This window comes from Methanothermobacter thermautotrophicus (assembly GCF_014889545.1).
Lineage (GTDB): Archaea > Methanobacteriota > Methanobacteria > Methanobacteriales > Methanothermobacteraceae > Methanothermobacter > Methanothermobacter thermautotrophicus_A.
In genome coordinates, this window is the sequence record NZ_QKOF01000003.1 from 1 (window position 1) to 230,686 (window position 230,686).

Here is a 230,686-nt window from a genome sequence, read left to right on the forward strand (position 1 = left end):
AGAGGCAGGGGACCCCAGGAAGGGACTTAACAGGCCTCAAATTCGCAAAAAGGTCCAGCTCACGCCTTAAAGTTATTATGGCGCTCTTCTGTCCTGGTACAGTTGTCACAGCACCGAATAGGGTTGCATCAGCCTTCCTTACGAGCTTCAGGGTTTCCTCTGGGAGCGTGTCACCGCAGCGCCTGAAGCACTCATTACCGGCCTCTGCATGTGTGAATTCAAATTCCATGTCAAGGGCGTCAAGGATGTGGAGGGCTGCCTCCATTACCTCCACGCCGATCCCATCACCTGGTATAACCGTTATCCTGTACATGTAAACGCCTCTTAAATTGGTCTCCTGAATGATGTTTATGAGATAATATTTTAAGGATCTGATGATAGAAATAGTTTAGAGTTTGGGGGGGGGGGTTTTTGATGTGGTTCTGTTGTGATGATGGAAATAGGCTGGAGGCCGGGATTTATGCTGCTTCATCTTAACCTTCTCAGTATCTTTGATTCCCTGAGGAATGATCAGAGCGCCCTCAGGCACTACAAGAAGAAACTCCATGAATACCAGGAGCACGAGGCAGAGGTCCTCATAGATATCGGTGTCATCTACCTTGACCGTGGAGAAATTGAAAGGGCTGTTAAGAACTTTGAGGAGGCCCTTGAGACCTACAGGAAACTTAAATTCCCTGAGGGAGTTGCCTATACCTCAGAACTTTTAGGTGATTCCTTAATGGCTCTGAGGGAATTTGATAATGCAATGGAACACTATTCAGAGGCCCTCTCCATATACTCTGACCTGAACCCACCCCTTGCAGAGGAACTCAGGGAGAAGATCTATGAGGCTGGTAAGATAAGGGAGACGCTTGTTCCTCAGGACCCCCCTGAACCGGAATCAGTTGAGGAAACATCAGAGAACCATGGACTGGACTCAGAGACTCTAGCGCTCTTCAGGTTTTCAGACAGATTACTGGAGTTCATTGAAGGCTTTGAAGATTATGCAGTCTGCTGGGAGAATCGTGACATTGAAGCCCTGGAGGAAAGCCTTAAATCAGCGACTGTTATACGTGACAGGCCCACGGAGGGCCTCATTAACCTCCTCATCGGAAGGTATCATCTGGAGGAGGGTGAGATCTACGATGCACTAAAGTTCATTAAGAGAGCCACAAGGATCTTCAGGGACGCCGGGGACTCCAGGGGTGCTGCAGTGGCCCTGGTGATGATGGGGGTTATCCTGTTCATCATGGATGAGCGGGAAAACCTTTACACTGTATTCAAGGAGGCCCTTGAGATATTCAGGGCCCTTGAAATGGGGGAAGCTGAATCGGTGACCATGAAGATAATAAACACCCTCAGCAGGATGTAATTCTGAGCGTCTCCTGAGCGTTTCTTTATATTCAGTGGTTTTTTCCCTGTTAAAGTGCTATGCAATATCCTTGGCGTTATGTCCTCAGATCCGCGATAACCATATCTACCTTTCTGAACATAATATATAGAGGTGATATTATGCAGAGAAGAGAAAACATTGAGAGGCTCATTGAGCAGTTAAGGGAAGGCGATGAACTTATGAGGGTTCAGATCGTTGAGCTTCTATCTGAGATGGGGGAAGCCGCTGTTGAACAGCTCATTGAGGCCCTTGATGACAGTGACAAGTCTGTTAGGAGGGGTGCTGCAGCGGCCCTGGGTAACATTGGAGACCCCAGAGCAGTCAAACCCCTCATAAGGGCAATGGCCGATGAGAACAAGTGGGTCAGGAGGGATGTTTCAACCGCCCTATCAAAGATGGGCGAGGAGGCCTTTGAGCCCCTCCTTGAGAGTCTCTCAAATGATGACTGGAGGATAAGGGGCGCCGCCGCATGGATCATAGGGAACTTCCAGGATGAAAGGGCGGTTGAACCCCTAATAAAGCTCCTCGAGGATGACAGTGGATTTGTACGTAGTGGAGCTGCCCGTTCACTGGAGCAGATCGGCGGTGAAAGGGTCAGGGCTGCAATGGAGAAACTTGCAGAGACAGGGACAGGGTTTGCAAGGAAGGTGGCCATTAACTACCTTGAAACCCACTAGGAGGAACCCCCTTGAAGGTAAGTATAATTGGGTCAACGGGACGTGTTGGAAGGGCAACAGCCCTCTGTCTTGCAGAGGAGGAGGCTGTGAAGACCCTGCACCTCATATCAAGGAAGGAGAGTGTTGAACAGAACGTCGGTGAGGTCCTTGATATGAGTGATGCCCTGGCAGCCAAGGGCGTTTCAGTCAGGCTGGAGAACTCAGCAGATATTGAAAACGTCCACGGGTCAAAGATAGTCGTGATCACTGCGGGTGTTCCCAGGACAGCGGATATGGACAGGGACGACCTTGCCTTTGAGAACGGTAGGATAGTTGCAGAGTATGCAAGGCAGATCGCAAGATTCGCCCCGGATTCAATTATACTTGTTGTAACAAACCCTGTGGATGTGATGACATATGTTGCCCTCAGGTATTCAGGGTTTCACCCAAGCAGGGTCTTCGGCCTCGGAAACCATCTTGACTCCCTGAGGCTGAAGAACTACATGGCAAGGCATTTCAATGTCCACGTGAGTGAGGTCCACACAAGGGTTATAGGTCAGCACGGTCCCTACATGGTCCCACTCATAAGTTCAACCTCCATAGGGGGCATACCCATAGAGCACTATGCCCGTAGGGACTACTTCTCAGGTTACAAGAAGTTTGACCTCAAGAAGACCATAGACAAGGTCATCAATGCAGGGAGCAACATCATAAGCAGGAAGGGGGCCACCGAGTATGGACCTGCCTTTGCAATATCCAATATAGTCACCACAATCCTGAATGATGAACGCAGAATACTAACGGTTTCAACCCTTATGGAGGGCGAAATCGATGGTATAAGGGATGTTTGCCTCGGCGTGCCTGTTAAACTGGGTAAAAACGGTATTGAGGGTGTTGTACCTGTCCTTATGGATCGTGATGAGCGGGAGGCCTTCAGGGAAGCTGCTAACCATGTTAGAAACTCCACCAGGAGGGTTATGGAGTTCCTTGAAGGGGAACTTCCACTATAGCTCACCAGTGCTTATGGGGGCATGGCTATCAGGGCCGGGGATTTCATGCGCCTCCAGTTCATCATGTACTTCCTTCATCTTTCAGCACCCTCATGGAAACCTTTATATACTTGTTCAATTAGAAGTTAATTCAAGACATTATTTCTGAACATTGTACACCTGATTTTCTGCAGGGTTCAGGGTTCAGAAGCAACCGGCAGACATCTTCCGGTATGTTTATATGGTTCCAGCATGAAAAAGTTAACCGAAAAATTCTCAAAGGAGACAGCATGATAAGGATAGGTATTCTTGATCTTCAGGGAGATGTATCTGAACACCTCGACATGACCAGAAGGACAGTTGAAAAGATGGGCATAGATGCAGAGGTTGTGAGGGTCAGGACAGCAGATGAAGCCTCCTCAGTGGATGCAATAATAATATCCGGCGGTGAGAGCACGGTAATCGGCAGACTGATGGAGGAGACAGGGATAAAGGACGTCATAGTCCAAGAAAGGAAACCCGTGATGGGTACATGTGCCGGAATGGTGCTCCTTGCAGATGAAACAGATTACCAACAGCCCCTTCTGGGACTCATTGACATGAAGGTTAAGAGAAACGCCTTTGGAAGACAGAGAGACTCCTTTGAAGATGAAATCGATATACTTGGAAGGAAATTTCATGGAATATTCATAAGGGCGCCAGCCGTCCTTGAAGTGGGAGAGGGAGTTGAGGTTCTCTCAGAGCTTGATGACATGATAATCGCAGTAAAGGACGGCTGCAACCTCGCACTGGCCTTCCACCCTGAACTCGGAGAGGACACATGGCTCCATGAATACTTTATAAAGGAGGTATTGAATTGTGTGGAATAGCGGGAGTGGTCTACAAGGATGGTAAACTGCACTCAGCAGGGGCAGACATGACAAGGATGCTCCATGCACTGCAGCACAGGGGACCCGACTCAGCGGGATTCGCCATATATGGAGGTCTTGGTCTTGATGAAAACGAGTACCTCCTTAACATAGAGGTTAAGGATAAACCAGGACTTCTTGACATGGTTAAGGAAAAAGTTGAACTGGTAAGCCCCATAGGGTCAGATGAGGTCATACCCTCAGTTGAGAACCACATAATCTACCGGTGCAGGATAACCCTGGAATCATTCTCACAGCTCAAACCACTCATAATGGATATAGACAGCCTGGAGGACGTTATAGTACTGAACGGTAGTCACTCATTTGAGATGATAAAGGATGTGGGTTCGGTTCTTGAGATAGCGGACCGCTACGACACCTGGTCAAAGAAGGGCACCCACGCCATAGGCCACACAAGGTTCTCAACAGAGAGCATAGTGGACAGGTACCATGCCCACCCCTTCCAGAGCTACATCATCCCTGACATAACAGTCGTACACAACGGCCAGATAACAAACTACTGGAAGATAAGGGATCCACTGGAGCGCAAGGGCCACATATTCGAGACAAACAACGACACAGAGTGCATAGTCCACTACGTCGCAGATAAACTGGCCTCAGGATACAGCCTCGAGGAGGCCCTCGAGCAGTCTGTAAGGGACATGGACGGTCCCTTCTCATACATAGTGGGAACACCCCAGGGTGTGGGGATAGCCAAGGATCAGCTCGGACTGAGGCCCGGGGTGATGGCAGAAAACGATGAGGTCTTCGCAGTCGCATCAGAGGAGGTCTCCCTCAGGGAGGTCATGGACACAAGCGAGGTTGAACAGATATCCCCCGGAGAGGTAAGGGTCTACGAGATATGAGGGTGATACCATGAGGGAAGCAATAATTGATGCAGGATCAAAAACCCCGAGGGAGGTTAACAGGGCAATAAAATCCCTCGCAGCCGACAACGACAGGATAATCGTTAAAAACCCCAACGCAATGCACTACATAGGCGCAGGCCTTACCGGGGACGTTGAACTCATAATCGACGGGTCAGCAGGATACTTCGCAGCCACCATGATCCACGGCCCCAGGGTAAGGATAAATGGTAACACAGGCTGGTTCCCTGCAGACAACATGACAGAGGGCGAAGTGGTAGTGGAGGGCTCAGCAGGTGACGGTGTGGGCCAGGGAATCTACGGGGGAACCGTTGTTGTTAAAAAAAGCGCCGGTTCAAGGACAGGCGAGATAATGAAAAATGGGACCATAATCATAGGTGGAAATTCAGGTTTCATGACAGGCCTCTTCATGATGGGTGGCCGCATAATAGTACTCGGAGACCTTGCAGAGGATGCAGGTGAGTCCATCATAAGGGGAACCATCTATGTAAGGGGCGAAATAAAGAGCCTCGGAAAGAACGCCAAGGTTGAGGATATAAACCCGGAGGATGAGGAGGAACTGAGGGAAACACTCACCAGTTACGGATTTAACCTTGAGGATGAAGACTACAAGGCCTTCAGGAAGATCGTCCCAAGGAGTAAAAGACCATTTTATGGTGAAGAATCGGAGGAAGGATAATGACCAGAACCTACGCAATGGTTGGAACACCCTGCCAGATAACAGCAGCCACACTCATGGACAGATACACAGGGGACTTTCCGGTTGAACTCAAACTCGGACTCTTCTGCATGGAAAACTTCTCCTACACATACCTCAAAAAACTCGCCGAGGAGGAGGGTATTGACCTTGCAGATGTATCAGAGTTCAGGATAGAAAAGGGCCGGCTCTGGTTCCACCTTAACGATGGAAGCAAAATTTCAGTCCCCCTTGAAAGGGCGAGATCCGCCATGAGGAAGAACTGCACAGTGTGCATGGACTTCACATCAGAACAGTCCGACATATCCATAGGGTCAGTGGGATCACCTGAGGGATGGTCAACCATAATAATAAGGACAGAGAAGGGACATGAACTCATTGAAAAGGCCAGAAAGGCAGGATACATTGAAACAAAACCCTTAACAGAACGGGGAATCAGGATACTTGAGAAACTTGCATCAGGTAAGAAGGAAGAGAACCTCCAGGAGATAAAAAGAAGGGAATCCGTTGCAAGGCCGGTCCTCTACTGGAGGGTGATGCCGGATGAGGAATACCTGGAGGAGGTAACTGACTACCAGTTCGATGATCTGAGATCTGATGTTATAGATGTCGGTGCCTGCGTCCTCTGCGGTGCCTGCGTGGCCTCATGCCCGGAGAACATAGTCAGTATAAAGGACAGAAAACCAGAGGTTCATGGTGAGTGCCCGGAGGGCTGCAATGCCTGCTATGTGGCATGCCCCAGAACCTACGTACCCGACAGCATAATAGGCCATGACTCAGCATCCACACCCCTTGGTGAATACATTGAGTTCCTCTCTGCGAGGGCCCCAATGTTCAGGGGCCAGGATGGGGGTGTTGTAACAGCCCTCCTCACCTACGCCCTCAGGGAGGGAATCATTGAAGGGGCCCTGGTTGTTGACAGGGACCACGAAAAGCCATGGAAACCTTTACCTGTACTGGCAGAGGAGCCCCAGGACATTGTGAAGGCCGCGGGAACCAAATACTCAGCATGTCCATTACTGAAAATTTTAAAGGAATAAGAGGGGTTAAAAATGCCTTTTAAGGTCGAAAGAAAGGAAGAGGTATGTAAGAGGAACTTTGATCGTCCCGGCTGCTGCTGGTACATGTGCGATAACAGGGACGAGTCACTCTGCGCAAACTGCTACTCATGCTACAACAACTGTCCGCATGACGTATACGAGATAATAAACGGGGAACCCGTACCAATAAGGCATGAAAACTGCGTCGGGTGCCGCATATGTGAGGAGATGTGCCCCAACAATGCAATAGAGGTTAACGCTGTTCCAGAAGATCGCAGGAACGTGTGGTCATTTGCTGATCTGCTTGAAATAGAGAGAAAATCAAGGGAGGGCAGCTACAAGGTCAGGGGCTGCGGTGCAGTCAGAAGGATACCCACCTTCGATGACCTTGTCATCATCCCGGCCCAGGTATCCAGGCCACCCATAGACAAGTACAGGGAGCCCTGCAACACCAGGGTCGTGATAGGTGACAGGTACGCCGAGAACCCCCTTGAACTTGACACACCCATCATGATAGCCGCCATGTCCTTCGGCGCCCTCAGTAAGGAGGCCAAGATAGCCCTAGCCATGGGCGCCACCCTCGCAGGAACAGCCACCAACACGGGTGAAGGTGGAATGCTCCCTGAGGAGCGCAGATACGCCTCCAAGCTCATCGCACAGTACGCATCAGGCCGCTTCGGCGTATCAGCAGAGTACCTCAACAACTCAGAGGCCATCGAGATAAAGATAGGCCAGGGTGCCAAGTCAGGTATGGGTGGACATCTGCTGGCAGAGAAGGTCACAGCAGAGGTCTCAAGGATAAGGATGATACCTGAGGGCACCGATGCACTGAGCCCTGCCAGGCACATGGACATAGTGGGTCCCGAGGATCTGAGCATGAAGATATCACAGCTGCGTGAGATAACAGACTGGAAGGTCCCCATAATGGTCAAGTTCACCTCTGGAAGGGTTGCAGATGATGTGAAGATAGCTGCAAAGGCAGGCGCAGACGCCGTAGTTGTGGATGGTATGCAGGGCGGTACAGGGGCCGGCCCCGATGTTGTAACCGAGCACTCAGGTATACCCACAATCGCAGCCATAGTGGAGGCAGATGAGGCACTCAAGGAGGTCAACCTCCGTGATGAGGTGAGCCTCATCGCTGCTGGTGGTATAAGGAGCGGGGCCGATGTTGCAAAGGCCATAGCCCTCGGTGCAGATGCAGTGTATATAGGTACAGCAGCCCTTGTGTCAATCGGCTGCCGTGTCTGCCAGATGTGCTACACAGGCACCTGCAGGAAGGGCATCGCAACCCAGGACCCACGCCTCAGGAAGCGCCTCGACTATGTGGAGGCAGGTAAGAACGTTGCAAGGTACATAGAGGCGATGACAGAGGAGGTCTGCATGCTCACACAGCAGGCAGGTAACACAGATGTGAGCAAACTTGAAAAGGATGACCTCAGGGCCCTTACAGTTGAAGCATCTGCACTCACAGGGGTTAAACTGGCGGGTATGGAGTCACCAGCCAGGTTCTAATCCCCTAAAACCTTTTTTGATTCTTTTATTTCAGGATAAAGCAGATTCGGACAATTTTATTTTCTGTTTTTAAATTTTTTCATTTCATTCGCTCTGAAAATTATTTAAATGACCCACCCTATAGTAATAACCAGTTTTTTCTGGAGGGAAAAAATTTGAATGAGTACAATGACAGGTCACTTCGGTTGTATGTTCTTATAGCGGCAACACTTTCATCATTCCTCACACCCTTCATGGGTTCATCAATCAATGTGGCGCTTCCTGTGATAGCGCTGCAGTTTAAAATCGATGCAATACTCCAGACATGGATACCCACGGCATTCCTCCTGGCAGCAGCCATATTCGCGGTCCCCTTCGGGAGGCTCTCTGAGATATACGGGATGAAGAGGGTCTTCGTCTATGGTAACATCATCTTCACAGTCTCAGCGATTTTATCAGCATTCTCACCCTCAGCCATGGCACTAATCGTGTTCCGGGCAATACAGGGGGTTGGTTCTGCCATGATATTCGTAACAGGCCTTGCCATACTCACAAGGGTATTCCCCCCATATGAGCGGGGTAAGGCCATAGGTATAAACACGGCAGCAGTCTACATTGGCCTCTCAATGGGGCCGGTCCTCGGAGGATTCCTCACAAGGTTCCTGGGATGGCAGAGCATATTCCTCTTCACAGTACCTGTAACACTCATCGTCCTGGCGGTGAGTCTACTTAAAATTGATGGTGAATGGGCTGATGCCGCAAATGAAACCTTTGATATTCCAGGCTCCATATCCTACTGCATATTCCTCTTTTTGCTCATGTATGGATTCTCAGCCCTCCCGGATATCCTGGGGGCCATCATGATACTCCTGAGCATAGGGGCCTTCGCTGTTTTCCTCAAAATGGAGCTCTCATCACCCAGCCCGGTTTTCAATGTGAGGCTTTTCAGGAACCTCAGGTTCAGCTTCTCAAGCCTGGCAGCCCTCATAAATTACAGTGCAACCTTTGCAGTATCCCTCCTCCTGAGCTACCATCTCCAGTATATCAAGGGCCTTGATCCAGGATCAAGCGGCCTCATACTGGTGACACAGCCCATCGTCATGGCCCTGGTGGCGCCAGTGGCGGGCAGGGCCTCTGACAGGTTCAACCCCCAGACACTCGCAGGCATCGGCATGGCCATAACAGCACTGGCGCTCCTCAGCCTCAGCATCCTTGATAGAACCACGCCGGTTCCAATGATAATAGTCTCTCTCCTTGTCCTTGGTCTGGGCTTCGGGTTTTTCTCGTCACCCAACACCAATGCAATAATGGGCTCCGTTGAGAGGAAGGACTATGGTATTGCATCGGCCACCGTCAGTTCCATGAGGCTCATAGGCCAGGCCTTCAGTATAGGTATAGTGACACTTATCTTCGCATTCCTCATAGGAAGGGTCCCAATCTCCCCTGCAAATTATGACCTCCTCATGGAGAGCACAAGGATATGTTTCCTCATATTCGGTGTGCTGTGCTTTGCGGGGGTCTTCGCTGCAACTGCCCACAGAAACGATGGTTAATGGATTCTTTCATCATACCAACTAGAGGGGAATCCCTTCTATTTGATGGATCTGTGAATGGTCGGAAGTTTCTGAGATTGTTTTAATTAAATCTCTCTTTTCAGAACTTTCAGAACTGATTTATCTCTTCCTTCGATTCTTATCCTTTTTCATAGCAGTTTTATTGGACAATCCTGTAGAGAAAGCTTCCTTTCTTGTGACGATCTCTGGTTTAGCACAGAATTACATATCTGGTTGTATCAACATATCACATAGTGGGAGCATAATCCATGCTAATGACGGTGTTAGAGATGAAGAGGATAAAGGTGCTCAGGAATGGCCCCTACCTTGTTGAGGGCTCAGTACCCCTCTATGAAGAGGTTATCGTAACCGACGAGGAGGGCCACACGAGGGAATTCGTTGAGAGGAGACAGTTCCCACTTAGGGAGAGGTATGTGCTCTGCCGCTGCGGAGCATCAGGGGATAAGCCCTACTGTGACGGTACACACAGCAGCATAGGGTTTGAGGGGACCGAGACAGCATCACTGAAACCCTACATTGAGAGGGCGAGGGTCTTCAGGGCAGGTGACCTTGAACTCACTGACGTACCCGAGTTATGCGACCATTCAAGGTTCTGCCTCAGGGCCGGAGGTATAAGGGAACTCCTGAGGAGGGGTGACAGGGAGAGCATACAGACAGCCATAGAGGAGGCCATGATCTGCCCATCCGGCAGGCTGGTCCTATGGGACAGAAAAACAGGTAAACCCTATGAGAGGGACTATGAGAAATCCATAGTGGTCATCCACGATAAACAGAAGAAGTGTGAGGGCCCACTCTGGGTTAGGGGAGGTATACCCATAGAATCTGCTGATGGAAGAGAGTATGAGGTTAGAAACAGGGTTACCCTCTGCCGCTGCGGTTTATCTGATAACAAACCCTTCTGTGATGGAAGTCACTGGATGACTGCAGAGGAGAAACTCGAATTTAAAAGAAAGTGGGGGATTGAATAGTTACTCCACTCCTTTTTTTCTCTTCATCCACAGGGCCCCCATCACAATGCCCATGGTAACCCCTATGAGGGCGCCCGATGAGAAGGGTGTCAGGAAGTCTGTGCCCTCCTCCTCAGGGTTAACGGAGTTCAGCTCAAGGAGCTTATCCCTTATTGATGCCTCCTCAGGGCTGCAGTACATCACCCTGTATCCGATCTCTGGGTGGGCCTTAAGGAAGGCGCTCACGGTGTCCTGGTAGGCAACTGCAAGTATCTTCTTGTTGGGGTTTCCAAGGGCATGCTCCAGTTCGTGTTCAACATCAGCTGGGCTCTGGAAACGGTATACCGTGACGTTGACCCCCAGATCATCTGCAACAGATCTTGCGAGTTTGCCCGTTGAATTATCAGCTATTACAATGAAGGACTCAGGGGTTATCTCCATCCCGTGGGCAGCCACTCCGCCCATTAGGAGAAATACTATTAGAAATGCGAACTCAGGTCTCATCTAAACCCTCTCCATACTGATTAACTCTGGCTTCATCCTCTCAAGGAAGGATACGATGAATATATTGGCAGCACCCTCTATGACCCCCACGAAGATGTAGAAGGGTATCAGTGTCGCCATAAGCATCTCAGGACCCGCAACACCCGCTGCAAGGAGTATCATGATGTGGAACACCGTGGCGACCATTATACCCATGAAGGTGGCGGTGAAGACCGCCAGGCTCCGATCAAGTTCCCTCACCACACTGTAGACGGCGTAGGTACCGACACCGAGGCCTATACCCATTGTGAGTATATTGGCACCCATACTTGTCAGGCCACCCATACCCAGTATGAAGAACTGGATTACCAGGCAGAGTGTTGCAACGATGACTGCTGTGAGGGGCCCCAGCAGTATGGCTGCGAGGGGTATGAGGAAGAAGTGCACCGGCACACCGAAGGGTGACGGTACAGATATTGAGGATACAGCCGCTGCAGCCGCAGCAAAAAGGCCTGTCCCAACGATTCGCCTTTCCTTCTGGGGTCTTTTTGAGAATATGTAGAAGAATATTCCAATGTTTATGAGGGCCACAGCCCAGTAGACTGCGCACTGCCATAATGGTATGATTCCGTCAGGTATATGCACTTATACAGCCTCCATGGTTAATTAGGATAAATCACTGCCTTGGAAATCTTAACGCGGTCAAACCGAAAACCAGGGATAGCCCAGCCAGTGCAGGGATGAACCCGTACCCTGAGTTTCCGTGTTTCTCCTTCACGCTCATGTTCCCTGCGGGGGTACTTTCATTTCCGCCCTGTCCCTGAATATCGGTTTTATTCTGTGCTGAAACGTCAGCTGCTTTTCCCTGAGCTGAACCTGTTTCCCCACCTCCACTGTGGGATTTACTGGCCTTTGTCCCTGAACTGGTGCTGCTCCTGTCGGAAGTCTTTTTGGCGGGAGCAGGGGATGTGGTTGTTGATGAATCAGAGTCGCTGTCACCTGCATCTGAGGGTTCCTCCAGGTAGTAACCGTGACCCGGGTGGGCGCATGCATGGGGGGATAAACTGATCACCAGTGACACCGCAGCCAGCAGTATAAGGATCCTTTTCATGATGTTCACCGCTAAATGATTGGCCATCTTCAATATATAAAATCTTTTATTACCTATCACCATATACGCGTGATAAAAGTAATACTATATGATTTTCAGGGGACAATGGTGGCTGCTGCGGTGTGTAAGCTTCGGTTTTAAGGTGTCCTTAAGGGGATCAGCCGCGGCGCGTGAATTCCCTTAGTCAGAAAAAGAGTTATTGTTCTAAATCAAAAAGGGGTTATTTAGATGATTCCAGCACATCCAGAAGGGCGTGTGAGATGTCCCGGAAACTGTAACCATCACCAGCAAGGCTCTCGAGGATTTCAGAGTCACTGTAACTCTTGGATTCAAGGTTCCTCCTGAGGATCTCCCTGAGGTCCATCTCATAGCCCCTCCTTATCTCCTCGGGGGAGGGCATGTTACTCTGCTTTATCCTCTTACCTGTGAATGACTGGATCCTCCTCAGGCGGTGAACCTCCCTTCCAACGACAAGGGTGAAGGACTTCCCGCTTGAACCGGCTCGCCCTGTACGGCCTATACGGTGAATGTAGTACTCGTTCTCAAAGGGCAGGTCATAGTTCACAACGGCCTCAACATCGGGTACATGAATACCACGGGCAGCCACATCAGTTGCAACAAGTAGACTGAAATCGCCCCTCCTGAATCTCTCCATGACACGCTCACGCTTTGACTGTGAAAGATCACCATGGATTTCATCTGCAGAGTAACCCATACGGTTCAGCTGCCTTCTCAACCTCTGGACCCGCCTCTTGGTGTTACAGAATATGAGGCCCATCCTGATATTGTTTGATGAGAGTATCCAGTCGAGGAGCTCAACCTTATCCTCCTCCCTGGTTTTGAAGTAGAACTCATCTATCTTGGGGCTGTGCTTCTTCTCCACACGCATAACCTGGGGGTTCCTCATGTACTTCCTGGCAATCCTGAGTATAGGCTTTGAAACCGTTGCAGAGAAGAGCATGGTCTGCCTTCTCTCGGGCACATGGGCCAGTATACGCTCTATGTCATCTATGAATCCCATGTTCAGCATTTCATCGGCCTCATCAAGGACAACGGTTGATACGCCTCCAAGATCAACTGTCCCCCTCTCAATGTGGTCTATCAGTCTACCTGGGGTTGCAACTATTACATGAACCCCCCTCCTCAGCTGCGCTATCTGATTACTGATACTCTGACCACCATAGACTGCGAGGACCTTCACCTTCATGTATTTACCTATCCTCTTGATCTCCTCTGAGACCTGGAGACAGAGCTCGCGTGTCGGACAGATGATGAGGGCCTGGGGCACCCTTTCGGATTCAAGGTTCTCAAGTACGGGTATGGCGAATGCAGCTGTTTTTCCGGTCCCTGTCTGGGCCTCACCAACAACGTCCATGCCATCGAGTGTAACAGGTAGTGTAAGTGCCTGGATTGGAGTTGTACTCTCAAATCCCATATCATCAAGGGCCCTGTTTATATCCCCTGAGATATCAAACTCACTAAATTCTAATCCTTTCATTTTATCTTCCTTATATTCTTAAAAGTCGATTATCAATTATCAGCTGCCATATGGCAGACCATATCAAACCGGAAGTTCAGGATTCTGCCAGGCACAGATAATTAAAAATCAGTACACAACTACTCTATTGTACCCCGGAGTATTTAAACTGATTGGTTTTTCCGGCCCTGAAGAGTTATGTGGTGCATACTTGGGGTCCTGTATTTTTTCCTGTTGAATGGTCTGGTTCGGGGCTCCTCCTTTTCAGATTACCCGCGGTATCCTGTCATCCAGGAGGGGCCTGATCACCCGGAGGGGTGTTACTATCATGTTTATCCTCTCATCGTGCTCCTCAACCGGTACCCTGCTTATTATCTGGAGTTCATCAACGGTTGTTGCAATGGGTGTATCCTCATCTATTGCCCCCTGCCCCCTGAGTTCAGAGATCTCCCTGTCACCGTAGCCTCCACCCTTACCGAGACGGTTGCCCTGGAGGTCAACAGCCACAGACCCCTCCACAACAAGGTCAACCATGGGGAAATCCCTGATGGATGAACCGTACCTGTAGGCGCCAGCTATTGTTGATGCAGCCTCGGCATCCAGTCCACCCTCTATGAGAAGGTAGCCATCCTTTATCCGGGGGGTGGGCATTATGAGGTCCTTCCCGGCCTCAAGTACAAGTCTTCGAACAGGTCTCTGGGCCGAGTCAGGTGAGCAGAACACGACACCAGCCCTTTCCCATTCAATTGTCCTTGAAAGCCTCTCTGCAGCATCAAACGAGCCCTTAAAGTCTGGTATACGTCCATGGGGATTTCTGCTGATACCCTTATACTTCAGGAGATCCCAGACCTGTTTTCTTATCCTATTCTTGCCCTCCATCATCAACCTTCCCGGCCCTGATGACAGCTGTTCTGGCAATGGTGTCAAGGATCCTTAAATGCCCCAGCAGATAACCCAGCAGGACGTCCACTGCCAGGGGAAGCCAGAGCACCTTTGACATGTTCCTCAAAACAACCTGCCAGGGCTGCAGATCACCCTCCTCTGAGACAACCATAAGGCCCTGCAACCTCTTACCCGGAGTGCCTCCATGGTATTCCAGGTAGCTGAAGTACAGGAGTGTTATTACAGCAAGGAGGGGCAGCCAGTAGCTGTAGATGCTGAAGAGGTTAAGGAGGATGACTGCAGGGTAGAGAAGTACCGTGAGGATGTACATTACCGCGGTGACAATCAGGAAGTCCACAATGAATGCATATAACCTCTCCCTCAATAGTTCAACCATTATTACCCCTCCTTCAGGGCCATCAGCAGACCCTCGGGACAGGATCAGCCACTGGGGCCTCAAGTATCCTTCTTCCACCGAGGCTGGTCTCAAGGATCACATGCTTATCCTCTGTTACTTCACCTATTATCTGGGCCCCCTCACCGTAGGGAGCGCTCCTGACAGCCGCCAGGACTTCCTCAGCGTATTCAGGATCCACGCCGATGATAACCTTGCCCTCATTTGCAACCTCGTAGGGGTCTATTCCAAGCATCTCAGAGACGGCCTTAACCTCCTCCCGCACGGGTATGCTGTCCTCATCCAGGACCATCCCAACACCCGATTTATCTGCCATCTCATTGAGGGCATTGGCTATACCACCCCTTGTGGGGTCCTTCATTGCCTTAACACCCCCAACATTCAGGGCGGCCTCCACGATGCCCCAGACAGGAGCCACGTCTGATTCGAGGTCTGTTTCGAATCCGAAGCCCTCACGGAACGCCATGAGAGCCATCCCATGGTCCCCAACACTGCCACTCAATATGATCTTATCACCGGGGCTCAGTCCTGAGTCCCTGACTGTTTCACCACGCCCGGCGACACCTATACCTGTGGTTGTTATGACCATCCTGTCAAGTTTGCCCTGTTCCATGACCTTGGTGTCACCTGTGACAATGGAAACCCCGGTCTCCCTTGAAACGGAGTCCATGGACTTTATGATCCTCTCAAGATCCTCCCCGGGGAATCCCTCACTTATTATCATGGCATTTGCAATTGCAAGGGGCCTTGCCCCCATGACCGATATATCGTTGACTGTACCTGCAACGGCTATCCTGCCTATGTCCCCTCCCGGAAAGAACAGGGGGTCAATGGTATGACCATCTGTACTTATAACGATCTCATAATCCCCCAGGGGTATGCTCGCACCGTCGTCGAGGTCCTCGAGGCCAACTCCACCGTTAACCCTTGTGTTCTGGATGTTTGAGAGTATTATATCTGAGATAAGATCCTGCATCACTTCTCCGCCTGCACCATGGGACATGCCGATTTTCATAGATTCACCTTGCATAATCTCTTGCTATAGGGTATCTTGCTGATGGTATAAAACCTTTCACGGACCTCTGTTAAGTACATTATTTGTGGCGGATGGAAAAATTACTGGCTGTGGCTGCAATATGGTTAAAATTGGATGGGATGGATAAGGTCATGATCCCTTAAGGCATGAGGGCATGCTTATCTTCCATCATGATCACCTCAAGCACAATCTTTTTAAATGGTGCTCCCCATACTATAGATAAATTTATCTGTACTGAGTCACTAAGTTTCTTAAACTCAGTTTTACTGATTCTTGTATGAATGATTGAGGTGAAATAATGGCAATCTGGCAAGGTAAATCAATGAAAAAACCCAGTGGCGGAAGAGCCAAGATGAACCGTGGTAAAAGGAAGTATGAACTTGGAAGGGAGCCTGCTGAGACAAAGATCGGTGACAGGCGTGTAAGGATGATAAGGACACGCGGAGGCAACACCAAGGTCAGGCTCGCTTCAGATACAAGGATAAACGTGGTTGACCCTGAAACCGGTAAGGTTGAAATTGCAGAGATAAGGAACGTCGTTGAGAACACAGCAAACCCCCACTTCGTAAGGAGGAATATCATAACCAGGGGTGCTGTTGTTGAGACAAACCTTGGAAACGTCAGGGTCACATCAAGGCCAGGTCAGGACGGTGTCATAAACGGAGTCCTGATCAGGGAATAAGAAAGATTAAACCCCCGCGGTGTCCCCATTGTCTAAGGCGGAGGATGAGATACTCTCCCAGGTGAAAAGGTTCCTGAAACACATAAACACTAACCTCCCTGAGGGCATGGAACTGGAATTTGAGGGCTTCTACCGCAGGGGCTTCTTCGTAACAAAAAAGAGGTACGCCCTCATAGAGGATGACACAATAGTTGCAAAGGGTCTTGAACTTGTAAGGCGTGACTGGGCACCCATAGCTAAAAAAACCCAGCGAAAGGTCCTGATGGCCATCCTCAGTGATGGATCCCCTGAGAAGGCCAGGGAGATAATAAGGGAAGTCGTGGGGCGTATAAGACGGGGTGAAGTGGAACTCGATGACCTGGTGATACACACCCAGATCACAAGGGACCTCTCTGAGTACAAACAGATAGGTCCCCATGTCATCGCTGCAAAGAGATCCCTGGAGAAGGGAAGGCGTGTTGAGAGGGGCTCCATAGTGAGGTACATCATCGTGAAGGGAAGGGGCCCCATAAGTCAGAGGGCCTTCCCGGTTGAGGACGCAGGGGACATGGAATACGACCCCGACTATTACATTGAAAACCAGGTGATGGCTGCGGTATCACGCATAATGTCATCCCTGGGTTACTCCACAGAGGATATTAACTCGTTATCCTCTGGTGAAAGGCAGAGCAGCCTGGACGCATTCTTCTAATCCTCTGAAATAATTTATCTGATCTGCTGGAGTTTTTTATACTATTTTTCATTTCTCTTTTTCATTTAAAAAGACCACCCCCCTTTTTACTGATTCACGCACCCAGCATTAAACCAACAATGTTATAATTGATTAGTTATAGAGTTTTATCACAGAGAAGTAGGTGGGACGATGCTGAAGGCGGTTTTCTTTGATATCGATGATACACTGTATGACACCTCAGGATTTGCTAAACTTGCAAGAAAGGCTGCCCTTAACGTCATGATAGATGCGGGTCTACCACTAACACAGGAGGAGGCCTACAAGCTTCTCAGGGAGATAATCTCTGAGAAGGGATCAAACTATGACAGGCATTTCAATGTCCTGACAAAGACGGTCTTCGGTGAGGAGAAACCATTGCTCATTGCCCTTGGAATGATAACATACCACAACGTCAAGTTCGCCCTACTGAGACCCTTCCCCAACACCACATCCACCCTAATCGACCTCAAAAGTAAGGGGTACAGGTTAGGTGTTATCTCAAACGGTATAACGATAAAGCAGTGGGAGAAGCTCATAAGACTCGGCATCCACCACTTCTTCGATGAGGTCGTCACTTCAGACGAAGTGGGCTTCGAAAAACCCAACATAAGGATCTTTGAGGAAGCCCTCAGGAGGATGGGATGCAAACCCGAGAGGTCAGTGATGGTTGGTAACAAGTTCAATGAGGACATACTGGGAGCCGCAAATGCGGGTATGGCAGCCATACTGGTCAACTCAGAGTTAACGGACGCAGAAAGGGACTACGTTGAGAAGAAGGGCCTTGATGTTACGGTCATAGATGATATCAGTCAGCTTAAGGAGATCCTTTAGTTTCTTTTCATATATGGGGGATTTCAGTGGGCTCTCCCCGTTCCCATGAAATCTCTCATCCGCGGGGGATGAACATGATGGACATTGATAAGGGGGATGAATCATGAACTGCGAAGGATACTACCACGATGAGAACATGGTTGAAATCTTTGAGGAACTGAAACAGCCAAAAACCCTTGAAGAGCTGGGTTTATCCTATTTCTTTGTAAGGGACCTTATACTTAAGATAATGTTAACCTACGGGACCGTTAAAACCCAGAGAATTACGGATATAACTGGCATACACCTTGATATACTTGAAGAGATCCTGGGTCAGATGGAGAAGGACGGATTCTGCGCCCAGGTTGGGGGCAGTTTTCTCTTCTCCAGTGTCGAATACACCCTCACAAAGAGGGGTGTTGAGAAGGCCCGCCTTGTAATGGAGGAAAACCCCTACATGGGGATAGCCCCTGTACCATATGAGAGATACTTTGAGCTAATGGATAAACAGCTCAGTAACCGTTTCCCCATAAGAATACCTGATGAGGTCATTGAAGGAACCTTCAGGGATGTGGTGGGACTATCCTATGCAAAGGAGTGCCTTGTGGATTCCTGCACAGTGGGTAAGGGACTCTTTGTCTATGGGGCTCCGGGTACAGGGAAGACATTCATAATAAGCAAGGCCTCAGACCTCCTGCCCCCCATAGTGATCCCCCGCTTCATAGAGTTCAGCGGGAGGGTTATACAGATCTATGCCCCTGACTTCCACAGGCCATGCCCTGAAGAACCCGAGGACCCCAGATGGATAAAGATACACGCACCCTTCGTTTTCACTGGCTCTGAATTAAGTTTAAATGAACTGGAGACAACCTACAACATGAGCAAGGGGGTATATGAGACTTCACCCATCATAAAGGCCAATGGGGGAGTCCTTCTCATCGATGACCTTGGAAGGCAGCGGGATGACCATGAGGTGATCCTCAACCGCCTCATAGTCCCCCTGGAGAACAGGAAGGATGTGATCTATATAAGGGGCGTCCCGGTTATATTCCACACCCACTTCATACCTGCCTTCTCAACAAACCTGGATGTCAGCATAATGGACGAGGCCCACCTCAGAAGGGCCCCCCTCCACATATTCCTCAGACACCCTCCAGTTGAAAACGTTGCAGAGGTTTTCAGGCGCAATCTTGATGAAATAGGGGAGGAATACGATGATGAGGTTGTTGAAAGGATTAAGATGGTCTACACCCCTGTTGCCGATGGAGGGGAGGGTCTACAGCCCAGCTATGCCCATGCAAGGGACCTTGCCCAGATAGCACAGGCAGTCAGAATCAACATGGGAAAGGAGAAGGTGGACCTTGAGGTGATTGAGAGGGCCCTTGATAAGCACGTTCTGATAGCCCTCCAGAGGATGGATATTGATATAAGCCAGGTGCATCACAGCATAAGGACATTTCGTATCATTACAGGCGACCCTGATAGCGCCGAGAGGGTCTTACGACTCTACGGAGCTCTTACAGTTGCAAGGGAGGACGGGGCCGTCCTTGCAGATTTTGAGGACTCGATAAGTCCTTCACAGCTCCTTGAACACCTTCAGAGTCAGGGAGTGGCCACAAGGCGGGTAGATGTCATCTCTGAGACCAAGAGGGAAATTAAGAAGGCTATACTTGAATACGGTGACGGTTGACCGGTTGTGTTTTTGATGGATGCACTGCTTGTGAACGTGGCGGTTACGGTACTGGTATCCCTGGGTGCATGGTCCTTCCTTGAATTCATCCCCAATCTGCTTCCAGGGGAGGTGGGAAGGCTGGCTGCACGCCTCAGACCACTCCCCTCAGGCGTGATGGAGGTGACCCACCACATCAACCTTCTGAGAACAGGAAGACCATGGCAGCGCTTCATGGCCCGTGAGGTCATAGGTGAACTCTTCAAAATCAGGATACGTGAACTTGAGGCTCTGAAGTATGAGGAGTGGAGGAGTGAACTTGAATCCCAGAAGGAGCTAATGGAAAGGCGCGAGCTAAGCGACGATGAGATCCTCCACATCGAGGCAGGGAAGGAGATGCTTGGAAATTCAGAAGTTGAAGTGCAGAGGCCAGAGGGGGCTGTTTATCCCACACCCTGCGAGGAGGAGTTCATAAGGATCAGAAATCATAAAAAGGAATTCCTGGATGATCTGAGGGTCAGATACTCTGATTTCAGGATATGGGCCCCCAGGAACAGGGATATCCTGAGGTACATACAGGAGAAGGTTTTCAGGAGGGAGGAATTTGACCTTGAGAGCCTGAGGGACCACAGCAGGGAATGGGCCCTCGTGAACATCTGGGGCATGGAACCTCCCCGGAGTTACCCTGAGGAGGAACTCCTTGAGGACTTGCTGCTCTACCTGGAGCTGAGGGGTGATGATTCAACTGCAATCAAACTGGCCCGTGCCCTTGTCGCTAACAATGACTCCCTGATGTACCTTGATGAGGTTATAGGTACCGTTTCAGCATGGAAGACCAGAGGGAACTGATACTCTTCAGGATGGTAATTTTTTGCTGTTCCCCCATTACCTGAATGTTCCCATGCATATTATATTTCTATTTCCAGTCCGATCGGGCAGTGGTCTGAGCCCATGACATCTGAGAGTATCCAGGACCTTTTAACATTCCCTGCGAACTCCTGGTTTACAAAGAAGTAGTCGAGTCTCCATCCAACGTTCCTCTCACGGGCCCTTGTCCTGTAGCTCCACCATGTGTACTGTCCCGGTTCACTGTTGAACATCCTGAAGGTGTCCACGTAACCGTTTTCAATGAACTTATCGATCCAGGCCCTTTCAATGGGGAGGAAACCTGATACATTACTGTTCTCCTTTGGCCTTGCAAGGTCTATCTCCCTGTGGGCTGTGTTGAAGTCGCCACATATAACCACGTTCCTTCCCGAGTCCCTCTCCCGGTTGACGTCCTCAAGGAATGCGTCATAGAATTCCAGTTTATACTTCAGTCTTTCATCTGACATCTTTCCATTGGGGAAGTATATGTTGTAGAGGAGGAAGTCGTCAAAGTCGGCGATCTGTATCCTGCCCTCTGTGTCGAACCTCTTTATACCGAAGCCCTCCCTCACTGAAGAGGGAGGTATCCTTGTGTACATGGCAACCCCGCTGTAACCCTTCCTCTCGGCAGGGGTGAAGAAGCTCATGTAGCCCTCAACGTGCCTGAGCTTCCTGGGGAGCTGTTCAGGCTTTGCCTTGATCTCCTGGAGGCATAGGATGTCTGGATTCTCATTCATGAACCATTCAAGGAACCCCTTCCTGTGGACTGCCCTGAGGCCGTTTACGTTCCAGGATATTATTTTCAGCACTGTCATTATACCACCTAATTATTTCTGTCAAGCAGATTAAATATTGGCACATGGCCTCTGTATTTGCTTATTCTTTCTGCTACCACACCCATATGCTTTATTCTGATATCCAGACAGGTTTTTAGGGGCTCTGTTCATGAATTCTGCATATGCAGGCTAAAATATGAGTGGCAGTATCCTTGCAAAGATCCCGCCCAGGAATATCGCTGTTCCAAGGTTTGCAAGGGTTATGATGGATGTTGATCTCCAGCCGAATTCCCTGGCAAGTATTGCGATTGTTGAGAGGCATGGGAAGTAGAGCATGCCGACCAGGGTCAGGACGAGGATCTGGGGTGCAGTGAGGGCGGCCCCTATGTTTGTCCCAACCAGTGACACCAGCCCAAGGAGTATGAACTCCTTCCTGACGGCCCCCAGTATCAGGAGTATGCCTGCAAATACCGGCAGTTTAAGCCATCCGACTGTGAGTGGTGCCATGAAGGCGCTGATGGGATTGAGCCATCCAAGGGCGTATAGTAACTGTATCATGGAGCTTCCAATGATGTATATGGGGAATACAAGGTAGATCAGGGATTTTGTCCTTATCCAGGTCTGCCTTGCTATTACACGGAATGAGGGCATTTTAAGGGAGTGCATTTCCATTATAAGCCCGGTCGTTTCCCCTGGAAGTGCCTTGAGGGCCACCTTACCCATTATGAATATTATAAGCAGGTCCAGGGCGTAGAGGCCTATGGCCCACCATACATTCACGAAGAGGGCTACGAGTCCAAGGATGAGGATGGTCCTTGCAGCGCACGGTGCGAAGGATATTGCGAAGGCTGCAAGGAGTCTCTCCCTGTGGGTCTCGAGTATCCTTGTGCTGTCAATTGCAGGGACGCTGCACCCGTACCCCAGTATGAGGGGTATGAGGGCCTTCCCATGGAGCCCTATCTTCCTCATGAAGGCGTCCATCATGAATGCCACCCTGGTGAGAAGACCCGAGTTTTCAATGTAGGATAGCATCAGGTAGAAGGGTATGACGAAGGGTATCACCAGGGTCAGACCAGCCACGATACCACCGAAGGCCCCGTTCCATATTATCGATTCAATGGAACCTGAAAACTGGGGGTCAACGGGTTGGAAGAACCCGAAGATGCCTGTGAGTGTATCTGAGAGGAACTCCCCGACAACGAAGGTCCAGAGAAGGAGTCCCCCGACAACCATAACAGATGAGATGTAGCCGTAGACGGGGTGCGTAAGGAAGCTGTCAAGGCGCTCTGATAGTGATGGCTTGATATCCGCCTGCCTCTGTGCACCTGCAGCTATCATGCTGGAGATGGCGTAACGTTCTGAAGTTATAACTGAAAATGCTGGTTCGCCGTGTATGTCCTCTATTTCAGCTGCCAGTTCTGATGCAAGCTTTTTAACGTCCTCGGGCATCATTGCTGTTATCTGGGGGTCGTTTTCCAGCAGCTTTATTGCAACCCATCGCCTTGAATATCCCTCCGGGATTTCAGGGAGGGTATCCATTAGCTTCCTTATACGGGTCTCGATCTCCTCTCCGTATTCGATTATCCTGGGCTTTATTCTTTTATCAGCCACTTCAACCGTCTTACGGAGTAGCTCCTGGAGTCCCCTCCCCTTAACTGCAACTGTGGTTACCACCGGCACGCCGAGAACCTTCTCCAGCTTCTCCTCATCTATTGTTATCCCCTTCTGTCTGGCCATGTCCACCTGGTTGATGCAGATTACCATGGGAACCTCCATTTCCATGAGCTGGAGTGTGAAGAAGAGGTTCCTCTCGAGGACAGATGCGTCAAGCACATTTATGACAACGTCAGGCCCTTCCTTGATTATGAAGTCCCTTGATACTATCTCCTCCATGGAGTACGTTGAAAATGAGTATATGCCTGGCAGATCGATTATGTGGATGTCCCTTCCCTGGAATTTCAGGTAGCCCTCTGCCCTTTCAACGGTTTTCCCGGGCCAGTTGCCGACTATCTGGTTTGAGCCTGTCAGCTGGTTAAAAATAACACTTTTCCCCACATTGGCGTTTCCTGCAAGTGCAACGGTTATCTCAGATTTTTTCATTGCCAAGACCTTCTAACTGTTCTATGAATGCACATCTGAGGCTCAGTCTTCTGTTTCTATGAAGACGTTATCTGCTATATTCCTTCCCAGGGCCACCCTGGATCCCCTGATCTCCACCTCCACGGGTCCCTTGAGGGGCGCCCTTTTTATCAGGGTGAGGGGGGCTCCAATGGTTATCCCCATGTCCATTAGCCGCCTCACAACCCTGTAGTCACCCCTTATGAAGGATACCTTTCCACTCTGGTTTTCATCCATCTCTGTGAGGGATTTCAGGTTTTCGTCACGGCAGCCTATTTCCTCGATATCAGCTTCCTTCATCTCAATGCATTCTTCGCATGTCTGGAATTTGAATTCGCATGCAGGGATGGGCTTTTCATCCGGGCACTCTCCTGGCATGTTAAGAAGATGGCACAGGGCCCTTTCAGCATCATCTGAGAGTGAATGTTCCATCTCACAGGCCTGTCTGTGTATCCTCTCCCTTTTTATTCCCAGAACGTCATGGAGGAATCTTTCAAGGAGCCTGTGCTTTCTTGTTATTTTACGGGCGATCCGGTATCCCCTATCGGTGAGGACGGCTCCCCTGTATGGTGAATATTTAACATATCCATTTGAGTCAAGTTTTTTAAGCATCTGTGTTACACTTGCAGGGGCGATTCTCATTTCACGGGATATATCTGTCGTGGTAACGGGCTTCCTTGAGTCTGAGAGCCTGTAGATGGTTTCAAGGTATTCCTCTATATTTTCACTGAGATGCTTCATTAGGTTCACCTAAAGCCTTGCTGTTAGTTTAGTTGAACCTAATTCAATATAAGGTTTTCTAAAACAGGCGAAAAAAATTAGTGAATGGTTTCCCCTAAGGAATTTGAGTGGAAACCATTCATGTTCAGATGGGTAGGATGTCCCTTCCATGGGTCTCGTTTATAACCTCTGCAAGGCCCACGTACATTGCGGCTGCACCGGTGAATATGCCCTCATAACCTGCCACAACTGTTATAAGTGTTGAACCGGTAATTTCACCAGCAGTGAGCAGGAAGAAGAGCACAGCAAGGCTTATGAATATTACCTGGATGCCCCTTTTGAGTTTGAGGGTTGCTATGAACATCACCAGGGTGAATAACCCCCACATGAAAAGGTATGATGCCATTGCAACCGGGTCGGCGCTGGCTGCTGCAGTCCCTGATGTTTCAAGGAACTTGAGGTTAGGGATCACCAGGAGGAGCACCAGTGACCACCAGAACAGACCATATGATCCAAATGCAACCGTACCGAATGTGTTACCCTTTCTGTATTCCATCACACTTGCAAGTATCTGGGCTATACCCCCATAGGCGAACCCCATTGCAAGTATCATGCTGTTTATGGGAAAAAGACCTGCGTTGTGCAGGTTCAGCAGTACGGTGGTTATACCAAACCCCAGAAGTCCAAGGGGGGCCGGGTTGGCGGTTTTATCTGATATAACCACTTCTGTTTCACGCATATTCTCACCTCATCTATCAATATTATGAATGGGCATGAGATGGTTCATTCATCTATTCCTCGAGGGTTGAGGTATCGCCGAGGTCCTCTCCTTCCTCCCTGGCCCTCAGTATCCTCCTCATTATCTTACCGGACCTTGTTTTTGGGAGCCTGTCAACCTGGACCATCTCTCCTATAACCGCAACGGGTCCGAGTTCATGGCGAAGGTGTCTTTTCAGTTCCTCGATGAGGGCGGCGTTCAGTTTATGCCCCTTCTTGAGTATGAGGAACGCCTTTATGACCTCCCCCTTGATTGGGTCGGCCTTGCCTATAACCGCGGCCTCTGCAACTGCAGGGTGTGCCACAAAGACAGATTCAACCTCCGCAGTACCTACCCTGTGCCCTGCTATATTCAGGACGTCATCTGATCTTCCCTGGATCCAGAAGTATCCATCCTCATCCTTCCTTGCCATGTCACCTGCGGTGTACACTCCACCAGGGATCTGATTCCAGTAAACATCGATGTACCTCTCCTCGTCGTTGAAGAGGGTTCTGAACATGGCGGGCCATGGCTTTCTGATCACGAGGAAACCGCCCTTACCCAGGGGTACCGGTTCGCCCTTCTCGTCAACCACGTCGGCCTCTATGCCTGGCAGGGGCTTTGTAACTGAACCCGGTTTAAGGGGTGTCACAGGCAGGGGCGCTATCAGGTGCATCCCTGTCTCGGTCTGCCACCAGGTGTCAATTATCGGGCACTTCTCCCTTCCGATATGCTTGTGGTACCACATCCATGCCTCGGGGTTTATGGGTTCACCGACCGTGCCGAGTATCTTTAGGGACTCAAGGTTGTAGCGTTTCGGGTGCTTGTCACCGAACCTCATGAGGTGCCTTATTGCTGTTGGCGCCGTGTAGAACTTGGTGACACCGTATTTCTCAACTATGCTCCACCATACGCCGGGGTCGGGATAATCAGGCGCTCCCTCATAGATGAGTGTTGTGGTTCCAAGTAGCAGCGGGCCATAGACAACATAGCTGTGACCGGTTATCCATCCGATGTCTGCTGTACACCACCAGAGGTCCCCGTTGTGGATGTCAAAGGTCATCTCCAGGGTTGATGCGACCCCCACCATGTATCCGCCTGTTGTGTGCAGAACACCCTTTGGTTTCCCGGTACTTCCTGAGGTGTAGAGTATGAATAGTGGATCCTCTGCATCCATCTCCTCTGCATCGCAACGGTCCCCTTCACCCTCTATGAGCTTATCAAAGAGTATTTCACGGCCACTTATATCGGACATTTCAATGTCAATGTCTGTGTGCTTCACAACCACAGTTGTTTCTATGGTTGGACACTGGAGTATGGCCTCGTCCACTATGGGTTTTAGTTCTATAACTCCACCCCTTCTGTAGGTCCCGTCGGCTGTTATTATGATCTTTGCCATGGCATCGTTGAGGCGTTCCACCAGGGCCCCCACGCTGAGACCGGAATATATGACGCTGTGGACGGCGCCTATCTTTGCGCAGGCAAGCATTGAGATTACAAGTTCAGGACACATTGGAAGATACAGTGCAACTGCATCGCCCTTCCTGATTCCGAGACTTTTGAGGGCATTTGCGGTCCTGTTAACCTCACGGTACAGTTCATAGTAGGTTAACTTTCTTTCATCTCCCCTCTCGTTCACATAGAGGATGGCGACCTGGTTTCTCTTGTCTGTGTTAAGCCACCTGTCAACGGCGTTGTATGTCATGTTGATCTTACCGTTGACGAACCACTTGTAGAATGGTTTGTTGCTATCATCGAGGACCTTGTCCCATTTCCTGAACCATTCGAATCTTTCAGCCTTCTCGGCCCAGTATTTCTCATGGTCCTTTCCCTTTTCGAGCTCGGCCTCCCAGTTTTTTATGTGGGCCTCCTCCACAACTGTGTAGTGGGGTTTGAAGACCCTGTTTTCTTCCAGGAGAACTGAGGTATCCTTTGACATTTTTCATACCGCCATCTTTTTCTTGGTTGATAGTAGTAAGTTTCTCTCAACTTATATATTTTACTATTATTAATCATGATAGATAATATTTATAATGTGAATTTTATTAATAACTTCGAAAAAAAAGAAGCGGGTTACATCATGGGGGGCATTCCACCCATTCCACCCATTCCACCCATTCCACCCATTCCACCCATTCCACCCATTCCTTCCATATCATCCTCGTCCTTTGATGAGACATCAAAGCCCCTGGCGGCTATCATGTCATCGATACGGAGGATCATCTCAGCTGCCTCAGCTGCAGACTGGATGGCCTGCTTCTTGACCCTCTGGGGCTCTATCACTCCGGCCTCCTTCATGTCGATGATTTCGCCATCGAAGACATCGATTCCCATGTATGGTGACTCCTCATGAGCTGCCCTGAGGTCAACGAGGACGTCGATGCTGTCAAGACCTGCGTTCTCTGCAAGGGTCTTTGGCACGATTTCAAGGGCGTCTGCAAAGGCTGATACTGCCAGCTGTTCCCTGCCGCTTATGGTGTCAGCATACTCACGCAGTTTCCTGGCGATTTCAACCTCAGGCGCTCCTCCGCCTGCAACAACCTCCCTGTCCTCAATTGTGGATGCAACGACTCCTATTGCATCCTCAAGGGCACGCTCCATTTCCTCTGCAACATGCTTGGTGCTTCCCCTCAGTATTATGGAGATGGCCTTGGGGTCCTTACATTCTTCAATGAACGTGAGGACTTCATCAAAGATCTTCTTCTCGTAGATAACGCCGGCCTCTCCCAGGTCTTCTGCTGTGAGGTCATCGATGTTGGTGACGAGCCTTGCGCCTGTGGCCTTCTCAATACGCTTGATGTCTGACTTCTTGACCCTCTTGAGGGCCATTATTCCTTCACGTGAGAGGTAGTGGAGTGCAAGGTCATCGATACCCTTCTGACAGAACACGACGTTGGCGCCTGAGCTCTTTATCTTCTCAACCATGTCTCGGATCATCTGCTCCTCCTGTTCTATGAAGGCCTGCATCTGTGATGGGTCTGTTAGCCTTATCTTGGCATCGGTTTCAAGGTCCTTAACCTCTATCGGGTACTTGAGCAGGGCTATCCTGGCGTTTTCAACTCTCTTTGGCATTGATGTGTCTGCCCTTGACTTGTCAATCACTATACCGTTCACGATTCTTGACTCGTTCACTGATGCTCCCTGTATCCTCTGTATGTTAATGTTGTCCTTGTCGATTTCACCGTCCTCTTCGACCTGCATTACTGCGTCAACAACGAGTTCAGCAAGTTTTTCCTTGGCCCTCTCTGAACCCTTTCCTGTCATGGCTGTTATTGCAACCTTCATGAGGGTGTCCCTGTCGCTTGCTTCCATTGATATTTCTTCAAGTATCTCCTGGGCCTTCAGGGCCGCATTCCTGTAACCAAGTGCTATGATTGTTGGGTGCACACCCATTTCAATTAATTTTTCAGCTTCCTTGAGCAGTTCACCCGCTATTATTACTGCAGTGGTTGTGCCGTCCCCCACCTCGTCTTCCTGGGTCTTTGCGACCTCAACCAGCATCTTTGCTGCGGGGTGTGAGATGTCCATTTCCCTGAGGATCGTAACTCCATCATTCGTAATCACGATGTCTCCGAGGGAGTCCACCAGCATCTTGTCCATACCCTTGGGTCCAAGGGTTGTCCTCACGGTTTCCGCGAGTATTTTACCTGCAAGGATGTTGATTCTCTGGGCTTCTCTTCCAACGTAACGGCTTGTATTCTGTGGTAATATGAATATGGGCTGCTGTCCCTGTGCCATTAAATCACCTCTTAAATAAATAGCATGCAATTATCCATGGGTTTAAGGTTCTATAAATAATTTGTGTAGAAGATGCTGGAAGATCAGGGCTTGAGTTAAATTTTTTTGGAAGATAGAATTCTGGGAGGTTTCAGCAGCGGTCCAGGAGATGGAAGATATCCCTACTTCATAAGATAATTAAGAGTGAAGAAGGGATTTGATTAACGGTTGGGGAATATCTTCGGCAGGAAGGTCTGGCAGAAGTCAGGTGTCAGCTTTGAGGTTTCATGCTCAAGTTTTTCAACTATCTCCTCTTCAAGTTCAGGTGTCCTTGATGTCTCAACAGTGAAGGCCTCGTTGTCGATCCAGAGTCTGAGTGACTCCTGGCCCATGGTCATACGGAATTCAACGGTGTTACCCCTCTCAATATCACCTATTATGTCCTCCATGATCTCATCTGAGAGTTTCAGGAGCTTCCTGCCCTCAGGTTCATATGTTCTCTTTGATGTCCTGATACTGGTTATGCGCACCGGTGCGCACCCCTCCTCCCTTATTGTCTTTCGGACGGTCCAGAAGAGGCTCACAACAATTTTCTTCTCAGGGTCATGGCTGCCCTTAAATTTGATTGATTTCATTAAATCACCGCATCCTTCATCGTCAGTCATTTCTTTGAATGCTACATTTTCCTTATCCTCTCACCGATGGTCTTACCGATGCTGTAGCATTCATCCAGGTCTTCCCCGGTGGGGACATAGTTGACCTCAAAGGTTTCAGCAACCTCAAATCCTGCACCTGAGAGCTCCTCCTTCAGGGTTCTCACTGCACCTCCACCCCACCCCTTTGATCCGAATACAACCGCAAGCCTTTTAAAGCCTGTACGATCAAATGTCAGTCCCCTGAGATAGTATATCAGATCGCCAAGGCTTGGAAATGGTCCGTTGAACATTGTGGGGCTTCCGATGAAAACTGCCTTGCTCTCAAGGATGTTCTTCACAATCTCGCTCCTCTCATCCTCATGAAGGAAGTGCATTGACACGTCCACGTCCGCCGCCATCAGACCCTCTGCCATGGCATGTGCCATCATGGCTGTGGAGTGGTGCATGGTGTCATAGATTATGGTGGCCTTATCCCTGCACTTACCTGTTGCCCAGTCAGTGTATGCCCCTATTACCTTCATGGGGTCAGTCCATATCTGGCCGTGGGAGGGTGCTATCATCCCTATCTTCTCAAGGAGGCCCAGTTCCTTGACCTCATCCAACTTCCTGAGTACCAGGGGGGAGAGTGGTGTTAAAAGGTTTGCGTAGAATTTCAGGGCAGCATCCATCAGTACAGCGTCAGGAACGTCCCTATCAAAGCGTTTGCTGATGCAGAGGTGCTGTCCAAAGGCATCATTTGAGAATAGAATGCCGTCCTCCTCCAGGAGGGTGAACATGCTGTCTGGCCAGTGTAGCATGGGTGCCTCAAGGAATGTGAGGGTTTTTCCCCCGAGATCGGTGCTGTCCCCTGTTTTAACGGTCTGAAATGGGGTATCCTCTGGTATGGGGTAGTGCTGTCTGAGGCCCTCAGCCGCCTTTGCAGTGCAGATTATCTCTGAGCCGTACCTCTTCAGGACCTCCATGATGGAACCGCTGTGATCCCTTTCAATGTGGTTCTGGATTATGAGGTCAATCCTTTCATCCCTTCCTTCCCTTTCAAAGGCGTCACTTATTCTTCCGAACATCTGTGAAGAGGTTCCAGGGTAGGTGTTGTCGACCAGCGCCACCATCTCATCCCCAAATATGAGGTAGGTATTGTAGGTTGTGCCCTCCAGGGTGTAGCCATGGTAGCTCCTTATGTCCCAGTCCATCACACCAACCCAGTAGACACCATCCGCAATTTTCACCGCATCAGCCTTCATATTAAACACCATCTGTTTATATGTTGAAACTCATTATTAAATTATGCAAGTTTTTTATGGGGAGTGGACTCATGGCTGATCTTGATTTGAATTTTTTTTGTGATGATAAAGGAGGTTCTCAAAGATTAGGCCTTATCATTTGTCCTTTCTTCCAGCTTCTGCCTTAACTTCATGAATTTTGATCGGACCGTTTCATAGCCCTTACTGTAGAATGGACAGCTCTCTATGCAGTAGGTGCATCCCTCACTGCATCCAAGGCATCTATCCTCAAGGAGCAGAACTGTGGATCCACAGCAGGTATCTACCTCCACCAGGGCATCCTCAGGACAGGCCTTTATGCATTTACCGCACCTTGAACAGTACTCAGGGATCCATGAATGCTCACTGGCCTTCTGAGGAAGGTTGGATATGCTCGTGAGCACTGCGGATACCTTCTGGGCCGGGCCATTTTCTGGACCTATGAGAAGGCCGTTAGTCCCCTTAAAACCAATACCTGCATTCTGGGCCAGGGATGTGAGATCCAGGAGTCCACTCATGGGGTGGATGGCCACGGCACCGTATCCATTCTCTCTGAGGTAATCTGAAAGCCTGAAGGTTAAATCGGCAAGTTCATCGTAGAGTCTGTCATTCAGGGACTGGGCCTCCTCACCGGGAGGGGTGCCTATCAGTTCATCATCCATCTTCAATGTGAATACCACAGCATTTCTGTACTTAAAATCATCTGCAAGGATAACCGCAGGGGTTATGGGCGCATAACCTATGTTGACTATACCGAGTGAACGTGCGTAATCCTCAAGTCTGCTCAGGAATTCTCTGCTGGCTGCGGTGGATGGTGTTTCAGGTTCAGGAACCTCTGACTGGTCAGGGTACTCAAGAAATCCACAGCTGCAGCCGCATCCACTGATGGTCTTCTGTGCATCTCCACAGCAGTTATTTTCATCCATTTAATCACCTCAGTTTACATGTGAATGGATGTTCATATTTATATTTACGGATATAATGGCCATGTGTCTTCAGTTATCAGGTATGGATGTTTGCCCGGTTCACTCCTCTATCTCGTACTCAAATTCCCAGAAGGGGGTGCCCCTCGATTCATCACCCTCAAGGTGCTCCATCTCATGGGCAACGCCATAGGCACCTGATCCTGTGAACTTGAGGGGTTTTTCCAGCCTTTTAAGCCGGATCTTAAGGTCAAGGGGGTCAAGGACGGCCCTCAAAATGTAGTCACCATCCACAACAACACGGTAGGGTCTCATCACAAGCTCCCTCTCGTTCCTGGAACCGCACTTCTCAAAGCGGTAAACTGTTCCCTCCTCACTGATGATCCGGGGATTCAGAAAAAGGTACACTATCTCAAGGGTCCGGCCGACCATCTCATCCTCATCAAAGCGGGTGACCTTCTCCTTTATGGCCATGAACCTGCCGGAGTTCTTCCTCAGACTCCAGTCCCCACCGAATCTTATGGAGAAAAGAAGGGGTAGGAAGGCATCAGGGGGGATCTGGAGTTTCTCAATAACCCTCTTCTCAGTGAGGGTGAACCTGAGGAGTTTCTTCAGATCAGCATCGTCCAATAACATCCCCCTCTGGTCTGCAGTGATACATGGGAATTCATGGAGTCTTTTTAAGGTTGAAGTCGGCTATCGCCCTTTCCACGACGGAGATTATTGCCTCATCAAGTTCATCCTGGGTACCATCTTTAACAACGGGGATGTTGTCACAGTAGATGACCTCGAGTCCGGCCTCAAGGGCGTCCCTGGTTGCAACGTCAACTGCAGCTGCCTTGAGTTCAGTCAGCATCACATCAGCGTCACCTATGTACCTCTCTATGTCCCTCTGAAGGAGGGGCCTGTTTGATAGGTGCGGTGTGGTGCCCACAACCCTGCAGCTGTACTCTGATTCAAGGTATTCAACCAGGAGGTCCTTCACTGAGTCAGGGGCTGTTGTTGCAAAGAGCACATTCTTACCCCCAATTTCGCCAAGGGGCTTTGGCCTGAAGACCGTTGTTATGACCTCAGCTTCGGGGTTTATGGATTCAATGAACTCGACTATCTCCCTGACCTTTTCCTCCCCTGCCATGGGCTCCTCGCACATGGTGACTATAACAAGATCCGCAAGCTTAATCCTGAAGGGCCCGAAGAAGTTCTTTATGTTTATGAGGGGCTGGTTCGCGCCCACAAGGACTATGTGGCGGTTTGATTTCACGGGTGGGATGGCTGCACCGCTTCCTTCAAGGATAACAAAGTCTGCATCCAGTCTGTTGGCGGTTTCGGCGCCACGCTTCATGTTGGTTATGAAAACATCCCCCACCATACCGCCCCCGCATCGTCTGCAGCCAACAGTGAGTATCCTGCTCATGAGGGCATCCTCCCAGTGGTCAGAGGCTGCATGCACACCCCTATCTGACTGCTCCATAAGGAACTCGGGGGTTATCTCGATCCGGTCGCCATGGACTATTTCAGGTTCCTCAGGGCCCCCACGGCCCATAGCAACGACACATGGGTTGTACTGGCGCTCATGGATCAGACGGGCGGCATAGGCGGATACTGCAGTTTTACCTATCCTCTTACCTGTGCCAAGTATCTTGAGTGAGGGCTTCTCAAGTATCTCATACTCTGTCAGGGGCTGGAATTCGAAGTCAGGGCCCCGGTAGACTGCACCCTCACCAAGGACGACTGAGGCTATCCTGAACCTCTTGGAGTAGTCAAGGACTGGCTCATCACTGAGGTCCATGACGGTGTCTGCCCCATACTTTCTTATGAGTTCTCCTATGAGTTTGTAGGGAATCCTGTGGGGGTCATCACCGAAGTGGACCGGCCTTCCCATCATTTCAGTGTATTCCTCAGGTGAGGATGTCCTGAGCTTCTCTGTCCCACCAATGAAGATCAGGGCCTTCACATCAATGTGCTCCATTGAGTCAAGGGTTTCAACAGCTGCCCTTGTCACAGGCAGGTAGTGCTCTCCATCAACAAGACAGATCATGGTTTCTGTGGCCTTCATAAATAAACACCTGCTAGTATCTCTGTTATTAGGTATGGGTTTAGGTGGTATTAAAATAGGAGGCTGGTATCGTAGGAATATTGTAGATTTGAGTAATATTTAGCTGGCTGGCACCACTCCTGGCTACCAGAGGAAAATGGGTTTTTAGTGAGAGTAGAAACCTGTTTACTTGGCCTCGAGTTTGGCCTCCATCTTGACTACTTCTTTCCTTGATCTCCTTGCAAGCTCTGAGAGGCCATTCACAACATTTGGTGGAAGATTGTTACCTTCCTTCTTGGCGAGGATCTCGGAGATGGCGCTTGAGAGCACAAAAATAGCGTACTTATGTTCGGCCTTGGTACGGTGAATGTGGTGGGGGCTGATGTTCAGAGAGAAGTACTCCTCGCATTCATCCTTTATATCATATCCATTCTCAAGGTACTTCAAGACATATACCAGAAATTGGTGCAGTTGTATCATTTCATCCTTATACATGGTTACCAGCCTCAGTCTCCTTATAAGTGTGTATTAAACTTATTATTTAAAAATTTTGGTCTAATGGATGCCCCCTTATCAAAATTAAAGAACGAACATAGATTAATATAAAAATTGCAAATAGTAGTCTTTTCCATGAGATAAATTCCACCCATCAACTAAGGTTTAAGTCAAAGCATATAAATAAATGTTTATATTACTGAAATTATTCAAATTATTAAGTGGATGGGGTGCTTCCCTAAATTCTTAAAAGGGAATGGCTCCATAAAACTAACCATTCACCCTAACTTTTTCACTGGAGGATGCTGATGAAGATAACAGAATTTGATCACAGACGGATTTCTGAACTTGTTGAAAGAGCAAGGCTTGACGTTGATGAGGTCATCGGACCAGTGGCAGACATCATATCCATGGTGAGGGAGGGTGGTGACGGCGCCCTCCGGGAACTCACCCAGAAATTCGATGGCGTGACCGTTGATAACTTCAGGGTCAGCCAGGAGGAGATAGATGAGGCCCACGAAAACCTCGACCAGGGGGTTAAGGAGGCCCTCATGGAGGCAGCCATGAACATTGAGGAATTCCACAGAATGCAGATGCCCTCCGATTGGATGTCCGAGGTTAGACCGGGGGTCATGGCTGGCCAGGTGGTGCGCCCCCTTGAGAGTGTGGGCTGCTACATCCCGGGTGGAAGGGCTGTGTACCCCTCAACGATACTCATGACCGTGATACCTGCAAGGATAGCAGGTGTTGAGAGGATAGTATGCTGCACCCCGCCGGCAGGGGACGGTTCGGTACCCGATGCGGTTCTCGTGGCAGCCGACATGGCGGGGGCCCATGAGATCCACCGTGTTGGGGGAGCACAGGCTGTTGCAGCAATGGCCTACGGCACAGAAACCATCAGATCGGTCGATAAAATCGTGGGACCAGGTAACATCTTTGTAACCGCTGCAAAGAAACTGGTCTACGGTGAGGTGGACATAGACTTCCCTGCAGGACCATCAGAGGTCCTCATAATCGCAGATGAAACTGCCATCCCCGAGTACATCGCCCTCGAAATACTTGCACAGGCAGAACACGACCCCCAGGCAGCAAGCGTCCTTGTAACAGACTCCAGGGACCTTGCCCTTGAGGTGAAGGGGATGGTCCATGAAAACATTAAATACATGGAAAGGGCCAATATCATAAGGGAGTCCCTTGAAAGGTACGGGATGATAGTTTTAACAGCCGATATCGATGAGGCTGTGGAGTTCAGCAATGCATACGCCCCCGAACACCTTGTTATAATGACGGATTCTCCAGAAGAAACACTGGAGGGTATCCGTAACGCCGGATCCATATTCCTGGGTGACCTGTCCCCTGTGGCTGCAGGGGACTACGGGTCAGGCACCAACCACGTGCTTCCAACCTCAGGTTGTGCAAGGATGTACTCGGGTCTCTCCACAGAATCCTTCATCAAAAAGCCAACCGTACAGAGGATAACCCGGGAGGGCCTCCAAAACCTCAAGGGAAGCGTCCTGAAACTTGCAGAATACGAGGGCCTCCAGGCCCATGCCGAATCCTTCAGGAGGAGGCTCAGGGACTGATTACTGAGTTGATCTAAAACTCTGATAATGCACAGATTCATCAGAGACCCTAAACTCACTTTAAACTGTTAGAGGTGATTGATTGTTACTTGGAGATCTTAGAAGGACTCACTACTCAAAGGACATAGAACCGGAGATGGATGGAGAGGAAGTCACGGTTATGGGATGGGTCCATGAGATAAGGGACCTTGGAGGAATAATATTCGTACTCCTCAGGGACCGGGACGGACTCATACAGATAACCGCACCCAGTAAAAAGATTGAAAAGGACCTCTTCAAATCCATAAGGAAGCTCAAAAAGGAGTCAGTGGTTGCCTTCGGGGGGAGGGTGCAGGAGTCAGACAAAGCCCCGGGTGGATTTGAAATAATACCCTCCTTCCTCAAGGTGCTTAACACATCAAAGCAGCCACTCCCACTGGACCCCACAGAGAAGGTTAAGGCCGAGATAGACACAAGACTCGATGCAAGGTTCCTTGACCTCAGAAAACCATCCGTAAGTGCCATATTCAAGATAAAAAGCAGAATGCTGCATTCAGTCAGAGTATTCCTTGAAGAACAGGGATTCCTCGAGATAAACACCCCAAAACTAGTTGCATCTGCAACAGAGGGTGGCACAGAGCTTTTCCCCATAACCTACTTTGAGAGGGAGGCCTTCCTCGGACAGAGCCCACAGCTATACAAGCAGATCATGATGTCAACCGGCCTGGACCGTGTCTACGAGATCGCCCCCATATTCAGGGCAGAGGAACACGACACCCTCAGGCACCTCAACGAGGTCATATCAATAGACATCGAGGCATCCTTCGCAGACCACGAGGACGTAATGAAGATACTCGAAAACCTTGTTGTGAGGGTCATTGAGGATGTGAATGAGCACTGCTCTGACGCCCTGGAAACCCTTGGAAGGACACTGGAGGTGCCTGAAACACCATTCGAGCGCCTTGAGTATGACGAGGCCGTTGAACTGGTTAACTCAAAGGGGGTCCCAATGAAACACGGAGAAGACCTTCCCAGAGCTGCTGAGAAGGCCCTTGGTGAGATCATGGATGGCTACTACTTCATAACGTCCTGGCCAACCGCCATAAAACCATTCTATGTCATGCCAGATGAGGATGACCCTGAGAGGAGCCACGCCTTTGATCTCATGTACAGGGACCTTGAGATATCCTCAGGGGCCATGAGGGTACACCAGCACGACCTCCTTGTTGAGAAGATAAAGAGACAGGGCCTGAACCCTGATTCATTTGAGAGTTACCTTGCAGCCTTTGAGTACGGCATGCCACCCCACGCAGGATGGGGCCTCGGGGCTGAGAGGTTCAACATGACCCTCACTGGAGTTAAAAACATAAGGGAGACGGTCCTCTTCCCGAGGGACAGGAGGAGGCTCACGCCGTAGGTGATAACTTGATGGGAGCATCCACAGGTCAGGGCTATGAGATAGCAAGGAAGAGCAGGGAGATAGTGAGGGAACTCATCTCCAGGGACATATCATCTCTGTCTCCAGGCGAGGCAGCCATAGTTGAGAGGATAGTCCACTCCACAGCCGACCCGGAATATGCCCGGCTAACAGAGTTCAGCAAGGACTTTGTTGATGAGGCACTGAAATCCCTCAGGAATTCAGGGGGGGTACTCACAGACATTGAAATGGTCCGAGCAGGCATATCACAGCCCTCCCAGTGCTACATAAGGGAACCTGCTGTGAGGGAGCTTGCAGCCGAGAGGGACATCACAAGGGCCGCGGCATCAATGGAGTACGCCGCAAGCCATGGATTCAGGGGGATTGTGGTCATAGGCAACGCACCGACAGCCCTCATGAGGGTGATTGAACTCACACTTGAAGGCCTGATGGATGCCGAGGCAGTCATAGGTGTGCCGGTGGGCTTTGTAGGTGCTGCCGAGTCCAAGGAGGCCCTCAGGGGCACAGATATACCCCACATGATAACCAGGGGCCCCAAGGGTGGTACGCCCGTGGCAGTTGCTGCTGCGAATGCACTTATTGCATTATCCAGTGATAAAGAGGTTTAGAGGTTTTGAAATGAAATCGGAGGAACTCTTCAGAAGGGCCAGTAAAGTCCTCCCAGGTGGTGTGAGTTCACCTGTGAGGAGGTTCGACCCCCACCCCTTCTTTGCAGCGGGGGCCAGTGGATGCATGCTTGAGAGCGTGGATGGTGAAAGGTACATCGATTACTGTCTGGCCTACGGCCCCCTGATACTGGGACATGCCCACCCACGTGTAGTTGAGGCAGTTAATGACCAGATAAAGAGGGGGACGACCTATGGTGTGCCCACAGAGGGGGAGATAGAACTTGCAGAGGCCATCATCGAGAGGGTGCCATGCGCCGAGATGGTAAGATTCACAAATTCAGGGACTGAGGCAACCATGGCGGCTGTGAGGCTCGCCAGGGCCTTCACAGGAAGGGACAGGATAATTAAATTTGAGGGATCCTATCACGGTGCCCATGACTACGTACTTGTGAGGCCAGGTTCAGGGGCAGCCACGGCACCTGATTCACCGGGAATACCCGTGGATACTGTCAGAAACACCCTGACAGTACCATTCAACAATGAGGAGGCCATTGTTGAACTGATAGAGGCAGTGGATGATATAGCATGCATACTTGTGGAACCTGTCATGGGAAACATAGGGTGCATAGAACCTGAAAATGGCTATCTGCAGTTCCTGAGGGACATAACACGTGAAAATGATATCCTCCTCATCTTTGATGAGGTGATAACGGGCTTCAGGCTTGCACCAGGGGGCGCCCAGGAGTACTACAGGGTGGAACCTGACCTTGTAACCCTTGGAAAGATAGTTGGAGGTGGCTTCCCGATGGGGGCCCTTGCAGGCAGGAGGGAGATAATGGAGAATATTTCACCTGCAGGTAACGTCTACCAGGCAGGTACCTTCAACGGGAACCCTGTATCTGTAACTGCAGGCCTTCAGACCCTCAGAATCCTTGATGAGGGGATGTACTCTGACCTTGAGAGGAAGGGGTCGATGCTGAGGGCTGGTCTTCGTGACCTCCTCTCTGACATGGACCTCGAGTACCAGGTCGCAGGTCCCGCGTCAATGTTCCAGATCTACTTCACCGGGGAGGAGGTCAGGGACTATCAGGACGCGAAAAAATCTGATACAGGGCTTTTCATGGAGTACTTCTGTGGCCTCCTTGAGAGGGGAGTCTTCATACCACCCTCACAGTTTGAGTGCTGCTTCATATCGGCTGCCCATGAGTCAGAGCACATAGAGACTACCATTGAGGCTGCAGAGGATGTCCTCAGCGGCCTTAAAAATTAATTATTATTTTTTGGCTGAAATTTACAGAATGGCGAATTAGCAGCATGTCATGTGGGTTTCCACGCAGGGAAGAACACCTGTTTTTCAGGTTAGCTTCATGGCTATGAAGAAGTAGAGGAAGCATATAACGATGAATATCAGGAGTGCGGTGACGGCGGTCCTGAGGGATCTGCTGTTAAGTAGGTTTCCCTCACCCTCAGCCAGGAACTCCCTCTGCTCACGCACCTGTGATATGAAACTCTCTGCCTCCCTGCTTCCACCACTCACCAGCCTGCTGTCGATGATCTCCTCATCAAGGAGCTCGTTAACGATCTCCTTCTGCTCCTTAACATCATCGATTATTTTCTTCTCAGCAACGAATTCCATCAGGGACCATTTCCCTGTCTTTATCTCCCTGAGGGTTTTCTCCTCATTTTCTATGCTTTTTGAAAGATCCTCAAGGAGTTTAATCCTTTTACTTTCATCATGGGGTTCACCTTCAGTCTCCTCTGGTTCCCCATCCAGCTCCTCCTCATAGAAATCCTCGAGTGTGTCATAGTATTCAAGTGAACCCCCACATTCACATGATGAAAAATCAGATGGGCTCTCATCCTCCTGAAGATGGTAGTAGCCCCCGCATTCTGTACATATAATGTAGCCCCTTGTTTTTGAGACGCCTTCATCGGACAACTGGATCCCCCAGAACTACTATTTACATTATGGTAATTAAGTTTTGTGCATCATTCAATGAAATTCATTAGAATACTAAGAAAATTTAATAAAAAAGAAGGTGGATCAGCTCACCCTTTCAAGGCCAGTTGATATGAGGAACTGCACAACGGCACCCTCAGGCACAACGACGATGTTGCCCTGCTGGTACTGCTGTAAACCGGCCTTCACCATTGCAAGGTACTTTGAGCGGTCCTTTGTTGCATTGAACATGGCCTTCATGAGGGACTGGACCGCCACGCCCCTGGTTGCGCCCTGCTGCTGTTCCTCCCTGAGGAACTGTATGCTGTTTCCTGAAACATAACCCTTGCCCTCGACGTAGACGGGTCCTATGGACTGCAGTATGCCGTCAACGGCCTGGGGGGTTACTATGACCACTATATCCGTTTTTATACCTGTATTGTATTCCACTATCTCCTGCGCCAGTCTGGCACCCCTTTCGGTGTCATTCTCCCAGAGGGCATCATGCAGGAACCACCTGCTGACGCCCTGTGCCCTCAGTGATGCAGGGGGCTGTGCTGTGGGGTGGGCCATGTTGTGGGGGTACACGGCTGTCACATTGGTGATTTTACCCTCATTCATGGTTATTATGAAGGCCATGTCAACGGCCCCTATACCTGGCCGTGGCTCGCTGGGATCGGCACAGAGCAGAAGTACGTGTTTCTCTCCAACAAAGACGTTCTGTGAGTTTGTCATGTAGTTCTCATAGGTCACAATGGAAAGTCCAAGGATTACAATGAAAAGGCCGATAATTATCTTATTCTTGGTATCCATAATTCTACCTTCCTTTCAGTGATTTTTAATGTGTCAGCGGGAGCACTCATTAAAAAATTGCGCTTTGATATTATTTTTCTGTTAACCTAAATCTTATGCAGAAGATATTTATATAGTTATTTGCTGTCATCCATTAAAAACTGAATATTTAATACTCATGACCCATATATTAATCTTGCTATTATGTGGATGGTGGAGCCATGAGGATAGTGGCTGGTGTGGGTGAGAACAGGAACATGGAGAGAGCTGCATCCCTGGTGGACTTTGAGGTTGAACTCGTCCACTCAGAGGAGGAATTCATAGAGGAACTCAGAAGGGGTGGTGATGCCTACGTGAGAGGGTCGCTCCCAGCCGCCAGCATAATGGCTGAACTCAGAGGAGGAGGACCCCTGAACAGGGCGTCATGGATAGAGGTGGGTGACACTGGATTCCTCCTCTCCCCGGTGGGTATAGATGAGGGGAGGACGGTTGATGATAGATTCAAAATTGCGGTCTCAGCCTCTGAGTTTCTCCAGAGAACCGGCAAGGAGCCCAAAGTGGGCGTGATATCAGGGGGGAGGAGGGGGGACCTTGGAAGGTCACCCGAAGTTGACAGGTCAATCCATGAGGGTGAACTCCTCACATCAATGATAAAGGATAAATATAGGGTGAGGCACTACCATATACTGATAGAGGAAGCCGTGGCTGATGGCTGTAACGTCATCATAGCACCAGATGGTATAACAGGCAACCTCATATTCAGATCACTGGTTCTGGTTGGCACTGCCAGGAGCTATGGAGCGGTTGCCCTTGGATTTAATGGAATTTTTGTTGACACATCAAGGTCACAGACAGTTGAAGGCTATCTGAGGGCACTTGAATTCGCCCACTGGCTTGCCATGGGATGGAATGAAAATTGTGAAAGCTGAACTTATAACTGACTGGATGGACAGAAATTATTATGGGTAGATTGGAGATGTCACCTTTAAAGCCCCTTTACAAGCTGTATGAATGGTACCTATCCCGCAACCTCAGAAGGGACAGGATGCCAAGGCATGTAGCCATCATAATGGATGGTAACAGGAGATACTCAAGGCTGCAGGGTAGTATGAACCCCATAGAAGGCCATAAGAAGGGCATAGAAACCCTTGAGAAGGTCCTTGACTGGTGCGTGGACCTCGGGATAGAGATAGTGACCGCATACGCCTTCTCAACAGAGAACTTCAAGAGACCAGAAAACGAGGTTAAGGGCCTAATGAAGCTCTTCAAGGAGAACTTCGAGGCCATAGCAAGCAATGAGAAGATACATAAGAACAGGGTGAGGGTCAGGGCAGTTGGAAAACTTGAACTCCTCCCTGAGGATGTCAGAAGGGCCATAGAGGTCGCTGAGAGGTCAACAGAGCATTATTCCGACCGCCTTGTGAACATAGCAATAGGATATGATGGAAGAAAGGAGATAGTTGACGCCACAAGAAAGATTGCAGAGGACGTTAAGGCGGGTTTGATAGATCCAGAGGACATAGACGAGGACATGATAAACAGGAACCTCTACACCGCGGGCCTTGAGGATCCCCACCTGATAATAAGGACCAGTGGTGAGGAAAGGCTCAGCGGGTTCCTTCTCTGGCAGTCATCCTACTCGGAGCTCTACTTCTGCGACAGCCTCTGGCCTGAACTGAGGAAGGTTGACTTTTTAAGGGCCATAAGGTCATATCAGCAGCGGGAGAGAAGATTCGGCGTCTAGCACAGCCCATTGGTTCATGGGAGGTGTGTAGACGTTCTCTGTATTAATCACTGATTATGGGAGGTATCATCATTATAGACATTCACTGTCACCTTGACTTCAAGGACTTCAACAGGAACCGTGAAGAGGTAATCGAAAGGGCCAGGAGCAAATTGAGGGCTGTTATAGATTCAGGGGTTGGTATTGGAGGTAACAGGAGGGCCCTTGAACTGGCATCCCTCAACCCGGGTTTCATATATCCTACCATGGGTTTCCACCCGGTTGATGCATCAAAGGCGAGACCAGACATCATAGGGGAGGTTGTATCGCAGATAGAATCAAACATTGACGCTATAGTGGCCGTTGGGGAGACAGGCATGGACTTCCACCACACACACGATGAGGAGGGCAGAAGGAGGCAGGAGGAGACCTTCAGGGTATTTGTGGAACTCGCAGCTGAACATGAAATGCCCCTTGTGGTCCATGCAAGGGACGCTGAGGAGAGGGCCCTTGAAACTGTCCTTGAATACAGAATACCCGAGGTAATCTTTCACTGCTACGGTGGAAGCATTGAAACGGCCCGCCGGATACTGGATGAGGGGTATCACATATCCATCTCGACGCTTGTGGCATTCTCAGAGCACCACATGGAACTTGTAAGGGAAATTCCTGTTGAGGGCATGTTAACGGAGACAGACAGCCCCTACCTTTCACCCTTCAGGGGGAAACGTAACGAGCCCGTCTTCGTGGAGGAGGCTATCAGGGTGATAGCCATGATCAAGGACATGGACATTGAGGATGTTGACAGGATCACAACAGCAAATGCAGAAAGAGTGTTTGGTTTATAGTGATCCCAGGAGGCCCAGTATTATTCTCCTTTTCAGAATCAATTCCCTGACAGTTTCTTCTCAATGAAGCAGTGGTGTCAGTAGCTTTTCTGGCAATGGATTTCGTGTTCAACAGGGTCATTTCTTCTCCATGAAAACCTCCTTAGCTGCAAGCACACCATTTATGGCTGCAGGGAAACCCGCGTATACGGCCATCTGTATCATGACCTCTATGATCTCCTCCTCACTGCACCCTGCGTTGAGGGCTCCCCTCACATGGCTCTTCAGCTGATCCTCAGCCCCCAGAACTGTGAGGGCTGCAAGGGTTAGAAGCTCCCTTGTTTTAAGGTCAAGCACACCACGGGAGTAGATATCACCGTATGCAAATTCAGCAACAAAGCGTGCAAGGTCCGGTGCAACATCCTCAAGTTCCTCCCTGAGGGCGCTGTAGGATTCCCTGTTTATCCTGTTGAGTATCTCCATTCCCCTTCTGTACCTCACCATGGTTCAACCTCCTCATGATTTATCATTTTTTGACCTGAAATTCCACATTAATTTATAGGATGACGTCTATAAATAGGTCCGAGGAGGAAGACCATGAGACCATACGTTATACTCAACGCAGCAATGACCCTGGATGGTAAGATTGCAACTGCAACAGGGAGCTCTGAGATATCCGGCGACGAGGACCTCCAGAGGGTCCATGAACTCAGAAGGGAATGTGACGCCATAATGGTGGGTATAAACACGGTACTGGCAGATGACCCCCGCCTCACGGTCCACAGGGTCGATGCCGCACCCGGCGATAACCCGGTCAGGGTCGTGGTTGACAGCAGGGCCAGGACCCCCCCACACTTCAGGGTACTCAATGATGAGGCCCCAACGGTTATAGGTGTCTCAGAGAGGGCCCCGGCTGAAAGGGTTGCTGAGCTCAGAAAAAGGGCTGAAGTGGTGGTTGCAGGGACCAGTAGGGTTGACCTCCAGCTCTTACTTGAACGGCTGCACGGTATGGGGATAGAGAAACTTATGCTGGAGGGCGGATCAACACTCAACTACTCAATGCTGAAGGAAGGCCTCGTGGATGAGGTCCGGGTCTGCATAGCTCCCATGATCGTCGGGGGCAGGGATGCAAGGACCCTCGTGGATGGTGAGGGTATAGATGAGATGGCCGACGCCATAAGACTTGAACTTAAACGGTCCTACACCCTGGGTGAGGACCTCATAGTGGAATACACTGTAAAAGGTTAGACGTGGTTTTCATGCTCGAGGACATATATGAGAGGATATTGAGGATCAGGGAAGATGGCTGCAGGGAATGCCTGAAGGTTGTCTGCAGGATGGATGATTTCCAGTTCAACCAGCTCATGTCAAGGCTTGAGCTTCAGATCGAGATAACATCAAGGTACAGTCCACCGGTGAGGCCCGCCCTGGACCCAATGATATCAACGGAGCTCGGTGTCTACCGTGGCGACGATGAGAACATAGGCAGACTCCTGGGATACCCTGAATGCTGCATCAGGAGTTTCTCCCAGAATACAAGGTACGCAATCGACGAGGACCATCTCTCAGAGGTCAGTGAACTTGAAGTCCCTGAGGGTAAATGTGCCATCATAATGCCCTCTGGTTTCATACCATGCAGCCTCAGGTGCAGGGAGGCCTGGGAGAGGAAACTCATAGGCTTTGCAGACAGGGATGAATTCAGGAGGATACTTGAACTTGAGGATGAACTCAGGATGAGACTCCCCCACTTTCACCTGGCCTATGATGAGTACTTTGAGAAGATAGTCCTCGAGTGAAAAATCATTTTAGGGGTGATCATGGACCAGATCATCCTAAAACAGCTCCTTTTTTCTGGTGAAAACTGAACCTCACTGAATGAGTATTACATTTCACCTTCATTTTTTAAGATAATTCATACTTTAAATATTTTAATTAAGATTTAAGTATCGTGGAGTCCAATTCTATTACGATATAACACATTAAAATTATGATAAAGTTAAGGAGGTGAAAATATGAAGAAATTTCTATTCATTGCATTGATTCTGCTACTGATTTCAGTCCCATCGGTATCTGCAGCAGACAACAACACAACGTCTAACAATGACTCAAAGATGCTGAAGGATACAGAGATGGTTGTTCTACTGACAGGCTGCGTTGTGGGGACTGTTGACCCCATAATGAATGAAGCCTACCAGAGGGACCTCCTGCCCGCTGGCTACAACTTCACACTGAAGATCTACACCATGGACACCTTCAACCTCAACTCCACGGCATCCAGCAGGTTTAAAGACGACCTTAAGACTGCCGACATATTCTTCATCTTCACAAGGCCAGGTTACCCCACGACCGGTATGAGTTACGGCACAGAATTCGATGCCCCTGTCGACCTCCAGGCCCTCGCATCCAGCCTTAAACCAGGGGCCAGGATATTCGTCCTCGGCCCTGTGAAACCCAATGTGACCGGTGTGAACGTGACAAACCTCCCAGCCTACGGGCCGGTGGCTGCACCTGCACTCTCACGTGAGAACATAAAGAGGACGCTCCTTGAGGTCCTGAGGCTCAGCGGGGCCGTGAACCTCACAGCCAATGATACAAGACTTGTACCTGGACTGCAGGACTTCCTGTACCATCCACTGTCACCACAGGTATACACAGACAGGGAAGCCTACAGGGACTGGTACAGGAACACAACCCTGTACAGGCCAGGGGCCCCATGGGTGGGCGTGGCAATACTTAACCGCTACTACCTGGCCGGGAACATGGACGTCTATGAGACCCTGATCCAGAAACTTGAATCCAGGGGACTCAACGTGATACCCTACTTCTACTGTTCAGACCCGATAGGGGCATCAAGGCGCTTCTTCATGGTCAACAACAGTTCAATCATAGATGCGCTTGTTGCATGTGTCCAGTTCGGGTACTGGCCAGACAACCAGACCATAACCTTCTTCACAGACCTCAACGTACCGGTGCAGGGACCACTCCCGGTCTTCCTTCAGACATCCCTCGACGACTACCTGAACAGCACACGACAGCAGGGCCTGAGGGGCCTCGAATACTACTGGCTTGCAATGTTCGAGATGCAGGGACGGATAGAGCCCATACTGATAGGGGGAAACAGGATATCAGGCTCCGATCCGCTCACAGGCGTGACACTGAAGGAGTACGTGGCCTACGAGCCAGGCATAAACCAGCTTGTGGACCGCACACTCGCCTGGGTGAGCCTCAGGAAGAAGGCAAACACTGACAAGAAGATAGCAGTGGTCTACTTTGACAGCACACACGATGAGGGGATGCCAGCAACCAACGGCCTCAACCTCTACAGAAGCCTCAGCAACATACTCCTCGCCATGAGGACGGCAGGTTACAGCACAGGCAAGGGGAATCTGACACAGGAATCCATCTATGAACTCATAAACAGGGCCGGAAGGAACCCCCGGAACATGACGCAGGCTGAACTCAGGAGACTCGTTGATGCAGGCTGCATCACCATCCCGGTCTCAGAGTACCTCCGGTGGTATTCTAAACTGCCAGCATCACTCAGAGGGAAGGTGGAAGCACTCTGGGGACCCGCACCCGGGAACATCATGGTATACAATAACAGCATGGTCATCCCCGGGATAATGATGGGCAACATACTCCTGGCGCCCCAGCCGGTCTGGAGGTGGAACGGCACACTCAACAACGGTACACTGCCACCGACACACCAGTTCATAGCCTTCTACCTCTACCTCCAGAACGGATTCAGGGCTGATGCAGTGGTCCACATAGGACAGCACGGTACACTGGAACTCCTCCCGGGGCACGTGAACGCCATGACAGAGGATGACTGGCCAAACACCCTGATCGGTTCGATTCCAAACATACACCTGCTCAAGATGGAGGATCCCCTGGAGGCGGTCATAAACCCCACAAAGAGGAGGGCATACGCCGTCACAATCTCCTACCTCATCCCACCGGTCATGAGGACAGAACTCTACGGTGTCTACCAGGAACTCTCAGATCTCCTGGGATCCTACAGCACAGCAGAGGCATCAGGTGATAGTGAGAGGATGACCACACTCCAGTCCCTCATAAGGGATGGTGTGAGGAGGGCAGGACTTGAATCAAGGCTCGGTGTGAACAGCTCAACATCCTTCAGTGTCCTGAGAGACAGGCTCCACGAGTACCTCGAGGAACTCTCAGGGATACTGACACCCTACGGCCTCCACACCTTTGGAGAACTGCCGGACAGTGAAACCCTTGAGAAATTCATAGACGCAATAATATCCTTCGACCCGGCGAACAGGACAGCCAGGAGGGATGAGATAAGGAACCTCCTGATTATGAGCGCCAGCAATGAAATGAACTCACTCCTCATGGCACTTAACGGTGAATTCATACAGCCAGTCCCGGCAAGAAGCCCGGTAATCAACCTGCAGACCCTTCCAACGGGCCGCAACATGTACACCTTCGACCCATCATCAATCCCTGACCCGGCGGCAGTGGTCATGGGATCCAGGGCTGCCGAGGAGATGCTCAGGCGCTACAGGGATTCCAGCGGCGGAAGGTACCCTGAGACGGTGGCCGTTGATATAGCTGACGTTATATCGACGGGTGGCCAGAGCATAGCAGCGATATTCTACTTCCTTGGGGTTAAACCGGTCTATGAGAGCGGAGCCCTCATAGGCACACAGATAATACCCCTCAGTGAACTTGGAAGGCCAAGGATAGACGTTGTGATAAGCGACTTCCACAACTTCCGCGGCGCAATCCCCGGGACCATGGACGTCATCGACAATACAATAAAGAGGATCGCCAACCTCAACGAGTCATCTGAGATGAACTATGTCAGGAAGCACTACCTCGCACTTAAGGCAGGCATCTTCGCCGAACTTGTTGCATCAGGAATGAACACTTCTGCTGCAGATGCCCGGGCAGATAGACTTGCAAGGACAAGGATCTTCGGACTTCCACCCGGTGCGGACCCCCATGGAGCAGGTGTCGACAGGATACTCTGGTCAAGGGACGACTGGACCCCAGAGCAGCTTGCTGAGACATACCTCAGCTACTATTCCTATGCCTATGGAAGGGATTTAAACGGAGTCCAGAGCCCGAAACTCCTGGAGTCACTCCTGCGGACAGTTGACACCACCATGGTCATAATGCCCTACAGGGCACCCGGTGAGGGCACCTGCCTCTACAGGGTATCAGTCACAGTGAACTTCATGGTGAACTACCTCACAGGGAGGAACATAAACAGCTACATCGCAAGGACAGCCTACGGTACACCCCTTATAAGGACACTGCAGGAGTCAACCTATGATGACCTTGCAGTTACACTACTCAACCCGACATGGGTACAGGGCAAACTCCGTGAGGGACCATCCGGAAGTGTGTCAGTAGCACTGCAGGTGAGGGATCTGTTCACGAGTGACGCCCTGGTGGATGTCGCATCCCCTGACGTCTGGAGGAGGATCGCCGAGACCTTCCTCTTTGACAGCTCCGTCAGGTCACAGTTTGATCCATCAGCCCTCCAGATGATTGCAGGATATGTGAGGCAGGCCCATTCAAGGGGTCTTGTGTACCTTTCACAGGAGGAGCTTGCAGCCATCTCAGGGATGCTCGGCGAGATATCCGGCTCTGATGGAAATGACCAGGGAACCACCACAACACCAGGTGGTGGCACAGCAGACGGTTCAGTGACATCAGGTGGAAGAACAGGTAGTGGGTCTCCAGGGCTCTCTGCAGGTGTATCAGGCGCCCCATCCATGGTTTCAGAGTCCACAGAAACAGCATCAGCTTCTCCAGGCAAGGGGCAGGTGAAGGCGGGGCACTCCTATGAGATATCAACACCCGGAGCTGCCGAAGCATCAAACAGTCCCCTATACGCCATTGTGGGTATACTTGGAATATTCTGTCTCCTGGGACTGGGTTACTACTTCGGTCCCATGAGAAAATAAATTTATTTTTTTCCTTTTTATTTTTCACTGGGAACCAATTACACGAGATGTAGTTATTTGATTGGCACCTGGATAATTATGTGATGATTGATGTTCCTATGCACCGAAATAATGATTAAGGCAACTCAGGAGAATCTCCTGAAGAGATGTGGTCTGAGTCCTGCCTCCATCAGCACCCTTCTGTCATCCCCTGTTAAATCTGATTCACTGGTCGGTGGTACCGGTTTACCCCTCCTTGCAAGGATCACGCCACCACGCCTCTGGGCACCCATGAATTTTCCTGCATCACCATCCACGATGAGATAACCACCCCTCATGTCTATACCCGAGAAGTCGTCACAGTCCCCATGGATGATGACTGTACCTCCACTTAGGAGCGCCCCGGTATTCTTTCCTGCGTCACCCATGACACGGACGGTCCCCCTTCTCATGAGTATCCCGGTGGAGAGGTCAACGTCGCCTCTGTGTATTATCTCCGCATCAACATCCAGGCGGGCTCCGAGGGTGTCACGGACATGACCATCATCTATGACCATCCTCCCATGTTCAAGGGTCACATTTATGGGTTCAGCCCCCGGACCATTTCTGATGATGTCAGTGACTGACATGAACTTTTTGTAGCCCCTCCTGTCGGATCTGACCTCAACGATGTTCCCTATGGGGTCCCTTACCCTGCCCTTCACGTATATGATGCCTGAGACCATGCTTATGCCCATGCGGGTGTCAACATCCCCCTCAACGGTAACGACCCCTGCGTCCATCACACCTCCGCTGCCCCCGAAGTAGGCGAGGTCTGCACCCATGCTGGAGGCCAGTCTGTGCCCGGCATCACCCCTCACAATGACCTCGCCACCAGCCTTGAGGTGTTCAACAACCTCCCTGAAGGTGTGGCTGGCCCCGGGAATCCTCTCATCGGGGTCCAGCTTTTCACCCAGGTGCTGCCAGTAGAAGTTGTAGGTGAAATCTGCTATGCAGTCAACAGGACCGTCGGGTTCAACCTCAATAACATCCCTCTCGTCCCTCCTTCTGCCAAGAAATCCAAACATTGATGCACCTCCATTATCAGATTTCCACCCCAACCGATAAATACCCCTCCCATGAATACATGGGTTCAGGGCTGTGACTGATGTCTCCCATGAATGGTCTCTGGATTTTCAGGAGATGGTATGTTGGCTGAAAGGAGTGAATTGCTAAGGTTCCTCTCGGATATAGGCGTTGATACGAGGTTTGTGAGTGTAATGCCAGACGAGGTCCTCATAAACAACCTGAGGTTCTCCAGGTTCTCCAGGAGGAGGGAGAATCTATTCAGGGAGAGGTTCCCTGACGTGGATGTTGTGAGGTCCAAGGTATTCCAGAGGATATGCTCAAGGGCCTCCAGGGTGCTCTCCTCCAACCTCAGACCACGCTCAGAGGTGATGATCGATGCAGATGGTGAGATGGCCACAGTACTCCACATCATACTTGAGCCCTACACCAGGAAGTACGGTATAGGAATCGGTGAAGGTGATGTCAGGGTGCTCCCGGGGACCCTTGACCACTCCATAGCAGCCGCACTTGAGGATATGCTCTCAGGTGAAAGGATAGGGTATCACATGAGATCAACACCCATAAGGATATACCCCCTGTCAGGGGTCCCTGCAGAGTGGATTGAGGCCTGGCGCGGGACCAGAATCGAGGTAACAGAGGATCCACTGGTTAAGGAGTTCCTTGAATTCTTTGATGGGAACATCCCCCAGTTCAGGGATAGGATGAAGAGGTCCCTTGAGTATCTGGGGGAGCTGGATGACTCCTGTGACATTTCCATGGATGCTGAGGGTTGATTTGTGCTGCCCTCAGCAGCAGCCTGCAATTAAAAAAATGTTGGTCCAGGATACCTTTTGAAGCCCTTTCTGGAACTATGAGAACTGGAAGAGTGATGTCTGTTTTTCTTTAGGCTTCTTATCATCTGAACTACCGGATGATTCATTCTCAGAGGACCCATCATCCTTTTTAGAGGATTTACCGGGATTCTTAGAAGTTTTGAGGGATTTATTATCTTTCTTCTGACTGTAAAGGGGCCCAACCTTACTTTCAGCTTTCCTGGGGGCCTTCTTCCTTTTAGGGGCCTTTATCTTCCTCTTCCTGAACAGTTTGATCTCCTCATCGGTGAGCTCCAGGAATTCACTGATATCATAGGCCATCTCATCATTCTCAAAGAGGATCTCCATGTAGGGGAACATTGATATGGCCACCCTGGGTGAGATGTGCATCTTCCCGGCCATCTTGGAGGCGACACTGTCCCTGAGGCTCCTCTGTTTGCGTGTCTTCCCAAGTATCCTGAAGGATGATGAACCGGTGTAGCGGACGAACTTCCTGTAGGTCTTCTCCTTGGCAAGGGCGACGCCCGGCCCCATGAGTTCAGAGGCGTATCGCCAGTAGGTGTAGTTCCGGGTTCTCACGGCCCTCCCGAAGAATATGTCTGCACGTGAGAGCATATCATAGGCCCTGCTGATCTCCTCTGGCTTCTCATATTCCCTGGGAACATTCTCTGCTATGAATTCAAGCACAAGGGTGGGATCATCATCCACCCTCATGGCCTCCCTGACCTTTGAAACGTCACGGCTCTTGAGGACGGCCCTGACGGCATCGAAAAGGTTTGAGGTGGCATCCTTCTCCCCCATATTCAGGAGCTCCTCACCGATGCGCTCCTCACCCTCTGCCATGGCCTCAAGGTCGTTGATGGCTGAACGCAGGTCACCACGCGACCTTTTTGCCAGTTCCTTGAGCACATCATCCGGGCACTCGATACCCTCAGCACGGCATATCCTCCTGAGGGCGGCTGCTATGGATGATGTGTGGACCTTTCTGAGGTTTAAGACCCTGCATCTGGGCTTTATGCTCTGCAGCCTCTTGCTGTAGGGGTCGTTTGCTGTGAGGACCATGGGGTGTCTGCTCTCCTTTATGATCCTGTTTATTGCCTGGACACCACCACGGTCCTCATTTCCATGGATCCCATCAACCTCATCAAGTATGATCAGCTTGAGGTCATGGTTGAAGAGTGAACGGGTCGCCGAAGCCTCACCTGCGGTCCTCATCAGGGCTTCCTGGGAGCGCCTGTCGCTTGCGTTGAGTTCAAGGGTATCAGAGAACTCCCTGCCTATGATGTGGGCGAGTGTCGTCTTACCTGTCCCGGGGGGGCCAAGGAGAAGGAGTGGCTTCTGGGGCTTCCCTGCCTTCCACCCTTTGATCCACTCCCTTATCTCGGCTATGACCTTCTGGTTCCCGACCACCTCATCGAAGCTCACTGGCCGGTATTTCTCTGTCCATGACATTTAATGTACCTCTTTAGGTGTGTTCCAGGAACCTTGCAAGGAGGGCCTCGAGCTGTATCCTGGGATTGGCGCCCTCCCTTATCCTGAAGTCGTATTCGCCGATGGCGTCTATCAGGCCTATGTACCTCTCACCATCCACCTCTCCCTCCATCGCGAGCCTTGAGAGCTCCTGGTAGATCTGGGTGACCATGTCCTCTCCACTTATACCCTGGAGGACCATGATCTCCCGGAGCATGTCCCTGGCCTCCATGAACTTACCATCAAGGATGGTCTTTATCATCTTCCTCACATCCTTGGGCCGGGCCCTTGAAACGACATCGTAGATACTTGACTCTGTTATATTCTCACCAAGGGATGCAGCTGACTGGAGGAGGTTTATGGCCTTTCTGAGATCCCCCTCAGCGAAGTAGACGATGGTATCAAGGGCCTGGGGCTCGTATTCAAGGTTCTCCTGCTCTGCGATGTACTCCAGGCGTTTGATTATCTGGTGACCCTTCAGGGGGAGGAACCTGAATATGGCGCACCTTGACTGGATGGGGTCTATTATCTTTGAGGAGTAGTTACAGGAGAGTATGAAGGAGGATGTCTTTGTGTACATTTCCATCTCCCTCCTGAGGGCGTGCTGTGCGTCCTTTGTCATGTTGTCAACTTCGTCGAGGAATATTATCCTGAAGGGGGCGCCCACCGGTTTTAGGCGGCAGAAGTTCTTTATGCTGGTCCTTACGGTGTCTATACCCCTGGCGTCTGAGGCGTTGAGTTCAAGGAAGTTCTGCCTCCAGTACTCACCGAGTATCTCCCTTGCAAGGGACAGGGCCGTTGTTGTTTTACCGACACCTGCTGGACCCGTGAACATGAGGTTCGGCATGCTCTTCTCTTCAACGTAACGTTTGAGACGTGGTATTATGTGTTCCTGGCCTACTATATCATCAAGTTTCTGTGGTCTGTATTTCTCTACCCAAGGTCCGTTCATAATGATCACCGATAAGGTTTAATGGAGTTTTCACTGTCCATGGACCGCGGATCCATCAACTGTGTTTTTCATGGACTGGATCGTTATAGGTTTGTCATCCATCAATATAGTCAATTATCCTGGGACCCCTGATTCGTGTTAAGGGCCCTGCTCAGGGCGTCCTCCATGACATCCAGGGGCGGATCCCTTCCTGTCCAGATCCTGAAGGCCTCAACGCCCTGGTAGAGGAGCATACGGATCCCTGATACGGGAATGGCCGATGCCCTCTCAGCCTCCCGCAGGAGGACCGTCCTCAGGGGGTTGTATACGAGGTCATGGACCACAAGGCCCTCATGCATGAGTTCAGCCTCCACCAGTGGCCGGTCATCTGTGTTGGGATACATGCCCACCGGTGTGGTGTCTATGAGGATATCGGCTGATTTAACGGAGCCGGGGATGAGTTCATAGCCCCCGTATGATGCCTCAAAGCCCAGTTTATCTGCCATGTCCTCTGCGAGGTGCCGGGCCTTCTCAGGGGTCCTGTTCAGTATGGTTATATCCGAGGCTCCCCTCTCTGCAAGCTGGAATGCGCAGGCCCTTGCAGCGCCACCAGCCCCGAGTATGAGGACGGATGAGCCCTCAACGGATGTCACCTCCTCAAGGGCCTTCAAGCACCCGGAAGCATCGGTGTTGTATCCCCTGATGGTTCCGTCATCAAATTTCAGGGTGTTAACAGCACCTATCAGGGCTGCTGTTCCATGGATATCATCAATGTACTCCAGGATGGCCTCCTTGTGGGGTATTGTCACGTTCACTCCCTGCACTCCCATGGCCCTAAGGCCCTCAACCGCTGCCTTGATGTCAGGGGACCTGACAGGGAATGGTACATATACCCAGTCCATCCCGAGGCTTCTGAAGGCAGAGTTGTGCATTATGGGTGAGAGGCTGTGCCCCAGGGGGTGGCCTATGATTCCGGTTACACGGGTTTTTCCAGTTATCAGTTTATCACCCCAGATTATAGGTAATATTATCTAAAGCAGGTGTTGTGTTGCCCAGTAAACTGATTTTTTTACATTTAGCACATGAGCGGCATTTCGGTGAAGGATCTGGTTTTCCTCCTTCCACTTACAATATTTATTTACCATCAGCGATAAATATTCCTTCTGAAGTTACAATAAATCCGGGGAGAGTGTGACATGCTTGCAAAGCAGAGATTTGTACTTGATACAACGGCCTTTACAGATAACCAGCTGCGGGAACTGCTGGGTGACGGCGACCTCAACATTTCGGTTGACAGGATGCTTGACCTCATAGCGAGAAGCAGGATAAAACTCAACATAAGCTGTCACATGCCCCCCATCACCTACAAGGAATTCACAGATTACATGACACGCTACGACTGCCCGGAGGAGACCCTTATAAAGGCCGAGACATGGATAGTTAAGAAGACACCCAACCGCTACGACACCCAGATACCCTCCCAGATATTCTATGAATACGTCCATGATATAAGGGAGAGGATGAACAAGGGCCTCAGAATCTCAGAGACACTGCTCTGGGAGGCAGGCATACAATCCATCATAATGGCCTCCCGTGACGTCAAGAAGACAGAGATAGAGAGCGAGGTGCTTGGGAAGGCCATAAAGGACCTCAGGAAGAAGTACAGGTCAGCCCTCCGGAAGGGGACCCTCGATAGCGCCCCTGACCTTGATGTGCTCCTCCTTGCCAAGGAACTGGGGGCAGGGGTCGTGGCGGCCGATGATGGTATAAGGATCTGGGCTGAGCGACTGGGTCTGAGGTTCCTCAATGCCACATCCTTCCCCAAGATGCTCAAGGAATACCTTAAATATTATGAATGATGAATCTCTCATCATTCCCTTTATCATTTTTACTGGAGGAATTGCTGTCATGGACATATCAAGACCGAGAGGAACAAGGGACTTCCTTTTCGCTGAAATGAGGAACAGGAAAGAGGTTGAAGGCGTACTCAGAAGGACATTCGAGACCTATGGCTACCATGAGATCAAGACACCAATATTTGAGGAACTCAAACTCTTCACAGTCAAATCCGGTGAGGAGGTGGTGAACCAGATCTACCACTTCACCGATAAGGGCGGCCGGGAACTGGCCCTGAGACCTGAACTCACAGCACCCGTGGCAAGGCTCTACATGAATGAGATGCAGAAAAAACCAAAGCCGATAAAGATGTACTACTTCGGGAGCTGCTTCAGATATGAGAGGCCGCAGGCTGGCCGCTTCAGACAGTTCTGGCAGTTCGGATGCGAACTCATAGGTGGAAGCTCTCCCCTTGCAGAGGCTGAGGTCATATCCCTGGCATCCCGGTCCCTCCATGAACTCGGCCTTGACGGATTCGAGGTCCACATAGGGCACCTGGGAATACTCAGGGGGATCCTGGGCAGGGAGGAAATTTCCCCTGGACTGCAGGACAGGATAATGGGTGTCATAGACAAGGGTGACGTGGAAGAACTTGAAGCACTCCTCGGGGAGGTTGAGGTATCTGGAGAAAGCCGGGAACTCCTCATGAAGCTCATAGGTACACAGGGGGGCCCTGAGGTTCTGGACGAGGTTGAAGAATACCTGGGGGGCTACAGTGAATCCCTGGAGGCCCTTGAAGAGTTCAGGAAACTCGTTGAGACCCTCCACTACTTTGGTGTTGAGGACTACCATGTGAACCTGGGGATAGCAAGGGGCCTAGACTACTACACAGGGATAGTATTCGAGATCTACGTGCCGGAACTCGGGGCCCAGAAACAGATATGTGGCGGAGGAACCTACAACCTGGTTGAAACATTCGGTGGGGAGCGGGTCGAATCAACGGGATTCGCCTTCGGCTTTGACAGGCTCATGAACGCCCTGGGAATGGATGAGGAGAACATGAGGATGGTTGATGTCTTCGTGATACCCATACAGGACTCCACTGTCCCTGAGGCCATAAGGATCACCCAGGAGCTCAGGGCTGCAGGGGTATCCGCTGATCTCGAACTCGCGGGCAGGAAGCTCAGGAAGGCCCTCTCACACGCTGACAACCTTGGAGCCAGGTTCGCAGTTCTGACAGGTGAGAGGGAACTCCAGGAGGGTAAGGTGACGGTAAAGGATATGGAGAGGAACTCCCAGGAGACCCTGCCAAGGGATGAGATGGTTGATAAAATCAAAGGGAGATGTTAACATTTTACTTAATTTCAGACATAACATTAATGGTGAAGACCTCATAATTGCAGTTGCACAGGACCACGAGACCGGTGAGGTCCTCATGGTGGCCTACATGAATCGTGAGGCCCTCAGGAGGACCCTTGAAACAGGCACTGCCCACTACTGGAGCACATCCAGGGGCAAGCTGTGGCTGAAGGGTGAAAGCTCAGGCCATGTTCAGCGCGTGAAGGACGTTCTTGTGGACTGTGACGGTGATGCGGTTGTGCTGAAGGTTGAACAGGAGGGTGGGGCCTGCCATACAGGTTACAGGTCCTGCTTCTACCGCAGGATTGATGGAGATGAACTCAGAGTCAGGGAGGACGCCGTGAAGGTCTTTGACCCTGAAGAGATATATGGAGATGGTTAGATGAAGATTGTTCCAGATACAAGTGTTATTGTTGACGGCAGGATCACCGGGATAGTCCAGGAGGACGAGTTCAGGGGCAGTGAGGTGATCGTGCCCGAGGCAGTTGTATCTGAACTCGAATACCAGGCCAACCGTGGAAGGGAGACAGGTTTCAATGGCCTGGAGGAACTGAAGAACCTACAGAAACTCCACAAGGAGAACATAATATCCATGATATTCGTGGGCCGCCGCCCCACAGTGGATGAGATATCCCTCTCAAGGGGTGGTGAGATAGATGCCATGATAAGGTCCACGGCAAGGGAATATGATGCGCTTCTCATAACAAGTGACCGGGTCCAGGCCGAGGTGGGGAAGGCCCAGGGCCTGGACGTCTTCTACATCAAACCGGAGGTTCTGGGGTACGAGGAGCTGGAGATAAGCAGGTACTTCGATGAACACACCATGTCGGTACACCTCAAGGAGAATGTCGTCCCGATGGCCAAGAAGGGCCGGCCAGGTGAAATCCAGCTGGTCGAGATCGATAAAAGACCACTTAAACATTCAGATATAAGCAGGATGGCCCGTGAGATCGTGGAGAGGGCCAAGAGTGATTTCAAGAGCTTCATAGAGATCGAGATGGAGGGCGCCACGGTCGTACAGTTCCGTGAGTACAGGATATCCATTGCAAGACCACCATTCTCAGAGGCCTTTGAGATAACCGCGGTCAGGCCTGTGGCCAGGGTTTCACTGGAGGATTACAGGCTATCAGACAGGCTCGTGGAGAGGCTCAGGGACACAGCCAAGGGCGTGCTCATTGCAGGCGCCCCTGGCGCGGGTAAGAGTACCTTTGCCCAGGCGGTTGCAGAGTTCTACAGCAGGGAGATGAAGGCTGTTGTGAAGACCATGGAGTCACCCAGGGACCTCCAGGTCGGTGATGAGATAACACAGTACGCACCCATTGAGAGGGACATGCAGAAGACAGCAGACATACTCCTCCTTGTGAGGCCCGACTACACCATCTATGATGAACTCAGGAAGACCCGTGACTTCAGGATATTCGCTGATATGAGGCTTGCAGGTGTGGGTATGGTGGGTGTGGTTCACGCCACGAGGCCCATAGACGCAATACAGAGGATCCTTGGAAGGGTCGAGCTGGGTGTCATACCCTCAGTTGTTGATACAACCATATTCATCGAGGACGGGGAGGTTAAGGCCGTCTACGATGTCTCCCTCACCGTGAAGGTGCCCACCGGTATGCAGGAGGCTGACCTTGCAAGGCCGGTCATCGAGATCAGGGACCTTGAGTCAGGGGAACTCATGCATGAGATATACACCTACGGCGAGCAGACGATAGTCATGGACGTCTCAAAGGCCTCCCCTGAAAGGCGCAAACCATCAGCCCACAGGATAGCTGAGAGGGAAATCGAGAGGGAGTTCCGCAGGAGGATCCCCGGTGCAAGGGTTAGGGTTGAACTTGAATCCGATGAACGTGCAAGGGTATGGATAGATGAGAAGTACATACCCCAGGTTATAGGTAAGAAGGGCAAGACCATCGAGGAGATCGAGAACAGCATAGGTATAAGTATCGGCGTGGAACCACTGGAGGAGAGGGAAATCGAGGAGACCGTCAAGGTCCCTGTTGAACTTGCAGGAAATTACGTGGTCCTGAACTTTGGCAGGGACGCTGTTGGAGTATCCTTTGATATACTCGTGGATAACGAGTATCTGTTCACAGCCACCGTAGGGAAGAAGGGGACCATAAAACTCAGAAGGGACATAGAGCTGGCTGAGATCATAATGGAGGCCGTGAAGAAGGGCATACCTGTAAGGGCCAGGGTCAGGCCAGAGGCTTAAAGGGTGGTGTGATGAGGATAGGTGTCTCAACCCTTGCACTCACACCGTCCCCACTGGGGGAGATGCTGGAGTACATCGAGGCCCTGGGGGCTGACTGCTGTGAAATCATATACGAGCACCCCCTCTCTGAGGTGGAGGTCACAGACTCCTACAGCCTTGAATTCACGGTTCACGCCCCAATCTCGGATATCAACATAGCATCCCTCAATGACACCGTAAGGGAGGCCTCAATCAGGGAGGTTGAATCCGCAGTGGACCTTGCAGCTGAACTTGACTCTGAGGTGGTGGTGGTCCACCCGGGCACCGTCCCCTTCCTGGGGAGGCCCTACAGGGACCTTATAGCTGAGAGGAACCTGGAGTCCCTTGCAGCAATATCAGAATACGCATCTGATAGGGGTGTCGGTGTATACCCTGAGAACATGCCCCGCCTGGAGGGGCCGCTGCTCAGGGAACTTGAGGAGCTCTGGGTGGTTGCAGAGGAGCTCGGAATCATGGTAACCCTCGACGCGGCCCACGCAGCCACCATGGGTTACTCCACGGAGGAGATGGTGTCACCCCATGTGGGACATGTCCACCTGTCTGACAACAACGGTGAGGTTGACAGCCACGACGCCCTGGGCGAGGGATCACTGGACATCAAGGCACTCCTGGATGGACTGAAGGGCGCAGGCTACAGTGGAGTCCTCACAGTTGAGGTCAAGACACCTGAAGAGGTTAAACGGAGTGTTGAGTTCCTGAGGGATATTATCCTTTGAGTGTATTGTTCAGTTCTCTGGGAGAATCAGAGTTCACTGGATATTTTGTGGATTAAGGTGATTGTTATGAAGATAGCAGTTATTGGCGGAACAGGAGACCAGGGCCTTGGACTGGCCCTGAGATTTGCATTAGCAGGCGAAGAAGTAATTATAGGTTCAAGGGACGCTGAAAAGGCATCCAAAGCAGCCTCTAAGGTCCTTGAGATCGCTGGAAGGGATGAACTTAGTGTTGAGGGTGCCACCAACCCTGATGCGGCAGCCTCTGCAGATGTGGTGGTGCTCACGGTTCCACTCCAGGCCCAGATGGTTACACTGTCCTCAATAAGGGATCAGGTGAGGGACAAGGTCCTCATAGACGCCACAGTACCCATAGACAGCTGCATAGGAGGCTCAGCAGTCAGGTACATTGACCTCTGGGAGGGTTCAGCGGCTGAGAGGGCTGCAAGGTTCCTCGGTGATCAGGGCACAAGGGTCGCAGCCGCCTTCAACAACATAAGTGCCTCAGCCCTCCTTGAAGTATCTGAGCCAGTGGACTGTGACTGCCTGGTGGCATCAGACCACAGGGATGCCCTTGAAGTTGCAGCTGAACTTGCAGAGAAGATAGAGGGTGTCAGGGCCATTGAATGCGGCGGCCTTGAGAATGCGAGGATCATTGAGAAGATAACCCCACTCCTCATAAACCTCAACATAAAGAACAGGGTGAGGAATGCGGGTATAAGAATCACAAACCTTCCAGATAGGGACTAGGCACAGGTGGCATCAAGATACTCTGCCCAATCCCTCCTGGATTCACAGATCAAATAACGTTCAAGTTGATTGAAATGGAGATACTAAGGAATACTGTTCAGAAGATAGCTAAACACGCCATTGAGGCGATAGACAAGGTTGATGAAGCTGAACTTGAGAGGATGATCTCAAAGATAATGGAGGCAAGATCAGTTTTCATCGTTGGAACAGGCAGATCCGAGCTGATAGGGAAGGCCTTTGCAATGAGGCTCATGCACCTCGGATTCACGGTCCACGTGGTGGGTGACGTTACAACACCTGCCATAAGGGACGAGGACTGCCTGATAGCCATCTCAGGGTCCGGTGAAACCAAGACAGTCACACTGGCGGCTGAGACATCAAGGTCTGTGGGTGCAACGGTGGTGGCTGTGACTGCAACACCTGAGTCAACCCTCACAGGTTACAGTGACGTGGTCATATGCATCCCCAGCAAGACAAAGGAGCCCTGGAAGTACTACACCTCGGGTGTTCTCAGGGGAGAATATGACGACCTCACACCCATGGGCACACTCTTTGAGGACAGCACCCACCTCTTCCTGGACGGCCTCATAGCCGAGTTCATGTCAATCCTTGGAAAGAGGGAGAAGGACCTCAAGGAGAGGCACGCCATAATAGAGTAGTCACTTCAGGGAGGTCTGAGAGTGGAGGGACAGCTCGGGGACGAAGTGGTCACCATAAAGGCCAGCTCCATAGCAAGGAGGCTTCATGGGAAGAGCCACTACGGTAAGATGTATGAGGACAGACTTCAGCTTTCACTCATCGAGGCCGCCTACCTAATGGAGAGGGGTAAACTAAAGCTCATGAAGGACGAAGATGAGGTGTCCCTTGAGGAGTTCATATCCCTCCTCGGTGAACGGGGACTCTACAGCAAGTACCTTGTCTACAGGGACCTCAGGAACAGGGGATACATAGTTAAAACAGGATTCAAGTATGGTGCAGAGTTCAGACTCTATGAGAGGGGAGGGGCTCCGGGCAGGACCCACTCAGCCTACCTTGTGAGGGTGATATCAGAGAATGATACCATCCACGCCCTGGACTTCTCGAGCTATGTGAGGGTGGCCCATGGGGTTAACAAGAAGCTTCTCATGGCCTTCCTCGACGATGAGGAGGACATAACCTACTACCTTGTTGACTGGATAAGACCATGAAGTGCCGCTAATCAGGCTTTAGCAGGAAACCATGAAATAACGGTGCTGCAGGTGATATGATTGATAGACCCTTGGGGATCAGCAAACCTTGAATACCAGGATCTTATTGAGAACTTCGGCGTCAGACCCTTCAGTGAGGTCCTTGACCAGCTACCCGAACCATGCTGGCTCATGAGGAGGGGCATAATCTTCGGGCACAGGGACTACGATAGGATAGTCAGTGCCATGAGGAAGGGCCAGGACTTTGCGGTTGTAACAGGGATGATGCCAAGCGGAAGGATGCACATAGGCCACAAGATGATCGTGGATCAGCTCAGATGGTACGACAGGATGGGGGCCGAGATATTCATACCCATAGCAGACATGGAGGCCTACTCAGCCAGGGGGGTGGACTTTGAGGACTCAAGGAGGATAGCAGTGGAGGAGTACATTGCAGGGTACATGGCCCTTGGACTTGACCTTGAGAAGGATAACATACACGTCTACCTCCAGTCAGAGAACCTACTGGTGGAGGACCTTGCCTACGTCCTCGCAGGGAAGGTCAACTTCAATGAGCTCAGGGCCATCTATGGCTTCAGCGGATCCACCAGCATGGCCCACATGTACGCCCCCATCATACAGGTTTCAGACATCCTGCACCCGCAGCTGGAGGAACTGGGGGGCCCCAGACCCGTCCTTGTCCCTGTTGGCCCGGACCAGGACCCCCATATAAGGCTGACCAGGGATATAGCAGCCAGGTTCAGGGAGAAGTATGGATTCATCCTCCCATCATCGACATACCACAGGTTCATGGGGGGACTGACCGGGGGTAAGATGTCAAGCAGCAGGCCAAAATCCGCCATATTCCTGAGCGACACACCTGAGGAGGCCGAGGAGAAGATAAGGAACGCCAAGACAGGGGGGAGGGAGACCCTGAAGGAGCAGAGGGAACTCGGTGGGGTCCCTGAGGAGTGCATAATATATGAGACCCTCCTCTACCACATGTCAGGTTCAGACTCCAGACTCCAGGAGATCTATGAGTCATGCAGAAACGGTACACTTATGTGTGGTGAGTGCAAAAATAATACTGCAGAGTTTATCAGGAAGTTCTTTGAGGAACTTTCAGTGAAAAGGGAGAAGGCCCTTCCTGCTGCCAGAAGGATTCTTGAGGGATGAAAATGGGAGATCTGATGGGGGCTCGAAGATGAGAGGGAAGGAGAAATATGAGGGCACCCTGAGTTACCTTATGAGGAACAATGAGACCTTTCTAATGGCATCAACCTTCCTCTTCCTCATATCCCTCTTTGGAGGGTATCTGTTCTCGGGATCCATTGGGGACCTTATAAGGCCTCTCATGGATGAGTTTAGGAGGAGCGTGGCCGAGGGTGAGATTAAGCTTTCAACGGCATCCATATTCATCCACAACCTCCAGGCTGCTCTTCTGATATATGGTGGAGGTTTGCTTCTAGGTGTTTTCACGGCCCTCTTCCTTATTGTGAACGGCCTGTTCATAGGATTCTTTGCATCCCAGGTGCCACTGGGGGATTTCATCTTCCTTACACTGCCCCACGGGATATTTGAGATCCCTGGTCTCATAATCGCAGGGGCCGCCGGTTTCAGGCTTGCAAGTTTTGTCTACCACCTCTTCAGTGACATGCTGACAGAGACATGGTACGGTTCCTTCACTGAGAGGCTGACCCACTTCCTTGGCAGAAACCAGGATGAGCTTGTGGAGTCACTGCTTCTCTTTGGGGTGGGGATAATCTTCCTAGTTGTTGCAGCATTTGTGGAGGCGAACCTCACACTGGGGATATACAGCTACATAAAGGGTTCCATATAATGGTCTTTATAACAGTAATGACAGACAAATGAGGTGGACGCCGGATCCATTGCTGATCCTGAGATTTACTGAATGTGAGAGAATTATTCCTATTAATAGAGTGGATGGTGAATCTGTGATAAGGTGCATATCATGCGGTAGAGAGTACCCTCTGGATGAGATCATATACACCTGCAGGGAGTGCGGGTCAGTACTTGAAGTTGAATGTGACGTTGAGGTCTCAAGGGATGTCTTCAGGGGCAGAAGGCAGAACATGTGGAGGTACAGGGAGTTCATGCCTGTGGACCCCTCCAGGATAGTCAGCCTTGATGAGGGGGGAACACCCTTTGTCAGGTGTGACACCATAGGATCTGAACTCGGTGTTGAGCTCTACGTGAAGGTTGAGGGATCCAATCCCACAGGGAGCTTCAAGGACAGGGGGATGAGTGTGGGGATCACAAAGGCCCTTGAACTTGGAGTGGATACCGTGGGCTGCGCCTCAACCGGTAACACCTCAGCCTCACTTGCAGCCTACGCTGCCAGGGCAGGAATGGGCTGCGTGGTTCTCCTCCCATCAGGTAAGGTTGCCCTGGGTAAACTTGCCCAGGCAATGTTCCACGGGGCCAGGGTCCTCTCGGTGAAGGGGAACTTTGACGAGGCCCTTGAGGCTGTTACAGAACTTGCGCTGATGGGTGAACTGTACCTCCTCAACTCCGTGAACCCCTTCAGGCTTGAGGGTCAGAAATCAATAGGCTTTGAGATAGTGGACGACCTCGGCTGGGAGTCTCCGGACCGCATCATACTGCCTGTGGGGAATGCCGGTAACATTTCAGCCATATGGAAGGGTATCTCAGAGTTCCACAGGGCAGGGTTCATAGATGAGAGGCCAATGATGACCGGTATACAGGCTGAGGGGGCTTCTCCGGTGGTCGACGCCTTCAGGAAGGGTAAGATGGAGATTGAACCGGTCAGGGACCCTGAAACGGTTGCAACGGCCATAAGGATAGGGGCCCCTGTTAGCTACCTCAAGGCCCTCCGGGCCATCTATGAATCCGATGGTTATGCTGAATCTGTGACCGATGAGGAGATACTCTCGGCCCAGAAACTCCTTGCAAGGAGGGAGGGTATAGGTGTTGAGCCGGCATCAGCGGCATCCATTGCAGGGCTCATAAAACTCGTTGATGAGGGTGTTGTTGACAGGGGTGAACGTGTGGTCTGTGTTGTAACTGGCCATGTACTCAAGGATCCTGACACTGCCATAAAGGCATCAACGGAACCAGTTGAGGTAGAACCTGATATAAATCAGTTAAAATCCATTATAAGGGGTATGGGCTCATCCTAGCCCCCCTATTTTTTGAAAACAGTTTTCTCTTTTTTAAGCTTTTCTATTTTTCATTGGGCAACATTGGGTTAATCTCTAACCCTCCAAGCACTTGTGGATATAGTGCTGGGTTGAAGGTGCCCCATGCACCAACCAATGGCTCAGAAAAACCTTAAAATTAGCGATATATTTATATAGGATTATATGGATAGATAATATCACATAAAATGAGGTGGTTAATTATGGAATTGCCAATAGCTCCAATTGGAAGAATAATAAAGAATGCCGGTGCAGAGAGGGTAAGTGATGATGCAAGGGAGGCCCTTGCAAAGGTCCTTGAAGCAAAGGGTGAAGAAATAGCTGAAAACGCCGTTAAACTTGCAAAACACGCTGGAAGGAAGACGGTTAAAGCTTCAGACATTGAACTGGCAGTTAAAAGGATGTAACGCTCATTTGCATCCCCCATTCCTTCCCTTTTTAATTGGCGGCAAAACTTTATATGTGATGAGGCTTTAATTTCTATTAATCCTTGTTTTCCTGGGTGTCTCACGGGATGATCCGGGATAATTCAGAATACGATTTCTCATGAAAATCTGTATCCAGCAAGTTTTATATACCGAGAACATATAAAGGTACTCACCCACTTCATGTTAATCCATAACTTGGATTATTGATCCAGATTGGTGTAATTACCGATGGATGGTAGAAAAACCAGATGAAAAAGGAGGTAAACAGCATGGCAAAAGCAATATACGTGAAATTTGATGTACCAAAGGAGCTGGCTGACAAGGCCGCAGAGGCACTTGAAATAGCCAGGGAGACAGGTAAAGTATCCAAGGGTACAAATGAGGTCACCAAGGCTGTCGAGAGGGGAGTTGCCCAGCTCGTATTAATAGCTGAGGACGTTGAACCTGCAGAGATCGTTGCCCACCTTCCACTCCTCGCCGAGGAAAAGGAGATACCCTACATATACATCCCAACAAAGGATGAACTGGGTGCAGCCGCAGGTCTGAACGTTGGAACAGCATCATCAGCCATCATTGAGGCAGGCGACGCCGAGGACCTCATAAAGGAAATAATCGAAAAGGTCGAAGAACTCAAAAAATAGATGAAAGGCATTAAAAGCCTTTCAATTTCAATTTAATAAGGTGATTTAATGGATGACGCAACTCCAGCAGAGGTTATTGAGGTTCTCAAGAGAACCGGGATGACTGGAGAGGTAATGCAGGTTAAATGCAGGATCCTTGACGGAAGAGATAAGGGAAGGATACTGACAAGGAACGTTATGGGTCCCATAAGGGAAGGCGACATCCTGATGCTCCTCGACACCATCCGAGAGGCAAAGGAAATAAGGACCCCATAATCAGGCAGGTGTTTACCAATGAGAGTCTGTTCATTCTGCCATGAAGAAATAGAGCCGGGTACTGGCAAGATGTACGTTAAAAGGGACGGTACAATCTATTTCTTCTGCAGCAGCAAATGCGAGAAAAACATGATAAAACTGGGAAGGGTTCCAAGAAAAGTTAAATGGGTTAAAAAATGATGGAAAAAAGCTTTGTAATGTTAAAACCTGACGCAGTAAAAAGGCGCCTCGCAGGAAGGATAATATCCAGATTCGAGGATAAGGGACTCAAGATAGTTGCCTTCAAGATGCTGCAGATCCCTGAGGACCTTGCAATGGAGCACTACCAGGAACACAGGGAAAAGCCCTTCTTCAGGGACCTGGTGGACTACATAACATCAGCACCAGTCATTGCAATGGTCATCGAGGGCAGGGACTGCATCTCACTCATAAGGAAGATGGTTGGAGCAACCAACCCTGCAGAGGCAGACCTCGGGACAATCAGGGGAGACTTCGCCCTTGAAACAGGTAGAAACATAATACACGCTTCAGATTCTCCAGAATCAGCCGAAAGGGAGATTAAACTTTTCTTTGATGAATCGGAAATTTGCAGTTACGAGATGCCTGATAGAGAAATGATATACGAGGAATAAACGCGGAGATTCCAATGAAGATCAGATCACCCATCGTCTCAGTACTCGGACACGTGGATCACGGGAAAACCACACTCCTTGACCATATAAGAGGCAGTGCAGTTGCCTCAAGGGAGGCTGGTGGTATAACCCAGCACATAGGGGCCACAGAGATACCCATGGATGTCATTGAGGGGATCTGCGGAGACTTCCTCAAAAAATTCTCGATCAGGGAAACACTACCAGGACTCTTCTTCATAGACACACCAGGACATGAGGCATTCACAACCCTCAGAAAACGTGGAGGAGCCCTGGCGGATCTTGCAATACTCATAGTCGATATAAATGAGGGATTCAAACCCCAGACACAGGAGGCCCTCAACATCCTCAGGATGTACAGGACACCCTTCGTGGTGGCTGCAAACAAGATAGACAGGATCCATGGATGGAGGGCCCACGAGGGACGCCCCTTCATGGAGACCTTCAGCAAACAGGACATCCAGGTCCAGCAGAAACTTGACACAAAGGTCTATGAACTTGTGGGTAAACTCCATGAGGAGGGCTTTGAATCAGAGAGATTCGACAGGGTCACAGACTTCGCCTCACAGGTCAGCATAATACCAGTAAGTGCCATAACAGGCGAGGGCATACCTGAACTCCTCACCATGCTCATGGGACTTGCACAGCAGTACCTCAGGGAGCAGCTCAAAATCGAGGAGGATTCCCCTGCCAGGGGCACCATCCTGGAGGTGAAGGAGGAGACAGGCCTCGGCATGACCATAGACGCCGTAATATATGATGGGATACTCAGAAAGAACGACACCATAGCCATGATGACGTCAAAGGATGTCATATCCACAAGGATAAGGTCACTCCTCAAACCAGGGCCCCTTGAGGAGATGAGGGAATCCAGGAAGAAATTCCAGAAGGTCGATGAGGTCGTTGCAGCAGCAGGTATAAAGATAGTGGCACCTGGCATCGATGACGTCATGGCAGGCTCACCCCTAAGGGTTGTAACCGACCCTGAGAAGGTGAGGGAGGAGATACTCAGCGAAATCGAGGACATCAAGATAGACACCGATGAGGCAGGCGTCGTGGTGAAGGCAGACACCCTGGGGTCACTTGAGGCTGTGGTCAAGATCCTCAGGGACATGGATGTCCCCATAAAGGTGGCAGACATAGGGGACGTCTCAAGGAGGGACGTGGTGAATGCAGGCATAGCCCTCCAGGAGGACAGGGCCTACGGGGCCATAATAGCCTTCAATGTTAAGGTGATACCCTCAGCAGCCCAGGAACTCAAAAACTCAGACATAAGGCTCTTCCAGGGCAACGTCATCTACAGGCTCATGGAGGAATATGAGGAATGGGTCAGGGGCATTGAGGAGGAGAAGAAAAAGAAATGGATGGAAGCCATCATAAAACCTGCAAGCATAAGGCTCATACCCAAGCTGGTCTTCAGGCAGAGCAAGCCAGCCATTGGAGGAGTTGAGGTCCTTACAGGCGTCATAAGGCAGGGCTACCCCCTCATGAACGAGGATGGAGAGACAGTGGGTACCGTGGAGAGCATGCAGGACAAGGGTGAAAACCTCAAATCAGCCTCACGCGGCCAGAAGGTTGCAATGGCTATAAAGGATGCTGTTTACGGTAAGACGATCCATGAGGGAGATACACTCTACGTTGACATACCCGAAAACCACTACCACATCCTTAAAGAACAGCTCTCAGGGGATCTGACAGAAGAGGAAATTGATCTCCTGGATAAGATAGCTGAAATCAAGAGGAAGAAGAATCCTGACTGGGGAATGAAGGCACCATTTTAAAATATAAGGAGGAGATATATTGGCATTTAAGGTTGTGATTTCAGACAAGGAGAAGAGTGTCCAGATGGAGGTCGACCCATCAGAGTCCAGGGGCCTCATTGGCCTCACCATAGGCGACGAATTCGATGGATCAATAATAGGCCTCAAGGGATACAAACTGAAGATCACAGGTGGAAGCGATAAGAACGGTTTCCCGATGAAGAAGACAGTGCCCGGTGCAAGGAGGATAAGGAGCCTTGTATCAGGCGGTGTGGGCTATAAACCCAGACGCGACGGCGAGAGAAGAAGAAAAACCTTCAGGGGAAACACGATATCCGATGACATAGTCCAGATAAACACCGTTGTCATTGAGAAGGGTGAGAAACCACTCGAAGAACTTCTTGGCGCCGATGAGGAATAATAAAAGAGTTTATAGGTGTAATCTGTGAAAAATCAATCCGAAATAAACATTGGTCTTGTGGGGCACGTGGACCATGGTAAAACAACCCTTACAAAGGCACTTTCAGGTGTCTGGACCGACACACACAGCGAGGAAACCAAGAGGGGCATCTCCATACGTCTGGGTTATGCTGATATAACCTTCAGGAAGTGCCCGCAGTGCGAAGCCCCCATGTGCTATACAACGGCGGAGATATGTGAGAGGTGCGGCACAGAGACAGAGCTCCTCAGGAAGGTTTCCTTCGTGGATGCCCCGGGCCATGAAACCCTGATGGCTACCATGCTCTCTGGAGCAGCCCTGATGGACGGCGCCATACTCGTGATAGCTGCAAACGAACCATGCCCCCAGCCCCAGACAAAGGAGCACCTCATGGCCCTCGATGTTATAGGGGTGAAGGACGTCATCGTCGTCCAGAACAAGATAGACATAGTTTCAAAGGAGAGGGCACTTGAGAGCTACAGAGAGATCAAGGAGTTCGTGAAGGGTACCTGCGCTGAGGATGCACCTATAATACCGGTATCTGCTCAACAGGGCGCCAACATTGATATTCTCATCGAAACCATTGAGGAGAGAATCAAAACTCCTGAGAGGGATGTTGATAAACCTGCCAGGATGTACGTTGCCAGGTCCTTTGATATAAACAAACCTGGCGCAGACCCTGAACACCTTGCAGGAGGAGTTATAGGGGGCTCACTGGTCCAGGGCAGGCTCAGGGTTGGAGACGAGATAGAGATAAGACCCGGCATACAGGTCAAGAAGGACGGTAAGCAGTCCTGGATGAGTCTGCACTCCACCGTCACAGGCCTCGTTGCCGGTGGAGAGGAGATGGAAGAGGTTGGACCCGGCGGACTCGTGGGTGTCGGGACACTCCTGGATCCAGCCCTCACCAAGGCGGACTCACTCTCAGGGTCAGTTGCCGGGGAGCCAGGCACACTGCCACCTGTAAGGCACTCATTCACAATGGAGACACACCTCCTTGAGAGGGTTGTCGGTACCAAGGAGGAGACCAAGGTGGAACCCATAAAGACAGGGGAACCCCTCATGATAAACGTGGGTACCACAACCACCGTGGGTGTTGTCAAATCTGCCAGGGCAGATGATGCTGACGTGGTCCTCAAACTCCCTGCATGCGCAGAGGAGGGTCAGAGGATAGCCCTCTCCAGGCGTGTTGGTGCAAGATGGAGGCTGATAGGATATGGTATCATCAAATAGGGTGGTCATAGACACCAATTTTTTATGATACCCTACCAGTTCAGAGTCGACATCGTATCCGAGCTCCGGAGACTCTTCCCAAAACAGGACATTCTTGTCCCATCCTTCGTCATGGGGGAACTTGAAGGTATAAAGAGGCATTCAGGCGGCGATGCGAGGATAGCCGCGTCCATTGGGATGGCACTCGCAAATAAACCCCCCTTCAGGGTTGTTGAGGAGGAACTCCTTGAAGGCGAAACTGTTGACGATGCGCTTCTCCGGATCTCAGATGTCCTCTGCACCAGCGACCGGGAACTCAGAAGAAGGGCAAGGTCGAGGGGGATACCCGTTGTTTATCTGAGGCAGAAAAGATATCTTGAAGTGGATGGGCATATATTGGAGTAGGAGGTTTACTACTATGAATCTTTGGAAAGATATTGAACCGGGACCATCAGTACCCGAGGTTGTCTATGCAGTTGTTGAAATACCAAAGGGTTCAAGGAACAAATATGAATACCACAAGGATCTTCAGGCATTTGCCCTTGACAGGGTACTATACTCAACAGTATTCTACCCTGCAGAGTACGGTATAATACCACGGACGCTCTACGATGATGGTGACCCCATGGACATCCTTGTACTCATGGATGAACCAACATTCCCGGGGTGCATAATAGAGTCAAGGCCCATCGGTCTTTTAAGGATGATCGATGGGGGCGACCAGGACGATAAGATCCTGGCAGTGCCTGTGGCTGACCCACACTTCACCGATGTAAAGGACATCTCAGACATACCGGAGCATAACCTCAAGGAGATAGCAAACTTCTTTGAGACCTACAAGAAACTCGAAGGTAAAAAAACAGAGATAATCGGATGGGAGGGCGCTGAAAAGGCATTTGAAGCAGTCAACCACTCCATAGAACTCTACAGTGAAAAATACATGGAGTAATTCTTTAATGGGGGATCCCATTGTATTATGTAACACAGATTGTTGATACAGTCAGAATACCTCCAGACCGCTTTGAGGAGCCACTGGAGGAGGTCGCCATAGAGGTTCTAAACGAGACCTACGTTGGGAGGATGGACAGGAACCTCGGGCAGCTGATAACCGTCAAAGAGATAGAAGAGATAGGTATAGGGAAGGTTATAATGGGTGACGGTGCTGCCTACCATGAGGTGACCTTCACAGCCCTCTTCTTCAAACCTGAACTCCACGAAATCGTTGAGGGTGAAGTGATAGAGATAGCAGAGTTCGGAGCCTTCGTGCGCATAGGCCCTGTGGACGGTCTGGTGCACGTTTCACAGGTAACCGATGACTACATAACCTACGACCCCAAGAAGGGCTCCCTCACAGGTAAGGAGTCAGGAAGACGCCTCGACGAGGGCGACCTTGTAAGGGCGAGGATAGTGGCCCTCAGCCTCAAGGGCCGAAGGGAGGGCGTAAAGGTGGGCCTCACCATGAGGCAGCCTGGCCTTGGAAAATTTGAATGGATTGAAGAAGAGAAGAGGAAGAGTAAAAAATGACTGAGAAGGCATGCACAAGGTGTAAGAGAATCACCAGTGACGAAAGATGCCCGGTCTGCAATGTCCCGGCATCCACCAACTGGAGCGGACTCCTCATAATAATCGATCCAGACAAATCAGATATAGCCAGGGAGCTCAACATAACCCTGCCTGGTGAATATGCGCTGAGGGTCAGATAGTGTACATACTGCCAGAGGAACTTAGGGCGGAGCTCAAGAGGCCACTTGGAGAGCTCCACAGATCATTCAGTGACGTTGATGTTGGGGACTCATTCCTCATAACCGTTGGTGACGTCACAACACGCAATGCACTGGAGCATGGCCTTAAACCCGATGTCAGCATAATAGATAACAGGATCCAGAGAAGGGACTCTGAACATGAATTCAGGGATACAGCAACCATTCTCAGATCCAGGAACCCGCCGGGTACAGTGACAGAGAGCCTCTGGAAATCCATCGAAGAGGCCATAGAGGGCGCCACAGGAAGAGGAGAGCGCTTCATGATAGTTGTTGACGGCGAGGAGGACCTTGCCGTTTTACCATCAATAATTCTCGCCCCACCCGACACAGTGATCCTCTACGGACAACCAGATGAGGGCGTTGTGCTGGTGAGGGCCGGTGAAACATCCAGTAAGGCTGAAGAACTCATGAAAAAATTTGAGGAGGCATAAAATGGAAATTAACATAATCGAGGAAAAGGAAAACCCACTCTTAAACAGGAAGGAGATAAGGTTTGAATGCTTATACGAGGGTGAATCAACCCCAAAGGTCCTTGAAGTTAAGAACAAACTCGTTGCAATGCTTGACGCTGATAAGGACCTTCTCGTGGTTGACAAGATCGACCAGGGTTTCGGTGAACCGAGGGCAGCAGGATATGCCAAGATCTATGAGTCAGCTGAGAAACTCGCCGAGATAGAACCTGAACACGTAATAAAGAAGAACACTGAGGCATCAGAGGAAGAGGAGGAGGAATAGATGAAAAAATTTGAGCTCTACGAGGTCAAGGACGGTAAACTCGTTAGGAAGAACCCCTTCTGCGTAAGGTGCTCAAACGGTGTCTTCATGGCAGACCATGGGGACAGGTACGCCTGCGGTAAATGCGGATACACCGAATGGAAAAACAGGGAATAGGTGGAAACTTGAACCTGAGGGCTGGGAGATTGAATAGGGGCATGGAGGATGAGGCCGCCGAGTTCACCTCGTCCCTGACATTTGACCACCACATATTTGAGGCCGACATCGAGTGTAACATGGCCCATACACGCATGCTGGCCCATGAGGGTATAATCCCTGAGGAAGTGGCCGCTAAAATCATAGAAGCCCTTGAGAACCTCAGGGAGGAGGGTATCGAGGCCCTCGACATGGACCCGTCCGTCGAGGACATACACATGGCCCTCGAGAACTACGTCACGGCCAGGATCGGTGAAGAGGCAGGATTCATGCACACAGGCAAATCCCGTAACGATCAGGTCGCAACCGATCTCAGACTGGCCCTCAGGGATAGGATAAGGACCATAAGCCTTGAACTCCTTGATTTTATTGACAGGATCTCAGACCTTGCCCTTGATCACACCGAGACAGTCATGGTGGGCTACACCCACCTTCAGCATGCCCAGCCAACAACCCTCGGCCACCACCTCATGGCCTACGCCAGCTCCCTCAGGAGGGACTACGAGAGGCTCCAGGACACACTTAAGAGGGTTGACCAGAACCCCCTGGGATCCGCTGCCATGACAACAACCAGCTTCCCCATAAACAGGGAACTCACAACTAGGCTCCTTGGGTTCTCAGATTACATGAAAAACTCCATGGACGCCGTCAGTGCAAGGGACTTTATAGCAGAGACGGTATTCGACCTCTCAATGCTGGCAGTGAACCTCAGCAGGATCGCAGAGGAGATGATACTCTGGAGCACCTACGAGTTTGGAATCTTGGAGATACCCGATGAGTTTTCATCAACATCATCCATCATGCCCCAGAAGAAGAACCCTGATGTTGCTGAGATAGCCCGTGCAAAGACCTCCACCGTCCAGGGAGAACTTGTAGCCATCCTTGGAATCATGAAGGCACTCCCCTACACCTACAACAGGGACCTCCAGGAGATAACACCCCACCTCTGGAGGGCCGTAGACACGACACACTCAATGATCAGGGTTGTAAGGGGGATGCTACTGGACATCAGGGTTAACAGGGAGCGGGCCCTTGAACTTGCGGGTGCCAACTTCGCAACAGCCACAGACCTTGCAGACATCATAGTGCGTGAGCGGGGCCTACCCTTCAGGGTGGCCCACAGGATAGTGGGAAGGCTCGTTACGAGGGCCATTGAGGACGGTCTTGAACCAGGTGATGTGGATTCCGCTTACCTCGATGAGGTCAGCATGGAAGTCACAGGGAGAAAACTTGAACTTAACCCCGAACTTGTTGAGAGGGCCCTGGACCCCCTTGAGAACGTCAGGATGAGGAGGATACCCGGTGGACCCGCCCCGGAGATGGTTAAGGTGGCGGTTGAGGAGATGAAGTCCTTCGTTGAATCTGAGAGGGCGGAGGATTGATATTCTATCGAGATTTTCCAGAAATGGTTTCCTTTAATTCCTATGGGACCTTCCCGGCGATTTAAGCTAGATGATTTTTATTTATCTGAAGCATTTTTACTGAGGATCTTAGCAGGTTCAGCCTATTTTTTTCATTTATCTGACCATTTTCCAGAAATTTTTATATATCCTTTTTGACAGATAATTATTACATGGAATCTGAAAACGAAAACAGGATAGTGGGACTCCTTGCAGTGCTGATAGGTATACTGATGATAATCTACCCCCAGCTGGTTGGCTACCTCGTGGGAATATTCCTCATAATCTACGGGGTACTTAAGATATTCGGCTGAGGGTGATTGGATTCAGGGAGTTCAGATGCTCCAGATGAGGTCAAGGGCCTCGCCGGGTTCAAGGACACCTGCCCTCGTCTCCCGGAGGACCCTCTGGATGGAGTAGCGCCTGAGGTGTGGATGCCTCCGGTGCACCTCCCCCACCAGGGGACAGCCGAACCTCATGGAGGACCTCACACCATGGGCCGATGCCACTGATCTAACCTCCTGCTTCGAAGCCGCGAAGAGGGCAGGCATGTTCACCCTGAGGATGCCATCGTCCACATTGACCGACTGATAGCCAGTGGAGAGAAGGTCACCGAATATTACGGTGTCAATTCCCATATCCTTTATTTTATCCATAACTGCATTCTCAATCAGTCCTGAACAGCGCCCACATGGGTGGAATCTCCCATCAAGGGCTCCGATCTGGATATCACCCAGCTCTGCCTCTATGTACTCATGCCTCACTCCGAGGAGACCTGAGAGTTCCTCCACGGATCTCCTTAGGTGACCTGGAAGTATGATTGTGCCGGGGTCAACTGTGAGGGCAACTGCTTTCAATCCAAGTTTAACCGCGGCTATGAGTGAGAATGAACTGTCCACCCCACCCGATAGTGCCACAGCCACCTCGGGACCATCAGAGTATGGTTTAACAAGGTCAAGTATTAATTCGAGATCTGATGGATACTCCAGGCGCATTTTAAGGGGTTCCTCAAGTATTTTCAGGGCCCTGAATGATCCTTCAAGTTCACTGATCCTCTCAAGGGCAAGGCCAACCCTGTGCCTCCTTATGATGATGTCGGTCTCTGCTTCAACATGGACCCTCCCGACACCCAGCTTTTCCCGCAGCTTACCGACCACCCAGCCACCCTTACCTATTATAGCTGACTTATCGGAGCGATCGGGTGCAACGATTAGGAGACTGTCTTTTTTCTCATTGAAGATAACATCAACTATCCGTATATCCGAATCTCCATGACCTATGCCCTTCCGGATATCCCTTATCATCTCTGCAAGTTCATCTGCATCCATGAGAATACTTCCCGCCTTAACATGTATCTGTTGGAGGATTTCAGTTCAACACAAAATATATTATGGGCGCCGCCGATATTAATATATAAGATGATTGTGAGTGGTTTGAAAAAAATGCTGTTACGGGATCTGCAGCAGGTGATGGCCAAAACCTTCTGAGGGATGGCAGCGGATCTGCTTAAAAATCTCACCGGGGGATGAATAGTAAGATGCCAAACATAAAAAGTCTTCTTTTTGGTGACCAGGAAGATGAATGGGGTTATAAAAGGGAAAGTGAGAACATAATTGTGGGTTATGGCTATAAGAAGTTCAGCAAACCCCCTGTTATAGGTAAGAACCCCCTGCTCCGCTCAAACACCGTCATATACAATGATGTCACCATCGGTGATAACCTCAGAACAGGGCACAATGTCCTCATAAGGGAGAAGACAACCATAGGCGATGATGTCCTCATAGGTACCAACACCGTCATCGAGGGCCACTCCAGGATAGGGAGCAATGTTAGCATACAGTCTAATGTTTACCTGCCCAAGAACAGCTACATAGAGGACAACGTGTTCATAGGTCCCTGCGCATGCTTCACCAATGACCGCTACCCCATAAGGGTCAAGTACAAGCTGAGGGGACCAATAATAAGGCAGGGAGCATCCATAGGTGCCAACTCAACCTTCCTTTCAAGGATTGAGGTTGGTGAGGGTGCCATGGTGGCTGCTGGCGCGGTTGTAACAAGGAACGTCCCGCCATGGTCCCTTGCAATAGGGGCACCGGCACGTATAAAGGCCCTCCCAGCGAAGCTGAGGGTTCCCAATAACATCTGAAGTTCCATTAAACTGGCACCCCTGAAGTTACAATTAAAGGAACCTTTTACCTTGGATTCTATTTTAAATAAAGGTTTTTAATCAGTATTCAGAGCCTGGACTCTCTACTAAGTTATTCGGTAATCTCCAGGGCGGTTCACTGAGGATCCACTCAACCACGCCGGTAGAGTCCTACGAGTTCGGCCTCACTGAGGACGTGGCCCTCCATGGCATCAAGGACATCCTCCTTACTGGCTCCGGGTTCCAGGTCAAGGACGGTGTCAAGGGCATACAGCCTGAAGAAGTACCTGTGAACACCTGAAGGAGGGCACGGTCCCCTGTATCCAATGGTCCCTGAATCATTGTATCCCTGGACTGAACCATCAGGTAGCCTCCCAGCATCAGGGACGTTCTCCTCCAGGCCACTGGAGTCAGGGGGGATGTTGAATATGACCCAGTGGGTCCAGACCCTGGAGGGCGCGTCCGGGTCTTCACATATCAGTGCAAGGGACTTCGCCTCCCCTGGAACCCCATCCCAGGATAGGGGCGGGGAAATGTTTTCGCCATCACAGGTGTACCTTGAGGGTATCCTTCCACGGTCATTGAATGCACGGGTCTTGAGGTTCATATCATCACCGTACAGTTATATGTTGAAGGGTGTTAATTATTATTATGGATTACAAGGTCAACTCGGCGGATGATAATAACATATTCATAGAGACAGAACCGTACCGGTGCCTGCTTGGAGCCATCAGCTCCATGAAGGATGTTAGGGGCGAGATACTGCATGTCGTCGGGGCGCCGGGGACAGGAAAATCAGCCAACATATACAGGGCCATCAGTGAGGCTGACCTGCACGTATATGAGGTTCCATGCAACCTTGAATCCGCGGACCTGAGTGCAGATGACGTTCTCCATCAGTTGGCGGATGGTATGAAGGAGGAGCTGGATGCGGATACAGTTACCGATATCTACCGTAGGTTCACAGAATTTGATGCTGTGCTCTTCGCCGACAGGTTCCATGACAGCCATGAATTCTCCAGTTTCACGGGTTTCAGCCAGTGGACTGCCAGGGGCAGCCTGGAGCCACTCAGGTTTTACTTTAAATGTATCGTGGAGTACCTGAGAAACAGGAGGATCCTCTCGGAGGTTAACATCATCTTTCAGACAGCATGGAGGTTCTACTTTCGCGGTAAAAAGTACGACCTCTTCACGGATATCCCGGTTATTTCATCTCTGCTTTTCCATACCCTTTCAATCCCCTTCAGGGCGATTAAAATAGATTATACGAGGGAGGAAACCTTAAATATTATAAGGGCCCACCTTGATGCTGATGAATCTGAGGTACAGAGACTGATTGACATCTACGGCTGCAGACCAAGGATTATACTGGAGAAGATGGGATCATGCTGAGGGCACTGCTTCGTTCAACAAGGATGAGCTGGGGCGCCAAGAACATCCACATGTACCTCCTTGCCCTCACCTATGCATCGGCTACGGATCCCCTGAGGTTCCTCACGGGTCTGATTCTCGTAACCCTCCTTTGGGGAGCCCTCTACTCACTGAATGACCTCACCGACATTGATGATGATAGAAAGGACAGGATGAAAAGGAAGAGGCCATTCATAGAGAACCATGTGGATCCCCGCGGTGTACTTTTCTTTGTGGGCCTCCTCCTGGTGGCGTCTCTTGCCGGTGCCTACCTCCTGGACCGCTTATTCTGTCTGATCCTCTTCCTGATGGTCCTGAACCAGTTCCTCTACACACTGCCACCTGTAAGGCTTAAAGACACTGTCCTTGCACCCCTTGCAAGTACTGCCACTAACACTGTCCTGAGGCTTGCATCTGCGGCTGTACTACTGGGGGGTATCCTGGTGGTGCCTGCACCGGTATATGTGCTCATGTACCTGGCGGGCATGGGGACATACCTCATGTACAAGGAGATGCGTGGCTTAACAACTGTGGTATCAGTAACATTCTGCATTTTACTCGCCATATCCTACCTCTCGGGGTACATCAGCATGCTGCAGATCATCCTGGTCATAGTACCACCCTTCATTGCAGCGGTACCCCTCTACCTTTCAAACTTCATGGAGAGGGAGCGCATGGTTGAGGTGGCCGATGTGATCTACCACAGGGTTCTTGTGGCCATCTACATCGTCTGCATCCTGGTACTCCTGTTCATGAGGTGATGAAGGCCTCATTCAGAATTTTAAGTAGCCGTTGACGGATTTTTCAGCGGTGTACTTGTTCAGAAGGCCTCAATTCTTCTGGAGGGAAATTTAGGCAGAAACCTTAGTTTATAATCATCTCATTGTATTTTGATTCCATAGTACTACAGGTTAAAACTTAGTTTATAATCATCCGGAGAGGGGTATATGCAATAGTCTGTCTTTGTGGAAGAAGATCCCGGGGGCCTTTTAGGGTTAGGCAAGCATACACCGGTCTAAAATTTAGTCGGCCCCCGGTACATTAAAGGTCTGGAGGGACCCTCCAACGGCCAAATCACCTACTGGAGCCCTGGGCTCAGGCACCCTTTCTTATTGTCTGAAAGATGGCGAATATGACCAGCAGGTAGGCTATGCTACGGATTATTATGAGTGCCACTGCATTGCTTGGGTATCCTGCCAGCTGGGCAAGGTGTGATACTCCAAAGAGTCCGAAGGCTATCCCGATGTAAACCAGAAGAGGACTTTCAAGCTTCCTGAACCCAAGGTATCCCATTACCAGGATTATCATGCAGAATATGAAATTAATGGTGAGCACGGGCTCCATGATAATTGACATTCCAGATCACCCCCCTATAAATAAGTGTTGATCCTTTATCTCTTCTCTTATTTAATTATTGCAGTTTTATTAATATTGATCATGCATTCTGGATGAAACATTACATTTATATACTGTGTGCTACACAGTACTGTGCACAGCACATATATGTGCCGTATCATGTGAGGGATCATCCAATGAGCAGTGTCTGTGAAAGATTTGAAAGGGAGCTGAGGCGCGGTGCAATACAGCTTGCAGTGATCTGTCTCCTTGAAAACGAGAGATACGGGTATGAAATTGTCAAAGAACTCAAAGAATCAGGATTTCGCGTCGAGGAAGGGACCCTCTACCCCCTCCTGAGAAGACTTGAAGGGGAGGGAATCCTCACAAGCAGATGGAATACAGATGATAAAAGACCAAGAAAATACTACAAAGTGACAGATTATGGTAAGAAAGTCAGAGAGAAGTGGCTTGAACTCTTCAGATCAATAAACAGGTCCCTTGAAGACCTCACGGAGGTTGATCAATGAATAAACTTGATGAATTCATAGCAGATGTAACCAGAAGGATGCCCCCCGAGGAGAGGGAGGAAGTTGCACGTGAACTGGAAACCCATATACTTGACAGCGCAGAGGCAATAGCAGCCAGCAGAAAAACCAGTGTGAATGATGAGGTGATCAGGGAGGCCATCTCACGTATGGGATCCCCGGAGAAACTCGCCAGAATGTACCCCCCTACCAGGAAATGGAAACTTGAGGGAATCGTCGAGGGTGGAATCTGTGCAAGGTGCGGGACCTGTGCAGTGATATGCCCCAACAACATCCTGAGATTCAATGGCAGGCCAGAACTAAAAGATGAATGCCTGAGAAATGGTCACGGGATGTGCTTCGAGGTATGCCCCAGGGTCTCATCAGGCAAATACCAGATAGGGATACGGGAAAACTTCAGGGAGGATATCCTCCATGGCAGGGGCGCTGCCAGGGGACAGGATGGTGGAGTGGTAACCTCCTTCCTCAGGTACCTCCTGGAGAATGACAGGATAGACGGAGCCATAGTCGTGGGCCATGAAAAATGGAAACCGGTGTCCATGGTCGTCCAGAGCGCAGATGACCTCGAAGGAACAAGCGGTTCAAAGTACAGCATATCAACCCTTGAAGCACTTAAAACAGCTTCAGAACTGGGCATTGAGAGGGTGGCGATTGTTGCGCTGCCATGCCAGATAAATGGACTGCGCAAGCTCCAGTACTTCCCCTACCTTGCAAAGCATGACCCTGAACTTGGAAGGGCCGGTAAACCCGTGAAACTCCCTGAGATAAGGTACCTCATAGGCCTCTTCTGCACAGAGAAATTCGAGTACACTGACCTTCGGGATGCACTCATGGATGAGGGCATCGATATCAGCGACGTCAAAAAGTTCGACATCAGGAGGGGTGAAATGGTTGTCCATGTAGATGGAGGCCAACATACCATCGAACTCAGCAGGATAGGGCTCTGTGAGGGCTGCAGGCTCTGCAGGGACTTCGACGCTGAACTTGCAGACGTCTCCATAGGCTCCGCCGGAAGCCCCGATGGATACTCAACGGTCATAATAAGGACAGATAGGGGTGCTGAGATCAGGGAGGCCCTGGATCTTGTGGAGGGGGCCGACCAGGAGGCCATAGAGAGGCTCAGGAAGCTGAAGCTCAGAAGATTCAGAAGGGAACTCGAGAAGAGAAGAGAAAGGGGTGACTACATATCATTCTACTGGACCTCAGATTACCCGGGTGTCTCAGAGAGGGCTGATGGAACCTACTTCATAAGGATAAGGGCACACCCCGCCGGATGGTACAGGCCCGACGAGATCAGGGACATCATCAGTGTGGCAGAGAAATACGGTGCAGAGATCAAGATCACCAACAGGGGCTCCTATGAACTTCACAGGATAGTTGGCTTTGATGTTGAGGACGCAGTCAGTGAACTGAACTCCGCCGGTCTCCTCACGGGTTCAGAGGGCCCCCTTGTAAGGGCGACCCTCGCATGTCCAGGTAAGGAGAACTGTGGAAGCGGGATCATAGACACCGGGGAGATCTGCACCGCAATCGAGGAGAGGTTCAGGGAGAGACCCGCCCCCTACAAATTCAAGATAGCTGTAAGCGGATGCCCGAACAAGTGCATGAGGCCCCAGATACATGACATTGGAGTGGTGGGTGTTGAATTCCCCCAGACCTCCGAGGATCTCTGCAATGGCTGCGGAAGATGTGAGGAGGTCTGCAAGGTTGAGGCAGTCAGTGTGAGGGGTGAGACGTCCTACACCAGCTATGAACTCTGTGTGGGCTGCGGGAAGTGCATAAAATCATGCCCCCACAGTGCAAGGGAGGTTAAGGATGAGGGCTACGTGGTCTACATCGGAGGTAAAGCAGGGAGAGAACTCAGGGAGGGTCTCAGCATGCGCATGGATGATTCAGATGAAATACTCAACTGCATAGACGCCGTCCTGGATGTATATGGGAGACGGGCGGATAAGCCCCAGAGGGAGAGGCTTGCAGCCACCATGAAACGTCTGGGGGAGAATGAATTCATGTCAGAGGTCATGGAGGTACTTAAAAAGAAAAAGGGTGAGGGTTCAGGTTATCCTGACACCACTGAGTAATGACTCAAGGGTTGCAGTATCAGATAATGGAGCCTCATACATGAAGGCGTAGCCACTGGTCCTGCTGAGTTTAATGTAGATGAATGTTGTCCGTGTTGTTGCATCCGTGGCTGTTACCACTGCGGCGTTGCGGCCGGCGACACTGCGTATCTCCGCGGATGTAACACCCTCATTCTTGGCCATCTGATTCTTCACGGTCTCAGCGTCCTTCAGGTAGTAACCGGATCGTGCAGTGACCTTTGCAACAGCAAAACCATGAGTACTGTTACCCACGTATACTATAACATCCTTTGAGATCCCAGGCTCCTTTGTAAAGGCGCTCTGGGCATTCTCTGATTTAAATGTCTCCCATGATGCAGGGTATGTGAAGTTCAGTGTCCCGTCAGAGAAGCTCTTGGACTGGGGCTCCTCACTCACACAACCAGATACAAGGACCGTTGCGGCCACAAGAACCAGAAATAGAATCTTCCTCATAATCAACCTCCATAATATTAATTGTCGTGGACGGGATTTATAAGTTTCGCAGGGGAGTATAAACATATAAATACTCCTCCGGTGAAAGATTAGGAACTATATCCGTGTTAACCCCAAAGTATAAGAAAGGCCATGATAAAAGATTCATGATCTGAGAATTGATTTTTAAGGTTGATGACCATGAAGGTGAAGGAATGGTGTATGTTCTGTGGGGAATGTGCAGGTGTATGCCCACGGAACCTCATAGAGGTTAGGGAGACATCCCTCAAATTCAGAGAGGATCAGTGCAGGGAATGCAACATATGCATACAGGTATGCCCGGTCAGGGCCCTTGAGAGGTGATTATCATGACAATGGAAGTGGATGTGCTTGTAATCGGAGCCGGGCCAGCAGGTTCAACAACAGCTAAACATGCGGCCCTCGGCGGGGCCGATGTGCTCCTGATAGATAAGAAATCAGAGATAGGAGCCCCCAAGAGGTGTGCTGAGGGCGTATCCATAGGGGGCCTCGAGTCCCTGGGTATAGAGCCAAACCCGCGCTGGATCACAAAGAAACTCGACGGTGTCCGGCTGGTATCACCTAACGGCACAGACGTGTGGTTAACATCAGATAAGGTGGAGCTCCCTGAGGCCGGCTACATCCTTGAGAGGAAGGTCTTCGACAAGTACATGGCCATGGACGCTGCAAGGGCAGGGTCAAGGATAATGGTGAAGACCATTGCAACCGGCATGGAGAGGACAGATGAGGGCTACCTTGTAAGTGCCGAGTGCATGGGGAGGGAATTTAAGATAAAGGCCAGGATAGTCATCGCCGCAGACGGTCCGGAGTCAAGGGTTGCAAGGTGGGCCGGACTCAACACCGCCACGAGGCCAAAGGATATGGAGTCAGCGGCCCAGTTCGAGATGGTCGGTGTTGAGATGGAGGACAACAACTGTATAGAGTTCTACTTTGGAAGTGTTGCCCCTGGCGGCTACGCCTGGATATTCCCTAAGGGCGACGACATAGCCAATGTTGGTCTCGGGGTCCTTTCAACAGAGACCGATAAGAGCGCCTATGAGCACCTCCTTGAATTTGTTGAGTCATGCCCCGCCACCAGGAATGCCCAGCCAGTTGAACTCAACATTGGAGGAGACCCCGTCGGTGGCATGCCAAAGAAGCTTGTGACCGACAGCCTCATGGTTGTGGGTGACGCCGCTGGTCAGGTCAACCCCCTCACCGGTGGAGGTATAATAAGCGGAATGAAGGGTGGAATGCTGGCAGGAAGGGTTGCTGCTGCAGCCATCTCTGAGGGTGACGTGACTGCCAAGCGCCTCTCTGAGTATGAGAAGCTCTGCCGTGAGGAGCTCGGTGATGAGATAGAGAGGTACCTCAAGGTCAAGGACTACATGCTTACACTCAGCGACGGTGAACTCGACTCCATTGCAGAGGCCTTCCAGGACGTTGAATTTGAGAAGGTGAGCACCACCGAGCTTGTGAAGAAACTCATAAAGGTTTCACCCAAGGCACTCCTGAAACTGGGAAAGCTCTTCTAATTTTCCTATTTTTTTCTGATTTGATGACAACATGTCTGTTTAGCTGGCAATCTGCCTTGGATGTTATCGTGCCCCTTTCTCCGGGAAGAATCCGGTGCGGGTGGCTCGGAGAATCTGATGTTCATGATCCTCCTCTATCATTAAAAGATCTTTTCATGTCTAGGTCCCAAGGTGGGAAGAGTAAAAGGAAAGTGAGTGGGGGTCATTGCATGGTTACTAACTGTGCGTCAGTAATCAGATGACAGACTCAGACTTCATTTCTTATTTCTCCAAAGTTCTGGAGGATTTCAATTTCTTCCCTGGTTATCCTGGGAGTTCCCTTTATTATCACGGGGATCTCGCTGAGGGGTTTTGCCCTTGTCACATCGTTTTTGAGTCTCTGGTACACCGCGTTTAGGGCCCACCCATAGTCTATATCCCCGGAATCAGTGACCCAGAGGACGTCTATGTCAGCATTTCTCGCCCTCTTAGATTCCTCGTCCCACATGCTGATGAATAACCTGTCTTCCTGTCTGTAAGGATAGTTCTTATCTCCCACTATACCTATAACCTCTTTTATCCCCTTTTCCAGGAATTTTGAGTGGCCGCAGACACGGCAAACTACAAAATGGCCCTCAGGTGTGTGGATCTTTTTGGGTTTGAAGAAGTCCCTCCAGCATATAAGTGTCTCATAGTTTTCCTTCAGGTCTCTCTGGGCAATCTTTATTTTTTTAAGGGCACTTCGCGCGGATTTTCTGACCCCCTCGTCAGGGTCACTGAGGGCCTTTAGCAGGGAATAGATGGTTGCCGCGTCACCTGTTTCTCCAAGGTAATATGCTGCCCTTGCCCGTACCCAGGGATCAGATGAGTCTTTGAGATAGCCGGTAATTTTTTTCAGGGCATCCTCATATTTTTCCAGGTTTTCAGGGTCAAGATCATCCTTAAGACCATCAAGCGCCCTCATCTCGCTGCTGACGGGGGCCATCCTTTTAGTGGAGGCATTGGACGTGGCATGGATCTTCTGATTGGATGGATTATGGGAATCACTTTTAGAAGGATTTTTTTGATCAGATGAGCTTGAACGACCCCCCAGCCACAATAAAAGGACAAGAATTATTATAAGGGCTAAATAACCACCCACACCTATCCATGATATTATTAAATATGAGACCATGAGGATTATGATTAAAAATACACAGCCAAGACATGCATCACTTCCTTCCATGAAAATTCCTCTTAACCATTGAGTATATACCTGGGCGGTAGATGATTCAATTCATTTTTTAATTATATGAGTTGTCTAAATAAGCTTAACTAATTTCATCTTATAAATAAAATTAAAAGTAATTAAGTCATAATAAACATAAAATGTTTACATTAAATTGATGGTGATACCATGAGTGGCGTTAAAGTTTCACCCCTTGAGTTTGTAATGGAGATGGAGGCCCGGCAGAAACTGTTATCCAGCATATACAATTCGATGACCCGTATCGAGGGACTGAAAAAGAAATTACTTGAAATTATGAGTGAAATCCCTGAGGGACCATGGAGGAGATCCCCCAAAATCGCTGAAATTAATTCATGGGTTAGAGAACCATTGAATGTACATGCTTCCAGTGCAATGAATAGCAGAGAGCTCCGGAAAATTGAGAATTCCCTCAGAAATGCTGAGAAGATGGCTGAAGACATGCTTAAAACCGTGGTGGATTTAAAGTTTAAGGTCATAAATGAAAATAGGCTCATGGCCCGGCTTAAGAGTATCGATGCGGAATTTAAGGGTGCTGGGGATCTTCTTGGGAAGTGGAAATCTTCTGATTCAGATAAGTTTATGGAGAAGATGGGGGATGTTCTGGATGCTGTGAAGAGGGGTGATTTCACTGTGGCCGAGAACAGGGTCGCGAGTCTTGAAAATGAATTAAAGGGCCTCATCCAGGAGGCTGAGTCAATGTCAAAGGAAGCTGAGCTCATGGCTGAGCTTGAGAGGATCGATGCGGAATTTAAGGGTGCTGGGGATCTTCTTGGGAAGTGGAAATCTTCTGATTCAGATAAGTTTATGGAGAAGATGGGGGATGTTCTGGATGCTGTGAAGAGGGGTGATCTCGGTGTGGCCGAGAACAGGGTTGCGGGCCTTGAAGATGAATTAAAGGGTCTCATAGAAGAGGCTGAAAAACTCGAATCAAGCGACAGGATGCGTCGACATGTTTTATCTTCCGTTAAAGAGGTCGCTAAAAGGATGGGATGGAAGGAAGTCTCTGAAGCATACCTCGAGGATGATAAGGACCCTGCCAGCCCCCTGATATATGAACTGAAATCATATTCCGCCGGTAAAATGCGCTTTTCACTTACAATGGATAAAATAGAGGTTGACTCACCATTCTCAGGGGAGGACGGGGCCTGCTATGAACAGTTCGACAGCTTCTCAGAGAAGCTCGCAGAATACGGTATCAAAACAAAATTCGAAGGGGAAGGTAGAGTACACAGGAAACCCATCCTGAAAGAGAAAAAGGCAAGGAATCTTCCAAAAAACCAGGTGCGAAGAATCTGAGACATGGAGATGTTCATTCATGGCGGTATGGCAGGATAACCTCAGAAGACTGCTGAATCAGAAGGAGGTACTCATAATCCATGGAAACATAAGGGACACGGCCTATCTGACCGAGGAGGGGAACCTCGTTAGAGGCCTAACAGACCTTATCAACAGGACCGGCAGGGAACTTGGATACGATAAGACGGTGAGCTGGGGTTCATTCTTTGACCATGAAGGGAGGGGCCATTCCCCCATGTGGTCACTTGAAAAGATCACACCACTCAACGGGGGTGAACCCGAAATACGTGAAACCGAAAGCCAGGACAGGGTCAGCGACGTACTCCACAGATGGCTGGAGGAAGAAATAACCTCCATTGATGAAAAGAAGATATTTATTATAAACTACATCGACAAGATCACAGCCTACGCTCCAGATGGGATGTACTCTGAACCCACAGCAGAACTTGTGACACTCATCCAGAAGATAATAGAGAACATATCTGAAAACAACCGCCTCATAATGATCGCCCTCAGGGACACAATGATCCCGGTTGAGTACTATACCAACTCACCGCGGGTGGCAGTGATGGAGATACCCCTCCCTGACAGGGCAGAGAGGCACCTTTACTATTCCACGACCCTCTCATCAACTAACATCTCCTCTGATCAGATAGACCTCCTCTCAAACATCACGGAGGGCCTCTACATGAAGGACCTCGAAAACATCCTCAGCGACGTCCTTGCAGAACTTGATGAAAACCAGGAACCCTCATCTTCAATGCTGAGGAAGATAGTTAACAGGTACCGTATAGGGACTGAAGAGGATCCATGGAGCGGGATACCCCTCACAGGACCACCAAAGGGACTCCTGGATTCAGCAGAAAACTGGTTTCTGGAGAGGGTAGTAGGACAGGATCATGCAGTCAGGGAGATAGTGAATGCAATAAAAAAGGCGCGTTCGGGTGTCGTGGGCCTCGCATCAGGGGGACAGTCAAAACCAAAGGCAACCTTCTTCTTCGCAGGGCCCACAGGTGTCGGTAAAACATTCCTGGCTAAAAAACTGGCGGAATACCTGTTTGATACAGAGGAAGCCTTTATAAGATTTGATATGAGTGAATTCAAAGAAGAACACACAGTATCAAAGCTCATAGGTTCTCCTCCAGGCTATGTGGGATACGATCAGGGGGGCCAGCTCACCAACGCCATAAAGAACAGGCCATTCTCGGTCATCCTCTTTGATGAGATCGAAAAGGCCCACCCCAAGATAATGGACATATTCCTGCAGATCCTGGATGATGGACGCCTCACAGACAGCAGGGGCCAGACCGTCTTCTTCACAGAGAGCGTGATAATATTCACATCCAACATAGGAACCAGGACCGTGGACAGCATGGGAAACCCCACATCTGAACAGAGGGAACTTGATGAAATAATAAATGACAGTGGACTCTCTGAGTCTGAAAGAGAGAGAAGGGTGAGGGAACACTTCACAGGGAAGGTTAGAGAATTCTTCATGTATGAGATATCAAGAAGAGAACTCCTGAACAGGATAGGTTCCCATATAATTGCCTTCAATTACCTTAACAAGGCAGATTCCCAGGTGAACATAATTGAAAACAAACTCAAAGACATTTCAGAGAACTTCCGGGACAAATTCGCTGGCAGGGGCTACAGACTCCATTTCTCCCCCGAATTAACAGATTATTTCCTTGAAGGGTATGGTGATTCAATATCCGAGTTCGGGGGTAGAGGCCTTGTAAATGCCCTTGAAGATGAGATAGGGAACATAGTGGCTGATCAGCTGCTCATGGCAGAGGAGATGGGGATGTCGGATATAAATTTCGAGGTATACCTTGATGGGGATGTAATCAGATGTCGGAGATCATGAACCTCTACTGTGAAGTGAAATTCACAACGCCAGTTATTCTTGTTCTTGAGCCATCATCGGCTCTCTGGGCTGATATACTGAGAGTTGCAACGGAAATCATTGACTCCTTCCCTGGAAGAGTTAAGAGGGTGTACTTCCTTGGCCAGAAGGAACATGAACCCGTCAGGACCTCGGGGGATCTTAAGAGGGATGGTCCCCGCTGGCTCAGGAGGGGCATTGACAGGCCCATCCTAATAAACCCGATCCTGGAGGAACTCAAGGAGGAAAAATTTACAGGTATCATAGTAATCGTTTCATCGAGGCTTCCACTTGATATTGAGGACTGGGAGGGTACAGATGTTCCAGGGAGGATGATATTTGTTAACATGGGTGATGGGGAGATTGAGGGCCCCTGCAGGGTTATCGGCAGATCAAACATCAACCTCGAGATAGCTCCCCTCATGAACATTGAGCCCGGGGAGGTTTTTGTTTCCGGTGATGGCTTTGTCCCTGTGAATTACAGTGTTGAACCATGCAGATCATCAGAGACGGTATTCAGGGATGGAGAATTTATCCTAAATATTGAACCATCCTCCGAACGTTTAAAGATCCACCTCGCAGCGATATGTGGGGACAGATTTCCAGAACTCATTATAAGGCGCCATAATGGGACAGAGAAGGTGAGTTTCAGGGAGGAAAAGCCATGGTTTAATCAGGAATGGAACAGGATCCCTGATGATCTGCGGGAAATCATTAAATCAGCTGCAGAGACAGGGAAGTTCAGGTGCCCCTGCTGCGGTGAAAAACATGACGCTGATACTCTGATATGCCCCTCCGGGGACCTTATTTTAAGGGGGCTCCCAGCAGGCAGATGCATCCTCTTCAGGGGAGAGGAATACATTTCACTCACCCATGTCCATGCCTATCCCCTGGAAGATGGGAAGATAATAACATCGGAGGGTAAGATTTACCGTCTGAAGGATGATGGTTGGGAGTACCTGAAGGATGTAGAGCCATATGAGAGGGTCGCTGATGATCTATTCGGATTATTCTATAAAATTTGATAGAACAGGATTCCCATTGATCCAGCTGGATGGCTGGAGTCATTTTATAGGCCTGTTCCCCGTCAGCAAGTACCAGTTTGAACGCTTCCTGGTGGATGATGAGGCTTCTGGATACACCGATGAATGGTACAGGGGTATCCTGGAATTGAATCCGAGGAGGAGCTGGAGAAAAACAGGTGATAGAATATGGGAGCTCTTCATCACCGGCCTGGATAGGGATGTAATTGATGATTTCCTCGGCTACCTTGGACCCGACTACAGGCTACCATCACTTGATGAATGGAAGGCTCTCCTCGAAGTTTCTGAATACATAGCTGAAATATCACCCGCCCTTAAAATGATCTGCAATGGGAGATCCCCAGAGCCGGTTCTGCACTGGCTGGAAGCCGGTCTCTGTCCCCTTATGAGGGAGGGAATCTTTGAGAGGATCCATGGAATCGGGAATAAGGTTGCTGGAAAACCCTTTCATGGCTTCTACCAAACACCTGGGCCCCGGAAGAACTCAAGGAGGTTAAAATGGACATGGTCAGGGGGATGATCGGCTTCAGGGTTGTAAGGGAATGATGGGGGTGTATTATGGGGAAATTGAGGATTGGCAGGTTTCTTATATCTTCAAACGTTAATGGTCCCGGGAGAAGGTTCGTCATATGGTTTCAGGGTTGCCCCATCCGCTGCAGAGGCTGCATAAACCCTGAATTTCATGATGAAGATGGCGGATATACCGTGGAAACTGACCACCTGGTTGACATTATCAGGGATCTGGGGGATGAAATAGAGGGGGTAACCTTCACCGGCGGCGAACCCCTTATCCAGGCAGTGGAGCTTGTGAAGCTTGCAGCGTCTGTCAGGTCAATGGGTCTTACAGTGGTATGCTTCACAGGATATGAGATGGATGAAATCCTTAAAGGGAACATAGAGGGCGGGCTCGAGCTCCTTGAATTTTTAGATGTGCTCATAGATGGCCCCTACGTTGAGGAGAAGAGTGCGCCGTTGCTCTGGCGTGGAAGCACGAATCAGAGGGTTCATTTTCTTACAGAACGCTATGCTGAATTTAAGGAAAGGGTTCATGAAGGTTCTAAGATGGAAGCCGAGATTAAAATAAGTGGAGACTGTGTTTGCATGACAGGAACTTTTGATGTTGAATTCTGGGAGGAACTCAGAAGGAGGTTAAATGATGGAGGTTAGATGCCCCTACTGTCTCTCTGAGACCAGGGCCGAACTTAAACCAGGGACAGGTTACTGCTGTCCAGAGTGTCAGGAGGCACTCCCCCGGGATTACGTTGACCGCTCAAACTCAAGGGCCAGGATAGGCCTTGTTGGTTTTACAGGTCACGGGAAGACGGTTTATCTCACAAGCCTCTTTTACACCCTGAGGGTCCTCTCAAACAGGGACATATGGAGGAACTTTTCCTGGCGAACCTGCGATGACCACACCCATAAAATAAAATACTCGGATGTCAGGAAATTTGAGAACTCAAAGCTTCCACAGAGCACACCTGAAAATTTCCCCAGACCCGCCCTAATACATCTACAGAATGTGCCATCAATGGGGGATATCTTCCTAACATTCTATGATACGGCTGGAAGGGTTTATGAGAGCACAGAAAAGATAACCGATATGGGGAGATTCGTTGCACATGCAGACACAGTGTTTTTCCTCATAAGCCTCAGTGAGAGCGGCCTCGGTAACTGTGACATGGCTGATGTCAGTTTTGAAATGGAGCGGCTCCTTGATATATACATAAGGGGGGTTTATGAGAAGATGCATGTTGACCTTTCAGATAACCAGGAAATGGTGGTGCTCCTGACAAAGGCCGATGAGATTGACATCCTGCCTGAGGACCTCCATAATCTTTTAAACAGATCTTCATGCAACTGGTGGATAAGTGATGGCTCCGGTGGAATGGAGAGTAAACTCAGAGACCTTGATAACTATTCTGACAGGATAAGAAAATGGCTGAGAAGTGAGGGCTGTGGAGGATTTGTTAATCTCGCTGAAAACAATTTTAAGGGTGTTAAGTATACGCTGATCTCATCAACAGGGGCCAGTCCCATGGGGGATACCCTGGTCACGAAACTTGAACCCGAGCACCCAAAGGGGGTCATCAACCCCCTGGTCTTTGCAATGAGGAGCGCATCCTCCCGTCATGGTAAATCAAAACTGGGGAGTTTCTTCGGGAGGTAGGTGTTCATGGAGATATACCGGTTTGTATACACCAAGGTGCCCCCTGAGGAGTCTCCATGGGGAATAAGGGATTTTCACACAGTCTTCTATCCGGTGGATCTTATTTCAAGGGAGGACCTTCATGAAATTGAGAGAATGATACACAAGCCACAGATAGATGGCTTTAAAGATAAATTGACGGTCTTTTACATGAAGATGGATGGCAGGGATTATCTTGCAATCCTTTACCTCACTGATCTTCCTGAGGAGAGGGATGTTTTTGGGAGGGGAGGTCTCTTCCTGTGCCATGGCTTTTTATTCCCGCCCGAACTTTGGATGATGGCTCAAACACCCCTCGAACTCTTTGATATGGTGAAGGACAAGGTATTTGAGGGGATCGAAGACCTTCTAAACTCAGATGCTGTTAATAAAAGTACCGGTAACATTGAGGCCATAGAGGTTTCCAGTTATCCACCATCAGGGGATAGAAGGCCTCCATTATCGGATGATTTTAAATTAAAGATGGCCCTATACCTCTTTAAGATGGCTTCAGGGATCCATGAATCCCCACCTCTGATTTTAGATGGCAACCCCTCAGATGTATCAGATCTTATAAATGAGGTTCTCTTCTACATCCCGGATGAACTTAAGGTCAACCTTGGATGGGATTCAGCCTTTGATGGGGGTAGCATCTACCACCATCCCCTTAAAATACTCGGATTCAGTGAGGAAAGGCCATATGGGAAAAATCCAGTTTTAGTTAATCTGGATAATCGTACGGTGGATTGTCCGGGCGAATCATCCGGGCTTTTATATCCCCATTCAAGCTATGAGAGATGGCTGGAGAACTGTGATGAAACAGTTTCAAAGGAGGATATCAATGCAGCCTACAGGCTTTCACTCTTACTTGATTCCATGGAACCACCCTCCTCAGTTGAAGAGGTAATGCCCCAGCTGGAAAACTTTGGTTACATCAACAGGGACCCCATTGAGGGGCAGTTCAGGAGAAAATTCCATGAAGTCTTTGGCATGACCCTCACTGATCCTGATTTACCTCCGGGGACCATGCTGAAGTTCCTCATTGAGGGCCCATCATGTGATTCCATGGCGGGTTTCATTGAGTCACTGGTTCTTGATGGTTATCTCACTGAGGAGGACATAGAACTTCCCTTGGAGGTCACAGAGAGGAGCAGGATTTTGAGGATCATTCAGAGGTTATGGGATGGCGCTGATATCTCTGACGAACTCATGGAACTTGATTCTGAAGAAAGCCGCCAGCTCTTCCCATATCTAATTGGAACCGGTCTTTTGATGAAGAATGAACCACTTAAAGATTTATTGAGGGATGATGAGGATTTTAAAGCTTTATCAGATGAAATGGAGGATCTTTCTGATATTTTAAATAGCTCTGGATTCTCTGTATCTGGAAGTGACTCCGCAGATGATCCTGAAGATGGATCTGAGATCAATCTGAGTAAATTGAAGATGATAATATCGGAATTAAAGCTGATAATATCCGGGCTCAGGAGGCAATGAGTGTCTTCATACTCTGAATGGACAATATAAGAAAAATAAAAAAAAGGGATATCAGCTCACCATCCATTTCAAGTGCAGACCTTTCCTGATGGAGTTAAAAGGTTACCACGGGCTGTGATGCCAAAGAATACCACATCCTCAGGCCCGTAGCCCCCCTTGAAGGCCCAGTCTGTTGTTTCAAAGTAGGCCCTTTCACCTGATCCCAGGGTGTCTATGCGGGATGATCCTCTGAATACTGGAGCCCTTCCCATGCCTATGAGATCTCCATCCCTGTTAAATCCCTTTACCCAGACATAATCGATCTGCATGGCTGAACTGTATCTGTTCTGGATCTCCCCCCTCACAATATGGTCTCCGCTGTAATCTGAGAGGACCGTGTAGTTGAGGACCTCTGCCTGGGATTTACCCATTAGGATATCATTGAAATCTGACATCCCATTGATATCACCATACGCAAAACTGAGTAATCCCCCTATTAGTAATGGTATTATGATCAGGGTTGCCCTTGTGAGGGTGCTCCGTCTACTCCACCATCCACGTAATCTGCCAGTTTTCCCATCATCATCTGAAGACATTATATCACCTTATTAAGTCATTCAAACCTTAAGAAGTCATCTACTGAAGGCGTGCTCGTGTTTGAAGTCCAAACGTAAAATTTTGGGGAGGTTTCTCAAAAATATGTCCTTCGAATCCCTTCTTCTCACCGGGCTGGAGTTTAGAACCCGCAAAAACCCACCCACACAAACGATCTTCACTTGAGTCAAAACCCGCTATCCAAATGGAATCAACATACACAGGTTCTTCGTAGTTGTTCTGAATCTCACCGTTTATACGGTAAAAACCGTCAGGATCAGGACTTATGGTGTAGTTTACAATACTTAGCTGAAATTCTTCATTGTCAAGTTCTATGGCAGTCCACCCCATGGCTGTAACCCATAGAGTATGTGGAGTATGCCCAGAGTATTATGCCGAGGATTATGATGCCTTTTCTGGTGTAACTGCTCCGTCTACTCCACCATCCACGTAATCTGCCAGTTTTTCCATCATCATCTGAAGACATTATATCACCTTATTAGTTAACAGTTTTGTTGATAACGTACAATTGAATGGTTGCACAATTAAATGTTTCTATTTAAAATTTGGATGTTAATTTAATTAATTCATAATTGATGATTAAATATGATTAAATCGGACTAATCAAAAAAAATGTTTTAACTTATAAATTTAACAAAAATAAATGACATTTCATGGATTCTTAATAGCTATTTTTCCGGCCGTCCATCTGCAGTAACTTTCTGGCTGCAGTCACATCGCAATTAAATGACCATAACATCAGTGTTTTTTCACTGCTGAACATGGTTCTTATGTAACCGGAACCTTCGAGTTACATAAGAATCCGGTCTTCGCTGGGGATTAAAATTTCCGCCCCACAGACCTTAAAATGGTTATTATCCTGGCAGTTCCCCCAGATATTCCATTTAAAGATTTTTTCAAAAAATATTTATTATATAGTGCTTATAGATCAGAAAGGTGATTTAAATGGGCTCTGCAGCTTTATTAAGACCCGAATCCCTCGATGAAAAGATAACACTTTCAATGAGCATTTCTGTACTCATAATATCCATCATGGCACTGATTCTATGGTTAACCGGGGCGCTCCAGACACCCCAGGTTGGACCCTTCCTTGATAAGGACCCGACCATATTTATGAGTTTCATTCTCCTGGCCACCGCAACCCTATCCCTGAAGGTTTCCAGGAAAGTAACATCCGTCGTTCTATCACTGATGGTCATGGCCCTCCAGTTTTCTGGAGGTAGCCAACCCCTCCACCCTGGGGCATGGACAGTAACATCCCTTATAATCATATCATACTCCGCTGCAATAATCCTTTTTTCCATTGAACGGTACTCAGTTGCCCAGATAATCAGTTACACTGCAGGTACAGCGGCATATGCACTTTTCCTATCAGACATAACCGGGATTATGGAAACAGAGCCACATTTCAGGGCATGCATAACCTCCGCTGCCATGATGGTGTTCCTGGCCATAGGCCTCCTCAGCACCCACCCCTCAAGGGGTGTTGTGGAGCCACTCTATTCAGGGAGGATCGGGGGCTACACCGGGCGGATGCTGATACCCATCGTGATAGGTTCCCTGACCATCACATCATTCATAGTAATCAGCGGCAGCAGCCACATCCCCTTCTCCGTCGATGTCTTCCTGGCCACCCTGAACCTGGCACTTTTAATTGTAATAATAACATTCACAGCCTACAAACTCAACCAGGTGGATTATGAGAGAATAAAAAATCAGAGGAAAAGCCAGAGGATGTGGAGGTTCTTCAGGAACGTTGTGGACAACCTTGAGGAGGCGGTGGCGGTCCTGGACTCTAACGGGGACATCATCCACAGCAACACCGCCATGAAGAACCTGGAACTGGACCTCAGGAGACTGTGGAAAGAAAATCTGGACGGTAAGGATCTTCCACAGCCCATAGGAACCTTAAGATCCGCAGGCAGGTACTTCACGGGATGGGCCATACCCCTGGATGATGGCGGGATCATATCCCTGATGGATATAAGCGGACTTGTGGAGGTACAGGAGGATCTGCGGTCATCCCTCAGGGAAAAGGAGGCGCTGCTGAGGGAAATCCAGCACAGGGTCAGGAACAACCTTCAGATAATCACAGGCCTCATAAACATCCAGCTTCAGGATGCAGATGGTCCAGCGAAGGAGGCGCTCCTGGCTGTCCAGACCAGGGTGAGGGCCATGACCATAATACAGGAGTCACTCTACAGCACTGATGATTACAGCAGTGTACACATCGAATCATGTATTTCCAGGATGATAGAGCACCTCAAATCCCTGCTGGGTGCACACGGTGTGGGATTCCATATCAGAGCGGACCTCAAACTCAACCTTGAAACAGCGATGCCACTATGCCTCATGGTAAATGAGCTTGTGACAAATGCCATAAAACATGCATTCCCTGAGGGGAAGGGAAAGGTCCACATTGAGATAGAGGAGGGGGAATCAGGGTACCGCATGCGCTTTGCAGATGATGGAATCGGTTTCAGTGGTGATGGGTATGGTACGGGCCTGAAACTTGTAAGGATCCTTGTGGAGCAGCTTGAGGGGGATCTGAAGATCCTTGTAAATGAGGAGAAAGGGGGGACGGAGATACTGGTACCCTTCAGGGAACTCCACTACAGGGAGAGGACCTAGCAGTTAAACCGTGGAGAGGTACAGTGGCTGGCATCTGACATGTAGCTGTCACTGTATCTGAGCAGGGAAAACATTGATATGAATGAACTCCATAGGGATGACCTCTGAGGAGAGAATATCCCGGCTTCAGGATGGATGAGGAAACATGGTTGAGGCATGCAAATCTATGGAGTGCATGGACAATGCTCATGGCGCTACCCCTTAATTGTTGCAGCATTCTGCAGTAGGGATGTATCATCCGGTACTCTCGGTCCTCTGGACATATCTGAATCCCAGGATATTTTAAAAACCGGAATCTATGGACAGCTGGGCATCCAGGTCGGTTCTCGATGAGAGGGTCTGGAATCCATGTACCTGAACACCACAGGAGGGTTCCGGCATACTGAACCTCATAGCAGCCATCGGGAGGGTCCCAATTGTTTGGGGTGTCTACCGCCTGGAGGTGTGGCCACTCTTACCTGTATTTGCAATGGTCTACCCTGGCAAGCTGTGGTACCCAGACAGATTGGTCTGGTTGTACCAGGAAATGAAGGAAAACCCTGAATACAGGGACTGGCTCTACTGGCCGGTAAAGATTTGCCTTTTCTCCACCTTCTGTTATTCATGAATACTGAAAGGCCCATTTAATGGTTACGAATCTAGGGTCAGAACAATAACTGGACTTAGAGAACTGGAGTTTAAAAATTTAGATTAGATAGTTTCAGGAGGTCTTCCCCGATACCTCCTGGCGTCTTCTCGGATTTTTTGCTGATCCTCTTCACTCCATAGATATATCCGTACATAATCAGTTCCCATGAAAATAATATGCCCGCACTCATACTCCCTGTATTCTTTTTCGTACATTATTCCATCCTTCTCGTACCATGGAACATCATAACTGCACGAGAATGGAGCCCCACAGTAGGGACACCTTGATTTATCCACCCAGTTCTCTGGCATGGGCATGACTCTATCCATGCTTCTGTTACTGGAGGAGGCCGGGTTCTTCATTGTGTTACCATCATAACTGAAGGAATTATTCTGTGAATCCACCTCAACGTTGAGCATTATACCTGCCATAAATGAAACCGCCCCAAAGAGAACAAGACAAACTACAATCAATAGTTTTGTTAGTTTATCCATTGATATTCCTCCTGAATCAAAATATTGAAGCACCTCTGAGATAATATAAAAAACTTTAATATTAAAAAACTTTAATATATTGTAATTAGTCCATAATTACAATACGATATCGAAGGCGCTGAATGAGGATTATACATACATAAACCCGGTATCCCATCATCAGGACCGTGAATGGATCAGGGGACATCCTGGTGAAGACAAGGAATCTGCTGGTATGAATGCGTGGATAAATTGCTCAAACAGCACTGCTCCATGAACAGTTTATGTTATACGGGGTGATTTCTTTGTATAGGGGAGCAAAGGTTCTTCTTGTGTTATGTTTCATCATGGTGTGGGCACTGGCCTTTACGGCGGGGATACTCTTCGAAGATGTTCAACAAAAAGAGGATTCATCCACATCAGCCAGTAGCAGTACACTTAATAAGAAACCTGCCGCAAATTATTCTGTGGGTACGGTGGAAACAGACTCAGCCCGTCCACCGGGGGCTGCACCAGGCCATCGCATAAGAGGCCCGGTCTACTACTTATATGATGATGAAATCACCCATAGATGGGTGGCCTGGTACTATGATGAGGATGCAGGACAGTACTTTTCAGAATATGACGCCTGGGACCCCAATGCAAAGTGCTACCATGATTGATTAACCAGAGGATCCGCTGCAGAGGCCTGAGGTGAATTTTAGTTACAAGGATAATCCTGGAGAAAAACCTTCATCTGGATATAAAAATGGTTTATATGCAGACCACATGTTCGTAATAGTTCTCTATTACGAAGGTCACCCCATCGGGACACCGGTTCCATGATTTGACTGAACCTTCATATTGGTACATAGGGATCCAGATACTCTACGCCGAAGACGGGTCAGCCAATGCAGGGACCCGGGGGTGACCTGAGCAGCGGGTGGAGGGGATAATAAGGGAAACTCCCGGGGATGATCCTGGTTCAGGGTGAATTCATCAAATCTGAGCTTTAAGTCGAGTTCAGAGAAGTTAAGTAGAGGAATTTCCAGTATAGAATTAATTAATCATATTACAATCTCTGCACGCCATCATTTAAAAAGTTTTATTTTTGCCCATCGGAAACTGTTTACACTCACAGCCCAACAATGTGCAGAGATCATGGAGAAAAAATTATGAAAGGGCATCTATTTGCCATCACTGCCCTTGCAGTGGTCCTTATTCTCTCAGGGGCTGCCTCTGCAGCTGACATCTATGTCAACTCCACAGGTGGATCTGATGATAATGACGGGCTCTCATGGGCGGCTGCTAAGGCAACCATAAGGAACGCGACCCTGTCCGCCAGTTCAGGTGACAGCATATTCCTTGCAGACGGGGAATACACCGGCGACGATAACAGGGACATCACCATTGACCGTAACCTTTCCATAACCGGACAGTCAACCAATGGTACAGTGATAGACTGTGGGTTCCTCGGGAGGGCCTTCTACGTTGGAGATGTCAGTTTCACCCTCAGGAACATCACGGTTAAGCATGGGACTTGAAACTGGGGTGGTGTTATCCAAAACACCGGTAACCTGACTGTTGACGGATGCAGATTCATTGATAATAGGGGGCGCTATGGTGCTGTGATAACAAACTATGGCTCCTCAATGACATACCCCACTGTAACCATAAATAACAGTCACTTCGAGAACAACACAGCGAACGGAGGTACAAGTGGTGGTGCACTATACAATGATTTCTACGCCACCATGATTGTGGACTCCTGCACCTTCATCAACAACACGGCATTCAATATGGGTGGTGCAGTATACAGTTACTATGAGGGCAACCTCACGGTCATTAACAGCACCTTCCTGGGGAACAGCGCAGAAAACATTGGAGGGGCCATCCACAGTGAACATGGAAGTGCAGATATAATAAACTGCACATTTGCAGAGAATACTGCCTACAATGGAGGTGCAATTTTTAACTGGGCATCACTTCCGGGTTCAGGGATGAAGGTCATCTCTTCAACCTTCACATCAAACAGAGCAGGAAATTCAGGAGGGGCAATCTATAGCGCAGGTGATCTATCTGTTACAGATTCCACCTTCCATGATAGCAGTGCAGTTATATTCGGCGGTGCACTCTATCTATCAAAATACAGTGATGGTGACAGAGTAGAAATTGAGGCATCATCCTTCACATCAAGCAGTTCAAGGTACGGTGGAGCCATATACGCCCTCTCAACATCAGGTAACATGCCTGTTTCAGTTAACAGATGCAACCTGCAGGCTAACTCCGCATGGTACGGTGGAGGGGCAACCTTTTCAGGGGTTAACGCCACCGTCACCGGCTGCAACTTCACAGAGAACCTTGCATCAGAGCACGCCGGCGGTATAAGGAACGATTATGGTGAACTTAAAGTCAGGAACAGCACCTTCACAGGTAACAGGGCCCACTATGGTGCCGGCGGTATTGGGAGCCTCCAAGCATCACTGGCAGATATCAGTGGGTGCACCTTCACAGGTAACGTTGCAGAGACCTGGCATCTGGGATCAGCGGTCCTCAGCTACTTAACAGAAACCCGAATCAACTTCTGCAGGATAATCGACAACCCTGATGCTGACGTCTACTGTGAAGACGGTCAGACAGTCGATGCAAGGTACAACTGGTGGGGCTCCAATTCACCGGACTTCACAGAACTCACTGCAGGTGATGTTACATCCACACCATGGATCATCCTCACAGTCACCGCAGACCCATCCAGTGTCAGGACAGGGGGCACCTCACTCATCAGGGCCGACCTCCTGCATGACAGTGAGGGCGTTTTACACAGCACACCCGTACCCTGCACTGGTCCCGTGGACTTCCATTCCAGCGCTGGAAGCATAGATGATGCATCAATGGTCCTGGGATCCGCCACATCAACACTCAGGAACCTCAACACAGCAGGCACGGTGAGGGTATTCGCGGCTCTCGATAACCAGGTGGTCAGCACCACAGTCAATGTCACGGCGGCATCATCAGGCATAACACTCAAACAGCTTGCTGCAGCTGCAGCGTGGGTCAGGAACTACCATGCACGCCACAGGACCCTCCCATCAGGGGTCAGGGTGGGGGCAGTGAATTATTCCATGGCCCAGTTCCTGGACCTCCTTGTCCGTGGAACAGTACAGATCAGCAGCGGCAACCTGAACCCCCTCAAACCACGTGCCGTGGGTTACGGTGGCAGCACAGGCATCCACAGTAATGGCAGACTCTACAGGTCAGCCTATGTGAACCTTGCAGTGACCCTCAGGAACTTCATAAACACCAGTGGCAGGGCACCAAGGTACGCCTTAACCGGTTATGGTAGGGTAAGCTTTGTGAAGCTCGTATACTGTTACAGCAACATCATAGGGTTCTATGGAAGCAACGGCAGTCTACCACGCTATGTGTTAATATAAAATCCAATTAATTTTTTATTTTTTTCTGAAACCTTATCCTCTGAGTCCTGAGGGGAGGATAAAGGATTCCCATCATAAACTAGATATATCAATGGATACAGAACTATAATGGGGATCCATATGAGACACGCTTTAATTTTGATAGCCATAATATGTTCCACTGTGGCTCTCTCAGGGTGTACAGAAACAAGCAACACCCTATCTGAGAGTGCAGGTGTGCCGGTGGCCGAGGTGCCTGAAATAGCCCACAGGGTTTCAAGTGCCAGCGGGACCATAGATTCAATAGAATATAAGGGACTCAACCTTTCAATGAACCAGTGCCTCTACATATTCGGCAGGGCCATAGTCATGCTTGCGAGTAACGAAAAGGGTAACATACCTGTAAGGGAGTATGGCAACCCTGAGAGTCCTGATGGCAGGTTAAGCTCCGCAAAATTAACAAGGGCAGAGTACGTTGACATTGCTAACAGGACCTGCACCTGGATGGATAAGAATGGAAGGGTTCCGAATCATGTTGGAATAAGGCAGGAGGGGGCCAGGGACCTCTCACCTGATACAGTGCTCAGGTTATTTGTGAAGGTCCTTACAGAGTACAGGTCCACGGGTAAACTCCCTGAGACGGTTACGGTTCCATAGAAAAAAGGTTATAGGGGTAAACATTCTGAAAAGGAGAATCAGGTGCCGGGGTCTTGGAGGCTCTAGCCTCCGGCGGACCCCATCAGATTCTGGAAGAACTGGATTATACTGTTTATGAAATCCTGGATTGCTTCAAGTAACCCTCCCCGGGGTTCCGCAGTGGTCCCGTTACCCGTATATGTGAGGGGTTTACCTGCGGGTTTTTCAGTCTCCCCCTTTATATTTGCACTTATTATTTTCCCCTTCTCTGCATCAACATAGATGGTTCCAACCATGTTCCCTGAGCTGTCACGGACCCTCACAACCCAGGCATCTGCTATGTACCTGTATTTTCCGGTCCCCTCAAATGCATCCTCCTTATATTCGTTGAAGGGAATCCATTTAACCTCACCGGTTTTATTGACCCTCACCTTCGCCTTCCAGTCACTGTAGGCCGGGGTCATGGCCGTGTAGGGCAGGCCCCTTGAGTCCAGGTAGTCCTGTGCCAGTGCCGTTGCCTGCTCCCTCTCAATGAGGGGTCCGGAGTCGGCGTAGGCAGTACCAAGTAAAAATAGAACAGTTAATACTGATAGAAGTTTAGCAGCCTTCTTAAGGTACATCAAACACCCCCTTGGGTTAACCTATGTCGCGGGAACTATATAAATCCTCGTTTTTTTCCGTTAGAGTCGGTGAAAACTGCTTCTGTGTGTAATCCATGTCTCGTTCATGACCGCCTGCCTTGATAGAAAAATCATCTAATAGAGTAGAAAAAGGTCCTTTACCCTGTTGACAAGGAATATAGCTTCAACACTGCACTCCACCATGTCAGCCATGACATCCATGTGCCCCTTAAGTCCTTCCACCCCACCGGACTCCTCCACGAGGTTGCTGTAGGTGTCACGGTCTGAGAGGTAGCCGGGCATCTCAGTGATGGTGCTGTGGACACCCCCACTGGAGGGGTCCCTCATGGAGACCAGGAAGGTTGAGGGGACGCCTGCAACCGAGAATGGGAGGTAGACGTGACTTATTGGCTGCTCACCGGATGGTGTTGAGGCCGCCATGAAGTCAACCACACAAGCCCTGATGCCATGCAGCCGGGCGTTGAGGGCGATGAGGTCCACAAGGGGGCCGCTGTTATCTGAGTAGTAGTCCCTTCTGACGACGCAGGGGGTCCCTGTGCCCATGGCCTCCAGGCTGATAACTGCAATGATCCTGTCCACATCATCCTGCCTGTTAAGGATGTAATGCCTTGCACCCACCAGGTAGGGGAGATAGACGATCTGGTGGTAGGCATCAGGGGAGAGGGAGGTCCTTTTCGGGGTTACAAGGGGGAAGGTGAAGCCATCCTCCCCGGCACCGAAGGCTATGAGTTTAATGGTGTAGGGCGGCCTCCGGTCATGGTACCTCTCCGCGATTTCAAGGAGCAGTGCAAGTCCGGTCGCATCATCGCTGGCCCCTGCTGAGTAGTTCCCGCTCACAGGATCCATTGGAGTGTCCAGATCGGCGCAGATTATGATCTCATCCTCTGAATCACCCTCAATGGTGGCGATAACGTTGCATGACCTCCTCACCCCGGGTGAGGTTAATGAGTAGTACCCGAATTCCTCCACCTCCGTATCTATACCCAGGGTCCGGAAGCGGGAGGCGAGGTACTCTGCAGCCATCATCTCCCTTGCGGAACCGGCGGGTCTTGGACCTATATCCTCTGAGAGGTGCCTTATATCTCCCACCATATCCGCCGGGTGAACCGGCTGGATCCCGGAGAGAAGGATGATCATGATGATGAGGGGCTTCAACTCCATAGAACCACACTGATACTATGTTGTGGGGGGTAGTTAAAGTATGCCATCACCGGCCGCCAGGCCTTCAGTCGGATGGAAATTGTAGTTGGTTGAGGGGCTCCATGGGAATTTCAAGGTGATGATCCTTCTAATGACACCAGGGGGTATTATAATTTCCTGGGCGGTTATTCCTGACGCCCTGCGGAACCTTTCGATGTGTTTCCTTGTGGGTTGCCTTAACGAACCTTGTCCGTAGGGCAACCCCTGAGGAATCTTTCGATGTGTTTCCTTACAGTTTCATCCATGCCATGATTTCTGTATTTTATTTTTTAGTACCACTATGCTCTCCAGAAGGAACTTTCCTTGAGTGCCAGGATCAGCCCCTCTGATGATTGAGGGAATACCGGATGGTAAATGATAATAATGAATACATTCAAGATATCTACCGGTGTTTCATGTGCTGGGATCCCTCTATGAGGAAGCGGCCCTCAGGGGTGGGATGCTGAAATCTTCAGCAGAATCCAGGCTCCAGGAACTTCCCGATGTCAGTGAATACTGGATCAGGCATGAGTCCATGGATGACTCACTCTCAACTGCAGCAGCCGATGGTGGCTCGGGTTTTAAGGAATTTTCAGGCCTCATACTCACAGCCATCAACACCGCCGTGCTCTCAGACTCCGATGAGGTGGTTGAGGGGAGCTTCCTGGACATTCTTGGATGGCAGGCAGGTATAAGGGAGCGTGTGAGGAACCTCACAGCCATATGCGAATTCAAGAACAGCATAATCGCCATGGATGAGCTGCAGCCTGACCTCCTCATCATGGACGGCTCCCTCATAGGGACCATCCTGAGGCCCGTCAGGTATGATGGAGTCCTGGGTGATGATGTTAAGGGGTGGATAAGGCGTAACTGCCTGAGGGAGGTGGCAGCATCAATGGATGGGGTCTATGTACATTCAAGGTCCATGGAGGACACCATCAGGGACGCCCTAAGGTCTGAAAGACCCGTGGTTTACCTTGAGGGCATTGAGAGGATGGTGTCAATATGGAAGCTACTCAAGAAGACCAGGGACATGGTGGCGGTGTCTGAGAGGTCAACCATGTCAGACATATTCGGGGATATGTCTGATCTCTCTGTATTCAATACACTCACAGCTGGACCAGGCCACTCCGTCCCGGTTCACAGGGAACTATCAGGTCTCAAGGGTAAGTTCCCGGTCCTTGACGCCTTCTTCAGCGGCCTTGAATTCACGGTGTTCTACGCCAGGCTCGAGGAGAACGGCAGGGTCCTTAAATTTGAGGTACCGCGACGCCTGGGCACCGGTGAAATTGGTGAATACCTTGAGGGTCTCAGGGCATCATCGGCAGAGGGATACCCACACATCCTCAGGAGGGTGAAGGAGGATGTAAGGATAACAGCCACGGAGATGGATATCATCGCCGGGATGGTCCTTGAGGGGCTAATCTAAATTACTGGAGGTTCTGTCTTGGGATTCGTGGGAAGGTGCTATGGTGAGACATCACCCTGGAGGGTGAGCTTCGTCTCAAGGGAGATGCCAGGGGTTGGCGAGTACGTTGTGATGGAGTATGATGGGCGACGAGTACTGGGGATGATTGAGTCACTCCTGAGGGGCGTCCCGGGCGTCACAGAGGACCTCAATGACCCTGAGACGGTTGAGAGGATAATCAGGGTCACAGGGGGGAGGCAGTATGTCAGGGGCACTGTCAGGGTACTGGGTGATGTTGAAACCCTGGAGATACCCAGGGTGCCCCCGGGTCCAGGGACGGAGGTGAGGTCAGCCGACCCGGAGACCCTCGGGAGGATATTCGGGCGCGGAAACCTGACCCTCGGGAGGTTACTTACGGCCAGCGCACCCTTCACAGTTGACATCAACCGTATGGTCACAAGGCACCTGGCGGTCCTGGCAGTCACAGGGGCGGGTAAATCCAACACCGTGGCGGTCATAGTGGACGGACTCCTCAGGGCAGGCGGGACCGTCATAATCTTTGACATGCACTCAGAGTACGTCAACGCCAGGTTCACAGGTGGAAGGGTTAACAGAATAGGGGCATCCATAAACCCGGCCCACCTCTCACTCAGAGAGATTAAGAGGCTCAGCAACGTCAGGGATAACGCCTACGTCCAGGAGAGGTACCTTTCAAGGGCTCACAGGATGGTAAGGTCCGGGATGGAGGCCGGCAGCTCATCACCAGCTGAATTCTTCAGGAGGATGGATGAGAAACTGGATGAGCTTCTCTCAGAGAACAGCAGCGACAGGAGGAGCATAATCGATGTCCAGAACAAGCTGGAGCACATGCGTGAATCCTATGAGGAGATAATAGACATGGAGTCTGAGGGGATAATTGAGAGGCTCAGATTAAACCATGCCAATGTGATCGACCTCGGCTCAGTGGATGAGACAGGTTCAGATGTCATTGTGAGCCATGTGCTCCAGGAGGTCCTCCAGAGCAGGAAGGAGTATCTCAGGAATGGCACCGGCCTTGAGGCGCCGGTATTCATTGTCCTTGAGGAGGCCCACATACTCGCACCCTCTGACCGGCCAACCGAGTCAAGGTACTGGATAGGCAGGGTCGCCAGGGAGGGGAGGAAGTTCGGGGTCGGGTTATGCCTGGTGAGCCAGAGCCCCAAGTCCCTTGACCATGAGGCCCTCTCCCAGGCCAACAACATGATCATCATGCGCCTCATCGAACCCAACGACCAGCTGCACGTTCAGAGGGCCAGTGAGGCCCTCAGTGATGATCTGTTATCTCATCTTCCCTCACTGAACATCGGGGAGGCGGTTGTGGTCGGCCTCATGGCACCCTTACCGGCCATTGTGAGGATAGATGAATTTGAGGGTAAGCTCTCGGGCGGTGACCTTGACGTTGCAGGGATATGGAGTGGTATGCGGGTAAGGGATGAGTAGTTTGCTGCTGCATTCTTATTTGTAGTAGTATGGTGGTCCGTCCTCTGCAGGTTGAGGGGGTGAGTAGTTTGCTGCCGCATCCCCTCCAGAGTAAAGGATAAGTATCTTGATGTGTAAACTATCCTACAGTGGTATTCATGACAGAGTCAGATTTTAAGGATTTCTATGATGTGCTTGTTGAAAACCTTGAGTCATATAACGGGGAGTACGCATCCTTCATAGATTACGGGCCGAAGCTCTTCAAGTTGCTCACGGATTTTCTGGGCTATGAGCACCTTAAAAGCCAGCTCAAACTTAAGATTAGCGCCGCGATAGCCTACTACGTTGTCCCCATGGACATCATACCGGAGACAGTCTACGGTGCATATGGCTACATCGACGATATATTCATAACAGCATACGTTATAAGGATCCTGGCGGACGTTTACGGCTACGATTTACTCTCAGAGTACTGGCATGATAAGGATGACCTTGAGGAGGTCGTAGAGCTCTGCTATGAGAGGTCAAAGGATGTCCTGAGGGATAAAACCAGTGATGTTTTGAATTACGTTGGGTTGCTCTGATCAGCTATTCTCAGGGACCCTGTTCTCCCATTTCATATCTTCAAGGGCTCCGAGGACGCTTCCAAGGGATTGCCTCTCTACGCTGATTTCAATCAGAAGTTCGAAGCACTCCTCATCCCTGAGGATCATGCACTTCTTCATTGAGGGTATGAGGTCCCTCAGTTCATTCATGGTCTCAATCACAACGTTACCGCTCACAATACAGCTCATCATGAGGTTGAGGTTTTCACCGTCAGGGTTTATGTAGAGTATCTCCTTTCTCTGAACGCCGTTATCTCCAGACTCTTCTTTTAATGCTTCATTTCCTGCTTCTCTTAGAATTTCTGTTTCGAGGGTCTCTGTTGTGGGTTGTTCTGTTCCTGTGGTCTCCTGTGCTGTTATGGTTTCCTCCTCTGCTTCAATGTATCTGAGGTAGAGCTCCTCAACCTCGGGGTTGCCTTTGAGGATGAATCCATCAGGGGTTTCATCAAGGAGGTCGTGGTCCTGGAGGGTCCAGATATTGGCGCGGAGGAGATGAGGGTCATCAAAGGATTCCAGGAGGTCCTCCTCCTGGAAGGGTCCCTTCCCTGCGACTTTCCCGATGTCTTTGAATATCTCCCATGCGACTATTTTGTCATAGCATTCCCTGCACTCCTCCCGCTTCCCATCAGAGTTACTGTAGAACTCTGACTTCTTCATTGTCCTGCCACAGACCGGGCATGTCCTCATCATCTCAGACTCTGCTGGAAGTTCTCCCTCACCGTAGGTGTCATGGAAGGCCCTCAGTTCCTCGTCGGGTTTCAGCCTGTAGGTTTCAAGGGCAGGGTCCTTCTCAATGAGGTCAAAGTCCTGCAGAATCCAGATGTCAGCCATAACCCCGAACCTTTCATCCTCATTATCTATTATATCATCGACGGTGAATTCCACTCCCGGTTCAGCCAGCCTCCTTATCCTTAGGAGGGCGTCTGCGGCGCAGCACCTCCTTGAGCATTCCCGGCACCTGGGGGTTTCTCCATCCTTCAGCTGGAACTCTGCGACAGTTAGGGTCTCCCCACATATCGAGCATTCCAGCTCACCACGCTCAGGATCCTCCTCCACCTCCGGGGCCTCTGGCTCTGACCTGAACCTTTTTAGCTCAACATTCTCTATGATGAACCTCTGGAGCCTCTCATCCGGTCCCAGCTGGCACCTTCCTGATTCATGGTCATAGTCCAGGAGGTTGAACTCACTGAGTATCCAGGTCATGGCAATGAATCTCGTCCTGCTGGGATCATCCATGCCGGATGTGTATTCCTTCAGGTTGAACTCATCGCCGGGTTTAAAGATTCCCAGGATCTCCTCCAGGGACTCAAGGGCATAGAGGGTCCTTGAGCATTCCCTGCAGATCCCCTGGCACCTTTCGGTTTCTGTCTCAAGTTCCGCCATGCACCCATGGCATAGTTCAGAGTCGCTGCCAGGGTTCTGATCATCTTCCAGTTTAACGGGTTCACCCCCGATTTCAGGTTTATCCACTCCCAGGTAAGTGTAATAGTGTTCAGGAGTGTCTGCTTCTTCATTCGAATCTTTCCTGTCCCCGGTTTTTTCACCGGCTCTGTTTTCAGGCAGATCCCATGATTCCAGGGCGCCTTTTTCATCATCTTCAGCTGAAGGCGGCCCTTCTGTTCCAGGTTTCCTGAGGAGAGATTTAACCGCTGAGCTGAAACCCATGTTGAGTTCCATGAACTCTTCACATTTCCCGGCAAGGACGTATCTTCTGCCTTTGAGCCCCTTAAAGTCATGCCTTTTTATGAACCCCGACCTGAGGAGTTTCCAGAATAGTCCAGTTTCCAGGCCCTTTTCATTGAACTCCTTCAGGCTGAAGGGTTCCCCATCCTTCAGTGATTCTATGGCCCTTAAAATCAGGTATTTATCGTAGCATTCACTGCAGACACATATATCATCCACACTGCAGTTTTCACATGATGAATCAGAGGATTCACCGCCACATGAGAGACATATCAGTTCATGGGATTCTCTACGGCAGAGGACACAGTTATTCATACGGCATACTCCCCTCAATACAGTACAATTTAATGTTTTTCCATGTACTTAAATCATCCACATTTATAGGGCTATAAAAAAATTTATCTATAAATCCTCAGAGATCTTTAAATGTGTTTAATACCGAGGGGGTTTTCACATAAAACAGAAAAGACTGGTTCCCACCGGGAAGCCCGGATTCTGGCTTCACAGGGTGGATGATGATGTTCTTCAGGCCATATCAGAGAACCTTGTGATCGGGTCAGCTAAGAAGAGGGGGAAGCTCATAAACGAGATACGTGCCGGTGACAGGATATTCATTTTCAGGGCAATACCACTGAATGGCAGGAGGACACTCTCATTTGTCGCCTACACCATGGTGGATGAGGTCTACAGTTCCCCTGAGACCCTCTATGATTACTATGAGTCCCCAAGGAAGCTGAAACTCAGGGGGATAAAGTTCTTCAACCCACCATTACCACTCATAAAAATCAGGGACAAACTTGTTTCTGTTGAACCTAAAAAATGGTCATCCACACTCAAATCAGAGTACAGAAGAATAGATGAGCGTGACTTCAGGATCATACGCTCCCGGGCGAACTTCATAGACAGATTCCCTGCCTACCTTGAGGAGGTCTCCTTCAGCATGGACGAATTCCTCATCAACTCCATCATGGGCCTCCACAGCATACTCAGGAGGGCCGATGGCAGGAAGCAGATGGAGATAAGGTCCTTCATAAAACTCCTGGACGAATTCATCAGAACATACGGCATCAGTAAGTCCTATGAGGAGCTGGAGGAATTCTACTCCATAAACGCGTGGAGGACCGGAATCAAACACTACCCTTCAAGGGACCCCGAGAGGATAGTGACACTCTACAACAGCAGAGGGAATGGGAGAGACTTTGGACTGATATCCCTGGAATAGGAGGCTTAGTATGGATGCAGAGAGGATTATAAACGCCCTTAAAAATGGTAACGTCCCCCCGGATGGTGTGGGTGAGATATGCGTTGGTCGTGAGAGGGAGATTGAGGAGTTCGACAGCATACTGGAGAAGGTGAAGGATGGAGCTGCCATAACAAGGTTCCTCAATGGAGAGTTCGGGTCGGGGAAGTCATTCTTCCTGAAGTTACTCGAGGAGAGGGCTCTCTCAGATAACTTCGTCGTGGCGAAGGTAACCCTCAGCCGTGACGTCCCCTTCAACAAGTTTGAGGTGGTATACAGGAATATCGTGGCTTCACTCCGCTGCAAGACCGGTGTATCCCTTGAGCATATAATCGAAAAATGGATCACACAGCTCAGGATGATGTCCCTCAGGGAGACCACGGACCCCTACCAGCAGGAGAGGATTGTGATTGAGAACATCAGCAGTGACCTGAATGAGGTCCGGAAACATTCAACCACCTTCGCAGCTGCAATAGAGAACTACTACAAACTATCAGCTCGGGGTGACCAGGAGACAGCAAAGTACGCCATGGGCTGGCTCAGCGGAGAGAAGAACATACCCTTCACCATAAAGAGGCAGTTCGGGGTCAAGGGGGACATTGACAGGGAGAACGCCTTCAAGTACCTTGAGGCCCTATCATCCTTCCTCAGGGCACTGAAGTATTCGGGGCTGATAATACTCATCGACGAGGCAGAACACATAATGACCCTCCACACCAAGAAGCTGAGGGATATGGCCTACGATTACATGAGGTACATATACGATGAGTGCAGCATCGGAAGATTCCAGAACACCCTCTTCATATTCGCAGGCACACCCGAGTTCTTCGAGGACCCGAAGCTTGGAGTGCCATCCTACACAGCCCTCAATGAGAGGATAGAGGACGCCATCAAAACAGAGTTCAGGGACCTCAGAAAACCCATCATCAAACTTGACGGTTTCAGGAGGGAGAACCTCCAGGAGCTCTCCGAGAGGCTAATTTCAATGCACGAGGAGGTCTATGGATGGGAGGCCACACCTGTGAGGGAATCCCTCGACGGTATAATCTCAAGGCATGAGGCCAACGCCGAGCTGACAGGTTACATCTCCCCCAGGAACTTTGTCAAGTCCTTCATAAGTGTCCTGGATATTGTACACCAGAACCCTGAACTCAGGAGCGAGGCCGAAATCCTGGATCTCTTCGAGGAGAAGGAGATAGAGTTTGAGGAGGACGAGGACTGGGTCTAGATAGCAGGGGAGCGTTACCATGTCTGCAGAATCCCTGAACCCCCGCCTCAGACACTTCCTCGCAAACAGGCTCGGGTGGAGTGAACTGAGGGATGTGCAGAAATCTGCAATGGATAGGATAGGTGGGGGGGAGGACACCCTCATAGTGGCACCCACAGCTTCTGGTAAGACAGAGGCTGCCATTATTCCTGTATTCAACGCCATAATCAATGAGGGCCTTCCACCGGTGAGCATGCTCTATGTATCACCCCTCAAGGCCCTCATAAATGACATGCACAGCCGCCTTGAAGTGTGGGGCAACCACTTCAACCTGGAGGTCATGAAGTGGCACGGTGACGTGCCGGCGAACAGGAAGAGGAGTTTCACTGAGAATCCATCAGACATACTCCTCATAACACCCGAGTCCCTCGAGGTCATGATGATCAACAGGAGCCGGGCCGAGAAGGAGAGGATCTTCGGGAACCTCCGCTACATAATCGTTGATGAGATACACTACTTCATAGAGGCTGACAGGGGTGTTCAGCTGAACTCCCTCCTGGCAAGGATCGGGAGGTACACCAGGGTGAGGCCCCAGAGGATAGGTCTCTCCGCGACCGTAGGAAACCCCGAAGACGTTCTGAGGTGGATGAGCCCATCCGGAGCCGTCTTGAGGGATGATGCCGGCAGGAAGCTCCAGTACAGGATATTTGAGCTAAGTGACCATAAACTGATTGAGGTGCTGAGGAAGTTCACAGGTGGGAAGGTCCTCATATTTGTACCGTCACGCAGGGACGCCGAGAAGTACTACAACCTCATAAGGAAGTGTCTTGACGCAGACGTATTCATCCACCACTCATCCATCAGCAGGGACTCAAGGGAGGAGGCCGAGGAGAGGTTCAGGTCAGTATCAGCTGCCTTCATGGTTAGCACAAGCACCCTCGAACTTGGTATAGACGTGGGGGACATCGACGTGGTGATCCACATAAGGAGCCCCGCCAGTGTGAACAGCTTCCTCCAGAGGACCGGAAGGAGCGGTAGAAGGAGGGGCCTTCAGAGGACCATAATATTCCAGGAGAATGAGGCCCTGAAGGCCCTCTCGGTGGTCTCCCTGGCCCTCTCAGGGAGACTTGAAGACCTCAGGATACCTGTGAGGCCCCTTGACATATACTTCCACCAGATCCTCAGCTCGGTATTTGAACTTGATAGGCCCACTCCAGGGGAGGTATACAGGGGGCTTGGCAGGGCACACGTATTCTCTGATCTGGATGAGGACGACTTCAGGCATCTCATTGAATTCATGGTGGAGAACGACTTCCTCAGGGTCCACGGCCCCTACATCCACCATGGATTCAACTTCGAGAAGACCTTCGGTAAGATGAACTTCCTGGAGTTCTACACGGTCTTCCCACCCAACTACGAGTTCACAGTTAAACACCGCACAAAGGTCATAGGATCCCTTGACTCCTTCTTTGTCATAACCTACCTCAAGGTGGGAATGGGATTCATACTGGCGGGTGAGAAGTGGGGGGTGAAGGATATAGACCATGAAAGGTTCATCGTGAGGGTCAAACCCTGCGCAAGGGAGGCCGACATACCTGACTGGAGCAGTGGAGGCGCACCCACCACATTTGAGGTCGCAAGGCACGCCTACGATATAATCCTCGGGGACTTTGACAGGGGGCTCCTCGACTGGCTGGATGATGGATCAAGGGCCATGGTCCAGTCGTGCATGGAGATGGCCTCAGCTGAGGGTCTGGACCATGGCATGATCCCGGTGCGTATCGGGGAAAGGATAGAAATCAACACCTTCGCCGGGGAGAGGGTTAACGGCCTCATCTCCGATGTATTCAGCCTTGAGCACAGGGTCCATGGGATAAGGAACAGTGCCTTCACTTCATCCTTCAAGGCCAGACTTGATTACCATGACATTGAATCCACCCTCCGGGATATACCCGCCATCATCTCAGAGGAGGACTTCCCCCTCAGGTTACATGAAAGCCTGGACAGGTTTGTTAAGAACAAGTTCATAGAGCACCTCCCAGTGGACATGGCTGCACATATAAGGTACAGTCTCCTCTACAGGCCCGACGAGCTTCTCAGGCTCCTCAGGGATAATCGTCCTGTGGAGGCCAATGGTTTTAAACTCTAGGTCATGGTTTGAGTCGCACCCACCAGACATGAGGTTGCATCTGCAACAGTTGCAATGACAACATTTATACTGTTTTTCACCCAATGATCACCATGGACACAGATATACCACTCAAGGGACTCCTCTCAATAATCCTCAGGAGCCACAGGGTCTTCATAGGGAGGGAGCTGGGCCACCTGAACCTCACAGACGCCCAGGTGGCATGCCTACTCAGGGTACACAGGGAACCCGGGATAAAACAGGACGAACTGGCATCCTTCTTCCACGTGGACAAGGGCACCATAGCAAGGACCCTGAGGCGTCTCGAAGAGGGAGGATTCATTGAAAGAGAACAGGACCCGGAAAACAGGCGCAGGTACATCCTGGAGGTAACCAGGAGGGGCGAGGAAATCATCCCCCTCATACTGAAGGTTGAGGAGCGCTGGGAGGACCTCCTCTTCAGAGACTTCACAGAGGATGAGAGGAAACTCTTCAGGAAGATGTGCCGGAGACTGGCAGAGGAGGCAGTCAGGATGAGGGGTGAGTGGAGGTGAGCGAGGGAATCGAAATCATAAGGGGAGACCCCAGGAGGGCCCTCATCAAACTATCAGGGCCACTCATAGTTGCAATGCTCCTCACATCCATCTACAACCTCGTGGACGCGGTATGGGTGGCAGGCCTTGGAGGCGAGGCCCTCGCAGCCATAGGATTCGTTACACCCATCTACATGATCCTCGTGGGCCTCTCCAACGGCCTAGGCGCCGGGGCAGCATCATCGGTCTCAAGGTGCCTGGGTGCCGGTGATGAGGAGGGAATGAACAACAGCGCATCCCACACAATCATCATCACACTGGCGGTCTCAATAATCCTGACGGTGATAATCGAGATCCTCCTGAGGGACACCCTCATTGCACTGGGCGCCGCCGGGGCCCTCAAACCGGCGATGGAGTACGGTAGTGTGGTCTTTGCAGGTACCCTCTTCACCCTGTTCCCTGGGGCGGCCTACGGTATACTGAGGTCAGAGGGTGATGCCAGGAGGCCCATGTATGCCATGGGCCTATCCGCTGTCCTCAACATGGTCCTGGACCCAATCCTCATCTACACGGCGGGCTGGGGGATCGCAGGGGCGGCCTGGGCCACCGTGATATCACAGCTCCTTGTATCAGTCCTCATATTATTCTGGTTCCTCTCAGGGAGGACCTTCACCTCCATAGGCTTGAGCCACTTCAGGGCCGACCGGGGGGTCGCCTGGTCCATACTCTCAGTCACCATACCCGGAAGTGCAGAGTTCCTTGTCATGTCCCTGGTGACAGCCCTCCTCAACTGGATACTCACATCTGTCGCCGGGACCTCGGCGGTGGCTGTCTACTCCGCAGGGTGGAGGATAGTCATGCTCGCCATAGTACCCATTATATCAGTGGCAACAGCCCTTGTGAGTGTATCTGGCGTGGCATACGGGTCAAGGAACTTCAGGAACCTTGAGGTGGCCCACGGTTACTCAATAAGGCTTGGACTCCTGATAGCAGGGGCCACAGCGGCCCTCACATTCGTCCTGGCCCCATGGATTGCCTGGATATTCTCCTACTCCCAGGCATCCTCCCATCTGGCACCAAGGATCACCGACTTCCTGAGGGTCCTCTGCCTCTTCTACATCTTCTTGCCGCCGGGTATAATGTCAGGGTCAATCTTCCAGGGTTCAGGACGTGGCATGACCTCCCTGATGCTCTCGGTGATAAGGCAGGTCCTCCTGGTGGCTGTATTCGCCTACATCCTCGCTGTGATAATGGGTCTCGGAGAGGTGGGTGTCTGGTGGGGTGTCGTCGCCGGTGACATCGGGGGCAGCCTCGTGGCCTACACATGGGCCAGGCTCTTCATAGGTAGGCTCAGGCGGTATGGGGACTGATACCTCATGGGCCCAGCCGGAGGGTTCCCCTTCTGTTCAGGCTGCGGCACTGATCCTCCCTACATTCTGTATTCTTCACGTCTCCCGGGGGCACTGAATAACTGTTCTGAGTAGATTAATCTGAATCATTCAGTGAGGAGACTGGGGAGGTCCAGACTTTTAGAGATCTCAGTCATATGATAGAATTGGAGAATTTATGAGTCGATCCTTAGCTCAGGAGTACCTGACGCGAAAATCAGGGATATCCATGAAAGATAGGAATCCAGAAGATCAGCTGTTGTTGAAAGATCCGTTAAGAATCCTAGAGTGATGCCCACGTTGCATAATCCCATTAAATGGCCCGTTGGTTCACTCTATTTTATCTGAGGCTTATCTGCCTGTGAATTCTTCGAGTCTGTCTTCAAGCACAGTAAGCCATGAGATACTGAATGTATTTTAAGATGCGGGCTGGTAAGCTCTCCCGGTCACTTGAATACTATGCTTTAAACTTTATCAAATCATTCTCAGTATAGATCTCGGGCGCTGGCGGTTAGTACACTGGCAATAATCTCTTTATCATACATATCCAAATTTAAATACCTTTCACTCTGGGTAATCATATGCATGGTGGCTGGAGTTGCCCTTGGACACTTCATACCGGCCTTCCCCCAGTTCCTCAACAGGTTACAGTATGCCAGCGTCTCATTACCTGTAGCGGTCCTCATATGGCTCATGATATACCCCATGATGCTAAAAATAGACTTCTCAAGTATCCTGAGGGCCACCAGGAACCTGAAGGGCCTTACAGTCACCTGTGGCACCAACTGGCTCATAAAACCCTTCACCATGTACCTGATAGCATCCTTATTCTTCCTGGGTGTATTCAAACAGTTCATACCCCCGGACCCTGGAAGGGAGTATCTTGCAGGGGCGGTGCCACTGGACGCGGCTCCATGCACAGCCATGGTATTCGTGTGGAGCAGCCTCACAAGGGGTGACCCCGCCTACACCCTCGTCCAGGTGGCTGTAAACGACATCATACTCCTCTTTGCCTACGCACCGATAGTGGCCTTCCTCCTGGGGATAGGTAACATATCCGTGCCCTAAGATACAGTCTGTGGTCCTCTTCATTGTCATACCACTCACAGCGGGTTACCTGACAAGGAGGAGGCTCCTCAGGACGAGGGGGAGGAGTATTTCAGGGGCTTCCTCAGGAAGTTCGAGAACATAACGGTTATAGGACTGCTCCTGACCCTCATAATAATATTCTCATTCCAGGGCGCTGTTATAATCGATAACCCCCTCCACATAGGCTGTGCCCAATCATCATACAGACGTTCCTCATCTCACCCTGGCATACCTCTGGGCGAGGGCATGGAGGCTGAGGCACGATGTCGCCGCACCCGCAGCCATGATCGGGGCCAGCAACTTCTTTGAACTGGCAGTGGCAGTAGCCATATCACTATTCGGCCTGGAATCAGGGGCGGCCCTTGCAACGGTTGTGGGCGTCCTTGTGGAGGTCCCTGTGATGCTAACCCTTGTGAGGATAGCCAACGCCACACGGGGATACTTCCCTGAATGATATTAATTTTTTAGGGGAAGCCTGCATGTTCTCTGGTGGGTGGATACCCATCATATTCAGGTTCTTTCTTTTTAGATTCTCTCTGGTCGAAGCCCCCTCCATGTGATTTCACCTCACCGCAATCCTTCTGCAGTGGCTGTCACCGGTTGCCCTCCAGAGGCTCCTTGCAGGCTGGAGCCTGTGGTATGATACACTGGCAGGCCAGGCCGGCCTGTAGGAGCCCCCATCCACGGCATAGTAGGTCCACCGTCCACTGTCGAACCTGCGGTGCATCGCCCTGAAGGTTGAAACACCATCCCTGAAGAGGAGGAGGGCCCATGGATTACCGGTGCAGGTGTAGGCCCTCTGGAAGCCGAGGGTGCAGATGAGGTGGGCGTTGAGTATGTAGTGCTGCCTCATGAAGTTGTAGTGCAGGTAGAAGTTTCCGTACTTCGTTGATTTAACAAGGCCCGCTGGTGCCCTGAAACTGTTTATGAGTGCATCTGAGATTTCAAGGTATTCACGGTTACCTGTGAGCCTGTATGCCCGGGCGTAGTGGCCTGCCAGGTTTCCCTGGGCGAAGCTGTCAAGCCACCCTGTCCCTGATCCACAGTAGTCAAAGTACATGGGGAAGACAGCGTACCTCATATCCCTACAGGTCCTGAAGCTCACCATGAGCTTCTGCTCATCCAGGATCTCCAGGAACATGCTCTCATTGACTGCACCTGCAAGGTTCGATGTGAGGACCGGTAGATGTTCCACCCCCTGTACTTGTAGTAACTGAAGGGGAGGCTGCTCCTGTACTCTGAGGGGAAGTTCCTGTAATATGATGACCTGTTCCCGAATACGATGGCGACGTAACTCTTTGATGGCGACAGGCTCCGTGAATAGTAGGCGTTGTTGGCCTGTATCGTCTTTATCTCGATGATCTTCTCATAGCTGGTGAGGGGTCTCCTGGATTTGATCCTCTGGAATACACCCACAGCGTAGCCGGCATCGACGCAGGAAACATGGTAGCGCCTGTCACCGGTACGCTTGTAGCTTGCATAGAGGCTGCTGCGGATCTCACGGTTCTTACTGAGGGCCTCTGAGAGGAGTTCGCTGTAATTATAGAGGTAGTATGACATGTTGAGGTGGTTTTCAATGGGCACCGATGCATTCTGGCTGCTGTTCTCCAGTAGCTGGGTGCTGTTTACTCCTGCTGGGTCATCCGCATATGCCGGTGATGTGAGGATAACTGCAAGTATCAGCAGCAAGTGGATTCCTTTTCATATCTCACACTATGTTCGGTCGTCCTAATATTATTCATAGATTCTGTACTACACATGATTTGCATGTGTCATGGGAGATCAATGGAATTTTAAGATTTGGGGTTTATTACATAGGTCTGATGTTCTTATGTAACGGATACTTATTTAAGGGACTCAATAGAAGATAAGATTAGGATACACGGTTTTAACGTTTATAACGTTCTCTGTGAGGTGTTTTCCATTAAGGATGTCACATTCCTGATTCCAGCTTATAATGAGGAAAAATCAATAGGCCCCCTTATTGACAGGATAAGGATGCTTTATCCTGATTCAGAGATCATTGTTGTTGATAATAATTCCACTGATCGTACTGCTGAGATTGCGGCTTCCCGTGGAGTTAGGGTAGTCTTTGAGGGAAGGCAGGGAAAGGCAAATGCCATGCTCACAGGCTTCCGCAGTACTGAAACAGAATATGCTATCATGATGGATGCAGATCTGACCTATCTACCTGATGATTCAGAGACCCTCATCAATGTCCTCAGGGAGAGCTCTGCAGATGCTGTCCTCGGCTCCAGGTTGAGGGGTGAGAAGGAGGACGGCGCCATATCCCTCCTGAATACGATCGGAAATCATATACTGAGCTTAACAGCATCCATCCTCTATCAACCCGTAAGCGATGTGTGCAGTGGACACTGGGCCTTCAGCAGACGGGCCATGGATCATATCCTTGAATCGGGTCTGAGGTATTCCGGGTTTGAACTCGAGGCTGAGATGTTCTCGAAGCTGGCAAGGTCGGGCCTTAAGATAGTTGAGGTTCCCATAACCTACAGGAAGAGGTCTGATGAACCCAAACTCTCCTCCCTCACTGATGGCTTCAAAATATTCCGGACACTTGTAATTGAAAGGTTACGTTAATGAGGGACTTATAAAAAGGTTATGTGGAGGGGATTGTAGGAATGAATGTTCTGATTTTATCTCATCATTTTTATCCTTTCATAGGAGGGCTGGAAGAAGTTGCATTCCAGCAAGCAAGGCATCTTGCTATGAATGGTCATGATGTGAATGTCATAACGAGTAACATAAGTAATGAACTGGAGGAGTTGCCAAAGGAAGAAGAGATTGATGGTGTGAAAATTTACAGGATATCAGCCATGAATTTTCTCTACAAAAATTTTGACATCCCACAACCAGTTTTTAATATATTTGAACTTAGAAATAAATTGAATAATTTGATTAAAACTGCAGACGTAGTTCACATCCATGATAGACATTACATGACGTCATTCATGGGATCTTTAATGGCTAAAAAGCACAAAAAGCCAGTTGTTCTTACATTGCATACTCCTCGGGTTAAATATGGTAATAAATTATACAATTTTCTTTTCCAATTAAATGAAATGATTTCATCTTACTCAATCAAAAAGGCCGACGCAATTTTATCACTAGGTAGTGAGGTGCATGATTATATACTTGAACGATTTGGGCGTGAATCAGAGATAGTATGGAACGGCGTTGATATAGATACATTTTCACCCGTCAGTGAATATGAAAAAATCAAATTAAGGGCTGACATGAAACTCCCTGAGGAAAAGTTTATAGCACTATTTGTGGGGAGATTGACATTCAAAAAAGGTGCTGATCTCCTTGTAGAAGTGGCTAAAAATTTGAGGGATCATGAGGATGTAGAGATAATAGTTGTAGGGGACGGGCCGAGAAGAAAACTAATCGAAAAAAATATTAAAAACAATGACATTAATAATATAAAATTAATTGGTAATGTGGTTGATAAAAGGATTTTGAGTAAATTCTATCGGTCTGCGGATATCTTATTGTTTACATCAAGGGGTGGCGAAGCGGCGGCGCCTCTCGTCCTTTTGGAGGCAATGGCCTCAAGCCTCCCTATTGTTGCACTTAGAACGGGACCATACGCTGATCTAATTTCAAAGGGTAAAGGGTATGCTGTATCCACAATTAATGAAATGTCAGATAAAATTATTTATTTATCTGGTGAAGCTGATTTGATGAATGAACTTTCTCTGAAGTGCAGAAAATATGCTGAAAAGTATAGCTGGTCCAAAAATGTGGATGAACTACTTGAAATTTATTCAAATCTCACAAAATAAAGGAGAATTAAAATGAATATAATGATTGTCACACCCTATTTTTATCCGAGGAGGGGTGGCGCTGAAAATTATGCTTACAATATTGCAAAAATATTGAGTGAAAGAGGTCATGATATAACAATTTTTACATCGGGTGAGGTTAACTCTGAAGAAAACATTGCAGGTTTGGATATTATAAGACTTAAACCCAATTTTAGGATATCTAACACTCCAGTAAGATACAACATTATATCAAAAATTTCCAGGATAATCAGGGAAAGGAACATTGATATTGTGAATGCCCATACTCCTGTACCTTTCTACGCAGACATGGCTGCACTGGCATCTAAAATGAGTCACAGGCCATTTGTATTAACATATCATAATGATCCCCTGAAATTTTCATCCTATTTAAAATTATTATCTGTGATTTACAGCAAGACACTTCTTCGGTTGACTCTCAAACTTTCCAGTAGGATCATAACACCATCCCCCTATGTTTACAACGAATCATCATTCACAGAGGATTATCATGAAAAGATGACATGGATACCCCCCGCTGTAGATATTGAAACTTACTCTCCTCGCGATGAGGATTCTATCCTGAAAAAAATACTCTTTGTAGGTGCAATGAATAGGGGACATGACCATAAAGGAGTTGACGTTCTTCTAAGGGCATTTAAGCAAGTTTCTGAAACTTATAAAGACGTGCGTCTTGTACTTGTAGGTACGGGGGACATGGTCACCCACTACCAGGGAATGGCCAGGGAACTTGAAATATCAGAAATTGTTACATTCAAAGGATCTGTGGATGAAAAAACACTCATAGATATCTATAGGGACTCATATGCCCTTGTACTTCCAACCAAAACCATTGCAGAAGGTTTTGGGATGGTCCTAATTGAGGCCAATGCATGTGGCAAACCAGTTATAGGTTCAAGGATTGGCGGAATAAAGTATGTTATAAAGGATGGTGAAACCGGGCTTCTCGTGCCACCAGGAGATCCCGGTGCACTTGCAGATGCGATCATGAAGTTATTAGAGGATGAGGAGCTCGCCAAGAAAATGGGCTCAAAAGGCAGGAAAATGGTGGAAAAAAATTATACATGGGATAAGGCTGCCAAGATGACGGAAAGGATCTATAGAGAGGTTGTTTTCGATGGATGAAATAGAGAAAGAGAAGAGATGGTGGGAAGAGCATATAGATGATGAAAGTGAATTGAAAAAGCCATGTAGAAGTTATTATGAGTATTCGAGGTGGAGGAAAACATTTGGACTTATAATAGATCATTATGACTTCGATGAAAAGAGAGTATTCGTTGGTGGTTGTGGAAGCGGAATTTTCGAAAAACAGGTCAACAGAGTTTCCAAGCCTAAAATGATGGTAGGATTAGATTTGTCTGATAAGATGATAAAACTTGCAAGGATACGTAATAAGAATCTTGAGAATGTAAGATTTATTCAAGGCAACTTAGAAGGGACGAGACTGCCTTCCAATTATTTTGACGTGGCGGTTATCATCGACGCCCTTCATCATGTCCCAATCCCACAAAGGCATTGAAGGAAATGAAACGCGTTTCAAGAGATCTTATTTTATCAGAACCTAACGCATTAAATCCTATAAGGAGAATAAATGAGCTCAAATTCAAAAATGAAGATGTGAAAGAATCAAGTTTCATTAAATGGGAATTAAAGAAAATACTCCAAGAATTGGATTATAAAAAAAATAACTTGTTACAATTACAATTTTATCCCAAAATTCATCCCAGAAAAAAGTATAAAATTTTTTGAAAGGATAGAAAATAAACTAGAGAAATTCCCTCTACTTAAAGAATTTAGTGGAGCAATCCTCATCATAGCAAAAGGGGAATAACATGAAAATATGTTTTATTTCAAATTTATACCCTCCAGGAGTACTGGGCGGCGCTGAAATCGTGGTAGAAAAAATCGTCAGGGAACTTATTAAGAGAGGACACAAGATTATCATAATAACCACTAACGCTAACAAAGTTAAAGAGAAAACTAAAAACATTCAAACGTATAGATTATCATTAAATATTTACCCAATCCTAGATTTCCATAAACAAAAAATTATGAGGAGAATATCATGGCACATCATAGATCTCTTCAACATAAACGCCTACAAAGAAATTAAAAAAATCCTAAAAAAAGAAAACCCAGACATTATCCATATCCATAATTATAAAGGTTTGTCACCTCTCGCCTTCAAGGCAGCTAAAGACCTTAAAATACCATTAGTGTTCACGGCCCATGACTATTCAAGCATTTGTATAAGGGCAAATCTACTCAATGGAAAAGGAGAAATATGCGAAAATCCGCGAATACCATGCAAAATATACAACAAAATACAAAAATTCCTAATCCAAGATAAACCTGATATTGTAACTGCACCATCAGGATTCGTCATGAAACAGCTGGAGAATGCAGGACTTTTCAGTGATGCTAAAAAAATTGTTCTTCACAATCCCGTGGAGACCGAGACCCAGCCAGTTGAGAAGTCCTATGATACCCTGGACATCCTCTTTGTGGGTTCACTATCAAGGCACAAGGGACCTGATATACTCATAAGGGCCTTCAGGGAACTTGAAAACGATAATCTCAAACTTCACATCCTCGGTAAGGGCCCTGATGAGGACGAACTCAGGAAACTCGCTGAGGGTGATGATAGGATAATATTCCATGGGTTTTTAAGTGGTGATGAACTTATGGACATGTATCAAAGGGCTAACATGACTGTTCTTCCTTCCATATGGTATGATAATTCACCCATGGTCATATATGAGAGTTTAATGAATTCAACACCAGTCATTGCAAGCAGGATCGGGGGTATACCTGAACTTGTAAGGGATGGATACAATGGCTTCCTCTTTGAACCTGGGAGTGTGGTGGAACTTAGCAGAATCCTTAAAAAGATTTCAGAGGATCCCTCCATTCTTAAAGGACTTGAAAGGAATGCATATGAATCTTCACAGAAGTACAGTATCGAGGATCACGTGAAGAGACTAGAGGAGATCTACAGGGGATTACTATGAGGAAAGATATAATCTATATACTGCTTCTACTGTTAATCACGGACTTATCCATAATTTTAGATATTCCTATTTTAAGGCAGTCATTACCCTTCATATTCTTCACACTTATTCCTGGATACCTTCTTATTGGTATTTTAAGGCTAAGGCTTGAGTTCATTGAGGGTTCTGTTATTGCAGCATCTCTCAGCATATTCCTCTTAATGATAACGGGACTCATCATAAACAGCTTCTATCCCCTCATAAGGAGACCACTTTCACTCCTGCCCATATCTTTAGCCCTCAATATTCTCCTCCTAGTGCTGATGATAATCTATTATTTCAGGGGGGAGGAACCAATACAGTTTAAAACTCAGGGCAATCTATTTCCTGCGCTCTCATCCCTCTTTTTCCCTATCCTAACGGTTACTGGATCCTATCTAATGAATAAATACTCTGTTAACATATTACTCTTACTTGTTCTCCTGTCCATACCAGTCTACATAACCCTTTTAGAAGTTTTCAAGAAAAGGATTGGGCCCGCCACATATCCAGTCGCTTTATTCAGCATCTCTCTCTCCCTGCTCCTGATGAATGGTCTGCCATCAAATTATCTAATTGGGAGGGATATACATGGCGAGTTCGTCCTGTTTAAAATGGCCCTTATGAACCGTCACTGGGACATGCATCTCGGATTATATGATGCATACAATGCCTGTCTCTCCGTCACAGTTCTCCCAGTAGTCTATAAGGTCCTCCTTAAAGTTCCTGCTGTCTACATCTTCAAGTTTTACTATGGTTTCATAGGGACCCTCATGGCACTGGCAGTCTATCTGATATCAGAGAGGATACTCAAAAGGAGTGATTACGGATTCTATGCTGCCCTTCTATTCATCTTCCAGTTTTCATTCATTTATATACTCGGATGGTGCAGGCAGCTCATAGCCCTTGTTTTTTTCGCAGCAGCCATCATGGTCCTCACAGGGGACATGAGGCGGACCCATAAGAAACTACTTTTCGTTATTTTTATGGTTGGAACGATTCTCTCACATTACACAACAGCCTATGTTTTCTTTTTCCTTGCAGCCATAACACCACTCCTCGTCAGGGTAATGAAGAGATTTAAAGTTCCGGATAATTCCCGTGAATTCTTTGCAGCATCCCTTGCAGTGCTTTTCTTCGTTATTCTATTTGCATGGTATGCGCAGGCCACAGGTGCACCATTCAAATCAGCGGTCTCCTTCTTCACAGAGACCATAAGGAGTATGTCCGACTTTTTCGCAGCAGATATGCGGAATAACTCTGAACTTGCAGTTGTTGGAATAGGGATTTCCAGTCTCCCTAACCTTCTGAGCACAGTTGTCCATGACATCATCTTTGCCACAATTGGAGTCGGTGCACTTGCAGTTATACTTAAACCTGAATACCGTAAGGGACGGGAATACCTTGCCGCTGTCATTATCTGCATGGTTATTCTTGTATCATTCATTGCTCTCCCCTTTTTATCCCGGGGTTATGGGGGGACACGCCTCTTCACACAGTTACTTGTAATACTTGCGCCACTTTTCATTATTGGTGTTGATGCGTTGACGGGTTTTATAAGAAAAGAGAGATGGAGGATTCCCTCAGTCATTGTCCTGCTCATCCTTCTATTCTCATGCACAAACTACCTCAACTATCATTTCTATGGTATACCCTACTCCTACTCCTATGATGGTTCCGGTGAAAGACACTATGAGACATTCATATATGACAGTGAAGTCGCCGCTTCGAGGTGGCTTAATTACCATTACAATGAAGGTTCAGTTATTCATGGTGATGCCCTGACATTTTCGAGGATAATCTATGGTTTCAATGGCATTCCTAAGATAAATCCGCAATTCTTTAACGGGACGAATAATACTGAAAGTGGAGATTACATATATCTACGATACGTTAATTTACATGAAGGTCTTGTATTCTTGGATACTCCCTCAAAGCCTCCTGTATTTAATAATGGAAGCCTAAAAATAGATAATACGAAATCAATCAAACTTTATGGTGATTTGATTGATAAGAGGGATCTTATATATGATAATGGAGGTGCTAGATTTTTATGGACAATTTGAACTAGCAGGAAACCTTGTGATATGTTCATCCTAAACCGGACACTAATAAGGTTACTAAAATCTTTGTTCTGACAATAATAACATAGAAAATCTTCATATACTTCAAAACATTCTTATAATCTTGAAAGAGGGAATACTAAGCCAAGAGGTGACATCTAACGCATATGAAAACCTGATGATTAAAGCCACAAATAAACCTCAAAGCAGGTGTAGCAGGTCAGATAAATCTTTGAATATCGACCACCAACTTTTCGGCGGTTCTCATCTTTTGATAGTGGTGATAAATTTGGCAGTATTCATGTTTCCTTTAACAGCCCACGATGGACGTTTCCAATGTCATTAAAGGTTTATGGTGAGGAATCAATAATAGGCTTTGATGGGTCTAATCAGACGTTCATGGTGCAGGGAAAATGCGTTGATGGTTACCTGCCAAGGCAGCCATTGACCAAATTCAGAATCTTCAGGGACTCGGTTTCCATGGCATCCCATATTATCGGTTCAACATTGGGAAATTTCATAGATTTTGTAGGTGGCAGGAGAAAGAGGGCTCATGAACTCCTATTCAGGTCATTCATTGATCAGATTTTATATACTAAAGCAATGCCATATACAGTTGAAGAGGCCTACAGATCAACAAAGGTATTCCATGAAATAGTTAATGGCCTTAATTAATTCAATCTGTAAATCTTTTTCCCAACCTATTTTTCTTTTCATCTTCAATAGCTCTTAAAACTGTTTTAAATGTCTTTAATGTTCCAAAGAAAAAAAGATCATGAAAAAATATTAAAAGAAGAAACAGGACCCGGTTTAAATTATAGACGTATCTTCTAGTTACGAGGTATTTCTTTTCAAAATAAGATCTGTTGCGGATTCCATAGTAAACTCTGAATGTATTTGAAGGTGAAAATTTTGACAGCATGGTTCCATTTTTTCGGGGAATATCCCATGAAGTTTCAAGGTCCTTTATAATACTATCAGTGAGGAGAACTATTCTGCCTTTTCTGCATATAATCCTGTATGTCCACTCATGATCATCTGAATATAAATAAAGTTCTTCCATGGGATAACCAATCACATCCAGAAGTTTCTTATTAAAGAAAAGACCACCATATGGGGCCATGGGCACGGTAACTTCAGGGGGTAACCTTGGACGAGTGGCTTCATTTTCCCTTATTTTCCTTAAAATTACTGTTCTAACATAAAGGGGAATTTGGGATACGTGAAAACCAGAAAAACTGTTCTTTTTACCAGGAACTCCTTCTTGATTGTTTGATTTTATTGTCTTTAAATCAAATTTATCTTTTCTATAAGAAAGTAAAGCTAACCTCTCCTCTTTCCCTTCAAGGTCTTGGCTTTCCCAGAATTTTTTCAGGGTTTCCAGTGATCCGGGACAGGGCATATTGTCATCATCAAGTAGCCATATGAATTCACATTCAGGGTCATCGCGGGCCCTTTTAAGACCCCTCTTGAAGCCCCCAGCCGATCCGAGATTCTCAGATAAGTACAGCACATCAATTCTGTCTTTATTAAGTTTATGGTACTCTTTAAGTTTCTCTCTGCTCTCAGGTTCAGAGTTATTATCAACCACGATTACCTTATTTACTCCTTCATTGAGGGCTGCATCAATTACCTGTCTGAGTAGATGGAATCTGTTTCCGTAGGTCACCGTAACCGCCAAGATGTTATTCATATGATCACCCGTAGAGTATCCTGCGGGGTTTCTCATTATCAAATCTACCCCTGAGGCCATCAAGGTATGCATTTATGAGGAATTTCAAGCGCTTGTACTTGTTATCGGATAATAACAGTATCCCCCCTACCATCAACACAAAATTTCTAAATAGGGATACGTAGAACTTCACTTTTCTTTTAGAGTAGATAGTTCCAAGATATGTTAAATTTCTAATCCCATAATAGTTGAGCCATAGGTTTTCAAAGGGCACAATGTGACGGGTTTTACCCTGGAATTTCTTTTTTATTAATTTTTTTGAGGCCTCTTTATGCAGAATTATACTATCTGTAACTAGAATTATTTTTCCTTCATTCCTCAGTCTCATGCAATATTCAATGTCATCATGATGAATGAAAAATTCCTTTTTGGGAAATCCTATCCTCTCTATTTTTTTTCTGTTAATCAATATTCCCACGAAGGATGCGGTATCTATTTCCACAGAACTTTTTTTAGAATATAAATCTTCTTTTATGGGCTCCTGTATTAATGGGAAAATGTTTTCAAGGTTTGCATGCCCTCTGTGATTCAGGAGGATATTGTTACTCTTATCGAGAACAGTGGAGCAGACAGCTGAAACATGATCGAGTGCTTGATGAAGAAGTTTCTTTAGAGTATCTGGGAGTGGTTCGGCATCATCATCCATGAGCCATATCCAGTCGTATCTATCATGGAAGGCTCTTTTCACACCCTCATGAAAACCGCCCGCCCCTCCAACGTTTTCCTTCATGCGCACATAAACCACTTTTATTAACCTACCATCATGAAGGTTTTCTATTTTTGTCATCTCACTTTCTTGGGTTTTTATGTAACCTTGCTCTTGCAGCAGCTGTGGTGTTCCATCAGTCGACGCATTATCAATAATATAAATAGCGTCGAGAGGCCTTGTCTGCCTCCTTAAAGCCTCCAAACATTCAATTAACAACTTTTTGCGGTTGTAGGTCACGACCACTGCACAGACCCTCAATCTATCATCTCCTCACGCTTGAGTCCTTGTATGTTACGACAGACCCTCAATCTATCATCTCCTCAAAGACCCTGAGGGCCCTCAGCACTATATCATCCATGTCATAGTAGCGGTACTCTGCAAGCCTCCCCACCAGTATCAGGTCCTCAAATTCTCTGGCGAGTTCAAGGTACCCTTCATACTTCGCCCGGGTCTCATCTGTGAATACCGGGTAGAAGGGCTCGTTTTCCCCCTCCACGTGTCTGCAGGGGTACTCCCTCAGCAGCGTCGTCCTCCTGGAATCTGCCGGGTGGAGGTGTTTGAACTCTGTGATCCTTGTGAAGTCATAGTCGTTGGGGTAGTTCACAGTAGCGGCCTCCTGGAACCACTCCATGTCAAGGGACTCGAACCTGAGGTCCAGTGACCTGTAGGGTAGCTCACCGTACCTGTAGCCGAAGAGCTCATCTATCTTACCCGTGAATATGAGCTTACCCCTGAACTCAGAGCCCATGAAGTGGATCCTCCCATCCCTCAACTCGAGGACCTCGTCGTGGCTTGTGTTGAGCATCAGCTTTATGCAGGGGTGGTCCAGCATCCTCCCTATCATGGCTGTGTAGCCATCCACTGGCAAGGCCTGGTACCTGTCATTGAAGTAGCGGTCATCCCTTGACAGTACAATGGGGACCCTGGCTGTGACCCCCGGGTCTATATCCCCTGGTTCCAGGCCCCACTGCTTCATGGTGTAGTTGAGGAAGACCTTCCTGTAGACGTAGTCTGCCAGGAACTCTATGTCAGGGTCGCCGCATCCCATGAGCTCCATTATCGGGACCCTTGAACCGAAGCCGTACTCCTCAATCATCTTCTCCTCAAGCCTCTCCGCCAGTGATGGGGGGAAGAGCATCCTCAGCGAGTCCAGGTTGAATGGTAGGGGGACCCTGGTCCCGTCTATGGAGCCAAGGACGCGGTGCTGGTACTCCCTCCACCCGGTGAAAGCTGAGAGGTACTCGAAGACCTCCTCACTGTCTGTGTGGAGGATGTGGGGTCCGTACCTGTGTACCAGTATCCCGTTATCATCCCTTTCATCGTAGCAGTTACCACCTATATGGTTCCTCCTCTCAACCACCAGCACCTTCTCTCCCAGCTGGCTGGCTATCCTCTCGGCCATCACCGACCCTGCAAGTCCTGCGCCAACAATTATGTACCTGAACATTACAATGCACCTAAATTTTCAGATAATTCATCCTTATGGATTCTTTCTCAAGGAGCCACTTCAATTTTTTTATCTCATCATCCCGGGGGGCTGAGAACTCAGGCATCTGGAGGTTCAGACTCCGGTACTTCTCAAGTCCAAGCCTGTGTATACCCAGGACCTCAATGTAATCCACCCCAGATTCCTTGAGGAATCTGATGAGGGCCCTTATGTTCTCCCTGTTGAAGGTGTAGGGCTTCACCGCAGGGAACCTTATCAGGACCCTCTCATCTGAGAGCCCCTCAAGGTTCCTCCTGAAGACCTCAAGGTCGCCGCCTGTAACCTCCCGGCACCTGGCCTCATCCAGTATCTTCACGTCAACGATGAAGAGGTCCACCTCACCCCTTAACCTCCCAACTGATTCCATGGGGGCGAAGAGTGATGTCTCAACTGCTGTGTGGACGTCACCTGTTCTGGAGGTAACTTTCAGTATCGCCTCGGCCTGGAGGAGGGGTTCTCCCCCGGAGAAGGTGACACCACCGCCACTGGAGATGTAGTAGTCAAGGTCACGAAGGATGACCTCTGCAACATCATCTGCTCCCTTGACCTCACCGTAGACACCCATCGCAGCTGAAGGGCAGCTCCCGGCGCACTCAAGGTGTTCAGGGAACCTGAATATGTCCCCTGGTTTATCAAGGAAGCTGCATCTCCTCACACATTCCAGGCAGCCGATGCATTTTTCTGCCTTGAAGTAGACCTCCGGTTCCCCCCTTATATTTTCGGGGTTGCAGCACCAGGGGCACCTGAGGGTGCACCCCTTGAGGAACACCGTGGTCCTTATACCGGGCCCATCATGGACGCTGAACCTCTGTATGCCTGTTATCAGGAGTTCATCCACTGTAACCACCATGCCCTGAGTATTCGAGGGCCCTCCTCACCAGGAGGTCCCTGTACTCCTCTGGAAGGTCCCTGAAGTAGGCGCTGAATCCCCAGACCCTCACTATGAGGTCAGGGTATAATTCAGGGTTGTCCCTTGCCCTGAGTAGTATCTCAGGGTCCACCACGTTCACCTGAAGCTGCATTACACCCCTACGGAGGCCCGTCCTTATGAGTTCAATGAATTCATCCCCTGCACGGTCCAGGAATGGTCTGTCAACCATTATATCAACAACACCACCATTGAAGGCCTTCCTGTAGTCCAGGGCCGCTGCAAAGTTGAGGACCTCTGTATAGGACATCCCTTCGGTGAACCTGATGGGGGAGATGTGGACACCGAGGGGGTCACCGGAGCGTCTGCCATCAAAGGATGCCCCTGTGGATTCCCCCACCGTTATGTAGCCGGGTGAACTTAAACCGAACTTGTATCTTCCCTCGAGCTTCTCATCCAGCATCTGGATGATGGTATTTGTCAGTTCCACCACATCATCCTCATCCATGCCATACATGGGGCCCATCACCTCAAGGCTCACCCTCAGTGGTTCTGCGGACCTGAAATCCTCCCTGAGCACATCTTCAACCTCACCGATATCCATGATTTTCTCATCATAGCATAGCCTCCTTATGTTGAGGAGGGAGTTTACCAGGTTCCCCATCCCCACTGTCAGCACTCCATTGATGGAGTAGGCCGCACCCCCCAGGGCAATGTCCCTTGAGTTACTGATACAGTCCGGGAAGAGGAGTGAGAGGAGGGGTGATGGTTCATCCCTGACAGACTCCACATTATCTATAACTTCATCGATGTACCTGTGCAGTTCCTGGCGGTACCCTTCAAGGAGTTCATCGAATTCCCCCCTGAATCCATGGAGGGCCTTCTCAAGGGGCTCCAGCAGGTTCAGGTTTGCCAGGTTGTTCTGGTCAGAGGACCTCCCGGGGATTAGGGGCTCCCAGCAGGCAGATGTCCCGTAGTTGAGGGCGTCGGATCTGCTGTAGTACCGGCTAAGGGCATCCACCATAACATCGTCATTGGAGAAGAGGGGATAACCGAGGCCCTCCCTGAGGCACCGGTAGCTGAGCTCCCAGATTTCATCGGGTGTTTTGCTGTTAACCCTGAGGACAACCTTGGGGTCAGGCAGTCTGAGCTCCCCCATGACCTCCAGGAATATCCCTGTGAGATCGTTGCAGTCACCTCCAAGGACGATGACCTGCCCTGTGTCACCTGGGAGGACGTTGCTCTTGAATTCATAGTAGGATGAGATGCTCAGTATGAAGTCCCTTATGAGTTCACGGGACTCCTCAGGATCCTCATGGTAGTCTTCTAGGATACTGTCAAGCCTTCCAAGGCCAATCAGGGGGTGACCATACATCCAGAGAAGGGAATTCATGAACAGTATGGACTGGAGGGCCTCCTCGAGGGTCTCTGCTGGCCTGAGGGGAACCCTTCCGAGTTTCTCTGCGATTTCAGGTGAATGTTCACGGCACCTATCCAGGTACAGCCTGACTGCCCTGAGGGATCTTCTCAGGACCCCGGTGTAATCGCCATCATGTGCCCGGTCTATCATATCCCCGATACCCTCAAGGCCCCTCTCAAGCAGGAACCCGTAGTCTGGTGTGAGGTTCCCGAGGCGCCTGTAACCTGGTGTCTCCATGACATGGATGCGGGTGTCTATGCTGTAGAAGAACCTTTCACCGGGATTGAAGTGTATGCGGGAGTTCCTGCAGACCTTCTCAAGCTGATGGACCCTCCTTTCCAGTATGTCCTTCCTGTGGGAGCCGATGATCCTGGTTTTAAGGGAGGGCCCCAGGCCCTGCTTCAGGTATAACGTGTAATAGGCCCTTAAATATGGAAAGAGTGGTGTTCTCCTGGCGATATTCAGCATGGTCTTCTTCATAATACTCCCATCCTTCTGAGTAGGATATACTCTATGATACCAATAATTATTTCGGTGGTGACAACTGCAACCGCGGCACCCATTGATCCCAGTAGCATGACAAGGCCAAGGAGTAGGCCGATATGCACCACACCTGCAAATATGACGATCCTCGTGAACTTCTCCTTGTAGCCGAAGGACACCAGTCCCTGGACACCCAGGATGTTGTTGACACCAACAGCAAAGACTATGAATACCAGTACCTGGAGGAGGGGGATGCTCTCAGAGTAGGCTGGACCAGCAAGTATCCCCACGATGACCGGTGCAAGCAGGGCGAGTGCAACAGAGAGGATAAAGGTCAGGGCCCCCATGAATACCAGCATCTTCCTGAGCTCATACCTGGCCCTTTCACGGTCATCCCTCTGGATCCTTGAGAAGTAGGGGTAGATGGCCTGACTTATGGGTGATACGAGTCCCTGGAGCGCCCTGGTTATATCCTCTGCCACGGCATAGTATCCGAGGGTCGCGCTGCTCACAAGGAGTCCCAGTATGAAACGGTTGGATGTGGTGTAGAGGCTTATGGCCAGGGTTGAGATGAAGAGGTGCCAGCCCTCAAGGAGCTGCTCCCTTATATCAGCCAGGGATGGAACCATGAAGTTCACACCGAATTCCCTGAGGACTATCCTCTGACTGTATAAACCCACCACTATGAATCCTGCTGAGTTTATGAGGGGCACGTAGAGGTAATCCCCGGGTCCCCGCACAATGATGAAGATGAGGGCTGTGTAGATGAGGGAGCTCACTATCCTCAGGATGCTTATGTACCTCATCCTCTCAACGCCCTGGAAGAACCAGGCCGGGAAGAGGAGGTTCCCAACCACGAGGCCGTAGGTGAAGATGTAGAGGAGGTAATCTGATCTGAACCTGTCGATGAGGAGGATCAGGGTGAGCATCGCCGTGAATGTCACCGTGAGGAGGAGGGTCTTGGTTGCCATCACCGAGCTGTAGATCCTGGAAACCCTTTCAGGGTCATCGCGGTGTATTGAGATCTCCCTGGTGGCTGAGAAGTTGAAGCCATAGTCCGTTAATAACTGGAAGTAGGCTATAAAGGCAACCGCGAAGGCGACCTTACCGAAGTTTGAGGGGCCCAGGACCCTGGTGAGGTAGGGGAAGGTTACGAGGGGGAGGAGGTACTGGACCAGCTGTATACCTGTGAGTGAGATGATGTTATCGAGGACCCTCCTGTGGTCCCTGTTTGAAAGAAGTGATGTTATCCTCATATGATCCTCCAGTACAGTTAAAGTGTCGTTATGCCGTTATCAGCAGTGCCCGGCAACCTAGAACTCTCCTGGCTCCAGGGTCCTCCCCTTTTTGAGGGTGTAACCCTCCCACAGTGCCCTTAGGAGGTACCTGAAACTGGATGGTTTACGTTTGAGGCATATATAGGCTGAGAAGCAGAAGGTTCGCAGTGGCCTCAGATACCCTACTGCCGGGTTCTCTCCGTACTTCATGTCAAGGTATACCAGGTTCCGCAGATAATAGAAGTCCTTCCAGCTGAATCCACCATCTCCAGCCACCTTTTTGATGAGGCGGGTCCCCTGATATCATATAGATGGGTCCATAGGTCTGCAGTCTTATGGCGTAGTCTGTATCATCTGCGATTATGAAGAGGTCCCTGTCAGGGTATCCTATCCTTTCAATGGCATCACCCCTTATGAGGGGCCCCTCGAAGGATATGGCTGCCACCCGGAAGTATTCCTCATTAAGGTCATCCTCAGTTATAACATTATATGTGAAGTGTTTGAGCGGGTTCCTGAAGTCAAAGGTTTTTGTTTCGAGGTTAAAGAGTGAGCCCCTGAAGAACCTGACGGGCGCAACTGCTGATACGTCTTCAGGGATTTTTTCAGCGGCTCTGAGAAGCTTCTCAAGGGTGTCATCCAGTGGCTCAACGTCGTCGTCCATGACCCATATCCAGTCATAGCCCTCAGTGTGTGCCCTCCTGATTCCTTCATGGAATCCCCCGGCTCCCCCTGTATTCTCTTTCATGCGGACGTAAACAGTTTTAACAGGGTTTCCTCCATGATCCTCTATGGTTTTTATGGAGCCATCAGGGTCGTCTATGTATCCCTTCTCCTGCAGTGAACCTGGTGTGCCATCCGTTGAGGCATTATCTACTATGTAGATGGCGTCAAGGGGTCTTTTCTGCTTTAGGAGGGCCTCCAGGCAATCCATGAGTAACTCCTTACGGTTGAATGTGACGACAACTGCACATACCTTCATCTTAATCTCCTTTCAATCCTACATTATCCCAGTTCATCAGGGGCTGTCTTAAGATAGGTCCCTATCTTTAATTAAAGTATCCCACCATCACATGCATACGAAAAATTTAAATAATATTACTTATTACTTTATTACATGGACTTAATAAAAATCGTCTCCTGTCTTGAGGAGGGCAACATCATACACTGCGGCGGGAACATCAGGGACACCTACCATGAACTCAGTGAAAGGGCACTGGAACTCAACCTCAAACCCGCCCTGGTCTACCTGGTATCACCCATGCCCCTCAAGGCAGGTCTCCTGGAGATAATAAGGGCCCATGAACCAGGTGCACAGGAAAAGCTGACCATCACAGAGATAATGACAGCCATAGCATCCCTTGAAAGGGAGACCTGGGTCTTCATGGACCACTTCGAGGACCTCACAGGGAAGGCAGCAGGCAAGTACCTCTGGCTCCACACCCACGGCAGGGTGAACTACATGGCCGGCCTCACAGGGACCTTCAGGGGGGAGGTCCAGCCCTTCTACTCAACCTTCAGGAAACTCAACCCCTCAGGCTGCCTAGACGGGGACTCAGTAGACGTCACGGTCACGGTGATGGCCATCATATCAGTCTTTGCCTCACTCTGCTACCTGAGGGTGGGCCTGGAGTACGGCCTCCTGGCAACCAGCACCATATGGTTCGCCCTCATAGTCTTCAGGACAATCAACTACATCGTAAGGTGAAACAGGTGAAGTTAAGGACTCATATAACAGCTGCAGTGGTTCTGTTCCTCCTGATAAACATCCTCTACCCTGTAACCTCAATCATCAGAGGGGCCCTCCTCGCCGGAGTTGCAGGCACACTCCCGGACCTCCTGGATTACCTCACAGGGAGGCACAGGGGCATCGGACACACACTCCTTATTTTACCACCCCTTCTACTCTATGCACTGAAGAGTCCAGATAACGGGATCCCGCTCCTTGCTGGAATCACATCCCACCTGATCATGGACCTCTTCACAGTCCACGGATGCCCCCTGCTTTACCCCCTCAAGGACACACCCTACCACTGCCTCCAGAGGAAGAAGAGGATAAGGACCGGGACAGCCGGCGAGTGGGCCCTCCTATCATTCCTCATAGCCGCCATGGTGGTGGCATCCCTGGTATCGGTGGGCGCCCTTGACGATGCAATCCATCCACAGCCACGTAACAGCAGCAGGGAGGAACAGTGCAGGACCATGACAGTGGAGATCAGGGTTGATGCAGACAGGGACGTCAACGTGACATCCTACCACACCAATGGATCAGAGAGCATCCTCGTGGACTTCAGGGATGACTGATGGACCAGCGGGGCCATTCATGATGTGTAAAAATTAATTGTTCCCTGGTAGTGGGTTCTCATTATTTGATATTACGAATTCATGACATGTAAAATTAATTGTTCCCTTCAGGAACCATGAACCCCTTTCTGGAAGAAAAGTAAGGAGGACTCTGGATTCCCGGCGTTCTCAATACACTGCACAGGAAGTATATGAATGACGTCACACCCATCAGTGGGATGGGTTATCATCGGTGTGCATGGTCCCCATATGTGGACTCCACAGATTCCCCCCCAGAAGGCGGAGCCCTGAGTTAAAAGGGCCCTCAGGGCATGCAGAGTTCACAGGTGCGGCTTCCTGCCTGCCGGAAGTAGCTGTATCCCCCAGGGGTTCACATGTAAAAGTCCTTCTTAACCCTGGGGTTGTCACCTGTGTTTTCACATGTTGAAGTCCTTCTTAACCCTTCTGGCCTCCCATGGCTTCCCCTGGGGGTGGTATATGTAGTCTGCACTCAGAACTATACGTCCATTCTCTGGCCTCAGGGTGAAGTTCCCTCCGAAGAAGGTCATAGCACCGTTTATCCTGAAGTCCCCCCTGAAGTTCCTGCCGTCATTGCTGAAGTTCCCGCCACCATCCCAGGCGGCGCAGGTCATCCTGTAGTGGCCCCTCAGTGGGGTCCTGAACATTGCAGACTTCAGGTCACCCCTCAGCAGCGAGTAGATGGTGTCCCAGGTGACGTCGATGTGGTCTATGTGTCCGGTGCCCCTAAGGCCGCTCTCATTGTAACATATGCGTGTACCGTTGACCTCATGGGTGTCGAAGTTCTCTGCCCCCGGGAGGACTATGCTGAATCTGAAGTCCCTCCCCCTCCCCTCTATGGTGTAGTAACCACCCAGGGACCCCTCACCCGCCTTACTGGCGGGTACCGAGGTGTAGGACGTGTAACTGTAGGGTATCTGTGAGAATATGGCCTCATCAAACACCTCCACTGCAAGCACACAGGATGTCAGGGCCACAAGGAGGGCCGCTGTGATGATGATGGTGACCTTTTTTTTATCCATAATGTTTCTCCCCTTTATCTTTAACTCACATCTATGACCTTCATCCTCTTAAAGGGTGTCCCGTCACCCCAGACCCCCATGTCCAGGAGTTCATCCCACGGGACATCCGTGAGGGTCCTGTTCTCCTCTGCCAGCTTCATGAGGATGTCCAGGGTCTTCCAGTAGCCGCTGTAGTCGAGGTTGTCCACCAGGACCCCGAATTCCTCTGAGATCGCCAGGGGTGAGAGGTGATCAGCCCTCAGGGTCCTGTCTGACTGCACAAGAAGGAACATCTTCCTCTCAGGGGGTATCTGGGGTGTCCTCCTCATTATCAGGTAGGAGTCGGCGGTGCCGGTGATGGTGTCTGAGTCCCCCGCCATCACCACCAGGAGCACATCCTGGGGGATCCCTGAGAGGTTTTCGAGTTTACTGCCATTGCCTGAGACACCCGGCTGGACTGCGAGGACGGCCTCAGGGTCAGGGATATCCTCCCTGGCAGCCAGGTTAACGGCTATCAGTCCACCTGCAGAGTGCCCTGCAAGGTAGAGTTCACCGTTCCATTCACCATCAACCCTCTGGAGGGCCTCCCTGACCGCGGCTGCAGCATTCCCTGTGAAGTTCTCTGATGAGGTGTCATGGAGGTTCTGGTAGCGGGGGTAGACCACAATGTTACCCTCACCCACAAGGTGCCCTATCCATGCCATGTAGAATATGGGTTCGGTGGCGGCCCATCCATGGATGAGGACAACCACCGGGTACCTCCCCTGGGCTGCCGGCCTGAATATCCAGTACTTACCGCTACCCTCCCCGTGGCTCTCACTGATCACAGGTGCGGGCCCCTCCACGGTCCGGGGGAACACGTCATGGTCCGATGCGTGGCTCCCGGATGGGAGGACCAGGACAAGGATTATGAACATTAAAACTTTCTTCATTTTAGAGGTCCCCCTCTTTTGTAATTATATGATCCCCATTTAATTAAATGGTTTTTAACGGTCCACCAGTACATGGGCTCTCGTCTCATGGAGGCCGTGAGGAAGCCCATGTCATCTGCCCTGGAGGTTATCATGTCCTTGTTTATGGTCCCAGGGTGTACCGGTCTGCTATCATGATTCTTCTTAATATACATCAGATCCATGTAGCGGCCTCTTTCCTCATGGCATGGTCAGAGGACCATCCGGCCATCCAGACAGACCATGGCGCCACAGGATGGACATACCAGGTAGTAGAAGCGCATCCTCCTGCTCCCATGAACCTCAGAGGTCACGTTGGCCCTGCAGACAGGGCATAGAAAGCGTCTCATCCATTCCCCCCAAACCTGACATGTCAGTGGAAATACATACACTAATTAAAAAATTTATTAAATATAATCCTTTCCACTGGAAACCTGGATTGATATATTACGGAACCTGAATGTGCTCATCCCGGGTTGGGAGTCCAAAGAATTTATCAGTAATACCAAACATAGAATTAATGGTGTTCCTGATGGAGGTGTCCCGTTCCGATATCCTTGCAAGAAAACTTTCTGTCCTAACTTCAGTGGCTGCAATGTCACTCTCAGTTCTGGTGCTCCTTGGGTGGGCCACGGGTAACCCCTACCTCAGGGGTGAGGTCTTCGGGTCCCCACCATCACAGCCAGTAACCGCCGCGGTCTTCATACTCATAGCAGCATCCATAATAGCCCTTTCAAGGGGCTACAGAACCCCCGCCATCCTGACAGGAACCTTCATCCTCACACTCTACATCCTCACCATCACAGCCTACCTCACCGGAGGCGTCCTCCCTGAATACGGTTCAAGGTTCATAACCTCAGTCCTCTTCATCATCTACTCCCTGGTGCTCATAATGTTCGCCCTGTCAAGGTACACTCTACCCCAGGTCATAACCTTCCCCGCCGGTATAATATCCTACTGTGTAATTGCAGGTTACATGGCCGGCCTGGGGGTCTATGGAGAGTACTTCCTCATGGCCCTCTACACAGCCATAATCCACCTACTCATCTGCACATCCCTCCTGAGCCTCTACCCTGAGAGGGGTGTCCTTGCACCAATAAATGCCTCCTTCACCGGTGGATACGTTGTGAGGCTACTGCTCCCTGTCATGGTCACAGGCATAACCATCCTCGGGATAACCACCCTAAGGATCAGGTCATTCCTGTTCCCGGGCTTCGGGGAGGTCTTCCTCATGGGCATGATGGTCTCCCTGACGATAATAGCCCTGGTGATGACTGCCGATGAACTTAGAACCCTCGACAGGAAGGGGGAGGCCTACAGAAGGGAACTGGCGGATTCAAGGCGCTTCTTCAGTGAGGTGGTCGAGAACCTGGCCGAAGCTGTGGCGGTCCTTGATGGGGACGGCGAGGTGGTCTACCGGAACGCGGCGATGAAGGAACTGGGTATCACCGAGTTCCCTGACCATGAAGGGGATGCGCCGGTCCCCATTGGCAGGATGAAGGTCCATGAAAGATATTACACAGGGTGGATGGTCCCGGGGCCAGGGGGCGGGGCCATCGTCTCACTGACAGATATAACGGACCTCATTGAGGCCAAGAGGTCCCTTGAGGACGCCCTCGGTGAGAGGGATGCCCTCCTCAGTGAGGTCCACCACAGGGTCAAGAACAACCTCCAGATCATAGTGAGTCTCCTCAACATCCAGGCGATGGGTGCAGGTGAGGAGACCAGGAGGGTCCTCATGGATGCCCAGGCCCGTGTCAGGGCCATGGCCATAATCCATGAGACCATCTATGACAGCGGTGACTTCTCAGGTGTTCTCATGTCCTCCTTCATAACCAGGCTCATAGAGCGCCTCATAACCGTTTTCTCTGCCCATGGGGTGCGCTTCAATGTGGACGCCGATGTCCGCCTGAACCTTGAAACAGCCATACCACTGGGCCTCTTCATCAATGAGGCCGTCACCAACTCCATAAGGCACGCCTTCCCTGGGGGTGAGGGCACGGTTGAGGTGACCATCACCTCAAATGACATCCTTCACCTCACGGTGGCGGATGATGGGAGGGGTATCGGGGAAGCGCCGGAGGGTACCGTGGGACTATCACTCATGGGTGCCCTTGCAGATCAGCTTGATGGGGAGATGGAGATAAGCTCGGATCACGGTACAGTGGTCTCCCTCAGGTTCAGGGAGCTGGAATACACGCGCAGATTTTAGGGGGCCTTTCATGGACCCTGTGTGTATTTAACTGTTTCCTCCGGGTTTCTCATATGGCGGGTCCCTGAACTTCACTGCAGCTGGATACGTCTGGAGTCAGGCCCTTCATTCAGGGCGGCGGCCCATCCAACCCCTTATGTAACCATTAAAATCTGCAGGTTACATAAGATGGCTGCCGTGTCCCCATGTCATCTCAGAAAAAAATAAAAAATGGGTTTTTAGAATGGTAAACTCGCGTAGTAGCCCTTTATACTGGCGCTCTTCCAGTTCCTTATGACTCCAAGGGAGTTCATGCTGCTTGATGCGTCGGCGTTCACCCACTTCCCGTTCACATACAGCTGGGCCCAGACGTGACCGTAGACGTTACCTGAGAGGAAGGTGCAGCTCGCATGGACGTACCTGGCCTGTATACCGGCAGCCCTTGAGAGGGCCACCAGGAGGTGTGTCATGTCAACACAGTTACCTGTCCTGTTTTTGAGTGTGCCCACTGCGCCGTACTTCGTGTTGTAGTAGAAGCTGTAGTCTATGTTGTCACGCACCCAGTTGAAGATTGCTGTGGCCTTTGAGAGTGCCGATGTCATTCCCCGTGTTATCGTGGATGCCAGTGACCTTATCTCCGGTGCAGTGACCTGACAGTTGGCTGATGATGCAAGGTACTTGCCGTAGAATATGGAGCTGTCAATTGTAACGTAATCTGGAAGCCTTCCAGTGGAGTTTTGGAAGGCAACAGCCTTTGCTAGCATGTAAACCAGGGCGTTGAAGCTCAGACTCCCTGCGCCCGATGATACACCTGAAGGTGCTCTGCCATTCTCTGACATGTAACCGAGGACCTGAGATGCTATTTTCAGGTACTCTGACTTCTGAATCTTTCCGGCAGCCAGCAGCGTCGTGTTTGATCCCTCACTGAATGATCTGAACTCAGGGTCGGCCCCTGTGAGGTGCTCTGCCAGCAGATAGAGGAACTCTGCATTATTTATAGTGTTCCCGTTGATGTTCACATAGGATGGGAGCCTGTAGTTTGACTCCACGAAGGCCTTAACCCTGCTGGCTGCATCCATGATCATCGATGCGGTGATTGAATTGTCAGCAGAAGGCTTTGTTGTTGCAGCTGGCAGTCCACCTAAAAATTCCCTGTCAATCAGGCCGTACCTGAATAGGGCGTATCCGTCGGCCCCTCCACGGAGGGCCGCATTTATATCAGCTCTGAGTTCATCTGCAGGGATTGGTGTAACATCGGCATCAGACCTGTAGGTCTGAAGGCCGGTCCAGACCTCTGCCCCGGGACTCCTGGACTTGATGTAGGCTGTCACGTTCTCTATCCATGAAGTGCCTGCACGGTAGTTCCCCTTGTATGCCATTGGGACCAGCACATCAAGGTACTCTGCAAGCTGTGTGTAGTCCTGTCCATAGTAGTAGGCGTTTGAGGCCTTCTCCGGCATAAGGGCAGCTGAAAGGAGAAGCCCCGGGTTAACAGATTTAACGGCTTCACTGATCCTCTTCACTATCCCGGTTATGGTTGCTGTTGAGTTTGGTACCTGGTATGCGTTTCCAGTGTACCTGATATAGTCGAGGTGGACTCCTCCAACACCTGGAGTGCTGGCGTATGATAGCACCCTACGGGTGAGGTTGTCAATGAACTGCTCTGCATAGCTTGTGTTGTAGCCGTATCTTGTCTCTGTACTGGTAACAGTCTTCGTAACCGTCCGGTACTTTATGGTGTAACGCGTCTCCTTAACGTACCTGTAGGTGGTCTTCCTGACGTAGCGGTACTTCCAGGTGTACCTCCACTTCCCATTGTACCTGTACCATGACTTGTAGCGCTGCTTCACATAGGTTGTGTAGGCCTTCTTCACCGTTACAGTGTAGTAGTATTTGTAGGGCTCCTGGACTGTAACCTTGCTGGTCGTTGTAACATTGTAGGCGTACCTGCCGGTTGGGTCAACCCATTTGCCGTTAGCATCCTTGAGGCAGATGACCCAGGCACTCACCCTTATACCCTGGGCTGAAGCGTTACCAAGGAATGAGGTGAGGTTTGCGCTGAATCTCGCGTCATTGAATGCAAGCTGCTCAAGGAAGACATCCCTTATGCCCTTCTCCCTGAGTTCGGTGAGGTTGACCTTCCCCATATCATAGGCCTTCACCCATATGGCCCCATGGGCAGGTTCACCTGCCGCCCCTGTTTCATCGCTGCTAACTGTCTGGTTTTCTGGGTTACTGTTCTTTTCTGTCTGGTTCTCTTCAGAAACGTGATCCTGTGTCTGGTTGTCTGTCAGGGCAACTTCACTGAGGGCCCCTTCATCTGATGCAGAGGCACCTGCAATGTTAGAGCCCAGAAGTGATAGCACCATGATAAGGGCTACTGTTATCTTCAGTTTTCCCGAAATTTTACCGCCTCCAGTGGGGCTAAAAACCCCGTGTACACACTTAAAAAGCGCATTATATATAAATATTGTGGTCCAGAATCCTCAAAAAAACCATATTAGAACCTTTTAAATCAAAATAGGGAGCATGATGGCTTTTTTAAATACCATTGGGGGTTTTTGTCCTCCACTGAACCCTTTTCCCGGTAGGGCAGAGATAAAGGCCCCGATCCACTTTTAAGGCTTCAAGGAGGAGGGATTTTCAGACCGATCCAGCAATGACATCCCTGAGATTAGCCCCAGAACATCCACAGGACTCTCCCCATGGCTCCTGTCATTGATTCCAATCAAAGCCATCATCCCGACTGGCTGATCACTCCTCAAGCTCACAGACACCACTGTAACAGCTGAATATCTCTCCCGAAATCCTCCTGGTTGCCTCGCGCTTCTCTGAGACCACCACATCAGCCCCGGCCGTGTACAGCCTCTCAGTGTTCTCAAAGCCCCTTATCCTTGCTATTATCTTCATCCCCTCATTCAGTGCACGTGCCTCATGTATGGCGTGGACCGTGGACCGGTAATCTGCAATGGCAACCACCATCACCGCCGCCTCAGGGACATTGAAGTGCCTCAGCACCGCCAGGTGTGTTCCGTCCCCATAATATACGTTGAGTCCCTCATCACGGGCCCTCCTCACCGCCTCAGGGTTAACATCCAGGCCGATGTAGGGTATACCATGTTCCTCACAGGTATACGCGAGCCTCCTCCCTGTTATACCCATACCTATGATTATCAGGTGGTCCCTGAGGTCCACTGAGGGCCTCCTGTAGGCCCTCCCATTCTTTATCCTGGGGTGGAGTTCCGCATGGACTATCCTCTCCGAGATCCTGGGTGAGAGTGAGATGAGGAAGGGGGTGATGGCCATGGTTATCAGTGAAACCGATAGGAAGGCCTGGAATGTTAACCTGTCCATGAGGCCGTAACGCAGCCCGGTCTCAGAGAGTATGAAGGAGAACTCACCGATCTGTGCAAGTACAAGGCCCAGGAGGACCACAACCCTTGCAGAGTAGCCGAGGATGAATCCGACGAGGCTGTTCAGGGCCACCTTTATCAGGAGAACCCCGATAACCGCAAGGACTATTATGTAGATGTGACCAAGGAAGAACCTCAGATCCAGCAGCATACCGAGTGAGACGAAGAAGAAGCTCAGGAAGACCTCCTGGAAGGGGAGTATTGTCCCCTGGGCCCTGTGGGCGTATTCCGTGTTCGCAACGATGAGGCCCGCCAGGAAGGCCCCCAGGGCGGGTGACAGGCCCACCTCCCCTGTGAGCCAGGTGACAGAGGCGCATACAAGTATGACAGTGAGGAGGAATATCTCACGGCTCCCGGTGGCCGCGACCACATCGAAGAGCCTGGGAACAAGCCACCTGGCAGATACCAGGGTCCCCAGCAGCACAGCACCGGCGGTCAGGAGGGTTACCGGTGCCGATGTGGTTGCAGCCAGCCCTGCAAGGAAGGGCACCGTGAGGATCATTGGCACCGCTGCAACGTCCTGGAATATGAGGATGGCCAGGGAGGCCTGTCCATGGGGCGCCTCGGTCTCATGGAAGTCCTGGAGGACCTTAAGGACCACGGCTGTACTGCTGAGTGATATCAGGAAACCCAGGAAGACAGCCTTACCCGGGCTCAGACCCAGTACAAGGGTCAGGATGCTCACCACAGAGACCGTAAGACCTATCTGGAGTGTCCCGCCGATGAAGGCGGTCCTCCTGAACTCCCCAAACCTCTCAGGGGACATCTCAAGTCCAATTGTGAAGAGAAGCAGTATAACCCCCAGTTCAGCGAGGCTCTCAATGCTTCCCGCTGACACTGCACCCAGGACAGATGGACCGGCTATCACCCCGGCACAAAGAAGCCCAGAATGGCAGGGATCCTGGCCCGGTTGAGCAGAAGGAGGACCATGAGTGCCAGGCTGAATATTATGACTATCTCCCTGATGAGTGGAACGTCCATGTTAACACCATTTAACTGTCTCTGACCGGTGTCTAATTAGCTTTTTTATCGGGTGTTCATGATCCCCGGTGATGCTTTTGTATCTGCTGTTCTCTCATCAGAGCGAAGCATAAAAAAATAAAGTGAGGGTTATTCACCCTCTAAAACGGTAAACTCGCGTATATGCCCTTTATCACTGCGCTGGAAGTGTTCCAGTTGTTCACAACTCCAAGGCTGTTCCTTGAGCTTGTTGCATCTGCAGCGTACCATGTATCGCCAACGAGGAGCTGGGCCCAGACATGTCCATAGACGTTACCTGATGTGAAGTTACATGTCCCGTGGACATACCTGGCAGGTATCCCGGCAGCCCTTGCCAGGGCAACCAGGAGGTGCGTGTGATCCACGCAGTTACCTGTCCTGTTTTTGAGTGTGCCCACTGCGCCGTACTTCGTGTTGTAGTAGAAGCTGTAGTTTATGTTGTCACGCACCCAGCCGAATATGGCCTCCGCCCTTGAAAAGGTGGAGGTCAGCCCCCCTGTTATCTCAGATGCAAGGGATCTGATCTCAGGACTGTCCACTGGACAGTTGGCTGATGAGGCGAGGTACCTTGCGGTGCTCTCACCACTGTAGGGGTCATTCTCTGGCCTGTTCTTCAGGGAGGACGCCAGCCTCGTTACGGGCACGGTCTTCGGAAGTCTTCCGTTCTTGCTGTAGAAGCTCAGGATCCTTGAAATGGAGTATACAAGGCTCTCATACGAGATTCTACCTTTACTTGATCCTGCATAATTTGGGGCCCTATGGTTCTTCTCCATGAACCCCTGGACTGTGGATGCCACCTTCAGGTACTCTGACCTTGTGAGGGTACCGCTGGCATCGCCTGCAGGGTTTGCTGCCTCACCGGCAGTTACCGGTGCTATCGGGGTGTTCTTTCCCAGATTTATCTGGTTGAGGCATTTAACCATTAGATGCAGGAACTGGGCTATACCAATCCTCTGGTTTGCCACCTGCACATACCCGGGTAGGCTCTGATTCCTGTCAATGTAGCTCTTAAGTGAATTCGCCGCTGCAAGTATCTGTTCCCTTGTGAACCCTGAATTGCCACTGGCAGCGTCGCTGCTGCCGGAATTGTTACCGGTGGGGGTGGAAGATTCTACAGAATTCAGTGCGTCGAGTTTGATGTGGTTTGGAAGGCGCTGATTTGCCACTTTAAAATTAATTGCCCTTGCAAATAGCCACACAAGTGATTCGAATCCGATCTTCTGGTCCCTGAAGCCTATGTACTCGGGGGCCCCTGATGAGAGGACCCTCCCTGCAACTTCAAGGTAATCCTTCAGGTAAATTGAGCCTTTGAGCATGGTCCCTGATGTTTTAGCCGGCACCTGAACCTGATTCACTGTGGGTGTCCTGTTGAGGACGTAGTATGCTTCAAGCTGCAGGAACTGTGCCATGTTCACCTTAACGCTTCCAACCTCAACTGTCAGGGGAAGACGTTTATTCCTTGCCAGGAAGGTGTTGACACGGACTGCGGCGTCCTCAACATCGGCCCGTGAAACTGATGGGCCCGCTGCAGAGTCCAGAGTTCTGTTAGCCTCTGCACTCGCATTAACCACTGCAACTGTGGAGTCTGACTCCATCACTGTACTGCAGGTTTTAACTGTCATGTTATCAGGAAGCAGTGCTTCTTCACCTTGTGTGTTCTGGGCATAGATCTCTCCGGTATTAAGTAACACCATGCATGCAAAGAGCAGCACGCATAGCAGTTGCATACCACGGGATATACTATCGCCTCCAGAATGCAGGATGGAATCCTGCAACTAATATTTCTGGTCCTGACTTTATTTATAAATTGTGATCGGTGATCGTAGAGTTTCTGAATTCAGGGATTTATGTGTTAAAAGGTACAAATGCGCTGTTTGAGATTATCTTGGAAAAAAGCAGCCGTTAATGGTCCTGTATTTCTGAGCTGGGGGTCTGGGTTATTATGGGTTTTAGAATCTCTTCCTGTACTGTATCTCCGAGAACCTCACCCTGAACTCTGTGCCCCCATTTGATGTGTACTCAAGTTCACCGTTCAGCTGATCAGTCAGGTTCCTTACAAGGAGCATCCCCAGACTCCTGAGGCTGTCCAGGTTGAAGTCATCGGGGAGGCCCACACCATCATCTGCAACGGTGAGCAGGAATCCATCGCCATCACGCCTCAGTGAGACACGCACCTCGCCACCACCATCAGGGAATGCATACTTGAAGGCGTTTGTCACAAGTTCATTCACGATGAGTCCCAGGGGCATTATGGTGTCAACGTTGAGCCTGATATCATCCATCTCAAACTTGAGGTCAACGTGCTGATCCGGCCTCATGTAGGAGAACATTATGCTCCTTGCGAGGCCCTCCAGGTAGCCCCTCACATCAATATCAGCCAGGTTACCTGAACGGTAGAGCTTCTCATGTATCATTGACATGCTCATGATGCGTCCCTGGCTGTCCCTCAGCACAGCGGTGACCCCGGGATCATCTATGTAGCTGCTCTGAAGGTTCAGGAGACTTGAAATCACCTGGAGATTGTTCTTGACCCGGTGGTGTATCTCCCTCAGCAGCAGCTCCTTCTCCTCAAGGGATTCCAGCAGCCTATCCTCATAGAAGATCCTCTTCAGTGTCGATGCAGCCTCACCACCCACCGTTTCAAGGAGTCTCAGCTCATATTCATCCAGGTCATGCCCGTTCCTGAAGGCCATGAGACCCAGGTTCCTATTGTCATGTTTAAGTGCCACCGCTATAAGGTCATCCCTCACCAGCACGGCATCATCCATTTCTTCAAGGATCTCCTCAGGGTTATCAACCCTGAAACCATCATCCATGGGCCTCAGGACACCATCACTAACGAGGTAGACAGCACCCTCGGAGAGGCCCAGATGTTCATTAAGAAGGGCCATGACATTCCTGAAGAGCTCCTCAGGGCTGTTACTGTGGTTTATCCTGACTATAGCTTCATTGAGGGTTCTGAACTCGTGCAGGCGCATCCTGGTAAGTTCCTCGGATTTTTCGCTCTCCTCTATCCTGTCTCTAAGCCTCAGAGTGTGGCGGAGGTCCTGGGCAACCAGGGAATAGCCCACAGCATCAGAACCCTCCCTTATGAGTGAGATGAAGAGCTTCACAGGGATCCGCTCACCATCGGCCCTGACATATTCCAGGGACACCGGGCTGTGATGGTAGTCCCCGGGTGAGGATGAGGCCCTCTCCATGATATCCTCAAATTCCCTCCTCATTTTCTGGTGATGTTCCGGTGCAACGATCTCCCTCCAGTCCCCCGGGGAGTCCAGGCCAAGCTCTTTTTTGGCCCGATGGTTGAGGCGGATAATCTCTCCAGTAGCATCCAGGAGTATGACGAGGTCCGTGACCTTATCCAGTATGCTCTCCCCGGCAAGGGATGGGCTCATGGCCGGTGGGTGGTATTTGATTATTGCATGGGCGATACCAGCTATTCCAACCATCCCCACGATCTGTCCCAGGGTGTTTATGCTGTGGATGCTTGATGATATGAAGGTGGTCAGGATCAGACCCGCGATGAGGCTGAAGGATGATACAATGAATATCAGGGTGGACATCTTCCTCTCACGGTAGGACGTCGCCACCCTGGCATGGTTCCATATCAGTGAGACGGCAGCGGCAAAGTAACCCACCATGTAGGCCTCAAATAATCCGCGGCCACCACCGGCCCAGGACATGAGTTCATGGATGTCCCCTGGTCTGATGAGGGACCCCACAAGGAGCATGTAGATGAAGATGAATGATGGTACTATGGGTATAACAGTGAACTTACCGGGACTCTTATCTGCAGAGAGCACCACGGCAAAGTTCAGGAACAGGGCTGGCAGAAGAATCCATGCAAGGTTTGAGAGTATGTAGAATATTAGTGCATACCTGTTTGTGGTGGTGTAGAGTAGCGAGGATGCCATTGCCCAGATCGTCATTGTAATGGCTATGAGGAGGAAGCTCCACTCCAGATTACCCCTCCTCACCCTTAGGGGGATATTCCAGCTCCCATATAGAAGAGCGATGCCAGTACAGACAGGACTATGTAGATGTTCATCCTCCCACATCTCTAAAACTATACATAAAATGAGGTGGTATACTGGTTATATCAGGGTTACCCTTAAATAGCTTTACGGTTGATACCCTTGAACTAACTGCTGGATGACATCTGCTATGCAGTAATTTTATGACATTGCGCCGTGGATACCATCGGCGGCTGCTATCTTCACGGCACGGAGGACCAGGATGGATGTGCTTGTAATAGGATACTATGGCTGGAATAATACAGGGGATGATGCGATGCTGTACTCGCTCCTTGATGGCCTCAGGGAGGAATTCAGGGACTCCAGATTCAATGTGACAGCGGCATCAGAACCATTCCTCCCAGAGGGTGTTGATGTGGAAACCGTCCAGCCTGGCATCTCACCCCAACTTTTCCTGGCGTTTCTGAGGTCATCCATGGTTATACTGGGGGGAGGGACCCACTTTTTTGATTATGGGAGAAGCTACCCAAGACTGATGAGGCTGGCCCAGATATTTCTCATGACGCTCTTTGCAAGATTAACACGAAAAAGGGTATACTTCATGGGGATTGGTATTGAGAGACCATCCCACTGGTGGAGCAGGTTCCTAATCAAGAACACCTGCAGAATGGCCCACCGGATAATCGTAAGGGACTCAGATTCCATGAGGGTGCTCTCTGAGATGGGAGTGGATGGGCGGGCTGAACTCTCTCAGGATCTATCATTCTTCCTTAAATATGAGAAACATGAAAAAAGGAGGGGATTGCTTGGCATCTCAGCCATGCCCTACTTCAGAATATACGAGGGAGATGAGGGAAAGGATGAACTTCTCGTGAAGGGATTTGCCGATGCAATACGCAGGTGGCTCTCCCTGGATGAGGAGAACAGCGCCAAACTCTTTATATTCAATGGTATGCCGCCCCATGATGATAGGAGTATATCATTAAGGATAGCTGAGGATGTGGGGGATGACAGGGTTGAAGTGGAGGAATACAGCCCTGATCCACGCCAGACCCTCGGTGCTGTGGCATCATGTGAGGCATTCGTGGCAATGAAGTTCCATGCAGCCCTCTTCGCCTATCTTAATGATCTGCCTACAGTCATAGTTGAATATGCAGCTAAGAACAGAGCCCTCGTGGAGGATGCAGGATTCAGGGGGAAGTCCCTCATTGACCTGGACGGCGTTTGCAACGGAGAACTCGCTGGCATGGTCGAGGACCTTTACAGGGACCCTGAGAGTTACATGGCAGAGAAGAAAGCGTCAGAGATCAGGAGGAGTTTTCCTTCATTGGAGGATGATGGTGAAGACTGTTGAGTTATATGAGGTGCTTCAATGAGGGTCATCAATGTTCTTATGCAGAATTATATAGGCGGACCACAGGTCAGGGTAGTCTCGGTGGCTGAGAAACTCCTTGAGAGGGGAATAGAGACGGTTGTATGCGCACCGTCATCCTCTGAAAGCCCTCTGGAGGAATACGCCATGGGGCACGGCCTTGAGTTTGAGGGTTTCTTCATGCCGGGACTCAGGGAGTTAAGGGGATTGGGGGATCTAATCAGGAACCTTATATGGATTTTAAGCATCCCGGTAACGGTCCTTCAGATGATCATGATAATAAGGAGAACCGGTGCAGATGTGGTCCATGTAAACGGCGTCCTGAATTTCCAGGCTGCTGTGGCAGGATTTATCTGCAGAAGAAGGGTTGTGTGGCACCTTATGAGTTCACTCTACCCACCGCTGGTCATAAGGGTCATGATGCCCCTTGTAAGGTTCATTGCTGATGACATTGTTGTAATTGCAGAGGGACTTGCCAGATACTACTTCCCGGAGGGTGACGGTTATACGATCATATATGAACCCGTGGATCTTGAAAGGTTCAGACCATCCCTCTACACGGATAGACGTGATAGTATCAGAGAATCCCTGGGTTTATCACCCTCAGAAACCATTGCTGTCTGCATTGCCAACATAAACCCGGTCAAGGGTTATGAGCACCTCCTGCGAGCTGTCCCCTCTGTTTTAGGGTCTGTTAAGGATTTCAAATTGCTCGTAGTGGGTGATATCCCTGAAAGCCAGCGAGGCTATTACAGTCGACTCAGGGAACTGGTTGATGAACTTGGAATCGGGGGCGCAGTTACCTTCCTGGGGCGGAGGGAAGATATACCTGAGATACTGGCAGCCTCAGACATCTTCGTCCTGCCTTCAACTGCTGAGGGGACACCCATATCTATACTGGAGGCCATGGCCATGGGTAAACCCATAATAGCGACAGATGTGGGTGCGGTGGCGGAACAGGTCACTGAGGGTAGGAACGGATTCCTCGTGCCCCCTGTTTCTCCGGATGAACTTGCTGATAGGATAATCAGGGTCTCCCTTGACAGGGACCTCCTGGAATCCATGGGGAAGGCGTCCCTGGAGCTGGTGAAAAGGTTTTCACTTGAGCACTGCGTGGAGGAGCACCTCCGCATCTACAGATCATAAAAATCAAATTCCATTAATCTGGGAACTAACAGGCTATTACTGAGCCAAAATTTGTTTTTATCTAATAAACATGTTCCCGAATCTTTTCCATGATCACCTCTTCAATAGTTCATTTGCCACGACCCCGGTTCAGGGGTCTCCTTTTATGATCCGGTGCATCCAAAGGTAAGATTGTAGTCGAATGTAAAGGTTCAGGGGTCTCCTTTTATGATCCGGTGCATCTTTATCGGATCATCATAAGTTCATGTCTGTAAACTTTATTAACCCGCTTTCACTTATCTCTCATCATCTGGGTCCGGCCAATCAATGATATCAATGAGTTGACTTCAGAACCGGGAAAAAGCTGCTGAATTCGTGATAAAATGAAAATTTTAAGTGTTATCATCGGAACACCTACTGAAGATTCCGCTTTATGGTTCAGAATAAAAAAGCAGGCAGAAATTCTGTCTTCACTGGGGCATGAAGTTGAACTACGTTTTTATGGTTTTTATAGCAGACATAAGCTTTCCTTTGAACCACCCTTCATGTACTCGCTGATGAGGGTCTCTCCCCTGAACGTTCATCTCAAGCATTTTATTAATACTTCGAGGGATGAATATGATTTATTGTTCTGTAACCTGGCACCGGCAGCATTCGTATCATCATTATCCAGGATAAGGGGGATTCCTATTATACTGGACAACCATGGGGATCTAACAAGTGAAAGGGAGTTATATGAGGGGGGTTTGCTGAAAAAGATTTACTACAATATAATTTCTTCCTTAACCCTTAAAGCATCCAGCAGGGTGATCTGTGTCTCCAGGTCGATGATGAAGGATTTGAGGGAGAGGGGGGTCCCGGAAAAAAAGTTGTACTGTGTAACCAATGCCACGGATCTGGATCTCTTCAGGCCCCTCAATGAAGATGAAGCAAATAGGATGAAAAAAGATCTGGGATTAGAGGACAGATTAACCTTCGGATACATAGGCGCTGATAGTAAATGGCAGGGTGTTGATAAACTCATTGAAACAGGCGAGGCTGTTGATTACAGGGACATCTTCTTCCTATACGTGGGATTTTCAGAAAACATGGAAAGGTCCCATAATGCATTGTATATACCCAAGGTCCCCTTTGACAGGGTTAAATATTATTATGGTGCCTGTGATGTCCTGGTCCTCCCCAGACCATCACATAAATCCGCTGAAGTCGCTGCACCCACCAAATTCGCTGAATACGCAGCCATGGGCAAACCCATACTGACAACAGATGTGGGGGATGCAGCTGCCCTGGTCAGAAAATATAAATGCGGAATCGTCATCGATGACAACAGCCCTGAAAACCTCTTAAAGGGGATAAAAGAATTCAGGTCCCTCCCTGAGGATGAACTCCTGAGGATGGGTAAAAACGCCAGGAAAATGGCTGAAAAGGAATTCAGCATGGAAAAGATGAGAGAGGACATGAAAAGGGTAATGGAATCCTTAAAGTTCTAATATGGGGTGTTTTTCTTGATTTCAAACAGTAAAAGAAGGAACAGGATAATCATAACGGTTTTATCTGCATTTACATTACTGATTGCCCTGAAATTATTCCAGATACAGTCAGATATAGGGATCTACTACTGGGACATCTTCCTCTATGTTAACAATGCCATGAAGATGGCCCATCTCGGACCAGGGGACGCCCTGTACCTTCCGCCATTCTTCCCGGCGGTACTGGCCCTCCTCTTCAGGCTGGGCTTCACAGGCGAAACAGCGGTATTTGCAGCGGCTGCAGCCTTCTATGTTGCAGGTGTCCTTGGAATGTACCTGCTCCTCCGCCTCAGATTCAGTGAAATGGAGAGCCTTGCAGGTTCCATATCCTTCGCCTCCTTTACTCTGATCCTTTCATGGGCAGCCACAGGGGCACTGGATGTGCCGGCCATCTCCCTCTCTATATGGGCGGTTTACCTTGCACTCCTTGCAAGGAGGCATGACAGCAGATTCTACTACCTCGCATTTCCGGTTGCAATGGCAGCATTCCTTACCAGGTACACCTCAGGCCTCATGCTGCTTCCACTCGCAGTCATAATACTAACCGACCCATCACTCAGGTCAAAGCTACCAGACATAGGCAGGGGAATTGGGCTGGGGGTCCTCCTTTATCTTCCCTTCGGTTACTTCTTCTACAGGAACATCGGAACACCTCTGCCCATCACAAAACAGGTTTCATCCACGGTGACAGGTTCAGCCACATCAATAAACCCTGGCTACAGCACCGACAGCCTTTACTACCTCAAGCACCTCCCGGAGTACATCTCGGCCATGCCATCCCACGATTACCTCAGGGTGCTGAACCCATCACTTTCAGGACCCACCCCCGTAGCCTTCATTGTATTGGCCCTGATAGCAGCAGGTTTAATGGCAATCATATGGAGGAACAGGGACCTGATATCAACCGATAACATCAGGGGGAAGATAATATTCCTTATACTATCCCTGGCACTCATATTCACCTTTGGGAGAACATCATTTGCACTGAGCGAGGCCCTCCTACTCCTCTGGGCGCTTTCAATCCTCTGGATAAGGGGGGAGTCTGATAACATTGAGATGAACCTTGCCGTGGCGGTCTGGTTCCTGGCCTACCTCTACATGCACAGCTTCCACCCTGTAAAGGTTGACAGGTACCTCATAACAGGACTTCCACCCCTTGCCTACGCCATATCCCTTTCAGTGAACCAGTTGTCTGCTTCGATTAGATTCAGGAGGGCTTCAGCTGTTCTCTCCCTTGCAGTCACCATCCTGATGGTCTTCTCGGCAGTCAGCTACACCGCAGGGATGCCCCACGAGTACGGCATAGTTAAGGGCGAGAAGGAGGCAGCTGCCTGGCTCATGAACCATGATCCCTCCTACAGGGAAAGGGTCATAGCATCCGACAGGGGCCCCGCCTTCACATGGTACCTGGGAGAATATGTCTTTACCAGAAGGATCCAGCCCCAGCGAAGGGAGCTGAGCCTCAGGTACTTCTATGAACTGAACCCGGACTACTATATATTCTGGACAGGTAAAACCGAGTTACCGGAAGGTTACAGGGTCATATATTCCAGGGACGGGGTTTCCATCGCCAGGAAAATTCGGTAGTGGTGGATTCATTCTTCCACCCTTATGCTGCATTCATATGATTCTTTGCTGCCGGTTCCCTTGGATGTAAACCCGCTGCAGTGCAGAACCCATCGAAACTATTTAATATGGTATGAATTCAAAATTACCTTGAGTTAAGATATAAAAGCCTCTGAATTCCAGATTGTTTGAAGGAAACCTTTATTCATTCCTACCATGAAAATGTTATTATAGGAAACCTTATTCTGACTGGAAATCATCCATAAATAGGGAGTGATGCTAATATGGAAACTCAGAGAATACTCGTAACCGGCGGCGCCGGATTCATAGGCACAAACCTTGTCAATGAACTCAGGAACAGGGGCCATGAGGTCCTCGCGGTTGACCTCATGCACACAGAACGCGAGGACTACATGAGGGCCGATGTCAGGGAGTACAGGCAGGTTGAGAGGATCTTTGAGGAAGACAAATTCGACTACGTATACCACCTCGCCGCAGAGTACGGGAGATGGAACGGTGAGGACTACTATGAGAACCTCTGGAAGACCAACGTGATAGGTACAAAGCACATGCTGAGGATGCAGGAGAAGCTTGGCTTCAGGATGATATTCTTCTCCTCAGCTGAGGTCTACGGGGACTACAGTGGAGTGATGAGTGAGGACGTCATGGTCAAAAACCCCATAAGCGACACCTACCAGATGAACGACTACGCCATAACCAAGTGGGCCGGTGAACTCATGTGCATGAACTCGGCGGAGATGTTCGGCACAGAGACAGTCCGTGTGAGGCCAGTGAACTGCTACGGCCCCCACGAGAAGTACTCACCCTACAAGGGCTTCATACCCATATTCATCTACCATGCACTCCACAGGAAGCCCTACACAGTCTATAAGGGCCATAAGAGGATAATAGACTATGTGGAGGACTCTGTGAGGACCTTCGCCAATATCGTCGATAACTTCATCCCCGGGGAGGTCTACAATGTCGGCGGACGGACCGAGTGGGAGCATGACATCAAGGAGTACTCCGACATGGTCCTTGAGGCCGTGGGGATAGATGATTCAATAGTCACCTACAGAGAGTCCGAGCCCTTCACCACAAAGGTGAAGACCATGGACTTCTCAAAGGCCATAAGGGACCTCAAACACGACCCCCAGGTGCCCCCAGAGGAGGGTATCAGGCGTACAGTGGAATGGATGAAGTGGTACTACAGGATAGAGGACTGAAAATGAGGACAGTCGCAGTCATCCCTGCCTTCAACGAGGAGGTCGCCATAGGCTCAGTTGTGCTGCTCACAGGGGAACACGTCGATGAGGTTATAGTGGTCGATGACGGCTCAACTGACAGGACAGCCCACGTGGCTGAGATGGCAGGCGCAAGGGTCATAAGACACCACAGGAACCTTGGAAAGGGTGCAGCCCTCAAAACAGGATTTGAGGCCGCAGATGCAGATGTAATAGTCACCCTTGACGCTGATGCACAGCACAACCCTGCAGAGATACCAAAACTCGTGGAGCCCATACTGAGGGGGGAGGCCGACGTTGTGAACGGGAGCCGCTACCTCCATGGGAGGGACGAGAACACCCCCACCTACCGCAGGGTGGGCCAGAAGATACTTGACAGGGCCACCAACATATCAACGGGCCTGGAGATAACCGACACCCAGAGCGGCTTCAGGGCCTTCTCATCAAGGAGCATACCCCACTTCAGGTTCAGGGACCCGGGATTCGTGGTTGAAAGCGAGATGCTTGCAGACGCCGCCGAGGCCGGCCTCAGGATAGTGGAGGTGGAGGTCGGAGTGAGATACGATGTTGATGGGTCCACAAGGAACCCCATAACACATGGTGTATCGGTGCTCCTCAAGATCATAGGGGACCTTGAACTCAAGCGCCCCCTCTACTACTTCACACTCCCTGGCCTCATAATAGGGGTCACAGGGGCCATCCTCAGTTTAATGTTCATAAGGGACTACATAACAGGTTTAAGTGTGAACATGGGCCCCACCCTGGTGGCGGTGATGCTCACACTCTTCGGGACATTCTTCATATTTACGGGGATCATCCTCGACTCCATGAGGAGGATGATCATCCACTATGGAAGGTGACTGCAGACTCTAAAATGGAAGGTGATTATTATGGGTGAATTCAGGGCATATGATGGTAAATGTGTTCTTGTAACAGGTGGAGCTGGATGTGTTGGAAGCAATCTCACAGGGAGGCTTGCAGAGGCAGGGGCCCACGTCATAATACTGGATAACCTCTCATCAAGTTATGAATGGAACATCCCGGAATATGAGAACATAGAATTCGTTAAGGGCGACATACTCGACGATGAGGTCCTTAAACGTGTATTCAAGGAGAGGCCCGAGTACGTCTTCCACCTCGCAGCCCACTTCGCAAACCAGAACAGTGTTGACAACCCTGAGAAGGACCTCCTGGTTAACGGGCTGGGCATACTGAAGGTCCTTGAATATGCGCAGCTTGTGGGTGTTGAGCGCTTCGTCTACTCCTCATCAGGGTGCGGTGTCTACGGCCTGGACTCAAGGATACCCTTTGAGGAACATGACATCTCAATATCACTGCACACCCCCTACCAGGTCACCAAGCTCCTGGGCGAACTCTACACCAACTACTTCCACAACCTCTACGAGATGCCCATCGTCAATGCAAGGTTCTTCAACGTCTTCGGGCCAGGTGAGGTCCCAGGGAAGTACCGTAACGTCATCCCAAACTTCTTCTACTGGGCCATGAACCAGCAGCCATTACCAATAACAGGGGACGGCTCAGAGACAAGGGACTGGACCTTCGTGGAGGACATAGTCAGGGGGCTCATGGCCATGGGTGTCAGGAAGGAGGCCATAGGCGAGGCCATAAACCTTGGCTCAGGGACCGAACACCAGGTCATCGAGATGGCGAGCATCATAAACGAGCTCACAGGAAACCCTGCAGGTGTGGTATACAGGCCAAGGAGGGACTGGGACGCCAAGACAAGGCTCCTGTCATCAATAGATAAGGCCAGAAGACTCCTTGACTACGAGCCACAGGTATCCTTCAGGGAGGGACTTGAGAGGACCCACAGGTGGTTCACCGATAACTGGGAACTCATAAGGAAGAGCGCAGAGTTCTAATCAAAAACTTTCCTTTTCTGATCGCATATGAGGATACTCGTTGTACAGGAATCGGACTGGATAGAGAGGAATCCCCACCAGCAGCACCACCTCTTTGACAGGTTATCTGCCAGGGGCCATGAGGTGAGGGTCATAGACTACCCCATAGACTGGCGGAAGGATGAAGGTGGGGGCATCATGAACCCCCGCCGGGTCTACAGGGGGGTCCACAAGGTCAGGGAGGATGCCAGTGTGGATGTGATAAGACCAGCCCACCTCAGGGTCCCGGTACTTGACTACCTCTCGATACCCTTCACCCATGGGAGGGAGATAAGGAGGCAGATAAGGGAGTTCAAACCGGACCTTGTGGTCGGATTCGGCCTCATAAACTCCTTCATAGCATCAGTCGAGGCGGGCAGACAGGGAATACCCTTCATATATTACCTCATCGACGTACTCTACACCCTGATACCGGAGAGGGCCTTCCAGGGGCTCGGGAAACTATTGATGAGGAAGACCATCGAAAGGTCTGACCTCGTCCTCACCATCAACCGGAAGTTGGACCAGCTGGCAGCTGAACTTGGAGCTGCAAGGACGGAGGTCATAGACGCCGGCATAGACCTTTCAGAGTTCGACCCCCACCTTGACGGTTCACGCATAAGGGAGAGGTACGGTGTTGGGGATGAAGACATCCTCCTCTTCTTCATGGGATTCCTCTACAACTTCTCTGGTCTAAGGGAACTTGCAGCGGCAATGGCAGAGAAGCGTGAGGAGTACCCACAGGTGAAGCTTATGGTGGTTGGGGATGGAGACGCATACGATGACCTTAAAAGGATAGGGGATGATAACCCGGGGAGCCTCATACTGACAGGCAGACAGCCCTACAGTGAGATACCCGAGTTTGTAGCGGCATCTGACATCTGCATACTCCCCGCCCACATAGACGAGGAGATAATGCAGGACATAGTCCCCATAAAGCTCTACGAGTACCTTGCAATGGCAAAGCCCGTAATAGCCACAAGGCTGCCAGGAATATACATGGAGTTCGGTGAGGGCAACGGCATCCACTACATAGAGAGGCCAGAGGAGACCCTTGACGTTGCAGTGGAACTTGCAGGTAGACTCCGAGAGGAGGGACAGAGGGGTAGGCGCTTCGTCGAGTCAAATGACTGGGAGACCATCACCGACAGGTTCGAGGAGACCCTCAGGGAACTTGTGGAGCAGGATGAGTGAGCATGTGCTTGCTGGAGGGTGTTTGGGTTGAGGTTAGTGACAGTCATACAAAGGAGGTGAAATGATGAGAAACTTACGTGAAATGTTTGGGTTGAGGTTAGTGACAGTCATACCAGCATTCAATGAGGAGAGAACCGTTGAGTCAGTTGTGAGGGGCGCCCTTGAACATGGCGACGTGATCCTTGTGGATGATGGCAGCACAGACAGGACCGCAGCCCTCGGGGAGGCCGCAGGTGCAAGGGTCATAAGGCATCAGAGGAACATGGGGAAGGGCGCAGCCCTCAAGACGGGTATAAGGGAGGCCCTTGAGGGAGACTATGACGTCATCGTATTCATGGACGCCGATGGCCAGCACGACCCCTCCATGATACCTGAACTCGCATCTGCAGTTAACGGTGGCGACTTCATCATAGGGTCAAGGTTCATAAGGAATAACCATGACAGCATGCCCATCCACAGGCAGCTATCAAACAGGATAACCACATGGATACTGAGGCTGGCCACAGGGTACCGGATAACCGACAGCCAGAGCGGATTCAGGGCCATATCAGCCAGGTACGCCCACCTGATACTTGAAATACCCTACGATGACTACGTCTATGAATCAGAGGCCATATGTGAGACTTCAAGGCACAGGCTCAGGATAGCGGAGGTCCCCATCACCTGCACCTATGGTGATGAGAAGTCCTACATCGGGGCGGGGGATGTCCTCCGGTACATAAGGTTCATAGTGAGACTCTTCATCAGAAGAATATCCAGGGTTAACGGCTGATGTGATATTCAGGTCCTGGCAGGGGCTTTTTTGTGTCAGGGACCCCTGATCAGCGGCTGCTTCAGCCCACTCTGTTTCAAAGGGGATGGATTTAATGAAAAGGTTTTACTTCTTTGCACTGAGCATTCTTCTCATAGTGGCCCTAATAGTGTGGATGGGCCCCTACAGGATCATCAGGGCAGTCTACATGGCAGACTGGATGATAATAGCCATAGCACTGCTCATCCACATGGGGGTTCTGGCTGTGAGGGGCCTCAGGTGGGGCTTCATCATAGGCCAGCCATGGAGGATGCGGGTCAACTTCATGGTGAAGACCATCGGCCTCTTTGCAGGTAACCTCAGCCCGATGCGAAGTGCCGGGGAGGTTATGAATGCACTGGCAGGTAAAAAGCTGAACGGTGTTGAACTCTCAGAGGGCCTCTCAGCAGGTTTAACCGAGAGGTTCTTTGACCTGGGGATAGGGGGTGTCTTGCTCCTCCTGGCTGCTGTGATGGTCCCCAGGATAAGGATAATCGCACTCGTGGGGGCCATTCTATCCGTCCTCATGACCTACCTCATCTACCTTGTTAACTGGAGGGAGGAGAAGGGTTTGAGGATCTACCAGAGGATACACAGGGTCATTGAGAAACTCCCCATCTCAGAGGGGACACTTGAGAACATCTATGAGCGGTTAACCTCAGGGATAAGGGGCATGATAGGTTACACCAGGTCATACTCAAATTTCACCTCCATGGGGGTCATATTCCTCCTCTCACTCCTCTCATGGCTCATGGAGTGCCTCAGGCTCTACCTGGTCTTCATGGCCTTCGGGTTGGAGATCGCCTTCTCCGCGGTTATAATAATATTCCTCCTGGCGAACCTTGTGGGTATACTCTCTGCCCTCCCTGGGGGTATGGGATCAATGGAGGTCTCCATGGCGGGGCTCTTTGTGATATTCGGTGTCCCTGGCTTCCTGGCCGGGAGCATCGCCCTGGTGGACCGTATAATATCCTTCTGGACCGTCACAGCACTGGGGGCCATCTTCTCCTCATGCTATGCAGCTGAGATATTTGATGAGGTCAGGTCATATATTCTGGATGTGAGGTCCTGATTGGTGGTGTGGGGGTATTGTGGATCTGACTACTGTTTTTCTGATTTTCCTGACGTTTCTGCACCCAAATCTAGTCCCTTATGATTGACCTCAGTATATCCCTGTCCACAGGGTCCAGGGCACCAGTCAGGAGTATCCCGACGATGTAGGCGCCTAGGGCAAGGGGGACCCTGACGATTATACCCGCAGGTATTAGAAGGAGGATGATTGAAGCTGCTGCAGGGAGGAGGATCCTCCAGGCGACATGAAGGTCCCTCCATGCCGGACCAAAACCCAGATCACGCACCGCCCGCAGGAAGAGGACAGTCATGAGGGCCTCGGTCATTACTGTGGCAGCGCTGGCACCCATGAAGTCAAATCTCGGGATGAGTATAAGGTTCAGGGCCACATTGAAGAGGGCTGCAAGCCCCGTGATCCGGGTTACAGTGGTCTGCCTGTTGACTGACCCCAGGAGGCTGGAGCTCACACCATTCACAAACATGAAGGCGGTTGCTGTTATGAGCACCCTGAGGGCCGGGACCGATTCGAGGTACTCCGCCGAGAAGATGAGCTCTATAAGGGGCCCTGCAAGGGTGAATACCATGAAGATCAGGGGGACGGCTATGATTATGAGGTACTTCAGGGACCTCATGTAGGTGAACCGCAGAGAATCCTCACTTTCAACATGGAACCTGGACATCACAGGGAATACCGCGGCGAGGTAGACGCTGTATAGTGATGTGATGACTGTGAGGAGCCTGTAGGGTGCATTGTAGAGGCCCACAGAGACATCACCCTTCATGAGTGAGAGCATCACAGAGTCTATCCAGAAGTATATCAGGGTGAAGACACTTGTCAAGCCAAAGGGGAGGGCCTCCCTGATCATGTCACGGCTGAAACTTAGACCCGGGGTGAAGAAACGATGGGTGAATATTGCAGCGGAGTATACAAGTGAGAGGATAGCTGCAATTAGATATGCAATTGCAACATCCACGACACTCCCCCTCATCCAGATAACTGCGAGGACACCCAAGAGGATGAAGAGGCTGTTGAGGATGTTCCATATGGTCTGGTACTCCATCCTCTGGAAGCCCTGGAATATGCTGTTGAAGAATGAGCCGAAGGAGCCAACAAGCATGTAGCCGGCTATGAAGATGATGACCGCAGCAGCAGTCCCGCTGTACAGTCCTGTGAGGGGGAGGAGGAGTATCAGCACGAATACTATGCATGCAAGGATGATACGGTTACCGAGACCCGCCGCCACGAGCCCCCCGGCCCCTGAGGGGTTCCTTGCAATCTCCCTGGTGATATAGGTCCCTATACCCAGATCTGCGAGTATGCTGAATATGCCGGTAAGGGCAAGTGCAGTTGATAGTATACCGAAACCAGCTGTTCCCAGGTACCTTGCAAGGTAGATGTTCCATACGAAGGCAGCCACGTTGGTGAAGATGGTGGCCACAAGGAGGAAGAGGGTGTTCCTTGCGAGGGCTCTCGCTTGACTCATCCTGATCACTGATTTTCAGGTTATCTTATCTGTGCTTTCAGTTCTCCTCGTCTTTATCAATATATATGATCTAAAGCCTTTTTCTGAACCACTCGACGGTCCTCATGAGCCCCTCCTCAAGCCCGACCTCTGGACTGAAGCCGGCCGCGGCGAGACGGGAAGTGTCTGCAAGGGAGTGGCGCACGTCTCCGGGCCTTTCATCAAGGTACTCTGGTTCTGCATTCGATCCCAGGATCCCTGAGATTATATCGAAGAGCCTGTTAACTGTAACGGAGGTCCCTCCGGCCACATTGTAGACCCCGGATCCAGGGGACTCGGCGAGGAATATGTTGGCCCTTACAACGTCCCCGACATATATGAAGTCCCTGCTCTGCTCCCCGTCCCCGTAGATCTGGGGTGACCTGCCACTGAGGAGGGCGTCGATGAACCTGGGGATAACCGCAGCATACTGTGAATCTGGCCTCTGCCGGGGCCCGTAGACGTTGAAGTACCTAAGAGAGACGGTTTCAAGGCCGTACTCCTCGAAAACCTGGCAGTAGTACTCCCCGGCCACCTTGGAGACCGCGTAGGGTGATAGGGGCATTGGCCTGGCGTCCTCCCTCAGGGGCATCTCCGGGTTGTTCCCGTAAACCGCTGAGGTTGATGCGTTCACAACCTTCCTGACACCAGCCCTGCAGGAGGCCATGAGCACCCTGAGGGTCCCTGTGGCATTGACACGGTGGCACCTGAGGGGGTCCCTCACACTCTCAGGGACGCTGGCCAGGGCCGCCTGGTGGAAGACGTAGTCCTTGCCCTCAAATAGCGACTCAAGGTCCAGGTCATTTATGCTCCCCTCAACTATCTCCAGGTTCTCATGCCGCGGGTCCCTGAGGTTATCAGGGCTCCCGGTTGAGAGGTTATCGATGACGGTGACACGGTTTCCCATCTCAAGGAGTTCATCTGTGAGGTGTGAACCTATAAATCCAAGTCCTCCGGTTACAGCTACATCCATATCTCTCATATTAATCCCTGTCCAGTCCTATGAAGTTTGATATCAGCATATTCTCAGATTACTTGATTCTGTGATTAGCATAATCATCTGACGTTTATGAAGAGGTGGAGGGACCTGTAGGGCTTCTTTGTATCAGGTAACCTGTATAGAAGGAATTCTAGTTTCTGGTCCTCTCCAGCCTCTGTCACTGTGAAATTAACCCTCTTCTCCCACTTCTCACCGTTACCCAGTTTTATGGTTTCATTCCTTAAAACATCTCCGCCCATCCTGACAACCATCCGGTAGGTTTCGTTACGGTACTCCCTGTTAACCACACCGACAATGACCTCAACCTCCTCACCGGCAGTAACGTTCTCAGGGTAACCGTAGGCCTTACCACCAGGTCCCAGGATGTAGAACTCTGTGAACCGCTCAGAGGGCGCCGGGTTTAGGGTTATGTAGACCGTCACTGCAACGAGGGTCACCAGTATAACCGAGAGGATCAGGGATAGCTTACCATCCCTTGAGAGTCTGCGGGGTGATGGGATGCGCCTCGGGTCAACTGAGTATGCAAGTCCACCGGCCCTGTAACGCCTGATAAAGGCCACCGGTGTCAGTACCAGGCTGATGGTCCCTATGATCCCTGCAGGGAGGGGCTTGAATGTGACATGCCCCCCCATGAGGAGCGCTATCACCGATGATATGATTATGCTGGTTGAGAATCCCAGGAAGAGTCTCTCAGGGATGCTGATCTGGTCCCTGAGGGGTGCTATGGCTGAGGTTAAAATGTAGCCTGGTATGAGGAGCACCTGGAGGTAGAAAAGGGCCTCCCCGACTCTGTAGGGAAGGCTTATTGATGTGAGGGTGAGGATGCTGATGAGCATCATAACCAGGAGGTCACTGAAACCTGCAAGGTTCCTGCCTGCTTCTCCCTTATGGGGGTCATCATGGGACGCCCTCCCCGCCTCTTCATCGAGCTTTCTCCTTTTAACCATCCTGAGGGCCTTCTTCTTTATCCGTGAAGGGTCAACTGCCCTGAGATCCTTTTCAGGTAGCTCAGGGACCTCCACTACAACCTCATCTTCGATGAGCCCGTACCTCTCCAGGATGTCCTTCTCTGACATCTGCTGCGACTCTATCTCACCTATCCTCTGCCTGGTCCTCCTGATGTAGGCAACAAGGGCTGATAGTATACCTGCTGCACCAAGGACCACCAACCCGTACCTGCCTGCGGTGCCAGCTAGCAGCGTGAGTAGAAGGACGAATGGTATGGTTAATGCGGCCCTCCTGAGCCTTCCATAGTCCCGGAGTCTCAGTAGAAGGGCAGCTGCGAGGCCATAGGATGAGGCGGCTATAAGTATTATGATAAGGACAAACCTGACCTGGTTCAGGTGGATTAGTGCTATAAGGAGTGTTGTGGCACCACAAAGGATGGCTGAAAGCAGGATGTCCCTTAATGGTGCATGTTCTCTCCCACGGGTTTCCTCTAAACCGCCTTTTCTTTCAGAGGAGTCATCCTGGCTTTCCACGGGCTGGTCTCTTTTTGCGAGTTCTCTGGCTGTTTTTATCTGGGTGCTTTCCGGTGGATGATCCCTTCCCTCAGGTTCACTGGCGTTCATCCTGGCACTTCCAAGATCAGCATCATTTACGGGGCGTTTCAGGAGCAGGATGATTGGTATGAGTATGGCGGGGAGGGCGTAGAGGGCCCTCAAATTACGCAGGGGCGTGTAGTTCAGAAGGAATGCGTTGAGGGTCAGTATTAGAAGCCCTGGTATGGGGGTGATTATGGTGTCAGCAAAACCGGTCAGTCTGAGGAAACTGTAACCTGTGACCAGCAGGCAAAGTATGAGTCCCGCCACCCGCAGGTAAAAGTGGGGCGCTGTTATCAGAAGAGCTGAGAGTATACCCGTTACGAGGAGTAAGATTTTTGCTTTTAACTTCACATGAGATTCTCCTGTCACTGCATTGATCAACTAGATTATTATCAATTCTGGATTGATAAATATTTACTATAACCAGTTCCCTCTGACTGGAAGATTAAAAATAGAAATGGCGGTTGCCGGATCCTACATGAGCCTGATACTTCAGAAAATCAGGTGCCGGGTGACCTTATGGCTATATGGTAGATCCTCACCCTGTATTCACCGGGTTCTGTGAATGGTGGCACTGTTAGTCTGATATCAACCGGTACCACAGCATCGATGTCCCTTTTAGCTGTCCAGTTCCTTCTTACCGGGGTGTAGGTTGTTGTTAGTGGTGTTTCGGGGAGTCCGATGCCGTAGTTGGCGTATTTGAGGTTCTGTATGGGTATGGTTTCAGGGCCCTGGAGGTCTCCTTCGGCCCGTATGTAGAGGTCGATGGGTACGTTGGAGAGGTCCTTTATCTGGAGTCCCTGGGGTCCTCCTGGCCAGTAGTATTCCTTTCCTGGTTCCACTGTGGCTGTTAGTGTGAAGGAGTCCCCGACCTCCCTTCCCTGCCAGAGGACCACTATCTCAACACTCTCGGGTACCGTGACGGTAACCTCCTGCACTGCTGTGGCACCTGCTGCAGGGTCTAAAATCAGAATGAAGATGAGTGCAGGAATCAGGATTTTTATAGGGATGCCCATAACTATCCACCCCCTCTGGGTCTCTGGGCTCTTCTATGGCTTCACATACACTTACAGATTTTCGTGAAATTAGTCACTAAAACGGCTATGTAAATTATGAATATTTATTACTGGATCTTTGTGGAGAATCCTGAGGATCTTACTAAAAAAGCCTTAAATTGTATTAAGCGGACCCCTTTAGGTTTAACTCACTTTTTTACAAAGATTTATATATGTGGGATTAGTATTCTTTTATCATGATTATTCATGTTACATATCTTTCAGGTTACCTGGCAGCCATTATTTCATCGATAATCGTTTCAGTGATACTGGGACTTCCCCTGACGCCTGAAAGGCCGGTCAGGCACTCATGGACACCGTCGGCCATCTTCCCGACACCCGTAATTGCACTGGGACTCACAGCCATATCCCTGAAGCTGGGTGTCACCGGCATCTATGGGGCTGACCTCGGAGCCGTGGCAGGGGTCCTATCAGCAATAATGACTGCATACTTCCTTGAGGATATATTCCCCAGACCGGAGGACTCATGATGAATGAACTGCTTGGAGTTGCAGCCGCAGCAGCCATATCATGGCTGAACTTCGTTGTGATAGACACATTGATGGGTCTCCCTGAGAAACCAGGTGTACGGGGGGCCGACTACATTGGAAGGGACATAGAGAAGAGGGGAGGCGACCTTGCAGGTGGCTTCTTCCAGGGAAACATTGTATGCTCACCGGACGCATCAGCCGGCACCCTCCTCGGGGCCATCGGATGCTACCTCATGGGCGTGCCTGAGGGAGGCCTCCTTGCTGCCCTACTGGTGTTCATAGGGAACCGTCTATGCGCCGACCCCGGGTATGCCGGGACACTGGGGGCCCTCTCAATAACAGTCATAATAGGGCTGGCCTCCCTCGCAGGGATGGGGCCCGGCCTCTTCGTCGTCGGGATGGTCATTGCAATAACCACCATACAGGGTGTGAGTCACTCAAGATCATCAAGGCTCCTTGGGGCCATAGCCAGGAGGATGAACAGGTATACTGACCTCCAGTAGAAGGTGTTAATCATGTTGATCCAGATAACAGGGATAATAGTGGTGCTCATGGCCTTGAGGGCTCTCCTGGCCCAGGACCGGGCTGAGAGGCTCCTGTACCTCAATGCCATGAGCTTCGGAATATCTGCGATGATAGCCCTCTACGTTGGAACCGCCTTTGGCGCTGTCCTTGCAGCGGTCTACTTCGTTGCATCAACCATAACATCCAATGCAATCGCCCACACCCTTGACCGTGTTGAGAGGAAATAGTTATCGAGGATTAGGAATATAGATGATGACTGGTGAATGTTTATGAATCCGCTGGACCTCCTTAACATTACAAACGTTGGTGTCTTTGTCATATTCACGGGAGCCGCAGGCGTCATACTCCTCTCAAAGCCCCTTGATAAGATAATAATGTTTTCACTCCTCCAGGGGGGCTTTGTGATGGTCCTTGCAGCTGCAAGGTACCTTGACGTTGCCATGGCAGCGGCCCTCTTTGACCCGATATCAACCATAATACTGCTGATGGCCGTTATGAGGATAAATGACATAAGGACTTCGAGGGGTGAGGAAGTTGCCTGAGGCTTCCATGTTCTTATTCAGGATGATTTGCAGGGGTGAGGAACTTGCTTGAGACCCAGATATGGTTCTATGCAGGGGCGGCCCTTGTGATAATCGGTTCAATTGCAACCGTGGCGGGTCCTGGTGTGAGGGACCCCATTGTGAGGATCCTCAACACAGAGATACCTGCTGTCGGTGTTTCACTCATATTCCTCACCTACAACCACACCCTCGCCCTCCTGACCTTCATCGCGGCAACAACCATAATGACACTGGTACTCCTCAGGGCGGTTATAAGGCTTGAGGAGATGGGGGTGGAGGCATGAGCCTTGGAAGGATCCTCAATGAACTTGCAAACCCCAGGAGGATACCCAGACTCTTCGCCTTCTCCCTTGGCCTGATACTGCTCGTCGGGTTCCTTGTGCCCATGGCCCTGAACCCTGACCAGCTCTACCCGAGGCCAGTGCCCCAGGAGCAGATAAACAGCAATGACCCCCTGGCACCCTATGACCGTGGGGGAGTACCCCTGGAGAAGCCAGGTAATGTGAAGTCCCAGTACCCCCAGTTCGAGGTTAACCTGGGTAAGATAACAGCCTACCTCTCACCCCTGGCCATAACTGTTAAGGAACTCACTGTGTACTTCGGTACATCCATATACTCATCCCCCGGCGGACTGATAGATGAGATACTCTACTACACCAGGGGCCTTGACACGGTCCTGGAGTCAAGCATCCTCATGATGGCCTTCACCATAGCCTCATGGGTAGCCCTTAACTTCACAATGAGGAGGCGCAGATCATGATCTCAGAGAAGCAGATGGAGGCAGATTTATGATGGTCCCGGAATTCACCCTTTCACTGTTCCAGCCCGCCATCTACACGGGCCTCATAGCAGGATTCATAGGGCTTCTCGGAATATCATTCCAGAAGAATGACCTTAGCGCACTTATAATCACGGATATAGTTGGAATAGCAATGCTCGTAATCGTTGCAGCCGTTGGAACCGACCTTGCAGAGGCCCTCATACTTCCTGGTCTCGTGGTTGAGCTGGCTGAGATAATGGCCATATCAGAGATACTCATATCAAGGGAGATGAGGATACTTGGTGAGGTGCCAGTGGTTGAACACAGACCCATGGAACTTGAGGTCTTCAGGACCGCGCCGAACTTCCTGGCCCTAATCCTGATAGCCTACGGCGTGTTCCTGACGGGATTCACAGGGGGTGCCGTTGCCGGGGCGGGCATACTCTTCTATGTCGCTACCAGGAGGGCCAGGGGTCTTCCAGCAGTGGAGTGGGACGGTATCGCAGGTATATCCGGTGTAACATGGTGCCTCTGGCTTGCAGGGTTCCTGATATTCTTCATAGCCCCACAGCTCTGGCTCCCGGCGCTATTCATGTCAGGATGCGGCATACTCATAAAGGTCGCCAGCAAGATGGGCCTCATCGGGGTCCTTGCAAGGGAGGAGATCAGGGAAGCAGGGGGTGATGAGTGATGGATATAGCGTCCCTGGGAGGTGAACTCCTCGGCCAGATACCCTTCGGTGATATCGTATTATACCTTACACCCTTCAACCTCTTCATGTTCGCAGCGGTACTCATATTCACCTTCCTCATAGCCATAAGCAGGACCGAGACCCAGGTTGAAACTGAATTCGGGACACTAGGTAACAGGCGCGTGGAGGTTGATACAGCTGAGTTCAGGGTCAGGCGGTTCCTTGCAGTTGTCTGTGGACTTGCAACTGCCGGTGCCATGGTGACGGGTGACCTCTTCAACTTCACCCTCTTCGTGGCGCTCATAGGTATCGTTAACATAGGTATAGTCTCGGCTGTGAGGCAGGTGGAGGTCCTTGACGCCGCCTTCCAGTATGGACTGATAGCCATGATGGCATCACTCCCACTCTTCGGCGGCGCTGCCCTGGTGCTGGGATCGTCAGGTACCCTGAGCCTCCTTGAACTCTCAGGGATGGCCGGGAACCCCATGATAGTCTTCGCATCCATCCTCCTCCTCATGGGGGTTGTCGGGGAGACGGGTGTCGCACCCTTCTATGCAACCAAGGCCGAGATGTTCCGTACACCCGGTTCACCCTTCATACTCATAATACACCTCAGCTCCCTCCTGGTGATCGTGAGGGCCATAGAGGTCCTGCTGATAGTTTCACTGTAGGTGAGATACATGAACAGGCTCAGAATGGGAAGTTTAACTGCACTCATAATTTCAGCTACAGGGATAATCTACGCCCTGATATTCAACCCACCATCATGGGTTGTATACGGTGTGGCCATATTCCTGATACCCGTCTTCATACTCTCCATAGGTATACTCTCCATGGCCAGGCCAGAGGAGGATGAGGCAGAGGACAGGGTCGATGAACCCTTCATAGGGTACTGAGTTCATGATAATCATTACGTTGTTAATGGTGATGAGATGAATCTGATGGGAAACATCATAGTGAATGTTCTTATAGCATTTCTCATAGGAAGCCTCCTTCTGGGCTTCCAGAGGAAGGTCATGGCAAGGATACAGAGAAGGCCGGGGCCCCCTGTGATACAGCACCTCCTCCACACCCTGAAGTTCTACATAAAGGAGTCCTCCTTCCCGAGGACGGCTGCCATGCCATTCTATGTTGCGATAGCAGCGACGCTATGCGGTATATGGATAAGTGCAGTTATAATCGGACCCGTGCTTGAGGGATCCCTCCTCCTCTTCTTTGGGATCTATGCCCTGCACAAGATAGTTGAACACAATGCAGGGTCATCATCAGGGTCACCCTACGGTAAGCTCAGCTGTGTCCGTGCGGTGTTTTCAGCTGCAGCAGAAATGCCGCTCTTCGCTGTCCTCGCGATCATATACCTCCAGACCAGGACCATGATAATATCTGATATCATAGGTTACCAGAGTATCCACGGGCCCCTGCTGCTGAAGCTGCCCCTGGCAGCCATGATGTTCTTTGTCCTGATCCTATCAAAGGCACCCTACTCACCGTTCTCCATCACCAAGGGGAAGGACATAATATCAGGTTATGAGACAGAGCACTTCGGGGTTCTGAGGGGGTACCTGATGATCTCGGAGTCAATAGCATGGTACATGCTGCTCTGGATATTCCTCACAGTCTTCATCGGTGGTCTGAGCCTGCCGCTCTACATACTCGGGATGGTGATAATCACAACCATAACGGCCTTCATAAATGCCACAACACCCATGCTGAACCCGAACCACTCGGTGGCCATACAGGTCATCCTGGCCTTCGTGGGTATCGCCGGTTCAATCGTCCTCATGCTTCTAATGTAGGAGAAATGATAGGAATGAAGATGGAAGGGATTTAATCAGAAGAGAGGGGATTTAATGGAAAGGGATCTTACCTTACTCACGGCACTGGTTGCAGGGGGCGTTATAATTGTGAGCCTCCTTGCAGCCATCATGCAGAGAATGTCCTTGGCTGTTATAACCATCCTTGGTGTTCTGTTCACGGTCCTGCTGCTAATGGCTGGCCGTGAAGGGTTCTCCAGGTTCTCAGAGGACCTCGAGAGGGCAGCATTCTTTGTGGTACTTGCAATGTTTATGGTATCATTCATAATACTTTACAGACCATTATAAGTGGAGTTCACTGGTGATAATCTTGTATGAAATATACCTCATATACACGGTTTCCTTTATCGCGGGTTCATTGATGGGTTTGCTCCTAAGTTACAGGAAGTACAGGGAGCCCTTCGTTGATAAGAAAATCGATCCCCTGGCCCTCGTGGTTGCAGTGGCAGGGTGGACTGTCCTTGTGAATGCAGGGCATCTGGCCCTCACTGATATAATGAGGACCGCGGGGCTCTTCATGGTGGCCCTGGTTGCAGGGATGAGGCCAGGATACGGCAGGTACGAGACCCTCACCGGGGCCCTCCTGGCCCTCCTGATCTGGCTGATTTCAGGGACTCTGGGGTGGTAAGCAATGGATGAAGGAGAACTCATGAGGCTGATGAAGAGGAGGATACTTGAGAGTTACCGCTGGCAGGAGGACGTTATAAAGCCACTATCCAGGGAACTTGAAATTGACGTTGAGGAATTCCAGGACATACTCATGGAGAAACTCGACATGTCGAGTCTGGAGGCCCTGCACCCCAGGTTCGAGTCGGCAAGGCCGAGGTGCATCAGGGATAGGCTCCACAGTGACCTCCAGCTCTGCTGGCTCGTGGATGTCATGGAGATAATAAGCGTGGATGATGCCGAGGCCCTCAAGGATGAGATCACAGAGATGGTCCTGGGAGGGAGGGAGTACTCCGAGGCCCTCACAGAGGGCAGGAGGAGGATCCATGAGATACTGAGATCATGATGAACTTCAATCAATAAAGAGCAAATGCTGAGGTAAAGAAATGTTGGATGTCCTTAAAAGTATTCTGAGGAAAACTTCAATCCATGTATGCCTTGTAAATACAGGGGGGTGCAACGGCTGCGATATAGAGGTCCTTGCACTCCTCTCACCAAGATATGACCTTGAACAGTACGGTATATACGTCCACCAGAACCCCAGGGAGGCCGATGTCATACTTGTAACCGGCGCGGTTACAGAGCAGTGGAGGGATAAACTCCAGAGGATATACCGCAAGGCCCCGGAGCCGAAGATAGTCGTGGCCCTGGGTAACTGCCCAATATCCGGTGACGTGTTCAACCAGGAGGGTGGAAGCGTCTATGCACCGGTCTCCGACTTCATACCGGTGGATGCAGAGGTTCCAGGCTGTCCACCCAGGCCATCAGAGATACTCGAGGCGATACTTTCGGTGGCGCCCGGGGCCATAGCAGAGAGGGGGAAGAAGAGATGATACTGCCACTTGGACCCATGCACCCTGGATACAAGGAGCCCATAAGGCTCAAGGTTAAGACCCGGGGTGAAAGGGTTCTGAAAGCTGAGATAGAATACGGATACGTTCACAGGGGAATAGAGAGGGTTATGAGGAACAAGACCTGGCAGAAGGCCATCTACCTCTCTGAACGCGTCTGCGGGATATGTTCATATATACACACACAGACCTTTGCAGAGGCCTTCGAGGCCATATCAGAGGCCGAGGCACCGCCAAGGGCACAGTTTCTCCGTGCATTAACGAATGAGCTTGACAGGATACAGAGCCACCTAATAGCGAATTCAACCTACTTCAAGGCCCTGGACCATGAGACCATGTTCATGTACATGCTGGCCCTCAGGGAGCCTGTGATGGATGCCATCGAGCTCCTGACAGGTAACAGGGTTAACATGGGCTGGAACGTGGTTGGCGGTGTCAGGATGGACGCATCAGAGAGCCACCTCTCAAGGATAAGGAGGATCATAGTGGACCTTGAAAGGGAATTCGACCGCTACGTTGAAATGTTCGAGCATGGACCACTCATGGGCCTCAGGTCCAGGGAGGTGGGTTACATGAGCCAGGAGGAGGCAGAGAAGGCCAGGGCCGTTGGACCCACAGGGAGGGCCTCAGGTATAAGGTACGACTTCAGGGAGGACCACCCCACCTACAGGGACCACCTGGACTTCAGGACAGTCTGGAGGGATGAGGGTGACAACTTTGCAAGGATCATGAACAGGTTCGATGAGATAAGGGTCTCAATCGACCTCATAAAGCAGGTCATAGATAACATGCCAGATGGACCCGTCAGGAGGAAGGTCGATGTTAAGGCGGGTTACGGTGAGTGGAGGAACGAGGCACCCAGGGGGGAGGTGGCCTACATGATCGAGACCAACGGTAACCTCATAAAGAACATATCCATAAGGACCCCGAGCATAATGAACATTGACGCATGTGCAAAGTACATGCTGAGGGACGTTGCAACCGTCGCAGACGCCGTTGCAACCTATGCAAGCGCTGATCCATGCATAGCATGCGCAGAGAGGGTCATGGTTCTTGATGAAGAGAGTGGGGAGAGGGAGATACTCCTCTAATGAATGTGTGATGTTGATGTCCTATGTCCTCTGTAATATGGTACCTCTACGAGTTTGCCCGTAAGTCATGGGCAGAGAAATTCGCCAATGCACACACAGAACACGAGATCCTTGAAAAACCAGAGAGATTCAGGGATTTCCCCAAGGTTAGGAAGGAGTACTGCATAGGCTGCGGGGCCTGCACAACGGCCTGTCCCGCCCCTGGCGCAATAAGGCTGGTCCGTGACACAGACACGGCTGAGACGGAGGGTCAGACCTACCCTGTCATAGTCAGGGGTGCGTGCATCAGGTGCGGATTCTGCGCCGAGGTCTGCCCAACCGACCCCAAGACCATCGAATGCGGAGAGAACCACCTCATAAGGGAAGAGTTCACCATAGTGCCCTCAGAGAAGATCTATATCATAGACGACTACCTCTGCATACGATGCAAGAAGTGCATGAAGGCCTGCCCGGTGGATGCAATAACCGAGAAGGACGGCAGGGTCGAGGTTGACCAGAGCAGGTGCATAGCCTGCGGTGAATGCCTCGAGAAGTGCCCTGTCAAGGGCGCCCTCAAGGTGATACACGTCGCCTACGTCGAGGAACAGAAGATGGTCATAAACATGGCTGTCAATGAACTGGAGTCAGCCATCGAGGAGAGGAGTGAGGATATAAAGAAACTCGAAGCAGGTGAAGTCTACAGGATGAACTACCCCCTCAAACCCCTCCTCGAGAGGGCCCTTGATGTCCTCCCAGATGAGGAGATAGTAAGGGACCTCCTGGAGAAGATAACAGACCGCCTCAAGATGCGCATCATAACATGGAGCCCCGAAAAATGTGTACAGTGCCGTCTGTGTGTGGATGAATGTCCATCAGGTGCCATAACCTACTCAGAGGATGAGGGAATCGTGAGGGACCCTGATAAGTGTCTCAGGTGCAGCACATGCTACCAGACATGCCCCTTCGGCGTTGCAGGCTACTATGTTGCAAGGTTCCTCATAGATGAATCCAATGGAGAAGAGATAGTGAGGATCACCATAAAACCGGCGGCTCTTCCTGTAAAGTGATGAGGAGATGATAACATTCCAGCTGCAGCAAAACCCGTGAAGCCCCTGAGGGAAGTTGACGTTGACTATGAGATTGACAGTGAGAAGTGCAGGAAATGCCCTGATAAGCCATGCCTCACCTCATGCCCGGTCGACGCGATACACCAGGACCCCGCCACAGGGGAGGTTGAGATAGACGATAAATGCTTCGGATGCGTCCTCTGCAGGGAGGCCTGTCCCTACGATGCCATAAAGATAAGGACAACCATGGCAGAGCCCATCAGGGAGAACGTGCCCGTTATAAACCCCAGGATCTGCAGGGGCTGCGGCGGCTGTGTATCCGCCTGCAGGACAGGGGCCATACATCTGGTATCATCTGGTGAAACAGGTGTCCACAGTGAGATAGACGAGGATAAATGTGTCCGATGCGGTTACTGTGCAAGGGCATGCCCCACAGAGGCCATAAAGTACGGGGAGATCCTCCCAAGGTCAGTGGTGGGGGGTAAGGCCGTGGTGATTAACCAGAGGGACTGCATAGGCTGCATGACCTGCACCAGGGTCTGCCCCTCAAGGGGGGCCATAAAGGTCGGTAAGATCAACAGGTTACCCTACATAGACCCCTCCTACTGTGCAAGGTGTGAGGAATGCATGGACGTATGCCCCTCAGCAGCAATCAGGTACTCCTCAAGGAAGAGGGCCTACGAAAACTTCTCAAAACTCAACAACATGGAGATAGCAGGGGAGATACTTGAGAGGGAATCAGAGAAACTCGTGAAAAACCTTGGAAGGATGGACTCTGTTCTTAGGGCAGTCAGGAGAGGACTATCAGATGACAGCCCGGAATACAGTGTGGATGTCACCGATGAAATAAGGGACGGTATAGAGGAACTCGTCGACTCCAACCTCCATATATATGAACTCAACCACATAATAGACTTCACCAAACCCTCAAGGCGAATAAGGGTCCTTGAGGAGAGGTGCATAGGATGCGGCCTCTGCGTTGACGAGTGCCCGGTGGGTGTTATAGAACCCACAGCCCCGGCCCCGGTAAAGATACTTGATGGATGCGTATTCTGCGGAAGATGCAGGGGTGTATGCCCCGTAGATGCCATTGAGATCACAGAGGAGGGATTCAGGGCCAGAGACGGCAGGATATACCTTGAGAGGAGGATCCTGACAGGTCCAAGGAGGGGCTCAGTTGAGGTTGATCACATGGTCTGCCAGAGGTGCGGTGTATGCGTTAACCACTGCCCTGTGGATGCCATGAATCTCAATGATGAGGTTGAGGTTGACGCTGATAAATGCATACTCTGCGGTGAATGCCAGGACATATGTCCTGTCACTGCGGTGAGGCTGAACCTGGAGGATGATAACCTTGAATAGGGTTTTCGTAACAGACTGCGAGGGACCGGTATCACTCAATGATAACGCCTTTGAAGCAGCAGCCCACTTCATCCCCGACGGTGACAGGTTCTTCAGGAAGGTGAGCCAGTTTGATGACATACTGGCAGATGAGATCAGGAGGCCCGGCTACAATGCAGGGGACACCCTCAAACTGATAGTACCCTTCCTCATAGCCCACGGAGTCACCGATGAGAAGCTGAGGGAGTTCTCAGAGAGGACCCTCAGACTGGTCCCAGGGGCTGATGAAACCCTGAGACTTGCAGGGAGGCTCATGCCATCCTACATAGTGAGCACCAGCTACAGGCACTACATCGAGGCCCTCTGCAGGCACCTGGACTTTCCCCTGGAGAACACCAGGCACACAACCCTCACCCTTGACGTGGAAATCCCCGATGATGAGAGGGAGATGCTCAGGAGGCTCACCGGGGAGGTAATCGAGGGGGACTTCGAGGACCTGGATGAGATATTCTTCCACATGATACCCGGTATGGAGGCGGGTAAGATACTCCATGGGGTGAAGACCGTTGGAGGGGACGGTAAGAGGGTTGCCCTCATGGAGATCCTCTCTGAACTTGAACTTCCCCCGGAATCCGCCATGTACGTGGGTGACAGCATAACAGACGTTGAACCCCTCAGGGAACTCAATGGGAGGGGCCTCGCCGTGTCCTTCAACGGTAATCGCTACGCCCTCAGGGAGGCAGAGGTGGCGGTCATCTCCACTGACTCAAGGGCGCTGACACCACTGATAGACCTCCACTCAAGGTTCGGGAGGAATTACATAGTGGAATTCGTCAGGGCCTACTCTGAAAACCCTGAAAGGGCCCTTGAATCATTCAGGATAGACTTCAGGGTGGCGGATGAGTTCAGGAGGGTTTTCAGGGGGGACTACCCCATCATAACTCTCATCGATGAGGAGGCCGACCTCCTGGATGCAAGCATGGAGGTCAGGAAGAAGATCCGGGGGGAGGATGTCGGATCCCTCGGCTGAAGCCCTGGATGTGTACATTCAGCATGGTTGTGATGCTCAATGGAAATCAACGGAACAGTGATTGAGGATACATTCTCTGAGGCCTTCACAGGAAGGTGTGTGAGGGCCACCATAACGGCCCGTGACATGGAGACTGTAAGGAGGGCGGCCCTCGATGCCACCGCAACCCCCGGCGCAGTCATAGGCAGGGTTGAAGGTGGAGTTGAATCATTCCTGGAGGGAGGAGACACCCCGGACGGCAGACCCGGGGCCACGGTCCAGTTCTACTATGCCCTGGATGACATGGAGAAGTTCCAGGTGGAACTCTCCTACCGGATAAGGCAGGACATACTGGTGAAGCCCTTCACAGCCCTCTACAGCTCCACCCCCGACCCGGATGGATACCTGGATATGATGAAGCATGTGGGACACTGCGGTGATGGCTATGAGTGGGTGGAGGAGTTCAATGGCCGTGAAATGATCAACGTACCAATAGCCGTCCCTGACTTCAAAATAGAATCAAGGATGGGCTACAGGGAGGCAATCATGGGGGCCAACTTCTGGTACATGTGCAGGGACCCCGACACGGTACTGGAGGCAGGCAGGGCCGCCATAAGGGCCATAGATGAGGTTGAGGGTGTTGTGACTCCCTTCGACATATGCTCAGCGGCATCAAAGCCAGAGACAAATTACCCCTGGATAGGCCCCACCACCAACCACCCCTACTGCCCCAGCCTGAAGGAGGTGCTCGGTGACGAGTCCAGGGTCCCGGAGGGCGTCGGGTACATACCCGAGATAGTCATAAACGGCCTGACACTCGAGGCCCTCGAGGAGGCCATGAGGGTTGGGATAGAGGCTGTATGCAGGTACGATGGGGTCATCATGGTATCTGCAGGTAACTATGGCGGTAAACTGGGGGACCACAGGATAGAACTCCACGGTGTTCTTGGATGAGGTTCGATGCAGTGGGTCTTGGAGCCCTAAACATGGACCAGCTCCACATGGTTGAGAGGATAGCAGGCCCCGATGAGGAGACCTTCGTGAGGGGAATCATTGAATCCTGTGGGGGCTCAGCAGCCAACACCATGATAGGCCTCTCAAGGCTCGGCCTGAGGACAGCCCATCTAGGTAAGGTCGCCGATGACAGGGAGGGAGGACTCCTGAGGGGTAACCTCTTGTCAGAGGGGGTCACGGATTTCACCGTCGTAGCGGATACAGGTAGAAGCGGCCGTGTGATGGGCTTCGTTGACCCTGAAGGTAACAGGGCCCTCTACGTTGATCCTGGGGTCAACGATACCCTCAGGGTGGATGAGGTGGATGAGGAGGCCCTTAACACAGAACTGCTGCACCTTACATCCTTCGCAGGTGATGGCATAAACGTCCAGGTGGACGTGATTGAGGCACTGGACGAATCCGTGACCGTCAGCCTGGACCCTGGGCACCTATATGCCTCTAGGGGAGTTTCTGAGCTTTCAGATATCCTTGAGCGCACTGACATCCTCCTCACAAACCAGGGGGAACTTGAGATGATGACAGGGACAGGTGACCCTGAGGAGGCAGCATCACTCCTGGGGATAGGGGTGGTTGTTGTTAAGATGGGCGCCCGCGGCGTAATGGCCTGGGATGGTGAACATGTGATGGTGGATCCGGTGAGGACTGAATGTATTGATACTACCGGGGCAGGGGACGCCTTCAATGCCGGTTTCCTCTACGCATGGCTGGCTGGCTTCAGTCTCGAGGTTTCATGCCGCTTTGGAAACTATATAGCCTCGCGGTGCATCGAGGGGTACGGTGCCACAGGATCCCTCCCCGGGACTGAGGCCCTTGATGTCCTCAGGAGGTATGCTGAGGGTTGATGTTTGATGGAGTGTGTTGGGTCTGAGTTGATGTTTAGGGTCTAATAATCTGAAAGAAATTTAAGTAATAGGTTTAAAAGGTAATAGAGGGGACGTGTTAACTCTTGAAGCTTAAAAGGATGCAGGGGTTGTATCATGGATATAATCTTTAAGAAGAAACTGGAGGACCTCCAGAGGGATGTTGCATTAAAGTCGATGGACCTTGAGGAGAGCCCTGGGGACGTTGAGGTGGAACTTGAAAGCTGCAGGGTTCTGGACAAATTCATAGACATAACACCGAAGTGTGTCAGGTGCAATCTCTGTTTTGAGGAGTGCCCTGTGGATGCCATATCAGGATCATCCTCATCAAAACCTGCAAGGATACTTGAAAACTGTGTCAAGTGTGAGATATGCGCCCAGACCTGCCCTGTCAGGTGCATAAACGTTGTTGAGAGCACCGCCACCATCGGTGATGAGGAAGTGACCTACAACCTGGAATACGTCAGGATCCCCCACCGTCTACTCCGGATGAAGAACATAGAGGTCACAGATAGATGCACCGCATGCGGGACCTGCACAAGGTTCTGTCCCACAGGCGCAATTCAGTTAGATCAGGAAATTGCGGTGGTCGATGAATCTATCTGCATTGGCTGTGGGGCCTGCGTCAACGTCTGCCCCTCAGATGCGGTGGAACTTGAAAGGGAACTGGGCCCAGTGATTGAGACTCGCAGGCTCCTGGTTGATCAGGATGCATGTGTCGAGTGCCTCGTCTGTGAGGAGAACTGTCCCACCGGGGCCATAAGGATTGAGGATGGAGAGGTTGTGGTTGATAGTGATAAATGCATTCTATGTGAGGTTTGTTCCACAAGGTGTCCTGTGGCAGCACTGAAACTGGAGAGGTTGGCAGATGAAAGTTAAGGAGATTATGGATAAGGAGTTTATAGTGGTCTCCCCTGAGGATGAGGTTGTTGAGGTATCATTGAAGATGGAGGAGACCCGGAAGTTCACAACACCTGTCGTTGATGGGGATGGGAAGCTCGTTGGATGGGTTACAAGCTTTGATGTGATGAGGGGACTCAGGGATGGAGTTGAACTTGTCTCTGACATCATGCAGCCACCGGAAAGGATAGTCCATGTAAACGAGAACGACCCGGCAAGGCTCGCAGTCCTCAAAACAGCCCACCACAAACTCGTGAGCATCCCGGTCCTGGATGATGATGGAAGGGTTGTGGGGGTTGTCAGGTCCTTCGACATCGTTGAGACCCTATCCCAGCTCTATGAGATCAAGGTGTACAAGATATTCGAGGCCATGAACGAGGAGCTCAAGGGTGTGAGCTGGGATGAACTCATGGAAGCTGCAGCCATAATAACAAGGAGGCGCACAGGTAAGAGGATAAAACCGAAGGAGTATGAGGAAAGGATCCGGAATTCAACCTTCGGAGAGGCTATATGGGCAACAGGGGGTCTTGAAAAATTCTTTGTGGGTCTGATAGCCATAGGGGAACTTGTCATTGCAAGAAAGATTGCAAGGGCAAGGAAATAATCACCCACCCCCCATATCCTTTTTGGAGATCATGTTTCTCTTATGATGACCTGCAGTGGTCATGTTCTGTCTTTCTGTTTTAAGTGCCTCCACCATCGTTTTTGGGTTTCCCTTTATCCTGCCTCTGAGGGATTCCTGTCCCTCTTTATTTTTTTTGATACTCATATTGATCCATGAACCTGCTAATCGCGTCTTCAGGATCATATGGTGGTGCTGAGTTCTATTTAATCCCTGATCTGGTGGTTGGATAGACCTTTGAAGCCTTCTTAAACACTATGATACATGTAAAGCTTATTACTCTCCTTCACCATATTACTCTTGAGGAGCTACTCTCCTGCAGGGTTTTTAGATTCTGATAATCAAAGGTTTCTGGTTCGGGGCAATGGAGATTAAAGTGTTCGAAAAACTCGTGGAATTCTTTGAAGGGAAGGATGAGGTGGATTTAGCCTATCTTTTCGGCTCCACTTCCAGGGGGGATAAGGGGAAACTGGGCGATTTTGACCTGGGAGTTCTACTACGGGAAACCCTGGAAGAACATGGGATGTTACAGTTTCAATTGAAATTGCTTGATGATCTTGTATCCCTGCTTAAAGCAGATAAGGTTGATCTGATTATCATGAATGATGCACCACTCTCCTTAAATTATAATATCATAAAGGAGGGAATACTCCTGAAGGATGATGAGGAAAAAAGGATAAGGTTTGAGAAAAACATCATGTCAGAGTATCTGGATAGGAAGTACTATATGGACAGGCATGCGAGAATAGCCATCAATGGGATAGCCCGCCAGGGATTAATATGAAAAATGAGATCTCATCAAAATTAGAAAGATTGGGAGAATACCTGAAAATATTGAGGGGTTATCAATCCCATACCCTGGAAGATTTGAAAAATGATGTCACGTTAAGGGGAGCTGTTGAAAGATACCTGGAGGTTTCCATAGAATCCTGCCTTGATATTGGAGAAATGATCATATCACAGGAAAGAGCCAGAAAACCAGAAACCTACAGAGAGGTAATAGAGATACTCGGGGAAATAGGAGTTTTACCAGAGGATTTTGTGGATAAATTCGCCCCAGCTGCAGGTTTCAGAAACATACTGGTTCATATGTACGCAGAAATAGATATTGAAAAGGTCTATGGATACCTGCAAAACAACCTGGATGATATAAACAATTTTGCAAGGTTCATCGCAGAATACCTTAAAAAATCATGAAACAGGGCATGACTGCTTTTCCTTTTCTCCATATTTCCCCTTATAATGATGATTCCATGATGGGGCTTAGCCATCTGAATGCCCTACTTTTATTATCTCGTTCTCACCCTCCTTTGGCCAGAAACTGGCACCTTTTATCTTGAGGTCCATGATTCACCAGTTCTTGATCACTGAAAAGACCGGTCTGTGGGTTCAGAGTCTCACCTGTCATGCCTAAGCTAATATTAAGGAACATTTATATAATATGAACACACATGAATGTGTATTCATATGTTCAGGTGAATTTTATGGGATGTGAATGCAGCTCATCTTCATCAGATGGTAATGAAACACTGATTATGGCAGCATCCATAGCACTCCTTGCAGCAGGGATACTCCTTGAAATCCAGGGGAGCATGATATCAATTCTCTTCCTTTTTGCCGCGATTGTAGCCGCAGGATACAGGATATTCCCGGCTGCAGTCAGGTCAGTACTCAGGGGACACTTCACGGTGCACGTGGTCATACTCATCGCAGTAATCGGGGCCATTGCCCTGGGTGACTACACTGAAGCAGCCCTGGTAACAGTCCTGTATCAGATTGCAGAGTACCTCGAGGAGTACGCCCACAGAAGATCACATAGATCCGTGGAGTCCCTCATAAAACTCAGGCCCAGAACCGCGAGGGTCCTTAATGGAGGCGAGAGGATCATGGGGGTGGAGGAGGTTGAGGAGGGAAGCACCATAGGTGTAAAGCCAGGGGAGACGATACCCCTCGATGGAAACGTCACCAGGGGAACCTCACAGGTTGACCAGTCCACCATAACAGGCGAATCCCTCCCGGTTACCGTTGGTGAGGGCGATGAGGTATTTGCAGGTACACAGAACCTTGACGGGTACCTTGAGGTCAGGGTTACAAGGACCGCGGGGGCAACCGTCCTTGAAGGGGTTATTGAAACCGTCAGAAGAGCCTCCCTCAGGAGATCCAGGAGGGAGAGGTTCATTGAACGCTTCGCCTCAATCTACACACCCACGGTAACCGGTCTTGCAGCCCTCACAGCAATCATACCGGTACTGGCGGGAGGCGACCCGATCACCTGGATATACAGGGCCCTGGTTCTCCTGGTTATCTCATGCCCCTGCGCCCTCCTCATATCAACACCGGTCGCAATGGTCTCAGGGATGACCGCCGCAGCACGCAGGGGAATCCTTGTCAAGGGTTCAGAATTCCTTGAGAAGATGGCCTCGGCAGGATGCATCATATTCGATAAAACAGGGACCCTCACCGAGGGAAAACCTGAGGTGATCGCTGTCGAGCCAGAGGAGAGGAGGGATGAGATACTCAGGATAGCAGCGTCCCTTGAGATGAAATCAGGGCACCCCATTGCAGAGGCCATAGTGGAATCCTACGGTGGCAGGACCCTTGATGTGACAGACTTCAGGTCAATACCAGGGAGGGGGGTGTCAGGTTACATAGATGGAGTGAGGTACACCCTGGGAAGTCCTGAACTTGCAGGTGGAGAGGCCACTGGAGGTACAGAGGTCCACCTCGCAGGACCCGACGGTATTATCGGCATAATAAGACTAAGGGACAGTATCAGGGGGTCCGCAGGGAGGATCACAGAAAGGCTCAGGGAGCGGGGTATCGGGACCATGATGCTCACAGGTGACAGTGAGGACACTGCAGCAGCAGTTGCAGCGGAGATTGGCGCTGACGAATACCGTGGGGGCCTGCTCCCGGAGGATAAGATGAGGATAATACGTGGACTGAACTCCCGGGGGATCACAGTGATGGTGGGGGATGGTGTTAACGACGCTCCGGCACTGGCAGCGGCGGATGTTGGTATAGCAATGGGTGTCAGGGGATCTGATGTGGCCCTTGAAACCGCAGATATAACCCTGGTGGAGGACGACCTTGAGAGGATAGACGAACTCATTGACATCAGCAGGAGAACCATGGATATCATCAGGGTTAACACAGGGTTAACCGTTGCAGTGAAGCTTTCCCTGGCTGTTCTCTCTGTCATTGGCCTTGTACCCCTCTGGGTTGCCGTTGCAGTTGGTGATATGGGCCTTTCACTCTTTGTCATAACAGGCAGTCTTCTTATTGCAAGGGTCTAGCATCCTCTCAGGCAGAACCCTAACTTAAATTTTGAGTCTCAAAAAATAAAAGGGTGGTGCTGGACCACCATTAAAAGGGAAGGCTGGCGTATATTCCCCTGATATTTGCTGTTGCAGTGTTCCAGCTGTTCACAGCACCGAGGCTGTTTTTTGAGCTGGTGGCATCTGCAGCGTACCATGTGTCACCCACCAGCACCTGCGCCCATACATGGCCGTAGGTGTTACCTGAGGTGAAGGTGCAGGTCCCATGCACGTACCTGGCTGCTATACCTGAAGCCCTGAAGAGGGCGACCAGGAGGTGCGAGTGATCCACACAGTTACCTGTCCTGTATCTGAGTGTACCCACTGCTCCATACCTTGTGTTGTAGTAGAAGCTGTAGCTTATCCTGTCACGCACCCAGTTGAATATCGCTGTCGCCTTATCCCATGCACCGGTTAATCCTGCTGTCAGGTTTGCTGCCAGTGATTTAATTGCCTGATCATTAACCTGACAGTTCGCGGTTGCAGCAAGGTACCGGGAGGTGCTCTCACCGGTGTAGGGATCGTTCTCTGCCCTGTTCCTGAGTGATGCAGGGGGTGCTGTTGATGTGCTGATTTTCTTCACTGTGACGTAGTTTGGGAGTCTGCCACTGCTGCCCTGGAAGGTGAGGATACTTGCAACCGCGTAGACAAGGTTGTCATAGGATATCTTTCCTATGGCCGAACTCACGTAATTGGGTGCTCTCCTGTTGCTGTCTATGAATTTAAGTACACTGGATGCCACTTTGAGATAAGCTGACTTTGATAGTTTTCCTGTGGCTGAACCTGAGGGGTTCGGTGCGTTGCCAACTGTGCGCAGCGTCAGTGAGATCCTGGACCCTGCAAGCTTCAGAAGGTCCTTCAGCATGAGGTCAAGGAACCTGGCAGTATCCAGTTTCTGACCTCCCACCGAAACAGTCGCCGGCAGTTTACCGTGGGTTTCAATGTACTTCACCAGGTCCGCTGCAGCTTCCCTGATGGTCACAGAAGTTATGCCTGCACTGTCACCTGCAGCCCTCACTGTGCCGGTGGAGTTCTCCAGGTTCACAGTCACTGAACCGGGTGAACTGCTGCTGCCATTAACATTCAGCGGACCTCCCGATTCTGTGACCGTGGTTTCATCTGCATCTGGAGTACAGGGGGATTCATTCTTCCCAGGATCACCGGCTGTGCTCTGCTCCCCTGTATCTAAAGATCCTGTTTCACTTTCATTCATGAGTTCACATTGACTGTGCTCTGAACACTGTTCCTCCACGGTGTATCCAGCCACGGATGCTGTGTTATCAGCTGCCACTGCATAACCTGCTGTATTCATGAGGAGCATGCATGCAAGGAGCATGCACACATATCTCATGCCAACCGAAATTTTACCGCCTCCAATCCACAGTGCCCGGTAGGGTCACTGTGACATTAAAAACTTGAATCTCAAATCATATATAAATATTGCGGTTTATCAGCTGAAAAAAAGACATATATGAGCTTTTTAAATCAAAATAGGCCACCAAAGAGCTTTTTATTTTTGAGATAAATGAATATGCTTTCTCAATGCCCATCATGGACTAATAGGCAACCTAAAATCTCATATCCAATCTCTGGGCACATATAAAATTTTTAATGCCAATCTGATTTCAACTGGATCTCATTTTAAATATAAAAGCCTCTTTCAGGGGATTTAAGGATGGATTAGTGTGGGGCCACATCAGCACACAGTTACATGGATAATTCAGAGTACCCATTAAGGGATCAGAGCCCCATGAACCCAGATTTAAGGGTTCTTAGAAGACTTTCAGATCTTCAGAATCCAGAGGAGCCTCATCACAAAATCAATGGTTGAAAGCCAGTTTTCGATAAGATTCCATGCTCCCGCCCTTTACCACTGGCAACAGAGATCTGTGGGTTAAATCATCTGTATTCTCTCACTTTCCATCCATGGGTTCATCCATGAATATTTCGGGTTAAATTTATTACCCCTTCCCGGTAATAGATAAATGGTGATATGATATGATGACACCCGAGATGATGGATGCAATTGAAAAGGACCTGGTTTTTGTTGCAACCGCAGATGAGGAAGGAACCCCCAACGTTGTTCCAATAGGCTTCGCAAGGCCCCTGGATGAGAAGACAATCCTCATCGCAGATAATTACATGAAAAAAACCATAAGGAACCTCCACGAAAACCCCAGGATAGCACTGATACCAGAGAATGCAAGAGAATGCCCCTACCAGTTCAAAGGAACAGTAGAAATATTTAAATCCGGAAAATACTTTGACATGGTCGTTGAGTGGGCACAGAACGTCATGACAGAACTTGAACCAAAATCAGCCATACTCATGACCGTCGAGGAGATATATTCAGTGAAACCAGGACCGGAGGCCGGTGAAAGGGTGGCTTGAGCTCACAGAAGTGACCGTGATGTGCGCCATAGCAGGGTTCAGGGGTTATGACGCCCCGGTGAAGGTACAGGAGATGTTAGGCGTCCTCAAACACCGGGGCCCCGACGCCACCGGGGTCTACCATGACAGCCAGATAAGGGTGAGGACAGCGAAGGGGGAGTGCATAGGGGATGCGCCGCCATCAGATGATATTGCAGTGGGCCACAACCTCCTCTCAATCGTGGGGGGCCCCCAGCCAGTATCAGGAGAGGGCGTCCTGGTATTCAACGGTGAGATATACAATCAGGAGGAACTGGACTGGACTGGCAGCGACTCTGAACTCATCCTGGACCTCATAGAGGGCCACGGAGGGGACCTGGAGGATGCGCTGCGCTTCACGGTTAACCAGATAGACGGGGACTACGCCTTCGCCTACACAGACGGCGAGAACCTTGCAGTCGTCAGGGACCCTGTTGGTGTCAAACCCCTCTACCATTCAGGGGAGGCCTTCGCATCCGAAAGGAAGGCCCTCTGGAGGCTGGGTCTGAGGGACGTGGAGACCCTTCCACCGGGCCATGCCCTGATAAACGGTGAAAGGGTGAAGCTGAGGGGACTCCCCAGGGAGGAACCCTCGGATGCAGAACCAGCGGAGCTGAGGGATGACCTCAAATCATCCCTGAAGGAATCAGTGGAGAGGAGAGTTAGAGGTCTGGATGGGGCTGCCCTGGTATTCTCGGGTGGCGTTGACAGCACACTCCTGGCGGTCCTCCTTGATGAACACATCGATGTGAGGCTCTACACCGTGGGGCTCCCGGGTTCCAGCGACCCTAAATTCGCATCCAGGGCTGCAGAGGACCTTGGAATGGAACTTGAGGTCCTGGAGGTTACAGAGGATACCATCAGGGAGGCCCTCCCCCATGTGCTGGGGGCGATAGAGGAGTACAATCTGATGAAGATCGGCGTTGCAATGCCCCTCTACCTGGCATCAAAAGCGGCCTCTGCAGATGGATACAGGGTCATGTTCTCTGGTCAGGGCGCAGACGAACTCTTCGCAGGATACCACAGGTACAGGCACCTCCTGGCCGAGGGGAAACTCGGGGAAGCCCTCCGGCATGACCTTGAAAACATCTACCATGTTAACCTTGAAAGGGATGACGCGGCTACAATGGCAAACTCTGTGGAGCTGAGGGTCCCCTTCCTTGACCTCAGGGTGATAGGGGTGGCCATGAGTATACCGGCACACCTCAAGATACATGGCCCGGAGGATGAACTGAGAAAACGCATACTCAGGGAGGCGGCCCTTGAGATGGGGGTCCCTGAGTACATTGCCATGAGGCCCAAGAAGGCGGCGCAGTACGGCTCAGGGATAGATAAGGTCCTGCGGAGGAAGATCCTCCCCGAATTTGACCATGAGGCCTTCATGAGGAGGCTAATGGAACCATCTGGATCATCCAGCAGCAATTGATTTATATTTAATCAGGTGTCATACAGCATTAATCGGCGGGGTCGCCAGATTTAAGCCGATAATCTGCAGTGGCCGGGACATATCATCTTTTTTCTTTTCCTGCGCTGGTTTAGTATGCGGTTGAGTTTCTGTGGCTAAGCCTTATATCATGGCAGGACCATACACTCTATGTGTTTCACATTTATCCATCAATGAGAGGAGTCTGATATGAAGATAGAGAAAGAGGCTGAGAAGATCCTTGAGGAATTTTCAAGGGCCCTTGAGGAGGTCCCTGAACTCGAGGAGACATACTACATAGTTGATAACCTTAACAGGACCAGGGAGGATGAGGAAGAAAAGACGGATCCCGGGAAGATCCTCAGAAACGCCCCGGTCGATGATGACGGTAACATAGTCGTTGAGAGGGGTGAATGGACCCAGTAGGTGTTGCAGATGCGGTTAAACCTGGTTATTGAACTCAGAGACGCCCCCGGGCAGCTGGTATCGGTACTTGAACCCCTGGGAAGTACAGGTGTGAATATAGTGACGGTTATACATGAGAGGGACCGTGAATACGGTCCAATGGTACCCGTGCAGCTCACGGTGGAGGGTGACAGGGAAACACTTGACGCAGCCATTGGCAGGCTCCGGGAGCAGGGTGTTAACATAATCGAGATGGACGGCGCCCCCCTCAGGGAGAAGTTCACCACAATACTCATAGGTGACATTGGAGAGGGAGACCTCCAGGAGACTGTTGAGGCTGTGAACAGCGTCCAGGGCGCCAGGGTATCTGACCTCTCACTAAGGATGTCAGAGGGCAGATCAGCAGCCAGGATAACCGTTGAAGCAGAGCACGGTAGCAGGGAGGAGGTCCTGAAGAGGATCCAGGAAGCCGCAGTGGATAGGAACCTCCTGCTCGTAGGTGAGGTCTAGGTGATGGTCATGAGGATATGTCTAATTGGCCTGGGAGCTGTTGGTCAGGGATTCCTCAGGGCCGTGCAGATGAAGGAAGGGTATCTGAGGGAGAGGTATGGCCTCGATATAAGGTTCACAGGAGTTGCGGATTCATCTGGAGCCCTCCACGACCCGGATGGCCTTGACATTGAAGGTATACTTGGACACAAGAAGGTGGCGGGGCTGGGGTCACACCCCTCAGGGTATGAGGGGATGACCGGAGAGGAGCTCCTTGATGAGGCTGAATATGACTGCCTGGTGGAGGCGACACCAACAAACATAGAGGACGGTGAACCCGGCAGGACACTTGTACTTAAGGCCATGGGCGACGGTAAGCACGTTGTAACATCAAACAAGGGGCACCTGGCCCTATTCTACTCTGAAATCATGGAGGCGGCTTCTGAGGCGGGTGTTGAGTTCATGTTCGAGGCCTCTGTGGGTGGTGCCATGCCCATAATAAACCTTGCAAGGGACACCCTCTCCTCATGCACCATAGAATCCGTGATAGGTATACTGAACGGCACAACCAACTTCATACTCTCAAGGATGGCCTCTGAGGGATCATCCTACCGGCAGGCCCTAATTGAGGCCCAGGAACTTGGTATTGCGGAGACAAACCCTGCACAGGACGTTGAGGGCACTGATGCAGCCTGCAAGGCTGTAATAATCGCCAATTCAATCCTCAAAAGGCCATGCACCCTCAGGGATGTCAGGGTTGAGGGGATCACCGGGATAACCCAGGGAGCCATTGAACTGGCAGCCCAGGAGGGCTACCTCATAAAACTCATTGCAGAGATTTCAGGGGACAGGCTTGAGGTTGGACCCAGGCTCGTCAGGATTGGGTCACCCTACGCCGTGGATGGGACCCTGAACATGGCGACCCTCAGGACCGACCTTGCAGGTGAGGTGACGGCTGTTGGACGGGGTGCAGGATCCCTTGAGACTGCCTCAGCAATGCTCACTGATACGATAACCATATGGAGGAGGTCCCACGGCCAGTAACTCCTGATGCGGGCTCTCATCAGTCAGGAAATCTAATCCCTTTTAGTGATAACCATGAAGTATGTTATTCTTGTTGGAGACGGGATGGCGGATTACCCCCTCGATGAACTGGACGGCAGAACACCCCTGCAGGTGGCAGATAAGCCCAACATGGACCACCTTGCTGGGATTGGTGCATGTGGCCTCCTCAGGACAGTCCCCGAGGGGATGGAGGCTGGTTCCGATGTCGCAAACCTCAGCATAATGGGCTACGACCCCCGCAGGTACTACACAGGGAGGGGCCCCCTTGAGGCTGCAAGTATAGGGGTTGAGCTGGGCGATGAGGATGTGGCATTCAGATGCAACCTCATAAACGCCGATGAAAGGATAGTGGACTTCAATGCCGGGCACATAGAGACTGCCGAGGCAGCTAGGCTCATAGAAGCCCTCAACAATGAACTTGAAACCAGGGGGAGGTTCTATGCAGGTGTGAGCTACAGGAACCTCTTCGTTATAGAGGGGAGGGGCTACACCTCGGTGAGGGTTGAGCCACCCCACGACATCGTCGGGGAGTCTGTGGCCGCACACCTCCCTGCCGGATCAGAGGAGGCAGACCATATAAGGGAGCTGATGCTGGCATCATCAGACGTACTCAGATCCCATGAGGTTAACCTCAAAAGGGAATCCATGGGCAGAAGACCGGCCACCATGATCTGGCTCTGGGGACAGGGTTTGAAGCCATCAATGGAGCCCCTCGGTGAAAGGTACGGTCTGAGGGGTGCCACAATAACCGCTGTGGACCTGATAAAGGGTCTGGGCGTATATGCGGGCCTTGAAAACATCCATGTCCCGGGGGCTACGGGTTACCTGGACACAGATTACAGGGCCAAGGGTAGATACGCTGCAGGGGCCCTTGAGGAATACGACTTCCTCTACGTCCATGTTGAGGCACCGGATGAGGCAGGGCATGCCGGTGATGCTGAGGAGAAGATAAGGGCCATAGAGAATATAGACCGCCTGGTCCTCGGCAGGATACTTGATGCCCTCTCAGACCATGAGCACAGGATAGCCGTCCTCCCGGATCACCCCACACCCGTTGAGATCAGGACACATGTACCCGACCCGGTACCCTGCATCCTTGCAGGTGACGGCGTGGATGTCGATGGGGTGAGATCATACGATGAATTCACCGTCCGGGAGGGATCACTGGGGACATGGGAGGCCCACAGGCTCATTGAAACCATGGTGGATCCGGCGGCCCGGTTAAGGCAATGAGTTTTTAACATCCTACTCACATATATTGACCCATCAAACTAATCTGAGGAGTTGGTTCATCTGGCCAAGTACATCGTTGTAACGGGAGGAGTTGTAAGCTCTATTGGAAAGGGAATAACAGCAGCATCAATAGGCAGGATACTCAGATCATATGGATTATCTGTGACAGCCATAAAGATAGACCCCTACCTTAACTGGGACTCAGGGACCCTCAACCCCTACCAGCACGGTGAGGTATTTGTAACCGATGATGGGATGGAAACAGACCTTGACCTGGGCCACTATGAAAGGTTCCTGGACTCTGATCTTCCTGGTGAGGCCAACATAACAACCGGGAAGGTCTACATGTCCGTCATAGAGAAGGAGAGGTCAGGAGAATACCTGGGCTCATGTGTACAGATAATACCCCACATAACCGATGAGATAAAATCAATGATAAGGAGGATCGCTGATAGAAGCAGAGCCGACGTGGTCCTGGTGGAGGTTGGGGGGACCGTTGGTGACATAGAGGGCCAGCCCTTCCTGGAGGCCCTCAGGCAGCTGAGGAACGAGGAGGGGCATGAGAATGTCATGTTCGTCCATGTGACCTACGTCCCATATCTGAGGGCTGCCGGCGAATTTAAGACCAAGCCGACACAGCACAGTACAAAGGAGCTCAGGAGTACAGGTATAAACCCTGATATGATCATCTGCCGGAGCGAGATGCCCATAGACTCCTCACTCAAAAAGAAGATAGCACACTTCTGTGACGTTGAGGAGGAGGCCGTTGTCAACGCCCCCGATGCATCATCAATCTATGAGGTTCCACTGGTCCTCGACAGTGAGAATGTCGGGGAGTACATAGTGCGCAGGATAGAGCTTGATGTGGATGGCGGGGCAGACCTCAGTGAATGGGCAGGGATAGTTGAGTCCCTCATGGTGGAGGAGCCTGTGGTTACCGTTGGAATAGTCGGCAAGTACGTGGAGCTTGAGGATTCATACATAAGTATAAGGGAGGCCCTCAAACATGCAGCGGCACACCTACGGGTAAGGGTTGATATTGAGTGGATAAGTGCCGATGATGCAGTAAATGAGGAGGACCTTTCTCGTCTTGACTCCATACTCATCCCCGGTGGATTTGGTGAGAGGGGAATTGCAGGAAAACTTGAGGCCGTCAGGTTCGCCCTTGAGAACAGGGTGCCGGTCTTCGGCATATGCCTGGGCATGCAGTGCATGGTCATAGAGTTCGCAAGGATGAAGGGCATGGAGGGGGCCAACAGCACAGAGTTCGACCCGGAAACCCCATACCCCGTCATAGACATGATGGAGGAGCAGAAGAGGATAAAGAACATGGGGGGCACCATGCGCCTCGGCTCCTACCAGTGCAGGATAATGAAGGGTACACTGGCACATGAGGCCTACGGCACCGAACTCGTAAGTGAGAGGCACAGGCACAGGTTCGAACTCAACAACGAGTTCAGGGGGGAACTCGAGGAGAAGGGCCTTATCATATCAGGGACATCCCCGGACAACTTCCTCGTGGAGATGGTTGAGATCGAGGACCACCCATGGTTCCTGGGATGCCAGTTCCACCCAGAGTTCAGGTCAAGGCCAAACAGGGCCCATCCACTCTTTGTATCATTCCTCAGGGCAGCCCTTGAGGGGAGCCGTTAATATCCACTGAACATTTTTTATTGAAATAGTTGCGCGGGAATATTAAAGCCGCCAAAACTTTTTTTTCAGGCACATTGAAGTTCTCTACTTCTCCCTGACCCTCCTTGGCTCCCATACAGTTACATCACCACTCCTCATGACAGCCCTGAAAACACCACCACCGTCACCCAGGAGCACCAGCCTGGTGAACATGGAATCCTCATACCTGCGCTCCAGGACAACGGTGCGGTTCCTGTCATAGAGTACGAATGCCACCAGGTCCCCATCAGGGTCGCCATTCACCCTCCTGATACCACCATCCACGAGGTAAAGGCCCGAAACCTTCAGGCCATTGAAGGTCACCCTCTCCCCATCCCAGAACAGCCCATCACTGCTTCTAAGGGGCCATCCCTGGATTATACCACCTGTGGAGTACACTGGTTCCCTGGTTTTTCCTGTGAAGTTCCAGTTACCATAATAGAATATCCAGTACCCCTTATCGATGAGGCGATCATAGGTTACGAGGACGTAGCCGGAGCTCCTGCTAAGGGTTGAGGCGACTCTGCTGGCAGCACTCCAATCAAGGCCCCTGCCCTTGAGGTAAGCTTCCCTTGAAGGACCATCAACAGCCATTGCGTCTCTCAGCATGACTGCAGAGCCAGCTGGATCCCCAGTGGCGTTCAGTATCTCAAGGTAGGCTTCATCACCTGATGATGCCATCATGGAGAGTATCTCATCTGCCAGATAGGGATCCGTGGTTGCAAGGGCCCTGTCCTGCCAGTACTCCCTGTAGACCCCGGGCACACGGGGGTCAAGGGGGTACCCTGGCCCTCTCCTCGCCAGAGTTTCAATGTAGGCCAGCCTGCCATCGAAGTTCACTGGTCTGTGGGCCATGAATGCAAAGAAGTGTCCGTGGACCCAGTTACAGATCACCACAGTATCAGGGGGGGTCTCATCCCTTATGTAGGCTGCAGCATCAAGCAGGCCGTCATCCACCCTGGGGTGGAGGGCGCTGTACTGACCCAGACAGATAATGAGGGAGGGAAGTACAACCATGATGGCGACGGCAAACTGGAGGCTCCTCCGGAATTCAGGTGCTGGGGAGGAAACCCTCAGATCTGCCAGGAAGAGGGCTGATGTTATGAGTAGAGGTGCGGTGAGTAACTCAGAGAACCTTATACCCCACAGGAGGGACATGGCGCCTGTGATGGTCCAGAGGATGGTGGCAGGGAGGACAATGCTTTCCCTCCAGTCACGGAGGAGGGGCCTGAAACCCGCCAGGCCCGCCAGGAGGAGTCCTGGTCCAAGGGCCATCACCACATCCTCAAAACCTGGCCTCTGTAGCTCTGTTATGGTAACATAGGGGTTAGGGAAGGGATGTGCCGTTGCCATGGGTATCTTCATCAAGCCCAATGGTATGGATGGGATGGCCAGGGGATCCAGGAGCACAATGAGAAGGGTGGATGTGAGGAGGAATATGATGGGCTCCCTTCTATGGTAGATTATTGCGTGGAGTATCACAGCAAGTATCATGAGTGAGTAGATGATCTGCCATCCATTCCAGGCAGTGGAGAATACCGCCATTAGGGCACCTGAGAGTACGGCCATCCTCCAGTCCCCATCCCTGAGGGAGAGGTGGAGTGTTAACAGGACTGCAAGGGGGAGGAGGAGGTTGAACATGTCGGTGTCATAGAAACCAGGGACGGTCCTCATGAAGTAGAAGGGTGCTGCAGTGGCAAGGAGGCCTGCTGTGGTGGCTGATACGTCATCACAGTCAAGGGACCTTGCAACTGCAAAGACAGCGACCCCTGTGAGGGGTGCAATGATGGCTGGAAGCCAGAATGCGGTGTCGGTGAGCCCTGGAAGTAACCAGGTAAATAGCAGGTAAAGGGTGACGGTGAGGTAGGGGAGCAAAGGGGGGTAATCGAGGGGGACCCCGGGAGGGTAATAGGAGTACCTGTCCCACCCACCCTCTGAGAGTTCACCCTCATTTAAGAGGTTGCTGGCGAGCCTGAGGTTGTAGTAGGAGTCCATATCATACATGAGGGGCTGGGAGTGGGCCTCGCTGTATACACCCGCTGCATGCACGGTACCGGCCCTAAGGGCGAAACCTGAAGCGAATATCAGGAGCATCAGTAAAACAGCCTTCCTGTCTGCTCCACCAAACCATTCCCTGATACTGAAGGACAAGATTAATCACATCCCCAACTTTAGACCTTTAATGATAAATCTCTGATCTGGAGTTAATATGCTTATCAGTGCTGCAAAGTTTCAGTGACCATATTCGATGTCCCTTCACTCTGCACAGCTCTGCAGTGTTCAAGTCATGTCGTGCTGCAGGCAGATCAACCACAAAAACTTAAATAGACGGCACGTAGAATTATTAATAAATCATGATTTTCTGTAATATCCATCTCTAAGCTTCAAGGAGTGATATTAATGGTTATAGAGTTAATCTCGGTATTCATAGCACTTCTGGCATGTTTATATGCCTCCTACAGCGATATAAAGAGGGGTATCATACCCAATCGCCTGACCTTTCCTGTTATTGGTCTCGGTCTTCTCCTGAATGGTATCAGGGCCTTCATGGAATCGGATCCCTGGATATTCATCTACACAGCCATCTTCACCGCAGGTATATTTGCACTGGGATACATCCTCTGGAGGATGGGGGCCTGGGCCGGTGGTGATGTGAAGCTCTTCACGGCAGTCACAGCCCTCATACCCTTCCAGCCGTCACTGGTAAGTTACAGCTTCCTTGGAGTGGCCCTCCCTGTAACAGCATCATATCCATTCCCCCTCACGGTCATAATAAACAGTATACTGGCGCTCCTCCCCTTCCTGCTGGTCTACGTGTTCTTCATAATCTACACATCCAGGAGGGATCTCATGGATGAGTTCATGGAGCCACTCCGCCAGTACAGAACCAGCATGGTCCTGGCCCTCGTTATAACATCAGCAGTGACCCTGACATTCATCATAACAGACTTCCTCCCATTCCAGATCATAGTACTGTCCCTGATACTGGTCTACCTCCTCACAATGGTCATCTCACGCCTCCCATCAAGGGTTAAGGCTGTTATGGTGTCGGCGATACTCGTCTACTCACTCTACAGGAACTTTGAGTTAACAGTTAGTGGAGTTGTAATCCTCTGGGTCTCCATAACGGTTATACAGCTCATAAGGAAGCTTCTAACATCCATCACGAGGGAGGCCCTCCAGGATACAGTGAGTGCTGATGAGCTGAAGGAGGGCATGATACTGGCAAGCACCCTCTACAGGAGGGGTGATGAATATTACTTTGATGACACCTCACTCCTGGACAGGTTCAGGACAGTTGCAAGGACCGGCGATGTATCCGCCCTGACCTACAGGGGTGAACCCGTGGTCTCTGCCATGGCAGCTGGCCTGAGGGGTGAGGAGATTGAAACCCTCAGGGAACTGGTGGCACAGGGAAAGATAAGGGATGAGTTCAGGATAAGGCGTGGCATGCCCTTTGCCCCAGCAATCCTCATAGGCCTTATGGTTTCACTCCTCATAGGGGATCTTGCGGTGATACTCTTCAGGTTATTTGACATGATATTCTAGGTGGCTATTGTACTGGGGGGACTCCATGAGGTGTTCACCAAGGTTAACCGGGTACTCCCCGTAAGGAGCCCCACCCGGCTCTTCGCCAAATATATAAGTGTAGGCCTACAGAATTTATATAGAGATGTTGAAAGGTGATCTGCATGGATAGCAGGGGACAGGTATCCCTTGAGTACCTTCTGCTCATACTGGTTGTCCTCATCGTCCTTGGAGGAGTAACTATACCCCTCATAGGGAGTTCAATCGAGGCAAGCACGGATGTTTCAAGGGCATCGGATGCCAAGGTGGCTGTTCAGACCATTGCAAATGCAGCTGACATAGTATACGCCAACGGCCCCGGAGCAAAGAGGACGGTGAGCTTCTATATACCTGTTAACGGGGTCATTATCACTGGCAATAACAGCGTGATCTTCACAGTTACCTACAGTAACGGCACACAGTCAAATATAAACGCATCGACACAGTACAACCTCACTTCACAGTCCGTGAATGTGCAGAGGGGATGGTACACGGCTGTGGTATACTGGCCACTGAATTCAACCACCGTTATTGTGACGAACATAACAAGGAAGTAGGTGATGTGATGGGCTTCTTCTCAAGACTCGGCAGTGCAGTGATAGCTCTATTCAACCTCATGGGAACCGCCATATTTGAAATTGTAAGGCTCCCTGGCAGGATGAGGAGGGCGGCCTCAGGGCTCCGCGAGGGAATCTCCGGGGTTGAGGTGGATGAGATACGGGAGAAACTTCATGATAGAACAAGGAAGATAGGGGAGCACATACCCTCACAGCACGATAATGAGGTCCGTGAGATCCTTGAGGAGGCGCAGAGCCATGACATCAGGATACCTGAGGATGACGCGCCCATAATTATCAGGACACAGCGATTTGACCCGGCAGAGAAGGAGAGCGCTGTCCTTAAACTGCAGATCGCAGCCTCTCTATTCATAGTCATATCCATAGTCTATGTCTTCAACTTCATATCGATTCTGGTGTTCCTCCCGGCAGCCGTTCTCCTGATAGCCCTACTCCTCTACATACTCTACAGGCAGATAAGGGTCATGTACCCCGGGGACTTCGAGGCCTACAGGGACTTCTTCCTCATGTACGTGGCTGTTGGAGTGGTTATAATCCTTGTATCAGGCAACTCGGCCCTTACAATGGCATTCCCATTCGTATTCTTCCCTGCCCTCACAACACTCCTCTTCGCCGTGATTGCAGTTGCAGCGGTCTTCCTTATATTCAGGGTCAGATATGTGCGTGACTACACCTTCGGTGAGGTTATAGATGTGGGTGAGAACACATCCTATGTACGTGTCGACTATGATATAAGGAGCAACGTCAAGCCAGATGTCTACATAGTTGAGAATAATGGCTTCAAGGTTGAGGTCCATGACACCGTGAAGCTTGCAGTTGAGGGTTCGATAATGAGCATGAGGGGTAACAGGCCCGTTAGGATAATAGGGATTGAGTGAGTTAAACCCCTGATAGGTTCATTATTTTTTTTTTTTGGATAATAGGGGTTGAGTGAGTTAAGTCCCGCCCATCATTATTCATTTCTGAATCCAGAACTATATCTGGACTGTGTATGTCCTGTCGCCGAGCCTCACCGTGGTGCTGTTAACCGGCCTCACACCGTTGACGGTAAGGAGAGACTCTACTGTCCTGTTTATGACAAGGGCACGGTACTCTGCCGGTATCTGTCCATCAAAGGAGATCCTTATCAACCGGCTGTTCCCGCCGGTGATGTTTATGCCTGTAACCCTCATTGGCTTCACTGATACATTGGTATAGGCTATCTCGGATATGGCCCCGGTTGCCCCCTCCCTGGCAGCGGCTGCTATGCTGTTCTCCTGTGACTGGGGACCGGCGATGGATGAGAAAGCCAGTACGATTATCAGTATGAATGAAACGATCAAAAGAAACTCCGCTGAGATCTGTCCCCTTGAGTCCATGATACCTCCTCCAGTTGATATATGGACAAAGAAATATATAATAGTAGTTACTGGGATAGATATATCCATAAAAGGAAGGGGATAACCTTGAGGGATTTACTGTCTGATAGGAGGGGCTTTGCATTCTCGCTTGATGTGCTACTTGCACTCATACCATTAACCATACTGCTCGGTATGCTGGCAGCTGACATGGATAATATCATGTATCTCACCCAGAGCACCATATATCAGAGTTCCCTTGACCGTCAGGCGTCTGATATCGCCGATGCCCTGGTTGAATCATCAGGGACTCCCCCTGACTGGGAACAGAAGGGGAACCCCCAGAGCATAGGGCTTGCAAGGTATGACCCTGTCAAAAAAATTCCCCAGAAGAACTACCTCTCCCCCTCCAAGATTGCAGGTATGAACACCACCAATATGGGGGAGCTCGTGGGTCCGGAGTATGGATACTACATCAACATAAGCACCACCGAGGGCCTCACAGTGAGGACCCTGGGGACACTCAACACCAGCGCCCCTGACATTGCAAGGGTTGAACGCTACGTCCTCACAACGAAGGTGGAGCGTGTTGGTTCAATAGAGGGCCTAATAAGGGATGCCGGGCAGCCAAGGACCTACACTACCAACTTCCCCACCAATGATGCCTATCTGAGGATATATGACTACTGGGTCCTCGTTATAAACAGGGGATACGATTCCGCCTTCGTGGATGTTAACAACAACCGTGTCGTGCCACCAAATGAGATAAACCAGCACTTAACCGAGATAAAGGAGCAGATAAACGAGACCTACCTCTACAATGACACTCAGTTCAGGGACAACATACTGAGTGTAAGGACCCAGAGTAACCCCGGGGCATCGATGGACGTTTACATCCTCGCGGCGCCAAAGGGGACACCTCCAGGGCAGATAACACTTGACAATGTGAGGGTAAGGCCTGCCAGGTTCGTCCTGTATCTCTGGTTAAAGTGATTGAGGAGATGTGATGATATGATCCGTGGTTTCAATGATGATGAGGGTGGATTCATATTCACAACGGATGCCGTCCTGGCCCTCATAGTCGTCTTCATATTCACAGCATCCATTGTAACCTACTTCGCCCTGCCCAGTTACATGGGGGCAGACCACCAGCACCTTGAGGCCCTAGCAGCGGATGCACTTGATGTTATGAGACAGGACGGAACCCTCTACTCTGCAGCCGCAATGTACTCCCGCAACAACACCGCAGGGGCAGAGAACCTTATAAGGTCCGAGCTCCAGTCCATGCTACCACCGGGGGTTGGCTATGAGTTGAAGATGGGACCGTACCCCACCCTGAGGAATGATAGCGGGATACTCATCTCAAGGGACACTGCATCAAGGGCCATCGTTATCTCGGGACCCGAGGAGGGCTGGCTTGGACGTGCATGGTACAAGATGGAGGAGGTCACCCTGGAGGACCAGCAGATAAACTCAACGACGACGGTCTGGAATTTCCACAACTGGTTGAGCAACTTCTGGAACAGCCTCTATTATAATCCATACTGGGGTTACAAGACATCCCCCAGGAACATCAGCTTCTCTGTTCCATCAACCAGTATCAACTGGGGAAGGTTCCTCCTTGGCTCATGTAACCGGCAGAACAGGTCATCATACGGGGCAAATGTTGTTATAAACAATGTGCCCCATGTTGTGGGGAACGACAGCTTCACCTTCCTCAACCTCCGCCCCGGGACAACCAGGGAGCTCATGTACAACTATCAGGGTAACATCACCTCCCTAACCGGTGGAAGCAACAACTTCTATGTACAGTTCACAAACATGACCACAACAGGGAGCACTGACTATGACCTTCCATGGTTCTCGATAATAGCCAACTACACAACCACCATAAAGGTGCCGAAGGGAATCCTAACCCGCACATTTCAGTTCAATGACGCGGCGGGGCTGGCGGTTCCAAGTCTGACAAGACTGGATAGAAATGGGACCATGGGTTACGGACGTATATATGACCTTAACACGGGCACAGTCACCAACCTCAACACCCGGAGGGTCATAGCATGGAACAGCATGGTCGGACAGAACCATGTCTACTCAGATGGTCTCCCATTTGTAATCGATAATGTTAACGGAGAGCCTTCAGATGGGTGTGCAGTGAGCGTCACCCAGGACATACCGATACCAGCCGGTTCAAGGATACTCGACGCCTACACCGTCGTGAACCCCTATGGTGGTGTTGACGATGCCCTTGTGGAGGTATGGAACGGGACCGCATGGAAGGTGGCCTTCTGTTCATTTGATTACGGGGGCGTGGATTACAGTGCAGTCAGTGATGGGTACGGTAACGTCCCCGGGATAGTATACATCAGGGACTACCTCCGGGCGGGCCAGACAAACAGGGTCCGCGTCACAATATGGGACAACGTTCCAGGGCAGGACTACGACCTCGTGGGCCTTGTTGACTCCTACTCCACCGTGTCGTACACGTCACTCCCGATCCAGTGGAACAACTACGCCTTCAACAGTTACCAGAACTCCACCAACGTCTCTGCACCTGTGAGGCAGTTCTCCATTGGCCCCGATGCCAAGAAGGTCCTCCTCTTCGTGGGGGCGGGCCTCGATACAAAGTCAGTTAAGGTTGAGGTTAAAAACTCCACCAGCGCATGGACCCAGCTCTACAGTGGCCCTGTTCCATTCTCACTGGATATAGGTGCCATTGATGTGGCTGGTAGCAGGATATTCACAACGGGTGGAACCCCCGGCAACTACAGCACAAGGCCAGGGTCATATGATATCCGTGTAACCATAAACTCTGGTCAGGGATGGGAGTCAGGCGACTCCAATGCTGAGATATATTCAGGTACACGGGTGGCCGTGATCTACCCCAAATTCCTGGCCAACATGTGGGCCACAGAATACGCCAATGATGCATACACGGCCCAGGCCCTTGCAAGGCAGGAGCTCATAGCCATGCTCCAGGCTTCAGGTTACACCATTGACCCGTCACTTATAAGGACTGAGGCCCTCTACACTGGGGATATACCGAACTCCCTGCCGGTTAGATTAACACTATGGAGGGATTGAGTATGGGGATAATCTGTGATGAGGATGGATACGCATTCACACCCCTCGCAGTGCTCCTATTCATACCGGTCATAATAATAGCCATATCCTACGGGGACATCGTCAACGAGGCCAACATGCTGGCAGCGCTCTCAACGGGTGGCGATGTGACCATAACGGTTGTGGGTTCAATATATTCGACCGTGGAGAAGGCCGCTGCTGACGCTGGACGTAACGCGGCCTACAATGCATCCAGGAATGTCATAGACAATGCAGAGTTCTTCCCCCAGGGAACGAGCAAGGCGAATATAACTGAAAACATTGTGAACGCCATAAATGACAACGTGATAAACACCTCCCTGGAACTTGAAAGGCAGACCGGCCGCCAGATCTACATCAAAGGTGTTCCCATAACCAATTACACAAACGCCACATTCACGACCTCCGACGTCACCCTCACACAGGATGACCCCTTCGGGTTCAAGGTTGAGATACGGGGGGGCATACCCCTTAGGATAGTCCAGAAGGACCAGGTCTACGAGTTCACACTCCCCCCGGTCTCATCATATGTGAGCCTTGAGGGTATAGAGGACCCCTACATCTGGATAAACACGAAGTTCCGTGTAAGTAACGTCATATACAAGTACCCCTACTATGCCAGTAACGGCAGCTACGCTGACTACCGCTTGAATGAGAGTGTTGATAGCGAGGGACACCTCCAGAACCTCTGGTACTGCCTCAACGGGACAGATAACCCCAGCAACATAACCCCAAGGCCCTACTACTTCATAGACCCCAACGGGCTCTCATTCTTTGACAGGCTTGAGAACCGTTCAAGCTCCGCTGATCCGGCATACACGAGGATGAGCACCTTCATAATAGGGGACCCCCTCCTGGAGGACCACAACGGTAACCAGTACATATCGAAGGTGGACAGGGAGTACTTCCTTGGAATCCCGGGTACAACCATAAAGGTCAGGAATAACATAATGTACGACCCGCTGGGGGCACCCTTCTGTCTCTCAACTACCTACAAGAACCTCCTCGGCCTTGCTGCGAACAACTACCCTTAGTCCCTGGACTGTGATGAAAAAAGGTGATCCAATGGATGATGGTGGAGTTTTAAGTATAGACTTCCTCTTCGCGACACTGATAGCCCTTATCATAATTGCAGGGATGGTCAGCATTGTGGAAAGTGAACTTTCAAGGACACAGGCCGGTGAACTCGGCGAGGCAAGGATGATGGGTGAACGTGTTGCAGGTGCAGTCAATGCGGCATACACGAATGGCCCTGGCTTCGCCGTTAACGTAACATTACCCTCTGATTTTCCCCACACAGTTGAGGTGAGGAACGGGCAGGTCACGGTGTTCTACAAAGACCAGAGGATCAAACTGAGCATCATACCCAAGGTAAACGTCACAACCACCAACATGACCCCTGGAAAATACACCATAAAGAACCAGGACGGCGCCATAACCATAACAAGGATAACATAGGGATTCATTCACTAACAGGAGGATTAACCTTGTTTGATGATCTCAGATGGGAGTATAAAGCACTTATACTGATTGGTATATTCACCCTCTCGGTGATCATATACTCATACAGTTCCTTCAATTCCGGTGAGAGGGAGCGGATCTCAGATTCCACCCCGGTTGAGCCGCAGCCCCAGCCGGTGCCCATCAACATCCCCAACATGACCTCAGATAACACCACAAACACTACCAAGAATGTGACAGCTGAGGAGGCAAGGCAGATAGCCGCTGAACCCGGCTACACCGCAGGCCAGCCCTCCAGGGGTTCAATAAATATAAACGGCACTGATATTCCAGTATGGGTCGTACCGCTTCAGAGGGGTGGGAAGACCGTTAAGGAGGTCTATGTGAGCATTGAGGGTGGACGGATAGCTGGGGAGAGGGAATTCCAGTGAGTTGAACACAGCCATCACAAGATATTTAAGTTTCCATGAGATACTATTGATACAGATTAAAAAAGCCTCCTAGAAGGATCTGCGGTGAATACAATGGACGTTCTAAGTGTAACTGTAATGCTGGCCCTCTTTATCCTCCTACTTGCATTCATATTCTCTGCCGGCCTCATGACACCCATAATCGGGAAGAAGAACCTGCTATTCGTGGTCTTCATAGGCTTCGTTGCAGGGACAGTCGGGGGGGCCTTCCTGGTATCCCCTGTCTATGATGATATCCCTGAAATAGCAAGGGGGATATACATCTCCACTGAGGGTGGCACAGAGACAGTAACAGCTGATGTTTCAGCAGCCACCGATATCGTGAAGCTCACAGAGGAACTCAGGGCCCAGGAGGGCGTTGTGGATGTACACTCAGAGGGGATAGTGATAAAGACTGACAGGTTCTCAGAGGACCGTAAGAGGATAATAGAGGATAAGATCTCGGTAATAGACTCCAACATAACATCATGGAAGGTCTACACAAATGGAACCATAATTTTACAGGTTAAAAGGGGATACAACCCTGTAAAGGCCCTTGAAAACCTTGCAGAGTGGCTCATGTACACCGGTGGCATAAATACAAGGTACAGCGCCGTCCACCTTGTTGTGGAGGTTAATCCCAGGAATGTTGATTCAGTGGTATCCTACCTCCAGGCAAGGGACATAATTGTAACCGGGGTGAAGGGTCCGGCCGAGGAAAGGGTTGCTGCCCTGAAGAGTTCACTCCCGGCTAAATCCAGCATAGTACTCTTCTGCGGCGTCCTGGGGATGCTAACGGGACTTGCAGGTGTTTTCATCGACTCCATCCTGGGTTTTGTGAGGGGCATATACGAGAGATACAGGGGTGTCTGATGAAGTCTGCAGTTCTGTATTCAGGTGGTAAGGACAGTACGATGGCCCTCTATCATGCACTCCAGGAATCAGAGGTGGAGTGCCTGGTCTCTGTGATCTCGGATAACCCAGAATCCCACATGTACCATGTGCCCAACATACACCTGACAGCCCTCCTTGCAGAGGCCCTGGGGATACCTCTGATGGAATCAAGGACCGCCGGGGTCGAGGAGGAGGAGGTTGAGGACCTGGCCGCAGCACTTAAGATTCTTGCTGAGAGGGGTGTGGAGGCTGTCTACTCCGGAGCCCTGTACTCAGAGTATCAGAGGTCAAGGATAGACTCCATCTGCAGGAGGCTGGGTTTAAGGTCAGTGGCACCCCTCTGGCACAGGGACCCCCTGGATTACATGGAGGAGATAGTTGACCTTGGATTCAGGGTCATGGTGACTGCTGTTGCAGCCGAGGGCCTTGACGAGTCATGGCTTGGAAGGATAGTTGACAGGGCTATGATAGATGAACTGGCAGATCTGAGTGAGAGGTATGGTATAAACCCTGCATTTGAGGGTGGCGAGGCAGAATCACTGGTCCTTGACGGTCCAATATTTAAGAAAAGACTTGAAATAATTGAATACGAAAAGAAGTGGTTCTTTGATAACGGCTTCCTTGACATAAAGAGGGCTGTGCTGGTTGATAAGGATTGATTGTCCGACCTGATGGATTCAATGCGGGTCAATCAGCACCCTCTTCGGGGACTGAGACATCAGGTGCGAGCCAGTCTATCAGGCCCATTATATCATCTGATTCAAGCTCCACCAGTATGTCCCCAAGTGCGGAGATGGACTCCTCAAGGACGTTCACCCGGTTCATGAGGGCGGCCTGCTTGTTGATGTAGAACCATGTTGAACTGGCCCTGACGTGTTTTTTGAGTATCTTCCTTGCTGTGAGCCTTATCCTCCTCTTCTCAAGGGCCTCCTGGAGGTTCCTGAGGCTCCCTGCATCACCTGTTCCCCTCACGGTGTCGCCTTCAACCTCAATTTCAAGTTCAGGGAAGACGTTCTGAACAGCCTCCCTCACCTTCTCTGGATCCTCTGTCGCCCTGACCGGGGCTTCAACTTTAACTTTATCCATCATTTATCCTCCTCTGCTCATCCTTCTCTGCAAGTTTCCTGAGTATCTGCCTTGCCTGTTTTTTTATCTTCCATATTGGACCCTCATTGATTATCATATAATCTGAGGTTGCTATCACGTCACCTATACCGAATCCAAGTTCCCTCTCATCTCTTTCAACGAATTCATCGTACCTTTCAGAGTCGTCCTCCCGCTGCCTCTTCCTGAGCCTCCGGAACCGGGTCTTTCTTGTTGAGAACACTGATATGACCCTGAAGCCAGGGAAACTTTTCCTGAATATCTCCACCTCATGGGGGCTCCGTATACCCTCTATCAGGAACATTCCTGCGTCTGACTCCTGAATCCTTTCAACGCACTTTTCAGCGACGACGTACTTGCCGTATTCATCCCTGAGGCGAACAGCCGTCACCCCCGGGTCCTCACCCCTCTTTCGGGCTTCTTCCCTTATGACGTCACCCATCCTTATAATCTTGAAACCCATGGACTCGGCTATCCTTGATACAACGCCCTTCCCTGCTCCGGGCAACCCTGAAACTCCAATAACCACCATATTCACACGCTCAGATCCTTAATCTCCCAGATTTCATCCATGATCATCAATTAGAGATTACTTTAAATCAGCTTTTGGTTTGGATTGTGTCTGTGTAGTTTTTTGCTAGTATCTTCACAGTTCTGGATAGTATCTCCGGATGTCTATAAGTTTTAGGGTCTCACGGATATTCCTGAGGTTATCGAATTCATTGACGATCAGCTCAAGTTCATCCCTTGATAAGTCCTCAAGTTCCCTCACAGCCTCTATGAGGGCGGGTATGGCCCTTACGATGTTATCTGTTATGCTTATACTCGCCTTCCTGGATGTCCTTGATATGGGGTTCAGGTCAATGGTTATGACGGTCTTACCTGACTCCACCAGTATCTCTGTCCTGTCACCATCCTCCAGGGGGACCAGGACCACGTCGGCACTGTAGATGCCCTCAGGGCTTGCTGTTGCCCTCGGACTCTTTATATCATCGATGTAGAGTAGCTTGTCTGTGCCGAGGACCTCATTGGCGCCGTGTTCCAGGAGGACCTCCTCTATCAGCCTCACCCTCTCCTCTGTCCGGTGGAAGAGGTTTATCTCGATCTTCCCTCCAATCACATCTGCCAGTTCAACCACGGCTCCCGCTACGAGGGCGGCTGTGTTGCCGTTAACCGAGATAACCGGGTTTTCTGCAAGGATGAGTGCTGCTGCAGCCGCCCTTATGGCCCTTGAAGCAGGTTCTGTGGTCCTCTCACCAAGGAGGTAGTCGAAGGCCTCGCCCCTACCGTGGGCGATCATGCCGGAATCTGCGAGTATGCCCCTACGCCAGGCCTCTGTTATCATCTCCCTCTGTATCAGTGAATGGTAACGTGGATGGTCCCTTGAAATCATGTTAATGTATTGTACCGGATACCTTTAATAAGTTTCAGCCCCGCCTTTAGGGCCCCACCCTTATCTTGGGGTGCTGATCCCCTCTTCAGGAAAGTTCATATCTGGCGTGAATCCCTGATTTTTTCCACTCTAGGCAACCTCAAGTAAGGTTTTATATCTCCTTGAAGATAATAGGGTTGGAGGAAAAAATATGGGAGATGAAGTGGAAATCAACAGAAGACCCAGGCAGCCTCCAGAGGGAGGCGGGCAGTGGAGAATATACCTTGGAGTTATACTGGTGATAATAGGGGTCCTGTGGTTCGCATTCGATGCTGGGATCATACCACCACAGTATTCAAGGTTCTGGCCCCAGGCACTCCTGGTTATTCTCGGAATTCTGATAATCATAAAGTCACGTAGCTGATCCGGTGGTAAACATGAAGGAACTCATGAAGCGTCTTGCAGTTGCAAGCGGAATCTCTGGATTTGAAGGTGAGGTAAGGGATATCATAGCATCAGAACTCGAGGGACATGTTGATGAGATAGAGGAGGACAGCCTCGGTAACATCATCGCGGTGAAGAGGGGGTCCGGTCCCTCAATCATGCTGGCAGCCCACATGGATGAGATAGGTCTCATGGTGAGGCACATAGATAAGAAGGGGTTCATAAGGTTCTCAAAGATCGGGGGGATCAGTGACCAGATGATACTCAACCAGGCAGTCTGGATTCACGGGGAGAATGGACCCGTGATGGGTGTCATCGGGTCAAAGCCACCCCACAGGATGAAGGCCTCTGAGAGGAAGAAGGTAACAACCCATGATAACATGTTCATCGACATAGGCGCCTCTTCAAGGGAGGAGGCAGAGGAGCTGGTGGCTGTGGGGGACCCCATAACATTCCATGCACCCTACAGTGAACTCCCCAACTCCCGTTTCACTGGGAAGGCCCTGGACAATCGTATAGGCTGCCTTGTAATGGTTGAGGTACTCAAGCGGGTTGAAACGGATGCAACCGTCTATGGTGTTGGAACGGTCCAGGAGGAGGTTGGTCTCAAGGGTGCCAGGACCTCAGCCTTCAGGCTCAACCCTGACATGGCCCTGGCACTGGATGTTACAATAGCCGGGGATCATCCCGGGATGAAGGAGGAGGAGGCCCCTGCGAAGCTCGACGGTGGACCTGCCATAATCCTCACCGATGCCAGCGGGAGGGGTATAATAACCCATCCACGTGTTAAGGACTGGCTGCTTGAGACTGCACGTGAGGAGGACATACCTGTCCAGATAGAGGTGAGTGAGGGGGGTACAACCGATGCAACCGCCATTCATCTCACAAGGGAGGGCATACCCGCCGGTGTGGTATCTGTACCCACAAGGTACATCCATACAACGGTGAGCATGGCAAGCATGAAGGACATCGAGATGACCGTTGATCTCCTTGTTAAGGCAATTGAAAGATTATAACCCCCCTCCTATTCTTTTAGCTGGACATTAACTTCATTTTCCCGTCAAAGTAGAATATGCAGGGACTGTCAGTCCAGCGATCATAGACCTCAACAACATACTCAGCCCCATCCCCGAAGTTTTCAGGGTCTATAAGTTCCCTGAGGAGTCTGATGATGTTTTCATCTGAGACCCCTGTTTTCCAAGGAAACTCGCACTCCTTCTTCATTTCAAAGACCCTTATTACGACTTTCCTTTTATTCAAAATTAAACCCTCCATTAATGGTAAATATAACGAACATAAAATCACAGGACAATCTTAGACCATAAACCGCAAAACCATAATAAAAATGATCGGATACACATAATACATGTAAAAAATTGAAAAAAGAGAACAAGAACAAATCGAACAAAAAGACCTTATAAACGTCCGGATAAAGAAAGACCCCAAAGAAATACGCTTAACCCTGCCAGTGGGACGGGGTGGGAAACTATACATTCCCAAGGAAGCCCCGCGAAACCCTGAACACCAAAAAAGGCGACCTACTGGACCTGAAGATCGAAAACATCATGAGGTTAAAAAATTATAAGAGGGGGTGAGAAAATGGGGATATTAAGCATTTTGAAAGGTATAGTATATCTATTGTTATAGGTGTGCTTATACTCTTTGGAGCCAGCTTGTTACATCACAACAGCTACAACAATCCAGCACAACACATAATACAAGAAGTGCAAAAGCATACAGGAATACCAGCCCCTCAGATACAAAATACAAAAACACCACCCGACACTTATCCACCAGACGATTCTAACAATTTCGATCCAAATAGTATACATGGTATAATGGACATGACGAACCTTATGAATACAATGAAAATCAATAAGAAGATGGATTCAAAAAGAATCCCTCTGGAAAAATGCTTTCTCCTATTTTAAGCAGGAAACATGATTTTAGAGAGTAAGGGGTTAGTCAACTAATCTTTTACTCACCCATCCCCCAAACCAGCTTATTTCGGAGAACAAGGATCGCAAAAACATTCCAAGCCATGAAATAGCCCCTTACAAATTTACCCGTTTCCTGCGAACGTCTGACAGCCCTTTTTCAGCCAATCACAGGAACAGATGAACATTTTCTCTTGGACGCTTATCCACTGAAACAGTACTGAAACGGCACTGAAGCAGTACTGACACGCTACTGACACACAGCAAAAACAGCTTATTCAAAAAACAGGAGTGGCAAAACATCCCCATCCCATGGACGGCCCCTTATAAACTTTATTCGTTTCCTGTTAACGCCTAACAGCCCATTTTCAAACAATCGCAAGGACAGATGGACATTTTCATTTTCCTGTGGACGGTTTTTTCACTGTCACAACACTGTCATTTTACTGTCATTCCAAAATGTTGGAAGAAGACCACATGATATTCTTTTTCTATACACCATGCTCTCAAAAAATATGCCGGAAAACATCTTCCAAGAATTAGAACACCACCCCGAAAAAAATTCTGCTCGACAACCGCTTGCAACATCTTCGAGGATTCAAACAGGTTGAAAGGGGAGGGTGCTCGAATACTTGATCGGATCTTAAAGGGAAAACAGGACCATATACGATTTTTTAGAAAAATTTCAAAGGATGAGAACAAACTCCTAGTTTTGCAATATTTTCTATCCTTGAAATTTTTCCGGGTAACTAATATCATGAAAAAAAACAGGGGGGCTGGGAGAGAAGCTTTTTAAGGGGGAATTTGTATCTTAGTTTTTTCGTATGCATATTTTTTTGTGTGCCAAGCTCGATACCCCAAAAAATATGACATGAAGGGATGATGATCATAAATGTTTTTCTGTTTATGATAAATAGTAATCGTTTTATATTATAATTTATTATATTATTGTTTGGAGACCGCTACTGGGAGGGTTTATTATATGAGACGGTTTGTGTTCGTCCTGGCAGTTTCCGTCCTTGTTTTTTGTCTTGCAGGAGGTGCTGAGGCAGCCAGTCTCAACTACAATGAGATCCTCCGACGCCTCCAAACTAATCAAAAACTACAAAGAACAGCAGGGCAAGATATCCCAACAGACTATAATATGAGAACAAGACCATAAGAGCAGATGATTATCTCTACGCCGCCTCCAACACGATAATAAACCTCAACCAAAACAAAAGAGTTGAGATAACATTCAACAGCATCCAACCCCCTACAAAACCTGCAGGGTCAACCACAGGAACACTAACAAAACAGGAGTACCTACAGACAGCCCAGAACATTAAAAACTTCATAGAAACCAAGAAAAGATCGCCAAACTATGCCACAACAAAGATAGGACAAATCAGATACGAAACCCTAATCTACACCTTCGCAAAAATAATAAACCACTACAACACAACAGACAAACTACCAGACAGCATCCAGATAACACAAACCACTGGAATAGGAGAAACCATAACCAAAGACACCACACCACCCCTTACAAGTATATCTCCTGATCCTGGAGTATATGATCATCCGATAACGGTGACTATCACAGCAACCGACAACAAAGACAACAACCCCAGGATCAACTACCAGGTAGATGGGAGGAGCTACACAGGCAGTAGAATAGCAACAATAGATCTTGGTGAAGGCACACACACCATCAAGTATTATGCAATCGACAAGGATGGTAACAAAGCCCAGGAACAAACAGCAACATACATCATCAAAGAAAGCACACCTGTGAGATGTTCTCTTACCTTAACTTCAACAGCTTTTACATGGGGGCCTGTACTTAACCTGGATAAATTACACAACTTTTATGAACATGGGATGTCTCCTGAGGAATATTTTATGGTAAATTATGGCGATCCTTATGTTTTGGGAGTATGAGCCAGTCCCTGAGGTTTTATGATTTGGGCTTTGTTCCTTTCAGGGTTTCGCTGCCAGTTACTGTTGATGGTCCGGCTAAGGGTATAAAGTGTTGCATGGAGGAGGACGGCGCCCTTTGAAGGTGAGATAAGCATCATAGTTGACGGACAAACAATATGCACAAAAATGTACGTTAATGGGGCTTGGATACCCATCAAAGATAAGATCAAACAGATTAATGCCTCAGAATTTTAATATGGTTTCACAGTTAGCCCTCCTAAAACTAAACAACCTCACAAAAACCAGCCAGGGGGCAGATGTTATGGCAAATCCACCAATATGGCTTGGAATATCTTAACAATCTCACAGGGGGATGATATACGTGACTACACCATACAACATCTTGAAGAACTTGCAAAGGACACCCTCCAATATCACCATAGATTATCCAGGAGAAGCTAAGAAGACGATAATGGGGCTGCCATTCGGGGGCGCGCCAGTAAAACCGCAACTTCACACATCAAACCTTTTAACGGGACATACAACGGAGCCTATGATGATCCAGAACTTGGAAGAATAGATGCAGGCTACCAGGGAATAGTATCATACACAGTGGCAACAACAAAAAAATATCAGATAACTTGCTGAGGGAATGGCTCACGAGAAAACCTCAAACCCCAGGGACCATAAAAAGCAGCCTATGGGACAGCACTTGCAGCACTCGAAACCTACACGACAAATTAGCAGACGAAATAGCAAAAAAATACTAATATGGACCCGGACAAAACCAATAATAGTATCGGTTGCTGACACCCCCGAGGACACGTTCATGACACTGGAATGCGACCATAACATGGGAGTTGCGGCCACAGGAACACCAGAAAACCTCAAAGCATTCAACTATGCCAGAACAGCAAGCATAAACATTTTCGAATTCCTTGTGATGCAACGCCTATTCCCACCAGCAAACATCACAGATCCCAGCCAGATTATGAGCACCGGTGTATCCACAGATATAGGCTACAGGATCATGACAGGCCAACCCATAAAACATCACACTAGATGGAAACTACACCATGATATGGTAGCAAGTACCTCATCATAGATACAGGAACAGGAATAGTAAGAGACCTCGAACTCCTCAAGGGTTGCATGGGAGCATACTGCTTCAGCCACCAGCAAACAGAATGGGCCGCCAACCTTGCAAAAGAAATGTTGAATAGTACGGATATAATAAATAAGGTTTCTCAGATTTTGGTGAATATTTTTAACAAGTTAGTTTATAATCCTTATCTAAGGATAGCTTCTGAGCTTAGCAAAGCCCTACCATTGGATAACCAATACACCTATCTCGGAAGTTCACCCATATATCTAATAGATTTAAGGACAATGAATAGAGTAGGAATTGGTGGTGTTGTCAAGGTTTATGGTGGTCGTGATCCATCGAACACCTGGTTGTCTTTGCACGTAGAAACCTTTAACGTGCCTGCCAGCTTTAGAGGTGTATATATAATGGAATGTGACGTGACATGTCATAGGCAGAATGGCAAAATAGAAAGATACACATCACATGCCATTATTTCAACTTATGAAGACACGTCAGTCCTTGGATTGGACTCCTGCGAATTCCATTTTGATAACATCCCTGTGGATGTGGCAAGAATCGACGAAGAAATCTATGGATTCAAAATATTTTAGAAGGGATATTATGCGTTTACGTAGCATACTATTAGTTGTAGTCTTTGTTTGCGTCCTCGCCCTTTCTATAAACTCTCTAGTATCCTATTTGAGTCATAGACCTGTCATTTATAGTGAGGGCGAGATTACTATGGATCATGGCAACTTCAGAATGAGTGAAGGGGATGTGAAAGGTTTTTATTGTGATGAATATGTGAGTTTTGCGTTGCCAGATGGATGGTCAGGCAGGACAAAAGTCATAGATTCTTGCAAGACGTTGTTTGCTTGGAACAGTACTGAAGCCTTATCTGCCGGACCCACCAGACTACATTCACTCGATGATGCTCTCAATGAACTGGAGGATGTAATTTCAAAGAACGCGACAAAAATTGACGATCATCCAGCCTACATAATAAAAACAAAAAACCCAAAGAACCCATACACATACACTACCTACATTTACATAAAAACAGGCGATACAATCTATGAGATAATATATTCAAGTAAAACCGAGGAGCCAGAAGGACTTAAACAAATACTAAGAACACTAAAAGTCAAAAAATAACATTGAAAGCCCCCCCAACACAGTGCTTCAGCCACCTGCAAACAGAATGGGCCGCCAACCTTGCAAAAGAAATGTTAAACGATACTCTCTTCGGTAGCATGGTTGGCGTGGTAGGTACATCTGTCTTTGAAGGAGCTACTGCTGAGGATGCACTGGTAGGATGCGAGCTATTAGCATCAAGAGCAGGGCCGTATGGTATAATCATCGCAGCCGTTATACTCTATATATGTCTAGCTTGGAAATACCCTGACATGGTCCTACCATTAATCGAGAAGGAGGTCTTCGTATCCGAACTGATGTGGTGTAGTATCCAGACGATTTTAAAAGAAAACCCATCAATCAAAGATCAAGATCTCTTCTTACAAGCAGCCCTGTTGTTATTGGAATTAGCGAAAAATGATAAATTTCAAAAAGAACTATATGATGCAATGAGGAAAGGAAAAAATATTGATGATGTTTTTAATAAATATGCTCCTGGTGGTTTAAGAGATCCAGGGGAAGGATGGGATAAGGTGGGACAATGTCTTAGGGAAGCTTTCAACAATTTAAAATTGGCCATAAAGAATAGGGATTCTAAAGCCATTATAATGACTAGTGCTGCTATAGTCGCAAGTCTTACGATGGTAGGCTGCATATTGGCAGATGCTGCTATTAAACCAATATGGGATGCTTTAGAGAAAATAAATAAAGAAGAAGAGAAATCCAGGCCCAAGAATAACAATACGACCATTACGAGCAGGGGATAAAAAGATGATTTCATGGTTGTTCAAGGCTTTTAAGAAAAAATCATTACTGAATAAAGGTGTTGATCTTTTAAATCAAGGTAAATATGGAGAAAGTATAAGATACTTTGATAAAGCACTAGAAATAGATTCAGAATATGCCTTGGCATGGTACAATAAAGGTGTTGCGCTCCGAAACCTTAATAAATACAAAGAAGCACTCACATGTTTTAATAAAGCCCTAGAATTAACCCCTAATTTAAAAGAAGCATGGATTAATAAAGGAGTTATTTTTGGAAATTTGGAGAGGGATAAAGAAGCATTAGACTGCTATGATAAAGTTTTAGAGCTGAATCCCCAGGATTATAAGGCATTAGCTCTGAAGGGTCTTGCTCTAAATAAACTTGAAAAACATGAAGAAGCACTAAAATGCTATAATAAAGCACTGGAATTAAACCAAGATTTGCCTGAGGCATGGTATGGTAAAGCTTTGAGTTTAGAAAACTGTGAAAGGTATGAAGAAGCACTAAAATGCTATAACAAAGCACTAGAATTAGATCCAAAAAACCCAGAGATATGGAGAGGTAAAGGTGGAGCATTAGTAGCTTTGAAAAGGTACAAAGAAGCTCTGAAATGTTTGGATAAACTTTTAGAGTTAAATTTAAAAGATGTAAATGCATTGTATGCTAAAGGTTTAATCCTTGAAGCACTGAAAAAATACGAAGGAGCTCTGGAATGCTTCAACAAAGCTTTAGAAGTAAATCCTAATTTTGAACCCGCCAAGAAGAGGATGGAAGAGATTCTATCTTCTGAATCCCAATAGTCAGAGTAACAGATAATTGAGGCACTGCTTATAACTGTATAGCGAAGGTTACCCCGGATTTTCATGAAAATTAAAATGGCATCAGATGGGTGTAAATCACCAGTGACATAATACTGGATGGTCTAATTACTCCATTCCAGCGCAAATTTCAATAAAATGAAAGAAACCCGGCATTCATGCCTACGGGGGACTGCCAGGTTTGATACAGGATTTTCCCTGCCGGTTCCGGGCACCTTCAGTGGCTCTGAACTTTACTCGCGCTGTCCCTGTACCTCTTTCAGGTGATCAGGAATTATTTTTCGTATACAGGCGCTCATGCCTGTTCTGGGTGGGACTTTGCCTTTAAGGGCCTCGATTTCATCAGAGTAGGGTCTGATAATCATCATTATCAAAAACAGCCTTGAGAAAGCTTAGCAGGAAAATAAAAACTTTTAGCAGCTTCTAGTAACCGAGAAATATTTTCAAATCCCTGGAAAAGCAGGAAAAGCGTTTTTTAGGGGCTTGCAGGAGGTAAAAAATATTATAGGATTCTTGGAAATGGAGAATAGACTACTTTTAAGGGGGGGAGGCTTTTGGAGGATTAAAAAAGAGAAAAAGTAGTTAATCGAGTGAGGGTTTTCAGATCCTGGAAGCCCCTCAAAACCCCTAATATAATACTTTTTATAATCCTATTTTAAGGTTTTGGGATAACAAGGGGTTATCCAAAAAATCTATCTCATTACAGCCTGCTCTCTGTTCTTCTTATCTTCTTTTAGCTTTGCAATGTTTTTTGTATGTAGATCATTTCTTTGAGTGCTTTAAGCCAAGTCTCTTGAAGTTTCCTCATTTTCTTATCCAGGTCCTCGTCCTCGATTTCTTTTTCTATTCCTCGTGCCATGTCGATTATCATCTTTCCAACCCTCCTTATGGTTTTTTTGTTTTTCGGTGTATGGACGTTTTTGTTTCTCTTCCTGTAGTCTTTTTTTCTTCAGGTAATCTGTCTTGGATTGGGAGAACTAGTTTCATCATCTATCTAGGCTTCTGGAGAGACTTTCATGGTCTTTCATTGTCTTCACTTCTATTTTCTCCAATCCTTTGGTTAAAGCAAGTACATAGACTCCAAAGATGAGATTGTTGAGGATGTCAATGTATTGGATCTTTCAATTGGCTATTTCCTCATTTATTCGTTCTTCCACGCTTTTTTCGATCTCTCCAACTCTTTGCTTTTCTTTTTCATCCCAGTTGTATGTTTTCTTCCATTCCCAAATCTTCTTTTGGGAGACGTTCAATTGTCTAGCCACAGCTTTCACACTTGTTGTTCTCATCACTCCTTGCTGTCTAAGCGTGATATAGAGATTCCATACCTGTTCTTCTATTGGAAATTTTTTCAATCCTTCTGACAGGCCCACTATTGCCTTTATAGTGATATCGCCCTCTTTTTTTATTGATATTTCTCCATCTTTTACATCCACATTATCAAGAACGTCATCTTTAACCGTGTCAAGAATTTCTTGATGTAGTATTTTGTTTTCCCGTTGTTTGTCTTTTTCATCTTCCTTTTCTTGTATCTGACTCATTAGATGTGAGGCTAGGCTGCTTGCCCTTTCAAAGCATCTGACGGCCTGCTCGAAATCCTGCACGCCGGTAGCTCTCTAGGACAAGCTTGTTCAAGATATTGCAATAGCGGGTTTTGTAATCTATTATTTGTTCATCCAAGTTTTCCCTCATGTTAATCTCAGTAAGGGAATACAACATTCCAAGGATCTAAGAGGGAAAAAATGACGATACCACTCAGAAGGCAGATGACTAAGAACATGTCATTCGAATCCCCAAGTTCCTTCGAAACATGGAAGATATAAAACGTGGGGATGCTCTAATCCTCAGGATTCGAAAAGATGTAAAGGAGGTCCTTGAGACGCTCCCCGTGGCTGTTCAGGGAATGGTGTACCTCCCCAAACACCTTCAAAGCAGCTTAGACGTTCAGGCGGGTGATATGATAGATTTAGAGATCGAAACAATCAAAAGTAGAAAAAGGATGAAGGACGATGGATGTTAGACTTGAAGAAAAGACAATGCTGCTTTGATTCTTTGATAGCCCCATGTTTTATATTCATTGGGAAAAACAAGATGATGGAGGTGCGAAGTATGCAATTAAAGAAAGTTCTTGATACATATAAGGAGTGGTTTGGATTCAATGAGCATGAATTGAAAAATGGGCCCTGAGAGCCTTCGAACATCTCAAAAAAGCAGAGGTAAAAGTGGATCCCCGCTATGAAAGGCTAAGTGCTTATGGCATGTTAGAAGCCCTTTCCAAAATCCTAGAAAAGTAAAGGTAGCTTTTCCTTTTTTGAACTTAAAATAGAATAGAGAGGTGAAATAGGATGAAAAGAGAAAAGAAGAAGCTAAATGAAGAAAGGGAGTACCAAATGACTCCAAACTTTGAACGTGGAGTATATAATCCAGCATTCTTCCATAAGGTGGGGGAAGAAACCAAGAAGTTTTTAGAGAAAAGACGGAGGTGGGAAAATGGTATTGATAAACCAGGAAAATGAGAAAGAATATGAACCTGGAAACTTTTAAAATCCAGGGGGTTTGGGAACTGCTACGGCTTCTCCATCCAAATAGACAGTGAAGAGGTCACTTTTGAGAGGTTTGCTAACAACTGGAGGGTGAAAGAGTGGCATGATTCAAAGCCTTCGAGAAAGTTAAGGAATTAGAGAGAAAACAGAAAATAAGACAGGAAGTAGTAGCCAACAAACAAGGAGGAATAAACCTTGAAATTATTCAGCTGGATAAAAAGAAGATCACTAATAAAAAAAGGCCTGAAACTCCTAAATAACGGCAAATACAAAGAAGCCATGAAATACTTCGACAAAACCATAAAAATAGACCCAAACCATGCAATAGGATGGTACAACAAAGGAGTGTGCCTAATAAACCTCAAAAAATACAAAAAAGCACTCACATGTTTTAATAAAGCCCTAAAACTAAACCCAAACCTCGCACAAGCATGGCACAACAAAGGAGCAGCCCTCGATGATCTTGGGAGGTATGATGAGGCGCTAGAATGCTATGAAAAAAGCCTAAAAATAAACCCAAAAGATTACAAAACATGGTACAACAAGGGAATAACCCTCGATGAACTTAAGAGATATGATGAGGCGCTAGAATGCTATGAAAAAAGCCTAAAAATAAACCCAAAAGATTACAAAACATGGTACAACAAGGGAATAGTCCTCAAGGAACTTAAGAGATATGATGAGGCGCTAGAATGCTATGAAAAAGCCTAAAAATAAACCCAAAAAGTCATGAAACATGGTACAACAAGGGAATAGCCCTCGATGAACTTAAGAGATATGATGAGGCGCTAGAATGCTATGAAAAAAGCCTAAATAAACCCAAAAGATCGCAAAACATGGAATAACAAGGGCATAGTCCTCGGTGAACTTGGGAGGTATGATGAGGCGTTAGGATGCTTTGAAAAGGTTCTGGAAATAAACCCTGAAGATCATAGAGCATGGTATATGAAGGGGGAGGTGTTGGAGAAGCTTGGAAGATGCGAAGAAGCACTAGAATCCTACAGGAAAGCCCTAAAACTAAAACCAGAATACAATGAAGCGAAAAAAGCCCTGAAAAAACTGGAAAAAAAGCAATAGAACAACCAAACAATCATACAAAAAACAGAAGACAACAGACACCCCAAAAACCAACAAAAAATATACTTTGAAGCTTTGAAGGATTACCAGGCATCCAACCTGACAGATGAAGTTAAAGACAACTTCTATGATCTTGGAGGAGCCCCATAGCAAGCAACATGCTACTGCTACCACGACCAACTAACAAACAAAGTAAACAGTTGGCTTGGACAATTTCTAAAATCAGGTGAAGCTACAGCAGCCGGAATACTAATAACAGCAGGACTAATGATAGCGGCAGCAGCAGGAGGACCGGTAACACTAGGCTGTGCAGTAGCTATAACTATAGCGGGCGCTGCCCTTGCAGCTCATGCATCTGGTTTATTCGATGATCCGCGCAATCCTATTAATTGGCTTGATTTCGCGGCTACAGTGGGTTCTGCGGTCTTTTTCAAGGCGCCAATAGGAGCCTCACCATTCAAAATAATCACTGACACGACAGTCAGACAATCGATGAGATTTATAACAGTCTTTGGCGGTAAAACAGCTATAGTCAAGGGAACTCTCGGATATAGTGGGAAAGAAGCAATAGAGAACATAGTTGAATCATGGGTTAAAGGTAGTGCAATATCAACAGTTATACACTCGCTAGAAAGTTCACCCCAAAACCTGCAAACTTACAAACAGAAAAACATATAAATAAAGAGAGAGAAGGTGAAAAATCATGTCATCAGAGGGAGCAATGATCACAGTAGGTCTAAGCCTCACTATATTCCTCATTTTTTGGGCTATTGTTGGAGAGGACCGTCTAAATAGATTCTATGAGAGAGTTACAGGAGAAAAAGCGGAAAAAGGTGGTGTAGCGACGCCCAGAGCCTGCTCATTCGGCCTCATGGTCGTCCCTCTCACCTTTTTTTTCCTTTTTGCGGGGTTTTCCTTTGTCTTCGCTCCTGAGATGGTGCCAGGGGCGGTTGCTCTTCTAATCCTCGCAGAGTATATTGGTTTTGTGTTCTTTTTGAGGGGTGACACCTTCAAAGGGGAATGGGATGGGAAAGGCTACCCACTTGGAGGATATCTCGGTTTTTCACTCCTTTTCTCCGCCTTCATGGTTATAAGGGGTGTTGTTGGCATGTTTAAAGGTTGGGTGGCTTGGGGTTTGTTTATGTTGTTTCTTGGCTTGTTTATCGCGACATATTATCTTTTCCCTGATAAAATGCCAGGATTAAAAGGGAATTATCTTAGTTCGCGACATGAAGTTTTGAAGGCGATTATTGTCGGCATAATACTCCTCATAATCACAAGGATAATCTGGGCGATAGTTCAGGTTGGGGTGTTTCATTGGTCATTGACAGGCCACTAGGGGCATGTGAGGTGTTATGTTAGATTTTTTTGGGAGTGGATTTTTTGGATAATGTACTAAAATGCTGTATGAGATCTGATAGTATTATAAATTGTCTTGATTCCTGCAAAACGCTCTAAACGCTTTTTCCAGGGGTCTGATTATATTAGCTTCTCATTCCTGTTAACGCTTCTTAGATGGTTTCCAGGAAGAAGAAAGTCTCCTGTTTTCTAAGATTAAAGCGTTTTTAGGCCTTTCTAGGGATTTGATAGTATTATTCATAGTTTTGGTTCCTGTTCTCTTTTTTTAGACGATTTCTAGCATGGATTCTTGGTTTTTTTGAAAATTTAGCGGACAAAAAATGTAAAAGTAAGGATGTGGGTAGGAGTTACCCTAACTGTAACCTTTATATACCCCCTATGATTATGATGTGGGGGAGGGAACCTTGTCCCCTTCATCAAGAGGCGTGAGGTGAAACCATGAAGAAAAAAACAAGAATCTGGTGTGAAATATCAACAATAATGACATGTGCAAGGTGGATTGAAGAACGCACACAAAACGAAAACATAAAGGAGTGGGCCGCCAGGATCTGGGCAGCCGCTAACCACCTAGAAAAAGAAACAGGAGTCTATGAATAAAAAGTGGTGGGAAATCAATTCCCCCCACATCCCCCCAATTTTTTGAGGTGAAAAAAAGTTAAAAAACAATAGCCATGAAAATGGGTATTCCAGAGGACTACATTGATCAAATCAGCATTTTCCCAATCGTACTTGACGATTATTTATATGGCGACTGCGTAATCTCAAACATAACGAATAGAGTCAGACTTCAGAAAATTCATAACCCCCTAAAGATAAAGTAGTTTCAAGAACCTGATCAACAATATAATGGGATCGTCATGGATTACGGGAAGCTTATAAGAACCAAGGAACTCGTCCTTCTCGTCCTGATAACACTTGACATAGTGCTCCTAAGCTATATCTCATTCTACCCATCAAATCCATGGACCGTGAATGCCATAAACCAGTTTGACCTCCTCCTGTGCATCATCTTCTTCATGGAATTCTCAGTAAACCTGAAAAGGGCTGAGGATCGTAAGAGATTCCTCATGGAAAACTGGCCAGATATAATTGCATTCCTCCCTGTGGACTTCTTTCGGGCATTCCGCTTTATAAGGATAATAAGGGTTGTAAAGGTCATCGCCCTCTTCAGAAAGTACCTCAAGAAGTTCTTCACCTTCCTTGTGGATACACACCTTGACCAGGCGGTGGGGGTACTCCTAATTGCACTCGTGGCCGGGACAATGTTCTTTTACATGATGGAGTCAGGGGTCAACAGATCCCTCCATGGGCCAGCTGACTCCCTCTGGTACAGTCTAACAACAATAATCGCCGGGGAGGTTGTTATACCTCCAAAAACCATCTATGGGAAGGCCATAACAAGCATGCTCATGCTGGTTGGTGTCACCTTTGTGGGGTTCCTGACAGCTTCACTGGCCTCATGGTTTGTCAGGAACCCTGAGGATGAGCGGGAAGTCCATGAAAGACTGGACGAGATAGAAAGGGGTATAGAGGACCTCAAAGGCGAGATTGCTGAAATCAAGGAGATGCTGAAGAAAAGATGATTCATTATCTGACCTTGCTGGTATCCGCGGAGACCACAACATACAGCAGTCCATCAAGAGGAATTATCTATTTTCCTCCAAGGCACCGTTACTTTTATACAGCATGGCCCCTTAGCATAAATAAGTAATTCATCGACGAGGATAACATGGCAAGATCAGCATATATAATCATAGGAGCCATTCTACTCTTTGGCGCCTACCTCTACGGGGTAACTGCACTGAGTCCCGTGGAACCTGTGGGGCGTCTGGGTTTCGTTAAACTGGCAAACCCTGACATGTATCCCGGGCACCCCCAGTCCAAGGTCCTGGCATCCTACGCAGCCCAGAGGGGATCCAAATGCGCCCTCGTGGTCCATTACGCCGGAAGTTCAAACTACAGGCACTACAGGGAGGGTAACGTGACCATAATAGAACTGGCATATATCAGTTCAGAGTACCGGACCGACATAGACTGGGGTGAGGTTATTGAGTCATTCATATTCGGGGTCCCTGATGGTAAGTACCGTTACAGGGCCGATGGATATGAATTCAACAGTCTCGATGAGGCCATGGATTACGTTGAAGATCTTGCCAGAAGTAAGGGACAGGAGGGTCCCATGCCCATGGTCTTCCATGGCACCGTCAGGGAGGGTAACGTCTTCATCAACCCCGGCTGTGGTTTCCCACTCTATGTCCAGATCGCATGGAGACAGTACGGTAGACTCGGGGCATACTATTACATCGTGAAGGGCCTCCTGCATCCCTACCTGAACAACCCCTACGCGGCATATGAACTGAGCCACGCATCTGACCTTCAGAGACTCTACAATCAGGGCGCCCTTGACTATACAGGATACGATTGATCCTCACCCCTTTCTGTAGATTTTAAGGGGCCCCCACTATCAGTGGACCATTAAACTTCATCGATCAGCAGACCCCCCAGAGAACTGACCGTTAACTACAATCCCTGGCGGCCCATCAGTTCTCCCATGAACTCTTCACGGATCCCCCTGAATTCTTCGATTTTCCTGTCAGTCAGATACCTGTATAGAACCCTGATACGGGGGTTTTTTCCGATCAAGCTCCTTTTTTCATTTAAGAATGTCCAGAAGAGGGCATCCCAGACCCTGCACCAGTCCCCGCGCTGGTGGTCACTCATCCTGAGGATATAATTTGATGAGGAGATGTAGGGTTTGGTTGCAATCAGCCCCCCGTCAGCGTACTGGCTCATACCATAAACATTTGGCACCATCACCCAGTCATAGGAGTCTATGAACATCTCCATGAACCACCTGTAGACCTCATCAGGGTCCGTGCCGAGGAGCAGCATGAAATTCCCGATCACCATGAGCCTCTCAATGTGGTGGGTGTAGCCGTGCCTCATAACCCTCCCCACGGCAGAGTCGTAGGGCTCTATACCTGTTAAGCCCTGGTAGAGTTTAGGATTGATTTTGCCCCTGTGGTTGAAGAAGTTCTCTGTCCTCTCATAGGACCCCTTAAGTATATAAACTGCCCTTATGAATTCCCGCCATCCCATAACCTGCCTTACAAAGCCCTCAACGGAGTTCAGTGGCGCGTCTGCCTTGAGTGCTGCCCTTATAACCTCCATTGGCGTCAGGAGGCATATGTTAAGTGAGGAGGAAAGTACTGAATGAAACAGGAATGGCTCATCACGGGATATGAAGTCCTGATAGCTTCCAAAGTTTTTAATTCTCCTCTCAATGAAGTCCCTCAGGAAAATCCTGGCCTCAGTGTGTGTTGTGGGGTAATTGAAGTGGTCCATGGATCCAGGGTTGTCAGGGAAGTTCTCTGATACATATTCTTTGGCCTCCTTTACGTACTCATTTTCCGGGAGCTTCACAGGGGATGGTACCTCCAACCCTCGGGGCATTCTCTTACGGTTTTCAGTGTCAAAGGTCCATTTACCACCGGCTGGCCTGGAGTTCTTCATGAGAATGGAGAGCCTCTTCCTCTCCCTTATGTAGAAGGATCTGAGAAAGAATCTCCCATCCCTGAAGTAGTCATCCATGAGCTGCCTTTTGAAGAGGAATGGTGCCTCAATCTCATTTATTTCAAATCCAAGTTCCATGGAAAGCTTCTTCATCCTCACCTCAAGTTCATGGTCAAGGAGTTCAAGGGTGTAGACACGGTCGTAGCCTTCAAGGTGATCCCTCAGGTATCCCATTCCCGGGTCAGGGCTGTATTCTATGTATTCAGCTTTAAGACCCCTTGAACTGAGGTGGTCGTGGTAGTGGCGCATTGAAGCCCGATGGAGAATAAGCTTGTTCCTGTGGAATCTTAGTCTGAATACCGGGTCTCCAAAGAAGAGCTGATCCTCCACCAGGATGAACCTGGATGTTTTCCCGGCCGCCGGGTGGTCCTCCATGAGGTGGTGGGGGAATACAATGGCCACAGATTTCTCACCCATATCGGTATTTATGTTGCAGGATGACTATAAATCTAAAAGTTTTTTAGGAGTCCCGGACATAAACCTTAATGGTGTTTACAATGGTTAAGTGGGGAGCCGTTATTCTTGGATTTGTACTCTCAATTGTTTTTCCATACATTCTAAGCCCCTTCGTTGGTCAGGCTTCAATCCTCGGATTATTCCTGGCGGGTTTTGTAGTAGGCCTCATGGTAAAGGAGGGGGCGACCGGGGGTTTCTGGAACGCGACTGTTGCAGGGGCATTTGGCGGTATAGTGATTGCCATCCTACTCACTATCTTTGGAACTGCCATTGCCGGGCCCGTAGGTTTTCTTATTGGAGCCTTTGCAGGTGGAATCCTCGTATTGGCCCTCCTGATTGTCTCAATGCTCTTCATGGGTATTGGTGGGGCGATTGGAGGTTTCATTGCAGGTGACTGATAAGACCTTCAAAGACAATTCATTTCTCGGACACTGCACGGACCTCCTTTTTATGCACCCGGTAATAAAAATTTAAATATTAGGATTAATCATTTATTAAAAGGTGATGAATATGTATGATTTAAGTGATCTTGTGGTTGAAAGACAAAAACTCGGGAATGTGACGGATATAAAAATCTTCAGGGTGCTGAGGTTCATGCCCTATTCCATCATAGGAGACGGAGCCAACGGTATCCTCTACAAGAACGGCAAGGACCTTGGAAGGAATCTGGGTCTAAATGGCGCCAGTGAAGCCGTGAAGTTCATGCATGAAAACCGTATAGGTGAACTTGAAATCCTCCAGGAGGATCCATACCACCTCAGGGTCGATGAATGCCTCAGCTGTGCCGGTCTCCCTGAGTCAGGTAAACCCCTATGCCACTTTGAGGGGGGCCTACTTGCAGGTATAATTGAATCTGTGAGCGGAAGAGCCGTGGATTTCAGGGAGGTTAAATGCTGGGGCCTCGGAAATGGAACATGTGAGTTCAAGGAGTTCGTGAGGTAGTCCTCATTCATACCCCCCAATTCATTTTATGTTTCCCTCTCTCAAAAAAAACTAATTAAAGGGATGCAGATAAGTAAACCCGAGGAATACATCCAGACCATGATCCAAGACATCAAGGAGAATTGAGATGCTAATAGGTGTTATATCAGATACGCATATACCTGACAGGGCATCAGAGATCCCGGAGGCTGTTTTTGATGCCTTCAGGGATGTTGAACTGATACTCCATGCCGGTGATCTGACATCCCCAGACATCCTCAGTGAACTCGAAAGACTGGCCCCTGTGGAGTGTGTGCAGGGAAACATGGACCGCCACTATGGTATAGAAACCCCCAGGTCAGGGCTATTTGAGATAGGATCCTTCAGGGTGGGGTTAATCCATGGGGAGGTCTACCCCAGGGGTGACACCCAGCAGCTGAGGTACCTCGGCCTTGAACTTGGAGCCGATGTTCTGATAAGCGGGCACACCCACCAGCCCTTCATAAGGGAACTTGAGGACATGATCCTCCTCAACCCTGGAAGCCCCACCGTACCTCGCCTCACAGATCCAAGTGTCATGCTGCTCAGAATTGATGGGGAAAAACTTGACGCCGAGATAATAAGAACCGGGACCCCTGTATGCAGGTCCCTGAATTTCAGGAGGTGATTGATATGGGTAAAAGGTGGCAGGCTGAAAGAAAGAGGGACCACTACTATAAAAGCGCCAAGAAGGAGAATTACCGTTCAAGGGCCTCCTATAAGTTACTGCAGCTCAACAACAGATATAAACTTATAAAGAAGGGTGACAGGGTCCTTGACCTGGGTGCGGCCCCCGGTGGGTGGTCACAGGTCGCCCTGGATAAGGTGGGGGATGAGGGACTTGTGGTCGCCGTTGACCTCCAGAGGATAAAGGGTTTCCCCTCTGAAAACTTCAGGGCAATAAGGGGGGACTTCACCGAAGAGGAGGTGAAGGAGAAGATAATCAGGGAACTGGGAGGAAGGGCCGACGCCGTCATATCAGACGCTGCACCATCACTCTCAGGTATAAGGGACATCGACCACCTGAGGTCAGTGGATCTCGTTGAGAACGTCCTGGACATAGCCTACAGGGTCCTTGATAGGAAGGGGAACATCCTGATAAAGGCATTCCAGGGCCCTGAACTTGACAGGGTTATAAAGGAACTGAGGAAGGACTTCTGGAAACTTAAAACCACCAAGCCAGCCTCATCCAGGAAGGCCAGTGCAGAGATGTACATCGTGGGCAGGGATTTCAAGGGCAGAGAAAGATGGAAAAGAATAATCCACTAGAACCCACATGAAAGATAAGAGTAAAAGAAATGGGAGAGAATGATCCCCTGAAACTACATGAGGGCCCTCACATCACTCAGGGCCTGTGAGGCTACCTGGAGCTGATACCTGGTCGTTTTAATCCTTTCATCAACCTCTGATTTGGGCTTGCTGGTCTCAAGTGCACTTTTAACGTCGTCTATTGCTGACCTGGCCTTCACAAGTTCTATCTCAGCGTTCAGGTAGGTCCTGGTGAGATTGTCATTGTTCCTCTGGTACACCTCCTTCTTGACCGAATCGTACTGGACCTTCAGGGATGAGTAGTCACTCTGAAGCTTTGCAAGTTCATCATACTCTGCCCCCTTATCCACACTACTTGATATGGCATCTGAGATGGTATCAACACCTATGTAGGCGAATACCAGGATTGTCCCTATTATCAGGAGAACTCCCAGGACGGATATGGTCATTGAAGTCAGTTTGAAAAGGTTTATCCTTGATCTCTTCATTCTATCAACCCCATACAGTGGATTTGGCTCTCAGTTCACAGTGTATAGATACATCAGAGCACATTGAACTAGGTCAGGTTACAGTTATGTGTGGCAGACTAAGGTTTATAATGTTATCATAATATACTTTCCATGATGAAAACCGTGGATAAGAGCAAGACACTTACAAAATTTGAGGAATTCTTTTCACTGCCGGACTACAAGGACAGGGTATTCGAGGCAATAGAGAAATATCCGAACGTCAGATCAATTGAAGTTGATTACCTGGACCTTGAAATGTTTGACCCTGACCTTGCAGACCTTCTAATCGAAAAACCTGATGATGTTATAAGGGCGGCACAGCAGGCCATAAGGAACATCGACCCCCTCAGAAAGAATGTGGACCTCAACATAAGGTTCGGCGGGGTCAGCAACGTAATACCCCTCAGGGAGCTACGGAGTAAATTCATAGGCAAGTTCGTGGCAGTTGATGGTATAGTCAGGAAGACCGATGAGATAAGGCCCAGGATAGTTAAGGCCGTCTTTGAGTGCCGTGGTTGTATGAGACTCCACGAGGTCACACAGTCAACCAACATGATCACAGAGCCATCACTCTGCTCAGAGTGCGGTGGGAGGTCCTTCAGGCTCCTGCAGGACGAATCAGAGTTCCTGGACACCCAGACCCTGAAACTCCAGGAGCCCCTGGAGAACCTTTCAGGTGGTGAACAGCCCCGGCAGATAACAGTTGTCCTCGAGGACGACCTGGTCGACACCCTCACGCCCGGGGATATCGTGAGGGTGACCGGTACCCTGAGGACTGTTAGGGATGAGAGGACAAAGCGTTTCAAGAACTTCATCTACGGCAACTACACAGAGTTCCTTGAACAGGAATTTGAGGAGCTCCAGATAAGTGAGGAGGATGAGGAGAAGATAAAGGAGCTTGCAGGGGACCCTAACATCTATGAAAAGATCATAAGGTCCACTGCACCATCCATACACGGCTACCGTGAGGTGAAGGAGGCAATAGCCCTCCAGCTCTTCGGGGGAACCGGTAAGGAGCTGGATGATAAGACCAGGCTCCGTGGGGACATCCACATACTCATAGTGGGGGACCCGGGTATCGGTAAGTCACAGATGCTCAAGTACGTCTCAAAGCTGGCCCCCAGGGGGATATACACCAGTGGTAAGGGTACCTCAGGGGTCGGCCTTACAGCTGCTGCTGTGAGGGATGAATTCGGTGGCTGGTCCCTTGAGGCAGGGGCCCTGGTACTCGGGGATAAGGGTAACGTCTGCGTGGACGAGCTTGACAAGATGCGCGAGGAGGACCGCTCAGCCATACACGAGGCCCTGGAGCAGCAGACCATCAGCATAGCCAAGGCCGGGATAATGGCAACCCTGAACTCCCGGTGTTCGGTCCTGGCAGCTGCAAACCCCAAATTTGGAAGATTCGATAGTTACAAGTCGATTGCAGAGCAGATAGACCTTCCATCAACAATACTTTCACGTTTCGACCTCATATTCGTGGTTGAAGACAAACCAGATGAGGAGAAGGACAGGGAGCTTGCAAGGCACATCCTCAAGACCCACAAGGAGGACCACATGCCCTTCGAGATCGACCCGGAACTCCTGAGGAAGTACATAGCCTATGCAAGGAAGAACGTCAGGCCGGTCCTCACTGATGAGGCCATGCAGGTCCTGGAGGACTTCTATGTCTCAATGAGGGCCAGCGCTGCAGATGAGGACTCACCGGTCCCCATAACCGCGAGGCAGCTGGAGGCCCTCGTGCGTCTATCAGAGGCCAGTGCCAAGATAAAACTTAAGGAACATGTTGAGGCAGAGGATGCGAGGAAGGCCATAAAGCTGTCACAGGCCTGCCTCAAACAGGTCGGCTATGACCCCGAGACAGGCAAGATAGATATAGACAAGGTTGAGGGGAGGACACCTAAATCAGAGAGGGATAAGTTCAGACTTCTCCTTGAACTCATAAAGGAATACGAGGATGACTACGGTGGCAGGGCACCTACCAATATTCTTATAACTGAGATGATGGATAGATATAATGTAAGTGAGGAAAAGGTTGAAGAACTGATAAGGATCCTCAAGGACAAGGGTGCCATATTTGAACCCGCAAGGGGATACCTTAAGATAGTCTGAATTTTCCATTTACACACTTTTACTGGAGGTATCAGCTATGGATGATTATGAAAAATTACTTGAAAGGGCAATAGACCAGCTGCCCCCTGAAGTATTTGAAACAAAACGTTTTGAGGTTCCAAAGGCATACTCTGTCATACAGGGAAACAGGACATTCATACAGAACTTCAGGGAGGTTGCAGATGCCCTCAACAGGGACCCCCAGCACCTCCTGAAATTCCTTCTTAGGGAGCTGGGTACCGCAGGAAACCTTGAGGGTGGAAGGGCCATACTTCAGGGTAAATTCACCCACTTCCTCATAAATGAGAGGATAGATGACTACGTGAACAAATTCGTCATATGCCACGAATGCAACAGGCCAGATACGAGGATAATCAGGGAGGGCCGCATATCACTCCTCAAGTGTGAGGCATGCGGTGCCAAGGCCCCCCTCAAGAACGTCTAGAGAACAGAGAGGAGCAGCCATAGGAAATGTTCTGTGTTAAATGCGGTAGTTCTGATTCTGAATTATATGAAGGCCTCTGCAGGGACTGTTTCCTTGAGGACTACAGTATCCTGAGTATACCCGAGAAGATAGAGGTCAGAGTGTGTAGCCACTGCCGTGCAAAGTTTATAAGTGGCCAGTGGCTGGATGAAGGGCTTCCAGATGATGAAATCGTGTACAGGGCCCTTGAGGACAGCATAAGCTGGGATGAACCCGTTGAGAACCCTGAAATCGAACTCGAAATAATGCAGGAAAGGGGCACCATCTACCGGTGCCTTGTTGAGGTCGATGCAGAGGTCCTCGGGAAGCATGTGAAACAGGACTATGAGGTTGAGGTCCGCATCACAAACACGGTATGCCCGGCCTGCAGCAAACAGAGCGCCGGCTACTATGAGGCGGTTATACAGCTGAGGGCCGATGGAAGGGAACTTGCAGAAACCGAAATAGAAACAGCGGACAGGGTTGTCCAGAGGACACTCCTGAGGCTTTCCAGGCGGGACAAACTGGCCTACCTCCCCCAGAGGGTTGAGGTGAAGGAGGGTGTTGACTACTACATAGGATCCCACAAATCAGCCCGGAAGGTTGTCAGCGCCCTCAGAGAGGAACTTGGAGGGATAACAATGGAGTCCCCAAGACTCATGGGTCAGGACAGATCGACCGGTAAGGGACTCTACAGGACGTGGATATCCCTAAGGCTGGCTGAATTCAGGGTTGGGGACTTTCTATCCCACCATGATCGAATTCTGACAGTCGTTGGCCTCCGGAAGAAGGGTGTGAGTGTGAGGGACCTTGAAACCCGTGAGGTGAAGAACATCCTCTGGGGGGAATATGATGACATGGACCTTGTGGCCCGTGCAGATGAGGTGAAGACCACCACTGTGACCTCAAGGTCCCCTGGAATGATCCAGGTACTCCACCCGGAAACCTTCGAACCAGTGGACCTCGAGGCGGACAGCTACACATCAACACTGAATATAGGGGAGCAGGTCCCTGTCATAGAAATCGGTAACAGACTCTACATCATTGAGGATGAGGCGGAGGAATGATTAAATGGATGATTCACTAGAGACCATAACCCGTGACGTTCTGGAGGTCATAACCCCTGAAGAGTTGATGGATGTCCTCAGGAAGGATGAACCTGTTGTCTACACTGGATATGAGCCCTCAGGGAGGGTTCACCTGGGGCACGCCCTGACAGTGAGGAAACTCAGGGAGCTCCAGGACGCTGGCTTCAGGGTCAAGATACTCCTGGCAGACTACCATGCCTACCTCAACGGGAAGGGGAGCATGGAGAGAATAAGGGAACTTGCAGAGTACAACCAGAAATGCTTCCTGGCCCTTGGACTCTCACCTGAGAGGACCGAGTTCATACTGGGATCATCATTCCAGACAGAACCTGAATACACTGATCTTGTCTACAGGATGGCCCTGATAACAACCCTTCTAAGAGCAAAAAGAAGCATGGCCCAGATAACCAGAGAATCTAAGGACCATAAGGTCGCAGAGGTTATATACCCCCTAATGCAGGTCATAGACATGGTCTACCTGGACGTTGATGTTGCCCTGGGTGGAATGGAACAGAGAAAGATCCACATGCTTGCACGTGAAAACCTGCCCAGACTTGGCTTCGATGCCCCTGTATGCATACACACCCCCCTCCTCCATGGAACCGATGGCTCCGAAAAGATGTCATCGAGTAAGGGTAACTTCATAGCCGTCGACGATTCCCCCGATGAAATACGGGAGAAGGTCAGGAAGAGTTACTGTCCAATGGGTGAGACTGAGGGCAACCCCATAATCGAAATCGTGAAGTACTTCATAATGCCAGAGTATGGAAGGATGACCATAAGGAGACCTGAGAAATTCGGGGGCGACCTGCAACTGGATCTTGATGAACTCCTCGAGATGTACTCCACGAGTGAACTGCACCCACTGGACCTGAAGAACGCTGTCTCAGACTACCTTGTGGAAATGCTTGAACCTGTAAGGGAATACATGGAAGGTGTTTAGATGCTCTATGAAATGAGACTGCCGCCTGGCATAACACATACAACGATGGCTGAAATAATTGAAAAATATGAGGTTGAACTGATACAGACCGATGATGGCCCTGTTCTGAGGGGTGAAATGGAGGAACTCCAGAGGGCAAGGGACAGAATCCTCGAGTCTCTCAGGGAGAGAATAGAGGAACTCGAAAACCCGGCCACACGGAGCTGATCCAACAATTCCTTTTTTTAGTTCCCTGAAAATGATAACCGTTAAGGAGGCTACAGTATGCCCCCTGAACATATGCCTAAATGGGGGGCCAGTATCCTCCGTATATCCCTCTGGATCATATTAACCCCCCTTTCAGCGTTCACAGTGTAGAAGCCCTCTTTATCTGCAAGTTCAAGGTACCTTTCACGTACCCCTGCAAGGTATGAGGGATCCTCAAACTCATCGGTTCCGCCACATCGCTCCATGGCCACCTCAACGTCGATGTCGAGGAGTATGACAATATCTGGTCGTGGAGCGAACCTGTTTATCTCAGAAATCCATTCCTCAGGCCCCTGATACACCAGACTGGAATAGTAGCACCTGTCACTTATAACCACCCCATCTGACCATTTACCCTCAATTTTACTCCTCAGTGTCAGCCGGTCCGCTGCAAAGAGCAGGGCAAGGATCCTCTGAACATCAGGTGCCCTGGCACCTGGAGTTGAAAGCATGCTCCTTATGAGGCTTCCGATATTAGAATCGGTTGGTTCCCTGACTTCCTGGACCCTGTAACCGTTTTCCCTGAGCCAGCTTGCCGTCAGGGAGGCATGGGTTGTCTTACCGGAACCATCGATTCCCTCAAAGCATATGTACATGGTGGTTAATCTATCAGGAACAGGTAAAAAATCTTCCCCTACCGAGGATCGTGGTTAATCCATCAGGACCCGGGAAAAGATCTTCTCCTCCGCTGGAGGACATAACTTTATAATGCTTCAGACACAGAATTATTTAGGATTATTTTAGTGATAATTGAGGTGGACCATGTCTAGAGCTAAGGTTATGGTGGTTGAGGATGAGAGCATAGTTGCCATTGATATCAGCCAGCGCCTTCAATCACTTGGATACGAGGTTACAGCCACCGTCTCCTCAGGTGAAAAGGCCGTTGAAATGGCCGAAAAAACAAGGCCAGACATCATACTGATGGATATAGTCCTCAAAGGTGAAATGGACGGTATAGAAGCTGCTGAAGAGATAAATAAGCGGATGAAGGTCCCCATAGTCTACATAACAGCATACTCAGACGAGGAAACCCTCAGGAGGGCCAAGGTAACAGGACCCTTCGGTTACATAATAAAGCCCTTCGAGGACCGTGAACTCCACAGCGTCATTGAGGTGGCCCTCTACAAACATGAACTTGAGCGTAGACTGGCTGAGAACGATGAACTCTTCAGGGCAATACTCTCATCGGTTCAGGATATACTGTTCACAGCAGACAGTGAAGGCAGGTTAACGATGGTATCCCCCGGACCCCTTGCAGGATACGGCCTTGAAGCCGATGATGTTCTGGGAAAAGGACTTGTGGAGGTCTTCGGGGATGAGGTTCACCATGAGATGATCGGGAGGGCCCTCAAAGGGGAACCTGTGACCTATGAATGGACATGGACACCCCATGACAAATTCTACTTCGAAACAACCCTGTCGCCCCTCCGCGACTTTGAGGGCAATATCACAGGGGTTGTGGGAATACACCGGGACGTCACCGAAAAGGAGACTGCAAGAAAGGCCCTTGAAAGGGAGACCCTCATAAACCGGGAACTAGCAGACCTCTCAAAACAGTTACTGGCCTCAATGTCAATTGAGGAAATTTCAGATAGCATAACCAGGAAGGCAGAGGCCCTCACTGAGAGCAGATACTGCCTTGCGGGTTTCATTGAATCAGGCACGTTGAAGAATTATACCCTCACA

245 protein-coding genes and 1 pseudogene (1 of these 246 cut by a window edge) are annotated in these 230,686 nt (G+C 49.7%); 175 read left to right on the forward strand and 71 right to left on the reverse strand.

Features of this window, described 5'->3' with window-relative positions:
• Window positions 1-313: isocitrate/isopropylmalate family dehydrogenase (locus DNK57_RS00890; protein WP_264291542.1), on the reverse strand; the 313-nt coding region annotated here is incomplete at its 3' end.
• A 147-nt stretch (window positions 314-460) separates the two neighbouring features.
• Between DNK57_RS00890 and DNK57_RS00895 the strand changes: the two genes are divergently transcribed.
• From DNK57_RS00895 to DNK57_RS00940, 10 genes are all read left to right on the forward strand, one after another.
• Window positions 461-1,351, forward strand: a complete 891-nt coding sequence (locus tag DNK57_RS00895; RefSeq protein WP_226890923.1) for a tetratricopeptide repeat protein — start codon at window positions 461-463, stop codon at window positions 1,349-1,351.
• Between the two features lie 140 nt (window positions 1,352-1,491).
• Window positions 1,492-2,049 carry a HEAT repeat domain-containing protein gene (locus DNK57_RS00900; RefSeq protein WP_192961182.1) on the forward strand — a complete coding sequence of 186 codons (558 nt, stop codon included), beginning with the start codon at window positions 1,492-1,494 and terminating at the stop codon, window positions 2,047-2,049.
• A gap of 11 nt (window positions 2,050-2,060) precedes the next feature.
• Window positions 2,061-3,038, forward strand: a complete 978-nt coding sequence (locus DNK57_RS00905) for a malate dehydrogenase (protein ID WP_192961183.1) — start codon at window positions 2,061-2,063, stop codon at window positions 3,036-3,038.
• 269 nt (window positions 3,039-3,307) lie between these two features.
• On the forward strand, window positions 3,308-3,886 hold the full coding sequence (gene pdxT / locus DNK57_RS00910; RefSeq protein WP_192961184.1) for a pyridoxal 5'-phosphate synthase glutaminase subunit PdxT: 579 nt from the start codon (window positions 3,308-3,310) through the stop codon (window positions 3,884-3,886).
• Entirely contained in the window at window positions 3,874-4,791 is a 918-nt protein-coding gene (locus tag DNK57_RS00915) for a class II glutamine amidotransferase (protein WP_192961185.1), read from the forward strand. The genes pdxT and DNK57_RS00915 overlap by 13 nt, the downstream gene beginning before the upstream one ends.
• A 10-nt stretch (window positions 4,792-4,801) precedes the next feature.
• Complete coding sequence (locus DNK57_RS00920; protein ID WP_192961186.1) at window positions 4,802-5,491, forward strand: GltB/FmdC/FwdC-like GXGXG domain-containing protein; 690 nt, start codon at window positions 4,802-4,804, stop codon at window positions 5,489-5,491.
• Entirely contained in the window at window positions 5,491-6,549 is a 1,059-nt protein-coding gene (locus DNK57_RS00925; protein ID WP_192961187.1) for a Coenzyme F420 hydrogenase/dehydrogenase, beta subunit C-terminal domain, read from the forward strand. Before DNK57_RS00920 ends, DNK57_RS00925 begins: the two co-directional genes overlap by 1 nt.
• 12 nt (window positions 6,550-6,561) lie before the next feature.
• Window positions 6,562-8,061 carry a glutamate synthase-related protein gene (locus DNK57_RS00930; protein WP_192961189.1) on the forward strand — a complete coding sequence of 500 codons (1,500 nt, stop codon included), beginning with the start codon at window positions 6,562-6,564 and terminating at the stop codon, window positions 8,059-8,061.
• Window positions 8,062-8,216: 155 nt separating this feature from the next.
• Window positions 8,217-9,593 carry an MFS transporter gene (locus tag DNK57_RS00935; RefSeq protein WP_192961190.1) on the forward strand — a complete coding sequence of 459 codons (1,377 nt, stop codon included), beginning with the start codon at window positions 8,217-8,219 and terminating at the stop codon, window positions 9,591-9,593.
• A 290-nt stretch (window positions 9,594-9,883) separates the two neighbouring features.
• Window positions 9,884-10,582 (forward strand): CDGSH iron-sulfur domain-containing protein, encoded by a 699-nt coding sequence (locus tag DNK57_RS00940; RefSeq protein ID WP_226890924.1) that lies wholly within the window; start codon window positions 9,884-9,886, stop codon window positions 10,580-10,582.
• Here the strand turns inward: DNK57_RS00940 and DNK57_RS00945 are convergent, their stop codons facing one another.
• The 7 genes from DNK57_RS00945 to hypE all read right to left on the reverse strand — a co-directional run bounded on the left by DNK57_RS00945 (window position 10,583) and on the right by hypE (window position 15,944).
• Window positions 10,583-11,065 (reverse strand): hypothetical protein, encoded by a 483-nt coding sequence (locus tag DNK57_RS00945; RefSeq protein WP_192961192.1) that lies wholly within the window; start codon window positions 11,063-11,065, stop codon window positions 10,583-10,585.
• Entirely contained in the window at window positions 11,066-11,689 is a 624-nt protein-coding gene (locus DNK57_RS00950) for an energy-coupling factor ABC transporter permease (RefSeq protein WP_192961193.1), read from the reverse strand. It lies immediately after the preceding gene.
• 31 nt (window positions 11,690-11,720) lie between these two features.
• Window positions 11,721-12,155, reverse strand: a complete 435-nt coding sequence (locus tag DNK57_RS00955; RefSeq protein WP_192961194.1) for a hypothetical protein — start codon at window positions 12,153-12,155, stop codon at window positions 11,721-11,723.
• Window positions 12,156-12,375: 220 nt separating this feature from the next.
• Window positions 12,376-13,653: a DEAD/DEAH box helicase gene (locus DNK57_RS00960; RefSeq protein WP_192961195.1), complete on the reverse strand. Its 1,278-nt coding sequence runs from the start codon at window positions 13,651-13,653 to the stop codon at window positions 12,376-12,378.
• 243 nt (window positions 13,654-13,896) lie between these two features.
• Entirely contained in the window at window positions 13,897-14,511 is a 615-nt protein-coding gene (locus tag DNK57_RS00965) for a 5-formyltetrahydrofolate cyclo-ligase (protein WP_192961196.1), read from the reverse strand.
• The gene (locus tag DNK57_RS00970) at window positions 14,495-14,911 is read right to left on the reverse strand and encodes an RDD family protein (RefSeq protein WP_192961197.1); all 417 of its coding nucleotides are present in this window, start codon (window positions 14,909-14,911) and stop codon (window positions 14,495-14,497) included. Before DNK57_RS00970 ends, DNK57_RS00965 begins: the two co-directional genes overlap by 17 nt.
• A 22-nt stretch (window positions 14,912-14,933) precedes the next feature.
• The gene (gene hypE / locus DNK57_RS00975) at window positions 14,934-15,944 is read right to left on the reverse strand and encodes a hydrogenase expression/formation protein HypE (RefSeq protein ID WP_192961198.1); all 1,011 of its coding nucleotides are present in this window, start codon (window positions 15,942-15,944) and stop codon (window positions 14,934-14,936) included.
• Window positions 15,945-16,263: 319 nt separating this feature from the next.
• Here hypE and DNK57_RS00980 point away from each other — a divergent pair, with 319 nt between their 5' ends.
• From DNK57_RS00980 to DNK57_RS01000, 5 genes are all read left to right on the forward strand, one after another.
• Entirely contained in the window at window positions 16,264-16,647 is a 384-nt protein-coding gene (locus DNK57_RS00980; RefSeq protein ID WP_192961199.1) for a 30S ribosomal protein S8e, read from the forward strand.
• 19 nt (window positions 16,648-16,666) lie between these two features.
• Window positions 16,667-17,338, forward strand: coding sequence for a DNA polymerase PolB subunit 2 (gene polB2 / locus DNK57_RS00985; RefSeq protein WP_192961200.1), 672 nt, complete (start codon window positions 16,667-16,669; stop codon window positions 17,336-17,338).
• A 171-nt stretch (window positions 17,339-17,509) separates the two neighbouring features.
• Window positions 17,510-18,190 (forward strand): TIGR02253 family HAD-type hydrolase, encoded by a 681-nt coding sequence (locus DNK57_RS00990; protein WP_192961201.1) that lies wholly within the window; start codon window positions 17,510-17,512, stop codon window positions 18,188-18,190.
• Window positions 18,191-18,293: 103 nt separating this feature from the next.
• Window positions 18,294-19,859, forward strand: a complete 1,566-nt coding sequence (locus DNK57_RS00995) for an ATP-binding protein (protein ID WP_192961202.1) — start codon at window positions 18,294-18,296, stop codon at window positions 19,857-19,859.
• A gap of 15 nt (window positions 19,860-19,874) precedes the next feature.
• Window positions 19,875-20,687: a hypothetical protein gene (locus DNK57_RS01000; protein WP_226890964.1), complete on the forward strand. Its 813-nt coding sequence runs from the start codon at window positions 19,875-19,877 to the stop codon at window positions 20,685-20,687.
• 59 nt (window positions 20,688-20,746) lie between these two features.
• Here the strand turns inward: DNK57_RS01000 and xth are convergent, their stop codons facing one another.
• The 12 genes from xth to DNK57_RS01060 all read right to left on the reverse strand — a co-directional run bounded on the left by xth (window position 20,747) and on the right by DNK57_RS01060 (window position 34,161).
• Window positions 20,747-21,520: an exodeoxyribonuclease III gene (gene xth / locus DNK57_RS01005; RefSeq protein ID WP_192961204.1), complete on the reverse strand. Its 774-nt coding sequence runs from the start codon at window positions 21,518-21,520 to the stop codon at window positions 20,747-20,749.
• A gap of 150 nt (window positions 21,521-21,670) precedes the next feature.
• Window positions 21,671-23,581 carry a ferrous iron transport protein B gene (gene feoB, locus DNK57_RS01010; RefSeq protein WP_192961205.1) on the reverse strand — a complete coding sequence of 637 codons (1,911 nt, stop codon included), beginning with the start codon at window positions 23,579-23,581 and terminating at the stop codon, window positions 21,671-21,673.
• Between the two features lie 42 nt (window positions 23,582-23,623).
• Window positions 23,624-24,340, reverse strand: a complete 717-nt coding sequence (locus DNK57_RS01015; RefSeq protein ID WP_226890926.1) for a metal-dependent transcriptional regulator — start codon at window positions 24,338-24,340, stop codon at window positions 23,624-23,626.
• Window positions 24,341-24,464: 124 nt separating this feature from the next.
• Window positions 24,465-25,058 carry an acetate uptake transporter gene (locus DNK57_RS01020; RefSeq protein WP_192961207.1) on the reverse strand — a complete coding sequence of 198 codons (594 nt, stop codon included), beginning with the start codon at window positions 25,056-25,058 and terminating at the stop codon, window positions 24,465-24,467.
• A 52-nt stretch (window positions 25,059-25,110) separates the two neighbouring features.
• Window positions 25,111-27,015, reverse strand: coding sequence for an acetate--CoA ligase (gene acs / locus DNK57_RS01025; RefSeq protein ID WP_192961208.1), 1,905 nt, complete (start codon window positions 27,013-27,015; stop codon window positions 25,111-25,113).
• A 134-nt stretch (window positions 27,016-27,149) separates the two neighbouring features.
• Entirely contained in the window at window positions 27,150-28,814 is a 1,665-nt protein-coding gene (gene thsA, locus DNK57_RS01030; protein WP_192961209.1) for a thermosome subunit alpha, read from the reverse strand.
• A gap of 200 nt (window positions 28,815-29,014) precedes the next feature.
• Complete coding sequence (locus DNK57_RS01035; protein ID WP_192961210.1) at window positions 29,015-29,428, reverse strand: hypothetical protein; 414 nt, start codon at window positions 29,426-29,428, stop codon at window positions 29,015-29,017.
• Window positions 29,429-29,469: 41 nt separating this feature from the next.
• Window positions 29,470-30,690 carry an FprA family A-type flavoprotein gene (locus DNK57_RS01040; RefSeq protein ID WP_192961211.1) on the reverse strand — a complete coding sequence of 407 codons (1,221 nt, stop codon included), beginning with the start codon at window positions 30,688-30,690 and terminating at the stop codon, window positions 29,470-29,472.
• Window positions 30,691-30,815: 125 nt separating this feature from the next.
• Window positions 30,816-31,634 (reverse strand): 4Fe-4S binding protein, encoded by an 819-nt coding sequence (locus DNK57_RS01045; protein ID WP_192961212.1) that lies wholly within the window; start codon window positions 31,632-31,634, stop codon window positions 30,816-30,818.
• A gap of 99 nt (window positions 31,635-31,733) precedes the next feature.
• Window positions 31,734-32,267: a putative ATP-dependent zinc protease gene (locus DNK57_RS01050; RefSeq protein ID WP_226890927.1), complete on the reverse strand. Its 534-nt coding sequence runs from the start codon at window positions 32,265-32,267 to the stop codon at window positions 31,734-31,736.
• Window positions 32,268-32,298: 31 nt separating this feature from the next.
• A complete protein-coding gene (locus DNK57_RS01055) occupies window positions 32,299-33,687 on the reverse strand; it encodes a cyclic 2,3-diphosphoglycerate synthase (RefSeq protein ID WP_192961214.1) in 1,389 nt (462 codons plus the stop codon).
• Window positions 33,688-33,852: 165 nt separating this feature from the next.
• A complete protein-coding gene (locus tag DNK57_RS01060) occupies window positions 33,853-34,161 on the reverse strand; it encodes a UPF0058 family protein (RefSeq protein ID WP_192961215.1) in 309 nt (102 codons plus the stop codon).
• Window positions 34,162-34,469: 308 nt separating this feature from the next.
• Here DNK57_RS01060 and hisD point away from each other — a divergent pair, with 308 nt between their 5' ends.
• From hisD to hemL, 4 genes are all read left to right on the forward strand, one after another.
• Window positions 34,470-35,744, forward strand: coding sequence for a histidinol dehydrogenase (gene hisD / locus DNK57_RS01065; RefSeq protein WP_192961216.1), 1,275 nt, complete (start codon window positions 34,470-34,472; stop codon window positions 35,742-35,744).
• Window positions 35,745-35,826: 82 nt separating this feature from the next.
• Entirely contained in the window at window positions 35,827-37,140 is a 1,314-nt protein-coding gene (aspS, locus tag DNK57_RS01070; RefSeq protein ID WP_192961217.1) for an aspartate--tRNA(Asn) ligase, read from the forward strand.
• An 11-nt stretch (window positions 37,141-37,151) separates the two neighbouring features.
• Window positions 37,152-37,769: a cobalt-precorrin-8 methylmutase gene (locus DNK57_RS01075; RefSeq protein ID WP_192961218.1), complete on the forward strand. Its 618-nt coding sequence runs from the start codon at window positions 37,152-37,154 to the stop codon at window positions 37,767-37,769.
• Between the two features lie 10 nt (window positions 37,770-37,779).
• Complete coding sequence (hemL, locus tag DNK57_RS01080) at window positions 37,780-39,039, forward strand: glutamate-1-semialdehyde 2,1-aminomutase (RefSeq protein ID WP_192961219.1); 1,260 nt, start codon at window positions 37,780-37,782, stop codon at window positions 39,037-39,039.
• 84 nt (window positions 39,040-39,123) lie between these two features.
• Here hemL and DNK57_RS01085 read toward each other — a convergent pair whose 3' ends face one another.
• On the reverse strand, window positions 39,124-39,708 hold the full coding sequence (locus tag DNK57_RS01085) for a hypothetical protein (RefSeq protein WP_192961220.1): 585 nt from the start codon (window positions 39,706-39,708) through the stop codon (window positions 39,124-39,126).
• Window positions 39,709-39,813: 105 nt separating this feature from the next.
• Window positions 39,814-40,521 carry a DUF4012 domain-containing protein gene (locus DNK57_RS01090; RefSeq protein ID WP_192961221.1) on the reverse strand — a complete coding sequence of 236 codons (708 nt, stop codon included), beginning with the start codon at window positions 40,519-40,521 and terminating at the stop codon, window positions 39,814-39,816.
• A 200-nt stretch (window positions 40,522-40,721) separates the two neighbouring features.
• On the opposite strand from DNK57_RS01090, the gene mtxX reads away from it, so the two are divergent.
• Genes mtxX through DNK57_RS01105 form a run of 3 tightly spaced genes read left to right on the forward strand, consistent with a single transcriptional unit; the run spans window position 40,722 to window position 43,071 of the window.
• A complete protein-coding gene (mtxX, locus tag DNK57_RS01095) occupies window positions 40,722-41,429 on the forward strand; it encodes a methanogenesis marker protein Mmp4/MtxX (protein WP_192961222.1) in 708 nt (235 codons plus the stop codon).
• 47 nt (window positions 41,430-41,476) lie between these two features.
• A complete protein-coding gene (gene uppS / locus DNK57_RS01100; protein ID WP_192961406.1) occupies window positions 41,477-42,244 on the forward strand; it encodes a polyprenyl diphosphate synthase in 768 nt (255 codons plus the stop codon).
• Between the two features lie 56 nt (window positions 42,245-42,300).
• Window positions 42,301-43,071: a TatD family hydrolase gene (locus DNK57_RS01105; RefSeq protein ID WP_192961223.1), complete on the forward strand. Its 771-nt coding sequence runs from the start codon at window positions 42,301-42,303 to the stop codon at window positions 43,069-43,071.
• 117 nt (window positions 43,072-43,188) lie between these two features.
• Here DNK57_RS01105 and DNK57_RS01110 read toward each other — a convergent pair whose 3' ends face one another.
• Window positions 43,189-43,554 carry a carboxymuconolactone decarboxylase family protein gene (locus DNK57_RS01110; protein ID WP_192961224.1) on the reverse strand — a complete coding sequence of 122 codons (366 nt, stop codon included), beginning with the start codon at window positions 43,552-43,554 and terminating at the stop codon, window positions 43,189-43,191.
• Between the two features lie 93 nt (window positions 43,555-43,647).
• On the opposite strand from DNK57_RS01110, the gene DNK57_RS01115 reads away from it, so the two are divergent.
• From DNK57_RS01115 to DNK57_RS01125, 3 genes are all read left to right on the forward strand, one after another.
• Window positions 43,648-44,298: a 2,5-diamino-6-(ribosylamino)-4(3H)-pyrimidinone 5'-phosphate reductase gene (locus DNK57_RS01115; protein ID WP_192961225.1), complete on the forward strand. Its 651-nt coding sequence runs from the start codon at window positions 43,648-43,650 to the stop codon at window positions 44,296-44,298.
• Window positions 44,299-44,309: 11 nt separating this feature from the next.
• Window positions 44,310-44,846 (forward strand): DUF483 domain-containing protein, encoded by a 537-nt coding sequence (locus DNK57_RS01120; protein WP_192961226.1) that lies wholly within the window; start codon window positions 44,310-44,312, stop codon window positions 44,844-44,846.
• 216 nt (window positions 44,847-45,062) lie between these two features.
• Window positions 45,063-48,992, forward strand: a complete 3,930-nt coding sequence (locus DNK57_RS01125; RefSeq protein WP_192961227.1) for a cobaltochelatase subunit CobN — start codon at window positions 45,063-45,065, stop codon at window positions 48,990-48,992.
• Window positions 48,993-49,117: 125 nt separating this feature from the next.
• Here DNK57_RS01125 and DNK57_RS01130 read toward each other — a convergent pair whose 3' ends face one another.
• Window positions 49,118-50,038 (reverse strand): hypothetical protein, encoded by a 921-nt coding sequence (locus tag DNK57_RS01130; RefSeq protein ID WP_192961228.1) that lies wholly within the window; start codon window positions 50,036-50,038, stop codon window positions 49,118-49,120.
• A gap of 120 nt (window positions 50,039-50,158) precedes the next feature.
• On the opposite strand from DNK57_RS01130, the gene DNK57_RS01135 reads away from it, so the two are divergent.
• On the forward strand, window positions 50,159-50,812 hold the full coding sequence (locus DNK57_RS01135; protein ID WP_226890928.1) for a hypothetical protein: 654 nt from the start codon (window positions 50,159-50,161) through the stop codon (window positions 50,810-50,812).
• Between the two features lie 75 nt (window positions 50,813-50,887).
• On the opposite strand, the gene DNK57_RS01140 is transcribed toward DNK57_RS01135, so the two are convergent.
• The 3 genes from DNK57_RS01140 to DNK57_RS01150 form a co-directional block, all read right to left on the reverse strand.
• Window positions 50,888-52,303, reverse strand: a complete 1,416-nt coding sequence (locus tag DNK57_RS01140) for a replication factor C large subunit (protein ID WP_192961230.1) — start codon at window positions 52,301-52,303, stop codon at window positions 50,888-50,890.
• 13 nt (window positions 52,304-52,316) lie between these two features.
• Window positions 52,317-53,273, reverse strand: coding sequence for a replication factor C small subunit (locus tag DNK57_RS01145; protein WP_192961231.1), 957 nt, complete (start codon window positions 53,271-53,273; stop codon window positions 52,317-52,319).
• A gap of 110 nt (window positions 53,274-53,383) precedes the next feature.
• The gene (locus DNK57_RS01150; RefSeq protein ID WP_192961407.1) at window positions 53,384-54,253 is read right to left on the reverse strand and encodes a shikimate dehydrogenase; all 870 of its coding nucleotides are present in this window, start codon (window positions 54,251-54,253) and stop codon (window positions 53,384-53,386) included.
• A gap of 195 nt (window positions 54,254-54,448) precedes the next feature.
• Here DNK57_RS01150 and DNK57_RS01155 point away from each other — a divergent pair, with 195 nt between their 5' ends.
• The 28 genes from DNK57_RS01155 (at window position 54,449) to DNK57_RS01290 (ending at window position 74,301) form a co-directional block, all read left to right on the forward strand.
• On the forward strand, window positions 54,449-55,111 hold the full coding sequence (locus tag DNK57_RS01155) for an RNA ligase partner protein (protein WP_192961232.1): 663 nt from the start codon (window positions 54,449-54,451) through the stop codon (window positions 55,109-55,111).
• A 49-nt stretch (window positions 55,112-55,160) separates the two neighbouring features.
• On the forward strand, window positions 55,161-56,438 hold the full coding sequence (hisS, locus tag DNK57_RS01160) for a histidine--tRNA ligase (protein WP_192961233.1): 1,278 nt from the start codon (window positions 55,161-55,163) through the stop codon (window positions 56,436-56,438).
• 1 nt (window position 56,439) lies between these two features.
• Window positions 56,440-56,829: a phosphoribosyl-AMP cyclohydrolase gene (hisI, locus tag DNK57_RS01165; RefSeq protein WP_192961408.1), complete on the forward strand. Its 390-nt coding sequence runs from the start codon at window positions 56,440-56,442 to the stop codon at window positions 56,827-56,829.
• The gene (locus DNK57_RS01170) at window positions 56,830-58,662 is read left to right on the forward strand and encodes a PINc/VapC family ATPase (protein WP_192961234.1); all 1,833 of its coding nucleotides are present in this window, start codon (window positions 56,830-56,832) and stop codon (window positions 58,660-58,662) included. It begins immediately after the preceding gene.
• A gap of 11 nt (window positions 58,663-58,673) precedes the next feature.
• The gene (locus DNK57_RS01175) at window positions 58,674-59,417 is read left to right on the forward strand and encodes a sugar phosphate isomerase/epimerase family protein (RefSeq protein ID WP_192961235.1); all 744 of its coding nucleotides are present in this window, start codon (window positions 58,674-58,676) and stop codon (window positions 59,415-59,417) included.
• Between the two features lie 66 nt (window positions 59,418-59,483).
• Window positions 59,484-60,164: an NADPH-dependent F420 reductase gene (gene npdG / locus DNK57_RS01180; RefSeq protein WP_192961236.1), complete on the forward strand. Its 681-nt coding sequence runs from the start codon at window positions 59,484-59,486 to the stop codon at window positions 60,162-60,164.
• A gap of 74 nt (window positions 60,165-60,238) precedes the next feature.
• Window positions 60,239-60,823 (forward strand): 6-phospho-3-hexuloisomerase, encoded by a 585-nt coding sequence (gene hxlB, locus DNK57_RS01185; RefSeq protein ID WP_192961237.1) that lies wholly within the window; start codon window positions 60,239-60,241, stop codon window positions 60,821-60,823.
• A gap of 21 nt (window positions 60,824-60,844) precedes the next feature.
• Complete coding sequence (gene endA, locus DNK57_RS01190; protein ID WP_192961238.1) at window positions 60,845-61,351, forward strand: tRNA-intron lyase; 507 nt, start codon at window positions 60,845-60,847, stop codon at window positions 61,349-61,351.
• 60 nt (window positions 61,352-61,411) lie between these two features.
• Window positions 61,412-62,506, forward strand: coding sequence for a tryptophan--tRNA ligase (locus DNK57_RS01195; RefSeq protein WP_192961239.1), 1,095 nt, complete (start codon window positions 61,412-61,414; stop codon window positions 62,504-62,506).
• 28 nt (window positions 62,507-62,534) lie between these two features.
• Entirely contained in the window at window positions 62,535-63,170 is a 636-nt protein-coding gene (locus tag DNK57_RS01200) for a stage II sporulation protein M (RefSeq protein ID WP_192961240.1), read from the forward strand.
• Window positions 63,171-63,285: 115 nt separating this feature from the next.
• A complete protein-coding gene (thrC, locus tag DNK57_RS01205; RefSeq protein WP_192961241.1) occupies window positions 63,286-64,491 on the forward strand; it encodes a threonine synthase in 1,206 nt (401 codons plus the stop codon).
• A 221-nt stretch (window positions 64,492-64,712) separates the two neighbouring features.
• Window positions 64,713-64,916, forward strand: a complete 204-nt coding sequence (gene hmtB / locus DNK57_RS01210) for a histone HmtB (protein WP_115892477.1) — start codon at window positions 64,713-64,715, stop codon at window positions 64,914-64,916.
• Window positions 64,917-65,206: 290 nt separating this feature from the next.
• Window positions 65,207-65,578 carry a 50S ribosomal protein L7Ae gene (rpl7ae, locus tag DNK57_RS01215; protein WP_192961242.1) on the forward strand — a complete coding sequence of 124 codons (372 nt, stop codon included), beginning with the start codon at window positions 65,207-65,209 and terminating at the stop codon, window positions 65,576-65,578.
• 48 nt (window positions 65,579-65,626) lie between these two features.
• Window positions 65,627-65,833, forward strand: coding sequence for a 30S ribosomal protein S28e (locus DNK57_RS01220; protein ID WP_010875895.1), 207 nt, complete (start codon window positions 65,627-65,629; stop codon window positions 65,831-65,833).
• 18 nt (window positions 65,834-65,851) lie between these two features.
• Window positions 65,852-66,013, forward strand: a complete 162-nt coding sequence (locus tag DNK57_RS01225) for a 50S ribosomal protein L24e (protein WP_010875896.1) — start codon at window positions 65,852-65,854, stop codon at window positions 66,011-66,013.
• Window positions 66,010-66,465, forward strand: coding sequence for a nucleoside-diphosphate kinase (gene ndk / locus DNK57_RS01230; RefSeq protein WP_192961243.1), 456 nt, complete (start codon window positions 66,010-66,012; stop codon window positions 66,463-66,465). Before DNK57_RS01225 ends, ndk begins: the two co-directional genes overlap by 4 nt.
• 14 nt (window positions 66,466-66,479) lie before the next feature.
• Window positions 66,480-68,264 (forward strand): translation initiation factor IF-2, encoded by a 1,785-nt coding sequence (gene infB, locus DNK57_RS01235; protein WP_192961244.1) that lies wholly within the window; start codon window positions 66,480-66,482, stop codon window positions 68,262-68,264.
• A gap of 19 nt (window positions 68,265-68,283) precedes the next feature.
• The gene (locus DNK57_RS01240) at window positions 68,284-68,664 is read left to right on the forward strand and encodes a 30S ribosomal protein S6e (RefSeq protein ID WP_192961245.1); all 381 of its coding nucleotides are present in this window, start codon (window positions 68,284-68,286) and stop codon (window positions 68,662-68,664) included.
• Between the two features lie 24 nt (window positions 68,665-68,688).
• On the forward strand, window positions 68,689-69,915 hold the full coding sequence (gene eif2g / locus DNK57_RS01245; protein ID WP_192961246.1) for a translation initiation factor IF-2 subunit gamma: 1,227 nt from the start codon (window positions 68,689-68,691) through the stop codon (window positions 69,913-69,915).
• A gap of 24 nt (window positions 69,916-69,939) precedes the next feature.
• On the forward strand, window positions 69,940-70,299 hold the full coding sequence (locus tag DNK57_RS01250) for a type II toxin-antitoxin system VapC family toxin (RefSeq protein WP_192961247.1): 360 nt from the start codon (window positions 69,940-69,942) through the stop codon (window positions 70,297-70,299).
• 13 nt (window positions 70,300-70,312) lie between these two features.
• Complete coding sequence (locus tag DNK57_RS01255; RefSeq protein ID WP_192961248.1) at window positions 70,313-70,843, forward strand: inorganic diphosphatase; 531 nt, start codon at window positions 70,313-70,315, stop codon at window positions 70,841-70,843.
• 20 nt (window positions 70,844-70,863) lie between these two features.
• Window positions 70,864-71,418 (forward strand): DNA-directed RNA polymerase, encoded by a 555-nt coding sequence (gene rpoE, locus DNK57_RS01260; RefSeq protein ID WP_192961249.1) that lies wholly within the window; start codon window positions 70,864-70,866, stop codon window positions 71,416-71,418.
• The gene (gene spt4, locus DNK57_RS01265) at window positions 71,415-71,597 is read left to right on the forward strand and encodes a transcription elongation factor subunit Spt4 (protein WP_010875904.1); all 183 of its coding nucleotides are present in this window, start codon (window positions 71,415-71,417) and stop codon (window positions 71,595-71,597) included. Before rpoE ends, spt4 begins: the two co-directional genes overlap by 4 nt.
• Window positions 71,597-72,088 carry a GTP-dependent dephospho-CoA kinase family protein gene (locus DNK57_RS01270; RefSeq protein ID WP_192961250.1) on the forward strand — a complete coding sequence of 164 codons (492 nt, stop codon included), beginning with the start codon at window positions 71,597-71,599 and terminating at the stop codon, window positions 72,086-72,088. The genes spt4 and DNK57_RS01270 overlap by 1 nt, the downstream gene beginning before the upstream one ends.
• Window position 72,089: 1 nt before the next feature.
• Window positions 72,090-72,392: a 30S ribosomal protein S24e gene (locus DNK57_RS01275; protein ID WP_192961251.1), complete on the forward strand. Its 303-nt coding sequence runs from the start codon at window positions 72,090-72,092 to the stop codon at window positions 72,390-72,392.
• Window positions 72,393-72,548, forward strand: a complete 156-nt coding sequence (locus DNK57_RS01280) for a 30S ribosomal protein S27ae (protein ID WP_010875907.1) — start codon at window positions 72,393-72,395, stop codon at window positions 72,546-72,548. It begins immediately after the preceding gene.
• Window positions 72,549-72,556: 8 nt separating this feature from the next.
• Complete coding sequence (argH, locus tag DNK57_RS01285) at window positions 72,557-73,969, forward strand: argininosuccinate lyase (RefSeq protein WP_192961252.1); 1,413 nt, start codon at window positions 72,557-72,559, stop codon at window positions 73,967-73,969.
• Between the two features lie 191 nt (window positions 73,970-74,160).
• Window positions 74,161-74,301, forward strand: coding sequence for a DUF3096 domain-containing protein (locus tag DNK57_RS01290; RefSeq protein WP_162828722.1), 141 nt, complete (start codon window positions 74,161-74,163; stop codon window positions 74,299-74,301).
• A gap of 21 nt (window positions 74,302-74,322) precedes the next feature.
• Here DNK57_RS01290 and DNK57_RS01295 read toward each other — a convergent pair whose 3' ends face one another.
• The gene (locus tag DNK57_RS01295) at window positions 74,323-75,315 is read right to left on the reverse strand and encodes an ATPase (RefSeq protein ID WP_226890930.1); all 993 of its coding nucleotides are present in this window, start codon (window positions 75,313-75,315) and stop codon (window positions 74,323-74,325) included.
• 209 nt (window positions 75,316-75,524) lie between these two features.
• Here DNK57_RS01295 and DNK57_RS01300 point away from each other — a divergent pair, with 209 nt between their 5' ends.
• Entirely contained in the window at window positions 75,525-76,133 is a 609-nt protein-coding gene (locus DNK57_RS01300) for an acyltransferase (RefSeq protein ID WP_226890931.1), read from the forward strand.
• A 151-nt stretch (window positions 76,134-76,284) separates the two neighbouring features.
• Here DNK57_RS01300 and DNK57_RS01305 read toward each other — a convergent pair whose 3' ends face one another.
• Entirely contained in the window at window positions 76,285-76,740 is a 456-nt protein-coding gene (locus DNK57_RS01305; protein ID WP_192961255.1) for a YbhB/YbcL family Raf kinase inhibitor-like protein, read from the reverse strand.
• A gap of 44 nt (window positions 76,741-76,784) precedes the next feature.
• Here DNK57_RS01305 and DNK57_RS01310 point away from each other — a divergent pair, with 44 nt between their 5' ends.
• On the forward strand, window positions 76,785-77,525 hold the full coding sequence (locus DNK57_RS01310; RefSeq protein ID WP_192961256.1) for an ATP-binding protein: 741 nt from the start codon (window positions 76,785-76,787) through the stop codon (window positions 77,523-77,525).
• Complete coding sequence (locus DNK57_RS01315) at window positions 77,519-78,304, forward strand: UbiA family prenyltransferase (RefSeq protein ID WP_192961257.1); 786 nt, start codon at window positions 77,519-77,521, stop codon at window positions 78,302-78,304. The genes DNK57_RS01310 and DNK57_RS01315 overlap by 7 nt, the downstream gene beginning before the upstream one ends.
• Window positions 78,305-78,638: 334 nt before the next feature.
• Here DNK57_RS01315 and DNK57_RS01320 read toward each other — a convergent pair whose 3' ends face one another.
• Entirely contained in the window at window positions 78,639-78,899 is a 261-nt protein-coding gene (locus DNK57_RS01320) for a hypothetical protein (protein WP_226890932.1), read from the reverse strand.
• A gap of 176 nt (window positions 78,900-79,075) precedes the next feature.
• Between DNK57_RS01320 and DNK57_RS01325 the strand changes: the two genes are divergently transcribed.
• Both DNK57_RS01325 and DNK57_RS01330 read left to right on the forward strand, forming a co-directional pair.
• Window positions 79,076-79,408, forward strand: a complete 333-nt coding sequence (locus tag DNK57_RS01325) for a PadR family transcriptional regulator (RefSeq protein ID WP_192961258.1) — start codon at window positions 79,076-79,078, stop codon at window positions 79,406-79,408.
• A complete protein-coding gene (locus DNK57_RS01330) occupies window positions 79,405-81,507 on the forward strand; it encodes a Coenzyme F420 hydrogenase/dehydrogenase, beta subunit C-terminal domain (RefSeq protein WP_226890933.1) in 2,103 nt (700 codons plus the stop codon). The genes DNK57_RS01325 and DNK57_RS01330 overlap by 4 nt, the downstream gene beginning before the upstream one ends.
• On the opposite strand, the gene DNK57_RS01335 is transcribed toward DNK57_RS01330, so the two are convergent.
• Window positions 81,481-81,981 carry a hypothetical protein gene (locus tag DNK57_RS01335; protein WP_226890934.1) on the reverse strand — a complete coding sequence of 167 codons (501 nt, stop codon included), beginning with the start codon at window positions 81,979-81,981 and terminating at the stop codon, window positions 81,481-81,483. The genes DNK57_RS01330 and DNK57_RS01335 overlap by 27 nt on opposite strands.
• 180 nt (window positions 81,982-82,161) lie before the next feature.
• Here DNK57_RS01335 and DNK57_RS01340 point away from each other — a divergent pair, with 180 nt between their 5' ends.
• Together DNK57_RS01340 and DNK57_RS01345 are read left to right on the forward strand one after the other, a co-directional pair.
• Window positions 82,162-82,323, forward strand: coding sequence for a 4Fe-4S binding protein (locus tag DNK57_RS01340; RefSeq protein ID WP_192961259.1), 162 nt, complete (start codon window positions 82,162-82,164; stop codon window positions 82,321-82,323).
• Window positions 82,324-82,328: 5 nt separating this feature from the next.
• Window positions 82,329-83,513 (forward strand): NAD(P)/FAD-dependent oxidoreductase, encoded by a 1,185-nt coding sequence (locus DNK57_RS01345; protein WP_192961260.1) that lies wholly within the window; start codon window positions 82,329-82,331, stop codon window positions 83,511-83,513.
• A 247-nt stretch (window positions 83,514-83,760) separates the two neighbouring features.
• Here DNK57_RS01345 and DNK57_RS01350 read toward each other — a convergent pair whose 3' ends face one another.
• Complete coding sequence (locus DNK57_RS01350; protein ID WP_192961261.1) at window positions 83,761-84,477, reverse strand: HEAT repeat domain-containing protein; 717 nt, start codon at window positions 84,475-84,477, stop codon at window positions 83,761-83,763.
• A gap of 411 nt (window positions 84,478-84,888) precedes the next feature.
• Between DNK57_RS01350 and DNK57_RS01355 the strand changes: the two genes are divergently transcribed.
• The 7 genes from DNK57_RS01355 to DNK57_RS01385 are packed head-to-tail and all read left to right on the forward strand — an operon-like array spanning window position 84,889 to window position 92,650.
• Entirely contained in the window at window positions 84,889-86,037 is a 1,149-nt protein-coding gene (locus DNK57_RS01355) for a hypothetical protein (protein WP_192961262.1), read from the forward strand.
• A gap of 19 nt (window positions 86,038-86,056) precedes the next feature.
• Window positions 86,057-87,907, forward strand: coding sequence for an AAA family ATPase (locus DNK57_RS01360; protein ID WP_192961263.1), 1,851 nt, complete (start codon window positions 86,057-86,059; stop codon window positions 87,905-87,907).
• Window positions 87,892-88,950 (forward strand): hypothetical protein, encoded by a 1,059-nt coding sequence (locus DNK57_RS01365; protein WP_192961264.1) that lies wholly within the window; start codon window positions 87,892-87,894, stop codon window positions 88,948-88,950. The genes DNK57_RS01360 and DNK57_RS01365 overlap by 16 nt, the downstream gene beginning before the upstream one ends.
• A 16-nt stretch (window positions 88,951-88,966) precedes the next feature.
• A complete protein-coding gene (locus DNK57_RS01370) occupies window positions 88,967-89,488 on the forward strand; it encodes a formylglycine-generating enzyme family protein (protein WP_192961265.1) in 522 nt (173 codons plus the stop codon).
• 38 nt (window positions 89,489-89,526) lie between these two features.
• Window positions 89,527-90,135, forward strand: coding sequence for a 4Fe-4S single cluster domain-containing protein (locus DNK57_RS01375; protein ID WP_192961266.1), 609 nt, complete (start codon window positions 89,527-89,529; stop codon window positions 90,133-90,135).
• The gene (locus DNK57_RS01380; RefSeq protein ID WP_192961267.1) at window positions 90,122-91,135 is read left to right on the forward strand and encodes a hypothetical protein; all 1,014 of its coding nucleotides are present in this window, start codon (window positions 90,122-90,124) and stop codon (window positions 91,133-91,135) included. The genes DNK57_RS01375 and DNK57_RS01380 overlap by 14 nt, the downstream gene beginning before the upstream one ends.
• Window positions 91,136-91,141: 6 nt before the next feature.
• A complete protein-coding gene (locus DNK57_RS01385) occupies window positions 91,142-92,650 on the forward strand; it encodes a hypothetical protein (RefSeq protein ID WP_192961268.1) in 1,509 nt (502 codons plus the stop codon).
• A gap of 68 nt (window positions 92,651-92,718) precedes the next feature.
• On the opposite strand, the gene DNK57_RS01390 is transcribed toward DNK57_RS01385, so the two are convergent.
• Both DNK57_RS01390 and DNK57_RS08940 read right to left on the reverse strand, forming a co-directional pair.
• Window positions 92,719-93,225, reverse strand: coding sequence for a hypothetical protein (locus tag DNK57_RS01390; protein ID WP_192961269.1), 507 nt, complete (start codon window positions 93,223-93,225; stop codon window positions 92,719-92,721).
• Window positions 93,226-93,548: 323 nt separating this feature from the next.
• A complete protein-coding gene (locus tag DNK57_RS08940) occupies window positions 93,549-93,710 on the reverse strand; it encodes a hypothetical protein (RefSeq protein ID WP_226890935.1) in 162 nt (53 codons plus the stop codon).
• 479 nt (window positions 93,711-94,189) lie between these two features.
• Between DNK57_RS08940 and DNK57_RS01400 the strand changes: the two genes are divergently transcribed.
• Both DNK57_RS01400 and DNK57_RS09340 read left to right on the forward strand, forming a co-directional pair.
• Window positions 94,190-95,875: a sensor histidine kinase gene (locus DNK57_RS01400; protein WP_192961271.1), complete on the forward strand. Its 1,686-nt coding sequence runs from the start codon at window positions 94,190-94,192 to the stop codon at window positions 95,873-95,875.
• A gap of 391 nt (window positions 95,876-96,266) precedes the next feature.
• Window positions 96,267-96,482, forward strand: coding sequence for a DUF6653 family protein (locus DNK57_RS09340; RefSeq protein ID WP_394354483.1), 216 nt, complete (start codon window positions 96,267-96,269; stop codon window positions 96,480-96,482).
• An 83-nt stretch (window positions 96,483-96,565) separates the two neighbouring features.
• Here DNK57_RS09340 and DNK57_RS01405 read toward each other — a convergent pair whose 3' ends face one another.
• Entirely contained in the window at window positions 96,566-96,997 is a 432-nt protein-coding gene (locus DNK57_RS01405) for a hypothetical protein (protein ID WP_192961272.1), read from the reverse strand.
• Window positions 96,998-97,281: 284 nt separating this feature from the next.
• On the opposite strand from DNK57_RS01405, the gene DNK57_RS01410 reads away from it, so the two are divergent.
• The 4 genes from DNK57_RS01410 to DNK57_RS01425 all read left to right on the forward strand — a co-directional run bounded on the left by DNK57_RS01410 (window position 97,282) and on the right by DNK57_RS01425 (window position 101,025).
• Window positions 97,282-97,638 carry a hypothetical protein gene (locus tag DNK57_RS01410; protein ID WP_192961273.1) on the forward strand — a complete coding sequence of 119 codons (357 nt, stop codon included), beginning with the start codon at window positions 97,282-97,284 and terminating at the stop codon, window positions 97,636-97,638.
• A gap of 492 nt (window positions 97,639-98,130) precedes the next feature.
• Window positions 98,131-98,499: a right-handed parallel beta-helix repeat-containing protein gene (locus tag DNK57_RS01415; RefSeq protein WP_192961274.1), complete on the forward strand. Its 369-nt coding sequence runs from the start codon at window positions 98,131-98,133 to the stop codon at window positions 98,497-98,499.
• A gap of 84 nt (window positions 98,500-98,583) precedes the next feature.
• Window positions 98,584-100,389: a hypothetical protein gene (locus DNK57_RS01420; protein ID WP_192961275.1), complete on the forward strand. Its 1,806-nt coding sequence runs from the start codon at window positions 98,584-98,586 to the stop codon at window positions 100,387-100,389.
• 120 nt (window positions 100,390-100,509) lie between these two features.
• Window positions 100,510-101,025: a pseudomurein-binding repeat-containing protein gene (locus DNK57_RS01425; protein WP_192961276.1), complete on the forward strand. Its 516-nt coding sequence runs from the start codon at window positions 100,510-100,512 to the stop codon at window positions 101,023-101,025.
• Window positions 101,026-101,087: 62 nt separating this feature from the next.
• Here the strand turns inward: DNK57_RS01425 and DNK57_RS01430 are convergent, their stop codons facing one another.
• Entirely contained in the window at window positions 101,088-101,624 is a 537-nt protein-coding gene (locus tag DNK57_RS01430; protein WP_192961277.1) for a hypothetical protein, read from the reverse strand.
• 135 nt (window positions 101,625-101,759) lie between these two features.
• Entirely contained in the window at window positions 101,760-102,806 is a 1,047-nt protein-coding gene (locus DNK57_RS01435; protein WP_192961278.1) for a M28 family metallopeptidase, read from the reverse strand.
• A gap of 427 nt (window positions 102,807-103,233) precedes the next feature.
• Between DNK57_RS01435 and DNK57_RS01440 the strand changes: the two genes are divergently transcribed.
• The 3 genes from DNK57_RS01440 to DNK57_RS01450 all read left to right on the forward strand — a co-directional run bounded on the left by DNK57_RS01440 (window position 103,234) and on the right by DNK57_RS01450 (window position 106,274).
• Window positions 103,234-104,253, forward strand: a complete 1,020-nt coding sequence (locus tag DNK57_RS01440) for a DNA double-strand break repair nuclease NurA (protein ID WP_320056830.1) — start codon at window positions 103,234-103,236, stop codon at window positions 104,251-104,253.
• 27 nt (window positions 104,254-104,280) lie between these two features.
• Window positions 104,281-105,711, forward strand: coding sequence for an ATP-binding protein (locus DNK57_RS01445; protein ID WP_320056842.1), 1,431 nt, complete (start codon window positions 104,281-104,283; stop codon window positions 105,709-105,711).
• A gap of 137 nt (window positions 105,712-105,848) precedes the next feature.
• The gene (locus DNK57_RS01450; RefSeq protein ID WP_192961284.1) at window positions 105,849-106,274 is read left to right on the forward strand and encodes a YkvA family protein; all 426 of its coding nucleotides are present in this window, start codon (window positions 105,849-105,851) and stop codon (window positions 106,272-106,274) included.
• On the opposite strand, the gene DNK57_RS01455 is transcribed toward DNK57_RS01450, so the two are convergent.
• Window positions 106,275-108,293 (reverse strand): hypothetical protein, encoded by a 2,019-nt coding sequence (locus DNK57_RS01455; protein WP_226890936.1) that lies wholly within the window; start codon window positions 108,291-108,293, stop codon window positions 106,275-106,277.
• A gap of 193 nt (window positions 108,294-108,486) precedes the next feature.
• On the opposite strand from DNK57_RS01455, the gene DNK57_RS01460 reads away from it, so the two are divergent.
• The 7 genes from DNK57_RS01460 (at window position 108,487) to DNK57_RS09410 (ending at window position 116,017) form a co-directional block, all read left to right on the forward strand.
• On the forward strand, window positions 108,487-109,200 hold the full coding sequence (locus DNK57_RS01460; RefSeq protein WP_192961286.1) for a hypothetical protein: 714 nt from the start codon (window positions 108,487-108,489) through the stop codon (window positions 109,198-109,200).
• 10 nt (window positions 109,201-109,210) lie between these two features.
• Entirely contained in the window at window positions 109,211-110,446 is a 1,236-nt protein-coding gene (locus tag DNK57_RS01465; RefSeq protein WP_192961287.1) for a BREX system ATP-binding domain-containing protein, read from the forward strand.
• A 19-nt stretch (window positions 110,447-110,465) separates the two neighbouring features.
• The gene (locus DNK57_RS01470) at window positions 110,466-112,574 is read left to right on the forward strand and encodes a DEAD/DEAH box helicase (protein ID WP_192961288.1); all 2,109 of its coding nucleotides are present in this window, start codon (window positions 110,466-110,468) and stop codon (window positions 112,572-112,574) included.
• A gap of 92 nt (window positions 112,575-112,666) precedes the next feature.
• A complete protein-coding gene (locus DNK57_RS01475) occupies window positions 112,667-113,107 on the forward strand; it encodes a MarR family transcriptional regulator (RefSeq protein WP_192961289.1) in 441 nt (146 codons plus the stop codon).
• A complete protein-coding gene (locus DNK57_RS01480) occupies window positions 113,104-114,456 on the forward strand; it encodes an MATE family efflux transporter (protein ID WP_320056831.1) in 1,353 nt (450 codons plus the stop codon). Before DNK57_RS01475 ends, DNK57_RS01480 begins: the two co-directional genes overlap by 4 nt.
• A 603-nt stretch (window positions 114,457-115,059) precedes the next feature.
• Window positions 115,060-115,542, forward strand: coding sequence for a hypothetical protein (locus DNK57_RS09405; RefSeq protein WP_320056832.1), 483 nt, complete (start codon window positions 115,060-115,062; stop codon window positions 115,540-115,542).
• A 208-nt stretch (window positions 115,543-115,750) separates the two neighbouring features.
• Window positions 115,751-116,017: a hypothetical protein gene (locus DNK57_RS09410; RefSeq protein ID WP_320056833.1), complete on the forward strand. Its 267-nt coding sequence runs from the start codon at window positions 115,751-115,753 to the stop codon at window positions 116,015-116,017.
• 108 nt (window positions 116,018-116,125) lie between these two features.
• Here DNK57_RS09410 and DNK57_RS08945 read toward each other — a convergent pair whose 3' ends face one another.
• Both DNK57_RS08945 and DNK57_RS08950 read right to left on the reverse strand, forming a co-directional pair.
• On the reverse strand, window positions 116,126-116,758 hold the full coding sequence (locus tag DNK57_RS08945; protein ID WP_320056834.1) for a D-glucuronyl C5-epimerase family protein: 633 nt from the start codon (window positions 116,756-116,758) through the stop codon (window positions 116,126-116,128).
• Window positions 116,665-117,252 (reverse strand): hypothetical protein, encoded by a 588-nt coding sequence (locus DNK57_RS08950; RefSeq protein WP_226890937.1) that lies wholly within the window; start codon window positions 117,250-117,252, stop codon window positions 116,665-116,667. Before DNK57_RS08950 ends, DNK57_RS08945 begins: the two co-directional genes overlap by 94 nt.
• 225 nt (window positions 117,253-117,477) lie before the next feature.
• On the opposite strand from DNK57_RS08950, the gene DNK57_RS01495 reads away from it, so the two are divergent.
• From DNK57_RS01495 to DNK57_RS01525, 7 genes are all read left to right on the forward strand, one after another.
• On the forward strand, window positions 117,478-118,161 hold the full coding sequence (locus DNK57_RS01495) for a glycosyltransferase family 2 protein (protein ID WP_320056835.1): 684 nt from the start codon (window positions 117,478-117,480) through the stop codon (window positions 118,159-118,161).
• 41 nt (window positions 118,162-118,202) lie between these two features.
• Window positions 118,203-119,369 carry a glycosyltransferase family 4 protein gene (locus DNK57_RS01500; protein WP_115892431.1) on the forward strand — a complete coding sequence of 389 codons (1,167 nt, stop codon included), beginning with the start codon at window positions 118,203-118,205 and terminating at the stop codon, window positions 119,367-119,369.
• Window positions 119,370-119,381: 12 nt separating this feature from the next.
• Window positions 119,382-120,515 (forward strand): glycosyltransferase family 4 protein, encoded by a 1,134-nt coding sequence (locus tag DNK57_RS01505; RefSeq protein WP_192961291.1) that lies wholly within the window; start codon window positions 119,382-119,384, stop codon window positions 120,513-120,515.
• Window positions 120,508-120,909: a class I SAM-dependent methyltransferase gene (locus DNK57_RS01510; RefSeq protein WP_192961292.1), complete on the forward strand. Its 402-nt coding sequence runs from the start codon at window positions 120,508-120,510 to the stop codon at window positions 120,907-120,909. Before DNK57_RS01505 ends, DNK57_RS01510 begins: the two co-directional genes overlap by 8 nt.
• Before the next feature lie 313 nt (window positions 120,910-121,222).
• A complete protein-coding gene (locus DNK57_RS01515; protein WP_192961293.1) occupies window positions 121,223-122,401 on the forward strand; it encodes a glycosyltransferase family 4 protein in 1,179 nt (392 codons plus the stop codon).
• Window positions 122,398-124,485 carry a DUF6541 family protein gene (locus DNK57_RS01520; protein ID WP_192961294.1) on the forward strand — a complete coding sequence of 696 codons (2,088 nt, stop codon included), beginning with the start codon at window positions 122,398-122,400 and terminating at the stop codon, window positions 124,483-124,485. Before DNK57_RS01515 ends, DNK57_RS01520 begins: the two co-directional genes overlap by 4 nt.
• Before the next feature lie 333 nt (window positions 124,486-124,818).
• Entirely contained in the window at window positions 124,819-125,157 is a 339-nt protein-coding gene (locus DNK57_RS01525) for a hypothetical protein (protein ID WP_192961295.1), read from the forward strand.
• 1 nt (window position 125,158) lies between these two features.
• Here the strand turns inward: DNK57_RS01525 and DNK57_RS01530 are convergent, their stop codons facing one another.
• From DNK57_RS01530 to DNK57_RS01560, 8 genes are read right to left on the reverse strand one after another with little or no spacing between them, the layout of a single operon-like run.
• Window positions 125,159-126,235: a glycosyltransferase gene (locus DNK57_RS01530; protein ID WP_226890938.1), complete on the reverse strand. Its 1,077-nt coding sequence runs from the start codon at window positions 126,233-126,235 to the stop codon at window positions 125,159-125,161.
• On the reverse strand, window positions 126,180-127,181 hold the full coding sequence (locus tag DNK57_RS01535; RefSeq protein ID WP_192961296.1) for a glycosyltransferase family 2 protein: 1,002 nt from the start codon (window positions 127,179-127,181) through the stop codon (window positions 126,180-126,182). The genes DNK57_RS01530 and DNK57_RS01535 overlap by 56 nt, the downstream gene beginning before the upstream one ends.
• A 46-nt stretch (window positions 127,182-127,227) precedes the next feature.
• Entirely contained in the window at window positions 127,228-128,370 is a 1,143-nt protein-coding gene (gene glf / locus DNK57_RS01540; protein WP_192961297.1) for a UDP-galactopyranose mutase, read from the reverse strand.
• 10 nt (window positions 128,371-128,380) lie between these two features.
• On the reverse strand, window positions 128,381-129,247 hold the full coding sequence (locus DNK57_RS01545; RefSeq protein ID WP_192961298.1) for a glycyl-radical enzyme activating protein: 867 nt from the start codon (window positions 129,245-129,247) through the stop codon (window positions 128,381-128,383).
• A complete protein-coding gene (locus DNK57_RS01550; protein ID WP_192961299.1) occupies window positions 129,240-131,177 on the reverse strand; it encodes a pyruvate formate lyase family protein in 1,938 nt (645 codons plus the stop codon). Before DNK57_RS01550 ends, DNK57_RS01545 begins: the two co-directional genes overlap by 8 nt.
• A complete protein-coding gene (gene rfbX / locus DNK57_RS01555; protein ID WP_192961300.1) occupies window positions 131,174-132,436 on the reverse strand; it encodes an oligosaccharide flippase family protein in 1,263 nt (420 codons plus the stop codon). The genes DNK57_RS01550 and rfbX overlap by 4 nt, the downstream gene beginning before the upstream one ends.
• Window positions 132,437-132,493: 57 nt before the next feature.
• The gene (locus tag DNK57_RS08955; RefSeq protein ID WP_226890941.1) at window positions 132,494-132,667 is read right to left on the reverse strand and encodes a hypothetical protein; all 174 of its coding nucleotides are present in this window, start codon (window positions 132,665-132,667) and stop codon (window positions 132,494-132,496) included.
• A 1-nt stretch (window position 132,668) separates the two neighbouring features.
• Window positions 132,669-133,436 carry a glycosyltransferase family 2 protein gene (locus DNK57_RS01560; RefSeq protein ID WP_226890942.1) on the reverse strand — a complete coding sequence of 256 codons (768 nt, stop codon included), beginning with the start codon at window positions 133,434-133,436 and terminating at the stop codon, window positions 132,669-132,671.
• A 135-nt stretch (window positions 133,437-133,571) separates the two neighbouring features.
• On the opposite strand from DNK57_RS01560, the gene DNK57_RS01565 reads away from it, so the two are divergent.
• Together DNK57_RS01565 and DNK57_RS01570 are read left to right on the forward strand one after the other, a co-directional pair.
• A complete protein-coding gene (locus DNK57_RS01565) occupies window positions 133,572-134,162 on the forward strand; it encodes a hypothetical protein (RefSeq protein ID WP_192961301.1) in 591 nt (196 codons plus the stop codon).
• A 5-nt stretch (window positions 134,163-134,167) separates the two neighbouring features.
• Complete coding sequence (locus DNK57_RS01570) at window positions 134,168-134,758, forward strand: metal-dependent hydrolase (protein ID WP_192961302.1); 591 nt, start codon at window positions 134,168-134,170, stop codon at window positions 134,756-134,758.
• Window positions 134,759-135,174: 416 nt separating this feature from the next.
• On the opposite strand, the gene DNK57_RS01575 is transcribed toward DNK57_RS01570, so the two are convergent.
• The 3 genes from DNK57_RS01575 to DNK57_RS01585 form a co-directional block, all read right to left on the reverse strand.
• Window positions 135,175-135,798, reverse strand: coding sequence for a hypothetical protein (locus tag DNK57_RS01575; protein ID WP_192961303.1), 624 nt, complete (start codon window positions 135,796-135,798; stop codon window positions 135,175-135,177).
• A 20-nt stretch (window positions 135,799-135,818) separates the two neighbouring features.
• Window positions 135,819-136,709 (reverse strand): alpha/beta hydrolase family protein, encoded by an 891-nt coding sequence (locus tag DNK57_RS01580; RefSeq protein ID WP_192961304.1) that lies wholly within the window; start codon window positions 136,707-136,709, stop codon window positions 135,819-135,821.
• Window positions 136,710-136,939: 230 nt separating this feature from the next.
• Entirely contained in the window at window positions 136,940-137,077 is a 138-nt protein-coding gene (locus tag DNK57_RS01585; RefSeq protein WP_192961305.1) for a hypothetical protein, read from the reverse strand.
• A gap of 182 nt (window positions 137,078-137,259) precedes the next feature.
• On the opposite strand from DNK57_RS01585, the gene DNK57_RS01590 reads away from it, so the two are divergent.
• Window positions 137,260-138,939: a sensor histidine kinase gene (locus tag DNK57_RS01590; RefSeq protein ID WP_192961306.1), complete on the forward strand. Its 1,680-nt coding sequence runs from the start codon at window positions 137,260-137,262 to the stop codon at window positions 138,937-138,939.
• A 218-nt stretch (window positions 138,940-139,157) separates the two neighbouring features.
• Here DNK57_RS01590 and DNK57_RS01595 read toward each other — a convergent pair whose 3' ends face one another.
• The 4 genes from DNK57_RS01595 to DNK57_RS01610 all read right to left on the reverse strand — a co-directional run bounded on the left by DNK57_RS01595 (window position 139,158) and on the right by DNK57_RS01610 (window position 147,307).
• Entirely contained in the window at window positions 139,158-141,287 is a 2,130-nt protein-coding gene (locus DNK57_RS01595) for a pseudomurein-binding repeat-containing protein (RefSeq protein WP_192961307.1), read from the reverse strand.
• Between the two features lie 385 nt (window positions 141,288-141,672).
• On the reverse strand, window positions 141,673-143,199 hold the full coding sequence (locus DNK57_RS01600; protein WP_192961308.1) for a cation:proton antiporter: 1,527 nt from the start codon (window positions 143,197-143,199) through the stop codon (window positions 141,673-141,675).
• A gap of 253 nt (window positions 143,200-143,452) precedes the next feature.
• Window positions 143,453-145,024 (reverse strand): pseudomurein-binding repeat-containing protein, encoded by a 1,572-nt coding sequence (locus DNK57_RS01605; RefSeq protein ID WP_226890945.1) that lies wholly within the window; start codon window positions 145,022-145,024, stop codon window positions 143,453-143,455.
• Window positions 145,025-145,279: 255 nt separating this feature from the next.
• Window positions 145,280-147,307, reverse strand: coding sequence for a histidine kinase dimerization/phosphoacceptor domain -containing protein (locus DNK57_RS01610; RefSeq protein WP_192961310.1), 2,028 nt, complete (start codon window positions 147,305-147,307; stop codon window positions 145,280-145,282).
• A 259-nt stretch (window positions 147,308-147,566) separates the two neighbouring features.
• Between DNK57_RS01610 and DNK57_RS01615 the strand changes: the two genes are divergently transcribed.
• The 10 genes from DNK57_RS01615 (at window position 147,567) to DNK57_RS01660 (ending at window position 159,097) form a co-directional block, all read left to right on the forward strand.
• Window positions 147,567-148,658, forward strand: a complete 1,092-nt coding sequence (locus DNK57_RS01615) for a polysaccharide pyruvyl transferase family protein (protein ID WP_192961311.1) — start codon at window positions 147,567-147,569, stop codon at window positions 148,656-148,658.
• A gap of 18 nt (window positions 148,659-148,676) precedes the next feature.
• Window positions 148,677-149,822, forward strand: coding sequence for a glycosyltransferase family 4 protein (locus DNK57_RS01620; RefSeq protein ID WP_192961312.1), 1,146 nt, complete (start codon window positions 148,677-148,679; stop codon window positions 149,820-149,822).
• 362 nt (window positions 149,823-150,184) lie between these two features.
• Entirely contained in the window at window positions 150,185-151,291 is a 1,107-nt protein-coding gene (locus tag DNK57_RS01625) for a glycosyltransferase family 4 protein (RefSeq protein ID WP_192961313.1), read from the forward strand.
• A 15-nt stretch (window positions 151,292-151,306) separates the two neighbouring features.
• The gene (locus tag DNK57_RS01630) at window positions 151,307-152,917 is read left to right on the forward strand and encodes a glycosyltransferase family 39 protein (RefSeq protein ID WP_192961314.1); all 1,611 of its coding nucleotides are present in this window, start codon (window positions 151,307-151,309) and stop codon (window positions 152,915-152,917) included.
• Window positions 152,918-153,180: 263 nt separating this feature from the next.
• A complete protein-coding gene (locus DNK57_RS01635; RefSeq protein ID WP_192961315.1) occupies window positions 153,181-154,122 on the forward strand; it encodes an NAD-dependent epimerase/dehydratase family protein in 942 nt (313 codons plus the stop codon).
• A 2-nt stretch (window positions 154,123-154,124) separates the two neighbouring features.
• A complete protein-coding gene (locus DNK57_RS01640) occupies window positions 154,125-155,000 on the forward strand; it encodes a glycosyltransferase family 2 protein (protein WP_192961316.1) in 876 nt (291 codons plus the stop codon).
• A gap of 30 nt (window positions 155,001-155,030) precedes the next feature.
• Window positions 155,031-156,023 carry an NAD-dependent epimerase/dehydratase family protein gene (locus DNK57_RS01645; protein WP_192961317.1) on the forward strand — a complete coding sequence of 331 codons (993 nt, stop codon included), beginning with the start codon at window positions 155,031-155,033 and terminating at the stop codon, window positions 156,021-156,023.
• A 27-nt stretch (window positions 156,024-156,050) separates the two neighbouring features.
• Complete coding sequence (locus DNK57_RS01650) at window positions 156,051-157,235, forward strand: glycosyltransferase (protein ID WP_192961318.1); 1,185 nt, start codon at window positions 156,051-156,053, stop codon at window positions 157,233-157,235.
• Between the two features lie 61 nt (window positions 157,236-157,296).
• Window positions 157,297-158,007, forward strand: coding sequence for a glycosyltransferase family 2 protein (locus DNK57_RS01655; RefSeq protein ID WP_226890946.1), 711 nt, complete (start codon window positions 157,297-157,299; stop codon window positions 158,005-158,007).
• A 94-nt stretch (window positions 158,008-158,101) separates the two neighbouring features.
• A complete protein-coding gene (locus tag DNK57_RS01660) occupies window positions 158,102-159,097 on the forward strand; it encodes a UPF0104 family protein (protein WP_226890948.1) in 996 nt (331 codons plus the stop codon).
• Between the two features lie 70 nt (window positions 159,098-159,167).
• Here DNK57_RS01660 and DNK57_RS01665 read toward each other — a convergent pair whose 3' ends face one another.
• The 4 genes from DNK57_RS01665 to DNK57_RS01680 all read right to left on the reverse strand — a co-directional run bounded on the left by DNK57_RS01665 (window position 159,168) and on the right by DNK57_RS01680 (window position 164,158).
• Complete coding sequence (locus DNK57_RS01665) at window positions 159,168-160,580, reverse strand: flippase (RefSeq protein WP_192961320.1); 1,413 nt, start codon at window positions 160,578-160,580, stop codon at window positions 159,168-159,170.
• Window positions 160,581-160,650: 70 nt separating this feature from the next.
• Window positions 160,651-161,580: an SDR family oxidoreductase gene (locus DNK57_RS01670; protein WP_192961321.1), complete on the reverse strand. Its 930-nt coding sequence runs from the start codon at window positions 161,578-161,580 to the stop codon at window positions 160,651-160,653.
• Between the two features lie 74 nt (window positions 161,581-161,654).
• On the reverse strand, window positions 161,655-163,493 hold the full coding sequence (locus tag DNK57_RS01675) for a DUF1616 domain-containing protein (RefSeq protein ID WP_320056836.1): 1,839 nt from the start codon (window positions 163,491-163,493) through the stop codon (window positions 161,655-161,657).
• 149 nt (window positions 163,494-163,642) lie between these two features.
• On the reverse strand, window positions 163,643-164,158 hold the full coding sequence (locus DNK57_RS01680) for a hypothetical protein (RefSeq protein ID WP_192961322.1): 516 nt from the start codon (window positions 164,156-164,158) through the stop codon (window positions 163,643-163,645).
• 236 nt (window positions 164,159-164,394) lie between these two features.
• Between DNK57_RS01680 and ehaA the strand changes: the two genes are divergently transcribed.
• From ehaA to DNK57_RS01790, 22 genes are all read left to right on the forward strand, one after another.
• Window positions 164,395-164,688, forward strand: coding sequence for an energy-converting NiFe hydrogenase A subunit EhaA (ehaA, locus tag DNK57_RS01685; RefSeq protein WP_192961323.1), 294 nt, complete (start codon window positions 164,395-164,397; stop codon window positions 164,686-164,688).
• The gene (locus tag DNK57_RS01690) at window positions 164,688-165,191 is read left to right on the forward strand and encodes a hypothetical protein (RefSeq protein WP_192961417.1); all 504 of its coding nucleotides are present in this window, start codon (window positions 164,688-164,690) and stop codon (window positions 165,189-165,191) included. Before ehaA ends, DNK57_RS01690 begins: the two co-directional genes overlap by 1 nt.
• Before the next feature lie 12 nt (window positions 165,192-165,203).
• Window positions 165,204-165,440 carry an EhaC family protein gene (locus DNK57_RS01695; RefSeq protein ID WP_192961324.1) on the forward strand — a complete coding sequence of 79 codons (237 nt, stop codon included), beginning with the start codon at window positions 165,204-165,206 and terminating at the stop codon, window positions 165,438-165,440.
• Between the two features lie 36 nt (window positions 165,441-165,476).
• Window positions 165,477-165,755, forward strand: a complete 279-nt coding sequence (locus tag DNK57_RS01700) for an EhaD family protein (protein ID WP_192961325.1) — start codon at window positions 165,477-165,479, stop codon at window positions 165,753-165,755.
• A gap of 44 nt (window positions 165,756-165,799) precedes the next feature.
• The gene (locus DNK57_RS01705; RefSeq protein WP_192961326.1) at window positions 165,800-166,060 is read left to right on the forward strand and encodes an EhaE family protein; all 261 of its coding nucleotides are present in this window, start codon (window positions 165,800-165,802) and stop codon (window positions 166,058-166,060) included.
• Complete coding sequence (locus tag DNK57_RS01710) at window positions 166,057-166,536, forward strand: EhaF family protein (protein ID WP_192961327.1); 480 nt, start codon at window positions 166,057-166,059, stop codon at window positions 166,534-166,536. The genes DNK57_RS01705 and DNK57_RS01710 overlap by 4 nt, the downstream gene beginning before the upstream one ends.
• A 28-nt stretch (window positions 166,537-166,564) precedes the next feature.
• Entirely contained in the window at window positions 166,565-167,227 is a 663-nt protein-coding gene (locus DNK57_RS01715; RefSeq protein WP_192961328.1) for an EhaG family protein, read from the forward strand.
• Window positions 167,227-167,898: a proton-conducting transporter transmembrane domain-containing protein gene (locus DNK57_RS01720; RefSeq protein ID WP_192961329.1), complete on the forward strand. Its 672-nt coding sequence runs from the start codon at window positions 167,227-167,229 to the stop codon at window positions 167,896-167,898. The genes DNK57_RS01715 and DNK57_RS01720 overlap by 1 nt, the downstream gene beginning before the upstream one ends.
• A gap of 9 nt (window positions 167,899-167,907) precedes the next feature.
• A complete protein-coding gene (locus tag DNK57_RS01725) occupies window positions 167,908-168,123 on the forward strand; it encodes an SND2/TMEM208 family protein (RefSeq protein ID WP_192961330.1) in 216 nt (71 codons plus the stop codon).
• Between the two features lie 36 nt (window positions 168,124-168,159).
• Window positions 168,160-169,023: a respiratory chain complex I subunit 1 family protein gene (locus DNK57_RS01730; protein WP_192961331.1), complete on the forward strand. Its 864-nt coding sequence runs from the start codon at window positions 168,160-168,162 to the stop codon at window positions 169,021-169,023.
• Between the two features lie 54 nt (window positions 169,024-169,077).
• Window positions 169,078-169,329, forward strand: a complete 252-nt coding sequence (locus DNK57_RS01735) for an energy-converting hydrogenase A, subunit K (protein WP_192961332.1) — start codon at window positions 169,078-169,080, stop codon at window positions 169,327-169,329.
• A 13-nt stretch (window positions 169,330-169,342) separates the two neighbouring features.
• Window positions 169,343-169,669: an energy-converting hydrogenase subunit EhaL family protein gene (locus DNK57_RS01740; RefSeq protein ID WP_192961333.1), complete on the forward strand. Its 327-nt coding sequence runs from the start codon at window positions 169,343-169,345 to the stop codon at window positions 169,667-169,669.
• Between the two features lie 3 nt (window positions 169,670-169,672).
• A complete protein-coding gene (locus DNK57_RS01745) occupies window positions 169,673-170,053 on the forward strand; it encodes a DUF1959 domain-containing protein (RefSeq protein WP_192961334.1) in 381 nt (126 codons plus the stop codon).
• Between the two features lie 40 nt (window positions 170,054-170,093).
• On the forward strand, window positions 170,094-170,540 hold the full coding sequence (locus DNK57_RS01750) for an NADH-quinone oxidoreductase subunit B family protein (protein WP_192961335.1): 447 nt from the start codon (window positions 170,094-170,096) through the stop codon (window positions 170,538-170,540).
• Entirely contained in the window at window positions 170,537-171,649 is a 1,113-nt protein-coding gene (locus DNK57_RS01755; RefSeq protein ID WP_192961336.1) for a hydrogenase large subunit, read from the forward strand. The genes DNK57_RS01750 and DNK57_RS01755 overlap by 4 nt, the downstream gene beginning before the upstream one ends.
• Window positions 171,650-171,672: 23 nt before the next feature.
• Entirely contained in the window at window positions 171,673-172,695 is a 1,023-nt protein-coding gene (locus DNK57_RS01760) for a 4Fe-4S binding protein (RefSeq protein WP_192961337.1), read from the forward strand.
• A 36-nt stretch (window positions 172,696-172,731) separates the two neighbouring features.
• The gene (locus DNK57_RS01765; protein ID WP_320056837.1) at window positions 172,732-174,057 is read left to right on the forward strand and encodes a 4Fe-4S binding protein; all 1,326 of its coding nucleotides are present in this window, start codon (window positions 172,732-172,734) and stop codon (window positions 174,055-174,057) included.
• Window positions 174,041-175,066, forward strand: coding sequence for an energy-converting hydrogenase A, subunit R (locus tag DNK57_RS01770; protein ID WP_226890953.1), 1,026 nt, complete (start codon window positions 174,041-174,043; stop codon window positions 175,064-175,066). Before DNK57_RS01765 ends, DNK57_RS01770 begins: the two co-directional genes overlap by 17 nt.
• A 39-nt stretch (window positions 175,067-175,105) precedes the next feature.
• The gene (locus DNK57_RS01775; RefSeq protein WP_192961339.1) at window positions 175,106-175,999 is read left to right on the forward strand and encodes a formylmethanofuran--tetrahydromethanopterin N-formyltransferase; all 894 of its coding nucleotides are present in this window, start codon (window positions 175,106-175,108) and stop codon (window positions 175,997-175,999) included.
• Window positions 175,996-176,901: a carbohydrate kinase family protein gene (locus tag DNK57_RS01780; protein ID WP_192961340.1), complete on the forward strand. Its 906-nt coding sequence runs from the start codon at window positions 175,996-175,998 to the stop codon at window positions 176,899-176,901. Before DNK57_RS01775 ends, DNK57_RS01780 begins: the two co-directional genes overlap by 4 nt.
• Window positions 176,902-177,036: 135 nt before the next feature.
• The gene (locus DNK57_RS01785) at window positions 177,037-177,798 is read left to right on the forward strand and encodes a 4Fe-4S binding protein (RefSeq protein WP_192961341.1); all 762 of its coding nucleotides are present in this window, start codon (window positions 177,037-177,039) and stop codon (window positions 177,796-177,798) included.
• Complete coding sequence (locus DNK57_RS01790) at window positions 177,788-178,423, forward strand: CBS domain-containing protein (protein WP_192961342.1); 636 nt, start codon at window positions 177,788-177,790, stop codon at window positions 178,421-178,423. Before DNK57_RS01785 ends, DNK57_RS01790 begins: the two co-directional genes overlap by 11 nt.
• Here DNK57_RS01790 and DNK57_RS01795 read toward each other — a convergent pair whose 3' ends face one another.
• Window positions 178,424-178,627 carry a hypothetical protein gene (locus DNK57_RS01795; protein ID WP_192961343.1) on the reverse strand — a complete coding sequence of 68 codons (204 nt, stop codon included), beginning with the start codon at window positions 178,625-178,627 and terminating at the stop codon, window positions 178,424-178,426.
• Window positions 178,628-178,817: 190 nt separating this feature from the next.
• Here DNK57_RS01795 and mntA point away from each other — a divergent pair, with 190 nt between their 5' ends.
• From mntA to DNK57_RS01810, 3 genes are all read left to right on the forward strand, one after another.
• Window positions 178,818-179,225 (forward strand): type VII toxin-antitoxin system MntA family adenylyltransferase antitoxin, encoded by a 408-nt coding sequence (gene mntA / locus DNK57_RS01800; protein ID WP_320056838.1) that lies wholly within the window; start codon window positions 178,818-178,820, stop codon window positions 179,223-179,225.
• A complete protein-coding gene (gene hepT / locus DNK57_RS01805) occupies window positions 179,222-179,638 on the forward strand; it encodes a type VII toxin-antitoxin system HepT family RNase toxin (RefSeq protein WP_192961345.1) in 417 nt (138 codons plus the stop codon). The genes mntA and hepT overlap by 4 nt, the downstream gene beginning before the upstream one ends.
• A 287-nt stretch (window positions 179,639-179,925) precedes the next feature.
• Window positions 179,926-181,737 carry a heavy metal translocating P-type ATPase gene (locus DNK57_RS01810; RefSeq protein WP_192961346.1) on the forward strand — a complete coding sequence of 604 codons (1,812 nt, stop codon included), beginning with the start codon at window positions 179,926-179,928 and terminating at the stop codon, window positions 181,735-181,737.
• 70 nt (window positions 181,738-181,807) lie between these two features.
• Here the strand turns inward: DNK57_RS01810 and DNK57_RS01815 are convergent, their stop codons facing one another.
• Entirely contained in the window at window positions 181,808-183,109 is a 1,302-nt protein-coding gene (locus DNK57_RS01815; protein WP_192961347.1) for a pseudomurein-binding repeat-containing protein, read from the reverse strand.
• Window positions 183,110-183,756: 647 nt separating this feature from the next.
• Between DNK57_RS01815 and DNK57_RS01820 the strand changes: the two genes are divergently transcribed.
• The 7 genes from DNK57_RS01820 to pyrG all read left to right on the forward strand — a co-directional run bounded on the left by DNK57_RS01820 (window position 183,757) and on the right by pyrG (window position 190,435).
• Complete coding sequence (locus DNK57_RS01820) at window positions 183,757-184,149, forward strand: pyridoxamine 5'-phosphate oxidase family protein (RefSeq protein ID WP_192961348.1); 393 nt, start codon at window positions 183,757-183,759, stop codon at window positions 184,147-184,149.
• Window positions 184,133-185,593, forward strand: a complete 1,461-nt coding sequence (gene asnB / locus DNK57_RS01825) for an asparagine synthase (glutamine-hydrolyzing) (protein WP_320056839.1) — start codon at window positions 184,133-184,135, stop codon at window positions 185,591-185,593. Before DNK57_RS01820 ends, asnB begins: the two co-directional genes overlap by 17 nt.
• Before the next feature lie 207 nt (window positions 185,594-185,800).
• Entirely contained in the window at window positions 185,801-186,016 is a 216-nt protein-coding gene (gene gatC / locus DNK57_RS01830) for an Asp-tRNA(Asn) amidotransferase subunit GatC (RefSeq protein WP_192961349.1), read from the forward strand.
• A gap of 9 nt (window positions 186,017-186,025) precedes the next feature.
• On the forward strand, window positions 186,026-186,505 hold the full coding sequence (locus DNK57_RS01835) for an ACT domain-containing protein (protein ID WP_192961350.1): 480 nt from the start codon (window positions 186,026-186,028) through the stop codon (window positions 186,503-186,505).
• Between the two features lie 9 nt (window positions 186,506-186,514).
• Window positions 186,515-187,528 (forward strand): homoserine dehydrogenase, encoded by a 1,014-nt coding sequence (locus DNK57_RS01840; protein ID WP_226890955.1) that lies wholly within the window; start codon window positions 186,515-186,517, stop codon window positions 187,526-187,528.
• 54 nt (window positions 187,529-187,582) lie between these two features.
• Entirely contained in the window at window positions 187,583-188,782 is a 1,200-nt protein-coding gene (locus DNK57_RS01845; protein ID WP_192961352.1) for a cofactor-independent phosphoglycerate mutase, read from the forward strand.
• A 51-nt stretch (window positions 188,783-188,833) separates the two neighbouring features.
• A complete protein-coding gene (pyrG, locus tag DNK57_RS01850) occupies window positions 188,834-190,435 on the forward strand; it encodes a glutamine hydrolyzing CTP synthase (protein WP_320056840.1) in 1,602 nt (533 codons plus the stop codon).
• Between the two features lie 84 nt (window positions 190,436-190,519).
• Here pyrG and DNK57_RS01855 read toward each other — a convergent pair whose 3' ends face one another.
• Window positions 190,520-192,604 (reverse strand): STT3 domain-containing protein, encoded by a 2,085-nt coding sequence (locus DNK57_RS01855; protein ID WP_192961353.1) that lies wholly within the window; start codon window positions 192,602-192,604, stop codon window positions 190,520-190,522.
• 249 nt (window positions 192,605-192,853) lie between these two features.
• Here DNK57_RS01855 and DNK57_RS01860 point away from each other — a divergent pair, with 249 nt between their 5' ends.
• From DNK57_RS01860 to DNK57_RS01870, 3 genes are all read left to right on the forward strand, one after another.
• The gene (locus DNK57_RS01860; RefSeq protein WP_226890956.1) at window positions 192,854-194,002 is read left to right on the forward strand and encodes an A24 family peptidase C-terminal domain-containing protein; all 1,149 of its coding nucleotides are present in this window, start codon (window positions 192,854-192,856) and stop codon (window positions 194,000-194,002) included.
• A 143-nt stretch (window positions 194,003-194,145) separates the two neighbouring features.
• Entirely contained in the window at window positions 194,146-194,577 is a 432-nt protein-coding gene (locus tag DNK57_RS01865; RefSeq protein ID WP_192961355.1) for a class III signal peptide-containing protein, read from the forward strand.
• 8 nt (window positions 194,578-194,585) lie between these two features.
• Entirely contained in the window at window positions 194,586-195,476 is an 891-nt protein-coding gene (locus DNK57_RS01870; protein WP_192961356.1) for a DUF2101 family protein, read from the forward strand.
• Window positions 195,477-195,572: 96 nt separating this feature from the next.
• On the opposite strand, the gene DNK57_RS01875 is transcribed toward DNK57_RS01870, so the two are convergent.
• Entirely contained in the window at window positions 195,573-195,956 is a 384-nt protein-coding gene (locus tag DNK57_RS01875; protein ID WP_192961357.1) for a hypothetical protein, read from the reverse strand.
• An 87-nt stretch (window positions 195,957-196,043) separates the two neighbouring features.
• Here DNK57_RS01875 and DNK57_RS01880 point away from each other — a divergent pair, with 87 nt between their 5' ends.
• The 7 genes from DNK57_RS01880 to DNK57_RS01910 all read left to right on the forward strand — a co-directional run bounded on the left by DNK57_RS01880 (window position 196,044) and on the right by DNK57_RS01910 (window position 202,500).
• Window positions 196,044-196,928, forward strand: a complete 885-nt coding sequence (locus DNK57_RS01880; RefSeq protein ID WP_192961358.1) for a hypothetical protein — start codon at window positions 196,044-196,046, stop codon at window positions 196,926-196,928.
• 18 nt (window positions 196,929-196,946) lie between these two features.
• Window positions 196,947-199,019 (forward strand): hypothetical protein, encoded by a 2,073-nt coding sequence (locus DNK57_RS01885; protein WP_192961359.1) that lies wholly within the window; start codon window positions 196,947-196,949, stop codon window positions 199,017-199,019.
• A 2-nt stretch (window positions 199,020-199,021) separates the two neighbouring features.
• Complete coding sequence (locus DNK57_RS01890) at window positions 199,022-200,071, forward strand: hypothetical protein (RefSeq protein WP_226890958.1); 1,050 nt, start codon at window positions 199,022-199,024, stop codon at window positions 200,069-200,071.
• Window positions 200,072-200,102: 31 nt separating this feature from the next.
• On the forward strand, window positions 200,103-200,495 hold the full coding sequence (locus DNK57_RS01895) for a hypothetical protein (protein ID WP_192961362.1): 393 nt from the start codon (window positions 200,103-200,105) through the stop codon (window positions 200,493-200,495).
• A 29-nt stretch (window positions 200,496-200,524) separates the two neighbouring features.
• Complete coding sequence (locus DNK57_RS01900) at window positions 200,525-200,929, forward strand: hypothetical protein (protein WP_192961363.1); 405 nt, start codon at window positions 200,525-200,527, stop codon at window positions 200,927-200,929.
• A gap of 93 nt (window positions 200,930-201,022) precedes the next feature.
• Entirely contained in the window at window positions 201,023-201,820 is a 798-nt protein-coding gene (locus DNK57_RS01905; protein ID WP_192961364.1) for a hypothetical protein, read from the forward strand.
• Entirely contained in the window at window positions 201,820-202,500 is a 681-nt protein-coding gene (locus DNK57_RS01910; RefSeq protein WP_192961365.1) for a diphthine--ammonia ligase, read from the forward strand. Before DNK57_RS01905 ends, DNK57_RS01910 begins: the two co-directional genes overlap by 1 nt.
• 28 nt (window positions 202,501-202,528) lie before the next feature.
• Here the strand turns inward: DNK57_RS01910 and DNK57_RS01915 are convergent, their stop codons facing one another.
• The 3 genes from DNK57_RS01915 to DNK57_RS01925 all read right to left on the reverse strand — a co-directional run bounded on the left by DNK57_RS01915 (window position 202,529) and on the right by DNK57_RS01925 (window position 204,338).
• Window positions 202,529-202,927: an RNA-binding domain-containing protein gene (locus DNK57_RS01915; protein ID WP_192961366.1), complete on the reverse strand. Its 399-nt coding sequence runs from the start codon at window positions 202,925-202,927 to the stop codon at window positions 202,529-202,531.
• A complete protein-coding gene (locus DNK57_RS01920) occupies window positions 202,920-203,477 on the reverse strand; it encodes an AAA family ATPase (protein WP_192961367.1) in 558 nt (185 codons plus the stop codon). Before DNK57_RS01920 ends, DNK57_RS01915 begins: the two co-directional genes overlap by 8 nt.
• A gap of 114 nt (window positions 203,478-203,591) precedes the next feature.
• On the reverse strand, window positions 203,592-204,338 hold the full coding sequence (locus DNK57_RS01925) for a 4-phosphopantoate--beta-alanine ligase (RefSeq protein WP_192961368.1): 747 nt from the start codon (window positions 204,336-204,338) through the stop codon (window positions 203,592-203,594).
• Window positions 204,339-204,528: 190 nt separating this feature from the next.
• Here DNK57_RS01925 and DNK57_RS01930 point away from each other — a divergent pair, with 190 nt between their 5' ends.
• Both DNK57_RS01930 and DNK57_RS01935 read left to right on the forward strand, forming a co-directional pair.
• The gene (locus DNK57_RS01930; protein ID WP_192961369.1) at window positions 204,529-204,741 is read left to right on the forward strand and encodes a hypothetical protein; all 213 of its coding nucleotides are present in this window, start codon (window positions 204,529-204,531) and stop codon (window positions 204,739-204,741) included.
• Window positions 204,742-204,754: 13 nt separating this feature from the next.
• The gene (locus DNK57_RS01935) at window positions 204,755-205,777 is read left to right on the forward strand and encodes a M42 family metallopeptidase (protein WP_192961370.1); all 1,023 of its coding nucleotides are present in this window, start codon (window positions 204,755-204,757) and stop codon (window positions 205,775-205,777) included.
• A 16-nt stretch (window positions 205,778-205,793) separates the two neighbouring features.
• Here the strand turns inward: DNK57_RS01935 and DNK57_RS01940 are convergent, their stop codons facing one another.
• On the reverse strand, window positions 205,794-206,021 hold the full coding sequence (locus DNK57_RS01940) for a hypothetical protein (protein WP_226890959.1): 228 nt from the start codon (window positions 206,019-206,021) through the stop codon (window positions 205,794-205,796).
• A gap of 1,922 nt (window positions 206,022-207,943) precedes the next feature.
• Between DNK57_RS01940 and DNK57_RS09350 the strand changes: the two are divergent.
• The 7 genes and pseudogenes from DNK57_RS09350 to DNK57_RS01975 all read left to right on the forward strand — a co-directional run.
• Window positions 207,944-208,057, forward strand: a pseudogene (locus DNK57_RS09350) (hypothetical protein); the annotation flags it as partial.
• Between the two features lie 213 nt (window positions 208,058-208,270).
• Window positions 208,271-208,621, forward strand: coding sequence for a hypothetical protein (locus DNK57_RS09215; protein ID WP_192961372.1), 351 nt, complete (start codon window positions 208,271-208,273; stop codon window positions 208,619-208,621).
• Window positions 208,622-209,252: 631 nt separating this feature from the next.
• Window positions 209,253-209,705, forward strand: coding sequence for a hypothetical protein (locus DNK57_RS01955; protein ID WP_192961373.1), 453 nt, complete (start codon window positions 209,253-209,255; stop codon window positions 209,703-209,705).
• Between the two features lie 47 nt (window positions 209,706-209,752).
• Window positions 209,753-210,298 (forward strand): hypothetical protein, encoded by a 546-nt coding sequence (locus tag DNK57_RS01960; protein WP_192961374.1) that lies wholly within the window; start codon window positions 209,753-209,755, stop codon window positions 210,296-210,298.
• On the forward strand, window positions 210,279-210,842 hold the full coding sequence (locus tag DNK57_RS01965) for a hypothetical protein (RefSeq protein WP_192961375.1): 564 nt from the start codon (window positions 210,279-210,281) through the stop codon (window positions 210,840-210,842). The genes DNK57_RS01960 and DNK57_RS01965 overlap by 20 nt, the downstream gene beginning before the upstream one ends.
• Before the next feature lie 98 nt (window positions 210,843-210,940).
• Window positions 210,941-211,588: a hypothetical protein gene (locus tag DNK57_RS01970; protein WP_192961376.1), complete on the forward strand. Its 648-nt coding sequence runs from the start codon at window positions 210,941-210,943 to the stop codon at window positions 211,586-211,588.
• 4 nt (window positions 211,589-211,592) lie between these two features.
• Window positions 211,593-212,387: a tetratricopeptide repeat protein gene (locus DNK57_RS01975; protein ID WP_192961377.1), complete on the forward strand. Its 795-nt coding sequence runs from the start codon at window positions 211,593-211,595 to the stop codon at window positions 212,385-212,387.
• 1,139 nt (window positions 212,388-213,526) lie between these two features.
• Here DNK57_RS01975 and DNK57_RS09305 read toward each other — a convergent pair.
• A complete protein-coding gene (locus DNK57_RS09305) occupies window positions 213,527-214,006 on the reverse strand; it encodes a phage terminase small subunit-related protein (RefSeq protein ID WP_192961378.1) in 480 nt (159 codons plus the stop codon).
• 206 nt (window positions 214,007-214,212) lie between these two features.
• Between DNK57_RS09305 and DNK57_RS01985 the strand changes: the two genes are divergently transcribed.
• From DNK57_RS01985 to DNK57_RS02030, 10 genes are all read left to right on the forward strand, one after another.
• Complete coding sequence (locus tag DNK57_RS01985; protein WP_192961379.1) at window positions 214,213-214,422, forward strand: hypothetical protein; 210 nt, start codon at window positions 214,213-214,215, stop codon at window positions 214,420-214,422.
• Between the two features lie 325 nt (window positions 214,423-214,747).
• The gene (locus DNK57_RS01990; protein ID WP_192961380.1) at window positions 214,748-214,918 is read left to right on the forward strand and encodes a hypothetical protein; all 171 of its coding nucleotides are present in this window, start codon (window positions 214,748-214,750) and stop codon (window positions 214,916-214,918) included.
• Window positions 214,919-215,140: 222 nt separating this feature from the next.
• On the forward strand, window positions 215,141-215,656 hold the full coding sequence (locus DNK57_RS09220) for a tetratricopeptide repeat protein (protein ID WP_192961381.1): 516 nt from the start codon (window positions 215,141-215,143) through the stop codon (window positions 215,654-215,656).
• A gap of 2 nt (window positions 215,657-215,658) precedes the next feature.
• Window positions 215,659-215,790, forward strand: coding sequence for a tetratricopeptide repeat protein (locus DNK57_RS09355; protein ID WP_192961421.1), 132 nt, complete (start codon window positions 215,659-215,661; stop codon window positions 215,788-215,790).
• The gene (locus DNK57_RS09225; protein WP_192961422.1) at window positions 215,759-216,022 is read left to right on the forward strand and encodes a tetratricopeptide repeat protein; all 264 of its coding nucleotides are present in this window, start codon (window positions 215,759-215,761) and stop codon (window positions 216,020-216,022) included. Before DNK57_RS09355 ends, DNK57_RS09225 begins: the two co-directional genes overlap by 32 nt.
• Window positions 216,023-216,289: 267 nt before the next feature.
• Window positions 216,290-216,700: a hypothetical protein gene (locus DNK57_RS02010; protein ID WP_192961382.1), complete on the forward strand. Its 411-nt coding sequence runs from the start codon at window positions 216,290-216,292 to the stop codon at window positions 216,698-216,700.
• 25 nt (window positions 216,701-216,725) lie between these two features.
• Window positions 216,726-217,361 (forward strand): hypothetical protein, encoded by a 636-nt coding sequence (locus tag DNK57_RS02015; RefSeq protein ID WP_192961383.1) that lies wholly within the window; start codon window positions 216,726-216,728, stop codon window positions 217,359-217,361.
• Window positions 217,362-217,819: 458 nt separating this feature from the next.
• A complete protein-coding gene (locus DNK57_RS02020; RefSeq protein ID WP_192961384.1) occupies window positions 217,820-217,978 on the forward strand; it encodes a hypothetical protein in 159 nt (52 codons plus the stop codon).
• 260 nt (window positions 217,979-218,238) lie between these two features.
• Window positions 218,239-218,964 carry a potassium channel family protein gene (locus DNK57_RS02025; protein WP_192961385.1) on the forward strand — a complete coding sequence of 242 codons (726 nt, stop codon included), beginning with the start codon at window positions 218,239-218,241 and terminating at the stop codon, window positions 218,962-218,964.
• Window positions 218,965-219,110: 146 nt separating this feature from the next.
• The gene (locus DNK57_RS02030) at window positions 219,111-219,806 is read left to right on the forward strand and encodes a hypothetical protein (protein ID WP_192961386.1); all 696 of its coding nucleotides are present in this window, start codon (window positions 219,111-219,113) and stop codon (window positions 219,804-219,806) included.
• A 95-nt stretch (window positions 219,807-219,901) separates the two neighbouring features.
• On the opposite strand, the gene DNK57_RS02035 is transcribed toward DNK57_RS02030, so the two are convergent.
• Window positions 219,902-221,356 (reverse strand): cryptochrome/photolyase family protein, encoded by a 1,455-nt coding sequence (locus tag DNK57_RS02035; RefSeq protein ID WP_320056841.1) that lies wholly within the window; start codon window positions 221,354-221,356, stop codon window positions 219,902-219,904.
• Between the two features lie 83 nt (window positions 221,357-221,439).
• Here DNK57_RS02035 and DNK57_RS02040 point away from each other — a divergent pair, with 83 nt between their 5' ends.
• From DNK57_RS02040 to rrmJ, 4 genes are all read left to right on the forward strand, one after another.
• Window positions 221,440-221,808: a DUF5518 domain-containing protein gene (locus DNK57_RS02040; RefSeq protein WP_226890960.1), complete on the forward strand. Its 369-nt coding sequence runs from the start codon at window positions 221,440-221,442 to the stop codon at window positions 221,806-221,808.
• 112 nt (window positions 221,809-221,920) lie between these two features.
• Entirely contained in the window at window positions 221,921-222,352 is a 432-nt protein-coding gene (locus tag DNK57_RS02045; RefSeq protein ID WP_192961388.1) for a V4R domain-containing protein, read from the forward strand.
• Between the two features lie 127 nt (window positions 222,353-222,479).
• The gene (locus DNK57_RS02050; protein WP_192961389.1) at window positions 222,480-222,998 is read left to right on the forward strand and encodes a metallophosphoesterase; all 519 of its coding nucleotides are present in this window, start codon (window positions 222,480-222,482) and stop codon (window positions 222,996-222,998) included.
• Between the two features lie 5 nt (window positions 222,999-223,003).
• Window positions 223,004-223,639 (forward strand): 23S rRNA (uridine(2552)-2'-O)-methyltransferase, encoded by a 636-nt coding sequence (gene rrmJ / locus DNK57_RS02055; RefSeq protein WP_192961390.1) that lies wholly within the window; start codon window positions 223,004-223,006, stop codon window positions 223,637-223,639.
• A 53-nt stretch (window positions 223,640-223,692) separates the two neighbouring features.
• On the opposite strand, the gene DNK57_RS02060 is transcribed toward rrmJ, so the two are convergent.
• Window positions 223,693-224,127, reverse strand: coding sequence for a hypothetical protein (locus tag DNK57_RS02060; RefSeq protein WP_192961391.1), 435 nt, complete (start codon window positions 224,125-224,127; stop codon window positions 223,693-223,695).
• A 135-nt stretch (window positions 224,128-224,262) separates the two neighbouring features.
• On the opposite strand from DNK57_RS02060, the gene mcm reads away from it, so the two are divergent.
• From mcm to DNK57_RS02085, 5 genes are read left to right on the forward strand one after another with little or no spacing between them, the layout of a single operon-like run.
• Window positions 224,263-226,260, forward strand: coding sequence for a minichromosome maintenance protein MCM (mcm, locus tag DNK57_RS02065; RefSeq protein ID WP_394354481.1), 1,998 nt, complete (start codon window positions 224,263-224,265; stop codon window positions 226,258-226,260).
• Between the two features lie 37 nt (window positions 226,261-226,297).
• Complete coding sequence (locus tag DNK57_RS02070; RefSeq protein WP_192961393.1) at window positions 226,298-226,705, forward strand: translation initiation factor IF-2 subunit beta; 408 nt, start codon at window positions 226,298-226,300, stop codon at window positions 226,703-226,705.
• 26 nt (window positions 226,706-226,731) lie between these two features.
• Window positions 226,732-227,790, forward strand: coding sequence for a 60S ribosomal export protein NMD3 (locus DNK57_RS02075; protein ID WP_192961394.1), 1,059 nt, complete (start codon window positions 226,732-226,734; stop codon window positions 227,788-227,790).
• A 4-nt stretch (window positions 227,791-227,794) separates the two neighbouring features.
• On the forward strand, window positions 227,795-228,754 hold the full coding sequence (locus DNK57_RS02080; protein WP_192961395.1) for a tyrosine--tRNA ligase: 960 nt from the start codon (window positions 227,795-227,797) through the stop codon (window positions 228,752-228,754).
• Entirely contained in the window at window positions 228,755-228,961 is a 207-nt protein-coding gene (locus DNK57_RS02085) for a hypothetical protein (RefSeq protein WP_192961396.1), read from the forward strand.
• A 50-nt stretch (window positions 228,962-229,011) separates the two neighbouring features.
• Here the strand turns inward: DNK57_RS02085 and tmk are convergent, their stop codons facing one another.
• Window positions 229,012-229,596, reverse strand: coding sequence for a dTMP kinase (tmk, locus tag DNK57_RS02090; RefSeq protein WP_192961397.1), 585 nt, complete (start codon window positions 229,594-229,596; stop codon window positions 229,012-229,014).
• A 166-nt stretch (window positions 229,597-229,762) separates the two neighbouring features.
• On the opposite strand from tmk, the gene DNK57_RS02095 reads away from it, so the two are divergent.
• Window positions 229,763-230,686, forward strand: the 5' portion of a protein-coding gene (locus tag DNK57_RS02095; RefSeq protein WP_192961398.1) for a response regulator. Its footprint extends 399 nt past the window's final position; only the first 924 of its 1,323 coding nucleotides appear in the window; it begins with the start codon at window positions 229,763-229,765; its stop codon lies beyond the right edge, outside the window.

Excerpts from the sequence above, each read along its gene's own strand:
- DNK57_RS01155 (WP_192961232.1), top strand. The coding sequence starts at position 54,449 with ATGCTTGCAAAGCAGAGATTTGTACTTGATACAACGGCCTTTACAGAT.
- DNK57_RS01695 (WP_192961324.1), top strand. The coding sequence starts at position 165,204 with ATGTTGATCCAGATAACAGGGATAATAGTGGTGCTCATGGCCTTGAGG.
- DNK57_RS01385 (WP_192961268.1), top strand. The coding sequence starts at position 91,142 with ATGGAGATATACCGGTTTGTATACACCAAGGTGCCCCCTGAGGAGTCT.
- acs (WP_192961208.1), bottom strand. The coding sequence starts at position 27,015 with ATGTCAAAGGATACCTCAGTTCTCCTGGAAGAAAACAGGGTCTTCAAA.
- DNK57_RS01135 (WP_226890928.1), top strand. The coding sequence starts at position 50,159 with ATGTTGGCTGAAAGGAGTGAATTGCTAAGGTTCCTCTCGGATATAGGC.
- DNK57_RS01635 (WP_192961315.1), top strand. The coding sequence starts at position 153,181 with ATGGAAACTCAGAGAATACTCGTAACCGGCGGCGCCGGATTCATAGGC.
- DNK57_RS01225 (WP_010875896.1), top strand. The coding sequence starts at position 65,852 with ATGAGAGTCTGTTCATTCTGCCATGAAGAAATAGAGCCGGGTACTGGC.
- DNK57_RS01200 (WP_192961240.1), top strand. The coding sequence starts at position 62,535 with ATGAGAGGGAAGGAGAAATATGAGGGCACCCTGAGTTACCTTATGAGG.
- DNK57_RS01565 (WP_192961301.1), top strand. The coding sequence starts at position 133,572 with ATGGACTTAATAAAAATCGTCTCCTGTCTTGAGGAGGGCAACATCATA.
- DNK57_RS01275 (WP_192961251.1), top strand. The coding sequence starts at position 72,090 with ATGGAAATTAACATAATCGAGGAAAAGGAAAACCCACTCTTAAACAGG.
- DNK57_RS01320 (WP_226890932.1), bottom strand. The coding sequence starts at position 78,899 with ATGTCAATTATCATGGAGCCCGTGCTCACCATTAATTTCATATTCTGC.
- DNK57_RS01060 (WP_192961215.1), bottom strand. The coding sequence starts at position 34,161 with ATGTATAAGGATGAAATGATACAACTGCACCAATTTCTGGTATATGTC.
- DNK57_RS01020 (WP_192961207.1), bottom strand. The coding sequence starts at position 25,058 with ATGCGTGAAACAGAAGTGGTTATATCAGATAAAACCGCCAACCCGGCC.
- DNK57_RS01380 (WP_192961267.1), top strand. The coding sequence starts at position 90,122 with ATGATGGAGGTTAGATGCCCCTACTGTCTCTCTGAGACCAGGGCCGAA.
- DNK57_RS01315 (WP_192961257.1), top strand. The coding sequence starts at position 77,519 with ATGCTGAGGGCACTGCTTCGTTCAACAAGGATGAGCTGGGGCGCCAAG.
- DNK57_RS00895 (WP_226890923.1), top strand. The coding sequence starts at position 461 with ATGCTGCTTCATCTTAACCTTCTCAGTATCTTTGATTCCCTGAGGAAT.
- DNK57_RS01645 (WP_192961317.1), top strand. The coding sequence starts at position 155,031 with ATGGGTGAATTCAGGGCATATGATGGTAAATGTGTTCTTGTAACAGGT.
- DNK57_RS01885 (WP_192961359.1), top strand. The coding sequence starts at position 196,947 with ATGATCCGTGGTTTCAATGATGATGAGGGTGGATTCATATTCACAACG.
- DNK57_RS00940 (WP_226890924.1), top strand. The coding sequence starts at position 9,884 with ATGAAGAGGATAAAGGTGCTCAGGAATGGCCCCTACCTTGTTGAGGGC.
- DNK57_RS00965 (WP_192961196.1), bottom strand. The coding sequence starts at position 14,511 with ATGGAGGGCAAGAATAGGATAAGAAAACAGGTCTGGGATCTCCTGAAG.
- DNK57_RS00925 (WP_192961187.1), top strand. The coding sequence starts at position 5,491 with ATGACCAGAACCTACGCAATGGTTGGAACACCCTGCCAGATAACAGCA.
- DNK57_RS01815 (WP_192961347.1), bottom strand. The coding sequence starts at position 183,109 with ATGAGATATGTGTGCATGCTCCTTGCATGCATGCTCCTCATGAATACA.
- DNK57_RS01985 (WP_192961379.1), top strand. The coding sequence starts at position 214,213 with ATGGAAGATATAAAACGTGGGGATGCTCTAATCCTCAGGATTCGAAAA.
- DNK57_RS01125 (WP_192961227.1), top strand. The coding sequence starts at position 45,063 with ATGAAGAAATTTCTATTCATTGCATTGATTCTGCTACTGATTTCAGTC.
- DNK57_RS00930 (WP_192961189.1), top strand. The coding sequence starts at position 6,562 with ATGCCTTTTAAGGTCGAAAGAAAGGAAGAGGTATGTAAGAGGAACTTT.
- DNK57_RS01865 (WP_192961355.1), top strand. The coding sequence starts at position 194,146 with ATGGATAGCAGGGGACAGGTATCCCTTGAGTACCTTCTGCTCATACTG.
- DNK57_RS01690 (WP_192961417.1), top strand. The coding sequence starts at position 164,688 with ATGAATGAACTGCTTGGAGTTGCAGCCGCAGCAGCCATATCATGGCTG.
- DNK57_RS01550 (WP_192961299.1), bottom strand. The coding sequence starts at position 131,177 with ATGAAGAAGACCATGCTGAATATCGCCAGGAGAACACCACTCTTTCCA.
- DNK57_RS01820 (WP_192961348.1), top strand. The coding sequence starts at position 183,757 with ATGATGACACCCGAGATGATGGATGCAATTGAAAAGGACCTGGTTTTT.
- DNK57_RS01650 (WP_192961318.1), top strand. The coding sequence starts at position 156,051 with ATGAGGATACTCGTTGTACAGGAATCGGACTGGATAGAGAGGAATCCC.
- DNK57_RS01290 (WP_162828722.1), top strand. The coding sequence starts at position 74,161 with ATGGAATCTGAAAACGAAAACAGGATAGTGGGACTCCTTGCAGTGCTG.
- DNK57_RS01670 (WP_192961321.1), bottom strand. The coding sequence starts at position 161,580 with ATGAGAGATATGGATGTAGCTGTAACCGGAGGACTTGGATTTATAGGT.
- spt4 (WP_010875904.1), top strand. The coding sequence starts at position 71,415 with ATGACTGAGAAGGCATGCACAAGGTGTAAGAGAATCACCAGTGACGAA.
- DNK57_RS01625 (WP_192961313.1), top strand. The coding sequence starts at position 150,185 with ATGAAAATTTTAAGTGTTATCATCGGAACACCTACTGAAGATTCCGCT.
- DNK57_RS01375 (WP_192961266.1), top strand. The coding sequence starts at position 89,527 with ATGGGGAAATTGAGGATTGGCAGGTTTCTTATATCTTCAAACGTTAAT.
- DNK57_RS01665 (WP_192961320.1), bottom strand. The coding sequence starts at position 160,580 with ATGAGTCAAGCGAGAGCCCTCGCAAGGAACACCCTCTTCCTCCTTGTG.
- DNK57_RS01390 (WP_192961269.1), bottom strand. The coding sequence starts at position 93,225 with ATGTCTTCAGATGATGATGGGAAAACTGGCAGATTACGTGGATGGTGG.
- DNK57_RS01295 (WP_226890930.1), bottom strand. The coding sequence starts at position 75,315 with ATGGATGCAGATGAACTTGCAGAGATGATAAGGGATATCCGGAAGGGC.
- rfbX (WP_192961300.1), bottom strand. The coding sequence starts at position 132,436 with ATGAGGATAACATCACTTCTTTCAAACAGGGACCACAGGAGGGTCCTC.
- DNK57_RS01755 (WP_192961336.1), top strand. The coding sequence starts at position 170,537 with ATGATACTGCCACTTGGACCCATGCACCCTGGATACAAGGAGCCCATA.
- DNK57_RS01905 (WP_192961364.1), top strand. The coding sequence starts at position 201,023 with ATGGACGTTCTAAGTGTAACTGTAATGCTGGCCCTCTTTATCCTCCTA.
- DNK57_RS01300 (WP_226890931.1), top strand. The coding sequence starts at position 75,525 with ATGCCAAACATAAAAAGTCTTCTTTTTGGTGACCAGGAAGATGAATGG.
- npdG (WP_192961236.1), top strand. The coding sequence starts at position 59,484 with ATGAAGATAGCAGTTATTGGCGGAACAGGAGACCAGGGCCTTGGACTG.
- DNK57_RS01655 (WP_226890946.1), top strand. The coding sequence starts at position 157,297 with ATGATGAGAAACTTACGTGAAATGTTTGGGTTGAGGTTAGTGACAGTC.
- hmtB (WP_115892477.1), top strand. The coding sequence starts at position 64,713 with ATGGAATTGCCAATAGCTCCAATTGGAAGAATAATAAAGAATGCCGGT.
- DNK57_RS01425 (WP_192961276.1), top strand. The coding sequence starts at position 100,510 with ATGAGACACGCTTTAATTTTGATAGCCATAATATGTTCCACTGTGGCT.
- DNK57_RS01585 (WP_192961305.1), bottom strand. The coding sequence starts at position 137,077 with ATGAGACGCTTTCTATGCCCTGTCTGCAGGGCCAACGTGACCTCTGAG.
- feoB (WP_192961205.1), bottom strand. The coding sequence starts at position 23,581 with ATGAAAAAATCTGAGATAACCGTTGCACTTGCAGGAAACGCCAATGTG.
- ndk (WP_192961243.1), top strand. The coding sequence starts at position 66,010 with ATGATGGAAAAAAGCTTTGTAATGTTAAAACCTGACGCAGTAAAAAGG.
- DNK57_RS02060 (WP_192961391.1), bottom strand. The coding sequence starts at position 224,127 with ATGAAGAGATCAAGGATAAACCTTTTCAAACTGACTTCAATGACCATA.
- DNK57_RS01500 (WP_115892431.1), top strand. The coding sequence starts at position 118,203 with ATGAATGTTCTGATTTTATCTCATCATTTTTATCCTTTCATAGGAGGG.
- DNK57_RS01345 (WP_192961260.1), top strand. The coding sequence starts at position 82,329 with ATGACAATGGAAGTGGATGTGCTTGTAATCGGAGCCGGGCCAGCAGGT.
- DNK57_RS00900 (WP_192961182.1), top strand. The coding sequence starts at position 1,492 with ATGCAGAGAAGAGAAAACATTGAGAGGCTCATTGAGCAGTTAAGGGAA.
- DNK57_RS01590 (WP_192961306.1), top strand. The coding sequence starts at position 137,260 with ATGGAGGTGTCCCGTTCCGATATCCTTGCAAGAAAACTTTCTGTCCTA.
- DNK57_RS01700 (WP_192961325.1), top strand. The coding sequence starts at position 165,477 with ATGTTTATGAATCCGCTGGACCTCCTTAACATTACAAACGTTGGTGTC.
- DNK57_RS01595 (WP_192961307.1), bottom strand. The coding sequence starts at position 141,287 with ATGGTGCTATCACTTCTGGGCTCTAACATTGCAGGTGCCTCTGCATCA.
- DNK57_RS01925 (WP_192961368.1), bottom strand. The coding sequence starts at position 204,338 with ATGATTTCAAGGGACCATCCACGTTACCATTCACTGATACAGAGGGAG.
- DNK57_RS01520 (WP_192961294.1), top strand. The coding sequence starts at position 122,398 with ATGAGGAAAGATATAATCTATATACTGCTTCTACTGTTAATCACGGAC.
- DNK57_RS01510 (WP_192961292.1), top strand. The coding sequence starts at position 120,508 with ATGGATGAAATAGAGAAAGAGAAGAGATGGTGGGAAGAGCATATAGAT.
- DNK57_RS01360 (WP_192961263.1), top strand. The coding sequence starts at position 86,057 with ATGGCGGTATGGCAGGATAACCTCAGAAGACTGCTGAATCAGAAGGAG.
- DNK57_RS01090 (WP_192961221.1), bottom strand. The coding sequence starts at position 40,521 with ATGGATACCAAGAATAAGATAATTATCGGCCTTTTCATTGTAATCCTT.
- DNK57_RS01050 (WP_226890927.1), bottom strand. The coding sequence starts at position 32,267 with ATGTTATTGGACGATGCTGATCTGAAGAAACTCCTCAGGTTCACCCTC.
- DNK57_RS01255 (WP_192961248.1), top strand. The coding sequence starts at position 70,313 with ATGAATCTTTGGAAAGATATTGAACCGGGACCATCAGTACCCGAGGTT.
- DNK57_RS01310 (WP_192961256.1), top strand. The coding sequence starts at position 76,785 with ATGGATTACAAGGTCAACTCGGCGGATGATAATAACATATTCATAGAG.
- DNK57_RS01305 (WP_192961255.1), bottom strand. The coding sequence starts at position 76,740 with ATGAACCTCAAGACCCGTGCATTCAATGACCGTGGAAGGATACCCTCA.
- DNK57_RS01450 (WP_192961284.1), top strand. The coding sequence starts at position 105,849 with ATGACAGAGTCAGATTTTAAGGATTTCTATGATGTGCTTGTTGAAAAC.
- DNK57_RS01435 (WP_192961278.1), bottom strand. The coding sequence starts at position 102,806 with ATGGAGTTGAAGCCCCTCATCATCATGATCATCCTTCTCTCCGGGATC.
- rpl7ae (WP_192961242.1), top strand. The coding sequence starts at position 65,207 with ATGGCAAAAGCAATATACGTGAAATTTGATGTACCAAAGGAGCTGGCT.
- hemL (WP_192961219.1), top strand. The coding sequence starts at position 37,780 with ATGAAATCGGAGGAACTCTTCAGAAGGGCCAGTAAAGTCCTCCCAGGT.
- mcm (WP_394354481.1), top strand. The coding sequence starts at position 224,263 with ATGAAAACCGTGGATAAGAGCAAGACACTTACAAAATTTGAGGAATTC.
- DNK57_RS01785 (WP_192961341.1), top strand. The coding sequence starts at position 177,037 with ATGGATATAATCTTTAAGAAGAAACTGGAGGACCTCCAGAGGGATGTT.
- DNK57_RS02010 (WP_192961382.1), top strand. The coding sequence starts at position 216,290 with ATGATAGCGGCAGCAGCAGGAGGACCGGTAACACTAGGCTGTGCAGTA.
- DNK57_RS01120 (WP_192961226.1), top strand. The coding sequence starts at position 44,310 with ATGCTCGAGGACATATATGAGAGGATATTGAGGATCAGGGAAGATGGC.
- DNK57_RS01170 (WP_192961234.1), top strand. The coding sequence starts at position 56,830 with ATGAAGATTGTTCCAGATACAAGTGTTATTGTTGACGGCAGGATCACC.
- DNK57_RS01975 (WP_192961377.1), top strand. The coding sequence starts at position 211,593 with ATGATTTCATGGTTGTTCAAGGCTTTTAAGAAAAAATCATTACTGAAT.
- DNK57_RS01810 (WP_192961346.1), top strand. The coding sequence starts at position 179,926 with ATGGGATGTGAATGCAGCTCATCTTCATCAGATGGTAATGAAACACTG.
- DNK57_RS01465 (WP_192961287.1), top strand. The coding sequence starts at position 109,211 with ATGGATGCAGAGAGGATTATAAACGCCCTTAAAAATGGTAACGTCCCC.
- DNK57_RS01405 (WP_192961272.1), bottom strand. The coding sequence starts at position 96,997 with ATGGATAAACTAACAAAACTATTGATTGTAGTTTGTCTTGTTCTCTTT.
- DNK57_RS08940 (WP_226890935.1), bottom strand. The coding sequence starts at position 93,710 with ATGTCTTCAGATGATGATGGAAAAACTGGCAGATTACGTGGATGGTGG.
- DNK57_RS01920 (WP_192961367.1), bottom strand. The coding sequence starts at position 203,477 with ATGGTGGTTATTGGAGTTTCAGGGTTGCCCGGAGCAGGGAAGGGCGTT.
- DNK57_RS01935 (WP_192961370.1), top strand. The coding sequence starts at position 204,755 with ATGAAGGAACTCATGAAGCGTCTTGCAGTTGCAAGCGGAATCTCTGGA.
- hepT (WP_192961345.1), top strand. The coding sequence starts at position 179,222 with ATGAAAAATGAGATCTCATCAAAATTAGAAAGATTGGGAGAATACCTG.
- DNK57_RS01130 (WP_192961228.1), bottom strand. The coding sequence starts at position 50,038 with ATGTTTGGATTTCTTGGCAGAAGGAGGGACGAGAGGGATGTTATTGAG.
- DNK57_RS01075 (WP_192961218.1), top strand. The coding sequence starts at position 37,152 with ATGGGAGCATCCACAGGTCAGGGCTATGAGATAGCAAGGAAGAGCAGG.
- DNK57_RS02085 (WP_192961396.1), top strand. The coding sequence starts at position 228,755 with ATGCTCTATGAAATGAGACTGCCGCCTGGCATAACACATACAACGATG.
- ehaA (WP_192961323.1), top strand. The coding sequence starts at position 164,395 with ATGATTATTCATGTTACATATCTTTCAGGTTACCTGGCAGCCATTATT.
- DNK57_RS01770 (WP_226890953.1), top strand. The coding sequence starts at position 174,041 with ATGATAACCTTGAATAGGGTTTTCGTAACAGACTGCGAGGGACCGGTA.
- DNK57_RS01145 (WP_192961231.1), bottom strand. The coding sequence starts at position 53,273 with ATGAACGGACCTTGGGTAGAGAAATACAGACCACAGAAACTTGATGAT.
- DNK57_RS01895 (WP_192961362.1), top strand. The coding sequence starts at position 200,103 with ATGGATGATGGTGGAGTTTTAAGTATAGACTTCCTCTTCGCGACACTG.
- hisS (WP_192961233.1), top strand. The coding sequence starts at position 55,161 with ATGGACATATCAAGACCGAGAGGAACAAGGGACTTCCTTTTCGCTGAA.
- DNK57_RS01790 (WP_192961342.1), top strand. The coding sequence starts at position 177,788 with ATGAAAGTTAAGGAGATTATGGATAAGGAGTTTATAGTGGTCTCCCCT.
- DNK57_RS01115 (WP_192961225.1), top strand. The coding sequence starts at position 43,648 with ATGAGACCATACGTTATACTCAACGCAGCAATGACCCTGGATGGTAAG.
- DNK57_RS01615 (WP_192961311.1), top strand. The coding sequence starts at position 147,567 with ATGGATGTGCTTGTAATAGGATACTATGGCTGGAATAATACAGGGGAT.
- DNK57_RS01035 (WP_192961210.1), bottom strand. The coding sequence starts at position 29,428 with ATGAAATCAATCAAATTTAAGGGCAGCCATGACCCTGAGAAGAAAATT.
- DNK57_RS01335 (WP_226890934.1), bottom strand. The coding sequence starts at position 81,981 with ATGAGGAAGATTCTATTTCTGGTTCTTGTGGCCGCAACGGTCCTTGTA.
- DNK57_RS02045 (WP_192961388.1), top strand. The coding sequence starts at position 221,921 with ATGTATGATTTAAGTGATCTTGTGGTTGAAAGACAAAAACTCGGGAAT.
- DNK57_RS01330 (WP_226890933.1), top strand. The coding sequence starts at position 79,405 with ATGAATAAACTTGATGAATTCATAGCAGATGTAACCAGAAGGATGCCC.
- DNK57_RS01575 (WP_192961303.1), bottom strand. The coding sequence starts at position 135,798 with ATGGATAAAAAAAAGGTCACCATCATCATCACAGCGGCCCTCCTTGTG.
- DNK57_RS01355 (WP_192961262.1), top strand. The coding sequence starts at position 84,889 with ATGAGTGGCGTTAAAGTTTCACCCCTTGAGTTTGTAATGGAGATGGAG.
- DNK57_RS01325 (WP_192961258.1), top strand. The coding sequence starts at position 79,076 with ATGAGCAGTGTCTGTGAAAGATTTGAAAGGGAGCTGAGGCGCGGTGCA.
- DNK57_RS01775 (WP_192961339.1), top strand. The coding sequence starts at position 175,106 with ATGGAAATCAACGGAACAGTGATTGAGGATACATTCTCTGAGGCCTTC.
- DNK57_RS01040 (WP_192961211.1), bottom strand. The coding sequence starts at position 30,690 with ATGAAGGCTGATGCGGTGAAAATTGCGGATGGTGTCTACTGGGTTGGT.
- DNK57_RS01780 (WP_192961340.1), top strand. The coding sequence starts at position 175,996 with ATGAGGTTCGATGCAGTGGGTCTTGGAGCCCTAAACATGGACCAGCTC.
- DNK57_RS02050 (WP_192961389.1), top strand. The coding sequence starts at position 222,480 with ATGCTAATAGGTGTTATATCAGATACGCATATACCTGACAGGGCATCA.
- DNK57_RS01515 (WP_192961293.1), top strand. The coding sequence starts at position 121,223 with ATGAAAATATGTTTTATTTCAAATTTATACCCTCCAGGAGTACTGGGC.
- pdxT (WP_192961184.1), top strand. The coding sequence starts at position 3,308 with ATGATAAGGATAGGTATTCTTGATCTTCAGGGAGATGTATCTGAACAC.
- glf (WP_192961297.1), bottom strand. The coding sequence starts at position 128,370 with ATGTTCAGGTACATAATTGTTGGCGCAGGACTTGCAGGGTCGGTGATG.
- DNK57_RS02075 (WP_192961394.1), top strand. The coding sequence starts at position 226,732 with ATGTTCTGTGTTAAATGCGGTAGTTCTGATTCTGAATTATATGAAGGC.
- DNK57_RS01560 (WP_226890942.1), bottom strand. The coding sequence starts at position 133,436 with ATGAAGGTATGTGCAGTTGTCGTCACATTCAACCGTAAGGAGTTACTC.
- DNK57_RS02025 (WP_192961385.1), top strand. The coding sequence starts at position 218,239 with ATGGATTACGGGAAGCTTATAAGAACCAAGGAACTCGTCCTTCTCGTC.
- DNK57_RS01580 (WP_192961304.1), bottom strand. The coding sequence starts at position 136,709 with ATGAAGAAAGTTTTAATGTTCATAATCCTTGTCCTGGTCCTCCCATCC.
- DNK57_RS08955 (WP_226890941.1), bottom strand. The coding sequence starts at position 132,667 with ATGAAGTACGGAGAGAACCCGGCAGTAGGGTATCTGAGGCCACTGCGA.
- DNK57_RS01605 (WP_226890945.1), bottom strand. The coding sequence starts at position 145,024 with ATGGTGTTACTTAATACCGGAGAGATCTATGCCCAGAACACACAAGGT.
- uppS (WP_192961406.1), top strand. The coding sequence starts at position 41,477 with ATGTCACCTTTAAAGCCCCTTTACAAGCTGTATGAATGGTACCTATCC.
- DNK57_RS00980 (WP_192961199.1), top strand. The coding sequence starts at position 16,264 with ATGGCAATCTGGCAAGGTAAATCAATGAAAAAACCCAGTGGCGGAAGA.
- DNK57_RS01340 (WP_192961259.1), top strand. The coding sequence starts at position 82,162 with ATGAAGGTGAAGGAATGGTGTATGTTCTGTGGGGAATGTGCAGGTGTA.
- DNK57_RS01640 (WP_192961316.1), top strand. The coding sequence starts at position 154,125 with ATGAGGACAGTCGCAGTCATCCCTGCCTTCAACGAGGAGGTCGCCATA.
- DNK57_RS01350 (WP_192961261.1), bottom strand. The coding sequence starts at position 84,477 with ATGGCCCCCGTCAGCAGCGAGATGAGGGCGCTTGATGGTCTTAAGGAT.
- DNK57_RS09405 (WP_320056832.1), top strand. The coding sequence starts at position 115,060 with ATGGTGGCTGGAGTTGCCCTTGGACACTTCATACCGGCCTTCCCCCAG.
- DNK57_RS01015 (WP_226890926.1), bottom strand. The coding sequence starts at position 24,340 with ATGAAGCATCTCAGTGAAAATATAGAGGAATACCTTGAAACCATCTAC.
- DNK57_RS01680 (WP_192961322.1), bottom strand. The coding sequence starts at position 164,158 with ATGGGCATCCCTATAAAAATCCTGATTCCTGCACTCATCTTCATTCTG.
- hxlB (WP_192961237.1), top strand. The coding sequence starts at position 60,239 with ATGGAGATACTAAGGAATACTGTTCAGAAGATAGCTAAACACGCCATT.
- xth (WP_192961204.1), bottom strand. The coding sequence starts at position 21,520 with ATGACAGTGCTGAAAATAATATCCTGGAACGTAAACGGCCTCAGGGCA.
- DNK57_RS01795 (WP_192961343.1), bottom strand. The coding sequence starts at position 178,627 with ATGATCCTGAAGACGCGATTAGCAGGTTCATGGATCAATATGAGTATC.
- DNK57_RS01475 (WP_192961289.1), top strand. The coding sequence starts at position 112,667 with ATGGACACAGATATACCACTCAAGGGACTCCTCTCAATAATCCTCAGG.
- DNK57_RS01840 (WP_226890955.1), top strand. The coding sequence starts at position 186,515 with ATGAGGATATGTCTAATTGGCCTGGGAGCTGTTGGTCAGGGATTCCTC.
- DNK57_RS01860 (WP_226890956.1), top strand. The coding sequence starts at position 192,854 with ATGGTTATAGAGTTAATCTCGGTATTCATAGCACTTCTGGCATGTTTA.
- DNK57_RS01875 (WP_192961357.1), bottom strand. The coding sequence starts at position 195,956 with ATGGACTCAAGGGGACAGATCTCAGCGGAGTTTCTTTTGATCGTTTCA.
- DNK57_RS02015 (WP_192961383.1), top strand. The coding sequence starts at position 216,726 with ATGTCATCAGAGGGAGCAATGATCACAGTAGGTCTAAGCCTCACTATA.
- DNK57_RS01930 (WP_192961369.1), top strand. The coding sequence starts at position 204,529 with ATGGGAGATGAAGTGGAAATCAACAGAAGACCCAGGCAGCCTCCAGAG.
- DNK57_RS01960 (WP_192961374.1), top strand. The coding sequence starts at position 209,753 with ATGGGAGCATACTGCTTCAGCCACCAGCAAACAGAATGGGCCGCCAAC.
- DNK57_RS01530 (WP_226890938.1), bottom strand. The coding sequence starts at position 126,235 with ATGGCCTCAGGGGTAGATTTGATAATGAGAAACCCCGCAGGATACTCT.
- DNK57_RS01720 (WP_192961329.1), top strand. The coding sequence starts at position 167,227 with ATGGATATAGCGTCCCTGGGAGGTGAACTCCTCGGCCAGATACCCTTC.
- DNK57_RS01430 (WP_192961277.1), bottom strand. The coding sequence starts at position 101,624 with ATGTACCTTAAGAAGGCTGCTAAACTTCTATCAGTATTAACTGTTCTA.
- DNK57_RS01990 (WP_192961380.1), top strand. The coding sequence starts at position 214,748 with ATGAAAAGAGAAAAGAAGAAGCTAAATGAAGAAAGGGAGTACCAAATG.
- DNK57_RS02070 (WP_192961393.1), top strand. The coding sequence starts at position 226,298 with ATGGATGATTATGAAAAATTACTTGAAAGGGCAATAGACCAGCTGCCC.
- DNK57_RS00920 (WP_192961186.1), top strand. The coding sequence starts at position 4,802 with ATGAGGGAAGCAATAATTGATGCAGGATCAAAAACCCCGAGGGAGGTT.
- DNK57_RS01220 (WP_010875895.1), top strand. The coding sequence starts at position 65,627 with ATGGATGACGCAACTCCAGCAGAGGTTATTGAGGTTCTCAAGAGAACC.
- mtxX (WP_192961222.1), top strand. The coding sequence starts at position 40,722 with ATGAGGATAGTGGCTGGTGTGGGTGAGAACAGGAACATGGAGAGAGCT.
- DNK57_RS01970 (WP_192961376.1), top strand. The coding sequence starts at position 210,941 with ATGGTTGGCGTGGTAGGTACATCTGTCTTTGAAGGAGCTACTGCTGAG.
- DNK57_RS02040 (WP_226890960.1), top strand. The coding sequence starts at position 221,440 with ATGGTGTTTACAATGGTTAAGTGGGGAGCCGTTATTCTTGGATTTGTA.
- DNK57_RS01055 (WP_192961214.1), bottom strand. The coding sequence starts at position 33,687 with ATGAAGGCCACAGAAACCATGATCTGTCTTGTTGATGGAGAGCACTAC.
- DNK57_RS01710 (WP_192961327.1), top strand. The coding sequence starts at position 166,057 with ATGAGCCTTGGAAGGATCCTCAATGAACTTGCAAACCCCAGGAGGATA.
- DNK57_RS00960 (WP_192961195.1), bottom strand. The coding sequence starts at position 13,653 with ATGAAAGGATTAGAATTTAGTGAGTTTGATATCTCAGGGGATATAAAC.
- DNK57_RS01365 (WP_192961264.1), top strand. The coding sequence starts at position 87,892 with ATGTCGGAGATCATGAACCTCTACTGTGAAGTGAAATTCACAACGCCA.
- gatC (WP_192961349.1), top strand. The coding sequence starts at position 185,801 with ATGAAGATAGAGAAAGAGGCTGAGAAGATCCTTGAGGAATTTTCAAGG.
- hypE (WP_192961198.1), bottom strand. The coding sequence starts at position 15,944 with ATGAAAATCGGCATGTCCCATGGTGCAGGCGGAGAAGTGATGCAGGAT.
- DNK57_RS01660 (WP_226890948.1), top strand. The coding sequence starts at position 158,102 with ATGAAAAGGTTTTACTTCTTTGCACTGAGCATTCTTCTCATAGTGGCC.
- DNK57_RS01870 (WP_192961356.1), top strand. The coding sequence starts at position 194,586 with ATGGGCTTCTTCTCAAGACTCGGCAGTGCAGTGATAGCTCTATTCAAC.
- DNK57_RS01415 (WP_192961274.1), top strand. The coding sequence starts at position 98,131 with ATGAAAGGGCATCTATTTGCCATCACTGCCCTTGCAGTGGTCCTTATT.
- thsA (WP_192961209.1), bottom strand. The coding sequence starts at position 28,814 with ATGGCACAGGGACAGCAGCCCATATTCATATTACCACAGAATACAAGC.
- DNK57_RS01730 (WP_192961331.1), top strand. The coding sequence starts at position 168,160 with ATGAATCTGATGGGAAACATCATAGTGAATGTTCTTATAGCATTTCTC.
- DNK57_RS00970 (WP_192961197.1), bottom strand. The coding sequence starts at position 14,911 with ATGGTTGAACTATTGAGGGAGAGGTTATATGCATTCATTGTGGACTTC.
- DNK57_RS01105 (WP_192961223.1), top strand. The coding sequence starts at position 42,301 with ATGGGAGGTATCATCATTATAGACATTCACTGTCACCTTGACTTCAAG.
- DNK57_RS01110 (WP_192961224.1), bottom strand. The coding sequence starts at position 43,554 with ATGGTGAGGTACAGAAGGGGAATGGAGATACTCAACAGGATAAACAGG.
- DNK57_RS01750 (WP_192961335.1), top strand. The coding sequence starts at position 170,094 with ATGTTGGATGTCCTTAAAAGTATTCTGAGGAAAACTTCAATCCATGTA.
- DNK57_RS01280 (WP_010875907.1), top strand. The coding sequence starts at position 72,393 with ATGAAAAAATTTGAGCTCTACGAGGTCAAGGACGGTAAACTCGTTAGG.
- DNK57_RS00995 (WP_192961202.1), top strand. The coding sequence starts at position 18,294 with ATGAACTGCGAAGGATACTACCACGATGAGAACATGGTTGAAATCTTT.
- DNK57_RS01470 (WP_192961288.1), top strand. The coding sequence starts at position 110,466 with ATGTCTGCAGAATCCCTGAACCCCCGCCTCAGACACTTCCTCGCAAAC.
- DNK57_RS00990 (WP_192961201.1), top strand. The coding sequence starts at position 17,510 with ATGCTGAAGGCGGTTTTCTTTGATATCGATGATACACTGTATGACACC.
- DNK57_RS01745 (WP_192961334.1), top strand. The coding sequence starts at position 169,673 with ATGGATGAAGGAGAACTCATGAGGCTGATGAAGAGGAGGATACTTGAG.
- DNK57_RS01890 (WP_226890958.1), top strand. The coding sequence starts at position 199,022 with ATGGGGATAATCTGTGATGAGGATGGATACGCATTCACACCCCTCGCA.
- DNK57_RS01955 (WP_192961373.1), top strand. The coding sequence starts at position 209,253 with ATGGCTCACGAGAAAACCTCAAACCCCAGGGACCATAAAAAGCAGCCT.
- DNK57_RS01505 (WP_192961291.1), top strand. The coding sequence starts at position 119,382 with ATGAATATAATGATTGTCACACCCTATTTTTATCCGAGGAGGGGTGGC.
- DNK57_RS00955 (WP_192961194.1), bottom strand. The coding sequence starts at position 12,155 with ATGAAAAGGATCCTTATACTGCTGGCTGCGGTGTCACTGGTGATCAGT.
- DNK57_RS01400 (WP_192961271.1), top strand. The coding sequence starts at position 94,190 with ATGGGCTCTGCAGCTTTATTAAGACCCGAATCCCTCGATGAAAAGATA.
- DNK57_RS01735 (WP_192961332.1), top strand. The coding sequence starts at position 169,078 with ATGGAAAGGGATCTTACCTTACTCACGGCACTGGTTGCAGGGGGCGTT.
- DNK57_RS01835 (WP_192961350.1), top strand. The coding sequence starts at position 186,026 with ATGCGGTTAAACCTGGTTATTGAACTCAGAGACGCCCCCGGGCAGCTG.
- DNK57_RS01620 (WP_192961312.1), top strand. The coding sequence starts at position 148,677 with ATGAGGGTCATCAATGTTCTTATGCAGAATTATATAGGCGGACCACAG.
- infB (WP_192961244.1), top strand. The coding sequence starts at position 66,480 with ATGAAGATCAGATCACCCATCGTCTCAGTACTCGGACACGTGGATCAC.
- DNK57_RS01140 (WP_192961230.1), bottom strand. The coding sequence starts at position 52,303 with ATGTCATGGACAGAGAAATACCGGCCAGTGAGCTTCGATGAGGTGGTC.
- DNK57_RS01965 (WP_192961375.1), top strand. The coding sequence starts at position 210,279 with ATGGATTCAAAATATTTTAGAAGGGATATTATGCGTTTACGTAGCATA.
- DNK57_RS01910 (WP_192961365.1), top strand. The coding sequence starts at position 201,820 with ATGAAGTCTGCAGTTCTGTATTCAGGTGGTAAGGACAGTACGATGGCC.
- DNK57_RS01000 (WP_226890964.1), top strand. The coding sequence starts at position 19,875 with ATGGATGCACTGCTTGTGAACGTGGCGGTTACGGTACTGGTATCCCTG.
- DNK57_RS01455 (WP_226890936.1), bottom strand. The coding sequence starts at position 108,293 with ATGAATAACTGTGTCCTCTGCCGTAGAGAATCCCATGAACTGATATGT.
- rrmJ (WP_192961390.1), top strand. The coding sequence starts at position 223,004 with ATGGGTAAAAGGTGGCAGGCTGAAAGAAAGAGGGACCACTACTATAAA.
- DNK57_RS01915 (WP_192961366.1), bottom strand. The coding sequence starts at position 202,927 with ATGGATAAAGTTAAAGTTGAAGCCCCGGTCAGGGCGACAGAGGATCCA.
- DNK57_RS01045 (WP_192961212.1), bottom strand. The coding sequence starts at position 31,634 with ATGGATGAAAATAACTGCTGTGGAGATGCACAGAAGACCATCAGTGGA.
- DNK57_RS01250 (WP_192961247.1), top strand. The coding sequence starts at position 69,940 with ATGATACCCTACCAGTTCAGAGTCGACATCGTATCCGAGCTCCGGAGA.
- DNK57_RS01845 (WP_192961352.1), top strand. The coding sequence starts at position 187,583 with ATGAAGTATGTTATTCTTGTTGGAGACGGGATGGCGGATTACCCCCTC.
- DNK57_RS01175 (WP_192961235.1), top strand. The coding sequence starts at position 58,674 with ATGAGGATAGGTGTCTCAACCCTTGCACTCACACCGTCCCCACTGGGG.
- DNK57_RS01715 (WP_192961328.1), top strand. The coding sequence starts at position 166,565 with ATGATGGTCCCGGAATTCACCCTTTCACTGTTCCAGCCCGCCATCTAC.
- DNK57_RS02030 (WP_192961386.1), top strand. The coding sequence starts at position 219,111 with ATGGCAAGATCAGCATATATAATCATAGGAGCCATTCTACTCTTTGGC.
- hisD (WP_192961216.1), top strand. The coding sequence starts at position 34,470 with ATGAAGATAACAGAATTTGATCACAGACGGATTTCTGAACTTGTTGAA.
- DNK57_RS00945 (WP_192961192.1), bottom strand. The coding sequence starts at position 11,065 with ATGAGACCTGAGTTCGCATTTCTAATAGTATTTCTCCTAATGGGCGGA.
- DNK57_RS02020 (WP_192961384.1), top strand. The coding sequence starts at position 217,820 with ATGAAGAAAAAAACAAGAATCTGGTGTGAAATATCAACAATAATGACA.
- tmk (WP_192961397.1), bottom strand. The coding sequence starts at position 229,596 with ATGTACATATGCTTTGAGGGAATCGATGGTTCCGGTAAGACAACCCAT.
- DNK57_RS02080 (WP_192961395.1), top strand. The coding sequence starts at position 227,795 with ATGGATGATTCACTAGAGACCATAACCCGTGACGTTCTGGAGGTCATA.
- DNK57_RS01525 (WP_192961295.1), top strand. The coding sequence starts at position 124,819 with ATGTCATTAAAGGTTTATGGTGAGGAATCAATAATAGGCTTTGATGGG.
- DNK57_RS01725 (WP_192961330.1), top strand. The coding sequence starts at position 167,908 with ATGAACAGGCTCAGAATGGGAAGTTTAACTGCACTCATAATTTCAGCT.
- DNK57_RS01760 (WP_192961337.1), top strand. The coding sequence starts at position 171,673 with ATGTCCTCTGTAATATGGTACCTCTACGAGTTTGCCCGTAAGTCATGG.